This is a genomic window from Halarchaeum sp. P4, assembly GCF_051195175.1.
In the GTDB taxonomy this organism is placed as follows: Archaea; Halobacteriota; Halobacteria; order Halobacteriales; family Halobacteriaceae; genus Halarchaeum.
In genome coordinates this window covers 172,334-392,307 of the sequence record NZ_JBNTKC010000003.1, presented here as the reverse complement: position 1 = coordinate 392,307, position 219,974 = coordinate 172,334, and the positions used below count along the sequence as shown (strand labels likewise).

Annotated in this window: 227 protein-coding genes and 1 pseudogene (2 of these 228 running past the window's edge); 110 read left to right on the top strand and 118 right to left on the bottom strand. The window is 68.7% G+C overall.

Translation table 11 applies throughout. The features are described from left to right. Positions 1–836 carry the 5' portion of an aldehyde dehydrogenase family protein gene (locus ACQUS8_RS13045; RefSeq protein ID WP_435101746.1) on the bottom strand. Its footprint begins 655 nt before the window's first position, so the window shows 836 of its 1,491 coding nt (coding positions 1–836); the start codon lies at positions 834–836; the stop codon falls past the left edge of the window. Between the two features lie 206 nt (positions 837–1,042). Between ACQUS8_RS13045 and ACQUS8_RS13040 the strand changes: the two genes are divergently transcribed. Next, entirely contained in the window at positions 1,043–1,222 is a 180-nt protein-coding gene (locus ACQUS8_RS13040) for a hypothetical protein (protein ID WP_435101744.1), read from the top strand. A 216-nt stretch (positions 1,223–1,438) separates the two neighbouring features. Here ACQUS8_RS13040 and ACQUS8_RS13035 read toward each other — a convergent pair whose 3' ends face one another. Together ACQUS8_RS13035 and ACQUS8_RS13030 are read right to left on the bottom strand one after the other, a co-directional pair. Beyond that, positions 1,439–1,606: a DUF1931 domain-containing protein gene (locus tag ACQUS8_RS13035; protein WP_435101742.1), complete on the bottom strand. Its 168-nt coding sequence runs from the start codon at positions 1,604–1,606 to the stop codon at positions 1,439–1,441. A gap of 165 nt (positions 1,607–1,771) precedes the next feature. Next, entirely contained in the window at positions 1,772–2,392 is a 621-nt protein-coding gene (locus tag ACQUS8_RS13030; RefSeq protein ID WP_435101740.1) for a phosphoribosyltransferase, read from the bottom strand. Between the two features lie 267 nt (positions 2,393–2,659). Between ACQUS8_RS13030 and ACQUS8_RS13025 the strand changes: the two genes are divergently transcribed. The 3 genes from ACQUS8_RS13025 to ACQUS8_RS13015 all read left to right on the top strand — a co-directional run bounded on the left by ACQUS8_RS13025 (position 2,660) and on the right by ACQUS8_RS13015 (position 6,647). After that, positions 2,660–4,168 carry a phosphoenolpyruvate carboxykinase (ATP) gene (locus ACQUS8_RS13025; protein ID WP_435101738.1) on the top strand — a complete coding sequence of 503 codons (1,509 nt, stop codon included), beginning with the start codon at positions 2,660–2,662 and terminating at the stop codon, positions 4,166–4,168. Between the two features lie 84 nt (positions 4,169–4,252). Further along, positions 4,253–5,260, top strand: a complete 1,008-nt coding sequence (locus ACQUS8_RS13020) for a glycoside hydrolase family 68 protein (RefSeq protein ID WP_435101736.1) — start codon at positions 4,253–4,255, stop codon at positions 5,258–5,260. 43 nt (positions 5,261–5,303) lie between these two features. Next, positions 5,304–6,647 carry an MFS transporter gene (locus ACQUS8_RS13015; RefSeq protein WP_435101734.1) on the top strand — a complete coding sequence of 448 codons (1,344 nt, stop codon included), beginning with the start codon at positions 5,304–5,306 and terminating at the stop codon, positions 6,645–6,647. Here ACQUS8_RS13015 and ACQUS8_RS13010 read toward each other — a convergent pair. Beyond that, positions 6,644–8,833: a PKD domain-containing protein gene (locus tag ACQUS8_RS13010; protein ID WP_435101732.1), complete on the bottom strand. Its 2,190-nt coding sequence runs from the start codon at positions 8,831–8,833 to the stop codon at positions 6,644–6,646. The genes ACQUS8_RS13015 and ACQUS8_RS13010 overlap by 4 nt on opposite strands. A gap of 138 nt (positions 8,834–8,971) precedes the next feature. Here ACQUS8_RS13010 and ACQUS8_RS13005 point away from each other — a divergent pair, with 138 nt between their 5' ends. Both ACQUS8_RS13005 and ACQUS8_RS13000 read left to right on the top strand, forming a co-directional pair. Next, positions 8,972–9,358 (top strand): hypothetical protein, encoded by a 387-nt coding sequence (locus ACQUS8_RS13005; RefSeq protein ID WP_435101730.1) that lies wholly within the window; start codon positions 8,972–8,974, stop codon positions 9,356–9,358. A gap of 228 nt (positions 9,359–9,586) precedes the next feature. Then, the gene (locus ACQUS8_RS13000; protein ID WP_435101728.1) at positions 9,587–11,581 is read left to right on the top strand and encodes an endo-1,4-beta-xylanase; all 1,995 of its coding nucleotides are present in this window, start codon (positions 9,587–9,589) and stop codon (positions 11,579–11,581) included. 72 nt (positions 11,582–11,653) lie between these two features. Here ACQUS8_RS13000 and ACQUS8_RS12995 read toward each other — a convergent pair whose 3' ends face one another. Further along, positions 11,654–12,178 (bottom strand): hypothetical protein, encoded by a 525-nt coding sequence (locus ACQUS8_RS12995; protein ID WP_435101726.1) that lies wholly within the window; start codon positions 12,176–12,178, stop codon positions 11,654–11,656. Between the two features lie 80 nt (positions 12,179–12,258). Here ACQUS8_RS12995 and ACQUS8_RS12990 point away from each other — a divergent pair, with 80 nt between their 5' ends. Next, positions 12,259–13,245: a hypothetical protein gene (locus ACQUS8_RS12990; protein WP_435101724.1), complete on the top strand. Its 987-nt coding sequence runs from the start codon at positions 12,259–12,261 to the stop codon at positions 13,243–13,245. Between the two features lie 21 nt (positions 13,246–13,266). Here ACQUS8_RS12990 and ACQUS8_RS12985 read toward each other — a convergent pair whose 3' ends face one another. Beyond that, positions 13,267–14,520, bottom strand: a complete 1,254-nt coding sequence (locus ACQUS8_RS12985; protein ID WP_435101722.1) for a type IV pilin — start codon at positions 14,518–14,520, stop codon at positions 13,267–13,269. 309 nt (positions 14,521–14,829) lie between these two features. Here ACQUS8_RS12985 and ACQUS8_RS12980 point away from each other — a divergent pair, with 309 nt between their 5' ends. Next, positions 14,830–15,225, top strand: a complete 396-nt coding sequence (locus tag ACQUS8_RS12980; RefSeq protein ID WP_435101720.1) for a DUF302 domain-containing protein — start codon at positions 14,830–14,832, stop codon at positions 15,223–15,225. 59 nt (positions 15,226–15,284) lie between these two features. Next, positions 15,285–15,506: a hypothetical protein gene (locus ACQUS8_RS12975; RefSeq protein WP_435101719.1), complete on the top strand. Its 222-nt coding sequence runs from the start codon at positions 15,285–15,287 to the stop codon at positions 15,504–15,506. Positions 15,507–15,509: 3 nt separating this feature from the next. Here ACQUS8_RS12975 and ACQUS8_RS12970 read toward each other — a convergent pair whose 3' ends face one another. The 3 genes from ACQUS8_RS12970 to ACQUS8_RS12960 all read right to left on the bottom strand — a co-directional run bounded on the left by ACQUS8_RS12970 (position 15,510) and on the right by ACQUS8_RS12960 (position 17,489). After that, complete coding sequence (locus tag ACQUS8_RS12970; protein WP_435101717.1) at positions 15,510–15,722, bottom strand: hypothetical protein; 213 nt, start codon at positions 15,720–15,722, stop codon at positions 15,510–15,512. Positions 15,723–15,755: 33 nt separating this feature from the next. Continuing rightward, on the bottom strand, positions 15,756–16,727 hold the full coding sequence (locus ACQUS8_RS12965; RefSeq protein WP_435101715.1) for a phosphoadenosine phosphosulfate reductase family protein: 972 nt from the start codon (positions 16,725–16,727) through the stop codon (positions 15,756–15,758). Between the two features lie 120 nt (positions 16,728–16,847). Then, positions 16,848–17,489 carry a DUF4382 domain-containing protein gene (locus tag ACQUS8_RS12960; RefSeq protein ID WP_435101713.1) on the bottom strand — a complete coding sequence of 214 codons (642 nt, stop codon included), beginning with the start codon at positions 17,487–17,489 and terminating at the stop codon, positions 16,848–16,850. An 80-nt stretch (positions 17,490–17,569) separates the two neighbouring features. Here ACQUS8_RS12960 and ACQUS8_RS12955 point away from each other — a divergent pair, with 80 nt between their 5' ends. Both ACQUS8_RS12955 and ACQUS8_RS12950 read left to right on the top strand, forming a co-directional pair. After that, positions 17,570–17,941 carry a response regulator gene (locus tag ACQUS8_RS12955; RefSeq protein WP_435101711.1) on the top strand — a complete coding sequence of 124 codons (372 nt, stop codon included), beginning with the start codon at positions 17,570–17,572 and terminating at the stop codon, positions 17,939–17,941. Positions 17,942–18,084: 143 nt separating this feature from the next. Continuing rightward, positions 18,085–18,423 carry a helix-turn-helix transcriptional regulator gene (locus ACQUS8_RS12950; RefSeq protein WP_435101709.1) on the top strand — a complete coding sequence of 113 codons (339 nt, stop codon included), beginning with the start codon at positions 18,085–18,087 and terminating at the stop codon, positions 18,421–18,423. Between the two features lie 112 nt (positions 18,424–18,535). Here ACQUS8_RS12950 and ACQUS8_RS12945 read toward each other — a convergent pair whose 3' ends face one another. From ACQUS8_RS12945 to ACQUS8_RS12925, 5 genes are all read right to left on the bottom strand, one after another. Next, positions 18,536–18,748 (bottom strand): hypothetical protein, encoded by a 213-nt coding sequence (locus ACQUS8_RS12945; protein ID WP_435101707.1) that lies wholly within the window; start codon positions 18,746–18,748, stop codon positions 18,536–18,538. A gap of 62 nt (positions 18,749–18,810) precedes the next feature. After that, positions 18,811–19,947 (bottom strand): site-2 protease family protein, encoded by a 1,137-nt coding sequence (locus ACQUS8_RS12940; protein ID WP_435101705.1) that lies wholly within the window; start codon positions 19,945–19,947, stop codon positions 18,811–18,813. Between the two features lie 70 nt (positions 19,948–20,017). Continuing rightward, entirely contained in the window at positions 20,018–20,842 is an 825-nt protein-coding gene (locus tag ACQUS8_RS12935; protein ID WP_435101703.1) for an alpha/beta fold hydrolase, read from the bottom strand. A gap of 78 nt (positions 20,843–20,920) precedes the next feature. Further along, a complete protein-coding gene (locus ACQUS8_RS12930) occupies positions 20,921–22,144 on the bottom strand; it encodes a glycosyltransferase family 2 protein (protein WP_435101701.1) in 1,224 nt (407 codons plus the stop codon). Positions 22,145–22,224: 80 nt separating this feature from the next. Next, positions 22,225–22,662: a hypothetical protein gene (locus ACQUS8_RS12925; protein WP_435101699.1), complete on the bottom strand. Its 438-nt coding sequence runs from the start codon at positions 22,660–22,662 to the stop codon at positions 22,225–22,227. A gap of 139 nt (positions 22,663–22,801) precedes the next feature. Between ACQUS8_RS12925 and ACQUS8_RS12920 the strand changes: the two genes are divergently transcribed. Continuing rightward, positions 22,802–23,179, top strand: coding sequence for a response regulator (locus tag ACQUS8_RS12920; protein WP_435101697.1), 378 nt, complete (start codon positions 22,802–22,804; stop codon positions 23,177–23,179). A gap of 90 nt (positions 23,180–23,269) precedes the next feature. Here ACQUS8_RS12920 and ACQUS8_RS12915 read toward each other — a convergent pair whose 3' ends face one another. Further along, positions 23,270–24,223, bottom strand: a complete 954-nt coding sequence (locus ACQUS8_RS12915) for a transcription initiation factor IIB (RefSeq protein WP_435101695.1) — start codon at positions 24,221–24,223, stop codon at positions 23,270–23,272. A gap of 476 nt (positions 24,224–24,699) precedes the next feature. Between ACQUS8_RS12915 and ACQUS8_RS12910 the strand changes: the two genes are divergently transcribed. The 7 genes from ACQUS8_RS12910 to ACQUS8_RS12880 all read left to right on the top strand — a co-directional run bounded on the left by ACQUS8_RS12910 (position 24,700) and on the right by ACQUS8_RS12880 (position 30,380). Beyond that, a complete protein-coding gene (locus ACQUS8_RS12910) occupies positions 24,700–26,256 on the top strand; it encodes a Na+/H+ antiporter NhaC family protein (RefSeq protein WP_435101693.1) in 1,557 nt (518 codons plus the stop codon). A gap of 42 nt (positions 26,257–26,298) precedes the next feature. Then, entirely contained in the window at positions 26,299–26,946 is a 648-nt protein-coding gene (locus ACQUS8_RS12905) for a hypothetical protein (RefSeq protein WP_435101691.1), read from the top strand. Continuing rightward, entirely contained in the window at positions 26,943–28,226 is a 1,284-nt protein-coding gene (locus tag ACQUS8_RS12900) for a hypothetical protein (RefSeq protein WP_435101689.1), read from the top strand. Before ACQUS8_RS12905 ends, ACQUS8_RS12900 begins: the two co-directional genes overlap by 4 nt. Positions 28,227–28,272: 46 nt before the next feature. Continuing rightward, positions 28,273–28,644, top strand: coding sequence for a hypothetical protein (locus ACQUS8_RS12895; RefSeq protein ID WP_435101687.1), 372 nt, complete (start codon positions 28,273–28,275; stop codon positions 28,642–28,644). A 117-nt stretch (positions 28,645–28,761) separates the two neighbouring features. Beyond that, positions 28,762–29,124, top strand: a complete 363-nt coding sequence (locus ACQUS8_RS12890) for a hypothetical protein (RefSeq protein ID WP_435101685.1) — start codon at positions 28,762–28,764, stop codon at positions 29,122–29,124. A gap of 93 nt (positions 29,125–29,217) precedes the next feature. Then, the gene (locus tag ACQUS8_RS12885) at positions 29,218–29,805 is read left to right on the top strand and encodes a response regulator transcription factor (RefSeq protein WP_435101683.1); all 588 of its coding nucleotides are present in this window, start codon (positions 29,218–29,220) and stop codon (positions 29,803–29,805) included. Positions 29,806–29,879: 74 nt separating this feature from the next. Further along, positions 29,880–30,380 carry an acyl-CoA thioesterase gene (locus ACQUS8_RS12880; protein WP_435101681.1) on the top strand — a complete coding sequence of 167 codons (501 nt, stop codon included), beginning with the start codon at positions 29,880–29,882 and terminating at the stop codon, positions 30,378–30,380. Positions 30,381–30,607: 227 nt separating this feature from the next. Here the strand turns inward: ACQUS8_RS12880 and ACQUS8_RS12875 are convergent, their stop codons facing one another. From ACQUS8_RS12875 to ACQUS8_RS12860, 4 genes are all read right to left on the bottom strand, one after another. Further along, positions 30,608–31,810: an MFS transporter gene (locus tag ACQUS8_RS12875; protein WP_435101679.1), complete on the bottom strand. Its 1,203-nt coding sequence runs from the start codon at positions 31,808–31,810 to the stop codon at positions 30,608–30,610. Between the two features lie 83 nt (positions 31,811–31,893). Beyond that, a complete protein-coding gene (locus tag ACQUS8_RS12870; RefSeq protein ID WP_435101677.1) occupies positions 31,894–33,216 on the bottom strand; it encodes a PQQ-binding-like beta-propeller repeat protein in 1,323 nt (440 codons plus the stop codon). A gap of 206 nt (positions 33,217–33,422) precedes the next feature. Further along, positions 33,423–33,668 carry a hypothetical protein gene (locus tag ACQUS8_RS12865; protein WP_435101675.1) on the bottom strand — a complete coding sequence of 82 codons (246 nt, stop codon included), beginning with the start codon at positions 33,666–33,668 and terminating at the stop codon, positions 33,423–33,425. Between the two features lie 197 nt (positions 33,669–33,865). Next, positions 33,866–36,454, bottom strand: a complete 2,589-nt coding sequence (locus ACQUS8_RS12860) for a heavy metal translocating P-type ATPase (RefSeq protein ID WP_435101673.1) — start codon at positions 36,452–36,454, stop codon at positions 33,866–33,868. 147 nt (positions 36,455–36,601) lie between these two features. Here ACQUS8_RS12860 and ACQUS8_RS12855 point away from each other — a divergent pair, with 147 nt between their 5' ends. After that, complete coding sequence (locus tag ACQUS8_RS12855) at positions 36,602–36,967, top strand: group I truncated hemoglobin (RefSeq protein ID WP_435101670.1); 366 nt, start codon at positions 36,602–36,604, stop codon at positions 36,965–36,967. 1 nt (position 36,968) lies between these two features. Here the strand turns inward: ACQUS8_RS12855 and ACQUS8_RS12850 are convergent, their stop codons facing one another. From ACQUS8_RS12850 to ACQUS8_RS12835, 4 genes are read right to left on the bottom strand one after another with little or no spacing between them, the layout of a single operon-like run. Next, positions 36,969–37,763 carry an energy-coupling factor ABC transporter ATP-binding protein gene (locus ACQUS8_RS12850; RefSeq protein ID WP_435101668.1) on the bottom strand — a complete coding sequence of 265 codons (795 nt, stop codon included), beginning with the start codon at positions 37,761–37,763 and terminating at the stop codon, positions 36,969–36,971. Then, positions 37,751–38,563 carry a cobalt ECF transporter T component CbiQ gene (cbiQ, locus tag ACQUS8_RS12845; protein WP_435101666.1) on the bottom strand — a complete coding sequence of 271 codons (813 nt, stop codon included), beginning with the start codon at positions 38,561–38,563 and terminating at the stop codon, positions 37,751–37,753. The genes ACQUS8_RS12850 and cbiQ overlap by 13 nt, the downstream gene beginning before the upstream one ends. Further along, positions 38,560–38,868, bottom strand: coding sequence for a PDGLE domain-containing protein (locus ACQUS8_RS12840; protein ID WP_435101816.1), 309 nt, complete (start codon positions 38,866–38,868; stop codon positions 38,560–38,562). The genes cbiQ and ACQUS8_RS12840 overlap by 4 nt, the downstream gene beginning before the upstream one ends. Before the next feature lie 5 nt (positions 38,869–38,873). Then, the gene (locus ACQUS8_RS12835; RefSeq protein WP_435101664.1) at positions 38,874–39,542 is read right to left on the bottom strand and encodes an energy-coupling factor ABC transporter permease; all 669 of its coding nucleotides are present in this window, start codon (positions 39,540–39,542) and stop codon (positions 38,874–38,876) included. A 90-nt stretch (positions 39,543–39,632) separates the two neighbouring features. Here ACQUS8_RS12835 and ACQUS8_RS12830 point away from each other — a divergent pair, with 90 nt between their 5' ends. Both ACQUS8_RS12830 and ACQUS8_RS12825 read left to right on the top strand, forming a co-directional pair. Next, positions 39,633–40,067, top strand: a complete 435-nt coding sequence (locus ACQUS8_RS12830) for a CopG family ribbon-helix-helix protein (RefSeq protein ID WP_435101662.1) — start codon at positions 39,633–39,635, stop codon at positions 40,065–40,067. Positions 40,068–40,088: 21 nt separating this feature from the next. Continuing rightward, the gene (locus ACQUS8_RS12825) at positions 40,089–41,315 is read left to right on the top strand and encodes a PQQ-binding-like beta-propeller repeat protein (protein WP_435101660.1); all 1,227 of its coding nucleotides are present in this window, start codon (positions 40,089–40,091) and stop codon (positions 41,313–41,315) included. Positions 41,316–41,318: 3 nt separating this feature from the next. Here the strand turns inward: ACQUS8_RS12825 and ACQUS8_RS12820 are convergent, their stop codons facing one another. After that, a complete protein-coding gene (locus tag ACQUS8_RS12820) occupies positions 41,319–41,756 on the bottom strand; it encodes a universal stress protein (RefSeq protein ID WP_435101658.1) in 438 nt (145 codons plus the stop codon). Positions 41,757–41,939: 183 nt separating this feature from the next. Here ACQUS8_RS12820 and ACQUS8_RS12815 point away from each other — a divergent pair, with 183 nt between their 5' ends. From ACQUS8_RS12815 to ACQUS8_RS12795, 5 genes are all read left to right on the top strand, one after another. After that, positions 41,940–42,530, top strand: a complete 591-nt coding sequence (locus ACQUS8_RS12815) for an AsnC family transcriptional regulator (RefSeq protein ID WP_435101656.1) — start codon at positions 41,940–41,942, stop codon at positions 42,528–42,530. A 75-nt stretch (positions 42,531–42,605) separates the two neighbouring features. Then, positions 42,606–43,679, top strand: coding sequence for a Gfo/Idh/MocA family protein (locus tag ACQUS8_RS12810; RefSeq protein WP_435101654.1), 1,074 nt, complete (start codon positions 42,606–42,608; stop codon positions 43,677–43,679). A gap of 69 nt (positions 43,680–43,748) precedes the next feature. Beyond that, positions 43,749–44,375 carry an FAD-dependent oxidoreductase gene (locus ACQUS8_RS12805; RefSeq protein ID WP_435101652.1) on the top strand — a complete coding sequence of 209 codons (627 nt, stop codon included), beginning with the start codon at positions 43,749–43,751 and terminating at the stop codon, positions 44,373–44,375. A gap of 80 nt (positions 44,376–44,455) precedes the next feature. Next, complete coding sequence (locus ACQUS8_RS12800; protein ID WP_435101650.1) at positions 44,456–45,658, top strand: ABC transporter substrate-binding protein; 1,203 nt, start codon at positions 44,456–44,458, stop codon at positions 45,656–45,658. Positions 45,659–45,746: 88 nt separating this feature from the next. Beyond that, positions 45,747–46,655: an AEC family transporter gene (locus ACQUS8_RS12795; protein WP_435101648.1), complete on the top strand. Its 909-nt coding sequence runs from the start codon at positions 45,747–45,749 to the stop codon at positions 46,653–46,655. Positions 46,656–46,714: 59 nt separating this feature from the next. Here the strand turns inward: ACQUS8_RS12795 and ACQUS8_RS12790 are convergent, their stop codons facing one another. Both ACQUS8_RS12790 and ACQUS8_RS12785 read right to left on the bottom strand, forming a co-directional pair. After that, positions 46,715–47,077, bottom strand: a complete 363-nt coding sequence (locus tag ACQUS8_RS12790; RefSeq protein WP_435101646.1) for a helix-turn-helix domain-containing protein — start codon at positions 47,075–47,077, stop codon at positions 46,715–46,717. 83 nt (positions 47,078–47,160) lie between these two features. Further along, positions 47,161–47,304, bottom strand: coding sequence for a DUF7560 family zinc ribbon protein (locus tag ACQUS8_RS12785; RefSeq protein WP_435101644.1), 144 nt, complete (start codon positions 47,302–47,304; stop codon positions 47,161–47,163). Positions 47,305–47,480: 176 nt separating this feature from the next. Here ACQUS8_RS12785 and ACQUS8_RS12780 point away from each other — a divergent pair, with 176 nt between their 5' ends. Next, a complete protein-coding gene (locus ACQUS8_RS12780) occupies positions 47,481–48,119 on the top strand; it encodes a helix-turn-helix domain-containing protein (protein WP_435101642.1) in 639 nt (212 codons plus the stop codon). 64 nt (positions 48,120–48,183) lie between these two features. Continuing rightward, on the top strand, positions 48,184–48,654 hold the full coding sequence (locus ACQUS8_RS12775) for a pyridoxamine 5'-phosphate oxidase family protein (RefSeq protein WP_435101640.1): 471 nt from the start codon (positions 48,184–48,186) through the stop codon (positions 48,652–48,654). A gap of 4 nt (positions 48,655–48,658) precedes the next feature. On the opposite strand, the gene ACQUS8_RS12770 is transcribed toward ACQUS8_RS12775, so the two are convergent. Continuing rightward, positions 48,659–48,796 (bottom strand): DUF7560 family zinc ribbon protein, encoded by a 138-nt coding sequence (locus ACQUS8_RS12770; protein WP_435101638.1) that lies wholly within the window; start codon positions 48,794–48,796, stop codon positions 48,659–48,661. A 179-nt stretch (positions 48,797–48,975) separates the two neighbouring features. Between ACQUS8_RS12770 and ACQUS8_RS12765 the strand changes: the two genes are divergently transcribed. Together ACQUS8_RS12765 and ACQUS8_RS12760 are read left to right on the top strand one after the other, a co-directional pair. Continuing rightward, positions 48,976–49,164, top strand: coding sequence for a DUF7511 domain-containing protein (locus ACQUS8_RS12765; protein WP_435101636.1), 189 nt, complete (start codon positions 48,976–48,978; stop codon positions 49,162–49,164). 89 nt (positions 49,165–49,253) lie between these two features. Further along, on the top strand, positions 49,254–49,823 hold the full coding sequence (locus tag ACQUS8_RS12760; RefSeq protein ID WP_435101634.1) for a DoxX family membrane protein: 570 nt from the start codon (positions 49,254–49,256) through the stop codon (positions 49,821–49,823). A 238-nt stretch (positions 49,824–50,061) separates the two neighbouring features. Here the strand turns inward: ACQUS8_RS12760 and ACQUS8_RS12755 are convergent, their stop codons facing one another. Continuing rightward, a complete protein-coding gene (locus tag ACQUS8_RS12755; RefSeq protein WP_435101632.1) occupies positions 50,062–50,595 on the bottom strand; it encodes a GNAT family N-acetyltransferase in 534 nt (177 codons plus the stop codon). Between the two features lie 167 nt (positions 50,596–50,762). Here ACQUS8_RS12755 and ACQUS8_RS12750 point away from each other — a divergent pair, with 167 nt between their 5' ends. Then, positions 50,763–51,038 carry a hypothetical protein gene (locus ACQUS8_RS12750; protein WP_435101630.1) on the top strand — a complete coding sequence of 92 codons (276 nt, stop codon included), beginning with the start codon at positions 50,763–50,765 and terminating at the stop codon, positions 51,036–51,038. 94 nt (positions 51,039–51,132) lie between these two features. Here the strand turns inward: ACQUS8_RS12750 and ACQUS8_RS12745 are convergent, their stop codons facing one another. Then, the gene (locus ACQUS8_RS12745; RefSeq protein WP_435101628.1) at positions 51,133–51,786 is read right to left on the bottom strand and encodes a helix-turn-helix domain-containing protein; all 654 of its coding nucleotides are present in this window, start codon (positions 51,784–51,786) and stop codon (positions 51,133–51,135) included. A 153-nt stretch (positions 51,787–51,939) separates the two neighbouring features. Here ACQUS8_RS12745 and ACQUS8_RS12740 point away from each other — a divergent pair, with 153 nt between their 5' ends. Then, on the top strand, positions 51,940–52,221 hold the full coding sequence (locus ACQUS8_RS12740; protein ID WP_435101626.1) for an Htur_1727 family rSAM-partnered candidate RiPP: 282 nt from the start codon (positions 51,940–51,942) through the stop codon (positions 52,219–52,221). Then, positions 52,218–53,426, top strand: coding sequence for a TIGR04347 family pseudo-SAM/SPASM protein (locus tag ACQUS8_RS12735; protein WP_435101624.1), 1,209 nt, complete (start codon positions 52,218–52,220; stop codon positions 53,424–53,426). The genes ACQUS8_RS12740 and ACQUS8_RS12735 overlap by 4 nt, the downstream gene beginning before the upstream one ends. Positions 53,427–53,436: 10 nt before the next feature. Here the strand turns inward: ACQUS8_RS12735 and ACQUS8_RS12730 are convergent, their stop codons facing one another. Next, on the bottom strand, positions 53,437–53,760 hold the full coding sequence (locus ACQUS8_RS12730; protein ID WP_435101622.1) for a hypothetical protein: 324 nt from the start codon (positions 53,758–53,760) through the stop codon (positions 53,437–53,439). After that, the gene (locus ACQUS8_RS12725; RefSeq protein ID WP_435101620.1) at positions 53,757–54,866 is read right to left on the bottom strand and encodes a TIGR04053 family radical SAM/SPASM domain-containing protein; all 1,110 of its coding nucleotides are present in this window, start codon (positions 54,864–54,866) and stop codon (positions 53,757–53,759) included. Before ACQUS8_RS12725 ends, ACQUS8_RS12730 begins: the two co-directional genes overlap by 4 nt. A gap of 126 nt (positions 54,867–54,992) precedes the next feature. Here ACQUS8_RS12725 and ACQUS8_RS12720 point away from each other — a divergent pair, with 126 nt between their 5' ends. Next, positions 54,993–55,424, top strand: a complete 432-nt coding sequence (locus ACQUS8_RS12720; RefSeq protein WP_435101618.1) for a helix-turn-helix domain-containing protein — start codon at positions 54,993–54,995, stop codon at positions 55,422–55,424. Between the two features lie 120 nt (positions 55,425–55,544). On the opposite strand, the gene ACQUS8_RS12715 is transcribed toward ACQUS8_RS12720, so the two are convergent. Continuing rightward, positions 55,545–55,778, bottom strand: coding sequence for a DUF2249 domain-containing protein (locus ACQUS8_RS12715; protein ID WP_435101616.1), 234 nt, complete (start codon positions 55,776–55,778; stop codon positions 55,545–55,547). A 116-nt stretch (positions 55,779–55,894) separates the two neighbouring features. On the opposite strand from ACQUS8_RS12715, the gene ACQUS8_RS12710 reads away from it, so the two are divergent. After that, a complete protein-coding gene (locus ACQUS8_RS12710) occupies positions 55,895–58,210 on the top strand; it encodes a nitric-oxide reductase large subunit (RefSeq protein WP_435101614.1) in 2,316 nt (771 codons plus the stop codon). A gap of 62 nt (positions 58,211–58,272) precedes the next feature. Continuing rightward, entirely contained in the window at positions 58,273–58,572 is a 300-nt protein-coding gene (locus tag ACQUS8_RS12705) for a CGCGG family putative rSAM-modified RiPP protein (protein WP_435101612.1), read from the top strand. 34 nt (positions 58,573–58,606) lie between these two features. On the opposite strand, the gene ACQUS8_RS12700 is transcribed toward ACQUS8_RS12705, so the two are convergent. Further along, positions 58,607–59,773 (bottom strand): trans-sulfuration enzyme family protein, encoded by a 1,167-nt coding sequence (locus ACQUS8_RS12700; RefSeq protein WP_435101610.1) that lies wholly within the window; start codon positions 59,771–59,773, stop codon positions 58,607–58,609. Between the two features lie 179 nt (positions 59,774–59,952). Here ACQUS8_RS12700 and ACQUS8_RS12695 point away from each other — a divergent pair, with 179 nt between their 5' ends. Further along, positions 59,953–60,372 carry an SRPBCC family protein gene (locus tag ACQUS8_RS12695; protein ID WP_435101608.1) on the top strand — a complete coding sequence of 140 codons (420 nt, stop codon included), beginning with the start codon at positions 59,953–59,955 and terminating at the stop codon, positions 60,370–60,372. Positions 60,373–60,507: 135 nt separating this feature from the next. Next, positions 60,508–61,275 (top strand): GAF domain-containing protein, encoded by a 768-nt coding sequence (locus tag ACQUS8_RS12690; RefSeq protein ID WP_435101606.1) that lies wholly within the window; start codon positions 60,508–60,510, stop codon positions 61,273–61,275. A 15-nt stretch (positions 61,276–61,290) separates the two neighbouring features. Here the strand turns inward: ACQUS8_RS12690 and lrp are convergent, their stop codons facing one another. The 3 genes from lrp to ACQUS8_RS12675 all read right to left on the bottom strand — a co-directional run bounded on the left by lrp (position 61,291) and on the right by ACQUS8_RS12675 (position 63,585). Continuing rightward, a complete protein-coding gene (gene lrp / locus ACQUS8_RS12685; RefSeq protein WP_435101604.1) occupies positions 61,291–61,749 on the bottom strand; it encodes an HTH-type transcriptional regulator Lrp in 459 nt (152 codons plus the stop codon). 162 nt (positions 61,750–61,911) lie between these two features. Further along, on the bottom strand, positions 61,912–63,279 hold the full coding sequence (locus ACQUS8_RS12680) for a permease (RefSeq protein WP_435101602.1): 1,368 nt from the start codon (positions 63,277–63,279) through the stop codon (positions 61,912–61,914). Positions 63,280–63,387: 108 nt separating this feature from the next. Further along, on the bottom strand, positions 63,388–63,585 hold the full coding sequence (locus tag ACQUS8_RS12675; RefSeq protein WP_435101600.1) for a heavy-metal-associated domain-containing protein: 198 nt from the start codon (positions 63,583–63,585) through the stop codon (positions 63,388–63,390). Positions 63,586–63,789: 204 nt separating this feature from the next. On the opposite strand from ACQUS8_RS12675, the gene ACQUS8_RS12670 reads away from it, so the two are divergent. Next, positions 63,790–64,212 carry a type IV pilin gene (locus ACQUS8_RS12670; RefSeq protein WP_435101598.1) on the top strand — a complete coding sequence of 141 codons (423 nt, stop codon included), beginning with the start codon at positions 63,790–63,792 and terminating at the stop codon, positions 64,210–64,212. A 111-nt stretch (positions 64,213–64,323) separates the two neighbouring features. Continuing rightward, positions 64,324–64,881, top strand: a complete 558-nt coding sequence (locus ACQUS8_RS12665; protein WP_435101596.1) for a class I SAM-dependent methyltransferase — start codon at positions 64,324–64,326, stop codon at positions 64,879–64,881. Between the two features lie 159 nt (positions 64,882–65,040). Here ACQUS8_RS12665 and ACQUS8_RS12660 read toward each other — a convergent pair whose 3' ends face one another. Beyond that, the gene (locus ACQUS8_RS12660; RefSeq protein WP_435101594.1) at positions 65,041–65,508 is read right to left on the bottom strand and encodes an FKBP-type peptidyl-prolyl cis-trans isomerase; all 468 of its coding nucleotides are present in this window, start codon (positions 65,506–65,508) and stop codon (positions 65,041–65,043) included. A 106-nt stretch (positions 65,509–65,614) separates the two neighbouring features. Between ACQUS8_RS12660 and ACQUS8_RS12655 the strand changes: the two genes are divergently transcribed. Beyond that, positions 65,615–66,010: a nuclear transport factor 2 family protein gene (locus ACQUS8_RS12655; RefSeq protein ID WP_435101592.1), complete on the top strand. Its 396-nt coding sequence runs from the start codon at positions 65,615–65,617 to the stop codon at positions 66,008–66,010. On the opposite strand, the gene ACQUS8_RS12650 is transcribed toward ACQUS8_RS12655, so the two are convergent. The 3 genes from ACQUS8_RS12650 to ACQUS8_RS12640 all read right to left on the bottom strand — a co-directional run bounded on the left by ACQUS8_RS12650 (position 66,007) and on the right by ACQUS8_RS12640 (position 67,880). Continuing rightward, positions 66,007–66,294, bottom strand: a complete 288-nt coding sequence (locus tag ACQUS8_RS12650) for a DUF5789 family protein (RefSeq protein WP_435101590.1) — start codon at positions 66,292–66,294, stop codon at positions 66,007–66,009. The genes ACQUS8_RS12655 and ACQUS8_RS12650 overlap by 4 nt on opposite strands. 137 nt (positions 66,295–66,431) lie before the next feature. After that, a complete protein-coding gene (locus ACQUS8_RS12645) occupies positions 66,432–67,397 on the bottom strand; it encodes an aldo/keto reductase (RefSeq protein ID WP_435101588.1) in 966 nt (321 codons plus the stop codon). Positions 67,398–67,460: 63 nt separating this feature from the next. Further along, on the bottom strand, positions 67,461–67,880 hold the full coding sequence (locus ACQUS8_RS12640) for a GlcG/HbpS family heme-binding protein (RefSeq protein WP_435101586.1): 420 nt from the start codon (positions 67,878–67,880) through the stop codon (positions 67,461–67,463). Between the two features lie 109 nt (positions 67,881–67,989). Here ACQUS8_RS12640 and ACQUS8_RS12635 point away from each other — a divergent pair, with 109 nt between their 5' ends. Next, on the top strand, positions 67,990–69,054 hold the full coding sequence (locus tag ACQUS8_RS12635) for a hypothetical protein (protein ID WP_435101584.1): 1,065 nt from the start codon (positions 67,990–67,992) through the stop codon (positions 69,052–69,054). On the opposite strand, the gene ACQUS8_RS12630 is transcribed toward ACQUS8_RS12635, so the two are convergent. After that, positions 69,038–69,316: a hypothetical protein gene (locus ACQUS8_RS12630; protein ID WP_435101582.1), complete on the bottom strand. Its 279-nt coding sequence runs from the start codon at positions 69,314–69,316 to the stop codon at positions 69,038–69,040. The genes ACQUS8_RS12635 and ACQUS8_RS12630 overlap by 17 nt on opposite strands. Before the next feature lie 363 nt (positions 69,317–69,679). Here ACQUS8_RS12630 and ACQUS8_RS12625 point away from each other — a divergent pair, with 363 nt between their 5' ends. Beyond that, positions 69,680–71,017 (top strand): RNase J family beta-CASP ribonuclease, encoded by a 1,338-nt coding sequence (locus ACQUS8_RS12625; protein ID WP_435101580.1) that lies wholly within the window; start codon positions 69,680–69,682, stop codon positions 71,015–71,017. An 832-nt stretch (positions 71,018–71,849) separates the two neighbouring features. Here the strand turns inward: ACQUS8_RS12625 and ACQUS8_RS12620 are convergent. Then, positions 71,850–71,999 carry a hypothetical protein gene (locus ACQUS8_RS12620; protein WP_435101578.1) on the bottom strand — a complete coding sequence of 50 codons (150 nt, stop codon included), beginning with the start codon at positions 71,997–71,999 and terminating at the stop codon, positions 71,850–71,852. A gap of 91 nt (positions 72,000–72,090) precedes the next feature. Between ACQUS8_RS12620 and ACQUS8_RS12615 the strand changes: the two genes are divergently transcribed. From ACQUS8_RS12615 to dpsA (ACQUS8_RS12600), 4 genes are all read left to right on the top strand, one after another. Next, the gene (locus tag ACQUS8_RS12615) at positions 72,091–72,732 is read left to right on the top strand and encodes an SDR family oxidoreductase (RefSeq protein WP_435101576.1); all 642 of its coding nucleotides are present in this window, start codon (positions 72,091–72,093) and stop codon (positions 72,730–72,732) included. Positions 72,733–72,912: 180 nt separating this feature from the next. After that, positions 72,913–73,458, top strand: coding sequence for a DNA starvation/stationary phase protection protein DpsA (gene dpsA / locus ACQUS8_RS12610; RefSeq protein WP_435101574.1), 546 nt, complete (start codon positions 72,913–72,915; stop codon positions 73,456–73,458). A 2-nt stretch (positions 73,459–73,460) separates the two neighbouring features. After that, positions 73,461–74,042 (top strand): DNA starvation/stationary phase protection protein DpsA, encoded by a 582-nt coding sequence (gene dpsA, locus ACQUS8_RS12605; protein ID WP_435101572.1) that lies wholly within the window; start codon positions 73,461–73,463, stop codon positions 74,040–74,042. After that, positions 74,039–74,596: a DNA starvation/stationary phase protection protein DpsA gene (dpsA, locus tag ACQUS8_RS12600; protein WP_435101570.1), complete on the top strand. Its 558-nt coding sequence runs from the start codon at positions 74,039–74,041 to the stop codon at positions 74,594–74,596. The genes dpsA (ACQUS8_RS12605) and dpsA (ACQUS8_RS12600) overlap by 4 nt, the downstream gene beginning before the upstream one ends. Before the next feature lie 164 nt (positions 74,597–74,760). On the opposite strand, the gene ACQUS8_RS12595 is transcribed toward dpsA (ACQUS8_RS12600), so the two are convergent. From ACQUS8_RS12595 to ACQUS8_RS12580, 4 genes are all read right to left on the bottom strand, one after another. Then, a complete protein-coding gene (locus ACQUS8_RS12595; RefSeq protein WP_435101568.1) occupies positions 74,761–74,958 on the bottom strand; it encodes a hypothetical protein in 198 nt (65 codons plus the stop codon). Between the two features lie 133 nt (positions 74,959–75,091). Next, positions 75,092–76,390, bottom strand: coding sequence for an L-lactate MFS transporter (locus ACQUS8_RS12590; protein WP_435101566.1), 1,299 nt, complete (start codon positions 76,388–76,390; stop codon positions 75,092–75,094). Positions 76,391–76,499: 109 nt separating this feature from the next. Then, a complete protein-coding gene (locus ACQUS8_RS12585) occupies positions 76,500–77,747 on the bottom strand; it encodes an MFS transporter (protein ID WP_435101564.1) in 1,248 nt (415 codons plus the stop codon). Positions 77,748–77,786: 39 nt separating this feature from the next. Beyond that, positions 77,787–77,948 carry a hypothetical protein gene (locus ACQUS8_RS12580; protein WP_435101562.1) on the bottom strand — a complete coding sequence of 54 codons (162 nt, stop codon included), beginning with the start codon at positions 77,946–77,948 and terminating at the stop codon, positions 77,787–77,789. Positions 77,949–78,136: 188 nt separating this feature from the next. On the opposite strand from ACQUS8_RS12580, the gene ACQUS8_RS12575 reads away from it, so the two are divergent. Then, positions 78,137–79,579: an MATE family efflux transporter gene (locus ACQUS8_RS12575; protein WP_435101560.1), complete on the top strand. Its 1,443-nt coding sequence runs from the start codon at positions 78,137–78,139 to the stop codon at positions 79,577–79,579. Between the two features lie 55 nt (positions 79,580–79,634). Next, on the top strand, positions 79,635–79,838 hold the full coding sequence (locus ACQUS8_RS12570; protein WP_435101558.1) for a hypothetical protein: 204 nt from the start codon (positions 79,635–79,637) through the stop codon (positions 79,836–79,838). A 110-nt stretch (positions 79,839–79,948) separates the two neighbouring features. Here the strand turns inward: ACQUS8_RS12570 and ACQUS8_RS12565 are convergent, their stop codons facing one another. From ACQUS8_RS12565 to ACQUS8_RS12555, 3 genes are all read right to left on the bottom strand, one after another. Next, positions 79,949–80,290, bottom strand: coding sequence for an AzlD family protein (locus ACQUS8_RS12565; RefSeq protein ID WP_435101556.1), 342 nt, complete (start codon positions 80,288–80,290; stop codon positions 79,949–79,951). After that, positions 80,283–81,041 (bottom strand): AzlC family ABC transporter permease, encoded by a 759-nt coding sequence (locus ACQUS8_RS12560; protein ID WP_435101554.1) that lies wholly within the window; start codon positions 81,039–81,041, stop codon positions 80,283–80,285. The genes ACQUS8_RS12565 and ACQUS8_RS12560 overlap by 8 nt, the downstream gene beginning before the upstream one ends. Positions 81,042–81,168: 127 nt before the next feature. Beyond that, positions 81,169–82,197 (bottom strand): LLM class flavin-dependent oxidoreductase, encoded by a 1,029-nt coding sequence (locus ACQUS8_RS12555; protein ID WP_435101552.1) that lies wholly within the window; start codon positions 82,195–82,197, stop codon positions 81,169–81,171. 208 nt (positions 82,198–82,405) lie between these two features. Between ACQUS8_RS12555 and ACQUS8_RS12550 the strand changes: the two genes are divergently transcribed. Both ACQUS8_RS12550 and ACQUS8_RS12545 read left to right on the top strand, forming a co-directional pair. Beyond that, positions 82,406–84,571: an alkaline phosphatase D family protein gene (locus ACQUS8_RS12550; RefSeq protein ID WP_435101550.1), complete on the top strand. Its 2,166-nt coding sequence runs from the start codon at positions 82,406–82,408 to the stop codon at positions 84,569–84,571. 108 nt (positions 84,572–84,679) lie between these two features. After that, positions 84,680–85,792, top strand: coding sequence for a pyridoxal-phosphate-dependent aminotransferase family protein (locus ACQUS8_RS12545; protein ID WP_435101814.1), 1,113 nt, complete (start codon positions 84,680–84,682; stop codon positions 85,790–85,792). Positions 85,793–85,928: 136 nt separating this feature from the next. Here ACQUS8_RS12545 and ACQUS8_RS12540 read toward each other — a convergent pair whose 3' ends face one another. Next, positions 85,929–86,156 carry a Sec-independent protein translocase subunit TatA/TatB gene (locus ACQUS8_RS12540; RefSeq protein ID WP_435101812.1) on the bottom strand — a complete coding sequence of 76 codons (228 nt, stop codon included), beginning with the start codon at positions 86,154–86,156 and terminating at the stop codon, positions 85,929–85,931. 133 nt (positions 86,157–86,289) lie between these two features. Here ACQUS8_RS12540 and ACQUS8_RS12535 point away from each other — a divergent pair, with 133 nt between their 5' ends. The 4 genes from ACQUS8_RS12535 (at position 86,290) to ACQUS8_RS12520 (ending at position 89,650) form a co-directional block, all read left to right on the top strand. Then, positions 86,290–86,844, top strand: coding sequence for a DoxX family membrane protein (locus ACQUS8_RS12535; RefSeq protein ID WP_435101548.1), 555 nt, complete (start codon positions 86,290–86,292; stop codon positions 86,842–86,844). Positions 86,845–86,893: 49 nt separating this feature from the next. Next, positions 86,894–87,100: a hypothetical protein gene (locus tag ACQUS8_RS12530; RefSeq protein ID WP_435101546.1), complete on the top strand. Its 207-nt coding sequence runs from the start codon at positions 86,894–86,896 to the stop codon at positions 87,098–87,100. A gap of 108 nt (positions 87,101–87,208) precedes the next feature. Then, a complete protein-coding gene (locus ACQUS8_RS12525; protein ID WP_435101544.1) occupies positions 87,209–88,570 on the top strand; it encodes a restriction endonuclease in 1,362 nt (453 codons plus the stop codon). 54 nt (positions 88,571–88,624) lie between these two features. Further along, positions 88,625–89,650, top strand: coding sequence for a DHH family phosphoesterase (locus tag ACQUS8_RS12520; RefSeq protein WP_435101542.1), 1,026 nt, complete (start codon positions 88,625–88,627; stop codon positions 89,648–89,650). Positions 89,651–89,673: 23 nt separating this feature from the next. Here ACQUS8_RS12520 and ACQUS8_RS12515 read toward each other — a convergent pair whose 3' ends face one another. Both ACQUS8_RS12515 and ACQUS8_RS12510 read right to left on the bottom strand, forming a co-directional pair. Then, on the bottom strand, positions 89,674–90,315 hold the full coding sequence (locus ACQUS8_RS12515; RefSeq protein WP_435101540.1) for a helix-turn-helix domain-containing protein: 642 nt from the start codon (positions 90,313–90,315) through the stop codon (positions 89,674–89,676). Between the two features lie 575 nt (positions 90,316–90,890). Next, positions 90,891–91,778, bottom strand: a complete 888-nt coding sequence (locus tag ACQUS8_RS12510) for an HFX_2341 family transcriptional regulator domain-containing protein (protein ID WP_435101537.1) — start codon at positions 91,776–91,778, stop codon at positions 90,891–90,893. Between the two features lie 483 nt (positions 91,779–92,261). Here ACQUS8_RS12510 and ACQUS8_RS12505 point away from each other — a divergent pair, with 483 nt between their 5' ends. Further along, positions 92,262–93,698 carry an MATE family efflux transporter gene (locus ACQUS8_RS12505; protein WP_435101536.1) on the top strand — a complete coding sequence of 479 codons (1,437 nt, stop codon included), beginning with the start codon at positions 92,262–92,264 and terminating at the stop codon, positions 93,696–93,698. Between the two features lie 27 nt (positions 93,699–93,725). Here ACQUS8_RS12505 and ACQUS8_RS12500 read toward each other — a convergent pair whose 3' ends face one another. From ACQUS8_RS12500 to ACQUS8_RS12485, 4 genes are all read right to left on the bottom strand, one after another. Beyond that, positions 93,726–95,048, bottom strand: a complete 1,323-nt coding sequence (locus ACQUS8_RS12500; RefSeq protein WP_435101534.1) for an NRAMP family divalent metal transporter — start codon at positions 95,046–95,048, stop codon at positions 93,726–93,728. Further along, positions 95,049–95,828: a phytanoyl-CoA dioxygenase family protein gene (locus tag ACQUS8_RS12495; protein ID WP_435101533.1), complete on the bottom strand. Its 780-nt coding sequence runs from the start codon at positions 95,826–95,828 to the stop codon at positions 95,049–95,051. A gap of 87 nt (positions 95,829–95,915) precedes the next feature. Continuing rightward, positions 95,916–96,803 (bottom strand): DMT family transporter, encoded by an 888-nt coding sequence (locus ACQUS8_RS12490; protein ID WP_435101531.1) that lies wholly within the window; start codon positions 96,801–96,803, stop codon positions 95,916–95,918. A gap of 47 nt (positions 96,804–96,850) precedes the next feature. Beyond that, positions 96,851–97,564 (bottom strand): helix-turn-helix domain-containing protein, encoded by a 714-nt coding sequence (locus ACQUS8_RS12485; RefSeq protein ID WP_435101529.1) that lies wholly within the window; start codon positions 97,562–97,564, stop codon positions 96,851–96,853. Positions 97,565–97,698: 134 nt separating this feature from the next. On the opposite strand from ACQUS8_RS12485, the gene ACQUS8_RS12480 reads away from it, so the two are divergent. The 4 genes from ACQUS8_RS12480 (at position 97,699) to ACQUS8_RS12465 (ending at position 101,001) form a co-directional block, all read left to right on the top strand. Continuing rightward, positions 97,699–98,535 carry a proline dehydrogenase family protein gene (locus ACQUS8_RS12480; protein ID WP_435101527.1) on the top strand — a complete coding sequence of 279 codons (837 nt, stop codon included), beginning with the start codon at positions 97,699–97,701 and terminating at the stop codon, positions 98,533–98,535. 152 nt (positions 98,536–98,687) lie between these two features. Next, positions 98,688–98,822: a hypothetical protein gene (locus ACQUS8_RS12475; RefSeq protein ID WP_435101525.1), complete on the top strand. Its 135-nt coding sequence runs from the start codon at positions 98,688–98,690 to the stop codon at positions 98,820–98,822. Further along, positions 98,815–100,473 (top strand): sodium/proline symporter, encoded by a 1,659-nt coding sequence (locus ACQUS8_RS12470; RefSeq protein WP_435101523.1) that lies wholly within the window; start codon positions 98,815–98,817, stop codon positions 100,471–100,473. The genes ACQUS8_RS12475 and ACQUS8_RS12470 overlap by 8 nt, the downstream gene beginning before the upstream one ends. Before the next feature lie 3 nt (positions 100,474–100,476). Beyond that, positions 100,477–101,001 carry a hypothetical protein gene (locus ACQUS8_RS12465; RefSeq protein ID WP_435101521.1) on the top strand — a complete coding sequence of 175 codons (525 nt, stop codon included), beginning with the start codon at positions 100,477–100,479 and terminating at the stop codon, positions 100,999–101,001. Positions 101,002–101,055: 54 nt separating this feature from the next. On the opposite strand, the gene ACQUS8_RS12460 is transcribed toward ACQUS8_RS12465, so the two are convergent. Together ACQUS8_RS12460 and ACQUS8_RS12455 are read right to left on the bottom strand one after the other, a co-directional pair. Continuing rightward, positions 101,056–101,760: a helix-turn-helix domain-containing protein gene (locus ACQUS8_RS12460; protein ID WP_435101519.1), complete on the bottom strand. Its 705-nt coding sequence runs from the start codon at positions 101,758–101,760 to the stop codon at positions 101,056–101,058. A 152-nt stretch (positions 101,761–101,912) separates the two neighbouring features. Then, complete coding sequence (locus ACQUS8_RS12455; protein WP_435101517.1) at positions 101,913–103,430, bottom strand: aldehyde dehydrogenase family protein; 1,518 nt, start codon at positions 103,428–103,430, stop codon at positions 101,913–101,915. Between the two features lie 123 nt (positions 103,431–103,553). Between ACQUS8_RS12455 and ACQUS8_RS12450 the strand changes: the two genes are divergently transcribed. From ACQUS8_RS12450 to ACQUS8_RS12435, 4 genes are all read left to right on the top strand, one after another. After that, positions 103,554–103,925 (top strand): DUF7124 domain-containing protein, encoded by a 372-nt coding sequence (locus ACQUS8_RS12450; RefSeq protein WP_435101515.1) that lies wholly within the window; start codon positions 103,554–103,556, stop codon positions 103,923–103,925. Between the two features lie 67 nt (positions 103,926–103,992). Beyond that, complete coding sequence (locus ACQUS8_RS12445) at positions 103,993–104,511, top strand: metal-dependent hydrolase (protein ID WP_435101513.1); 519 nt, start codon at positions 103,993–103,995, stop codon at positions 104,509–104,511. 111 nt (positions 104,512–104,622) lie between these two features. Beyond that, entirely contained in the window at positions 104,623–107,232 is a 2,610-nt protein-coding gene (locus ACQUS8_RS12440) for a heavy metal translocating P-type ATPase (RefSeq protein ID WP_435101511.1), read from the top strand. A 140-nt stretch (positions 107,233–107,372) separates the two neighbouring features. Then, positions 107,373–107,525: a hypothetical protein gene (locus tag ACQUS8_RS12435; protein WP_435101509.1), complete on the top strand. Its 153-nt coding sequence runs from the start codon at positions 107,373–107,375 to the stop codon at positions 107,523–107,525. A gap of 270 nt (positions 107,526–107,795) precedes the next feature. Here the strand turns inward: ACQUS8_RS12435 and ACQUS8_RS12430 are convergent, their stop codons facing one another. Beyond that, positions 107,796–107,981, bottom strand: a complete 186-nt coding sequence (locus ACQUS8_RS12430) for a hypothetical protein (RefSeq protein ID WP_435101508.1) — start codon at positions 107,979–107,981, stop codon at positions 107,796–107,798. Between the two features lie 190 nt (positions 107,982–108,171). Here ACQUS8_RS12430 and ACQUS8_RS12425 point away from each other — a divergent pair, with 190 nt between their 5' ends. The 3 genes from ACQUS8_RS12425 to ACQUS8_RS12415 all read left to right on the top strand — a co-directional run bounded on the left by ACQUS8_RS12425 (position 108,172) and on the right by ACQUS8_RS12415 (position 111,213). Continuing rightward, entirely contained in the window at positions 108,172–109,326 is a 1,155-nt protein-coding gene (locus ACQUS8_RS12425; RefSeq protein WP_435101506.1) for an MFS transporter, read from the top strand. Positions 109,327–109,975: 649 nt separating this feature from the next. Further along, positions 109,976–110,257 (top strand): HVO_2922 family protein, encoded by a 282-nt coding sequence (locus ACQUS8_RS12420; RefSeq protein ID WP_435101504.1) that lies wholly within the window; start codon positions 109,976–109,978, stop codon positions 110,255–110,257. A 50-nt stretch (positions 110,258–110,307) separates the two neighbouring features. Next, complete coding sequence (locus ACQUS8_RS12415) at positions 110,308–111,213, top strand: TIGR03560 family F420-dependent LLM class oxidoreductase (RefSeq protein WP_435101502.1); 906 nt, start codon at positions 110,308–110,310, stop codon at positions 111,211–111,213. A 278-nt stretch (positions 111,214–111,491) separates the two neighbouring features. Here ACQUS8_RS12415 and ACQUS8_RS12410 read toward each other — a convergent pair whose 3' ends face one another. After that, complete coding sequence (locus tag ACQUS8_RS12410) at positions 111,492–112,475, bottom strand: alpha/beta hydrolase fold domain-containing protein (protein WP_435101500.1); 984 nt, start codon at positions 112,473–112,475, stop codon at positions 111,492–111,494. 105 nt (positions 112,476–112,580) lie between these two features. Between ACQUS8_RS12410 and ACQUS8_RS12405 the strand changes: the two genes are divergently transcribed. Next, complete coding sequence (locus tag ACQUS8_RS12405) at positions 112,581–113,789, top strand: MFS transporter (RefSeq protein ID WP_435101498.1); 1,209 nt, start codon at positions 112,581–112,583, stop codon at positions 113,787–113,789. 52 nt (positions 113,790–113,841) lie between these two features. On the opposite strand, the gene ACQUS8_RS12400 is transcribed toward ACQUS8_RS12405, so the two are convergent. The 3 genes from ACQUS8_RS12400 to ACQUS8_RS12390 all read right to left on the bottom strand — a co-directional run bounded on the left by ACQUS8_RS12400 (position 113,842) and on the right by ACQUS8_RS12390 (position 118,062). Continuing rightward, positions 113,842–114,120 (bottom strand): hypothetical protein, encoded by a 279-nt coding sequence (locus tag ACQUS8_RS12400; RefSeq protein ID WP_435101496.1) that lies wholly within the window; start codon positions 114,118–114,120, stop codon positions 113,842–113,844. Between the two features lie 529 nt (positions 114,121–114,649). Then, a complete protein-coding gene (locus ACQUS8_RS12395; protein WP_435101494.1) occupies positions 114,650–115,999 on the bottom strand; it encodes a sodium:calcium antiporter in 1,350 nt (449 codons plus the stop codon). Between the two features lie 149 nt (positions 116,000–116,148). Beyond that, positions 116,149–118,062 carry an alkaline phosphatase D family protein gene (locus tag ACQUS8_RS12390; protein WP_435101492.1) on the bottom strand — a complete coding sequence of 638 codons (1,914 nt, stop codon included), beginning with the start codon at positions 118,060–118,062 and terminating at the stop codon, positions 116,149–116,151. Between the two features lie 240 nt (positions 118,063–118,302). Here ACQUS8_RS12390 and ACQUS8_RS12385 point away from each other — a divergent pair, with 240 nt between their 5' ends. From ACQUS8_RS12385 to ACQUS8_RS12375, 3 genes are all read left to right on the top strand, one after another. Next, positions 118,303–118,575 (top strand): hypothetical protein, encoded by a 273-nt coding sequence (locus ACQUS8_RS12385; protein WP_435101490.1) that lies wholly within the window; start codon positions 118,303–118,305, stop codon positions 118,573–118,575. Positions 118,576–118,830: 255 nt separating this feature from the next. Next, positions 118,831–120,036 (top strand): glycoside hydrolase family 88 protein, encoded by a 1,206-nt coding sequence (locus ACQUS8_RS12380; RefSeq protein WP_435101488.1) that lies wholly within the window; start codon positions 118,831–118,833, stop codon positions 120,034–120,036. Between the two features lie 43 nt (positions 120,037–120,079). After that, complete coding sequence (locus tag ACQUS8_RS12375; RefSeq protein WP_435101486.1) at positions 120,080–121,918, top strand: DUF2264 domain-containing protein; 1,839 nt, start codon at positions 120,080–120,082, stop codon at positions 121,916–121,918. Between the two features lie 49 nt (positions 121,919–121,967). Here ACQUS8_RS12375 and ACQUS8_RS12370 read toward each other — a convergent pair whose 3' ends face one another. The 9 genes from ACQUS8_RS12370 to ACQUS8_RS12330 all read right to left on the bottom strand — a co-directional run bounded on the left by ACQUS8_RS12370 (position 121,968) and on the right by ACQUS8_RS12330 (position 135,791). Then, positions 121,968–123,137: a pyridoxal phosphate-dependent aminotransferase gene (locus ACQUS8_RS12370; protein WP_435101484.1), complete on the bottom strand. Its 1,170-nt coding sequence runs from the start codon at positions 123,135–123,137 to the stop codon at positions 121,968–121,970. A 169-nt stretch (positions 123,138–123,306) separates the two neighbouring features. Continuing rightward, positions 123,307–125,619, bottom strand: coding sequence for an IGHMBP2 family helicase (locus ACQUS8_RS12365; RefSeq protein WP_435101482.1), 2,313 nt, complete (start codon positions 125,617–125,619; stop codon positions 123,307–123,309). Between the two features lie 55 nt (positions 125,620–125,674). Beyond that, entirely contained in the window at positions 125,675–128,344 is a 2,670-nt protein-coding gene (locus ACQUS8_RS12360; protein ID WP_435101480.1) for a PAS domain S-box protein, read from the bottom strand. 162 nt (positions 128,345–128,506) lie between these two features. Further along, positions 128,507–129,391 (bottom strand): hypothetical protein, encoded by an 885-nt coding sequence (locus ACQUS8_RS12355; protein WP_435101478.1) that lies wholly within the window; start codon positions 129,389–129,391, stop codon positions 128,507–128,509. Positions 129,392–129,697: 306 nt separating this feature from the next. Continuing rightward, positions 129,698–130,762 (bottom strand): sensor histidine kinase, encoded by a 1,065-nt coding sequence (locus ACQUS8_RS12350; protein ID WP_435101476.1) that lies wholly within the window; start codon positions 130,760–130,762, stop codon positions 129,698–129,700. Between the two features lie 314 nt (positions 130,763–131,076). Further along, on the bottom strand, positions 131,077–131,979 hold the full coding sequence (locus ACQUS8_RS12345) for a hypothetical protein (protein ID WP_435101474.1): 903 nt from the start codon (positions 131,977–131,979) through the stop codon (positions 131,077–131,079). Between the two features lie 82 nt (positions 131,980–132,061). Next, positions 132,062–133,108 (bottom strand): ATP-binding protein, encoded by a 1,047-nt coding sequence (locus ACQUS8_RS12340; RefSeq protein WP_435101472.1) that lies wholly within the window; start codon positions 133,106–133,108, stop codon positions 132,062–132,064. Between the two features lie 272 nt (positions 133,109–133,380). Beyond that, positions 133,381–134,373 carry a PhoU domain-containing protein gene (locus tag ACQUS8_RS12335; protein ID WP_435101470.1) on the bottom strand — a complete coding sequence of 331 codons (993 nt, stop codon included), beginning with the start codon at positions 134,371–134,373 and terminating at the stop codon, positions 133,381–133,383. 122 nt (positions 134,374–134,495) lie between these two features. After that, positions 134,496–135,791 carry a hypothetical protein gene (locus ACQUS8_RS12330; protein ID WP_435101468.1) on the bottom strand — a complete coding sequence of 432 codons (1,296 nt, stop codon included), beginning with the start codon at positions 135,789–135,791 and terminating at the stop codon, positions 134,496–134,498. Positions 135,792–135,940: 149 nt separating this feature from the next. On the opposite strand from ACQUS8_RS12330, the gene ACQUS8_RS12325 reads away from it, so the two are divergent. The 3 genes from ACQUS8_RS12325 (at position 135,941) to melA (ending at position 139,332) form a co-directional block, all read left to right on the top strand. After that, complete coding sequence (locus ACQUS8_RS12325; protein WP_435101466.1) at positions 135,941–136,378, top strand: hypothetical protein; 438 nt, start codon at positions 135,941–135,943, stop codon at positions 136,376–136,378. 285 nt (positions 136,379–136,663) lie between these two features. Further along, positions 136,664–137,815 (top strand): galactonate dehydratase, encoded by a 1,152-nt coding sequence (dgoD, locus tag ACQUS8_RS12320; protein WP_435101464.1) that lies wholly within the window; start codon positions 136,664–136,666, stop codon positions 137,813–137,815. A 188-nt stretch (positions 137,816–138,003) separates the two neighbouring features. Next, on the top strand, positions 138,004–139,332 hold the full coding sequence (gene melA, locus ACQUS8_RS12315; protein WP_435101462.1) for an alpha-galactosidase: 1,329 nt from the start codon (positions 138,004–138,006) through the stop codon (positions 139,330–139,332). 27 nt (positions 139,333–139,359) lie between these two features. Here the strand turns inward: melA and ACQUS8_RS12310 are convergent, their stop codons facing one another. The 8 genes from ACQUS8_RS12310 to ACQUS8_RS12275 form a co-directional block, all read right to left on the bottom strand. Further along, positions 139,360–140,943, bottom strand: a complete 1,584-nt coding sequence (locus ACQUS8_RS12310) for an aldehyde dehydrogenase family protein (RefSeq protein ID WP_435101460.1) — start codon at positions 140,941–140,943, stop codon at positions 139,360–139,362. A gap of 222 nt (positions 140,944–141,165) precedes the next feature. Next, positions 141,166–141,858, bottom strand: a complete 693-nt coding sequence (locus ACQUS8_RS12305; RefSeq protein WP_435101458.1) for an urease accessory protein UreF — start codon at positions 141,856–141,858, stop codon at positions 141,166–141,168. After that, positions 141,855–142,496 (bottom strand): urease accessory protein UreE, encoded by a 642-nt coding sequence (locus ACQUS8_RS12300; RefSeq protein ID WP_435101456.1) that lies wholly within the window; start codon positions 142,494–142,496, stop codon positions 141,855–141,857. Before ACQUS8_RS12300 ends, ACQUS8_RS12305 begins: the two co-directional genes overlap by 4 nt. A gap of 3 nt (positions 142,497–142,499) precedes the next feature. Next, positions 142,500–143,480 (bottom strand): urease accessory protein UreD, encoded by a 981-nt coding sequence (locus tag ACQUS8_RS12295; RefSeq protein ID WP_435101454.1) that lies wholly within the window; start codon positions 143,478–143,480, stop codon positions 142,500–142,502. Beyond that, positions 143,481–144,110, bottom strand: coding sequence for an urease accessory protein UreG (gene ureG, locus ACQUS8_RS12290; protein WP_435101452.1), 630 nt, complete (start codon positions 144,108–144,110; stop codon positions 143,481–143,483). Continuing rightward, positions 144,107–144,445, bottom strand: a complete 339-nt coding sequence (locus ACQUS8_RS12285; protein WP_435101450.1) for an urease subunit gamma — start codon at positions 144,443–144,445, stop codon at positions 144,107–144,109. Before ACQUS8_RS12285 ends, ureG begins: the two co-directional genes overlap by 4 nt. Continuing rightward, positions 144,442–146,142 carry an urease subunit alpha gene (gene ureC, locus ACQUS8_RS12280; protein ID WP_435101448.1) on the bottom strand — a complete coding sequence of 567 codons (1,701 nt, stop codon included), beginning with the start codon at positions 146,140–146,142 and terminating at the stop codon, positions 144,442–144,444. The genes ACQUS8_RS12285 and ureC overlap by 4 nt, the downstream gene beginning before the upstream one ends. Continuing rightward, positions 146,139–146,537: an urease subunit beta gene (locus ACQUS8_RS12275; protein ID WP_435101446.1), complete on the bottom strand. Its 399-nt coding sequence runs from the start codon at positions 146,535–146,537 to the stop codon at positions 146,139–146,141. The genes ureC and ACQUS8_RS12275 overlap by 4 nt, the downstream gene beginning before the upstream one ends. A gap of 483 nt (positions 146,538–147,020) precedes the next feature. Here ACQUS8_RS12275 and ACQUS8_RS12270 point away from each other — a divergent pair, with 483 nt between their 5' ends. Genes ACQUS8_RS12270 through ACQUS8_RS12250 form a run of 5 tightly spaced genes read left to right on the top strand, consistent with a single transcriptional unit; the run spans position 147,021 to position 151,814 of the window. Further along, positions 147,021–148,292 (top strand): urea ABC transporter substrate-binding protein, encoded by a 1,272-nt coding sequence (locus ACQUS8_RS12270; protein ID WP_435101444.1) that lies wholly within the window; start codon positions 147,021–147,023, stop codon positions 148,290–148,292. Next, positions 148,289–149,218, top strand: coding sequence for an urea ABC transporter, permease protein UrtB (urtB, locus tag ACQUS8_RS12265; protein ID WP_435101442.1), 930 nt, complete (start codon positions 148,289–148,291; stop codon positions 149,216–149,218). Before ACQUS8_RS12270 ends, urtB begins: the two co-directional genes overlap by 4 nt. A gap of 2 nt (positions 149,219–149,220) precedes the next feature. Next, on the top strand, positions 149,221–150,309 hold the full coding sequence (locus tag ACQUS8_RS12260) for an ABC transporter permease subunit (protein WP_435101441.1): 1,089 nt from the start codon (positions 149,221–149,223) through the stop codon (positions 150,307–150,309). Further along, the gene (locus tag ACQUS8_RS12255) at positions 150,306–151,106 is read left to right on the top strand and encodes an ABC transporter ATP-binding protein (protein WP_435101439.1); all 801 of its coding nucleotides are present in this window, start codon (positions 150,306–150,308) and stop codon (positions 151,104–151,106) included. Before ACQUS8_RS12260 ends, ACQUS8_RS12255 begins: the two co-directional genes overlap by 4 nt. A gap of 3 nt (positions 151,107–151,109) precedes the next feature. Further along, the gene (locus tag ACQUS8_RS12250; RefSeq protein WP_435101437.1) at positions 151,110–151,814 is read left to right on the top strand and encodes an ABC transporter ATP-binding protein; all 705 of its coding nucleotides are present in this window, start codon (positions 151,110–151,112) and stop codon (positions 151,812–151,814) included. 304 nt (positions 151,815–152,118) lie between these two features. On the opposite strand, the gene ACQUS8_RS12245 is transcribed toward ACQUS8_RS12250, so the two are convergent. From ACQUS8_RS12245 to ACQUS8_RS12220, 6 genes are all read right to left on the bottom strand, one after another. Beyond that, the gene (locus ACQUS8_RS12245) at positions 152,119–152,928 is read right to left on the bottom strand and encodes a polyprenyl synthetase (protein WP_435101435.1); all 810 of its coding nucleotides are present in this window, start codon (positions 152,926–152,928) and stop codon (positions 152,119–152,121) included. 170 nt (positions 152,929–153,098) lie between these two features. Further along, positions 153,099–153,845 (bottom strand): hypothetical protein, encoded by a 747-nt coding sequence (locus ACQUS8_RS12240; protein WP_435101433.1) that lies wholly within the window; start codon positions 153,843–153,845, stop codon positions 153,099–153,101. Positions 153,846–154,260: 415 nt separating this feature from the next. Continuing rightward, a complete protein-coding gene (locus ACQUS8_RS12235; protein WP_435101431.1) occupies positions 154,261–154,443 on the bottom strand; it encodes a hypothetical protein in 183 nt (60 codons plus the stop codon). Positions 154,444–154,489: 46 nt separating this feature from the next. Beyond that, the gene (locus tag ACQUS8_RS12230) at positions 154,490–155,839 is read right to left on the bottom strand and encodes an alkaline phosphatase family protein (protein ID WP_435101429.1); all 1,350 of its coding nucleotides are present in this window, start codon (positions 155,837–155,839) and stop codon (positions 154,490–154,492) included. Between the two features lie 64 nt (positions 155,840–155,903). Next, the gene (locus ACQUS8_RS12225) at positions 155,904–156,188 is read right to left on the bottom strand and encodes a hypothetical protein (protein WP_435101427.1); all 285 of its coding nucleotides are present in this window, start codon (positions 156,186–156,188) and stop codon (positions 155,904–155,906) included. 41 nt (positions 156,189–156,229) lie between these two features. Then, positions 156,230–156,898 (bottom strand): S26 family signal peptidase, encoded by a 669-nt coding sequence (locus tag ACQUS8_RS12220; RefSeq protein ID WP_435101425.1) that lies wholly within the window; start codon positions 156,896–156,898, stop codon positions 156,230–156,232. A 364-nt stretch (positions 156,899–157,262) separates the two neighbouring features. Between ACQUS8_RS12220 and ACQUS8_RS12215 the strand changes: the two genes are divergently transcribed. Next, positions 157,263–157,913, top strand: coding sequence for a ribonuclease HI family protein (locus ACQUS8_RS12215; RefSeq protein WP_435101423.1), 651 nt, complete (start codon positions 157,263–157,265; stop codon positions 157,911–157,913). Between the two features lie 71 nt (positions 157,914–157,984). Continuing rightward, positions 157,985–158,752, top strand: a complete 768-nt coding sequence (locus tag ACQUS8_RS12210; protein ID WP_435101421.1) for a hypothetical protein — start codon at positions 157,985–157,987, stop codon at positions 158,750–158,752. A 6-nt stretch (positions 158,753–158,758) separates the two neighbouring features. Here ACQUS8_RS12210 and ACQUS8_RS12205 read toward each other — a convergent pair whose 3' ends face one another. From ACQUS8_RS12205 to ACQUS8_RS12150, 12 genes are all read right to left on the bottom strand, one after another. Further along, positions 158,759–159,397: a helix-turn-helix domain-containing protein gene (locus ACQUS8_RS12205; protein ID WP_435101419.1), complete on the bottom strand. Its 639-nt coding sequence runs from the start codon at positions 159,395–159,397 to the stop codon at positions 158,759–158,761. A 63-nt stretch (positions 159,398–159,460) separates the two neighbouring features. Next, positions 159,461–160,708, bottom strand: coding sequence for a P-loop NTPase (locus ACQUS8_RS12200; protein ID WP_435101417.1), 1,248 nt, complete (start codon positions 160,706–160,708; stop codon positions 159,461–159,463). Next, a complete protein-coding gene (locus tag ACQUS8_RS12195) occupies positions 160,705–161,535 on the bottom strand; it encodes a HEAT repeat domain-containing protein (protein WP_435101810.1) in 831 nt (276 codons plus the stop codon). Before ACQUS8_RS12195 ends, ACQUS8_RS12200 begins: the two co-directional genes overlap by 4 nt. A 41-nt stretch (positions 161,536–161,576) precedes the next feature. Further along, a complete protein-coding gene (locus ACQUS8_RS12190; RefSeq protein WP_435101415.1) occupies positions 161,577–162,434 on the bottom strand; it encodes a hypothetical protein in 858 nt (285 codons plus the stop codon). Then, positions 162,431–163,141, bottom strand: coding sequence for a molecular chaperone TorD family protein (locus ACQUS8_RS12185; protein ID WP_435101413.1), 711 nt, complete (start codon positions 163,139–163,141; stop codon positions 162,431–162,433). Before ACQUS8_RS12185 ends, ACQUS8_RS12190 begins: the two co-directional genes overlap by 4 nt. Further along, entirely contained in the window at positions 163,138–163,977 is an 840-nt protein-coding gene (locus ACQUS8_RS12180) for an ethylbenzene dehydrogenase-related protein (RefSeq protein WP_435101411.1), read from the bottom strand. Before ACQUS8_RS12180 ends, ACQUS8_RS12185 begins: the two co-directional genes overlap by 4 nt. After that, on the bottom strand, positions 163,970–165,049 hold the full coding sequence (locus ACQUS8_RS12175) for a 4Fe-4S dicluster domain-containing protein (RefSeq protein ID WP_435101409.1): 1,080 nt from the start codon (positions 165,047–165,049) through the stop codon (positions 163,970–163,972). The genes ACQUS8_RS12180 and ACQUS8_RS12175 overlap by 8 nt, the downstream gene beginning before the upstream one ends. After that, the gene (locus ACQUS8_RS12170; RefSeq protein ID WP_435101407.1) at positions 165,046–167,886 is read right to left on the bottom strand and encodes a molybdopterin-dependent oxidoreductase; all 2,841 of its coding nucleotides are present in this window, start codon (positions 167,884–167,886) and stop codon (positions 165,046–165,048) included. Before ACQUS8_RS12170 ends, ACQUS8_RS12175 begins: the two co-directional genes overlap by 4 nt. 18 nt (positions 167,887–167,904) lie before the next feature. After that, the gene (locus ACQUS8_RS12165; protein ID WP_435101405.1) at positions 167,905–169,245 is read right to left on the bottom strand and encodes a cytochrome b; all 1,341 of its coding nucleotides are present in this window, start codon (positions 169,243–169,245) and stop codon (positions 167,905–167,907) included. A gap of 2 nt (positions 169,246–169,247) precedes the next feature. Further along, complete coding sequence (locus ACQUS8_RS12160; protein ID WP_435101403.1) at positions 169,248–169,916, bottom strand: ubiquinol-cytochrome c reductase iron-sulfur subunit; 669 nt, start codon at positions 169,914–169,916, stop codon at positions 169,248–169,250. Continuing rightward, positions 169,913–170,491, bottom strand: a complete 579-nt coding sequence (locus tag ACQUS8_RS12155; protein ID WP_435101401.1) for a hypothetical protein — start codon at positions 170,489–170,491, stop codon at positions 169,913–169,915. Before ACQUS8_RS12155 ends, ACQUS8_RS12160 begins: the two co-directional genes overlap by 4 nt. Positions 170,492–170,621: 130 nt before the next feature. Further along, complete coding sequence (locus ACQUS8_RS12150) at positions 170,622–170,789, bottom strand: DUF7560 family zinc ribbon protein (RefSeq protein ID WP_435101399.1); 168 nt, start codon at positions 170,787–170,789, stop codon at positions 170,622–170,624. 282 nt (positions 170,790–171,071) lie between these two features. On the opposite strand from ACQUS8_RS12150, the gene cysK reads away from it, so the two are divergent. Continuing rightward, entirely contained in the window at positions 171,072–171,989 is a 918-nt protein-coding gene (gene cysK, locus ACQUS8_RS12145) for a cysteine synthase A (RefSeq protein ID WP_435101397.1), read from the top strand. Between the two features lie 18 nt (positions 171,990–172,007). Here the strand turns inward: cysK and ACQUS8_RS12140 are convergent, their stop codons facing one another. Beyond that, the gene (locus ACQUS8_RS12140; RefSeq protein WP_435101395.1) at positions 172,008–172,322 is read right to left on the bottom strand and encodes an Htur_1727 family rSAM-partnered candidate RiPP; all 315 of its coding nucleotides are present in this window, start codon (positions 172,320–172,322) and stop codon (positions 172,008–172,010) included. A 77-nt stretch (positions 172,323–172,399) separates the two neighbouring features. Then, positions 172,400–173,701: an O-acetylhomoserine aminocarboxypropyltransferase/cysteine synthase family protein gene (locus ACQUS8_RS12135; RefSeq protein ID WP_435101393.1), complete on the bottom strand. Its 1,302-nt coding sequence runs from the start codon at positions 173,699–173,701 to the stop codon at positions 172,400–172,402. A 138-nt stretch (positions 173,702–173,839) separates the two neighbouring features. On the opposite strand from ACQUS8_RS12135, the gene ACQUS8_RS12130 reads away from it, so the two are divergent. From ACQUS8_RS12130 to ACQUS8_RS12120, 3 genes are read left to right on the top strand one after another with little or no spacing between them, the layout of a single operon-like run. Beyond that, positions 173,840–175,156, top strand: a complete 1,317-nt coding sequence (locus ACQUS8_RS12130) for a hypothetical protein (protein WP_435101391.1) — start codon at positions 173,840–173,842, stop codon at positions 175,154–175,156. A 57-nt stretch (positions 175,157–175,213) separates the two neighbouring features. Further along, a complete protein-coding gene (locus tag ACQUS8_RS12125) occupies positions 175,214–175,483 on the top strand; it encodes a DUF2249 domain-containing protein (protein ID WP_435101389.1) in 270 nt (89 codons plus the stop codon). Positions 175,484–175,512: 29 nt separating this feature from the next. After that, on the top strand, positions 175,513–175,947 hold the full coding sequence (locus ACQUS8_RS12120; protein ID WP_435101387.1) for a helix-turn-helix domain-containing protein: 435 nt from the start codon (positions 175,513–175,515) through the stop codon (positions 175,945–175,947). An 88-nt stretch (positions 175,948–176,035) separates the two neighbouring features. Here the strand turns inward: ACQUS8_RS12120 and nirK are convergent, their stop codons facing one another. Then, entirely contained in the window at positions 176,036–177,124 is a 1,089-nt protein-coding gene (nirK, locus tag ACQUS8_RS12115) for a copper-containing nitrite reductase (protein WP_435101385.1), read from the bottom strand. A gap of 97 nt (positions 177,125–177,221) precedes the next feature. Next, entirely contained in the window at positions 177,222–177,599 is a 378-nt protein-coding gene (locus ACQUS8_RS12110; protein WP_435101383.1) for a cupin domain-containing protein, read from the bottom strand. Positions 177,600–177,698: 99 nt separating this feature from the next. Between ACQUS8_RS12110 and ACQUS8_RS12105 the strand changes: the two genes are divergently transcribed. Beyond that, complete coding sequence (locus tag ACQUS8_RS12105) at positions 177,699–178,256, top strand: hypothetical protein (RefSeq protein ID WP_435101381.1); 558 nt, start codon at positions 177,699–177,701, stop codon at positions 178,254–178,256. Between the two features lie 105 nt (positions 178,257–178,361). Here the strand turns inward: ACQUS8_RS12105 and ACQUS8_RS12100 are convergent, their stop codons facing one another. Together ACQUS8_RS12100 and ACQUS8_RS12095 are read right to left on the bottom strand one after the other, a co-directional pair. Beyond that, on the bottom strand, positions 178,362–178,583 hold the full coding sequence (locus ACQUS8_RS12100; protein WP_435101379.1) for a DUF2249 domain-containing protein: 222 nt from the start codon (positions 178,581–178,583) through the stop codon (positions 178,362–178,364). 65 nt (positions 178,584–178,648) lie between these two features. Further along, the gene (locus tag ACQUS8_RS12095) at positions 178,649–179,599 is read right to left on the bottom strand and encodes an oxidoreductase (protein ID WP_435101378.1); all 951 of its coding nucleotides are present in this window, start codon (positions 179,597–179,599) and stop codon (positions 178,649–178,651) included. Positions 179,600–179,720: 121 nt separating this feature from the next. On the opposite strand from ACQUS8_RS12095, the gene ACQUS8_RS12090 reads away from it, so the two are divergent. Continuing rightward, complete coding sequence (locus ACQUS8_RS12090) at positions 179,721–180,104, top strand: hypothetical protein (protein ID WP_435101376.1); 384 nt, start codon at positions 179,721–179,723, stop codon at positions 180,102–180,104. Between the two features lie 97 nt (positions 180,105–180,201). After that, the gene (locus ACQUS8_RS12085) at positions 180,202–181,656 is read left to right on the top strand and encodes an amidohydrolase family protein (protein WP_435101374.1); all 1,455 of its coding nucleotides are present in this window, start codon (positions 180,202–180,204) and stop codon (positions 181,654–181,656) included. A gap of 200 nt (positions 181,657–181,856) precedes the next feature. Here the strand turns inward: ACQUS8_RS12085 and ACQUS8_RS12080 are convergent, their stop codons facing one another. From ACQUS8_RS12080 to btuC, 5 genes and pseudogenes are all read right to left on the bottom strand, one after another. Beyond that, complete coding sequence (locus ACQUS8_RS12080; protein WP_435101372.1) at positions 181,857–182,315, bottom strand: hypothetical protein; 459 nt, start codon at positions 182,313–182,315, stop codon at positions 181,857–181,859. Between the two features lie 102 nt (positions 182,316–182,417). Further along, positions 182,418–185,072, bottom strand: coding sequence for an alkaline phosphatase PhoX (locus ACQUS8_RS12075; protein ID WP_435101370.1), 2,655 nt, complete (start codon positions 185,070–185,072; stop codon positions 182,418–182,420). A 279-nt stretch (positions 185,073–185,351) separates the two neighbouring features. Then, positions 185,352–186,263, bottom strand: a pseudogene (locus tag ACQUS8_RS12070) (formate/nitrite transporter family protein); the annotation flags it as partial. A gap of 61 nt (positions 186,264–186,324) precedes the next feature. After that, positions 186,325–187,596, bottom strand: coding sequence for an ATP-binding cassette domain-containing protein (locus tag ACQUS8_RS12065; protein WP_435101368.1), 1,272 nt, complete (start codon positions 187,594–187,596; stop codon positions 186,325–186,327). After that, on the bottom strand, positions 187,593–188,693 hold the full coding sequence (btuC, locus tag ACQUS8_RS12060) for a vitamin B12 ABC transporter permease BtuC (RefSeq protein ID WP_435101366.1): 1,101 nt from the start codon (positions 188,691–188,693) through the stop codon (positions 187,593–187,595). Before btuC ends, ACQUS8_RS12065 begins: the two co-directional genes overlap by 4 nt. 61 nt (positions 188,694–188,754) lie before the next feature. On the opposite strand from btuC, the gene ACQUS8_RS12055 reads away from it, so the two are divergent. The 10 genes from ACQUS8_RS12055 to ACQUS8_RS12010 all read left to right on the top strand — a co-directional run bounded on the left by ACQUS8_RS12055 (position 188,755) and on the right by ACQUS8_RS12010 (position 197,662). Further along, on the top strand, positions 188,755–189,861 hold the full coding sequence (locus ACQUS8_RS12055) for a PGF-CTERM-anchored ABC transporter substrate-binding protein (RefSeq protein WP_435101364.1): 1,107 nt from the start codon (positions 188,755–188,757) through the stop codon (positions 189,859–189,861). Positions 189,862–189,867: 6 nt separating this feature from the next. Next, positions 189,868–190,494, top strand: coding sequence for an HAD family hydrolase (locus ACQUS8_RS12050; protein ID WP_435101362.1), 627 nt, complete (start codon positions 189,868–189,870; stop codon positions 190,492–190,494). After that, positions 190,488–191,387: an adenosylcobinamide-phosphate synthase CbiB gene (gene cbiB, locus ACQUS8_RS12045; protein ID WP_435101360.1), complete on the top strand. Its 900-nt coding sequence runs from the start codon at positions 190,488–190,490 to the stop codon at positions 191,385–191,387. The genes ACQUS8_RS12050 and cbiB overlap by 7 nt, the downstream gene beginning before the upstream one ends. Further along, positions 191,378–192,130, top strand: coding sequence for an adenosylcobinamide-GDP ribazoletransferase (gene cobS / locus ACQUS8_RS12040; RefSeq protein ID WP_435101358.1), 753 nt, complete (start codon positions 191,378–191,380; stop codon positions 192,128–192,130). The genes cbiB and cobS overlap by 10 nt, the downstream gene beginning before the upstream one ends. Further along, positions 192,130–192,675 carry an NTP transferase domain-containing protein gene (locus ACQUS8_RS12035; RefSeq protein ID WP_435101808.1) on the top strand — a complete coding sequence of 182 codons (546 nt, stop codon included), beginning with the start codon at positions 192,130–192,132 and terminating at the stop codon, positions 192,673–192,675. The genes cobS and ACQUS8_RS12035 overlap by 1 nt, the downstream gene beginning before the upstream one ends. Then, on the top strand, positions 192,672–193,670 hold the full coding sequence (locus ACQUS8_RS12030; RefSeq protein ID WP_435101356.1) for a nicotinate-nucleotide--dimethylbenzimidazole phosphoribosyltransferase: 999 nt from the start codon (positions 192,672–192,674) through the stop codon (positions 193,668–193,670). Before ACQUS8_RS12035 ends, ACQUS8_RS12030 begins: the two co-directional genes overlap by 4 nt. Next, the gene (cobD, locus tag ACQUS8_RS12025; protein WP_435101354.1) at positions 193,660–194,667 is read left to right on the top strand and encodes a threonine-phosphate decarboxylase CobD; all 1,008 of its coding nucleotides are present in this window, start codon (positions 193,660–193,662) and stop codon (positions 194,665–194,667) included. The genes ACQUS8_RS12030 and cobD overlap by 11 nt, the downstream gene beginning before the upstream one ends. Then, entirely contained in the window at positions 194,660–195,358 is a 699-nt protein-coding gene (locus ACQUS8_RS12020) for an adenosylcobinamide amidohydrolase (RefSeq protein ID WP_435101352.1), read from the top strand. The genes cobD and ACQUS8_RS12020 overlap by 8 nt, the downstream gene beginning before the upstream one ends. Before the next feature lie 103 nt (positions 195,359–195,461). Further along, positions 195,462–196,175: a cob(I)yrinic acid a,c-diamide adenosyltransferase gene (locus ACQUS8_RS12015; RefSeq protein ID WP_435101350.1), complete on the top strand. Its 714-nt coding sequence runs from the start codon at positions 195,462–195,464 to the stop codon at positions 196,173–196,175. Continuing rightward, positions 196,175–197,662 (top strand): cobyric acid synthase, encoded by a 1,488-nt coding sequence (locus tag ACQUS8_RS12010; RefSeq protein ID WP_435101348.1) that lies wholly within the window; start codon positions 196,175–196,177, stop codon positions 197,660–197,662. The genes ACQUS8_RS12015 and ACQUS8_RS12010 overlap by 1 nt, the downstream gene beginning before the upstream one ends. Before the next feature lie 3 nt (positions 197,663–197,665). Here the strand turns inward: ACQUS8_RS12010 and ACQUS8_RS12005 are convergent, their stop codons facing one another. The 5 genes from ACQUS8_RS12005 to ACQUS8_RS11985 all read right to left on the bottom strand — a co-directional run bounded on the left by ACQUS8_RS12005 (position 197,666) and on the right by ACQUS8_RS11985 (position 202,856). Further along, positions 197,666–198,931 (bottom strand): dicarboxylate/amino acid:cation symporter, encoded by a 1,266-nt coding sequence (locus tag ACQUS8_RS12005; RefSeq protein WP_435101346.1) that lies wholly within the window; start codon positions 198,929–198,931, stop codon positions 197,666–197,668. Between the two features lie 276 nt (positions 198,932–199,207). Continuing rightward, the gene (locus ACQUS8_RS12000; protein ID WP_435101344.1) at positions 199,208–200,164 is read right to left on the bottom strand and encodes a transcription initiation factor IIB; all 957 of its coding nucleotides are present in this window, start codon (positions 200,162–200,164) and stop codon (positions 199,208–199,210) included. 150 nt (positions 200,165–200,314) lie between these two features. Further along, positions 200,315–201,643 carry a M14 family zinc carboxypeptidase gene (locus tag ACQUS8_RS11995; RefSeq protein ID WP_435101342.1) on the bottom strand — a complete coding sequence of 443 codons (1,329 nt, stop codon included), beginning with the start codon at positions 201,641–201,643 and terminating at the stop codon, positions 200,315–200,317. Positions 201,644–201,805: 162 nt separating this feature from the next. Continuing rightward, a complete protein-coding gene (locus ACQUS8_RS11990) occupies positions 201,806–202,141 on the bottom strand; it encodes a secondary thiamine-phosphate synthase enzyme YjbQ (RefSeq protein ID WP_435101340.1) in 336 nt (111 codons plus the stop codon). A gap of 202 nt (positions 202,142–202,343) precedes the next feature. Next, positions 202,344–202,856: a molybdopterin-dependent oxidoreductase gene (locus tag ACQUS8_RS11985; protein ID WP_435101338.1), complete on the bottom strand. Its 513-nt coding sequence runs from the start codon at positions 202,854–202,856 to the stop codon at positions 202,344–202,346. A gap of 308 nt (positions 202,857–203,164) precedes the next feature. Between ACQUS8_RS11985 and ACQUS8_RS11980 the strand changes: the two genes are divergently transcribed. Further along, the gene (locus ACQUS8_RS11980) at positions 203,165–203,470 is read left to right on the top strand and encodes a cupin domain-containing protein (RefSeq protein WP_435101336.1); all 306 of its coding nucleotides are present in this window, start codon (positions 203,165–203,167) and stop codon (positions 203,468–203,470) included. Between the two features lie 160 nt (positions 203,471–203,630). On the opposite strand, the gene ACQUS8_RS11975 is transcribed toward ACQUS8_RS11980, so the two are convergent. Next, on the bottom strand, positions 203,631–204,401 hold the full coding sequence (locus ACQUS8_RS11975; RefSeq protein WP_435101334.1) for an MOSC domain-containing protein: 771 nt from the start codon (positions 204,399–204,401) through the stop codon (positions 203,631–203,633). Between the two features lie 173 nt (positions 204,402–204,574). Here ACQUS8_RS11975 and ACQUS8_RS11970 point away from each other — a divergent pair, with 173 nt between their 5' ends. The 3 genes from ACQUS8_RS11970 to ACQUS8_RS11960 all read left to right on the top strand — a co-directional run bounded on the left by ACQUS8_RS11970 (position 204,575) and on the right by ACQUS8_RS11960 (position 207,759). After that, complete coding sequence (locus ACQUS8_RS11970; RefSeq protein WP_435101806.1) at positions 204,575–204,982, top strand: DUF2249 domain-containing protein; 408 nt, start codon at positions 204,575–204,577, stop codon at positions 204,980–204,982. Between the two features lie 53 nt (positions 204,983–205,035). Further along, positions 205,036–206,256 (top strand): PQQ-binding-like beta-propeller repeat protein, encoded by a 1,221-nt coding sequence (locus ACQUS8_RS11965; RefSeq protein WP_435101332.1) that lies wholly within the window; start codon positions 205,036–205,038, stop codon positions 206,254–206,256. 387 nt (positions 206,257–206,643) lie between these two features. Further along, positions 206,644–207,759 carry a hypothetical protein gene (locus ACQUS8_RS11960; protein ID WP_435101804.1) on the top strand — a complete coding sequence of 372 codons (1,116 nt, stop codon included), beginning with the start codon at positions 206,644–206,646 and terminating at the stop codon, positions 207,757–207,759. Between the two features lie 396 nt (positions 207,760–208,155). Here the strand turns inward: ACQUS8_RS11960 and ACQUS8_RS11955 are convergent, their stop codons facing one another. Next, positions 208,156–210,303, bottom strand: coding sequence for an alpha-L-arabinofuranosidase C-terminal domain-containing protein (locus ACQUS8_RS11955; RefSeq protein WP_435101330.1), 2,148 nt, complete (start codon positions 210,301–210,303; stop codon positions 208,156–208,158). 105 nt (positions 210,304–210,408) lie between these two features. On the opposite strand from ACQUS8_RS11955, the gene ACQUS8_RS11950 reads away from it, so the two are divergent. The 6 genes from ACQUS8_RS11950 (at position 210,409) to ACQUS8_RS11925 (ending at position 218,156) form a co-directional block, all read left to right on the top strand. After that, positions 210,409–211,236 carry an SDR family NAD(P)-dependent oxidoreductase gene (locus ACQUS8_RS11950; RefSeq protein WP_435101328.1) on the top strand — a complete coding sequence of 276 codons (828 nt, stop codon included), beginning with the start codon at positions 210,409–210,411 and terminating at the stop codon, positions 211,234–211,236. A 203-nt stretch (positions 211,237–211,439) separates the two neighbouring features. Further along, positions 211,440–212,489 (top strand): RNA-guided endonuclease TnpB family protein, encoded by a 1,050-nt coding sequence (locus ACQUS8_RS11945; RefSeq protein WP_435101326.1) that lies wholly within the window; start codon positions 211,440–211,442, stop codon positions 212,487–212,489. Between the two features lie 369 nt (positions 212,490–212,858). Further along, positions 212,859–213,668 carry a hypothetical protein gene (locus tag ACQUS8_RS11940; RefSeq protein WP_435101324.1) on the top strand — a complete coding sequence of 270 codons (810 nt, stop codon included), beginning with the start codon at positions 212,859–212,861 and terminating at the stop codon, positions 213,666–213,668. 89 nt (positions 213,669–213,757) lie between these two features. Next, positions 213,758–214,729 carry an NAD-dependent epimerase/dehydratase family protein gene (locus ACQUS8_RS11935; RefSeq protein WP_435101322.1) on the top strand — a complete coding sequence of 324 codons (972 nt, stop codon included), beginning with the start codon at positions 213,758–213,760 and terminating at the stop codon, positions 214,727–214,729. Positions 214,730–214,882: 153 nt separating this feature from the next. Beyond that, complete coding sequence (locus ACQUS8_RS11930; protein WP_435101320.1) at positions 214,883–217,492, top strand: beta-glucosidase; 2,610 nt, start codon at positions 214,883–214,885, stop codon at positions 217,490–217,492. Between the two features lie 127 nt (positions 217,493–217,619). Next, the gene (locus ACQUS8_RS11925) at positions 217,620–218,156 is read left to right on the top strand and encodes a hypothetical protein (RefSeq protein ID WP_435101318.1); all 537 of its coding nucleotides are present in this window, start codon (positions 217,620–217,622) and stop codon (positions 218,154–218,156) included. 71 nt (positions 218,157–218,227) lie between these two features. Here the strand turns inward: ACQUS8_RS11925 and ACQUS8_RS11920 are convergent, their stop codons facing one another. Next, positions 218,228–218,419: a hypothetical protein gene (locus ACQUS8_RS11920; RefSeq protein ID WP_435101316.1), complete on the bottom strand. Its 192-nt coding sequence runs from the start codon at positions 218,417–218,419 to the stop codon at positions 218,228–218,230. Positions 218,420–218,594: 175 nt separating this feature from the next. On the opposite strand from ACQUS8_RS11920, the gene ACQUS8_RS11915 reads away from it, so the two are divergent. Beyond that, positions 218,595–218,945, top strand: coding sequence for a hypothetical protein (locus ACQUS8_RS11915; protein ID WP_435101314.1), 351 nt, complete (start codon positions 218,595–218,597; stop codon positions 218,943–218,945). A 121-nt stretch (positions 218,946–219,066) separates the two neighbouring features. Here the strand turns inward: ACQUS8_RS11915 and ACQUS8_RS11910 are convergent, their stop codons facing one another. Then, a protein-coding gene (locus ACQUS8_RS11910; RefSeq protein ID WP_435101312.1) for a family 43 glycosylhydrolase crosses the window boundary here: on the bottom strand, positions 219,067–219,974 show its 3' portion. The gene runs 583 nt beyond the window's last position; 908 of the gene's 1,491 nt are visible here — the last part of the coding sequence; the start codon falls outside the window, past its right edge — the gene reads right to left on this strand; the stop codon is at positions 219,067–219,069.

Sequence of the window (219,974 nt, the reverse complement as noted above, 5' to 3'; positions counted from 1 at the left end):
GCGCCGTCGATGGCGCGGTCGAGGTCGGCGTCCGCGGTGACGACGTGGGCGTTGTTCCCGCCGAGTTCCATCGCGGGGACGGCGAGGTTCTCGCCGGCGAGGCTCGCGACGTGCTGGCCGACCTCGGTCGAGCCGGTGAAGGCGACGACGTCGCTCTCGGGGTGGGAGGCGACGCGGTCGCCGATCTCGGAGCCCTTCCCTGTGACGACGTTGATGACGCCGTCGGGGAGGTCGGTCTCCTCGAAGAGCTTCGCGAAGAGCAACCCACCGGAGATCGGGGAGTTCGTGGAGGGCTTGAGCACCACGGCGTTCCCGGCGGCGATGGCGGGCGCGACGGCGCGCATCGAGAGGTTCAGCGGGAAGTTCCACGGCGAGATGACCGTGACGACGCCCTTCGGGCCGCGCTGGAGGATGTTCTCCTTACCGGGGATGTTCGACTCCGCGTGCTCGCCCTTCAGGCGTCGGGGGAGCGTCGCCGCCTCGCTGGCGTGGTCGTCGGCGATCTGGATGGACGTCTCGCCCATGATGCGCGAGCCGCCGACCTCGTGTTCGAGCACCTCGATGATCTCCTCCTTGTGCTCGTGGAGGGCGTCGTGGAACTGCTGGATGACGGCCTGCCGCTGGGCTGGCGGGGCCTCGGCCCACTCCTCCTGGGCCTCCGCGGCGACCTCGTAGGCCCGGTCGACGTCGGCCTCGGTGCCGGCCGCGACCTCGGTGAAGACATCGCGGGTCGAGGGGTCTTCGACGGGAATCGTCTCGCCGCTCTCGCTCGGCGTCCACTCGCCGTCGATGTAGAGTGCGTCCCAGTCCGCGTCGGGGGCGATTTTCTCGCTCATGCCTACTTGACCAAACGGTCCAACCACGGAAAAGGCGCGAGGTGGGGGCACTCGCCACCGATACACACGACGCGGCGCGTCTCGCCGCCGATCGGACGCGCCGGACTCCGGGGACGGCATCGAGACTGATACTGATACCCATACCTCGAGATGGACCCTATCAGTATGTGCACTATCGATATTTACGAGCGGCGTTGAGTGTGTACGTGGCTGAGAAGCCAACGGGACGCTCCGTCCGATGCCCGACCTGTGACACGCTCGCCACCGTCCTGGTTCCCGCCGGGAGTTCCGTCTCGCGGCGGGACGACGACGCGGACGGGAAGGTCCGCGCGACGTGCCGGGACTGTGGCGAGGAGTTCCCCGTCTACTACCACGTCGAGCGCTAAGCCGCGCCCCGCACCCACGCGACGCCGCGGTGACCCCCACGACCCGCGGGGTGTCGCCCCGTCGCTACCACTCGTCCGACATTGCCCGCGGGGCCGCGGTCATCGTCGATAGCGGAGCGCACCGCCGTCATATTCTGCGTCCACCACCACGCCGGCGAGAGCCACGGCTCGACGACGGTCGCAAAGAAAGCGGGGACGATAGGTGAGGCGGCCTGTTCAGAGGTCGCGCGGCTGGACGGTCTTGCGGCCGTTCGCGTCGGCGCGCTCCGCGGCGTCCTCGATGAGCGCCTCGACTTCGTCGTCGAGCGCCTCGTAGAAATCCCCGGCGACGTTCTTGCCTTCCAGCGCGTCCTTGACGGCGGCCTTGACGATGAGTTCTGCCATGCGAGTGGCCCTTCACCTTCCCGGTAAATGTAAACTGCGGCTGAATCGGTCCCAGACACCGCCGAATTCCCCCGAAAATCCCGGAATTCCTGATAGGTTTCGCGGGTGCGGCGGCCGAAACGAGTGACCAGTGCGCCGGCGACGACGTTCGACGGCATCGCCCGGTCAGTCGCGCAGGTATGCGCGGGCTTCCTCGTCGCTCACCTGGCCGAACGACCGGTAGAACTGGCCGACCGCCTGAAAGCGCTCGGGTTCCTGGAGCGCGACGACGGCGTCGGCCTCCCCGCGGAGTCTGTCCAGCGTCCGGGGCGGGCCGACGGGCACCGCGACGACAACCGAGTCCGCGCCCGCGTTCCGGAGGCGCCGTACGCTCGCAGTCATCGTCGCGCCCGTCGCGACGCCGTCGTCGACGATGACGACGCGGCGGCCCGCGACGGGTTCGGGCTCACCCTCCCGATAGGTCTCCTCCTTCTCGCGGGCGGTGTCAGCGGCGCGCTCGCGCTCCGCATCGACGTATTCCTCGGAGACGCCGAGCCGGTCGATGGCGTCCTCGTTCAGCCAGGCGCTTCCGTCGGGCGCGGCGGCCCCGATGGCGTACTCGGGGTTGTCCGGCGCACCCATCTTCTTCGCGGCGACGATGTCGAGCGGGACGTCGAGGGCGTCCGCGACGGGTCGCGCCACCGGGAGCGCGCCGCGCGGGATTCCGACAACGAGGTCGGCCTCGACGTCCTCTTCGCGGAGTCGCGTCGCCAACTGCTCGCCCGCGTCCGTGCGGTCGTCGAACATGGGACAGGGTTCGACGCCCTCGGTGAAAACCCGTGTGGCGGGCGCGGCCGGAGCCCACCACTGTCGTCACACTGCGCTGCATCCGATACCGAAGCGTCAAGCAGCTGTCTCTGTGTTGTCAGACCACACGGCATGCGGGAACACTTCTCCGCCATCGTCGCCGCGCCCTCTTGCGGTTTCGACAGGTGTCGTTCCCTGTGCCGAGAATCTTTACTACACCTACAGTTAGTGAACCTTTATACGTGACATTCGCCATCTGTCTACACGATGCAACGGCAGACGTCGTCGGCGGACCAGTTTGTCGCCTCGCTCCCCGACCCGGAGCAGGCCGAGAACGTGGTGTATAACCCTTCGACCGACGAGCTTCGGGCGTTCTCCAGCCATCTCGAGACGACCACCGAGTTCGGCGCGCCCTCCTACGTCAGCGAGGACCGGTCGCGGAAGTCCGAGCTGACGAAGAACACCATCGACGACGAATTCGACGACGAGGACCGGGCGCTCGTGGCGGACGTCACGGCCGCGACGGCCGACGCCGACCTCGTCTGTGTCGACCGGCAGGTCGGCCGCCATCCCGACCACTCCTACGTCTGCCGCTACTACGTGCCCGAGGAGTACGGGCGTATCGCGCTCAGCCTCTCCAAACTCCTCGAACCCGCCCCGGAGGGTGCGGAGCCGGACTTCTACACCGTCCAACTCCCCGACTGGGAGGAGACGGGCATCCGCGTCCTCCCCGAGGAGGGCTATACAGTCGTCGCGGGCAGCGACTACACCGGCGAGGCGAAGAAGTCCTTCCTCCGGCTCTTCATGCTGGAGGCGAAGCGCATGGGCGGCCTCGGCCTCCACGCGGGTAGCAAGCGCGTCACGCTCGAAGGTAAGGACGGCGAACTCGAGGACGTCGGTCAGCTCTTCCTCGGGCTCTCCGGGACGGGCAAGTCGACGCTGACCGCCCACGACCTCTGGTTGGACGACCCGGAGGACGCGACGATGCTTCAGGACGACGTCTGCGCGCTCCTCCCCGACGGCTCGGTCGCCGGCAGCGAGGGCAAGGGCCTCTTCGTGAAGACCTACGGCCTCGACGCGGAGACCGAACCCGCGATGTACGACGCGGTGACCGACGAGACGGCTGTCCTCGAGAACGTCGACGTCGCCGAGGACGGCACCGTCGACTTCGACAGCGACGAGTACACGACGAACGGCCGCGCGGTCATCGAGCGCGACCAACTCTCCTCGGCGGGCGACGACATCGACCTGCCGGGCGTCGACCAGATCTTCTTCATCACGCGCAACCCCGCGATGCCGCCGGTCGCGAAACTCACACCCGAGGAGGCCGCGGTGGCGTTCATGCTCGGCGAGTCCGTCCAGACGAGCGCGGGCGACCCGAGCGCCGCCGGCGAGTCCATCCGCGTCGTCGGCACCAACCCGTTCATCGTCGGGCCCGCGGGCGAGGAGGGCAACCGCTTCCGCGACCTCATCGCGGACCTCGACGTGGACTGCTACGTCCTCAACACCGGGCAGGTCGGCACGACGGACGTCGGCGTCGACGACACCATCACGCTGCTGCGCGAAATCTCGCGGGGTACCCTTGAGTGGGAGCACGACGACGCCACCGATCTCACGGTTCCCGCTGAGGTCCCCGGCATGGACATGGACGAGTTCGACGTCGCCGAGGCCCTCCCGGACTACGAGTCGGAGCTCTCGAAGCTCCGGGCCGAGCGCGAAGTCCACCTCGACCAGTTCGACACCCTCGACGACGACATCACCGACGCCCTCTACTGAGGCGTCGCCTCCCGGTCGGTCTTTTCGTGGTGCCCGCTCACACTAGTCGAAACACTATCCGTCCCGCGTGCGTTCGACTCCGGTATGTCTCGTAGCGACGCCGAGGACGACGCCGTGACGTACGCCCCGCCCGGGATGTTCCTCTGGGACTTCTGGCTCTACCGGGACGCCGACACCTATCATCTCTATCACTTGCAGGCGCCGCGCGTCGCCGACGAGTCGACGCGCCACTTCAACGCCTCCATCGGCCACGCCACCTCCGCGGACCTGCGCACGTGGACGTGGGAGGGGACGGCGCTCGTCCCCGACGCGGGCGACGCGTGGGACGACGCCGCGCTCTGGACGGGGTGTACGGTCTCCGACGGCGAGCAGTACTACCTCTTCTACACGGGCCGGCGCGGCCGCGAGACGAAACCGGGTGGGTTCCCCGGGCACACGCAGCGCGTCGGCGTCGCGGTGAGCGACGACCTCCGTTCGTGGACGCGCCACGACGCGAACCCACTCATCGAGGCCGACAGCCGGTGGTACGCCGACCACACGGAGACGGTGGACGGGACGACGCCGTGGCGCGACCCCGAGGTCGTCCGCGACCCGGACTCCGGCGACTGGTTCGCGTTCATCACCGCGCGCGACAAACGCGAGCCCGCGGGCGAACGCGGCTGTATCGCGCGTGCACGCTCCAGCGACCTCGTGGAGTGGGAGGTGCTCCCGCCCGCGTGCTCGCCCGGCGCCTACGAGAAGATGGAGGTGCCGGACCTCCACTACCACGACGACCAGTGGTACATGCTGTTCTCGGTGAAACGCGACGAGTACGCCGACGACAACCCGCGCGAGCGCGAAACGGGCGTGCGCTACCTCGTCGCGGACGCGCTCGACGCCGACTTCCGCGAACCGGCGGACAACCTACTGCTGGGCGACGACGTGCCGGGATATACGGGCCGCTGGGCCGAGACGCCGGACGGCGACACCGGCTTCATGACGTGGACGGGTGGCTCCGAGGAGGGCTACGACACCGACCACCCCTACACGCTCGCCCGTCCGTGGCGCGTCGCGTGGACCGACGACGGCCCGACGCTCGACGGTCGCCTCTGAGCGCCGGCGATAGGGATTAGGCGTCGCCGGACATCGCCCCGATATGGACACGGACCGCTGGCTCTACTCCCTCTCGCTCTCCGCGGTCGCCTCGAGCGTCGCCGGCCTGCTCGTCCCGCTCTACATCGTCGCGCTCGGCGGCGGGTCGGCGGCGCTCGGCATCTCCGCGTCGCTCTCCTCGCTCGTCGGCGCGCCCGGCGCGGTGCTCGCCGGCCGCTACGCCGACCGCACCGGGAACCGTCGCGGCGTCGTGCTCGTCGCGCTCGGCACCGGCGCGGTGGCGCTCACCGTCCTCCCGTTCCTGAAGACGGTGCCCGCCGTCGTCGCCGTGAACGCCGTGCTGGCGTTCTCGCTCGCCGCCATCTCGCCCGTCGTGACGATGCTCGTCGTCGCGGACACCCCGGAGTCGAACTGGAACGTCCGCATCGCCCGCCTGAACAAGTTCCAGGGCTACGGCTCGACTGGCGGCCTCGTCATCGGTACCGTCTGGACAGTTGGTGTCGCCGCCGTCGTCGCTGCGGACGTCGTCCAGGAGTCGCTGTTCGCGCTCGCGGCTGCTTTCGGCGTCGCGGCCGCCGTGCTCGCGGCGCGCTCGCTCCCCCGCGAGGCTGCCCTCGACGTCGGGCCGCGACGGTCGAGTCACGTCGCGACCATCCTCTCGCGGACCTCGCGGAATACACAGGACGCGACGTTCTCCTTCGGGACGAACCGGGTCTTCTGGGCGTCGCGCGCGCTCTCCGTCGCGCGGCTGCGTCGCCTCCGCGCCGAGTTGCCGAGCGCGCTCTGGGTCTACTTCCTCGCCGCGTTCTGCTTCTTCACCGGGTTCGCCGTCTTCTGGGCGCCGCTCCCGCTCTACCTCAAGTCGAAGGTCGGCTTCACGTCGGGTGGCGTGTTCGCGCTCTACCTCGTGAACAACGTCGCCTCGACGGTGCTCTTCGAGCGCGCGGGCGTCATCAGCGGCCAGTACGACGTTCGCCTCGTGCAGGGCGGCGCGCTCGGCCTGCGCGCGGGCGCGTTCCTCGGCGTCGCCGCCGTCGGCCTCCTCGGCTTCAGCGTCCTCACCTCGGGCGGATTCGGACCGCTCGCCGTCGTCGGGGCATTCCTCTTCCTCGTCGGCGTCACGTGGGCGTTCATCGCCGTCACCGGTACCGCCATCGTCTCGCGCTTCGCGCCCGCGAACGCCCGTGGGGGGATCCTCGGGACGTACGCCGCCCTCTCCGCCGTCGCCGGTGCCGTCGGCAGTCTCCTCGGCGGCTGGGTGGCGTCCTACCGCTTCGACGCCGCGTTCGTCCTCGCCGCCGTCCTCGTCGTCCTCGGCGGCGTCATCGTCTACGGCGCGACACAGCTTTCGACGGCGCAGGTCGTGTCGCCCCCGGCGGCGGACTAGGGACGGACCGTGAACCCGAGCGCCGCGAGGGCGGCGAGCGCGCTCAGCACCGTCTCGGCCAGCTCACGCCGCGAGGACGAGTGTTCGTCCGTCTCGCCGGTCCTGTCCGCTCGGCCGTCGCTCGCCGTCGTCCGTTCGGCCGTGTCGCCGCCCACGCTCCCGTTCGTCGTGGTCGTCGCGGTCGACGTCGTGGCCGTGTCGGTCACCGTCGTCGTGGTCTGGTTCGTGGTCGTCGTCGTGTTCGTTCCGGTGCTCGTCGGCTCGCTCGCACCGCTCCCGCCGTCACCCGTGCTCCCGCTCTCGCCGCCGCCACCGCCGACGTAGACGACGCGGGTGTCGTCACCACCCTCGGAGTCGCTCGCGGTGCGCACTGTTACGGTCCGCGTGTCGCTGTCGCGGTTCCCGGCGGCGTCCACGACGGCCAACGTCGCCGTGTACGTCCCCGCTTGCTCGTAGGTGTGCGTGGTGTTCACGCCCGTTTCGTTCGTGCCGTCGCCGAACGTCCAGCGGTAGCGCACGAGGCGGCCGTCGTCGATCGAGCCGTCCCCGTCGAAGCCGACGACGGTGCCCGCCGTGACGGTGATGTTCGGCCCGGCGTCAGCCCTTGGAACGCCCGTGTCGACGGCGAGCGCGTTCGTGGTCGCCGTTCCCGTGTGTCCGTAGGTGTTCGTCGCGCGCACCACGAGCGAGACGGACCCGGTCGTCGCGTCCGGACCGAGCGTGACCGTCGCCGCGTAGACGTCCGTCGACGCGTTCGCACGTTCGAGCGTGACCGTTCCAGCGTCCAGCGCGGAGGCGTTCGCCGTCACCGCGCGGAGCGCCGACTCGTTTCGCACCGTCGCCGCAATCTCGACCGTCCCGTTGATGCCGACCGGCGCGCTCGCGTTCGGCGTGCGGAGCGTCGCGTTCGACACCGAGGGGTGCGGAGTCGCGACGCGGACGCTGGCGGTCTGCCCGTCTGCGCCGTCAGCGCCCGTCTCGTCCGCGGCCGTGCGGAGGGTCGCCGTGTAGTTCCCGTCCGTGCCAACGGTGGTCGAGGCGGTGTAGCGGTACGGGCCGTCGCCCGACGCGTTGAACTCGTCCGTCGTGAGTGTCGCGTTCTCGGGGCCGGAGACGGTGACGTTCACCGTCGCGAGGCGCTCGTCGCTCGTGAACGCCACGCGGAGCGTCCGCCCCTCGGGGTTCGTCAGCGCGAACTCGGTGATGGTGGGTTCGGGCTGGGCCGCCGCGCTCGCGACGCCCACGCCGACGGTCACCGAGCGCGGCGTTCCGTCGGCCCCCGTCACTGCGCCCGATGGGCCGCCGAGCGCCGCGTACTGGAGGTGACCGTTGTCGCTCCCGACGTAGAGGACGTCGGGGCGGCCGTCGTCCGTCCAATCAGCGGGCGCGACGGGTGCCTTCGCCGGCGTCTGGTTGAACGACACCGGGGTCTTCGAGCCGTTCGCCGCGAGGAGCGAGAGCGTCTGCCCGCCCGTGACGTACGGGACGCGTGGGACGCCGTCGCCGTCGAAGTCCGCGGGCGCGCCGACGCCGAGGCCGTTGTTCGACCCGAACGAGGAGAACCCCGTCGAGTGGAGCGTCCGGCCGTCGTAATACTTCAGCGTGCTCGAGCTCCCGAGGTAGAGGAGGTCGGTCGTCCCGTTGTCGTCGTAGTCGGCGACGCCGACGACGGCGTTCGCGGCGAGCGTCCCGCCGTCGGGGCCGCTGACGGCGGTGGGTGTCGTCCCGCCGGAGGCGCGGTAGAGGACCCCGTCGCTGGCGTTCACGTAGAAGACGCTCGTGCGCCCGTCGCCGTCCCAGTCGCCCGTCGCCATGGCGGTCTTGCCGGTCTTCGCGCTCGTGGCGAGCGTCGCCGCATCCCCGCTCGCGTCGACGATGCGGAGCGCGCCGTCGCTCGTGACGTAGGGCGCCTCGAGGGCGTCGTCGCCGTCGAGGTCCGCGAGCCGGCCGACGACCGAGACGCCCGTGACGCCGAGCGACGTCGCCGTGCCGTTCGCGTAGAGATACGTGAGCGCCCCGCTGTCGTCGGCGTAGACGGCAATCGGTGCGCTCGGCGCACTCGACGATGTTCCGCTCGCCGCCGCCACGCCGCCGGCCCCGAACCCGGCGGCGACGACGGACGCGACGACGAGGAGTGAGACGAGCAGCCGCGTTGCTCCGTGACCCCCAGTCTGTGTCGTGGTCATCGGCAGTGGAATCCGTCCCAGTGATACGCTGGAGACGTGTCTAGAACATATCTCGTTTTGAAAAGCGCGATGGCCACACTCCCGGCAACGAGCGAGGCGAAGTGACCCTTTAGGCGGACGGCGACCCTACGACGGGTCGTGTCTACCGTCCAGACTTCATATCGACCCGGCGCCTGTAACATCGGGCGACGGGAGCGACGACGCCGCTATCGGTTCGCCACGGCGGGGTTCGTCGTCGCCGCCGCGATCGTCGTCGCTGTCGTCCTCGGCGCGCTCCCGGAAGCGATTCTTCCCGCGATTTTCGTTCCGCTCGCCGTCGCTATCGAGTGGTTCCTGCAGGCGTCGAAGTCTTTCTGCGTGATTCTCGGCCTACTCGGCAAGTACAGTTTCGAGGAGCGGGGGGAGACCGGTACCGTCGAGGACCCCGAGGCGCACCGCGAGGACCGTGCGTCCGCCGTCCGCATCACCGCCACCTCTGTCGTCGCCGCCGTCCTCATAACTGCGGTCGTCTTCGCCGTCGTCTGAGCGCCTGACTGACGCACCCTGTTCGTTCTCTTACGTTCCCGTGTCCGCGTCGCCGTTCATCGTCCCGAAGTCGTCACTAGCGCGTATAACTACCCGAAAATCGGCGGTATATGCCTATTACGGACGCAGACGGCCATTTCTCCACGACCACACGACTGTTATCAAATAGTGAATTTCTGTTACCCTAACCAATATACGTGTTAATTACATCCGTGGAGTCGAGTCTCTATGCCCCGAGACAACTCGACGCACGGTGCTGGACGACGCACGCTCCTCAAATCACTCGGCGCGCTCGGCGCGATGTCGGCCGTCGGAACCACCGGCGCCGCGGCCGCCGACGATGAGTCTGGGTCGCTCGGTGACTACCGGCAAACGCTCCGCGAGACGCTCACCGCCTCGAGTCGACAGCAGCGTCAGCTCCCCGCCGGCACGTACGTCTACGGCGACACCGAGCAGGCCGCCCTCGACGCCTTCTCCCTCCGTGGCGGCGGGTCCGCGACGAGCATCAGCGTCGAGACGGACGCCGTCGCCATCACCGCCGGCGAACGCCTCGCCGTCCCCGAAGCGGACGACCCCGGCGCCGTCTCCTATCGCGGCGTCGTCCCCGACCCGTCCCTCTCGACGGGTGACCGCCTGCTCGCCGTCGCGTACGTCCGGAGCGACGACGAAGACGCCGAGCTCACCGCGGCGTTCGGCGCGCTCGACGACTCCGGCGCGCTCGACGAGAACGCGGTCCAGCGTGGCTCGCAGGTCGACCCGACCGGCGAGTGGATGCGCTACTTCTTCCCCATCGAGGTCGGCAACGCCGAAGCCAGCGGCTCCGTCGCCTTCGAGCTACAGGCCGGTCACACGGACCAGACCGTCGACGTCGGCGGACTCGCACTCATCAAATACGGCGCGGACGAGGTCTCGCTCGGAACCCTCCCGCCCTACGACTACGATGGCCGCGCCGAGGACGCCGACTGGCGCGACGCCGCCCGGGAACGCATCGAGAAACACCGCAAGGCCGACCTCGACGTCACCGTCCTCAACCCCGGCGGCCAGCCGATGCAGGGCGCGAGCGTCGACGTCCAGATGGTCGAGCACGAGTTCGACTTCGGGAGCGCCGTCTCCGCCACTCACGTTCTCGGCGACGGCGAGGACGACGAGAAATACCGCGAGGTCTTCCTCGAGAACTTCAACAAAGCCACCCCGGAGAACGCGCTCAAGTACCCCGCGTGGGAGGGCGACTGGGGGAGTAACGGCAAGAGCGACGCGCTCGACACACTCGCCTGGCTTGCCGACCACGACATCCCCGCACGCGGCCACTACCTCCTCTGGGAGCAGCTCGGCGGCGCGGGCGGCGGCGGGATGAGCGTCCCGACCGACCTCTCCACCTCCGAGCTCGAGTCCCGCATCACCGAGAAGATCCGTGAGCACGCGAATACCCTCAGCGAGCACGTCACGGAGTGGGACATGCACAACCACCCCATCTGGCAGTCGAACCTCCGCGACATGGACGCGCTCGGCTGGGACGCCGTCAGCCACTGGTGGGACGTCGCGAACCAGGCCACCGACGATGAACTCTACACGAACGAGATGGGCGTCTTCGGCGGGACGTGGCAGCGCAGCCAGTACTACGACTACATCACGCACCTCGTCGAGAACGACTACCCGCTCGACGGCATCGGTTTCATGGCCCACCACCAGCAGCAATGGAACCAGATGCTCGACGTCCCCGAAATCCTCTCGGGCTTCGACCAGTTCGCGGAGTTCGGCGTCCCCCTGCTCATCACCGAGTTCGACATCCAGATCTTCGACCGGCGGAATGCCCAGGACGTCGCCGTCCAGCGCGACTACCTCCGGGACTTCATGACTGCCGCGTTCAGCAAGGAAGCCGTCGAAGGCATCGTCTCTTGGGGCTTCTGGGCGGAGGACCACTGGCGGCCCAGCGGCGCCTACTACGACGCCGACTGGACGCCCCGCCCACACGGCGAGCAGTTCCGCGACCTCGTCTTCGACGAGTGGTGGACCGAGGAGTCCGGCGAGACGGACCGCGACGGCCGCTACACCACCCGGGGCTTCAAGGGCGAGTACGAGATCACCGCCGAGAAGGGCGACCTCTCCGGCACGGCCACCGTTACGCTCGACGAGGACACCGACACCGTCACCGTTCGACTCACCCCGCCCGGCAAGCGCGACAACGGGTCGGAGGACGACGAGGACGCCGAACAGGAGGACTGACGCACTACCCGGGGTCGGGGTCTCACCGCGGCCCTCCCGCAGTCGAAGTTGCGTTGTTCGTCCCACTCCCGTTCAGCGCTCGCCGTCCCGCGGGCCCCCACGTGGCTCGAACCCGCGTTGCTCGAACGCCGTGACGGCGCGCTTGTAGGCCTCGTCGCCGTTCGGCGTGAGACGCGACGGCAGGTTCACCCGGCGCTTGTACCTCCCGTCGCCCGTCCGATAGGTGAGGACGAGTCGCGGGCGCGTCAGCCCCTTCGAGCCGCGCGTCACCGACACGTCCGCGACGTCGTCGAGGGCGACACGGTCTGGCGAGCGATAGCCCCGGAGGTACTGTATCACCCAGAGGGCGGCGAGGACGAGCAGCCCCGCGGCGACGAGGAGCAGGTCGTGGCGCATCGCCGTGAGCACCCACGCGATGGCGGCGACCCACGCGACGACGTAGCCGGCGAACATCGCTTTCCGCCACCACGCGTCGCTCCGCCAGTACCCCCGGTAGAGCGAGCGGACGTACCCACGTACGGACTCCTCGAAGACCACGATGCCGTCCTCGAAGCGCGCACGACCACGCTTCGTCGGGAACGACTCGACGGAGGGCATACGTCGCTAGTGTCGACACGTCGAGGTATACGTTGTGGTGGCCCGTACGCCTTTAGCAGTCGGGTGCCTGCACGGAACCGATGGCAGGCAGGGACAGTGGTGACCTCGGACGGCGACTCTACCGGTGGGCGGCGTTCACCGCCGACAGACGCGTCCTCACGACGCTCGTCCTGCTCGTCGGCTTCATGCTCTTCGGGCCCGTCGCGGGCTTCCTCCTCCCCTCCGCGAAGAACCCCCTCGCCGACTCCAGTCCCACGATATCGCTCGTCTCCGCACTCCTCAGCGGGACGTTCTTCCTCTTCAGCATCGTCGTCACCGTCAACACGCTCTTCGTCTCCCAGCAACAGCACCCACTCGGCCAGCAGTTCGGCCGCGTGCAGAGCGTCGTCCAGTACCGGCGTCAACTCGAGGACGTCGTCGACACCGAGCACGTCCCCGCCGAACCCGAGGCGCTCCTCCGACTCCTTTCCGGCAGCATCCTCCGGCGCGCCCAACTCGTCGAGGAGGAAATCGGCGCCGCAGACTTCGAGTTGCGCGAGGACCTCGACGGTTACGTCGAGACGCTCGCCGAGGAGACCGGCGAGATGAACCGCGGCCTCGAAGACGCCGAGACCACCCTCGACGTCGTGCTCGCGACGATGGACTACGACCACGACAAGCAGATTCACGACCTGCGCGCGATTCGCGTCGCGCACAGCGACGACCTCGACGCCCAGACCGCCGAGCGCATCGACGAGATGCTCCGTCTCCTCCAGTACGCCGCCACCGCCCGCGAGTACTTCAAGACGCTCTACACCCGTCAGGACCTCGCCGCGCTCTCGCGCGACCTCGTGCTCACCGCCGTCCCGACTGCCGCGCTCGTCGCCGCGTTCATGCACTTCCTCAACGACCTCCCGGACAGCAACCTCCTCGTCGTCGCCGTCGAAGCCGTCGCGTTCGCCCCGTTCGTCCTCGTCGCCGCCTACGTCCTGCGGGTCACGCTCGTCAATAGTGCACAACCCGCCGCCGGCCAGTTCGTCGTCGGTGACGACCGCGGCGACATCGAGGGGATTCCGGACGAGGACTGAGTCTGCTGTGACGCCAGTCGGCTAGTTGACACCGCCACTCGACGCCGTCCCGACCGCCGCTCCGTCGGGCGTCACGTCGAGCTCGTGGTCGGCGTCAACGAACGTTGCGTTCGTCACGGTGACGCCGTACCCCGTATCGACTGTCGCGGTGAGGTCGTTCTTCGGGCCGGGGCGCGACTTCCCCGCTCCGGAGACGAGCGTCGCGTTCGTGAGGTCGATGTCGCCACCGGTCGCGTCCAGTACGACGTCCCGCTGGCGCTTCTCGACCGTGACCGTCACCCCGCGCAGGTCGAGGTCACCGCCGGTCGTCACGAGGCTGATCTGTGCCTTTGCGGAGATGTTCGCGCCGATCGCGGCGATCTGCGACCCGGTGACCGAGAGCGTCGCCTTCTTCGTGTCTTTGGTCGACCGGAGCGTCGAGCGGGTCAGATCGACCTTTCCGGGAGTGTCGAGCCGGACCCTCCCGTCCGCGGCTATCGTCGAGTCGACTGCGGTAATCCTCGACCCGGTCAGCGTCACCGATGCCTGCGCCTTCTCACTCACGATGGACCCGTTGCGCAGCTCGAGCGGCGAGTCGGTCGCGTTCAGCACGAGTCCCGAGGTCGAATGATGGTTCGGCCGACTGAGCGTGCCGGAGAGGTAGATTCCGTCCGCGGACAGCACGGTTCCGGCGTCGACCTCGACCGAGACGCTCTCCGGGACGACTAGTCGCTCACTCACGCTGAGCCCGTCGCTCAGGTTCCCGGTAGAGACCTGAACGTCCGACCCGTCGTCGTAGTTCGTGTCGCGGTTCGTGTCGAGGTACGCGAAGCCGGGGTCGAGCACGCCCGAGTCTCCGCTGTTCTCGCTCTTGCTCCGGTTCTCGAAGCGTTCGACGTCGAGGACGTCGTTCTTGGGCGTGTAGACGACGTACACCTTCTGGAGGTGGCCGTCGAGGTCGGCGGCGTAGTCGTAGCGCCACGTCGTGCCGGCGACGAAGCGGTCGTCTCCGTCGATGGTCCCGTTGGTGAACGGCACGCGGACGCTGTCGCGCTCCGACTTCAGCACGGCGGTCAGCGTCTCGGGCGCGAAGTCGTCACCGCCGAGGTGCGTGACTTCGACGGTTGATGCGTTCGCGCCGACGTCGACCTGCCCGACGACGTGACCGGCGGCACTCTGGTCGAGCGAGTGGTCGATGACGGCGGCGCCGCTTGCGGTAACGGCGATGGCGACCATCCCCGTCAGTAAGATCGTCGCGAGTACGCTACTCGTCCCCCGCGAATCAGTGCTGAACACGATGTGTCTCCCCGGACCCCCACGCCCCGGTTTGTCGAATTATTGTCCTATACGGACATAAGCGTTTCCTAGATATAGCTACTCGCCGACTCATCTAGTTCTCACGCTGTCTCTAGTGGATTAATCCTGGAGGAGGTGTTGTATTTTCTTCTGATGTGTCTCATCACCCTGGAAACCAGCCGAAGGCGTCGGGGTGCGCGACGGTGGGCGCTCCGATAGGGGATCGGACGAGAGACTGGCGCGACGACGAGGTGACGACCACTGCCGTCGGGAACGAGTATAAGTCGCCGGCGGGCGTGGCGTTCGTGTATGAGCTACACCATCGACACGCGAGTCGAGGGATCGTTCGACGACGTCGTCGAAGCCACCGAGGACGCGCTCGCCGAGGAGGGTTTCGGCGTCCTCTGCGACGTCGACGTGCAGGCGACGCTCCGGAAGAAACTCGACGCCGAGTTCCGCCAGTATCGCATCCTCGGCGCCTGCAACCCGCCGCTCGCCCACGAGGCGCTCCAGGAGGAACCTGGCATCGGCGCGCTCCTGCCGTGTAACGTTGTCGTCTACGAGGACGAGGACGGTGTCGCCGTGCGCGCCGTCGACCCGGTGACGCTCCTCGGTGTCGTCGAGAACGACGCCCTCGACGAGGTCGCCGGGGAGGTGCGCGACCGCCTCACTCGCGTCACGGACGCGGTCGAAACGTCGTTCTGAGGCGCCCTGCCTGACGGTCGGCCGTCCCCTTTTTCGTCGCGGCCGCCGACTCATCCGGCGTGTCTCTCGCCAGCGCGCTCACCCGGACCGTCGCCGCGGCCGTCGTCTGGTGTAGCCTGCTCGCCGTCGCCGCCGCACTCACGCTCGGCGGGTTCTTCGGCGTCCGCCCCGGCCCGTACGGCGGCGCCGCACTCGTGGCCGCGTGTCTCCTCGTCGCGATACTCGCGGGCTACGTCGCCGCGACCGGAATTCCGCGCCGCGCGGCGTCGAACGGCGCCTGACGCCTACCCGTCGACGGGTGGGTGGACGAACAGCGCTTCGCCGATGACGGCCATACAGCCGAGACAGCCGACAGCGAGCGACGGCATCGCCGCGAGCGGCGAGAGAACTGCTGCACAGACCGCCGCCACGAGGAGGACGGCGATGACTCCCAACACGGCGTCGGGGCGGCCGAATCGAGTCGTGAGCGTTCGCTCCGTGGCGTCGGTCTCAGTCATAAAAGGGTGTAGCGGGAGTGGGTCGTCCGAGCGTTACATGTAGCCCAGGTCACGGAGGCGCTCCATGAGGTCCTCCTTGTCCTGGGCGCGGCCGGCGCGTTCGGTCGTCCCTTCGAGGTCCTGGAGCCACGCGGGCTCGTCGTCGGCCTTGTCCGTGCTCACTTCGCTGCCGAGCGAGCGGAAGCCCTTGAAGTACTTCGGGCTGACCGGGATGTCCTCGTGGGAGAGGTCGTTCGGGAGGTCGTCGTAGGACTGGGGAACGTAGCCGTCGTCGGGGTACTCGTCGACGGACTCCGGCACGACGTAGTACCAGAAGGCGTCCCAGACGGCGGCCTCGTCGAACTGGAGGATCGGCTGAATGCGGTCGTGGGGCGGATAGATGTCGGGGTCGTGACGCGGGCTGAAGAACGTCTCGTCGGCGCGCGCCTCCTGCTCGTCCCAGCGGATGCCCGAGAAGATACCGTCGACGTCGTACTCCTCGAGGGCGTCGTTGAGCGCCACCGTCTTCAGGAGGTGGTTGCCGACGTAGGTGTCGAGCAGGAACGGGAACGTGTCCTCCTCGTACTCGAGGATGTCCCGCACGTGGTGCTGGTTGTGCTCGGAGAGCTCGTCGATCTCGATGTCGTCACCGGGCGTGAGGTCGTGCTCCTCGACGTAGTCGCCGATGTCCTCGTTGCGCGCGTAGATGAGCTCGAAGTCCCACTCGTCCGCCCAGTGCTCGGCGAAGTCGAGGAGGTCCTCGAAGTGCTGGTAGTGGTCGATGAAGATGGCGGGCGGCATCTCGTAGCCGTACTCCTCGGCCACTTCCTTCACGAAGTAGAGGGTGAGCGTGGAGTCCTTCCCCCCGGTCCACATGATGGCGGGGTTCTCGTACTCTTCGAGGCCCGTCTGCACGACGTCGACGGCCTTCTCGATCTTGTCTTCGAGGCTCGGATAGTCGTCTGGGTCTTCACCTTCGCCGTCGGTATAGTCGACGTCGAGGTAGTCCGGGAAGTCCGCTGGCATCGTTCTACCGGCTCTATGCCCTTGCACCCTTAAAGGGTTGCGCGTGCGGTCAGGGTTCACCGGGGCACCGAAGAACCAGCAGATTTTGTCACGGATCGCCGACGCCGGTCGTCCCGCCGGCTAGCCGCCACAGCGACAGTCACACCCGCTGTCACTCCCGTTCCGACCGGCACCGTCTCCATGGTTCCCGTCACGTGTACAGACACGGACGTCGGTTCCGGACTCGTTCACAACCGGTCGCAGGACGTAGCCCCCCTCGGTCTCGTGGACGGCGGCGTCGACGACGAACCCGACGGACTTGCCGGGCGTGACGGTGAACTCCTCGTGGACGCGCAGTCGGTCGTGCGGGACGCGGACGGTGACGCGCGACCCGTTCTTTACGGCGGTGACGTCGCCGACACGTACCGACACCGCCTCGTAGGTGCCGTTCGGGACGCCAGCGTCACGTACGAGCGCTGTCGCGTTCGCGCCCGCGTACTCGGTCAGGTCGACCGTCGCGTCCGGGATATCCCGAACGATCCACGCCGAGTCGTTCGCGTCGCCGTGACAGCCGCGACAGCCCTCGTCCGCGCGCTTCAGCGCGACTTTGGTAACGGTGACGTTCACGGCGTCGAACTGGTCGGTGACACCGGGTCGGTCGCTCAGGTAGACGGTGACGGCGCCGTTTCCGCCCGCGTTCGCATCGCTCACGGGGAGCGCGCTACAGCCCGCGAGCGTGGTGAGGGCGACGAGTGCGAGCGCGACGAACGTGCGTCTGGACACACACCGCGATACTGGCGGGACGACGACGTGGTTTACGGCCGGGGGCAAGAGCAAAGGCGCCGGCGGGCGCAGACGTGGGTATGCCGTCAGGGACTGTGCTCTACGTCGACGACGACCGCGACTTCGCGGACCTCGTCGACCTCCGCCTCACGCGAGAACTCGACTACGATGTCGAGTCGGTTCGCTCGGCGGACGCCGCGTTCGAGCGACTCGCCGAAGGCGACGTCGTGTGTCTCGTTCTCGACTACCGACTTCCCGGGATGAGCGGTCCCGAGGTGCTGGAGGCGGTCACGGAGCGCTATCCCGACGTCCCCGTCGTCTTCTTCTCGGGGATGGACGCCGAGGAGACTGCCGCGGAGATGCGCGAGGCGGGCGCGTCGGCGTTCGTTCAGAAGGACGTGGGGAGTTTCGACGCGCTCGCGGACGCCGTCCGCGACGCCGTCGCCGAGTGAGCACGGTCCCGACTCGGTTCTGTCTCGCCCGTGACGTGTCGCCGTCGATACCACCGCCACGCCGTGGGCCTAGAAGATTCATTTATCCGGGTGCCGACAGTCGGGTAGGGACGCCGGCGCGAACCGGCCCTTCATCCCCGACAATGCCACGTGACGACACTACCGACGGGCGGCCGCAGACGGGCGGCCGCGAGCACGACGCCGCGATGGCGGACCTTTCCGGGTTCCAGCGCGACCTCCTCTGGGTCCTCTTCGAGCGCGAGCCTTGCAACGGCCTCGCGACCGAGAAGGCGCTGGAGTCGTACTACGGGAAGACGGTCAACCACAGTCACGTCTACACGAACCTCGACCAGCTCACCGAGTCGGGGTTCATCGACAAGCGCCCTGGGGAGGGTCGCGCGAACGAGTACCGACTCACCGACTTCGCGCGGACGGCCCTCGAACGCCGTCGCGAGTGGATAAACGACCGCTCGCCACCCTAATCCGGTCGGCGCTCCGCGACGTGAGTCGTACTTCCTCCGCACCCGCAGCGGTAGGAACACCCCTCCAGCCGCCTCTCCGTCACGTCCGCGGACGTCGGTCGTCCGCGGCGACTCACCGCTCCGAGCGCTTCAGGAGCGTGCCGACGACGGCGACGCCGACGAGGAGAGCCATTCCCGCGCCGGCGAGGCGGAGCGACTGGGTCGTCGAGAGGCCGAGGAGTTCGCCGACCATCGGCGTGTCGATTGTGGCGCTCCCGCCGACGCCGAAGAGGAGGAGGCAGATACCGAGCGCGGCGAGCAGGCCCGCGAGGTCCTCGCGATTCACGTCGGGACGTGACACCGGCGTGTCCGTAGCTCTTGGGACGCGCTCGACTGTCGAATCGTGCCTTACGCGGGCACGGTCACGCCGAACGCCTGGCGTGCCTGCAGGATGCTGGCGTAGTCGCTGCGGGTGACGACGCCGACGCGCTCGCCCTCATGTTCGACGAACGCGGCGCCGACGTTCCGCTCGTTGAGGGCGGCGAGCGCCTCGAAGGCGTCGGCGTCCCGCTGGACGACGGGGAGGTCGGTGCGCATCACTTCGTCGACGCGGTAGGCGTCGCGCTCGACTTCCCGCACCTGCTTGAGCGACTGCATCGTGGCGAGGCCGACCACGTCGCCGTCCCGTGTGACGGCGTACTCGGTGCGGCGGTCGGCGAGCATCCGGTCGGCGAACGACTGGACGCTCTCGGTGGCGTCGATGGTCGGCGTGTCGTCGAGGACGTCCTCGACGGTGAGGCCCTCCAGCAGGTCATCGAGGAGCACCATGCGGGACTCGCCGGTGGCGGCGCTGTAGACGAACCACGCGAGCAGGAGGAACATCGGGCTGAAGTAGAGGATGCCGAAGAGGGCGAACGCGACGGCGAACGCGACGCCGACGCGCGCCGCGGTCCGTGTCGCGACGGCGTAGGGCTGCGAGCGCGCGAGGAAGGCGCGGAGGACGCGCCCGCCGTCCATCGGGAACGCGGGCAGGAGGTTGAAGCCGGCGAGGAGCGCGTTACTGATGGTGAGCCAGCCGACGACGAAGCCCACGACGGGAAGCGAGGCCGGCACGGCGTAGAGGCCGGCGTAGCAGACGGCGGCGACGAGGACGCTCGTGATGGGGCCGGCGAGCGCGATGACGAACTCCTTCTCGGGGTCGCGCGGAATGCTCTTGAGGCTGGCGAGGCCGCCGAGAAGCCAGAGCGTGATGGATTCGGTCTTGATGCCGTATTTCGCGCCCGCGTACGCGTGTCCGAGTTCGTGGAGCGCGACGCTGACGAAGATGCCGACGGCGGCGGCGATGCCGATGATCCACGGGTTCGACCCGGCGTGCAGGACCTGGGTGGCGAACGTCTGGGGCGCGACGGCGTTGACGATGCTCGCATACGCGTCTATCTGTGCTTCGGTCCCGAGGAGCCACGCGAGTATCGGGAGGAAGACGACGAGTGAGAGGTCGATGCGGATGGGGATGTCCCACACCCGACCGACGGTGAATTTACGCACGTCCATGTCTGCGGTGCGGGCGTAGTAATAGCCACCGGCGATATCGCTCGATACGGTGCGGTCGTGGCGCTCAGTCGCCGCCGTCGTCCGCGACGGCGGTCGTCTCGTCGAGGAACTCGCGGAGCGCGTCGGTGACGACGCCGGGCCGTTCGAGGTTCGAGAGGTGGCCGGCCTCGGGCACGCGCACGAGGTCGGCGTCCGGGAGGCCCTCGGCGGTCCGCTCGGCGCGCTCGACGTCGAAGACGTCCTCCTCGCCGTGGACGACGAGCGCCGGCACGTCCACCTCCTCCAGCCGGTCAAGGTCGCCGTCCTTGCGGTACCACGACTCGTATTCGCTGGCTACGGCGTCGCCCGGATAGGTCTCCCAGCGCTCCGCCCACGCGTCGAGCAGTTCGGGCTTTTCCTCCTGTGTGGTCTCGCTCGTCACCCGCTCGGCGACCTGTCGCGCGAGCGTCGACGGCACGAGGTCGGTCTCCCGGAGGTCCTCGACGATGCGCTCGTAGGTCTCACGCTCGGCCGGCGTCGTCGGCCCCGCGGGCGCATCAATCAGGACGAGGCCGTCCACGCGGTCCGGGTAGTCGAGCGCGACCCGGAGCGCCGTGAAGCCTCCGACGCTCATCCCGACGAGCATCGCTGAGTCGATGCCCTTCCCGTCCATCAACTCGACGCAGTCCGCCGCGAGGTCGTCGAGGTCGTAGTCGCCCGCGTAGGAGTCCGTGCGCGCCCGCGAGTCGTAGGCGACGCAGCGATAGTCGGGCGCGAGTTCGGCCACCTGTGGGTCGAACATCGTGCGGTCCATGAACGTCCCGTGCGCGAAGACGACGGCCGGGCCGCTCCCGCGGTCGGTCGAGAGTACGTCGGCGCGGCGTCGGAACAACTCCGGATGCGACGGCATACGCCTCGACTGAGGCACCCGGGTCACACGAATCTAGGGGCCGAAGCGGACGTTGCTCGCGGAGGCTTCCCCGTCTCACTACTCCTGTCCGACCTCTTTCTCCGTCGGCTCGAACCCCTCCGGCTCGTCCACCAGCCCCCACGCGGCGCCGAGCGAGTGCAGGGAGACGACGAGCGGGTAGAGCGGCACCGCGAGCAGATGTCGGTAGGGGAGGCCGTCGTAGTAGCGCCACGCCCGGCCCAGCCAGACGAGCGTGTACGCGAGGAGCGCCCACGAGAGCAACGTGTAGAGGCCGCGATACGGCATCGTCCCCGGGAGGAACCCGAGGAAGAACAGCAGGAAGGGCGCGACGGGCGAGAACGCCCACGTGACGTTGCGGAAGACGAACAGCGCCCAGTAGCGCCGCGGGAGGACGGGTTCGTCGCGGAGCGACCCGGCGAGCCACCGGCGGCGCTGGTGGACGAGCGCGCGAATCGACGGCGGCGCCTGATTCCGGAAGCGGTCCGGCATGACGACGTACTCCGCGCCGTGCTCGATGACGGCGCGCCAGACGAAGACGGTGTCCTCGATGAGCGTCGGGTAGTCCCACGTCACCTCGTCCTCCAGAGTCGAGCGTACCGCGATACCTCCACCCCACGCGTAGAGTGGGACGTTCGGCAGCCCGAAGCCCTGCTGTTCGGCCTGGTAGCCGATACGGACGAGCTCGCACCAGAAGGCGAGCGTCGAGCCCGTGTACTCCGGCCACTCGCGGAACTGGACGATGTCGGCGTCCGGGAAGCCGTCGAACTCCCGAACCGACGTGTCCTCGTCGAGGAAGAGGACGAACTCGCGCTCGCAGTCGAGGCGCTGTCGCGCCCACTCCAGTGCGCGGCCCTTGTCCCCGGCCAGCGACTCGAAGCCCTCCGGGACGACGTGGACTTCGGCCCCCTCGATGTCCATCGGCTCCTCCGCGATGACGTGCCGGTCGCCGGGTGCGACGCCGTCCGGAATGGCGTTCACCGTCTCCTGCACGACGGCCTCCGCGTCCACAGTGAGGATGCGTATCTGGCAGTCCTCCGGGCCGTAGACGACGTCCGGCGGTTCGTACTCTCGCCACGACGTGAGGACTTCGTACGTCCAGAACGCCGTCGCAACCCCGTAGATACCGAGGAACGCCCAGAGCGCGACGTACGCGGTGGGGCGGAGGACGTCCGTGACGAACGGATGTCCGCGACCGTGGAGCGCGACGACCACCGCGCTGGTGAGCGCGAGCGCGAACGTCCCCGCGAGGAGACGGTCCGGCGCCGCGGGAAGTCTACTCATCCGACTAGTCAGGACGGTTGACTATCGAACGGCATTAACTACGTGGTTGACGGACGGCCGGTTAGCGGTCCGTCGCCGTCTCAGCGGTCGTCCGACGGGTCGACGACCCGGCCTTCGGCCGCCGAGAGCGCGGTGCGGAGGAGGACGACGGTGCTCACGACGCCCGCCCAGAGAATCAGGTGAACGAGCGCGACGGGCGCGGTGTCGGCGCTCACCGCCAGCGGCGACTCGAGCACGAACGACGCGGCCTGCGCGACGAGGACGAGACAGACGGCGGCGGCGACGCCGTACGCGAGGCGCCACGCCGTCGGCCCGCGCCCGAGGGCCGCGCGCACGAGGAACGTGACGGCGAACACGAGTGTCGCCGCCGCGACGACCGCCTGCATCGCGTCGTGCGGCCACGGGCCGAACAGGTCGGGGACGAGTGCGACCACCACGAAGTACGCGCCGAACGCCCCGACCACGGCCAGCGCGACGGCCGCCGCGAATTGCCGGGACGCCAGCGTCTCCACGTTCATACGCCCTCTTTCGTCTCGTCGGGGTTAGGCGGTTCGGAACGCGCCCGACCCGGTTCCAGACCGTTCACGACCGTTCAGACGCCCGAACGCGACTGAACGGGTGTCGCGCTTTTTGGTCCTCCCGTCCGTCGTCGCGTCCATGACTGAGTCGAACAGCGGGTATGTCCTCGTCGTCGACGACGACCGGGCGTTCGCGGACCTCACCGCCGCCCATCTCCGGTCGGCGCTCCCTCAGGTTGCCGTCGAGGTGCGCGCCGACCCGCAGGCCGCGCTCGCTCGACTCGACCACGTCGACGCCGTCGTGAGCGACCACGACATGCCGACGATGACTGGGATCGGCCTGCTCCGGGTCGTCAGGCGCCGCGAGGAAGACCTGCCGTTCGTCCTCTTCACCGGCACCGAATCGCCCGCAGTCCGCTCTGGCGCCGGGACGGCTGGCGCGACGGCCTGCATCAACAAACACGAACCCGACGCCTTCCAGTCGCTCGTCCACACCGTCGAGCGCTCGCTGGGCTGACGGGGACGGCGAACCGGGAAAACCGGGGAGAAGAGGCGACGGCCGGCGGTGCGAGTGCAGGGGGCCGAAGGCACCGCCGGCGCACTCCGCTCAGGCCGCGGGGTCCTGCGCTTCGAGGAGTTCCTTGTAGCGCGAGCGAATCGTGACGCGCGCGACGTTCGCCACCTCGCTCACGTCCTCCTGGGTCACCGAGCGGTTCGTGAGGCGCGCGGCCGCGTAGACGGCGGCGCCCGCCATCGTCGTCGGGCTCTTGCCGCTGTGAACGTTCGCCTCGATGGCCGAGTCGAGGAGGTCACGGGCGACGCGAGCCGTCTCGCTCGGCAACTCGAGGTCGCTCGCGTAGCGCTCGACGTACTCGCGGGGGTCCGTCGGCGGCACTTCCAGTCCGAGTTCGCGGCTCACCTGTCGGTAGGCGCGCTGGACGCGCAGGCGCTCAACGCGGGAGACAGTCGCCACCTCATCGAGGCTGCGGGGGACGCCGGCCTGCCGGGCGGCCGCGTAGACGCTTGCCGTCGCGACGGACTCGATGGAGCGCCCGCGCAGCAGGTCCTCGCTGAGCGCGCGCCGGTAGACGACGCCCGCCGTCTCCCCGACGTTCTTCGGGAGGCCGAGCGCGCTCGTCATGCGCTCGATCTCGCCGAGCGCCTGTTTGAGGTTGCGCTCCTGGTCGTCCCGAGCACGGAATCGCTCGTCCCACTTGCGTAGACGGGCGAGCTGGCGGCGCTTACGCCCGGAGAGGCGCTGGCCGTAAGCGTCCTTGTCCTGCCAGCCGATGACGGAGCTCAGCCCCTTGTCGTGCATGAGGTTCGTCGTCGGGGCGCCCACGCGCGAGCGACTCTCCTCGCCGTCGTCGAACGAGCGCCACTCCGGACCCCGGTCGACCACGTCCTCGTCGACGATGAGCCCACAGTCCCGACAGGAGACTTCGCCGCGCGCGGCGTCGCGTTCGAGACCCGCCCCACATTCGGGACAGGTGTCCGCGCGCTCGGTGGTCGTCTCGTTCGCTTCACGTTCTCGGCCGACGGCCGTAGTCGTTGCCTGCATGATGGGTCACCCCAGACTCGCGTACTAGGTGGTGGGGGTCGGCGTAGCATAGTACCGGAACCCAATTCCCGACTTCTGAGAATCGGGGACGGCGGCGGGTTCGCGGCGAATGGCACCGATTGTCCCGAGCGCAATTTTCATTACCTCGTACGGGAAAGCCCCGGACGCGATGCCCACGTGTGACCGCTGCGGTGGCTCGCCACGACAGGTCTGGAAACACAGCGAACGCGGGTTCGACGGATACGTGTGCGCCGAATGCCACCCCGTGGTCGGCGACTCCCTCACGTTCGTCTCCTAACGACGGTACCGCCTTTTTCGCGTCGCCCACGCCCCGCTCGCGACGCGTCCGCCGACACGTGCCTGCCGCCGGCGTGTCTCGACACGCTTCGACACGCACAAACCGCGCCGACTCTCAGGGCGAGTAGAGCTATGGCACCGACGGGCACGTGTGTGCGTCCGACACGGAGGTATCGACGATGAGCGACGACCTCGACTTCGACCCGCTCTCCTACGAGGAACTGCCGGAGGACCGCCGACCGACGCTCTGGCAGGCACTCGTTCCCGTCGTCGGGATGCTCTTCTTCCTCGGCGTCGGGAAACTCGTCTTCGACCTCGACCCGCAGTTCCCGCTCCTCCTCGGCATCGCGTTCACCGGGCTCTGCGCGATGTGGTGGTTCGACCTCTCGTGGCGCGACCTCTACGACGGCGCCGCGGACAGCATCGTCATGGGCCTGCAGGCCGTCCTCATCCTCTTCGTCGTCTACGCGCTCATCGCGTCGTGGATTAGCGCGGGGACGATTCCGGCCATCATGTACTACGGGCTCGGCGTGCTCACGCCCAAAGTCTTCCTCCCCGTCGCCGCGATTCTCGCGGCCGTCGTCGCGTTCGCCATCGGGTCCTCGTGGACCACCGCGGGCACGCTCGGCGTCGCCTTCATCGGCATCGGCCACGGCCTCGGCATTCCCGCGCCGATGACCGCGGGCGCGATTCTCTCCGGCGCGTACGCCGGCGACAAGCAGAGTCCGCTCTCCGACACCACCAATCTCGCTGCCGCCGCGACCGAGACGGACCTCTTCGAGCACGTCGACGCGATGCGCATCGGCACCGCCATCGCGTTCGTCGTCGCCGTCGTCGCCTACGCCGTCCTCGGCCTCCGCGCCGGCGGCGCGATTCCGAGCGGCCAAGTCGAGTCCATCCGCGCGGCGCTCGCCGGGAGCTACGACGTCGGCCTCCACGTCCTCCTGCCGCTCGTCGTCACGTTCGCGCTCGCCCTCTACGGGGTTCCCGCGCTCCCGTCGCTCGGCACCGGCGTCTTCGCCGGCATCCTCACGACCATCGTCTTCCAGGAGGCCCCCGTCATCACCACCGAAGGTGGGTTCGCCTTCCACAGCGGCCCCATCACGCACGCGTTCACCGTCGCGCAGTCCGGGACGAGCCCGAGCACGTCCTCCGACCTCGTGAACAACCTGCTCGCGTCCTCCGGCCTGACCGGCGCCTCGTGGGTCGTCACCATCGTCCTCGCGGCGCTCGCGCTCGGCGGGATGCTCACGCGCTCGGGCGTCCTCGCCGCCGTCGCGCACGCCATCGCCGCCCGCGCCCGCTCGGTCGGGTCGCTCACCGCCACCACCGCAGTCACCGCGTTCTCGATGAACGTCCTCGCGGCAGACCAGTACATCAGCATCGTCGTCCCCGGGATGACGTTCCGCGGCCTCTACGACGACTTCGGCCTCGACTCCTCGAACCTCTCCAGGGCTGTCGAGGCCGCTGGCACCACCACGAGCGCGTTCGTCCCGTGGAACTCCGGCGGCGTCTACATGGCCGGCGTCCTCGGCGTCGTCCCCATCGGCCTCGAAGTCACGTCGAGCGGCCTGCTCGGCTTCGGCCTCGACGTCCTCGGCTACGCGCCCTACTACTTCTTCGGCTTCCTCAGCCCCGCCATCCTGCTCTTCATGGGCTTCACCGGCTGGCGCGTCCGCACGAAGGAGGGCGTCGAGACGCCCGAACCCGGCGCGTCCCCCGACGCCGAGAACTGACCACCACCCTTCTTGTCGGTCCGCGACGACCATCGAGGCGCGATGGTCCCCGACCCCTCCACCACGACCAGACGCGCCCTCCTCGCCGGCGTCGGCGCCGGCATTACCGTCGCGCTCGCCGGCTGTAGCGCCAGCGAGACACATCGCTCGGTCTCGCCCGAGGGCGGCACGCTCGTCACCGACTATTCGGTCGCGATGACCCGTACGACGGGCAAGCACCCGCCGGTCGTCGCACCCCGAGAGGACGACGGCGACGACCGCACGGCGACGACCACGGCCGACTCACTCCGGCTCCACACCGTCGAGAGTCAGTCGGACGCGGCGTCGTTCGAGTTCGCGGACGACGCGACGAACACCGCGGCCGTCCGGCGCCTCCTCTCCGAGACCGACTACGCCAACGAGTCCGTCGTCGTCCATCAGACGCGCGTCCGCGAGTGCTATCGGCCGAAACTGAACTACGTCGCCAGGGACACCGACGGCGACCCGAACGTCGAGTTCTGCCAGGTCGTCCGCGACGCGCACACCGCCTGCGAGCGCCGCTCGTACGACTTCACCGCAGCGTTCGTCCGCCTGCCGTTCCCCGGCGACAGCTATGGCAGCTACTCGGTCGGCGGCGGCGGTGACTGCAACCGCGTTCCAGACCGCTACCGGAACGCGAGCGGGCGAACCAACGGGAGTGAGAGCGCGTGAGTCGGCCGAGCCGCCGATCGGTCCTCGCCGCCGCGGGCACCGGGTTCGCGGCCGCGCTCGCGGGCTGTAGCGACCTGAACCCGCTGTCGGGCGAGTCGCGCGTCTCGTACGACGAGTCAGCGCTCGCCGCCATCCCCGGCGACCTGCCGACGGTACCCCCGCCGATACCTGTCCAGCCGACCGAGTCGCATCTCGCGGCCGCCCGCGAGCGCATTCGCTCCCGAATCGAGGACACGGACCTCTCGCGAGTCCCGAACGATGTCGTCCGCGCCAAACTCAGCCGCGAGCGCGAGTCCGCTCGCACCGCGCTCGATGGGGATGACGCCGCGTCGCGCGTCGAGGTCCTCGCCGGCCTCACCTACCCGCGCTCCGAGGCGATGTTCGTCGACGCCGGACTCGCCGCGTTCGACGGCGAGCTATCGGCCATGGATGTCGCCGACCGCCGCGAGCGCCATCACGCGAACGCCGAGGCGTTCCTCGCGGACTACGCGTACGTCGGGCCGCCCGACGACCCGGTGGGTGCGCTCGCCGAACACGCACACATTACCGGCTGGGGCCACGACGGCGTCCGCCTCACCCGCGCCGACGAGCGTCACGAGTACGAAAATACCGTCCTGCACGTCGCCGAACTCGCACAGGACGTCGAGTGGGGGCGTGCGTACGCCGCGGACGCCCGCCGCCTCCGCAAGCACTACGGCTCGACGCTCGACGACCCGCACGATTTCGCGGGGCTGTTCGCGACCGTCGCGGACGCGCTCGTCGCCGACGTCGCGTCCTTCTCCGAGAGACCCAGCGTCGAGTCGGTGTTCGGCGAGTTCGAGCGCGACATCGAGGAGAAACCGGCCGGCGAGATAGTCGTCGAACTCGTCGGTGACCGGACGGCGGCCGCGACGGAGGCCGTATCGGCCCGCGAGGACGGCCGCGTGGCGACGGCCGTCGTCGCCGCGATGCGCGCGCTCGTGGCGGACGCGGCCCTCGCCGACGCGTCCGCGGCGATACGGGACGGCGACTACGCGCTGCCCGCGTCCGTCGACCCCGTCGCGGCCGAGCGGGCCGCTGCGGTCGAGGCGCTCCGAACGCTCCTCGACGCCGCGCCCGCGCCGCTCGCGCGCCGCCTCGCCGGCTATCCCTATAACACCGTCGAGAACGCCGACACGGAGGTCCGAGAGGACGGCGAGACCTCCGTCCGCTACCTCTACGCGGAGTACGCCGTCGCGAACCACTTCGCGGCCGCCGCGCCCGCCGTCGTCGAACGCGTCGGGCGCGCCCTCGACGCCTGAGGCAGCCTCCCGACGATTTAACCCGGACGTCCGCGTGGTCGTCCGTATGGCCGCCCCGCACACGAGCACGCCGCCCGCCACGCCGCCGACGCCGACAGGGGTGAAAGTCCTCTGCGTCCTCGGCGTGCTCGCCCTCCTCGTCGAACTCGAGCGGTCGCTCGCGCTCATGGCGGACGGCGCCGCCCTCGGACTCGCCCTCCTCGCCCTCACCGCCGCCCACGCCGCCGTCCTCTGGGGCCTCTGGACGATGCGGCCGTGGGCGTGGACAGGAGCAATGGTGTTCTACGGGCTCTCCATCGTCGTGAGTCTCGTCCGCCTTGACGCCATCAGACTCGTCGTGGGCGTCCTCGTCGTCACCTACCTCGCGTTCGTCAGCGAACCCTACCGGTCGCGCTCGGTCAACCCGCGCGTGGACTGACCACGCGGCGTCGGCAGTGCCGGCGACGGCGAGCCACGGCGCACCAGCGACGACGCGGCACGCCGACTGTCCGTTCCCGTCCCGACGATTTATGTCCGATTGCGCACACTCGTGCGTATGGCTCGCCGTAGCCAGCCCTCCACCTCGAACCGCTCCGCCCCGCTGGGCGTGAAAATAATCTGCGCGCTCGGTGCGCTCGGCGTTCTCGTCGGCGTCGTCGGGTCGTTCGGCCTCCTCGCGTCGGGGTCCGGCCTCGGCGTCGTCCTCGGCCTGGTGACTCTCGGACTCTCCGTCGGGCAGGCCGTCGTCATCGTCGGCCTGCTGAACGTCCAGCCGTGGGCGTGGACGTGGGCGATGGTGCTCTACGGCCTCTCGGCCGTCCTCGACCTCCTGACCGTCGACCTGTTCGCCCTCCTCGTCACGCTCGTCATCATCGCGTATCTGGCGTCCGTCCGCGACGTCTACCGCGCCGCCCGCTGACGTCGCCGAACGCGCCAACACCTCGACGTATATACATAAAGGTCTTGGGTGGTCAGGGAAAGGGAACTAAAGCTCCGTCCCCTCCGTCACGTCATGAGTGGGGAGGCGTACCGTTCGCGCGTGCTCGTCGTGGAGGACGACCCGGGGCTCCGGGACCTCTACGTACACACGCTCCGGGCGGACTACGACGTTCGCGGTGCCGCCTCGATCGCGGCCGCCCTCGACGCCGCTGATTCCTCGGTGGCCGTCGTCGTTCTCGACAGACGCCTCCCCGACGGTGACGGCCTCGACGCCCTACCACGACTCGTCGATGCGACCGACGGCGCGTTCGTCGTCGCCGTCACCGACCTCGACCCCGGCCTCGACGTCGTGGACGCCGGCCTCGACGACTACCTCGTCAAGCCCGTCGGCCCCGAGCGCCTCGCCGAGGCCGTCGACGCCCTTGACGAGCGCCGGCACTACGAGGCGGACGTCGCGCGCTACTACGCGCTCGCCGCGAAGCGCGCCGCCCTCGAGGCGGCCCACGACCCCACGGTGTTGGAGGCCGACGACCGCTATCGGCGCCTCCTTGCGGACCTTGAGGACGTGCGCGACGCCGTCGCGCCCTCGGTGTCGCTCGTCGGCGAACCGCGGCGTGCACGCGCGCTCTACCGCGACTTCTGCGCCGAAGCCGACGACTGACCGGGAACAGCGGACAGGGTGGTGTCGATCCGGTAGACGGCCGACTTAACTGCGGAGACGCTGTAGCCTCGCACATGCCCGATACCGCGACCCTCGAGCGGTCGTTCACCGAGCGGACGGAAGTGCTCATGCCGAACGACACGAACCACCTCGGGCGCGCGTTCGGCGGGCGCATCCTCGAGTGGATGGACGTCGTGGCGTCCGTCGCCTGCCGGCGCTTCGCCGGCCATCAGGTCGTCACGGCGAGCATCGACCACATCGACTTCCACGCCCCCATCGCCGTCGGCGACGTCGTCACCGTCGAGTCGTTCGTCTTCGACACCGGTCGCACGAGCGTCAGCGTCCGCGCCGCCGTCCGCGCCGAAGACCCCGAGGAGGGCGAGGAGTGGGACGTGACGACCGCGTTCTTCACGTTCGTTGCGCTCGACGAGGAGGAGACGCCAGTCGAGGTACCGGACGTCGAGTGTCCGGACGAGGACCAGCGCGCGCTTCGGGACCTCGCGCTCGACGAACGGCGCGAACACCGCGAATCGCTCATCGAGCGTCTTGAGGCCGAACAGGAACGCGACCGGTAGATTTGTGACGGCGCTCGCGACGCCGACCTGATTCTCCCGCCGGCCGCGGCGACACGCGGGGCGACTCGTGGGGCTAGCCGAGGACGGCGAGGGCGAGCACGACGAGGACGCAGCCGGCGAGCAGGAGGACGAACGTCACCATCGCCAGCGTGTTGGAGGGCGCGTACATACTTGTCCGTTGACTAGTTCTCCCGAATAGCGATTTCGGTTGTTTCGAGTGGCGAGCCTCAGGGTCGGACGCGCCGGAGCGCGAAGACGACGACTGCGCTGACGAAGAAGAACCCGGCGACGGCGACGAACGCCTCGACGTACGTCCAGCGCGTCGCGACGGCGCCGAGGAGGACGGGCGCGAGCGCGCCGCCGATGGGGAGGCCGGTGTAGACGAGCCCGAAGCTCTTCCCGGTGTCCGCGGCGTCCGAGAGCGCGTTCGTGATGCGGTCGCGCGCCGGGAGCGAGACGCCGAAGCCGGCACCCGCGACTGCCCACGCGACGACGAACCCGGTGGAGCCGAGACCGAGCGCGAGCGCCGCCCAGAGGACGAGCGCCGACCACACGAGGCCGCCGACGATGATGGCGAAGGAGTCCCGGCGGTCCGCGAGCCACCCGCCGACGAGGACGAAGACAGCGGTCACCGAGAGGAACCCGGTCAGCGCGGTGTTGCCGACCACCGTCGAGTAGTCGAGGGCGTTCACCGCGAACGCCGTCGTGTACGTCTGGAGGCCGGTGTCCGCGAGCGTCACGAGGAGGAAGAACGCGAACATCCCGGCGACGAGCGGCCGCCGCAGCAGGCGCAGGCTCCCGAGGTACGACCCGCTGCTCGCGTCCGCCTCCGCTTCCGTCGTGACTTCGCGGAGCCGTCGCCGGTGGACGGGTGCGAGGCTGACGAGGAGGACGCCCGCGTAGGCGACGCCGATGACGCCGACGACGAAGAGCGCCGCCCGCCAGTCGGCGAGCGACGCGACGCCCGTCGTCAGTGCGGGCGCTGCCGCGAACCCGACGAACCCGCCGAAGGAATGGAGGCTGAACTGTCGGCCCTCGCTGGCGGCGTCGCCCGCCGCGTCGAGGAGCGCGTAGTTCGCCGGATGGAACGGCGACTGGCCGACGCCGGAGACGAACGCGCACGCGAGCACCTGCCAGTACGCTGTCGCGAACCCCGCGAGCCCGATGCTCACGCTCGTCAATACGAGGCCTGCGACGACGACGCGCTTCCCGCCGACGCGGTCCACGAGCTCGCCGGCCGGCACCTGACAGAGGAACTGCGCGAGGAAGATGAGCGTCACGCTCACCGCGAGACGGGCCTCCGACACGCCGAACGACCCCGCCATGAGCGGGAACAGCGGCGGCAGCGCGAGCAGGAAGACGTGCGAGACGAGGTGGTCGACGCTCACCAGCGCCGTCACCCCGACCGTCCCGGACGCACGCCGAGTCATTCGTTCACGACCCACCGACTGGTTCGTTCTTCCGAACGAGACATATCGCCCGCTATCGGCGGTTCGCGCCTAAGCGTTTCCGTTCACTCGAACGCGAGGAACGCCCCGCCGGTCGACCCCGCGTAGACCGACCCGTCCACCGTCGTCGGGAGCGAGAGCGACGCGTCAGCCGTGTACGACCACTGCACGCTCCCGTCCGCGGACGCGTACGACCGGAGCACGCCCGTGCCCTCGCGGCTGCCGTGCGCGACGACGCTCTCGCCCGCCGTCGCCACCGGGCGTGTTCCCGAACTCTGCGCGCTCCACTGCTCGCTCCCGTCCGAGAGCGCGAGCGCGTACGTCGCGCCGCCATCCACTGCCGCGTAGACGGTCTGGTCGCCGACGACCGGTGTGTCCCGGAGCGGCGACCCGAGGTCCTTCGACCAGCGCTCGATGCCGCTCGCTGGGTCGAGCGCCACCACCGACGACCCGAATGGCAGAACGAGCGTGTCCGTGCTCGGCGCCGCGCTCCCTGTATTTCCCGGGTACGTCCAGACGCGCTCGCCCGTCGTCACGTCCCGGCCGTAGAGTTCGCTCCCGTCCGGTGCCGCGAGCGCCACCACCGACCCGTTCGTCAGCGCGTTCCCGTACGGGTCCGTGAGCAGTTTCGCGTCCGCCCCCCAGCGGCGCGTACCGTCGCTCGTCGCGAACGCCGTCGTGTGCGTCCTCCCGCCCGCACGCGTCGTGAGGAGGCTGTCGCCCGCGAGCGCGCCGTTCCCGATGTCGCCCGCGTCCGCCTTCCACGCCTCCGACCCGTTCGTCCGCCGGAACGCGAACGCCTGATGGCCGCTGTCGCCGTACTCGCCGCCCCGCGTCCCGACGAAGACGCCCTGGTCGCCGACGTCCAGCAGGTCGACCGTCGTGTTCTCCGGACCCTCGACACGCCACTTCACGCTCCCGTCGGCGCCGATGGCGCGCACCTGCTCGTGGACGCGCGCCGTGTCGCCGTGCCAGCCGCCCACCTGAAAGAGCCGACCGCCATGCACGAACGCCGGGCCCATCGCCGGCCGCGGCAGGTTCTCGAACCACGCCCGCTCGCCCGACGCCGGGTCGAACGACGCCGCCGCGCCCTTCGGGTACGTCTCCATCGGCTGGTCCGTGTAGACTGCTCCCTCGAACGTCGTCGTCACGACCAACGAGCCATCGACCTCGGCCGGCCGGAGGAGCGGGACGCCGAAGTCCCAGCGCCACGCCACCGACTCCGCCGTCTGCGAGGCCTTCGTCGGCGCCGCCACGTCCGGCGACGCCGTCGTCGTCTGCGTCGACGTCGTGGTCGTCGACGTCTGCTGTCCGCCACAGCCCGCGAGCCCGGCGAGACCGCCCGCCGCCGCCGCGAGGAACGCCCGCCGAGACGTGCGCTCGTTCATACCCGACACCACCGACGGCACCGGGTTGTCGCTTGTGGCCGGCGACCTTTTTCGAGGAGCGGGTCGATTCGCGACCCCGGCGACGAAAACGCCCGACTACGCAGGTTCGAACGCCGGCGGCGCTCGCGGAACACCGCAGACAGGTATCAGCGGCTGGTACCGCCTTTCTTCGTTTAGCGCGCGGTGATACACAGGAACAGGGCCGCCTACGTACTCCCCTGAGAACTGTTGCTCGTCGAGTCAGGGAGGTACGTCCGCACAAACTGTACGCCGGCGGCAAGTGCGACCACCGCACCGGCAATACCCACACCGCCCCACATCGCCTTATCCTGGTAGTTTGTGAGGATATTCCCGATATCCACGACGGCAACGATTCCGACACCGAGCAGGAACGTACTCACCAACAGCCAGCGGCGGATTGAACGGAGCAATACCGTTGTCTCGGAGGGCATAGACCGAGTGATTATAGCGACCCCGCATAATTGTGTCGGTAATCGAACTGGAAGGGGGCTTAACGAACACGCGACCCCGAGCTTAGCGTCCGAAAATCGAAGATTTGCTGGACAGAAGCCGGCGAGCCTACAGCACCGAGTACGGCTCGTCCGGATTACACCAGCGTGAGGCGAGGCCTCACTAGGTACGACAGTCCTCAGAGTACGCTGTACTCTTCGGACGGGTCGTACCGCCGGAACAGGAGGCTGTTCGAGAGGACGCTCACGCTGCTGAACGCCATCGCGCCGGCGGCGAGCGCGGGCATCATGAGCCCGAGGGAAGCGAGCGGGATGAGGGCGGAGTTGTAGCCGAGCGCCCAGAAGAGGTTCTGCTTGATCTTCGCGAGCGTGGCGTCGGAGACGTTGATGGCCTTCAGGACGTCCTCGGGGTCGTCGCGCATCAGGGTGACGTCGGCGGCTTCGATGGCGACGTCGGTGCCGGAGCCGATGGCGGCGCCGACGTACGCGGCGGCGAGCGCGGGCGCGTCGTTCACGCCGTCGCCGACCATCATCGCGCGCGTGCCGTCCGCCTGGATGGCTTCGACGGCGTCGGCCTTCTCGTCGGGGAGGACTTCGGCGCTGACGTGCTCGGTGGGAATGCCGAGGTCGGCGGCGACGGCTTCCGCGGTGCGCTCGTTGTCGCCGGTGAGCATCCGGACCGAGATGCCGCGGTCCTGGAGGCCGGTGACGGCGCGCTTCGCACTCTCCTTCACTTCGTCGGCGGTGGCGAGGACGCCCGCGAGGTCGCCCTCGACGGCGACGAGCATCGCGGTCTTCCCCTCGGACTCGAGGTGCTCACGCTCCTCGGCGGCGGCCTCGACGGACACGCCGCTCTCCTCGAGGAAGCCGGGGTTCCCGACGAGGACTACGCGGCCGTCGACGGTGGCCCGAACGCCCTTCCCGGGGACGTTCTCGAAGTCCTCGGGCGTCGCGAGGTCGAGGCCGCGCTCCTGTGCGCCCTCGACGATGGCGTCGGCGAGCGGATGCTCGCTGCCGGACTCGGCGCTCGCGGCGGCGCGAAGCAGGTCGGCTTCGGGGTCGGAGAGTGCCGCGGTGTCGCCGCCCTCGGCGGCCGCGACGGTTCCGCCGCCGTCCGCGGCGGCGGTGCGTTTCAGCGCGACGACGTCGGTAAGGACCATCTCGCCCTCGGTGAGGGTGCCGGTCTTGTCGAAGACGACGGTGTCGACGTCCTTGACGCGCTCGAGGACGTCGCCGCCCTTGAAGAGCACGCCGTTGGTCGCGCCGAGCGAGGTGCCGACCATCGTCGCGGCTGGCGTGGCGAGGCCGAGCGCGCAGGGGCAGGCGACGAGCACCGCGGAGGCGAAGACGACGACGGAGAACTCGAGGACGCTGACGGTGCCACCGGCGACGACGGGGCCGCCCGCGACCAACTCGAGGACGGGGATGGCGTTCACGATACCCGCGAGCGTCGTCGGGAACGCGAACCAGAGGACGGCCCAGAGGAGGGCGTTGGCGATGACGGCGGGGACGAAATACGCCGAGATGCGGTCGGCGAGGTTCTGCACGTCGGGCTGGCGCGACTGCGCCTCGCGGACCGTCTGGACGATCTGTTGGAGCGCGGTGTCCTCGCCGACCTTCGTGGCCTCGACGACGAGGCGGCCGTTCTCGTTGACGGTGCCGCCGACGACTTCCTCGCCGGGCGTCTTCTCGACGGGGACGGACTCGCCGGTGACCATCGACTCGTCGACTGCGGACTCGCCCTCGAGGACGACGCCGTCGGTCGGAATCTTCTCGCCGGGCTTGACGACGAGGTGGTCGCCGACCTCGACGTCGGAGAGTTCGACCTCGCGCTCCTCGCCGTCCTCGATGACGCGCGCGGTGTCGGCCTCCATCTCGAGGAGTTGCTCGATGGCCTTGCCGGCCTGGCTCTTCGAGCGGGCTTCGAGGAAGTTGCCGAGCGTGATGAACGTCAGGATGAACGCGGCGCTGTCGAAGTAGGTGCCGCCCGGGATGAGTCCCAGAAGGGTGGCGACGCTGTAGAGGTACGCCGTCGAGGAGCCGAGCGCGATGAGGACGTCCATGTTCGCGGTCCGGTTCTTGACGATTGCTTTGTAGGAGTTCGCGTAGAACTCCTTGCCCAGCAGGTACTGGACGGGTGTCGCGAGGAGGAAGCCGACGACCTCCATCGGGAGCACAGTCCCCGGAATCGTCTCGGGGAGGAGGTGGGGCGCGAAGAGCCCCTCGAGCATCAGCGCGAAGAGCGGAACGGAGAACGCGGCCCCGAAGAGCGTGAGGGTGCGTTGTCTGCGGACCTCCGCTTGGCGCGCGACGGCGGCGGCGCTCTCCTCGCCGTCCTCCTCCTCGCCGGTTTCACGAACGGGTGAGTAGCCGGCGGACTCGACGGCGTCGTAGAGGTCCTCGCGGTCGGCGCTCGCGGGGTTGTAGCGCACGCGCGCCTCGTCGGTCGCGAAGTTGACGTCGGCCTCGACGACGCCGGGCGTGTCGTGGAGCGCCTCCGAGACGGTCTGCGAGCAGTTCGCACACGACATGTCGGTGACGGTGATAGTCACCGTCTCGTCGATGGGCGTGTAGCCGGCGTCCTCGATGGCCGCGTAGACGTCCGCGAGCGATACGGCCTCGGGGTCGTACTCGACGGTGGCCTCGTCCGTGGCGAAGTTCGCGTTCGCCTCTGAGACCCCATCGAGGTCGCGCAGGGCGTCCTCGATGGTCGCCGAGCAGTTGGCGCAGGACATTCCCTGCACGTCGAGTCGCTCGGTCCGGGTCATACTCGTGTCTAAGGCCTCCCTATTCAACCACCTTCTCATTGGTAACCCAAAGCGACGGCGGTCGCCGGCTTCGGATTCGAAAGCGCGCCGCAGACGCGAACATGTTCGGGCATAAGACGATGGGCGTGCGACCGCTACTCCCCGTCGATGTCTGAGAGCGACTCTCTGTACGCACAGATCGGTGGACAGGAGGCCGTCGAGGCCGTCGTCGACGACTTCTACGACAAGGTGCTCGACGACCCGCTCCTCCAGCCCTACTTCGAGGACACCGACATGCAGGCACTCTTCGCCCACCAGGTCCAGTTCGTCAGCGCCGTCGCGGGCGGCCCCGTCGACTACAAGGGCGACGACATGCGAAGCGCCCACGAAGGAATGGGCATCACTGACGAAGCGTTCGACCAAGTTGCGGAGTATCTCGCGGCGGCGATGCGCGAGAACGGCGTCCCCGAGGACGACATCGAGACCGTCATCGCGGAAGTCGACGCGCTCCGAGACGACGTCGTCGGCGTCTGAGCTACTTCTCGCGGAGGTAGCGTCGGCCTGCGTCGACCGTGAGCGGTATCTCCGCCGGCGGGAGGACGTCCTCGAAGAGTCGGACAGTCGCCGGTGGGCGCAGCCCCACCGACTCGAGGAGCTCGCGGTCGGTGAGCACCGAGCGGACGTCGCCGTCGGCCGCAATCGTTCCGTCGGTATCGACGAGGACGACGCGCTCGGCGACTTCGGGAACGACGTCGAGCGTCGGCGTGAAGACGACGGTGGCGCCGTCGTGCTCGTCGAGCAGCGTCAGAATCCGCTCGCGATAGGTGGCGTCGACGGCGCCGAGCGGCTCGTCGAGCAGGAGGACGTCCGGGTCGAAGGCGAGGACGCTCGCGACGGCGGCGCGCTGTTTCTCGCCGCCCGAGAGGCGGAACGGCGGCCGGTCGAGGAGGTCGGTGAGGCCGAGCGTCTCGGCGAGCGCCGCGACGCGCTCGTCGGCGCGCTCCCGCGACATCCCGAGCTGCGCGGGCCCGTAGGCGATGTCCTCGCGAACGGTGGTGTTGAAGAGGTAGTCGTCGGGGTCCTGCAGGAGGACGCCGAGGCGCTCGCGGACGGCGTCGGCGTCCGTCGTCTCCCCGAAGAACTCGACGGTGCCCGCCGTCGGGTCGATGAGTCCGCCGAGCGCGAGTTGGAGCGTGCTCTTCCCGCTCCCGTTCGGGCCGACGACGGCGACGGACTCTCCATCGTCGATAGCGAGCGAGACGACGTCGAGCGCGCGCGTGCCGTCCGGGTACTCGTGGACGAGACTGCGAGCGTCGATTACGCGCCCCATCGAATCACCACCGAGGCGCAGAGCGCGGCGAGCGCGAGACAGCCGAGCGCGTAGTCGCCGGCGTCGAGCGCGCGCGAACGGCCGTAGGGTGAGGGTGCACGGGCGCCGCCGCGGGCGCGCATCCCGCGGCCGACGCGCTCGCCGCGTTCGAGCGTGCGCAGGAGGAAGGTGCCAGCGATGTTCCGGGCGTCATGCCACCCCTCTTGCACGCCCGCGTTGCGGGTCGTCCGGCTGTTGCGCGCGAGGACGAGCCGCCGGAGTTCGTCGAAGAAGAGGAAGAGGTACCGATAGGTGACGGCGACCACCCAGACGAGCGCGACGGGCACCCCTAACTCGCGGAGGGCGGCGACCACCTGAGAGAACGGCGTCGTCATCACGAGCAGGCTGAGGAGGGCGACACCGACGCCGACGCGGAGGGTGAAGTGGGCGACGTACTGGAGGCCCGCGTCGGTGACGGCGAGGCCGAACGCGGCGACGAGGGCGTCGCCGGGCATGAGGACGGCCTGTGGGAGGACGACGAGCATCGAGGCGAGCGGGACGACGGCCGAACGCGCGAGCAACCGGTCGATGGGGACACGCGAGCGCCACGCGAGGCAGAGCGTGAGCGCGGCGAGCGCGCAGACGACGGGGAGGGTGCGTGAGACGACGACGGCGAGCGCGAGGCCGGTGATGGCGAGGAGCGCGACGCGCGGGTCGCGGCGCTGGAGGACGCCGTCCTTCGCGGCGACATGCTCGGCGGTGAAGAACGACCGGAGGACGCGCGAAATCGTCTCGACGGAGCCCGCGACGGCGCCGCTCACGGCTCCCCGTCGCGTTCGAGGAAGCGGCCCACGCCGAGCGCGACCGCCAGCGTCAGCCCGGCACCGACGAGCGCGGAGACGAGCGTGCCGAGCGTCGAGCCGAGACCGGGCACGGAGTAGTCGGGGAAGAGGGCGTCGTGGTGGCTGACCGCCTCGTCGTGCGCGCCGGTCTGCTCGGCGGCGTTCTCGAGGGGTTCGGCGTAGCCGACGGCGCTGGAGGCCCACGCGAACGCGGGCGCGAGGACGGCGAGCAGGAGCACGACGGCGAGCGCCGTCCGGACCCACGGCCGCGAGAGCGCGCTCACGGTGCTCATGCGTCCACCTCCGGCGCGTCGAGGAGCCCGTCCTCACCAGGTGCGCTGCGTCCGAGGACGAGGTCCGGGCGGGCGTTCGCGACGGCGCCGTAGACGGCGGCGGTGATGGCGCCCTCGATGAGACCGAGGGCGGCGTGGCCACCGACCATCACGGGGACGGTGACGTCGAGCTGGTAGGCGAACGCGCTGGAGACGCCGACGCCGACGGCGACAACGCCCGCGGAGGCGGTGACGGCGAGCCAGCCGGCGGCGAACGCCGCGCCGGTCTCGTGGACACCACGGAGTCCGCGGAAGAGCAGGTAGCCGACGACGACGTCGACGACGGCCATCGCGAAGAGGTTGATGCCCAGCGCGACGATGCCGCCGTCGCCGAAGACGAGTGCCTGAATCGTGACGACGGCGGTCATCGCGAGGACGCCGAGCGACGGCCCGAGGAGGACGCCGGCGAACGCGCCGCCGACGAAGTGCGCGCTCGTCCCGCCGGGAATTGGCCAGTTGAGCATCTGTGCGGCGAAGACGCCGGCGGCGACCACGCCGAGTAGCGGGGTGCGCTCGTCGCCGAGTTCGCTGCGGGCGCGCCGAACGGCGACGCCGATGGCGACCCCGGACGCGAGCCAGAAGAGCCCCGCGACCCACAGGTCGAGAAATCCGTCTGGGACGTGCATTGTCTCGTGTGAGTGTCGACCGATTGGATAATACTTTCGTCGCGAATCGTAATACTGTCAGTTAACTCGGCGCGGGGACAGACGACCACCATGAGCGAAGACCTCGACCGGATGAGCGTCACCCTTTCGCCGGCGCTCCTCGCGGACCTCGATGGCGTCGTCGACTCCGGGAACTACGACAGTCGCTCGGAGGCGACGCGGGACGCGCTCCGGGCGTTCGTCACCGAGTTCAACCGGCAGACCGACCTCACGGGCGAACTCAGCGGCACCGTCGTCGTCCTCTACGACCACGACCACACGGGCGTCGCCGCGGAGATGACGAGCCTCCAGCACGAGTTCGCCGACACCATCATCGCCGTCCACCACGTCCACCTCCGCGAGCACCTCTGCCTGGAGTCCATCGCCGTCGACGGCGCGGGCGCGGACATCGAGGCCCTGCTCGCACGCCTCCGGCCGCTGAAGGGCGTCAAGCAGGTGAAGCTCACCGTCGTCGAGGTCGAGGACGAGACCGGTCATCACTCGTAGCCGGGTCGCGAACCGGACGCAATGACTGCGAAGACGGTCGCGTTCGGCGTCGTCGCGCTCGTGCTCTTCGCCGGCTGTAGCGGGGCGGTCCCGTTCGTCGGCGACGGCGACGCCTTCGGCGCGCTCTGGCACAGCGACACGCCCGCCAATCCGGGCGGGTCGCACCATCCCGCGATAGCGACGCGCGCCGACGGCGAGACGTACGTCGCCACCGGCTTCGGCGACACCGGCGCGAACCGCTCGTGCTCGTTCGTCGTGCTGAACGGCTCCGGTGGCGTGCGCTGGAACCACACGCTCCCGGACGACGCCTGCGGGACGCAACCCGTCGGCGACCCGGCGTTCGGCGACGTCACCGGCGACGGCGCGCCCGAGGTTGTGTGGGCGACGCACGAACAGCGCCTCTACGCGTCGAACCCGCGGACGGGCACCGAGGTGCTGAACGTCTCCTTCCCGCGCGGGATGCCGTTCGCACAGCTCGCCGTCGTCGAGAACCCGACGCTCGTCGTCGTCCCGCTGATGACCGGACAGGTGCGGGCGTACCACCCGAACGGCACGCCCGCGTGGAACCGGACGTTCCCCGACTACGTCCGCGGGCAGAACCCCGCGCTCGTCCGTGACGAGGCCGGCGCGCGCCACCTCGTTCTCGGGACCGCGGGCGGCCTCGTCGCCCTCGACCCGGAGACGGGCGAGACGGACTGGCGCACCGAGACGCCGACACGCTTCCTCCGCGTCGGCCACCTCGACGGCACGCCCGTCGTCGTCGCCTCGGGGCCGAACGCCGCCGGTAGCGCAGGCGAGGGCGACACGCACGTCGAGGCCGTCGCGGCGAACGGCACGCGCCTCTGGGAGCGCCACTATCCGGGGACGCCCGCCGTCGGCGGGGTCGGCGCGCCTGCGCCCGACGCGCGGCCGCTCGCCTACGCGACGAACGACGACGGCCACCTCTACGCCTACGACCTCGCGAGCGGCCAGGAGGTGTGGAACCGGACGCTCGACGACGACCGCCACTACGTGCCGCCGCCGACGCTCGCGGACCTCGACGGCGACGGACGACAGGAGGTGGTCGCGACGAACGCCCGCGGCCTCGTCCGGGCCTACGACGCCGCGAACGGCACGCACGTCGGGTCGTGGACGTGGGACGGCGACGCCGCTGTCTGGGCGGGACTGCGGAGTGCCGACCTTGACGGGGACGGCGACGAGGAAGTGCTCGCGGTGACGACGGACGCGCGGGTGGTCGCGCTCTCCTGAGCGCTACGTCGAGTGCTCGGTCGCGCGAACGACCAACACGGGCACATCGGCGTGCCGGAGGACGCGTTCCGTGGTACTCCCGAGGACGGCACGCTCCGGGCCGGTGCGGCCGTGCGTCCCCATCACGACGAGGTCGACGTCGTGTTCCGCGACGTAGGCGAGGATTTCGTCGGCGGGCGTGCCGTGGCGGACCTCACTCGCGGCGTTGAGGCCGGCGCGGTCCGCCGCGCCCTCGATGGACGCCACGGCCTGCTCGCCCTCGACGCGGAGGTCGTCGCTCGGCCACGCCGCGGACGCGACGCGCTGTCGCAGTCGGTCGTCGACGACGTAGAGCGCATGGATCGTCGCACCCGCGCGCTCGGCGATGTCGAGCGCCTGCGTCACGGACTCCTGCACGCCGCCGCTCCCGTCGGTCGGCACGAGGACGTTCTCGTACGTCACTGGCCGTCACCTCCGTGTGTCTCTCGCACGTTCGGGAGTTCGTCCGTGCGCGCCAAGTAGGTTCGGCCCGCGGCGAGACGGTCGCCACCCTCCTTCGACTGTCGCGCATCGGCTGATGATTCGGCTTTCGGACGGAAAGCGGACGACCGAAATCGCCTTGGTTCTGAAAGCGATAGCTCGGGTATGCGCGAACTCGACGAGACCGACCTCGAAATCCTGCGCCTCCTCCTCGCAGACGCCCGGCGGCCCTACAGCGACATCGCGGACGTCGTCGGCCTCTCCGGGCCCGCCGTCTCCGAGCGCGTCTCGCGTCTCCAGGAGATGGGCGTCATCACGCAGTTCACCGTGAACGTCGACCGCTCGAAGCTCGCCGAGCGCGTCCCGCTCGTCATCGACGTCGCCGCCGACCCCGGGCACGCGAGCGACGTCTACGACGCCCTCGTCGCGGCCGACGGCACCCAGCACGCCTACCGGACGGCGGACTCGCACGTCATCGCGCACGTCGGCCTCCCGGACAGCGACGTCGAACCGTGGCTCGCGGACGCCGTCGACATGAGCGTCGTGGACGACTACGCCGTCCGCATCCTCGCGGAGAGTGAGTGGACGAACTCCGTCGCGGACGCCGACTTCGCCATCTCCTGTGCGGAGTGCGGGAACACCGTCACGAGCGAGGGCACCGCCGCCCGTCTGGGCGGTGAGCTCTACCAGTTCTGCTGTCCGACCTGCGAGTCGCGCTTCCGCGAGGAGTACGAGGAGCTCACCGAGGGGGTCTGACGCGTCGCGGCTGACGCGGGGTGAACGCGCGGGTTCGAAAACCGTTTGTAGGATGCGAGAGACTCACGGACGAACATGAGTGACACAGTGCGCTTCGGTGTCGTCGGCTGTGGCGGGATGGGACGGACACACGCGGGGAACGCCCGCGAACTCGGCCACCACGTCGTCGCCGGGGCGGACGTCGTCGACGGCGTCCGCGAGACGTTCACCGAGGACTTCCACGCCGCGGGCTACGCGAACCACGAGGAGATGTACGACGAGGAGGACCTCGACGCCGTCGTCATCACCACGCCGAACAAGTTCCACGAACCCGCCGCCGTCGACGCGCTTGAACGCGACATTGCGGTGCTCTGTGAGAAACCGCTCGCGCACACCCTCGAGTCCGCCGAACGAATCGTCGCCGCCGCCGAGGAGAGCGACGCCCTCCTCATGGTCGGCTTCCACAACCGCTTCACGACGCCCGCCGAGGTGTTCACGACGCGCCGCGACGCCGGCGAGTTCGGTGACGTCACGCACATCGAGGCGAACTACCTCCGCCGGCGCGGCATCCCGGGACTCGGCTCGTGGTTCACGAACCACGAGCTCTCCGGCGGCGGCGCGCTCATCGACATCGGCGTCCACGCCATCGACCTCGCGCTCTACCTCGCGGACTTCCCCGAGGTCGTCGAAGTCACGGGCGTCACGCGCTCCGAGTTCGGGACGCGCGAGGAGTACGCCGACCCCGACGGCTGGGCGGGCAACTGGGACACCAGCGAGGGCGGCTTCGACGTCGATGACTCCGTGAGCGCCTTCATCCGCTGTGCGGACGACACCACCATCTCGCTCGAGGTGTCGTGGGCGGCGAACCGCGAACCCACCCACGAGTTCCACGTCCGGGGTTCCGAGGCCGGCGCGCAGTTCGAACTCGGCGAGGAGGAGTTGACGCTCCTCTCCTGCACCACTGAGGGCACCGACCAGTACGTCGACACGGAACTGGACGGCGAACTCGAACCGAGCGGCCACAAGGCCGAGGACGAACTCTTCCTCGACGCCGTCGCCAGCGGCGAGGACCCCGGCATCAACACGCCCGAGCAGGGCCTGCAGATTCAGCAGGTCATCGACGCCATCTACCGCTCCAGCGAGGAAGGCGGCGCCGTCGTGCTCGACTAGACGTGTGGATCCGGGGCCGATGCGTCCGCAGGCGCACGCCTTATGGCGCGCTCGGCCCTACGGGGAGCCATGACCGAAGTCACCGTCGAGGCCGTCGAGTCGGTGGGCGCGCAGACCGTCGCGCTCGACCTCTCGACGCCCGACGAGTTCGACGCCGCGCCCGGCCAGTTCGTCCTCGTCCGCAAGGACGCCGAGGGCGACGCCGGCTACTACACCATCTCCTCGCCCTACGTCGAGGACACCTTCGAAATCACCGTCGGCTTCCCCATTGATGAGTCCGCCGAGGAGTCGCTCGGCACGTGGCTCTCGGAGCGCGAGGCCGGGGACACCGTCGACATCGAGGGGCCGCTCGGCCACGTCCAGTACCGCGGCGAGGGCGACGTCGTCGTCTACGCCGCGGGGCCGGGCATCGGACCCGCCATCGGCATCGCCGAACGCGCCGTCGACGAGGGCAACGACGCCACCGTCGTCTACCGCGGCGAGGAACCGCCCCATCAGGAGCGCCTCGACGCCCTCCACGAGGCGGGTGCGACCGTCGCGCTCGTCGACGAACTCGGCGGCGACTACCTCACGGGCGACACGGCGAACGTCTACGTCTTCGGCTTCGACGACTTCGTCGCGGAGGCGAAGGCGCTTCTCGAGGCGGACGAGCGCGACCCCGGCGAAGCGGCCATCGAGAGCTTCGGCCCCGCCTGAGCGGAAGCCTCACCCGCCCGACGGTTTCGGCCCGCCTAAAATTCGTAACTGATTTAATCCTGATTAGGCTCGCCTAAAGCATGGACGAATCGAACGGAACGCGGCTATCGCGGCGTCGCTACCTCGCTGGCGGCAGTGCACTCCTCGGAAGCGCCCTCCTCGCCGGCTGTTCGGGCGACACCGGTAGCGGGACGAGTACTACCACGACCAGCGCGACGGCGAGCACCACCACGAGCGACGGCTCCTACACCGTCTCCATGTCGCCCGTCGGCGAGATCGAATTCGACGAGGTGCCGACGAACGTCTTCACGATGTACAACCAGTACCAGGACATGCTCGTCGCGCTCGGCCACGAGGACGCCATCAACTCCATGTTCGTCCCGGAGATGGCGGGCACGACGATGAATCGCTACTACGCGCGCCTCGATGGCGTCTCCTTCGACTGGAAGGGGCTCCCCAACCCGTTCGACAACTTCTCGAAGGAGTTCTTCTACAGTCTCGACAGCGACCTCCACCTCCTCGGGCCCGCGTGGGCGACCACGCAGAAGAACTGGAGCAAGAGCGACGTCGAGGACGTCGCCGAGAGCGTCGGGCCGTTCTTCGGGAACTTCTACAGCGGCACGCACGCCCAGCCACCCGAGTCCTACCGCGACGGCTACCAGTACTACACGCTCTGGGAGATTTTCGAGAAGGTCGCACAGGTCTTCCGCGAGCAGGAGCGTTACGAGAAACTGCAGGCCGTCCACGACGACCTCATCAGTCACATCGAGTCGAACCTCCCGCCGAAGGACGAACGCCCCACCGCCGTCCGCGTCACGCTCGGCGACGGCCAGTTCTGGACCTACCACCTCAACCGCCCCGGCTTCTGGCTCGCCGACACCCGGCCGCTCGCCGCCAACGACGCCTTCGGCAGCGAGGAATGGGACGGCCTCTGGGGCTCCGTCGGCTACGAGACGATGGCCAAAGCCGACCCCGACGTCATCCTCCACCTCTGGGGGATGACGCCGCGCTACGACATGGCGAACGTCCGCGAACAGTTGCACTCGCACGACGTCGGCAAGACCCTCTCCGCCGTCAAGAACGACCGCGTCTACGCGCAGGGGATGCGCTACCAGGGTCCGCTGATGAACCTCTTCCAAATCGAGATGACCGCGAAACAGCTCTACCCCGAGATATTCGGCGAGTGGCCGGGCTACACGAGCGGTCAGCCCTACCCGGACATCCCGAAAGACGAACAGCTCTTCGACCGCGACCGGGTCGCGAGCATCGTCACCGGGAACTGAGTCGGCGGCCCCCTCTTCGTGCGGTCCGGTCGCGGCGTGACGCGAGGGGAACGAAACCCGCAAACACCCCGCCGACTATTCGGCGTGTATGGACCTCGCGGTCAAGATTCTCTACATGCTCTCGCTCCTCGGCGTCGGCCTCGGCGCGCGCCACCTCGGGGTGCTCACCGAGGAGCGAGCCGACTACCTGACGTCGTTCGCCTTCTACGTCGCGCTCCCCGCGCTCGTCTTCGACTCCACCGCCTCGACACCGCTCAGCGACGTGCTCTCGGTCGCGATGGTCGCGTCCTTCCTCGTCGTCCTCCTCGGCGTCGCCGGCGTCGGCTGGCTCGTCCACCAGCGCGTCCCGACGCGCGCCGAACGCAGCGTCGCCATCGTCCAGTCCTACCACACGAACTTCGGCTTCCTCGGACTCCCCATCGTCGCGATGACGCTCGGCAGCGTCGCCACCGCGAAGGCGAGCATCCTCCTCGGTATCGGCGCGCTCATCCAGATTCCGCTGACTATCGTCCTCCTCACGTCGATGAACGACGCCGACGCCTCCCTGCGCGACGAACTCGAGGGCGTCGCGCGCAACCCCGTCATCGCCGCGCTCCTCCTCGGCCTCGGCTTCGCCGCGTTCAGCCTGCCCGTCCCGGCCGCCGCGAACACCGTCCTCGACGGCGTCTCCGTCTTCGCGCTCCCCGCCGCGCTCCTTTCGGTCGGCGCGTCGCTCACCCTCTCGCTCGACGACGTCGACGTCTCCACTGTCGGGAGCGTGGTCGTCCTCAAAGTCCTCCTCATGCCGCTGCTCGGCCTCGCCGCGCTCTCCGTTCTCACCAGTGACGCCGTCACGGTGCAGGCGGGCGCGGTGATGCTCGCGATGCCCACCGCCGTCTCGACGTTCATCTACGCGAACGAACTCGGCGGCGACGCCCGCCTCGCCTCCACGAACGTCTTCGTCACCACCGTCTGCTCGCTCGGCGTCGTCTTCGTCCTCCTGAACGTGCTCGCCTGACGGATACGAAACGGAGACGGACGCGAGAAATCGAGACAGGCGTCCGCGAGACTGGGTGATCAGGCGACGCGGAGCGAGAACGCGCCGTCGGCATCGACGGTGAGCGTCACCTCCTCGACGGTGCGCTCGTACTCGCTCGTGTGGCGGCCGTCGAGGCTGACGCGGGTGCGTTCGGCGAGGAGGCCGGCGTCGCTCAACTGGTCGAGCTTCCGGTAGACCGTGGAGAGCGGGATGTCGCACGCGTCCGCGAGCTCCGTCGCGCTCCGCGCGTTCTCGCTCGTCGCCTCCAGAATCGCGCGGCAGTCGGCGTCGTCGAGCGCGTCGAGGACGCCCTGCATCGCCTCGGAATCGGTGACGAGCGTTTCGTCGGTCGCTGGCTGGCGGTACTGTGGGCGAACGGCCTCCATCGCGGACTGGCTCATACTCCGCTGTAAGCGACGGAAGGCCACCAGTCTGCGCCACCGCTATCCGGGGTGGTTTATATACTGGTGGGGAAGCCCCCGTTTCAGTCGTCGAACGCGCTGGCCGGGATGTCGCTGGCACAGACCGGACAGCCGTTGGCGAGCAGGGCGTCGCGTGCCGCCCCGTCGACGGGGATGGACGCGGCGCACTCCGGACAGGTGAACGTCTGGCTCTCGGCGCTACTCATCGCTCGTCGGTACGTCGAGGACGACTAAAGGGAGTGCGGCCGTTCTTACCGGCTGAAAATGGGGGTGGGTCACCCGCCTCGCGCGCCTCCCGCACCAGCGACATCCCCCGAGGTATCGGCGACCGTGTGTATCACCGCACTAAAGTCGCTGCTCGGCGAACACTCTCCACCAGCAAATGGGGTCAGGCATCCGCGCGACGGTGACGTTCGACGCCCCGGAGGAGTGTGCGCTCGCGCGCTTCTCCGAGGCGGCCGACGAGGCCATCACGCACGTCTCGACGAGCGTCGCCGTCGGCGACGCGGCCTGCGTCACCGAGTTTCTCGCGGCGACCGACGACGTCCCCGAGGAGACGGACGCCGAACACGTCTTCTCCTACGGCACCACGGACCTCTATCGGGTCACGCACGAGGGCGAACCGCGCTGTCCCTGCGAGTGTCTCGGTTCCTTCGGCTGTCCCGTCCACCGCTACGTCGCCGCGGACGGCGACGTGACGCTCGTCTTCCACGCCGCCGACTTCGAACTCCTGCAGGACCTGATGGCCGCGCTCCGCGAGCGCTTCCCGTCCGCGGACGTCGAGCGCCTCCTCCGGCCGCCGCTCGAGGGCTCGCCCGAGGAGCGCGTCTTCGTCAACCGCGGTAAACTCACCGAGCGCCAGCGTGAAGTGCTGGAGACGGCCTACGAGGCGGGCTACTTCGAGCGTCCGCGGCGCGCGAACGCCACCGAACTCGCCGCCGAACTCGACATCTCGCAGTCGACGTTCACCGAACACCTCGTCGCCGCCCAGCAGAAACTCCTCGAGGACGTCCTCGAATAGCGACGCCTCAGGCCGCCGAGGGGAACGTCTTAAGGCGGCACGTCCGCTCTGTGCGAGTACGACTATGCCACTCGCCGAAGAGACCGCGATGAGTGACTCCGAGACGGACGCCTTCCTCGGGGAGATGGAGACGGGCGTCCTCTCGCTCGCGCAGGAGGACGAGCCGTACGCGATTCCGGTCTCCTACGGCTACGACGCCGACGACCGCACCTTCTACCTTCGTCTCGTCTCGACGCCGAAGAGCGAGAAGCGTGCGTTCCTCGAGTCGTCGCCGCGCGCGCGTCTCGTCGTCTACGACGAGGAGGGGGAGGGTGAGACCGAGGCCTACCGGAGCGTCGTCGCCGTCGGGTCGCTCGAACGGATCGACCCGTCAGACCTCTCAATCGAACAGATCGAACAGTACGGGCGCGCGAAGCGTCCGCTCTTCGAAATCTGGGGGAGCTCGAAGCGTGACCTCGACATCCAACTCTTCTCGCTTGAACCGAGCGAGATGAGCGGCCGCCGCGCCGAAATCGACCGCGACGCCGACGAGTAGGGCGTCAGCAGGGGGCGAAGTCGTCGGCGGCGACGGCGGCCGAGCAGATCGGACAGCCGTTCGATAGGATGGCCTCACGCATCGAGTCGTTGACTTCGATGTGCTGGCCGCAGTCGGGACAGTCGAATTCGTATTCTTTCATGGGGGTCCGTCCTCGCGCCGAGTCAGCGCCGGCGGGCGGGCCGCCGGACGTGCCGCGATACTCTCACTGACCGTGCGTCGAACTATCAGACTGTCGGTTACCGATGTGGGGGACGATTTTCAGTCGGCGAGAACGGGGGCGACGCTCTATGGGGCCGCCGACGCGACTGTCGCGTATCGATGACGACCACGTCACTGCCCGACGCCGGGGACGACGCGCCCGCGCACCCGAGTCTCGTGGCGCGCGTCGAGGAGTACGACGACGAACCCGACGTCTGCACGCTTCACCCGCGTGACCCGGAGCATCGACTCACCGAGTGGGTGTCGGCGGCGGCGGGGTCGTACGTCTCGCTCGACGAGATGCGCTAGCACGCCAGCGCCCGATTCTCGCCGGCCGACAATCGACTCGCCGGTATATCGTCCCTCGTCGCCTCTCTCTATATGTAGGTGTCTCAGTAATGGCAACAAAAGTCGGAGCCGGCGTGAACGAGTTGGAGAGCAAAATTGGCGGCGTGACGGTGCACGCGAGAGTCCACAGCCTGTCGGCGTGGTTCGTGCTGGCGCTCCGGTTGATGATGGGGTTCGCGTTCGCCTACTCGGGGTTCACGAAGCTCGTCGCGGCCGAACCGTTCTCGGCGGGCGGCTACCTCGCGAACGTCGCGGCGACGAACGGCAACCCGCTCGCGCCGGTGTTCGCGTGGATGGGTGCGACGCCGTGGTTCGTCGAGTTCGCGAGCGTCGCCGTGCCGTGGGGCGAACTCCTCATCGGCCTCGGCCTCCTCGTCGGCCTCATGACGCGCCTCGCGGCGTTCTTCGGCGCGCTCATGATGCTTACCTTCTACTTCGGGAACTGGGAGGTCGCACACGGCGTCATCAACGGCGACTTCGCCTACATGCTCGTCTTCCTCTCGGTGGCGGCGTTCGCCGGCGGGCGCATCCTCGGCCTCGACCAATACGTCGAGAACTACGACCTCGACGGCGAGGCGCTCGTCGAGAAATACCCGCTGCTCGCGTACGTCCTCGGCTAACCCGGTCTTTTCTGCTCTATCGGCGTCGATAGCGCGTGTTCCGTTCGAGTCGGTGTCGCATTACCCGAGAAAGACGTCAGACTCTTCGACAGTCGTTTAGTCGCATTGGTGCCGAACGAAAGGGTGTCGGCGACACCCACGGGAATGGTCGATGAGGGAGGGGGTGGGATGTCGGCGACACCTGTACCGATTCGATAGATAGCCAATAAATCGGGGGCTAAAGTGTTTGGTAGTCCGTCTACAACTCCCGTTCGAATTCGTACTCACAGCCGGTCGCCACCGTCTCGAAGCCCGTCGTCTCGTAGAGCCGTCGTGCGGGCGTGTTGCGGCGCTCGACGGTGAGCCAGATTCGCTCGATGCCATGCTCGCGCGCATAGTCGAACGCGGCGTCGAGCAGGTGCGTGCCGATGGTCGCACGCTGGTAGCCGCTCGCGACGAAGACGGCGAGTTCGACGCGCGCGTCGTCCATCGGGAGGAGCGCGACGTGGCCGACGACGCGCGACTCGTGCCACGCGAGGACGTGCAGGCCGCCCTCGAGGAGGTCCTCGAGCCACGCGCGACGGCGCGACTCCGTGGCCGGTGGGAGACCTTGCGCCCGGTCCGCGGGGTCGAACGCCGCGTACATCGCGTCGACGGCGTCGTCCTCGTCCGCGTACGCGCGGAGGACGATGCGCCGGCCGTCGGCGTCCTCGAACGTGCGCGGGAGGGCGGACGACGGCTCGGCGGCCTCGCCGCCGGTCTCGCGCTCGTCGCCGAGTGGCACTGGGGACATTACGTGTGCGCCTAGGCCCTTCGGGGCGAAGTGTCTCCACGTCGATTCCCGGAAACCGAGAATTGGGGTGCGGGCACGCCCGCCGCGCTCGGGAGCCAGTCTGTGACGCTCGATGGGCTCCGAGACACGACCAGAACCTACACGGCGCTCTCGCCTCACGTGCAGGTATGGCACCGACCGTCGACGAGCTCAGGAACGAGATTAGGGTAGCTGTGGGGCGGTTCGAGCGGGAGATCTCGGCCGCGTTCACGAAAGAGGACCTCGCGGCCGTCTGCGACGCCGTCGGATACGACATCGACGCCGGCTCGCTGCCGCCGAAACCACGGATGCGGGCCGGCATCCTCGAGCGCATCGGGGAACGCGACGGCGACGAGACGGAGGGCGTCGACCGGGCGTTCCGGAAGGGCGAACTCGAAGCGATTGCCGCCGCCCTCGACGAATAGCTCCTTCAGCCCTCCCGATAATCGGGCTCTCGCCTCCGCTGGACGAACATCGAGGTTCAGTTTCTGCCGCCGTTCCGACCCGACCGCACTCCCGTTACTGGTGTTCTTCGAGGAGCGCGGTCCGGTCGGCGAACTCGGAGATGACGGTGGCTTCGGCGCGGTGGAGTGTCTCGCTGCACGTCGATTTCGCGATGCCGAGTTCGTCGGCGACGTCGGTGAGCGTACAGCGGCGCGGCGTCTCGTAGAACCCGGCTTCGACGGCGGTGGCAAGGACGTCGCGCTGGCGCTCGGTGAGGAGCGAGTCGGTCTCGAGGGAGTCCTCGGCGCCGAGGCGTTCGAGCGTGAACGAAATGCCGAACGCGGAGAACTGGTCGCGGAGCGCGCCGAGTTGCTCGGTGGGCGCGCGCAGCGTCCACGTCGCGTCGCCGTCGCGAATCTCGAAGGGGAACTCGAGGGGGATGCCGGACTCGCGCAGGGGGAGCAAGAGCAGGGGTTCGGCAGTCTCGAACTGCACGAGCACCTCCTCGGGCGTCTCGTAGAGGACGGTGTGGTCGAGAATCGTCTCGTGGCCGCCGACGTCGCGCAGCACCGTCGCGGGGTCGTCGCCGCCGATTTCGACGAGACCGACGCCCGTCTCGTCGTCGGCGAACGCGGTGACGACGCGGAACGTCGCCGCCGGGAAGCGCCGTGAGACGTCGCCGATCCAGATGCCCTCGGGGACGGAGACGGTGAGTTCGGCTCGCGGCATACGTCCGAGTTCGCGACCCCCACCTAAGTGGGTAGCGCCGCCTCCCAGCGCGCGAAAACACCGGCGCGCGGTCGACGACTCGAACCCGCCCTCCGTTCCCAGCGCGCGGGAACGGGCGACGGGGGAATGTCCCCGGCAACCGACACCACGCGTATGGACGGTACAGACCGCCGGCGGATAGACGTGGAGTCGCGGAGCGCGACGAGCGAGGAGTGGGAGGTGTTCGTCCGCGAGACCACTGAGGGACCGCTCCAGCACGTCGGGAGTGTCACCGCGCCGAACGCGGACGTCGCCCACGAGCAGGCGTCGATGCTGTTTGGCGACGACCTCGCGGACGTCTGGGTCGTGCCCGCGACGGCCGTCGTGCGCTTCGTCTCGGACGGCGTGGAGGTTGCGGACGACGCGAACGCTGTCGAGGGTGGTGAGGCGCGATGATCTCGGTCAGTAAGCTCCTCTGCGACCTCGACGCGGAGGGCGACGGCCTGCGCTACGACGACGCCGAGGGCTCCTCGAAACCCCAGATTGTCGAGGAGCGCACGACGAAACCGGTCGTCGTCTGGAACCTCACGAAGCAGTGCAACCTCTACTGCGAGCACTGCTACGCCGCCGCGGACACCGAGACGGCGGACGGCGAACTCACCACCGCGGAGGGCAAACGCCTCCTCGACGACCTCGCCGACTTCGGCATCCCGGTCGTCCTCTTCTCCGGGGGCGAGCCGCTCGTCCGCGACGACCTCGAGGAACTCGTCGCGTACGCCGCCGACCGCGGGATTCGCCCGGTGCTCTCGACGAACGGCACGCTCCTGACGCCCGAGCGCGTCGCCGCGCTCCGGGACGCCGGCCTCGCCTACGCGGGCGTCTCCGTCGACGGCCTCCACGAGCGCAACGACTCCTTCCGCGGGCAGGAGGGCGCGTTCGACGCCGCGATTCGCGGCATCGAGGCGTGTCTCGACGCCGGCATCAAGACCGGGCTGCGCTACACTATCACCCAGCACAACGCGCCCGACATGACGGACGTCGTCGACCTGCTCTACGCGAAGGGCGTGAACCGCTTCTGTTTCTACCACCTCGACTACGGCGGTCGCGGCGCGGACATCAGCGACGCCGACCTCGCGCGCGAGGAGACCCGGAGCGCGGTCGAGGAACTCTGCGACCTGACGCGCGAGTACCACGCCCGTGGCGAGGAAGTCGAAACCCTCCTCGTCGGGAACTACGCCGACGCCGCGTTCCTCGTGGAGTACGCCCGCCGCGAGTTCGGCGAGGCGAAGGCGCGCGCCGTCCACGAGTACCTCCGGCGCAACGGCGGCGACCCCACCGGCGAGCGCGTCGCCGACGTCGACTACCAGGGCAACGTCCACCTCACCCAGTTCTGGCAGGGCTACTCGCTCGGGAACGTCCGCGACCGGCCGTTCTCCGCCATCTGGTCGGACGAGTCGAACCCGCTGCTCGCCGGCCTCCGCGAGCGCGAGGACCGCCTCTCCGGGAAGTGCGCGGACTGCCAGTACCGCGCGGTCTGCTGCGGGGCGTCGCGGCTCCGCGCGACAGCTGCCCACGGCGACCCGTACGCGCCCGACCCGAAATGCTACCTGCGCGACGCCGAGCGACAGGGCGCGGCCGTGGCGCACAGCGTCGGCGACTGACGACGCCACGTTACTCGTCGGAACAGAACAGGTCGCGGACTCGTTCTTCGGTCGCTTCGTCGTCCGCCTCCTCGATGGCTCGTTCAGGGGCCTCGAGAAGGCCGTCGAGGAGGCGCTCCGAGACGTCTTCGAGGACGCGCTCGGCCTCGGGCGTGAGGGCGTCGCGGGCGGCGAGCCGCGAGCGCGCCCGTTCGAGTTGCTCGTCCCTGACGGCGGCCGCCTGCTCGTCGAGGCACGCGAGCGCGTCGCTTCCCGGGTCGTCGCCGCGTTCGTCGTCACTGTCCGCCGCGACGTCGCCGTCCTCGTCGCCGGCGGTGAGAAGCGCCTGCGTCATGGGCCGAGTTCGACCGGCATCTGGTCGTCGGGCATCGGGCCGTCGTAGCCCTCGGGTTCGTACGCGCAGAGCGGGTCGCTCGCGAGCGGGTCGCCGGTCGTCGCGTACGCCCGGGAGCGACTGCCGCCGCAGACGTGGCGGAACTCGCAGGCGCCACACTTCCCGGTGAGCGCGTCCTTGTCGCGGAGATCGGTGAACAGCTCGGAGTCCCGGTAGAGGTCGACGAGCGAGGCCTCGCGGACGTTCCCCGCGGACTCCGGGAGGAAGCCGGAGGGGTAGACGTCGCCGGTGTGGCTGACGAACGCGAAGCCGTCGCCCGCGGTGATGCCGGTGCGACGGCCGATTTGGTCGCTCGCGGGCGCGGCCGTCCCGCCCTCGGCGCGCTTCTCCTGGAGGGCGACGCGGCGATAGTGGGGCGCTTCGGTGGTCTTCACGCCGAACGGCGCGTCTTCGCCGACGTCGACGAGCCACTCCATGACGCGCTCGGCGCGCTCGGGTGGGATGGCGTCGAGGACGCGGCCGCGGCCCACCGGTACGAGGAAGAAGACGGACCAGAGCACCGCGCCGAGGTCGGCGACGAGGTCGCGAATCGCCGGGAGGTCCTCGAGCGTCTGCGCGCAGACGGTCGTGTTTATCTGGAGGGGGAGGCCGGCGTCGCGGGCCGCGCGCGCGGCATCCATCGTCGCCTCGAAACTCCCGTCCTCGCCGCGGAAGGCGTCGTGAGTTTCTGCGCTCGCGCCGTCAAGGCTGAGCGCCATCCGGCGGAGGCCGGCGTCCGCGAGTGCGGCGATGCGCTCGTCGGTGAGTGAGCCGGTACCACTCGGCGTCATCGTCATCCGGAGGCCGTTGTCGACGCCGTACTCGACGAGCTCGAGGGTGTCGTCGCGCGCGAGCGGGTCGCCCCCAGAGAGGACGACGAGCTGGCCCTCGCCGAACTCGCGGGCCTCATCGAGGAGCGCCTTCCCCTCGGTAGTGGTGAGTTCGTCCGGGTGGCGCGCCGGCTGGGCGTCGGCGCGACAGTGCTCGCAGGCGAGTTCGCACGCCTGTGTGAGTTCCCAGATGAGAACGAACGGCCGCTGCGCCGTATCGACGTCGCTCGGTCGCATTGGTGAGTCCTACGCCGCGTCGGGACGAGTAGTCCGTCCCGAACGTGTTCGGGCCGTGCCGCCGCGTCACGGTGACCGAACATGTTCGGCGACACGGCTTGCCCGGAGGCCCGCATACCGGCGCGTATGGCGCACCCGACTGCCGTCGAGGGCCACCTCGAGGCCGCCGCGGAATCGGCCACGCGCTCGCGGGACGCCTCCGACGTCCCGCGGGAGGCGACACTCACCGAGGTGCTCGACGCCCTTGACGACGCCGACTGTCGCGCGATGCTCGAAGCGCTCGAGGATCCGAAGACGGCCAGCGACCTCTGCGAGGAGTGCGACGTCCCCTCCTCGACGGCCTACCGGAAACTCGACCAGTTGAGCGACGCCGGCCTCGTTACCGAGCGCGTGACGCTCCGCGACGGCTACCGGCAGGTCACGACCTACGCGCGGGCGTTCGACGCCGTGCGCGTCGTCGCCGACGAGGACGGCTTCAGCGTCGACGTCGAGGCGCGCGAGCGCACCCCAGCCGACCGCCTCGGCGAGATGTGGTCGCAGGTCCGGCGCGAACCCTGACCGGCCGCGTTCGAACGACTCATCGGGGCGACGCCCAGCTCATCTCGAACCGTCGTCGCACGCTCCTCCTGACGTGACCGTACTGGGCCGGCGAAAAGAGCGGGATGTCGGTCCGCGACGCTACTGCTTCGGGAAGCGCGCGACGAACTTCCCGTCCTCCGCCTCCTCGACTTCGTAGTCGTCGGCGTCGAAGGCTTCGACCTCCGCCTGGAACTCGTAGAAGAGGGGCTTCGGCTCGTGGTCGTTGACGATGGTCAGGACGTCGCCGCTCTCGAGGTCGGCGAAGGCGTCGTGAATCTTCGGATGGCGCTCCGGCGGCGGAATCTCGCGGACGTCGAGGGTCGTCTCACTCATACGGGTCCGACTCGGCGGCGGACGATGGTAGCCCTTCCGCCGAACATATTCGACCACGGCTCCCGAACGTGTTCGGCACCACCAAAATATACCCCGCTTATGAAGAACCAACTGAGATGCGAGTTCGGAGAGAAACCTTAGCGAAGGCGCTCGTCGTCGCCTTCGTCTTCAACCTCGTCGTTATGGGCGCGGGGGCGTACCTCGCGTACGAGCAGTCACCCCAGCGCCCCGAACAGATCGTCGGTCCGAACGGTGACGTCCTCGCGACGAACGAGGACATCGTCGCCGGGAAGGCAGTCTTCCAGCAGAACGGCCTGATGAATCACGGGACGATACTCGGGAACGGCGCGTACTTCGGCTCCGACTACACGGCCGACGCGCTCGACCGGTTGACCCAGCACATGCGCGAGTACGTCGCGCGTGAACGCTACGGAACGCCCTACGATCAACTCGACCAAGCCGACCAAGCGGCCGTCAACGACATCGTCAAACGGCAACTCGAAGCGGGGAGCTTCGGCGACACCGTCCAGTTGACCGCCGCCGAAGCCTACGCCTACCAGCAGGTCCGGCAGACCTACGTCGAGCGCTACCACGAGGGCACGCCCATCGCCGGCATTCCCGAGAACTTCGTCTCCTCGCCCGAGGACGCGCGCCGCTTCGCGGACTTCGCCGTCTGGACGGCACTCTTCTCCGCGACCGACCGGGGGGACACTGGGCACTCGTGGACGAACGAGTGGCCCTACGCCCCCGGCGCCGGTAACGACGCGCCCGTCAGCGCGCTGACGTGGAGTGTCGTCGCGATGGTGCTGCTCATCGTCGGCGGCGGCGCCGGCATCTGGCTCTATAACTCCATCGACCTCCCCGAACCCGACGCGACGGGCATCGACGTGCCCGACCCGGGTGAGGTCGAACTCTTCCCGAGTCAGTTCGCCGCCGCGCGGTTCGTCCCCGTCGCGGCCGTCCTGTTCCTCGCCCAGACCCTCCTCGGCGGGTTGATGGCGCACTACTACATCGAGCGCGAGGGCTTCTACGGCATCGCCGAAGCGCTCGGCATCGACGCCGTACAGGCGCTGCCCTTCGCCATCACGAAGGCGTGGCACATCGACCTCGCGGTGCTCTGGATCGCGACGATGTGGCTCGGCATCGGCCTCTTCCTCCCGCCGCTGCTCACCGGCCGCGAGCCGAAGAACCAGAAACGCTACGTCCACGTCCTGCTCGGCGCGCTCTTCGTCGTCGTCGTCGGCGGCTTGCTCGGCATCTGGCTCGGCGCGCAGGGCTACATCGAGGGCGCGCTCTGGTGGATCCTCGGCAACGAAGGCCTCGAATACCTCGAAGTCGGCCGGCTCTGGCAGGTCGGCCTGCTCGTCGGCTTCGGGCTCTGGACGGCGCTCGTCGCGCGCGGGTTCAAGCCGTTGCTCGAGCGCGAGTCGCGCTACGGCCTCGCGCACATGATCATCTACGCGGGCGGCTCCATCGGCCTGCTGTTCGCGGCGAGCATGTTCTACACGCCGAAGACGAGCATCGTCGTCACGGAGTTCTGGCGCTGGTGGGTCGTCCACATGTGGGTCGAGGGCGCCTTCGAGTTCTTCGTCGTCGCCGTCGTCGCCGTCGCGCTCGTCGCGATGAACCTCCTGAAGCGCCGCAGCGCGGAGAAAGCCGTGATGCTCGAGGCCCTGCTCGTGATGGGCGCGGGCATCATCGGCGTCAGCCACCACTACTGGTGGATCGGCCTCCCGGACTACTGGGTGCCCATCGGCAGCGTCTTCTCCACGCTCGAGTTCATCCCGCTCGTCTTCATCCTCTTCGAGGCCATCGGCGAGTACCGCGCGATGGTCACCGCCGGCGAGGACTTCCCGTACACGCTCCCGTTCATGTTCATCGTCGCCTCGGGAGTCTGGAACTTCATCGGCGCGGGCGCGCTCGGCTTCTTCATCAACCTCCCACTCGTCAACTACTACGAGCACGGGACGTTCCTCACGGTCGCGCACGCCCACGCCTCGATGTTCGGCGCCTTCGGCTTCCTCGCGCTCGGCCTCGCCGTCTACCTGCTGCAGTTCACCACGAAACCCGGGAAGTGGAACGGAACGAACCTGAAGCGCGCGTTCTGGCTGTGGAACGCCGGCCTCGTCTGGATGGTCTTCCTCGGCGACATCCCCGTCGGGTTCATCCAACTCGAGGCCGTCTTCACGGCGAACTACGACGCCGCGCGCTCGCTCGCCTTCTACAGTCAGGACATCATCCAGACGCTCTTCTGGGTGCGTCTGCCCGGTGACGTCCTCCTCATCCTCGGGACGGCGCTCTTCTGCTACGACGTCCTGAAGAAGCGCTTCGTCCGCCGCGAGGTGACTGCGCCCACGACCGACGGCACCGTCATCTCGCGTCGCGTCTTCGGCGAGGACGAGGACGCCAGCCCCGACCTCGGCGACGACTGACCGGCCCGGTCCCGAACAGATTCGGGACGCCGTTCTTCTCTCTCGCCCGCCTTTCTCCGCGTATGAGCCACTCACACGGTGCCGAGACGGTCGACGAGGAGACGCACAACACCTCGTGGTCTGCGAACCTCGAACTCCCCGAGCACGAGGCGTCGTGCGAGCGCGTCGTCGACGACGCCGTCGAGGCGGTCCGGCGGACCGCGTCCGGCTACCACGTGAACCTCGTGACGCACGGCGCACACGGCCACCCCGAGGACTACCTCTACGACGCGCTCGAGGCCGATTTCGGCGACGAGATAACCTACGAGTACGTCGAGCAGTGCGGCTGCGGCGGGCACGTCGTCCGCGTGCACGTCGCATGACCGACTGACGGCGCGCGCTGCGCTGTCTGTTCTCTCACTCCTGTAGCTTGCCGAGCGCGGCGTCGAGGTCCGCGACGAGGTCGTCCGGGTCCTCGACGCCGACCGGCGCGCGCACGAGCGACTCCGAGATGCCCGCGCGCTCGCGTTCGGCGTCGCTCAGGTTCCCCGCCGACATCGACGCCGTGTGTTCGATGAGCGACTCGACGCCGCCGAGGCTCACCGCGACGTTGAACACGTCGAGTTCTTCGAGGAACGCCCGCGTGACCGCGGCGTCACCGTCGATTTCGAAGGAGACGACGCCGCCGTAGCCGTCCATCTGCTCGCGTGCCAGCGCGTGCTGTGGATGACTCTCCAGCCCCGGGTAGTGGACGCGCGTCACCGCGGGGTGGTCGGCGAGGAACTCCGCGACGGCCTGCGCGTTCGCCTGATGGCGCTCCATCCGCAGCGGGAGCGTCTTGAGGCCACGCTGGAGGAGGTAGCAGTCGAAGGGTGCCATCGCCGCGCCGAGCGCTTTCGTGCCGACGAACCGGAAGGCCTCCGCGCGCTCGTCGTCGTCGGTGACGATGGCTCCGCCCGTCGCGTCGCTGTGGCCGTTCAGGAACTTCGTCGTGCTGTAGACGACGACGTCCGCGCCCGACCCGAGGGGGCGCTGGACGGTCGGCGTGCTGAACGTGTTGTCGACGGCGAAGAGCGCGTCGGCGTCGGCCGCGACGTCGGCGATCGCCCCGATGTCGCAGAGTTTCAGCAGGGGATTCGTCGGCGATTCCATCCAGACGAGCGCGGTGTCGGGCGTCGTCGCGGCGGCGACGGTCGCGGGGTCCGTGGCGTCCACGTAGTCGACGTTGATGCCCAGCGGCGCGAGCAGGTCGTCGAAGAGCGCCTTCGTCCCGCCGAACAGCGACTCGGAGGCGACGACGTGGTCGCCCGGCCGGAGCGTCGCGAGACAGACCGTCGAGATGGCGGCCATTCCGGCGGAGAGCGCGACGGCGTGCTCGGCCCCCTCCAGGTCGGCGAGCGTCGCCTCGAGGGTGTCCCGCGTCGGGTTGCCGAAGCGACTGTACGTGTAGCCGTGACCCGGCGCGCCCGGGTCGTCCGCCTCGAACGTCGTCGAAAGGTGGAGGGGCGGGACGACATCGCCCGTCTGCGGGGCGGGGTGCTTCGGGTGGTCGATGGCTCGTGTCGCGAAACTGCGCTCGGACATGTGGTCTCACGGGACGGATACGTCCGTAGACGCTTCGGTCGGCCGCCGCGGCGCCGAGTCCCATCGCGTGAGACTCGCCGTGCCGGGTTATGTCGCCGCCCCGCCTACGGTCCGCCGTGAACAGCCATGTCTGAGCGAGAGCCGACGGGCACTTGCCCGCCCGCCCGGAAGGTGGTCGTATGGAGTCAGTGACCGTCTCGCGGCACGTCGCGGCGGACCCGGAGCGCGTGCGCGCGGCGATGACGGACGTCGGGCCGTTCATGCGCGCTGCCGGCTTCGACGAGGTACACGTCGCCGACGACGGGGAGACGTTCACGCTCGTGAACCGCGTCGGCGTCGTCGAGATCGAACTCGAACTCGCCGTCGCCGACCGGCCGGACGCAGCGTTCGCCTACGAGCAGCGCGACGGCATCTTCCGCGAGATGTGGACGGCGTACCGCGTCGAGGAGGCGGACGGCGGCACGGACGTCACGGCGACGACGGAGTACGAGGTGGCGGCGAAGTTCGTCGGGCCGATATTCGACGGTACCGTCGTGAAGCGCCAGCGCCGGAAGGAACTCGACGCGCAGTTCGACTACCTCGCCGAGCTCGAGGGTTGAGGCGCCCTCCGACGACCGTCGGACTCGGTGCACGCCCGTCGCGCGCCGGCGGGGAATCGCGGGAGGGAAGCGGCAGTAAGTGTCGAGGTCGGCCAATACGTTCTTCCCGGGAAACCCCATATCGACAACTGTCTGATGGAAGATCTGGGGGAGCTATCAGTCTGTTACGTATCGACCGACGCGACGGGTGGGGGACCGGCGCTCGACGGCATCGAGGTGGCGTCTGCGACGCCCGCGGACGTCACACTCGACGCGTTCGACGCGCTCATTGTCGACGAGGAGTTGACCGGGACCGACGCCCTCGGCGCGCTCGTCGACCGCATCGATGAGACGCCGTGCGTCGTCGTCGAGGACGACACGGACCCACGCGACGTCGAACTGACGCTCCGGACGGCGGTCAGAGAAGGGTGGACGGGCTACCCGATTCCGGTCGGCGAACCCGACCGCCTCGACCGTCTCTCCGAGTACGACTTCCAGGAGCCGATGCTCTCGGCCCACCTCGACGGACTGACGACGACGGCGCGCGAGTGTATCGATGCGCAGGTCGGTTTCGTCGGTGTCGTGCGCGAACACCGGGAGGAGTTCCTCTCCGTGCAGGGCGTCGACTGGGAGACGCTCGAACGGCAGGACTCGGTCTGCACGCACGGTATCGTCGGCGACGACCCGCTGGTCATCGAGGGACTCTCCGAGGACCCGCGCGTGACCTACGAGGCAATCAACGACGAGTACGACCTCGAATTCTACGCGGGCGTCCCGTTGACGACGCCGAACGGCGACCGAATCGGCATGCTCTGCGTGATGGACGAGGAGCCACCGGAGTTCGACGAGGACGACGAGCAGGCGCTCGAATGGCTCGCCGGCCAGGTCACGCACTACGTCGAGCAGTACGGGCAGGCGAGCTAACGCGGCCGCGTCGCGTCACTCCTCGACGTCGAGTTCGAACTGCTCGCCCTCGACGGCGGCATTCAGCACGACGCTTGTCGAGGAGCCCGTGATGTTCGAGTCCGAGAGGATTTCCTTGATGCGCGCGTTCATGTCGTCGGTGTCGCGGAACTTCCCGACGGCGATGATGTCGAACTCGCCGGTCACCTCGTAGACGGAGGTCAGTTGCTTGATGTCCCGGAGCTGGTCGGTGACGTCCGGGATGGCCGACCCCTCGACGTTGAGCTGGAGGATGGCGGTGACGTCGTAGCCGAGTTTACCGTAGTCGACGACGGGCGTGTAGCCCGTGATGACGCCTTCCTCTTCGAGGTCCTTCAGGTGGTTCGAGACGGTCGTGACGGAGACGTCGAGTTCCTCCGCGAGCGTCCGCAGGCTCGCCCGTCCGTTGCCCAGCATCGCGTTGATGAGGTCGGTGTCAATATTATCGTATGCCATTATATCCCCTTATCCGGTAGGGTTGTGATTGATTCGTATTGAGCTTTCGCTCTCGGACGCACGCTCGTCCGGGAGAACGCCGTCGTATCGAGCAAGTCGTCAGGCCGAGCACGCAGCCCCCTAGCGACGGGGAGCCACGGGTAGACGATGACGTCGTTGGCGTCAGTGCTCCGCCGTCTCGCCGTCGTGCTGGTGTCCGCCGTGCCCGTGGCCGCCGCCATCCCCGTCCTCGCCGGTGGCGTGCAGCCAGTAGAGCGCGAGGAACGCGACGACGGCGAGCGCGTTCAGCACGGCCTTGTAGTTGAGTTCGATGTGGATTTCGGTGAGGCGCGCCGTCGCGGGGTCGGGGACGAAAGTGACGCCGGTCGCAGCGTGCAGGCCGACGAAGAGGAAGTGAACGAGGACGCCGGTGACGACGGCGCAGCCGAAGATGGTCGCGGAGAGGACGGCGGCGAACGTCCCGCCGTAGTACTCCCTGTAGGCCTCCATGATGGGCGGGATGATGAGGTCGGCGTAGATGTAGGAGAGGACGCCGCCGAAGGGGAGGCCTTCGGTGTAGAGGAGCGCGCCGAACGGGACGTTGCCGACGGAGCAGACGAACGTCACGACGCCGATGACGGCGCCGACGGTGGCCATCGCGAGGACGTAGACGAGCGGCACGCCGAGGAAGTTGGTGTCGAAGACGGCCGTCCAGAGCGACTGCGGGACGAACCCCGCGAGGATGCCGGCGAAGACGAACCCGAGCGCGATTTCGTCGTAGAGCATCCCCCACTCCTTGTACTGTTTGTCCGCGAGGTCGCGCCATCCGGCGAGCGACGTCGCCTTCTCGCGAATCGTGGTGTTCGCTTCCTCGGGGTCCCACGACTCCATGCAGGACGCCGAGCAGAAGTAGTAGGTGGTGCCGTCCACCTCGCGCGTGTAGTCCGTCTCCTCGGGGTCGACGTCCATCCCGCAGTTCGGACATTGGACGGTGTCGTCGTCCGCGCTCGCGTGCTTGCGGGCAGTCTCGAGGACGTCGTCCGGGACGGCGTAGCGGAAGACGGCGGCCATCAGGACGATGAGGACCAACCCGCCCAGGAAGTCCGCGAGGACGAACTGCCAGCCGAGGAGCAACCAGATGACGAACCCGATCTCGATGACGAGGTTCGTCGAGGCGAACATGAACGCGCCGAGCGCAGCGCCGGCGCTCGCGCCCTTCTTGTAGAGGTTCTTGGCGGTGGCGATGGCCGAGTAGCTACACGAGGAGGAGACGAACCCGAAGAACGTGCCGAGCGCGAGTTCGCGCGGGCCGGCCTCCGAGAGGTGGTCGGCGATGTCGTCGCTCGACACCCACGCCTCGACGCCGCCGGCGATGGCGAACCCGAGGACGAGCGCCCACCACGTTATCCAAACCATCGAGACGGTGGTCTCGGCGGCCTCTCGCGCTCCCTCGATGAGGAAGACGCCGAGTGGTTTCGTCGTCGTCACCGCGCCGACGACGACGGCGAGTCCGGCGAGACAGGCCAGTATCAGGTAGTCGCGCGTGTTCATTAGTCCCCCTCCACGTGGAACTACTCACGGGACGTTGAGGTGGATTTCGGCTACTGGAACGCGGGTGAGAACGGCGGTGTGGTTTGGAACCGAAAGCGTCTCGCTGCGTCAGGCCGAGAGTTCGTAGCCGGCGTCCGAGACGGCGGTGGCGACGGCGTCGTCGTCGGGTTCGCCCTCGACGACGAGCGTGTCGCTCTCGTTGTCGGCCTCGGCGGACTCGACGCCGGGGAGCGCACCGACGGCCTCCTCGACGCTCTGCTCGCAGTGGTCGCAGGACATGCCGGTGACGGTGTAGGTCTTGCTCATTGCGTTCGTCCCTACGCGCTTCTCGTTTACCTCGATTGTGTCTTGGACTCCAAAGTCACGAACCGAGACGAGTCTGGATATCGAATCGGGTTCGGGTCACTCCCCTCGTGTGTCTCCGTCCGGCCGCCCTTTTATTCGTGTTTAGAACATTGAATGAAACAGCCAGCGGTGGACTGATTTCGTCCATCGCGGCCCGCCTAACTCATGGACCTCCACGACCTCTTCAGCGACGACAGAGCAGTCTCGCCCGTCATCGGCGTCATCCTGATGGTCGCGATTACCGTCATCCTCGCGGCCGTCATCGGGACGTTCGTCCTCGGGCTCGGCAACCAGATTCAGAGCACCGCCCCGCAAGCCTCGCTCACCTTCGACGGCGACGCCGGCGACAACGTCACCGTCACCCATCAGGGCGGTGAGACCGTCCCCGTCGACACCGTCTCCCTCGAGTACACGAACACCTCGGGTGCCAGCGTCACCGAAGCCGTCAACGACGTGCCCGGGTCGACGTGGACCGCCGGCGAAACCGCTACTACTGACGCCCCCGTCAAGGCGAGCACCAGCGTGCAGGTCGTCTGGCAGGCCGCCGACGGCGACAAGTCCGCCGTCCTCGGAACCTACCGGGTCTAGCGCCGTCGACGCGGGGTCACGCCCTCCGTTTCTCCTCTCACTCTCGCCCGCGGAGTGACCGCCACCGCCGTCGCCGCCACCGCTAACACGGCCCCGCGCGTCGTGCCCACCATGGGCCACCACACGTTCGACGCCGCGCACGCCGACCGCCTCGAGGACGCCGCACGACGCTACCGCTACTGCTCGCGCGAGGAACTTCTCGGCGCACTCGCCCTCCACGGCACTGAATCCGTCGCCGACCTCGGCAGCGGCACCGGCTTCTACACCGACGACGTCGCACCCGACGCCGCCCATGTCCACGCTGTCGACGTTCAGGAGGCGATGCACGACTACTACCGGGCGAAAGGCCACCCCGAGAACGTGGCGCTCACCACCGCCGACGTCGCCGACCTGCCGTTCGCCGACGACGCCATCGATGCCGCCTACGCCACCATGACCTTCCACGAGTTCGCAAGCGCCGAGAGCCTCGCCGACGTCGCGCGCGTCTGCCGCGACGGCGCGACGTTCGTCGTCGTCGACTGGAGCGCCGCCGGCGACGGCGAGGACGGCCCGCCACTCACCGAACGCTACGACGCCGACGACGCCGCGACGATGCTCTCCGATTCCGGCTTCGACGTAGAGCGTGCCGACGAGCGCGTCGAGACGTTCGTGGCCGTCGCTACGCGATAGGCCTCAGAAAAACGAGTGGAGATTCGTGCTCGGTGGCTACCGGAGCGCGTTACGCTTCGTCAACGTCACCAGAAGTGTCGCTTCTGGTTGGCCGACGAATCGCGTTACGTTTCGTCGACGTCGTCAGAACGACTGCCGTTCTGACTGGCTGACGACGCTTTAAGCGTCGTCAACGTCGACGACTTCGATGTCGAAGACGAGCGTCTCGCCCGCGAGCTCCGGGTTGAAGTCGACCTTCACGACGTCCTCGTCGACGTGCGTGACGGTGCCGCGCTGACCGTTCTGGGCCTGCAGCTGGTCGCCCTCCTCGGGGCGCTGGCCGAGCATCTCGGTAAGCTCGTCCGTCTCGAACTCCTGGACGCGCTCCTCGGTGCGCTCGCCGTAGCCCTTCTCCGGCGGGATTTCGAGCGTGTCGGACTCGCCGACGTCGAGACCGCGGAGGCCGTCCTCCATGCCCTCGATGACTGCGCCGGCGCCGACTTCCGCCGTCAGCGGCTCGTAATCGCGTCGCTCGTCCGCGATGCCCTCCTCCTCCGCGACGTCCTCACGCGAGGTGTCGAAGACCGTCCCGTCCTGCAGTCGCCCAGTATACTCGAAGGTAACCGTATCGCCGTTGGAAATCGTCATGTTCGTACGAGACAGTCCAGACGTATAAACCGTCGTATCGCGGGACGGGACCGCAACGCTCGCCGCGACGACAGCGCTAACAACGGGGGCGGGCGCACCCGCGAGTATGACCGCTGAGGACGTCGCCGCCATCGAGCGGCTCAAACACCAGTACTGCTACCGAATCGACGACGGCGACTACGCCGAGTGGGCCGCGCTCTTCACCGAGGACGGTCGGTTCGTCATGGACGACGGCACGACCTTCGAGGGTCGCGCGGAACTCGAAGCGTTCGGCACCGACGTCTTCGACGACGTCTACGAGGAGACCGCTCACACCGTCACGAACGCCGTCGTGGACGTCAACGGCGACACCGCGACCGGCCGGTGGTACCTCGCGCTCTACCACGAGACCGCCGAGGGCGAGACCGGCGTCCAGCAAGCCACCTATCGCGACGAGTTCGAGAAGGTCGACGGCGAGTGGCGCATCGCCGACGTCGACCTCACCTACGGCGTGAAGCCCTAGAAGGACTGCTGGGACTCGCGCGCCAGGTTCGACGACCGGTCGTCGTAGTTCGGTCGCCCGACGTACTCCTCGCCGAGGTTCGCCAGCACCGTGTGGTGAAGTTCGCGCGCGGACGCGAACGTCGACTGGTCGCTTCGCTCCAGTACCGTCGCCAACTCCACCGCCTCCTCGCCGGGGGACGCCAGCGTCACCGAGCCGACGGCGTCGAGGACGGTTTCTTGGTCGGCCGGGAAGCTACACGACTCGGCGACGCGCTCTTGCGTGTCGGCTGGGTCGAGTGCCATCGGGGACTCTCGTCTCTCAGTTGACACGCGCGACGGATAGTGTTTGAGGCCGCCCGGTTCTCGTCGCGGCCGACTCGCTTGTCGCGTGTCGGTCGCTTCGCTCCCGCTCATATCGCCGTGGCTCTACGGAATCACGTTTACTCGTGCCCGAACACCTCCATCGGCTCGTAGGGCTCCTCGAGGTACTCTAGTTCGGAGTCGGTAAGGTCGATGTCGGTGGCTTCGACGGCCTGCTCGAGGTGTTCGACGCTCGACGTCCCGACGATAGGCGCGTCCACCCAGTCCTTGTGGAGGAGCCACGCGAGCGCGATTTGGGCCATCTCGACGCCCTTCTCGGCGGCGAGTTCCTCCACGCGTTCGTTGATGGTTTCGCCGCCGCCCTCGAGGTAGGGGACGCCGTACTCGGCTTCGTGCTCGCCGCGCGTCGTCGCCGTCGACTCCTCGTGCGGACGGGTGAGGTAGCCCGCTCCGAGCGGACTCCACGGGATGACGCCGATACCCTCCTTCTCGCAGAACGGGAGCATCTCGCGCTCCTCCTCGCGATAGCCGAGGTTGTAGCAGTTCTGCATCGTCGCGAAGCGTTCGAGGCCGAGTCGGTCGCTCGTCGCGAGGGCGTCGGCGAACTGGTGGGCCCACATCGAGGACGCGCCGATATACCGGGTCTTCCCGCGCCGAACGGCGTCGTCGAGGGTCCGCAGGGTCTCTTCGATAGGGGTGTCGTCGTCCCAGCGGTGAATCTGGTAGAGGTCGACGGTGTCCATCCCCAACCTGTCGAGAGAGGCCTCCAACTCCTGTTCGATGGCCTTCCGGGAGAGGCCCTGCCTGTTCGGGTCCTCACCCATCTCGCCGAACACCTTCGTCGCGACGACCTGCTCGTCGCGCTCGTAGTCCGCGAGGACGTTCCCCAGAATCTCCTCGGACTCGCCCTGCGAGTAGACGTTCGCGGTGTCGAAGAAGTTGATTCCGAGGTCGATGGCGCGCTCGATAATCTCGCGGGACTCCTCCTCGTCGAGCATCCAGTCGTCCCCGCTGCCGAAGCTCATGCAGCCGAGACAGATTTCGCTCACCGTCGTGCCCGTGCTCCCGAGTGTCGTGTACTCCATGGTGTGTGGTGGCTCGATACAGCGAGAAGTAGGTTGGCGTCGCGGAACCGCGTTGCGGGGCGCCTACCCGCGTAGCTCCTCGAAGCGCTCGACGCCAGCCTCCGCGACGGCCATGTCCTGTGCGACTTCGCCGCCGCTCACCCCGATGGTGCCGACGATGTCGCCGTCTACTTCGAGCGGATAGCCGCCACCGAAGACGACGAGGCGGTTGTCGTCGGTGGTCTGGAGGCCCCAGAGCGACTCGCCAGGTTGGGTCGGATCGGCGAGCTCGTGAGTCGGCATCTGGAGTGCCGCTGCCGTGTATGCCTTGTTCCGCGAGATGTTCACGCTCGCGAGCCACGCGCCGTCCATCCGGTGCTGGGCGACGAGGTTCCCGGCCGGGTTCGCCACCGTAATCACCATCGCGAGGTCCATGTCCTCGGCCGCCGCTTCGGCCGCCGTTATCAGTTCCGTCGCTTCGTCGAGTGTAATTGTATCAGTCATGGTGTGTTCCCACGTATCGCTACCTTCGGCGGATGCTTATAGCTAGGTGACAGGACTTGTCGGTGAGCCATCACCGTGACTTTTGTCACACACGTGTTCACTCCCGAACGTGACACGAACTGCCCTCGCACTCTGTCTCGCCCTCCTCCTCGTCGGCGCTGGCTGTACCGGCACGACCGGGCCGACGGGCGACACGACGACCGACGCGACACCCGCGAGCGCCGCCGACATCGCCGGCCCGCTTCCCGGCATCTCCGCCGACGGCGTCTCGAACCTCTCCGCGACACTCGCCGCCGGCGACCGGAACACGACCGCCGGCTTCGTCGCCGTAGTCAACGCCACCGTCGTCCGTCCGGACAGTCGTACGTACTGGAACGACAGCATCCGGGCCGCTCCGGGCGGCGATACGTACGTGACGACGCACCGCGAGCACGGCACGGGATGGAACAGCACGCTCGTGTCGTGGTCGAATGGCTCGGTGGCCGCGACGAAGCAGACATCCAGTGGGGAGACAACCTACCGGCTGTCCGACCCCAGCGGGCCCGTCCGGCCCTCCGACGCCGTCGCGGACGTCCTCAGGATGGGGAACTTCACCGTCGTGAACGCGACGGGTGCGGGTGACGCCGCGCGCCTCGTTCTTCGGGCGACCGGGCCGAGTGCGGCCGCGAGCGACCGGCGCACGAACTACTCGGGAACGCTTCGTCTCGACGAGCGGGGCCGGCCGCGCGCCGCGACCATCACCTACGTCACTACCACGGGCGCCCGGAACGTGACGACGCACGTCGACTTCCGCCTTGACCGGCTCGGAAACGTCGCCGTCGAGCGCCCTGCCTGGGTGTCGCAGGCCGAGTGGCCCGCGCCGAAGGCCGCCTTCGACTTCGGGAGCGAGAACGGGAGCGTCGTCGTCACCCACCACACCGGCAACACCCTCGATGGCGCGCGGGTCCGCGTCACGGACGCGACGACGAACGAATCGGTGACACGGCGCGTGAACGCGACGCTCAGCGCGGGCGTTCGCCTCTACGTCTACCGATCTGACGGTGCGATTCGCGTCGGGACCGAGCAGCCGCGTGACGCCGTGGCGCTCTCCGGAACGTACCGCGTCGCCGTGCTCGACGCCGCACACGGTGTTTACGTCGACAGCGGAACCGTGACCGTCAACGCGACTGCGTAGGACCGCGGGCCTCGGTGGGGAGTGCGGCCAGCCACTCCTCGGTCGGGAGCGCGTCGAGCTCCCCGTCGCCGACGATGCGTTCCTCGGCGGTCGAGACGGCTTCGTGCTTGCGGAGCGCCCGCGCGCTCTCGCCAAGTCTGTGCGCGTCGAGGTGGTCGACGACGACGTCGCCGAGGGCCGAGCGGTCGTGGGTGTCGAGGTCGCCGACGAGGGCGCGCATCGCGCCGCAGACAGGACACGTCAACAGAACGGTTCGGGCCATGGTAGTGACACGACGTTCCGACGACATGAACCTCTCTAGGAGGGGTATTTAGCCCTCAATAGCCGTCTCGACGGCCCAGTCAGCGACGTGAGCGGGGCGGACTTGTGCGCCGCTCTTCTGCTGGTTCCGTCTGCCGGTCGGCGCGACGGAAAAGCGACCGAACGTGCATGAGACTCTCACGATGGAACCCTGAAGCTCTTAAGCCCTGGACTCCTCTGTACGCATATCCGAAAGACGTGCGGTCCGCGGCACTGACGCTCGGCGCGGACGCACAGCCATGCTCGACCGCGGTGGTCGTGTGGGCTGTGCGTCGACGCCGGCCGTACGCGTCACCGTCGGAACGCATTGATCGGCGACATACCTATGGAAATCGAAATTGCGACAATCGGCGGCTACGAAGAAGTCGGCCGCAACATGACGGCCGTCCGTGTGGGCGACGACATCGTCGTCTTCGACATGGGGCTCAACCTCTCGCAGGTCCTCATTCACGACGACGTCCGCACGGAGCAGATGCACAGCCTCGACCTCATCGACATGGGCGCCATTCCCGACGACCGCGTCATGAGCGAGCTGGAGGGCGACGTGAAGGCCATCGTGCCGACGCACGGCCACCTCGACCACATCGGTGCGATCGGCAAGCTCGCCCACCGCTACGACGCGCCCGTCGTCGGCAGCCCGTTCACCATCGAACTCGTCCGCCAGGAAATCGAGGACGAGTCGAAGTTCGACGTCGACAACGACCTCATCAAGATGGAGGCCGGCGAGACGATGGACATCGGCGACGAAGTCGAGATGGAGTTCGTCCACGTGACTCACTCCATCGTCGGCGCCGTCAGTCCCGTCCTCCACACGCCGGAGGGCGCCGTCGTCTACGGCCTCGACAAGCGCATCGACCACGACCCGGTCCTCGAGGACCCCTTCGACATGGAGCGCTTCCGCGAACTCGGCGACGAGGGCGTTCTCGCCTACATCGAGGACTGCACGAACGCGGGTCGTAAGGGCCGCACCCCCAGCGAGTCCGTCGCGCGCAAACACCTCCACGACACGCTGAAGAGCTTCGAGGACTACACCGGCGGCATCGTCGCGACGACGTTCTCCAGCCACGTCTCGCGTGTCTCGAGCCTCGTCGAGTTCGCCAAGGAAATCGGCCGCAAGCCGATCCTCCTCGGGCGCTCGATGGAGAAGTACACGAACACCGCGCGCGACCTCGGCTACCCGATTCCGGACGACCTCGAGATCTACGGTCACCGGCGCTCGCGCGAGCGCGCCTTCAAGCGCATCATGAACGAGGGGAAGGGCAACTTCCTCCCGGTCGTCACCGGCCATCAGGGCGAACCGCGCGCGATGCTCACTCGCATGGCGCGTGGCGAGACGCCGTTCCAGTTCGACGACGGCGACAAGGTCGTCTTCAGCGCCCGGGTCATCCCGGAGCCGACGAACGAGGGCCAGCGATACGCCGCCGAACGTCTCCTGAAGATGCAGGGTGCGCGCATCTACGACGAAATCCACGTCTCCGGCCACCTCCGCGAGGAGGGGCACTACCAGATGCTTGACGCGATTCGCCCGGACAACGTCATCCCGTCTCACCAGTCGCTGGGCGGCTACGCGCCCTACGTCGACCTCGCGGAGTCCCAGGGCTACACCGTCGGCGAAGACCTCCACATCTCGCGCAACGGCAACGTCATCCAGCTGACCGAATAGACTCCGACTTTCTCCGTTCTTTCACCGCCGCGCAGCGACAGTGCCGCTCAGTAGGCGAAGAGCCGCCAGACCCACTCGCCGTCGGTGAACCGAGCGCGTCGGGCCGCGTCGCCTTAACGTGTCGCGTCCGGACGTCGTAGGTGACGCGGGCGGTGTACGCGGAGTCGCCGTTCTGCGTCGCGTTCACGCGGGCGGGCCCGCCGGTGACGACGCCCCGCTCCGTGTCGATGATCACCCGGACGCGTGCGGCGTGATAGGTGGCGTTCTCTGGGGGACTGCCGCCGCCGCTGACGGCGCGGACGGCAGCGGGGCCGTCGTCGAGGCCGACGGTGAGCGTGCCGTTCGAGCGGGAGACGACGCGCCACTCGCCGGCGGACGCGGACGGGAGACCGGGCCATGTGACGAGGCGGTGCCGGTCGCTGTCGGTGACGAGCCAGTAGCCGGGTCGAGTGTCTTCGTCGCGACCTGTTCTTCCGAACCGTTCGCTGCGAGCGAGCGACGCGTGAGTGCGTAGCCGCTCTCGGCGGTGTTCGACAGCGCGGTCGCGTACGCGGCAGTCGGCTCGTCGGGGAGCGGGGCACGCTCGTCCGCCATCGGCCGAGTGTCCATGACGCGGAGCGCGCTCGCGCCGACGACGAGGGCCGGCCGACGTGGGACGTCGAATGCGGTGGTGACGGCGGTGCGCGCGCCACCACGGAGCGTCCCGCCGGCCGAAACATGGGCAAGACCGGGCGTGAGCACCGCCCACGCGAGGAGGACGACGGCGACGCGTCGGCGTCTTGGACGACCGCACGGACGGACGGGGCGGCCGCACCGAGGAGCGGGACGGCGATTACTGGTGGGCAGAGCACGGCGAGCGTCGGGTGGCGAGCGCGAACGCGAGTCTGAGACCCGTTTCGAGGACGACGGCGAGGGCGACGACGCCGAGGACGCGCGGGCGGTTCAGCGCGACCCGAACGCCGTCGCGGAGGGCGGCGGGCATGGAGTCGTCTGTCGGCGCGGGCGAAGAATGAGTTTCGGACGGTGTCGCGGCGGGCACAGCGTTCTTCCGGCGTCCGGGAGTGTCTTCCACTATGCGCGTTCTCGTCGCCGGCGCACACGGTCTGGTTGGACAGCACGTCACGCGACTGCTCGCGGAACACGATGGGCACGACGCCGTCGGGATGGTCCACGAGGAAGCCTATCGCGACGACGTTGAGGCGTACGGCGCCGAGTCGGTGTACGGCGACGTCACCGACCGCGACTCGATCGACGACGCCCTCGCGGGCTGTGACGCCCTGATTTTCGCGGCGGGGTCGAGCGGCGAAGACGTCTGGGGCGTCGACCGGGACGGCGCTATCAACTGCGTGGACGCCTGCGAGGAACTGGGCGTCGACCGTTTCGTGATGCTGAGCTCCATCAACGCCGACCGCCCGGAGGAGAGTCCGGTGGAGTTGCGGGAGTACCTCCGCGCGAAGGCGGAGGCCGACGAGTACTTGCGGGAGAGTGAGTTGACGTACACGATTCTCCGGCCGGGGTCGCTGACGAACGAGGACGGCACCGGTCAGATTCGGACGGGTCGCCATCTCGACCGCGAGGAAGCGACGATTCCGCGCGAGGACGTCGCGGAGACGCTCGTGACCGCACTCGACGTGGAGAGAACCTACGGGCTGACGTTCGAGGTGTTGAGCGGGGAGACGCCGATTCCGGCGGCGCTCTCGGACCCGTTGGCGTGAGCGACTCCGGAACGCGGGAACACCGGGGTTCGCGACGGCCGGGAGCCCTTCGTCGAGTATCACGAATTACTTCGACGGGGCAGTATCGAATCGTTTAGGCGAACCTAATTTCCCACATCGAAAAAAATTGTTTCTACTGCAGAAACATTTAAGTAGGTCGCGCTCCATCTATAGACTGTCATGAGCACCCAGAAGACGATTCGCCGCGAAGCGGGTACCGTCGAGGAGAACGCGCTCCGTCTCGACCAGGAGAAGGCAGAGCAGGTCGTCGAGGCGCTGAACGTCGACCTCGCCGCGTCGTACGTCCTCTACCACCAGCTTCGCAAGCACCACTGGAACGTCGAGGGTGCCGAGTTCAACGACCTTCACGAGTTCCTCGGCGAGAAGGCCGAGGAGGCCGAGGCGGCCGCCGACGAACTCGCCGAGCGCGCACAGGCCCTCGGCGGCGTCCCGGTCAGCGGCCCCGCCAACCTCGAGGAGCACGCGCCCGTCGAGTTCGAGGGCGAGGACGTCTACGACATCCGCACGTCGCTCGAGAACGACCGCGAGCTGTACGGCGACGTCATCGAGTCCGTCCGCGAGCACGTCGGCCTCGCCGAGGACCTCGGGGACTACGCGACGAGCGAACTCCTCCGCGAAATCCTCGAGGACCTCGAGGACGCCGCCCACGAGGTCGATCACTACCTCGAAGACGACACCCTCGTCCTCGAGAGCGCGACCAAGTGACGATGGAGCGCCCACAGTCCGGGCGACTCGTCCACGACCTCGAGGGTGCGGACGTCCGCCAGGCGTGGGGTACGATGGAGGGGAACGCGCTCCGCCTCGACCGAGACGACGCCGAGCGGATGGTCGAGGCGCTGAACGCCGACCACGCGGGCGCGTTCAACCTCTTCTACCTCCTGCGCAAGCACTACTGGACGGCCGAAGGGGCCGAACACGAGGACGTCGCGGACGTCCTGAAGGAGGGCTACCAGCGCGCACGCGAGATCAACGACGACCTCGCCATGCGCATCACGCAGCTCGGCGGCGTCCCCGCGAGCACACCGCCGGCTCTGCAGGAGTACGCGCCCGTCCACCTCGAAGCCGAGCACCTCTTCGACCTCCGCGCATCGCTCGAGGGCGACCTGGAGGCGTACGCGACGCTCGTCGCAAGCATGCGCGAGCACGTCGCGCTCGCGGACGAACTCGGCGACGAGGCGACGAGCGAACTCCTGCGTGACCACCTCGAGGACCTCGAGGACGACGCCCACGACATCGAGGAGTTTCTCGAAGACGACACGCTCGTCACCACGGAGGCGATGCGCCGATGAGCGCGCCACACCTGCGCAACCCCGGTGAGGACGTCCGTCGACGCGAGTGGGGCACCGTCGGCGAGAACGACCTCCGCATCCCGCGTGAGGCGGCCGAGGGGATGGTCGAAGCGCTGAACGACGACCTCTCGGGACTGTATATCCTGTTCAACCAGGTTCGCAAGCACTACTGGACGCTCGAAGGCCGGGAGGTCGGCCCCGTCATCGAGTTCCTGAAGGACGCGGCGGACCGCCTCGCGGAGGCGACGGACGAACTCGCGATTCGCGTCCACGCGCTCGGGGGCGTCCCCGTCAACGGCCCGATGGGCATCCGCCAGCACGCCCCGCTCCGTATCGAAGCGGGCGACGTCTACAGCCTTCGGGATTCGCTCTCGAACGACCTCGATGGGTACGCGACGCTCGCGGCCCAGATGCGCGATCACGTCGAACTCGCGGCCGACCTCGGCGACGAGGCGACGCTCGAACTCGTGCGCGAACACCTCCGCACGGTCGAGGAGGACGCGCACGCCATCGAGAAGATGCTGGCGGACGACACGCTCGTCCGGCAGGACTGAGACTCCGCCTCTTTTCGCGGCGCTGTAACAGCAGAGCCGTGTCCGTCGACGCCGAGCGGTCGAACACGGCAGTACGAACGACCCACCGGCTATGCCTCGTGCCGAACTAACGGCGATACTGCCCGCTCCGACGACCTAGGCGGCCACTCCGCCCGAATCGACCGTCACTCCTTGGGGGTGACGGTGAGGTCGGTGGCGATCCAGCCGTCGCTGTTGCCGTCCTCGGTGAAGACGCGACGGTCGCTGTGGACTGCCCGACAGTTCACGGTCGGCGTCTCGTCGTACTCGGCGTCGAACTCGGGCGTTTCGTCCGCCGTCTCTTCCGTGTGCTCGGTACGCGTCGACCGGCGCGTGGAAGTCATTACCTGCCTTTAGGTCAACCTAAATCAAAAACGTTCGGGTCTTCGTCGGGTCGGATCCGTGCAATCCACGGTGTTGCCACTCGGCGTCGTGGCACATGAAAGAAAAGCCGCGAGTGCGCAGTCGGCAGCCGATTCAGGCGGATGCTGCGGTGCTCGACTCCTGAAGCTGGCCGATGCGCCAGCGGAGCGCGAGCACGATGATGAGACCGACGATGAGCGCGATGTTGATGATGTAGAGCGCGGTCGTGTAGCTCCCGGTCGACTCGAGGATGGTCGAGGCGAGCGTCGGGCCGGCGACGCCGGCGAAGCCCCACGCGGTGAGCGCGTAGCCGTGAATCGCGCTGACCTCCTTCGTGCCGAAGAGGTCGCTGAGGTACGCCGGCAGGCAGGCGAACCCGCCACCGTAACAGGAGATGATGATGAACAGGGTCGCCGCGATGATCCAGACGCCCGAGAGCTGGGGCATCAGGAAGAACGCGATGATTTGGATGCCGAAGAAGGCACCGTAGGTCGTCGTCCGGCCGATGTAGTCGGACAGACTCGACCAGACGATGCGGCCGCCGCCGTTGAAGATGCCGATGTAGCCGGTGATGAACGCGGCCGTCGTCGTCGTCGCGCCGCCGAGCCGAACCAGAATCGGGGACGCGTACGCGAGCAGCATGATGCCCGCGGAGACGTTGATGAAGATGATGAGCCACACCATGTAGAAGCGCGGGGTCTTACGCGCTTCCGCGGCGGTGAGGTTGGAGAGGCCGGCGAGCGCGGACTTCGCCTTCTCCTGTGCGCCCTCGACGTCCTCCATGCCGGCGGGAAGCCAGTCGGACGGCGGCTTGGCGAGGTAGCTCGCGCCGAGCGCCATGAGGACGAAGTAGAGCGCGCCGAGCGTGAAGAACGTCGTCGCGATACCGGACTGGGTGTACTGCGCGGCGCCGGTGCTGAAGCGCAGCATGAGTTCGTTACCGAGCGGGCCGGTGAGGAGTGCACCCGCACCGAAGCCCATGACGGCGAGACCGGTCGCCATCCCGCGGCGGTCCGGGAACCACTCGAGGAGCGTCCCGATGGGCGAAATGTAGCCGAGACCGAGGCCCATCCCGCCGATGATGCCGAAGGTGACGAAGAACATGTTCAGACTGCCGAGCTGAACTGCCAACCCGGAGCCGATGATACCTACGCCGTAGAGGACTGCGGCGGCGAGTCCGGACTTGCGCGGCCCGTAGCGTTCGACGTAACTGCCGAGGAACGCCGCCGTCATCCCGAGGACGAAGATCGCGATCGAGAACGCGAGCGAGACGCTGGACGTGTCCCACCCGAGTGCCTCGTTCAGCGGTATTTGATAGATGCTGTACGCGTAGATTCCCCCGATGGACAGGTGAATCGCGACGGCCGACACCGCGATTAGCCACCGGTTCTTGTCCGCTGTCTCATCGACCATGAGTGATTCGGTCGAACCGTAGAACCGGACAGTTGATAAACCCTCTCCCATCGGAACGCGTCTCAGGCGCAGAGGCGGCCGAATTCGCCGGAATTCCTGTCAGCGGGATTCACTCCGGCTTCGGTGACGAACTGGTCAGATCCAGTCGGAGGAACGCCGGGAGTGCCAGCGCGACCACCCCGCCCTCGAGGAGGCCGGCGGTGAGGAAGGCCGCGCCGTAGCCGGCGGCGTTCGCGACGACGCTCCCGACGACGAACCCGCCGAGGAACCCGAGGTTCCCGAAGACGTTGAAGCCGCCCATCGCGACGCCGCGCTCGTCCTCGCGCGCGAGGTCCGTGACGAGCGCCATTGTCGCCGGGGAGACGAACGCGCCGGTGACGCCGAGGAGCACCATCGCGGCGGCGGCGAGCGGGAGCGTCGGCGCGACGTAGACGCCGACGACGACGGCGCCGTAGCAGACGGAACCGAGGACGACGGGGAGTTTGCGGCCGACGCGGTCCGAGAGGACACCCATCGGGTACTGGAGGAGCGCGAACGGTGCGAAGAACAACCCGAGGACGAGGCCCGCGCTCCCGGCGTCGAGGCCGAACGTCTCGCGGAAGTAGACGGTGCCGACGAGCGCGAAGAACCCCGCGGTGAGGCGGTCCATGAACCCGAACGCGTAGGGGAAGGCGAGTGCGGGCGTCTCCCGGAGCCGGCCGACGGCGTCCGCGAGTCCCATCGTGTCGCCGCTCGGCGCACGGTCAGCGACGCGCGTTGCGAGGACCGCCGCGAGTAGGAGGACGGCGCCCGCGACGACGAGCGGCAGGAGGACGCCCTGCTCGTAGAGTTGGCCCCCGATGGGCGCGCCGAGCGCGGTGCCGGAGCCGATGGCGATGCCGGCGGCACCCATGTTCTTCCCGTGGCCGCCCTCGAGGTCCATCAGCATCGTCATCGCGAGCGAGAACGCGCCGATGGTGAGCGACCCCTGCAGGAAGCGTACAACGAGGTAGACGCCGAACGGCAGGTCGCCCCCATGACCAAGGGCGGCGAGCAGGAGGTAGCCCGCCGCGCCGCCGAGCGCGCCCGCGACGACGAACGGTGTCCGCCGGCCGGTCCGGTCGCTCAGGTGGCCCCAGAGCCCCGCACAGAGGACGAAGCCGACGAACTCCGCGCCGAGGAACAGCGCACTCGCGTTCAGCGCCCCCTCGCTCGCGCCGCCCGTTCCGCCCGCGCCGAGCGCCTTCACGAGGTCGGTAATACCCGGATAGAGGAGCACCTGTCCGAAGAGGACGACGAAGACGACCAGCGCGAGCGCGATTCGGTCGCGCTGGACGGCCGAGACCGGGACTCGTCGGGACGCGACGCCGTCAGTCATACGCCCGTGCGTACTCGCGCCCCGTGATTATAGGCGTCGCTACGAGAAGACGGTGTAGACGACGAACCCGAGTCCGACGAGGAGGAGCGCGATGAGCGCGCCCTCGATCGCCGACCCGGTGAGGAGCGCGCCGATCCCGGTGGCGACGAGGAACGCGACGAACCAGACTGTCGATGAGTCGAGCGACGCCCACGAAACCATACGCGAGAGGACACGACGTAGCACAAAAAACAACGGAATAGCTCGGCTCGCGCCATCGTCGCGGGCGATCCGCCATCGTGTCGCCGTGTGAGGGTCCGACACCCACGGTATCCGCCTCTGCGAACCGGAACGCCCGGCCGGGGAACGAACGCCTAAAGCCTGCGTCACGAACTAGCGTGTACCCCACCGTGTCTACGCTTCCGAACCCTCTCCGTCTCGCTCTCGTCTACATCGGTCTCGGCCTCGCGCGCCTCGGCCTCATCGACGATGAGCACGTCCGTCGAACCGTCGACCTCGCGTGGCCGCGCATCGTCACCGGTCTCGCGCGCATGTCGAAGGGCGCGGCCGACGTCGCGATGGTCGGCGTCGCCCTCGGCGCCACCGCCATCGCGGGCGTCGGGTTCGCCGGCCCCTACTGGGGGATGGCGTTCGCCCTCGGGGGCGGACTCGCCGCCGGCACCATCGCGCTCGTCTCACAGCGCTTCAGCGCCGGCGCGCACGACGAGCTCGGGCAGGCCATCCGGACGAGCGCCGTCATCGTCGTCCTCATCTCCGCGCCGGTCGGCGCGCTCTTCGTCGTCCTCCCCACCGAACTCATCTCGCTCCTCACGAACGACGTGCAGACGATTCGCTACGGCGCCGACTATCTCCAGGTGCTCGGCGTCGGCGTGCCGTTCGCCGCGCTGAACCTCGTCGGCAGTCGCGCGCTCATCGGCGCGGACGACGCGTGGACGCCGATGGTCCTGCGCGGGACGGGCGCGGTCATGAACATCGGGCTGAACGCCGTCTTCGTCTTCGGGCTCGGCCTCGGCGTCGTCGGTGCCGGTCTCGGGACCGTCCTCTCGAACGCCCTCATCGCCGTCGCGTTCGCCGTCGGCCTCGCACGCGGTGGCCTCCCGTTCGTCGGCGAGTTCCCCGTCACCGTCGACGCCCGCGGGCGCTACCTCGTCCGCGAGTTCGCCCGCGACATCGTCACTATCGGCCTCCCCGTCATCGGGCGCAGCAGCATCTGGACCGTCGCGCGCTTCCCGATGCTCGCGTTCGTCGGCCTCTTCGGCCCCGAAGTCGTCGCCGCCTACATCGTCGCGCGGCGCATCTGGGGGCTGATGAACACGCCCGGCTGGGGGTTCGGCCTCGCCACCAGCAGCCTCGTCGGGCAGGCGCTCGGGAGGGACGACGAGGCGATGGCCGAAATATACGGGCGCGAAATCTCGGTGTTCTCCGCCGCAACCTACCTCCTCTCGGCGGTCATCGTCGTCGCGTTCGCCGACCAGATCGTCGTGCTGTTCGTCGACGACCCCACTTCCCGGACGGTGCCCATCGCCCGGACCTTCGTCTACGTCGCCGCGCTCGCCATTGTCCCGCAGGGCGTCGCGAGCAGCCTTGATGGCGCACTCGACGCCACCGGCGACACTCGCTGGCCGTTCTACGGGCGCATCGTCTCAATGTTCCTCCTCGCCGTCCCGCTCACCTACCTCGGCGCGACCACCGCGCTCGGACTCGTCGGCGTCTATCTCTCCTTCTTCGCGGAGACCACCGTTCCCGCCGTCGTCAACTACTGGCGCTTCCGCTCGGGTGCGTGGCGTCAGATCAGCCGCGAATACCGCCCCGACCAGACCTCGACCGGCTGACGCCGTCGGTGTGAGCGGGCATATTCTTTATCCGTTAGCCGACCAACGTTCCAGTATGAAGTCCACACTAACGCGTGCGGTCGGGCGAGCGAAGTACGCGGCCGTCGGCGCGGCGGTCGGCGCCGGCCTCGGTGGCCTCGTCAGTCGGAACGCGGCGAGCACGGGCGGCGCGCTCGGCGGTCTCGTCGGCGCGGTGCTCGGCGAGACGAGCGCGGACGTCAGCGAGACGTACACGGAACTGAAGCAGAAAGTCGAGTAACCCCTCTCCTCCTCGCCGCGTTCGACGCCCGCGGGTCCCGTCGTAGACGTCGCCGACTAGCCGTGGGTGTCGCACGCCGATGTAACCGTCGCGTGGCCGTGCGGACGTCGTCAGACCGCGAGCGAGCGGAGCGCGACGACGGTGATGACGCCGGCGACGAGCGCGAGTAGGATGTTCTCGGTGCGCGCCATCACCGCGGCGGCGACGCCCGCCGCCGCCCACTCGCGCGGGCCGCCGTCGATGAGTTCCGGGGCGAGAATCGCGACGACGATGGCGCCCGGGAGCACTGCGAGGCCGGCCTCGATGCGCTCGCTGATTTCGACGCGGCTGAGAAACCAGAGGCCCCCGACCTTCGTGAGCATCGTCGCCGCGGCCATCGCGAGGACGACGGCGACGACGGCCGGGTCGAGCGAGAGTGCGCCCGTGCCGACGCTCGCCACGACGCTACTCATAGCGCCACACCTCGACGACGCCGGCGGCGAGCCCGCCGACGAGGATGTACCACTGGCCGGCGAGCAACTGGTCGGTGGCGAGCGCCGCGACGAGCGCGACGCCCCACGGAAGGACGGAGTCCCGTCCCTCCCAGAGGCCGACGGCGAGCGCGACGAAGACGGCGACGAGGATGAAGTCGATGCCGTACGCGCTCGGGTCGCGGATGACGTCGCCGGCGAGCGTGCCGAGCACCGTCGAGGCCACCCACGCGAGCCAGACGGCGAGGCCGCTCCCGAGGAGGAACGCGCCGCGCCCGCTCCCCGCCTTCAGGTCGCGTAACGTCAGCGCCCAGTTCTCGTCCGCCATCAGGAGCAGGCTCCCGTAGGCCTGTGGCTTCGAGAGGTGGCGGAACCACGGCTGGAGCGCCGCGCCCATCAGCGAGTAGCGGAGGTTCACCATCGTCGTCGCGGCGACGACGGCGAGCGCGGGAATCGGGTCCGCCCAGAGCTGGACGGCGACGATTTGGGCCGCGCCCGCGACGACCGTCGCGCTCATGAACGCGGCTTCCGCGACGCTCAACCCCGCCTGATCGGCGAGGATGCCGAAGGCGATGCCGTAGCCGCCGACGCCGAGCGCCACTGGGACGCCGAGGACGAAGCCCGCGCGGACGCCCGCGAGGTCGAACGTCACGTCGTCGGCCGTCGGGCGCTCGTCACTGTCGAGATCGACGTCGGGCGGTGATTCACCGTCCGCTGTGGCGTGGTCGGTCATCGATGCGGTGACTCGTGACTGGAGGGACGTTCAGGGCGCAATCACGTGACGTGAGACGCCGGTCGGTATTGACGTTGTTCTTCCGGGCGCGCCACGTCGCCGTCTCGTCCGTCGATTCCGCGCCCAGTCAGCGCGGCGTTATACCGACGCCGTCGGCGATGAGGCGGTGTGAGCGGAGGGCGTCCTCGTGGTCGGTGACGGCGTGCTGAATCATCACTTCCTCGACGCCGAGGCGGTCGGCGAGTTGGTCGAGGAGTCCGGCGAGCGTCTCCGGACTCCCCGAGATGGCGCGCGGCCACTCGTCCTCGTCGAGGGTTTCGGGGGTGGGGTCGGGGACGCCGCCGAGCTCGTCGACGGCCTCCTCGACGGAGGACAGGTTCGCCGTCTCCCCGCGAGCGATGCGGGCGAACGTCGCTTCGGCGACGGCACGGAGGCGCGCGGCCTCCTCGTCGCTCGGCGCGCAGACGGCGTTCAGCGCGACCATGGCTTCGGGTTCGTCGGCGCCGCCCGCGAGGGTGGACGCCTCGAAGTGCGCGCGATACGTCTCGACGGCGCGCTCGGCGAACTGCGGGCGGATGAACGCCGCGAAACAGTAGGGGAGGCCGAGTTCGCCGGCGAGTTTCGCGCTGGAGGGGCTGGAGCCGAGCACCCACGGTTTCGGTGGCGTGGCGTCCGAGCGCGGAATCGTCAGGTCGTCGTAGGGGTGGCCGGCGGGGTAGTCGTCGTAGAGGTGGCTGACGACGGCCTCGATTTTCTCGCGGTGGTCCTCGTCGGGGTTCGTGACGCGTCGGTCGGTGCCGAGTGCGCGGTCGACGGCGGGCGACCCGTTCGCGCGCCCGAGGCCGGCGTCGACGCGGCCGGGGGCGAGCGCGTCGAGTGCGCCGAACTGTTCGGCGACCTTGAACGGCTGGTAGTGGTTGAGGAGGACGGCACCGGAGCCGATGCGGATGGCGTCGGTCTCGGCGGCGAGGTGGCCGAGTAGGACTTCGGGCGTGGTGCCGGCGAGCGAGTCGCCGTTTCCGTGGTGTTCGGCGACCCAGAAGCGCGAGAAGCCGAGGCGCTCGGCTTGCTGGGCGGTCTCGACGGTGTTCGCGTAGGCGTCGCTCGCGGTACCACCGTCGGGGACACGCGAGAGGTCGACAGCGGACAGCTTCATACGTCGCGTCGGGGACTCGTGCGGATAACGGTTCGTCCCCCGGCACGTTCCGCGGCGGCGTCCACCTCGGCCGACGACGCCAGCCATCGTCCCGATGGCTATCGGAACGCGTACATAGTGGTTTGTACCGTACTGTTCAGAACTTAGTTTTACGTTGACCACATACCTACGTTTTTGCGCCCCGTCGTCCCTGATTCAGGCGGTTACGATGACTGAGCGACCGACGCAGACGGAGGACGGCGACCGAGACGAGAGCCTGACGGCGACGTGGCGGCGGCGCTTCCTGCAGGCCGTCGGCGGCGCGGCCGTCGCGAGCGGCGGCGTCGGCGCCGCGTCAGCCGACGAGGGCGACGGCGAGGGTGAGACCGTTTCGACGGTGGCGCTGACCCACGGCGTCGCGAGCGGCGACGTCACCGCGCGCACCGCAGTCGTCTGGGCGCGCACGGCCGACGAGGCGACGCTTCACGTCCAGTACGCGCCGGCGACGGACGAGGACACGACGACGAAGAACCGCGGAAAGAGTGCCGAGCGCGGCAACGGCGAGGAGAACGGCTGGGGCGAGGAGAACAAGAGCAATGGCCGCGGCAACGCGTCGAAGGGCGCGACGGCCGGCCGCACGTTCGGCCCCGTCCGCCTCGAGACGGCCGAGGTCACCGGCGACACCGACTACACCGGGCAGGTCCGCCTCACGGGCCTGCGACCGGGGACGCGCTACCACTATCAGGTCTGGGCGACCGCGGGCGGGCGCTCACAGACCGTCCCGGACAGCGCGGCGACGGGGACGTTCGTCACCGCGCCTGCCGCCGACGAGGGACAATCGGTTTCGTTCGCGTGGAGCGGCGACACGTGGGGCTACGGCGACGACCCGGTCGACCCGCCGTTCGAGGGGCTCAAGACCATCGCCGAGCGGAACCCCGATTTCTTCCTCTTCCTCGGCGACACAATCTACGCCGACGCGCAGACGCCCGCCGGGAAGATTACGGGCGAGACGCCGCTCGACGAGGCGCTCGACGTCTACCGCGGGAAGTACAAGGAGATGCGCGACCCGCCGTCGTCCGTCGCGGAGACCACCCACCTCCGCGAACTCCTGCAGACCACGTCGGTCTACGCGATGTGGGACGACCACGAGGTCATCAACAACTTCGCGGGGAGCACCTCGGCGCTCATGCCGGACGGCCGGCAGGCGTTCTTCGAGTACTGGCCCATCGACGAGAGCGCGCGCGTCACCGGCGGCGAGGAGGGCCGACTCTATCGCTCCTTCCGCTGGGGCGAGCACTGCGAGCTCTTCGTCCTCGACACCCGCCAGTACCGCGACCCGAACGTCGACCTCGAGCAGAAAGCCCTGCTCGGCGCGAAGCAGCGCGAGTGGCTGAAGAAGTCCCTGAGCCAGTCCGACGCGACGTGGAAGGTCATCGCGACGCCCGCGCCGATGGGCGCGAGCACGGACACGTGGTCGACGACGGACGAGCGCACCGGCTACGAGGACGTCCTCCTCGACGTCGTGAAGCACATCGAGCGCGAGGGCATCTCGAACGTCGTCACCGTCGCCGGCGACGTCCACTACTCCCAGGTCGGCGCGTACGACACCGACGACGACGGCGACTTCGAGTTCTACGAGGCCATCGCCGGCCCGCTCGGCGCGTACGCGGGGACGCCCGGCGAACTCTACCCGCCGATGCACCCGACGGAGTTCTTCGGGAAGGGCGACTACTTCAACTTCGGCACGGTGGACGTCTCCGCGGACGGCGAGACGCTCACGCTCGGCATCTACGCCGAGGACGGCACCGAGCAGTTCACGAAGGAGATCGAGGCGAGCGAGGCGACGCCGACGGAGCCGCCCGAGCGCATTGAGAGCACGTTCGACGAGGGGACGGACGGCTGGCTCGTCGCGCAGAACGGCGGGAGCGCCCAGCCCGACCACCACCCGGACGGCGGGCAGAGCGGCGGCTGTATCGGCGACAGCGAGGCGCAGGGCGGCATCGCGTGGTACTATCAGGCGCCCTTCGAGTTCCTCGGCGACCGCTCCGAGTTCTACGGCGGGACGCTCTCCTTCGACCTGCGACAGGAGGCCACGGACAGCCAGTTCGACGCCGAGGCCGTCGCGGGCGGCGACGTCGCGCTCACGAGCGGCGACGTCACGCTCGTCTACGACGCGCGCGGCGAGAACCCGAACCCCGACACGGGCTGGACGCACTACGAAATCCCGCTCAGTCCCGACGCGCCGTGGGTGAACCTCGAGGCGCAGGAGCCACTCGCCACCGAGGAGGACATCCGCGCCGTCCTCTCGGACCTCGAACAGCTCCGCATCCGCGGCGAGTACCGCTCCGGCGACGACGCGAGCTACCTCGATAACGTCGTCCTCTCGCGCGAGTAACGCGTTCTGTCGTGTGGGGTGTGGACGCGCCGCGTGCCATGCTCTCTCGGCACAATCAAAACTACCTTTGTCCGTGACGCGAGAGTAGTCGATATTCAGGTGGATTCCGTGACCGAGAAACGCGAATACACGGGCGACTATCCCGACAAGACGCTGTACATTCCCGGCCCGACCGAAGTCCGCGAGGACGTCATCGAGGAGATGGCCCAGCCGATGTTCGGCCACCGGATGGACCGGATGACCGACCTCTACACGACCATCGTCGAGGACACGAAGGAGTTCCTCGGCACGGAGAACGACGTCATCGTCCTCACCGCCTCCGGGACGGAGTTCATGGAGGCCGCCATCCAGAACCTCGTCGACGAGGACGTCCTCGTGACGACCTGCGGGTCGTTCAGTGAGCGACAGGCGAACGTCGCCGAGCGCCTCGGCAAGACCGTCGACACCCTCGAGTACGAGTGGGGGCAGGCGGTCAAGCCCGAGGACGTTCGTGAACGCCTCGAGGAGAGCGAGAAGACCTACGACGTCGTCACCTGCGTGATGAACGAGTCCTCGACGGGCGTTCGCAACCCCATCGAGGAAATCGGCGACGTCGTCGCGGAGTTCCCGGACACGCTCTTCGTCGTGGACGCCGTCTCCGCGCTCGGCGGCGACCTCGTCGAAATCGACGACCACGACATCGACGTCATCTTCACGTCCGTCCAGAAGGCATTCGCGATGCCGCCCGGCCTCGCGGTCTGCGTCGTCAGCGACGACGCCTACGAGCGCGAAGTCGAATCGGACTCCGCGTCGTGGTACGGGGGCTTCCAGCGCTCACTCGACTACTACGACCGGAAGGGCCAGACGCACTCGACGCCCGCGATTCCGGTGATGCTCGCCTACCGCAAGCAGATGAAGCACATGCTCGAGGAGGGCCACGAGGCCCGTGACCGTCGCCACCGCGAGATGGCCGAGTACACCCGCGAATGGGCTGACGAGCACTTCGAGATGTTCCCCGAGGCGGGCTACGAGTCCCAGACCGTCTCCTGCATCGAGAACACCCGGGGCATCGACGTCGCGGCCACTATCGAGGAAGTCTCCGAGGAGTACGACTTCGTCTTCTCGAACGGCTATGGCTCGGCGCTCGGCGAGCAGACGTTCCGCATCGGCCACATGGGCGAACACGACCTCGAGAGCATCAAGGCGCTCACCGACGCCATCGAGGACGTCGCGGACCTCTAAGGCCCGGCCTCACGCGGTCGCACGCCTCGCCGGCCGACGCACGACGGAGCGACTCTGAGCGGTTCTTTTTCGGACATCGATTATGGGGCCGGCGTGGCCACTACGCGACGTGGATTTCTCGAAAGGAAAGGCGGGTTTAGCTGGAACTCGCGGAGCGTTCGGGTTCGTTCTCGGCGTCGACGTCGCTCGCCTCCGCGTCGGAGCCCTCGCGGATGTCCTGGAGCTCCTGGTCGATTTCCTCGCGACCGCGCTTGAACTCGCCCATGGCCTGGCCCGTCGAGCGCGCGAGCTTCGGAATCTTGCTCGCGCCGAAGAGCAGTACGGCGATGAGGAGAACGATTGCCAGCTCCATCCCACCAGGCATCCCGCCGATGAACAGCGCGGTATCAGGTAACACGATACCTCTTTGTAGTCCGTTGGTAGTTATAGGCCTTTTCCTCGTTAAAACGTGAAAATCCGCCACGCAATTATAACTCGCTCCGCCGCGTCCCCTCGGTATGTCGTCACGAGAAGTCGAACTCAGCAGTACGGTTGCCGGTGTCACCGCCGAGGGCAGACTCCACACCCTCAGCGTCTGGTTCATCCTCGCACTCCGACTGATGATGGGGCTGGCCTTCTTCCAGAGCGGCCTCGAGAAAGTCCTCGCAGGGAACTTCAACGCCGGCGGCTACCTCCGGAACGCCGTCCCGGCGAACGGTAGTCCCTTCGCCGACCTCTTCGTCGCGATGGGGAACACGCCGTGGCTCGTCGACCTCGCAAACGTCGCCGTCCCGTGGGGGGAAGTCCTCATCGGCCTCGGCCTGCTCGTCGGTCTGCTGACGCGTCTCGCGGCGTTCTTCGGTGCACTCCTCATGCTCCTGTTCTACTTCGGGAACTGGGAGGTCGCACACGGCTACATCAACGGCGATTTCGCCTACATGCTGGTGTTCCTCGCTGTCGCGGCGTTTGGTGCCGGCCGAATTCTCGGCCTCGACGCGGCCGTCGAGCAGTACGTGGTGGGCGGCGAGCCGCTCGTCGAGCGATATCCGTGGACGCGTTACCTCCTCGGGTGACTCCGGGGACGGCGAAAGGCTTGTCACACCGTCGAGCGAAAGGCGAGCGATGAGCGAGAACGACGAACCGACCGTGCCGGTACACTGTGAGGCCTGTGAGACGACGAACCGCGTGGCGCTCTCGGATGTCGCCACGGCCGTCGAGCGCCACAACGAGCGCGTCCACGACGGCGAGGAGTGCGCGCAGGTCGACCCCGACGTCGCCGACCAGCTCGCCGACCTCGTCGCCGAGGACCTCGGCCTCTTCGAGGAGTGACGGCGCGCAGGGCGTGCCGCGGCCGGACGCGCGGCCACCGTGGCCCCGCCGCGTAGCGGTGCGTCGAAACGCCTATCGGACTCGCGGCGAGTCTACGCGTACATCTCTATGCCGGCGTTGTTGGACGAGTTGAGCGGGTTCGAGTTCGAGGACGTCATGGTGGACGTCTTCCGGAAGCTCGGCTACGAGAGCGTCCGCCGGTCGCGACGGACGGGCGACGAGGGCCGCGACGTCCTGATGGAGGAGGTCGTCGACGGCGTGCGCCGCGGCGTCGTCGTCGAGTGCAAGCATCAGGACACCGTCGGGCGGCCGGTCGTCCAGAAACTCCACTCGGCGGCGGCGACCTACGACTACGACGGGCCGACGCGCGGCATCGTCGTCACGACCGGCCGCTTCACCGACCCCGCCCGCGACTACGCGGCGCGGGTGAGCGAGTCGGGCGAGACGCCGGTCGACCTCATCGACGGCGCGGCGCTCCGCGACATCGCCGAGGAGGTCGGCCTCGACCTCTACAACGGTCGCATCGAGATTCTCTGCGACGAGACGCTCCGGCCGTACGACCCTGCGAGCGGCGTCCACGCGCCGATGCGGGAGGCGTTCACGGACGTCGAGAACGTCGAGGCCGACGCGCTCCCGACGCCGACGGCTCGCGTGACCTTCCAGCCGCTCGTTCGCGTCGTCGCGGACGTCGACGCCACGTTCGAGACGTCCGTCGGCGTCATCCACCGCGTCGACGTCCGCGACCAGTTCCTCGTCCACGCCGCCCCCGAGGGTGCGAGCGTCCCGGGCGACGACATCCAGACGCTCGTCCTCGGGAACTTCTCGCGGACGACGACCCTTGAGGAGGACCGTTTCGCGGCGGAGTTCGACGACGTCGACGTCGTGCGGTTCGGCGCGACGGAGACCGACTACAAGGAGTGGGCGGTCGACCGGATTCGGGACGCCCACACCACCACCGTCCACTACACGGGCGACAACAACGTCGACTACGAGAAGGAGTGCACGCCGCGCGAATCGGACGTCGCAGTGCAGTCGCTCACGCCCGTTTACCTCCCGCAGGTCCGCCAGACGCTCGCCGTCGAGTCCTACCGCTACTCCCTCGAGTACTACAACGCGGGGCCGTCGCGGCTCACTATCGACGACGGCGTCCACCGCTGCGTGCAGTGCGGTGAGACGGACGCCGGGACGTACACGTTCTGCGAGAACTGCGGGAGCGTCAACTGTCCCGCGCACACGAAGACCGAGCGCCTCGTCGGCGAGCCGGTCTGTACGGGCTGTGCGGTCACGGGCCGCTTCATGCTCTCGACGAAGTACTTCTACGACGAGGCGAACCGCGAGGCGTTCCGCGACCAGTACGAGGAGATGGCGGTCTACGAGAAGCTCGGCGAGAACGTCCCGCTCGTCGCCGGCGTCGTCCTCGGCCTGCTCGCGCTCCTCGCGGGGACGCTGGTCGCGGCGGGCGTCGTGTAGCACGGGTGGATCGCGGCACACACGACTATCCGTCTCGACGCGGAAGGCCCGAGTATGAGCACGGCGAGCGACCTTCGCGACCTCCTCTCCGCGGGCGACGCCCTCACCATCGTCTGCCACAACAACCCCGACCCGGACTGTCTGGCGAGCGCGCTCGCGCTCGGCCGCATCGCGGCGACGGTAGGTATTGACGACCGGCGCATCCTCTACAGCGGCGACATCTCCCACCAGCAGAACCGGGCGTTCGTGAACCTCCTCGACATCGACCTCCAGCCGTTCGACCCGGCGCACGTCGCCGAGCGCCCCGAGGGGTCGCTGCTCGCGTTCGTCGACCACGCGATTCCGGGTGCGAACAACACCGTCCCCGAGGGGACGCCGGTCGATATCGTCATCGACCACCACGCCGCGGACGATGTCCAGGGGCGCTTCGTCGACCACCGCGAGTCGGCGGGCGCGACGGCGACCATCCTCACCGAGTACGTCCGCGAACTCGGCGTGGAGATGGACAGCACGCTCGCGACGGCGTTGCTGTTCGCGATCCGCCGCGAGACGCTCGGCTTCCTCCGGGGTGTAACGCGCGGGGAGTACGACGCCGCCGGCTTCCTCCACGAGTACGCGAACGACGACCTGCTCTCCCAGCTCTCGACGCCGTCCGTCTCCGGTGCGACGCTTGATGCCATCTCGGCCGCCATCGAGAACCGGACGGTTCGGGGTGCGGCGCTCATTTCGCACGTCGGCCGGACGCCCGACCGGGACGCCCTCCCGCAGGCCGCCGATTACCTCGCGACGCTCGAAGGCGTCCAGACGGCGGTTGTCTTCGGTATCGTCGAGGACAGCATCCAGCTCAGCGCGCGCTCGACGGACACGCGCGTCCACATCGGCGACGCGCTCTCCGAGGCGTTCGCGGGCGTCGGGAGCGCCGGCGGCCACCGCGAGATGGCGGGCGGGGAGATTCCGCTCGGCATCTTCGCGGACTACACGAGCGACGACGACCAGCTGCTCGCCATCGTGGAGCAAATCGTCACCGCGCGCCTCGTCGCCGGCCTCAAGCTCACGGAGGAACCGCCGGAAGACGAGTGATTCGCGCCCGGCGCGGGGTGGCGTCAGATGCGGAAGGCGTTGTCGGTGAAGGTGCGAATCGCGCGACGGAGGCGTTCGGTGACGGCTTGGTCGGAGATGCCGAGTTCGGCGGCGAGTTCGCGTGTCGTCACCTGTCGGGGGATGTCATAGTAGCCGCGTTCGTGCGCGAGAAGGAGCGTCTCGTACTGCTGTTCGGTGAGGCCGTACCAGCGCCCGGAATCGGGCCGCGTCGAGTGATAGAGGCTCCGGACGTCGTAGTCGATGTAGTTGTCGCTACACTGATCGCAGAACGCCTCGAAGGCGTCGTGGTCGGGGAAGCGGACTTGGAACAGCCACGTCGTCTCGGACCCGGTCGCGCTGAGGAGGTAGCCGTCGTGGTCGGGTATCGCACCGAGCAGGCGGTCATCGCGGGCGTCCCACTGGAGCGAGTAGAGCGTTCGGCCGTGCTCTTCCTCGACGACGGCGAGGTCCTCGACGTTCTCGTTCGCCTCGACGGACGCGACGAACTCGGCTGCCGACGTGGCGTTGAGCCAGAAGAGCGGCACGACGGCGTGCTCGAGGGGAACCATCTCCTCGAGTTCGACGTCGGCGCGGCCCGGGACGGTGAGCGCGCGTCCGAGTTCGAAGGACGTGGCCGCGACTTCCACGTCCGCGATGACACTCATAACTACCGCAAGCCGTTCGACGCCCTTGAGACCAGAGCATGGTATACCATGGATATCCACAGTTTATTGGGGGCGAGTGAACAGTGCTGACATAGGACTATGGGGAGGCCGCCTACGTCAGACGACTCGCCGGATGTCACGTCGCCCGAGGAGTTTCAGTGTCGACTCGACGCCCTCGTGGCGTCGGCGTCGGAGAACGGCGTCGACGTCGCCGGTGGGTGGACGTGCGACCCGGACGCGAGCGACGGGACGTGGGACGTCGTCATCACGCCGGTCGACCCCGGAGAGTAGTGTCTCGCACCCGCCGTCGCGGCGCGCGACACGCGACCATGGCATACCAACGCCATCAGTCTTAATAGGTTTCAGGCGACAGACGTAGCCGGAGTGTCACACTCCGCGAGGACAGTAACCGGTGGTTCCGACGCCGCCACAGTACACGGCGCCAGCCCGTCGCCGCCACGGCGGCCGTTCCTCCCCCTCCTCCCCCCAGTCCTCGTCACGCGCCACGTCCCCGGGCACGGACGACGTGGTGCCCGTCCGGTTTCCCGCTCGGCGAACGGACGTCCAGGTGTGCTTCAGTCGCCGGACGGGCGGCGGTCGGCGTGGTCGGTCGCGAGGTCGTCGACGGGGTTGTCGAGCGTGAAGTCCACGCCCTCGTTCGGGTCCGCGGTCCGCGACTCGAGGTCGGCGATGACGGACTCGGCGCGGTGGCGGAACGCCCGGAGAGTCTGGCGGCCTTCCTCGGTGAGTTCGAGGTAGCGCCGCGTCCCGTGCTCGACGACGGCGACGTAGCCCTGGTGTTCGAGCGCGCCGGTGACGCGGTTGTCGAGGACGTTGTAGTCGCCGTTCGTCGGGTCGTAGTTCTCGGGGTCGCCCTCGACGCGCCCGCGCATGAAGTCGAGGTCGTAGCGGGCGGCCTCGGTGATGAGCGTCTTCTTCTTCGCGCGCTTCGCGCCCGTGTCGTGGGCCTCGATGACCGCGAGCGTCGCCACCTGGTCGGGTGTCGGCGAGTCTATCTGGTAGGTGGTCAGGAGCGCCGACTCGGCGTAGCCCTCCGTCGCGGGGTCTTCGAGGCCGTGCGGGCGCGACTCGGGGTCGGCGACATACGGTTCGGCGTCGGTGTGTTCGTCCATGCAGGCCATCGTCGCGCCGACGGCGGCGCGCTTCGTCCCCGCGGTGACGTTGACGCGCACGAGGTCGTCGGGGTGCCAGTCCGCGATGGTGGTGATGGCGCCCATCACGTCGTACATGTCGAAGAGGTCGACGTACTCGACGGCGGGCGGCTCGCCGACGACGTCGGCGATGCGCTCGACGACCGTCTCGTGGTAGTCGGGGCGCTCGACTGCGCGGTCCTCGTGTTCGAGGAGGTAGACGCGGTCGGGTCGGTCGTCCTCGATGGGGCCGACGACCCGGTCGCGCTCCCGCCAGAGCGGAACGACGTGGACGCGGAGGTGACGTCGCATACGCCGACTCGCCGCGCCGCCCTCGAAAGTCGTTCGCTTCCTCTCAGCCTATTCACGGTACTCACGGTACTAACCGAGTAACCGCCAATCCCCGTTCGGGAGTATCCACAGGTGTCGCCGGCCCGGTGCCCTCGGGCCGGCGACGACACGGCGTCGACGCCCGCTTCATGACACCGCGGTCGGTGCGGTGTCGCGGTGTGGCCCGCCACGTCGACGCCGGCCGCCCCGTGCGGCAGTCCCCACTTCGGCCCTCCACCGAACCCGGGTGACACCGCGACCCGCACCGATTTCCCCTCGCTCCGTCTGCCGCGCTTCCGTCGAAACAGGAAGACGTGGTCGCCGTTCCGAACCCTTTTGACTGAACAGTCAGTAAGTATCGATACCGCCTGCGATGAGCGCCGATCCTGCACCCCCGACCCTCCACACGGCCGTCCCGCCCGCCACTCGTTCAGCCGCCGCCACGCCGTCCGGGGTGTCGCGCTGATGGGCGTGCGCGCACAGCTCGCGCGGCTGTTCAAAGGGCCCGAGGAGTTCGACCTCACCTCCGGGAACATCGGCAAGCCGCTATTCTTCCTCTCGCTCCCTATCGTCATCACGAACCTCTTCCAGACCGCCTACAACCTCGCTGACACCTTCTGGCTCGGCCAGTATAGCACGGACGCGCTCGCCGCCATCAGCTTCGCGTTCCCGATGGTCTTCCTCCTCATCTCGCTCGGCCTCGGCATCTCCGTCGCCGGCAGCGTCCTCGTCGCCCAGTTCACCGGTGCGGGCGCCGAACGCGACGCCGAGTACGCCGCCTCGCAGACCGTCACGTTCGCGATTCTCGCCTCCGTCCTCCTCGGGGGCATCGGCTACTTCCTCGTCGACGACTTCCTCGCGCTCATGGGCGCCTCCGCGGACGTCCTCCCGATGGCGACGAGCTACATGGAGGTCATCTCGCTCGGCCTGCTCTTCATGTTCGGCTTTGCGGTGTTCATCTCGCTCATGCGCGGCTATGGCGACACCATCACGCCGATGCTCGTCATGTTCGGCTCCGTCGTCCTCAACATCGTCATCGACCCCTTCCTCATCTTCGGCTGGGGCCCCTTCGACCCGATGGGCATCCAGGGTGCGGCCATCGCAACGGTGTTCTCGCGCGCGCTCGCGCTCGTCGTCGGCCTCGCCATCATGTTCCGCGGAGAGCGCGGCGTCCAGATTCATCTCCGGGATATGGCGCCCGACCTCAGCTACTTCGGCCGCCTCGCGCGCATCGGCGTCCCCGCCTCCATTGAGGGGACGGGGCGCGCGCTCTCGATGAACCTCCTCCTCTTCATCGTCGCGTTCTTCCCGGACACTGTCGTCGCTGCCTACGGCATCGGGACGCGCGTCTTCTCGGTCATCTTCCTCCCGGCCATCGCCGTCGCACGCGGCGTCGAGACGATGACCGGGCAGAACGTCGGCGCGGAGAAACCCGAGCGCGCCGAGCAGGCCGCCGACCTCGCTGCGAAAGTGCTGTTCGGTGTCCTCACTGCCGCCGGCGTTCTCGTCCTGTTCGTCGCCGCGCCCGTCGCGAGCGTCTTCACCACCGACCCCGCAGTCGTCGACATCGCCGCGGAGTTCCTCCGCTACGTCGCGCTCACCTTCGGGTTCATCGGCGTGATGCGCGCCTACACCGGGAGCTTCCGCGGCGCGGGCAAGACGCTCACCGCCGCGGCCATCTCCGTCGTGATGCTCGGCGTCGTCCGCTTCCCCATCGCGTGGGTCGCCTCCGGTGAGGTCGGCGAGACCGGTATCTGGATTTCGTTCGCCGTCTCGAACGTCCTCGGCGCGCTCCTCGCCTACGCGTGGTACAAGCGCGGGACGTGGCGCGACAGCGACCTCACGGAGGACCGCGTCGACGTCGAGGACGCGAGCCTCGACGGCACGGTAACCGACGATTGACGGCGCTGGCGGCCGCTCGAGACCGTTCTACGCCGGTCGTGTGCCGGCGCGCACGTACTGGACGACGAGCCCGAGCGTCGCGAGCGCGACGAGGACGGCGAAGACGAGCACGACGCCGGCGAGGGGCGCGACGCCGCCCGCGAGCTGGCTGACGACGAAGTTCGCCGCGAGCGTGCCCGTGACGAGGAGCAGCGCGAGCCCGCCGAGGTTCGCGAGCGTCGAGTTCGACTCGGGAACGGCGTCGGAGTTGAGGAGGTAGAGGACGACGGCGATGGCGAACGGCGTGCCGACGGTGCCGAGCGCGAGCACGAGGACGAGCTGGCTGAGGACGGCACCGCCGATGACCGCGCCGGGCGCGGAGAGCAGGGCGACGGCGGCGAGCAGGGCGCGATAGCGGGTGTCCGCGACGCTCGTTCCCCAGCCGAGTTTGTCGGCGAGGACGAACGGCGGGACGATGGTGTTCCCGCCGAGCGTGGAGACGGCCGCCCCGCCGAGGCCGAGGAGGAACAGCCACTTGGCGTTCGCGCCGGCGACCGGTTCGAGCGCCTGTGCGGCGCCGATGGTGCTGAGACTCGGGTCGCTGAGGACGCTCGCGGCGACGAGGAAGATGGCGACGCTGTAGACGCCGAACGCGCCGAGCATGGAGACGCCGACGTCGAACGTCGCAAGGCCGTAGTCCTCGCCAGTCCAGCCGCGGGCGCGCATCGTGTAGGAGTGCATCACGATGAGCGTGATGTGGACGGCACCCCCCAGGATGCCGGCGGCGACGAGTGCGCTGTCCGCGGGGAGGCTGGGGACGAGGCCGGCGGCGGCCGCGCCGGGGTCGACGGGGACGACGAACAGCGACGCGACGAACGCGACGACGACGCCGGCGACGAGGAGTTTCGCGGCGAGTTCGAGGAAGCGATAGCCGCGCCCCGCGAGGCCGAGGGCGAGCACGAGCGCCCAGACGACGCCCCATACCCACGCGGAGACGCCGGTGATGGTGGCCGAAACGCTCGCGAGCGTCTTCATGATGACGAGTTGGGCGACGCCGGACGCGATGACGACGTCAGCGACGAGCACCCACGCCCACCATTCGCCGAGGTGGTCTTCGACGACGCCGACGATGCCGCGTTCGGTGAGGAGGCCGAGGCGCATCGCGAGGTACTGTGAGAGCGCGCCCGCGACGGCGGAGAGGACGACGACCCAGAGGAGGGTGTAGCCGTTCGAGGCGCCGGCGGTGACGAGACTCGCCATCGAGGCGGGGCCGGCGGCGATGGCGCCTGCGACCCACGACGGCCCCATCTTCGAGAGGTAGTCGCTGGCGCTCCCGCCCGAGACGGCCGTGACGTCGTGGCGTTCGCTCATCTAGATGCACCCCGGGAACTCCTCGCCGCTGATGTGGTGGCTGTCCACCCACGCGGGCGGGTCGTCGTCGGTGAAGCGCGAGCGAGCGCGCGCATACATGAAGATGAACGCGCGCCGCCAGTTCTCGGTGGTGTTCTCGGCGGTGTAGTGAGGGAGGAGGCAATGCTGGAAGAGGACGTCGCCGGCCTCCATCGGGAGGGCGACGGTGTCCGTGAGGTCGTAGTCGCGTTCGCCGATGGCGATGTCGGTGTCGTACTCGACGGCTTCGTGGCCGAGGAGACCGTCCGTGTGTGCGCCGGGAACGACGCGCATACAGCCGTTCTCTTCGGTGGCGTCGTCGAGCGCGATCCAGACGGTGACGTGATCCATCGGGTGAACCGGGTAGTAGGCGGCGTCCTGATGGAACTTCTTCTCGCTCCCGATGCCGGGCGGCTTCGTCATCGCGGCGGCGCGCAGGAGTTTCAGGTTCGGCCCCTGCAGGTGCTCGACGACGTCGAGGATGGCGTCGTTGTGCGCGAGGTCGGCGAAGACGTCGTCCTCGCGGACCATCCCGATGCCCTCGAACTTCCGGACGGGCTCGCCGTCTCGCTCGAAGTCGACGTCGCCGTCCTCGGCGGCGGGTTCGAGCATTCGGCTGAACTGGTCCTCCGCTCGCTCGTTCGTGACGTAGGACTCGAGGCGTGTCTTCACACGCTCGACGGTCTCGGTGTCGAGGAGGCCGTCGGCGACGACGTACCCCTCGCGTTGGTACTGTTCGAACTGCTCGTCGGAAACCGACATACCACCTCGTTCTACTTCTCGGTAATAAAGCGCGCGGAATCCGGACACGAACCCGCGGAGGGCGGCGAGGCTGCACCGGCTCGCGTGCTATTCCGTGTTCACGAGGAGCGTGCCCGCCGTGAGGAGGAGCGCGCCGACGAGGAACCCCGCGCCGACGTGCTCGCCGAGGAAGGCGACGCCGAGGAGGACGCCGACGACCGGTTGGGCGAAGAAGAAGACGGCGACGGTGCTCGCGTCCGCGTACTCCATGCCCTTGTACCAGCAGTACCACGCGAGCGCGGTGCTGAAGACGCCGAGGTAGACGACGGCGGCGAGCACCGGCGCGGTGAGCGCGGCGGCGTCGAACGCGCCCGGCGACAGGGCGTACTCCACCGGGACGAGCGCCCCGAACATCGGGACGGAGAGCATCGTGGCGTACGTCGCGGTTTCGAGCGCGGAGTAGCGCCGGATGAGCGGTTTCGCGTAGACGGTGAACGCCGCGAAGCAGAACGCGGAGAACAACAGTAGGCCGACCCCGAGGAACGTGCCGTCCGCGAGCGTCGAGAAGTCGTAGCGGCCCGCGAGAATCACGAGCGTCCCGATGGCCGCCAGCGCGGCGCCACCGCTCTTCCGGACGGTGAGCGACTCGTCGAGGGCGGTCACGCCGAGCGCGAAGACGAACAGCGGCGTCGTGACCGTCAACAGCGATCCCTGACTCGCGTTCGTCAGGTCCGTCCCGACGAACTGCGTCGTGAGCGCGCCGGTGACGAAGGCCGCCAGGAGCGTGAAGCGACGCCACTCGGCGCGCGAGAACGAGCGTGTCGGCGACGTCGCGCGCACGATGCCGTAGAGCGTCGCCGCGCCGAGCGCGACGCGGGCGAACGCGAGCGTCAATGGTGGAATCGCCGCGAACCCCCACTTGCTGACGACATACATCCCGCCCCAGAGCGCGGCGGCGACGAGCGGCGCGGCGGCGAGCAACCGGTCTCGGTGCATCACGTAGACAGCGGCACGCCGCCGCAATGAGTCGCCGGGTTCGTATCCTAACCCCCGCCGCCACGGAGGCCGTCGGTGGCGTCGACGGCGGCGTCGAGCAGTCTGCGCTCGGCGCGGCGCAGCGTCTTCGAGACGGCGACGTCCGAGACGCCGTGGTGCTCGGCGAGGTCGGCGAGCGTCACGTTACGGGGCGTCTCGTAGTAGCCGGCCTCGACGGCGCTCCGGAGGACGCGGCGCTCGGTGTCCGTGAGCCGCCGGCAGCTCTCGACGAGCGCCGCCGCTTCCTCGAGGTGCTCGTAGACGTCGTGCTCGGGGGCGTCCGTGAGCGCGGTGCGGTCGACGACGTCGAACTCCTCGCGGCCGTCGAGCGCGGTGAGGGCGTCGTCGACGGCGTCCCGATCAGTGAAGCCGAGTCGCCAGCGCTCGCGCCCCTCGTAGTTGGCGAACGGGCCGACGACGGCGCCGCCGTGTGCGGTGACGGCGGTGATGGCGGCCGTCTCCGCGAAGCGGACGCGCATCGTGGCGCGCCGCGGCCGCTTCTCCGACAACTCGAAGCGCTTCATCGTCTCGGCGTCGCGGAGCGCGCGAACGCCGGCTTCGAGGTGCGAGCGGTCCTCGGCGGTCGCCTCCACCCAGAGCTCCCAGCGTCCGGTCTCGGGCGTGAAGTTCCAGTAGGGCGTGGTGAACGCGACGTCGTGGTCGGCGCTCGCCCGCGACAGGGGGCAGTCGTCCTGCCAGAGGTCGAGGGTGACGCGGTGCATACCGGGCCGAGGGGAGACGCCCCTATCAATCACGAGGTGTTCCGGCGTGACCGAACCAGTTTCTTTCACTATTACTAGTACTGAACGGTTTGGTAGGGTGTCTCTTTACGGGAGTATATTCGGAACGTATGGCTATGATACCTCCAATAGCGAACCGGTTCGTTGCCGGGGAGGACCCGGAGACGGCGCTGCGGCACGTCGCCGAGGTCAACGAACGCGGGGTCGGCGGCATCCTGAACCTGCTCGGCGAGCACTACCACGACCGCCCGCCGGCGGACGAGGACGCCGACGCCTACCTCCGGCTCGTCGACGGCATCGCCGAGCGCGGCCTCGATGCCAGCGTCTCCGTCAAGCCCTCGCAGATCGGTATCGACCTGCCGACGACGGCGTTCGACGAGAACCTCGCGCGTATCGTCGAGCGCGCGAAGGAGCGCGACGTCTTCGTCTGGGTGGACATGGAGGACCACGAGACGACCGACCAGACGCTCGATGCGGTCTGCGAGCAGGCCGAGCGCCACCCGCACGGCGTCGGCATCGCGATTCAGGCGAACCTGAAGCGCACCGCGGAGGACCTGGAGCGTCTCGCCGACGTCCCGGCGGCCGTCCGCCTCGTGAAGGGCGCGTACGACGAACCCGCCGAGATCGCCTACCGCGACCAGGAGGCGGTTGACGCGAAGTACGAGGAGTATCTCGAGTTCCTCTTCCGGGAGTTCGAGCAGGGCGTCGCGGTCGGCAGCCACGACCCGGCGATGCTCGAGTACGCGAAACAACTCCACGAGGAGTACGGGACGCCCTTCGAGATTCAGATGCTGATGGGGGTACGTGAGGACGCACAGTTCGACCTCGCCGAGGAGTACGACGTCTATCAGTACGCGCCGTACGGCCCGAAGTGGTTCCAGTACTTCTACCGGCGCGTCCGCGAGCGCAAGAAGAACGCGCTGTTCGCGCTGCGCGCGGTCGTCGGTGTGTAGGTCGCCGGCCCCCTCTCGCCGCCGTCGACGTCGACCGCGTAGCTTCGCGTAGTGTTACAAACGACCAGTTATTTTCTAAATATCTCTATCTAGACTATCGAATGAACTATTATGCAAAACATTTATGCACACACATCACACAACGGTGGACGATGGCAGTCAACCTAACGCTCCTATTCGGGCCGTTCGTCGTGTACTTGGTGATGCTCATCGTCTACTACGTCTGGGAGGGTAGACGGGAGCGTCGCCTCCACGAGAAGTACGACACGGAGGGCGACCATGTCTAGCGGGATCGCGGGGTCCGCGGGCACGTGGGTGCTCGGCACCTTCGCCGCCTACCTCGTCATCCTCCTCGGTATCGGGCTCTACTCCTCGCAGCTGATGGACACCGTCGACGACTACGTCATCGGCGGCCGCGAAGTCGGCCCCGTCGTCACCGGGTTCTCCGAGCGCGCCTCCGAGATGAGCGGGTGGCTCACCCTCGGCGTTCCGGGTGACGCCTACAACACCGGTGTCATGGCGTTCTACAACGGCCTCGGCATGATTCCCGCCGACCTCTTCGCGTGGGCGGGCATGGCCAAGCGTCTCCGCAAGTACTCCGAAATCGTCCGCGCCGTCACCCTCCCAACGTTCTTCGCGACGCGCCTGCAGGACGACACCGGCCTCGTGAAGGGTGTCTCCGCGGTGATGCTCATGATCTTCGAGGGTGGCTACGTCGGCGCGCAGATCGTCGCCGCCGGCACCCTCCTGCAGGTCCTCACCGGCGTCTCCCCGCTCGTCGGTATCCTCGCCGGCGGCGTCATCGTCGTCGGCTACACCATGCTCGGTGGCTACTTCGCCGTCGCATGGTCCGACTACTTCCAGGGCGCCATCATCCTCGCCGCCTTCATCCTCCTACCCGTCCTCGCGTTCACCTCTTATGGCCTGCCGTTCAACGACCTCGCGCAGATGAGCGGCGACCTCACCAGCGTCACCGCCGGGATGACCGGCTGGGCCGCCGTCTTCGGCATCATCAGTTACGCCGCCATCGGTCTCGGCATCCCCGGCAACCCGCACGTGATGGTGCGCTTCATGGGTATCGACAAGGTCGAGAACATCCGCCTCGCCGCCGTCGTCGCCCAGCTCTTCATGTTCGTCGCCTACATCGGCGCCGCCTTCGTCGGTCTCTACGGACTCGTCGTCTTCGGCGGCGGCATCTCGAACACCGACAACGTCATGCCGATGTTGACCATCGACCTCTTCCCCGGCTGGCTCGCCGGCATCATCCTCGCCGCCGCGCTCGCCGCGATGATGTCGAGCGCCGACTCCCAGCTCCTCGTCGCCACCAGCGCCGTCGTCGAGGACGTCTACCACGGCTTCATCGACCCTGACGCCGGGCAGGACAAGCTCGTCCGCTACTCACAGCTCGTCACGCTCGCGCTCGGCGCCGGCAGCATCGTCTTCGCGTACGTCGCCAAGGACACCCCCATCTACGCGCTCGTCCTCGACTACGCGTGGGGCGGGCTCGGCGCCGCCATCGGTCCGACGCTCATCGCCGCGCTCTGGTGGAAGCGCGTCACCGCCATGGGTTCCGTCGCGAGCATGCTCGTCGGCTCCTCGACGATGATCCTCTGGACGCAACTCTCGACGATTCTCGGCCTCCTCGGCCTCTCCGGGCTCGCCGAGGGCTCTGGCTTCCTCGCGAGCTTCCTCGGCGTCTACGGGCTCTTCCCCGCGTTCATCCTCTCGACGGTCGTCCTCGTCGTCGTCTCGCTGCTCACCCAGCCGCCCGAGGGCGTCGACGAGCACTTCGAGGTCTTCGACAAGCCGCTCGCGGCGGTCGTCGAGGAGGACCAGGAGTACGCCGCTGACGGCGGGCGCGACTACCCGCCGAAGGCCGTCACCGAGAACGACACCATCCGCGCGCACGTCGACGCCGCGGACTACTGGGAGGACTGACTGATGGCCGCCGACAACGCCACCGACACAGTCCCCGACGCCGCCCCGGACGCGCGCCCCGACGCGCGACGCGAGGAGGCGTCGCTCCCCGTCATCCCGCCGTCGCTCCCCCGCGAGGACGTCGAAGCGGACGGCCGCGTCGGCGCCGTCGCCTACCCCTACCGGGTCTACGAGGTGACTGTCACCGTCGGGCGGAAGTTCCTTCCCGAGCGCGAGCTGACGTACGTCGTGAGCGTTGACCGCGCGCGCCGCCTCGTCCTCCGCGCCGACACCGTCCCGGACGTCGAGACGCGCGACGTCGAGGACGTCCTCGTGCTGCCCGCGGACCTCCCCGAGGAACTGTGCCGTGAACGCGCGCACGACACCGTCTTCGGGTGGACCACCCGGAAGTTCGCACTCGGGAGTTCGCCCGACATCGACTTCGAGCGCGGCATTGAGGCCTACAAGCTCTTCTGGCTCGTCGAGCGCGACGGCGGCGACGTCATCGTCGACAGCGTCAGCGGCGAGGAGTCGCCGCTCGACGGCTGACGCTCGGCTCCACGCTGTTCTCCCGTCTCGCGACCTCGCAGGAAAAGCGGCTTCTCAGAAGTCCAGCAGCGTCCCTTCGGCCTTCCGCAGGTGCTCGAGGAGCGTCGTCTTCGAGATGTCGAGTTCGTCCGCGAGTTCGCGCGTCGAAATCTCGCGCGGCCACTCGTAGTAGCCGCGTTCGCGCGCGAGCTCGAACACCTCGCGCTGACTCGGCGTGAGCCTGTCGAGCAGGCGCGCCCGTCGCGTCTCGGTGCCGGACGACGAGATGCGCTCGATCTCGATGTCGGCGCCGGTCTGTGCGCGGATCTCGTCGATCTCGGCCTCGATCTCGGAGCGCTCGCCGGCGTAGCAGACGTGCCACGACTCGCGGCCGTCCTGAATGCGCCCGGGCGCGTTGTGAACGAACCCGCGTTCGAGGAGCTGCGGGCAGATCATGTCGCTCGGGTCGTACTCGAGGAAGAACTCCCGCGAGACGGACCCGGGGGTGACGCGGCGCGTGTCGAAGCGCGTCTGGAGTTCGTTCAGGCTCCCGGTGAGCGGCGACGCCTCGATGTCCGCGAGGAGCGACTCGACCTCCTCCTCGCTGTCACCGAAGGCCGTGAAGACGCCCTTGACCTTCTCCCCGCCGACAGGGGTGTCGTAGATGGCGTGTGCCAACACGCCACCCGGCAATCGGTCAGTCGCCTGAATCGCCCAACACTCCGGATGCCACAGGTCGAGTGTGAGGTGCGTTCCCGTCCCCGCTGTCGCTTGACTCATGATAAACGATACCTCGGTAGCCACGTTTTGTGAACGAGTAGCATAAGGATGTCCTTCGCGGGGTGCCAGTATGTGGCTGTCGCTCGCGGCGGCGAGAGCGCGTGAGAACGGGACGGGACGAACGGACGGTTCGTGGCCGGCGGCGAGCGTCGTTACTCGTCGTCGGTCTTGATGTCCGCGGAGAGGCCCTGTGCCATCTCGATGTCCTTCGAGTTGTTGAGCGTCCACGCGGTGCGCTCGGTGACGGCCTCGATGGCCTCGCGCGCGGAGGCGGGGCCGGAGCCGGACTTCTTCACGCCGCCGAAGGGCAGGTGGACTTCGGCGCCGATGCACGGCAGGTTGCCGTAGGAGAGGCCGACCTCGGCGTGGTCGCGGTAGTAGTTGATCTGGCGGTAGTCCTCGCTGATGATCGCGCCGGCGAGCCCGTAGTCGACGGCGTTGTGGATTTCGAGCGCCCGCTCGATGTCCCCGGCGTAGGGAATGAGCGCGACGTGCGGGCCGAACACCTCCTCCTGGATGCAGCGGAGCTCGGTGTCGAACTCGGTCTCGTAGACGAACGGCCCGACCCAGAAGCCGTCATCGTGACCGTCGGGAATCTCGCCGGCGTCGAGGTCCTCGCGGTCGACGAGCACGTCGACGCCCTCCTCGCGGGCGAGCCGGTTGTACTCGTGGAACTTCTCGACCTGGTCGGCGTCCGCGAGCGGGCCCATGAAGGTGTCCTCGTTCAGCGGGTCGCCGACGGCGACGTTCTCGGCGAGTTCGACGAAGCGCTCCTTGAACTCGTCGTAGACGTCCTCGTGGACGATGAGGCGCTCGGCGGAGACGCAGCGTTGGCCGGTCGTCTTGAACGAACTCATCAGCGCGGAGTGGACGGCGATGTCGAGGTCCGCCTCCTCGGTGACGACGACGGCGTTCTTCCCGCCCATCTCAAGCGCGACGTCGCGCCCGGGGACGCCGCCGAGTTTCTCGGCGATGGCGTGCCCGACTTCCGCGCTCCCGGTGAAGAGCACAGTATCGACGGTGTCGTTCTCGACGATGGCGTTCCCGGCGTCGCCGTAGCCCTGCACCATGTTGAAGACGCCGTCCGGGATGCCGGTGTCGTCGAACATCTCGGCGATGATTTGTGCGCAGTAAGGCGTCTGCTCGGCGGGCTTCCACACCACAGTATTGCCCTCGACGAGCGCGAGCGCCATGTGCCAGAAGGGGATGGCGACCGGGAAGTTCCACGGCGTGATGCAGCCGATGACGCCGCGGGGCTTGCGGCGCATGTAGGCGTCCTTGGAGGGGATTTCGCTCGGGACGACGTCGCCGTGCGGGTGGCGGGCGTTCCCGGCCGCCCACTCGACCATGTGCCACGCCTCGGTGACGTCGGCCTTCCCCTCGGAGATCTCCTTCCCGCACTCGCGAGAGACGACGCGGCCCAGTTCCTCGTGGCGGTCCTTCAGCTCCTCGTAAATCTCCCAGAGGTACTCCGCGCGGTCGACGTAGGAGAGTTCGCGCCAGTCCGCCTGTGCGTCTTCGGCCGCTTCGACGGCTTCGGCGACGTCCGCGGGCGTCCCCCGCTGGAACTCGGCGATGCGCTCGCGGGTCGCCGGGGAGCGACTCTCGAACGTCTCCGCCCCGCTGCCGGGCCGCCATTCGCCGTCGATGTAGTGCTCGTTTACGGACATGGGTGTAGGGTGGACAGACACCTACTAAAGCACCTACCCGACCGTAGTAGGGTCGCCGCGAGGACCGAGGCTACTCGGCGTGCGTGCGGGGGATTTTTGCGCGCGGACGTGGTCGGGCGAGCCATGAGCATCACCGGTGCGAGCGGCGAGGGTGAGATGACGCTCGCGTTCTCGCTGGCCGCCGTCGAGCGACTCGCGGACCCGAAGGCCGCGCTGGAGGACGCACAGTCGTGGAGTCGGCACGTCGGCGTCGTCGACCACGACCGAAAGGGCGTGCGCGCCGCCGTCGCGGAGTTCGACCTCCCACAGGACTACGATCTCGACGATTTGGACATCTGGCTGGCGCTGGAGGAAATCCGTGATGACGGCGACACCGAACGCTACGTCTACGTCGGCACGGACGAGGACGACCGGCGGCCCGCGGACTTCCTCGACTGGGAGTTCCGACTCGTCGAGGACGCTGCCGAAAAGGCTGGCTGGGACCTCTCCGACTGATTCTCGATTTCTGAGGCGACCCGGAGCGGCCACAGGGTTTGGGTGTCGCGAGCGCGTCATTCTCGGTGTGCTCCCGCTCGCTCACGCCGCCCTCGGCCTGCTCGCGTACGCGGGCGTCCAACTCCCCCGTGACTGGCGGGCGTTCACCGGGACCGGCGTCCTCGCCGCGCTCCTCGGCAGCCAGTTCCCGGACCTCGTGGACAAACCGCTCGCCTACGCCGACCTGATTCCGAGCGGGCGCTCGGTCGCCCACTCCCTCCTGCTCGTCGGCCTCCTCGGCGTCGCGCTCTACGCCGCCGTGCCCGCGGAGTGGCGCACGGAGGCGCTCGGCTTCTGGGTCGCCGCGCTCGTCCACCCGTTCGCGGACGCCCGCCACGCCCTCCTCGATGGCGGGTTCGCCGACCTACCGGGCTACCTCCTCTGGCCGGTCACGCGCGCCCCGCGCTACGGCGAGCACGCCGCGCCGTGGGTGCGCGTCCTCAGGATTTACTCGGCGCCCGAGTTCGGCACGCAGACGCTCCTCCTCGTCGGCGCCGCCGGCGTCCTCCTCGCGGGCCGCGCCGCCGTCGCGCTCGACGCGACGTAGCGGCGGACAGCCCTGAGTTAATAACTCAATCTCCAATATTGGCAAGTTGGGGTATCTACCCCGGTCGTTCTAACAGCGGGATTAATAACTCCGGGGCGGCTAGCGTGACGTATGAGCGAGCAGTCGGATTCGTCGGACGACCACGAGCGGTGTGGTGTCCCCGAGGAGGGGCACGACACCTGCTGTCGCCCCGACGACGCCGCGGACGCGTCGGGCGCGTCGGCGAGCTCCGTCGAGGGAGAGACGGTGCAACTCTCCGTCCCCGAGATGGATTGCCCGTCGTGTGCGGGCAAGGTCCGCAACAGCGTCCAGCAGCTCGACGCCGTCGAGACCGTGGACGCCCAGGTCACCACGGGCACGCTCACCGTCTCCTACGAGGCGAACGGGACGACGCCCGATGAGGTCGCCGAGCGCGTCGAGAAGGCGGGATACACGGTCGAGTCCGGCGTCGGCGAGACCACCGAGACGTTCACCGTCCCCGAGATGGACTGTCCCTCCTGCGCGGGCAAGGTCGAGAACGCACTCGACGATGTGACGGGTGTCGCCACCTACCAGACCCAACCGACCACCGGGAAGGTCGTCGTCACCTACGACCAGTCCCGGACGTCCGCCGACGAGGTCACGCACGCCATCGAGAACGCCGGCTACGACGTCACCGAGACCACGGCGTCCGCCAACGGTTCCGACGCGGGCGTCCCGGAGGCCGAGAGTGTCTGGCGGAGCACGCGCGCGAAGAAGACGTGGGTCAGCGGCGCGTTCGTCGCGCTCGGCCTGCTCTTCGAGTTCGTTCTCCACGGAGCGAACGCGACGCTTCTCGGCGCGCCGGTCACGCTCTCCGTCGCGGACGTCCTCTTCCTCGTCGCCGTCGCCGTCGGCGGCCAGGAAATCGTCCGCGGGGGGTACTACTCGCTGCGCAACCGGAACCTCGACATCGACCTGCTGATGTCCATCGCCATCGCGGGCGCGCTCCTCGTCAGCCTCGGCTTCGACGAGGGCCTCTACATGGAGGCCGCGACGCTCGCCTTCCTCTTCAGCGTCGCCGAACTCCTGGAGCGCTACTCGATGGACAAGGCCCGCACCTCCCTGCAGGAGTTGATGGACCTCTCGCCGGACGAGGCCACCGTGAAGCGCGGCGGTGAGGAGGTGACGGTGCCCGTCGAGGACGTCCGCGTCGGCGATATCGTCGTCGTTCGGCCCGGTGAGAAGATTCCGACCGACGGCCAGGTGGTCGCCGGCGAGAGCGCCGTCAACCAGGCGCCCATTACGGGCGAGTCCGTGCCCGTCGACAAGACGGACGGCGACGAGGTGTACGCCGGAACCATCAACGAGGAGGGCTACCTCGAAGTACAGGTCACCTCGGAGGCGGGCGAGGACACGCTCTCGCGCATCATCGAGATGGTCGAGGACGCCCAGGCGAACAAGACCGAGCGCGAGCAGTTCGTCGAGCGCTTCGCGGGCTACTACACGCCGGTCGTCGTCGCGTTCGCCGTCCTCGTCACCCTTGGGACGCCGTTCGCCCTCGGCGTGACGTGGGAGCAGTCCATCGTCTACGGGCTCACCCTGCTCGTGCTCGCGTGCCCGTGCGCGTTCGTCATCTCGACGCCCGTCTCGGTCGTCTCGGGCATTACGAGCGCCGCGAAGAACGGCGTCCTCATCAAGGGCGGCAGCCACCTCGAGGCGATGGGCGAGGTCGACGCCGTCGCGCTCGACAAGACGGGCACCCTGACGAAGGGCGAACTCGCCGTGACGGACGTCGTCCCGCTCAATCAGAACACCGAGGCGGACGTCCTGCGGTGCGCGCGCGGCCTCGAAGCCCGCAGTGAGCACCCCATCGGCGAGGCCATCGTCGAGCATGCCGCCGAGCGCGACGTCGGACAGCGCTCCATCGAGGACTTCGAGAGCATCACCGGAAAAGGCGTGCGCGCCGACCTCGACGGCGAGACCCACTACGCGGGTAAGCCCGGGTTCTTCGAGGAACTCGGCTTCGACCTCTCGCACGTTCACGCCGTCACCGACGGCGGCACGGTCACCCAGACCTCCCAGCGTATCTGCGAGCGGAACGACTGCCTCGACCTCCTTGAGGACACCATCCCCGACCTTCAGTCGGAGGGGAAGACTGTCATCCTCGTCGGTACCGAGGACGAACTCGAGGGTATCATCGCCGTCGCCGACGAGGTCCGTCCCGAGGCGCGGCGCGCCGTCGAGCGCCTGCACGACCTCGGCGTCGAGTACGTCGTGATGCTCACCGGCGACAACGAGCGCACCGCACGCGCCATCGCTGAGGAGGTCGGCGTAGACGAGTTCCGCGCGGAACTCCTGCCCGACGAGAAGGTCGCGGCGATTCGGGACCTCGAGGAGACCTACGACGGCGTCGCCATGGTCGGCGACGGCGTGAACGACGCGCCCGCGCTCGCGACGGCCACCGTCGGCGTCGCGATGGGCGCGGCCGGCACGGACACCGCGCTCGAAACCGCGGACATCGCGCTGATGAGCGACAACCTCTCGCGCCTCCCCTACCTCTACGAGCTTTCGCACGACGCGAACGGCGTCATCCGGCAGAACGTCTGGACGAGCCTCGGCGCGAAGGCCGCGCTCGCGCTCGCCGTGCCGTTCGGCCTCGTCCCTATCTGGGCGGCCGTCCTCATCGGCGACGCCGGGATGACGCTCGGCGTCACCGGCAACGCGATGCGCCTCTCCCGAATCACGCCCGAGGACGACTGACGCGCGGTCCCACCATGCCTGGTCGCCCCTTCGAGACTACTCGCCCCTGCCGCGACGCTCTCCGACCGGACCGCGGCCCGACGTCTGTAACGATTGTTCGGAGGAGAAAATCTTTGTCGTCCGAGCGATAGCCCTCGGATATGCGCCTGCTCACCCGCTTGTGGGAGGTCGTCGACGGCCGCGGCGACGACTCCTTCCGCGAGTGTCGCCGGTGCGGGACCACCCTCGAGGCGGACGGGGAGGTCTGCCCGGCCTGTGGGTCCGACGACGTCGCCTTCATCGACCTCGGGTAGGTCGGTGCCGCGCTCCGAAACGCCCTCCACCACGCGACTGTCCCGACGCGAACCGCCGACGAACAGCCGTGCGACTATCTCCCGCGACGGCGGCGCCCTCCGCACTGTGCTGGGAGAAGACGGTGGCGAGGCCACCGGCGTGACGATTTCGTCGTCGCGCCCGTCGCTTCCGGCCTCCCTCCTCGCCGACTCCGAGTTCCTGATGGCGACAGACGCGAGAAGTGACCAGTTCCCAAAGAGACTGAGGCGTCGTCGGCTGTGCTCGCGGGGTCAGTTCGCCCCGTCGCTGTCCGACTGTTCGCCGCCCGTGGCACCGAGTTCCTCGCGGGCGAGTTCGATGCCCTTCTCGACCTGCGCCTCGCTCACGCTCGTCCGCTTGCTGATTTCGGTGGCGATTCGCTTCTCGTGACCCTCAATGCCGTCGAGTAGCTTCTGGAGTGCGTCGCGTAGCTTCATGGTCGGGTGTCGGCGTCGGAGCGGTGAAAACGTGATGGCTTCCGTTCGCCGTGCGACGACTGTGGAGTCCCAGGCGACGTACAGCACCCACATCCAGTATTACTAGGCAGTATGCCCAGAAATACTATTTGACCACGTCCGTCCACGCGAACCAGTACACTGAGAAGGAGCCCCGTCGTCCCGTCGAATCGTGGACAGTCGCTACCGCTATCCGGCGCTCTACTTCGTTTTCTACGCGGCGTTCAGCGGGTTCGCCGCGTTCCGGAACGTCCTCCTCGAGGAGATGGGGATGTCCGGCGTCGAGATGGGACTCATCGGGACCATTATGGTCACCGCCGGCATCCTCGCCCAGCCAGTCTGGGGGTTCGTCGCCGACTACACCCAGTCGCCCAAGCGCGTGCTTGTCGCCGCCGCGGCGCTCTCCGGCGTCGCCATCCTCAGCTATCCCCTCGGCATGCTCGCACCCACCGACACCTTCCTGCTCATCGCCGTCGGTACCGCCGCGTACGCGATGGCGCGTGCCCCCATCATCCCCATCTCGAACGCGCTCGTCCTCCGGCAGGGCTTCGACTACGGCTACGTCCGTAGTTTCGGGTCGGTGTCCTTCGGCATCAGCGTCCTCCTCATCGGCTTCGCGCTCGCGTGGGTCGCTACGTCGCTCGTCGTCTACCTCTACGTCGTCGGCATCGCCGTCTTCCTCGTGCTCGCGGCCGGCCTCCCCGAGATCGAGGCGTCGGTCTTCGAGGGCGACCTCGGCCCGCAGGCGCTCGACTTGGTGCGCCGGCGCGACTTTCAGGTCGTCATCGCCACCGCGTTCCTCCTCGGGTTCGTCGCGCGCTCCGGGGACGCCTTCTTCTCCGTCTACATGCGCGCGGTCGGCCTCGGCGACGGCTACACCGGCGTCGCGTGGGCGCTCAAGACGCTCGCCGAAACCGTCCTTTTCTTACTCATCGGCCGGACCGCGTTCTCATACGGCGGTATCGTCGCCGTCGGTGGTCTCGGCTTCGCCGCCGGCTACTTCGGGCTCACCTTCTACCCGACGCTCGTGCCCGTCCTGCTCGCGAACGTCGGCCTCGGTATCGGCGTCGCGCTCCTCTTCTTCGCGCTCGTCAACCTCGCGCACGAATGCGCGCCCGAGGCGCTCCACTCGACTGCACAGACGCTCCTCACGGGCGTCGGCGTCGGCGCGGGCGGCGCGCTCGGTCAGGCTGTCGCGGGCTGGCTCGTCGATACGGTCGGCATCCAGGAGATGTTTCTCTACCTCGGTGTCGGGTCGCTCGTCCTCGCGGCGACGGGCCTCGCTGTCCACGCCGTCGCCGGGAGTCGGACGGCGACGGCGGCGTGACCGACCACCCGACTATCTTTCTTCGAGGAGAGAATCCCGCCCTTCAGGGCGGGCGTGAATCCGACAATTCCACCACAGACCACGTTCTGACGCTAATACGGGTATTTATGCACATGCGTTTTGTAGCATGACATACACCGAGGCGGTCACACCGCCCATTAAATGCACAATATCGGGACTCCGAGACCCAGCATGTTCGAGATACCCTCTCGAACCACTGTGGTGTCTCGGTACAAGATAACTCCGAGTCCCATACCGGGATAGGAGTAACGGCGGTGTGGCCCCGCCATCGGCCTGTCATGCCGACAGGTCGTCAACCAGCAAATATCCCAAACCAGCGTTGCGGTGCAGACGTGGGAAGCCTCGCCGTTTACCGCGAGGAGGAGGTCACGCTGCTAGGCTGTCGAACGCCGGATGGGCTATATGGATAGGGAGAACTCGGTATTTCGGACAGCAGTCTAGGAACACGTGCGTCTTAGCGTTCCGGGGGGAGCGTTCGAGGCGCCATCGGATTTGTCGAAACGGGGGGAGTACGCCACCCTCTCTTGCCTTCTGGCCTGACACGCACCCAGTGACGACATCGCGTTTCCCTCCCGCCACGTTCACTCCGGGGAGTGAACTTATGGCGCTCGCGGCAGCACGCGACCGTATGGCCCCGAGCGAGGACGACATCGACGCCGGCCCAGACCCGGATGCAGACCCCGCCGCCGTCTCCGTCGAGGCGAGCGAGACAGCGCCGACCGGCACCCGCTTCGAGCTCTATCAGGACGAAGTCGGAGACTGGCGCTGGCGACTCGTCCACCGGAACGGCAACATCATCGCCGACGGCGGTGAGGGCTACGCCCGGAAGGCCGGCGCCCTCAACGGCATCGAGAGCGTCAAACGCAACGCCGCCGACGCGCCCGTCGTCCGCACCGAGGACGACGACTGAGGGCGGCGATTCCCGCACGAATTAACTCGCTCCCGTGACCAGTGGCGGCCATGGACATCGCACTCATGGTCGAGGGCCAGCGCGGCCTCACGTGGGACCGGTGGAAGCGCATCGCCCGCACCGTCGAGGACTGCGGGTTCGACGGGCTGTTTCGCTCCGACCACTTCACGAAACCCGAGGGCGACTACGAGGACTCGCTCGAACTCTGGACGTCGCTGACGTGGCTCGCGGACAACACCGAGGACATCGACTTCGGACCGCTCGTCACGCCCGTCTCCTTTCGCGACCCCGTCTTCACCGCCCGCATGGGCAAGGACGTCGACAACCTCGCCGACGGCCGCCTCGTCCTCGGCGTCGGCGCGGGCTGGCAGGAGCGCGAACACGAGACGTTCGGCTACGACCTGCTCGACCTTCCGGACCGTCTCGACCGCTTCGAGGAGGGTGTCGACGTCATCGCGAACCTCCTCCGGAGCGACGACCCGGTCTCCTACGACGGCGACTACTTCGAACTTGAGGACGCCCTCCTCTTGCCGCGACCCGAGCGCAAGGGCGGCACCCGCCTCCTCGTCGGCGGGAACGGCCCGAACCGGACGCTCCCGCTCGCCGCCGAGCGCGCCGACGAGTGGAACTCCGTCATGCTCCAGCCCGAGGAAATCCGCGAGCTGAACGACCGGCTCGACGGCCTCCTCGAAGAACGCGGCCGCGACCCGGCGGACGTGACGCGCTCCACGATGACGCGCGTCGTTTACGGCCGCGACGAGGCCGAAGTCGAGCGCGTGCTCGGCGAGGAGGACCGCGAGGCCCTCCGCGAGCAGGGCGCCATCGTCGGCACCGGCGCGGACGTTCGCGAGCACCTCGACGCCCTCGCGGACGCCGGCGTCGACCGCGTCATGCTCCAGTGGCTCGAACTCGACGACATCGAACGACTGGAGGCGCTCGCCGACGACGTCCTCTAAACCTCCTCCTCACCGGCTCTGTTGAAACCCTCAACTGCTAACAGATTCTGAGGAGGATGCTACGTACAGCCATTTTTCCTCGTCGAGTTTCCTCGCTCGCTTCGCTCACTGTGGGAACCGCTCCTCGCAAAAACACGGCTGAAAAAGGCCGCTCGCTCCGCTCGCGGTGAATCGCGCTCACGTCGTTCGCGCGGACGCTGGGGTTCGACTCGCAGGTCTATCTAGCGGCCGTTTCAGCGGCAAAAATATCGGACCAATCGAATTTCAACAGGGTCTTCTCAGCGAATCGTCCGGTCGAGAAACTGCCGAATCGCCTCGGGACCGGCAGGCGTGCCGTCCTCGACGAGCGGGGCCGGCGTTTCGCCGGGGGCGACGTGCGTCGCCTCGTAGACGGACTGGGCGTGCGTCGGGTCGGCGGCGAGCAGGTCCATCGCGACGCGCTCGGACTCGATGTCCTCGACGTCCTCGACCCAGACGTGGTTCAGCTCGTGGAGTTCGTACAGCGCGGCGTTCACGCCGGCGTCGTCGAGCGCGTCGAAGAACGCGCGACTCTGCTCGACACCCACCACCTCGTCTTCGCGGCCGTGCATCAGCAGCGTCGGCGGGCTCTCGGGGGTGACGTGCGTGCCGGGGCTCGCCTGCGCGTAGCGGACAGGGTGCTCGTCGCGCGTCCCATCCAGCAGGAGCGGCACGAGGCCGTCGTCGTCCGCGGCGAGCCTGAAGTCGGCGACGCCGTACCAGCTCACGACGGCCTGCACCGCGCCCGATTCGTCGGGCGCGACGCGCTTCTCAACCTCGTCCGCGAACGCCGAGCCGAGGTCGGTGACGTCGTCGACGACGCCCGCGAGGAGCGCGAGGTGGCCGCCGGCGGAGGACCCCCAGGCGGCGACGCGCTCGGCGTCGTACCCGTAGTCGTCGGCGTGCGCGCGGAGCCACCGAATCGCGGCCTTCACGTCCACGAAGTGGTCGGGGAAGGACCCGCGCGGCGTCGGGTTGTCGGGGTCGTACATCTCCTCCGCAGGGGTGTCGTCGGGGACCTCCTGGAGGCGATAACTCACGCTCGCGATGGCGCAGCCCCACTCGGCCGCGTGGTGCTCCGGGTCGGGGATGTTTCCGCGCGTCTCCGCGACCCACCCGCCGCCGTGGACGTAGACGACGAGCGGCGGGTTCTCGTGCTCCGGGAGGTAGAGGTCGAGTTTCATCTCGCCCGCCTCGCGCTCCGCGTAGGTCACTCCCTCGTGAACCGTGACAGCATCGGACATGGTGTTCGGACGAGGCGGGGCGGCCGCCATAGAACTACGTGTCGCGGCATTCGCACCTCCTGCACTCCGAAGCTTTGAGCGGGCCCGGGGCCGACGGTCGACGTAATGGACGGCAACGACCGCGCCATCGCGGGCCTCGTGACAGTCGCGCACGCGATGGTGCACGTCTACGAGCTCTCGATACCCATCTTCGTGACCATCTGGCTGACCGAGTTCACGACGACGGCGGCCACGCTCGGCGTGCTCGTCACCGTCGGAATGGCGTTCTTCGGCATCGGTGCGCTCCCCGGGGGTGTGCTCGCCGACCACTACAGCGCGAAGCGCCTCATCCGCTACTGTCTCGTGGGGATGGCGGGGAGTTTCCTCGTCCTCGGCGTCGCGCCGTCGCTTTTCGGCGTCGCGCTCGCCCTCGCGCTCTGGGGGCTCGCCGCCAGCGTCTACCACCCCGCGGGGCTCTCGCTCATCAGCAACGGCGTCACGGAGCGCGGCCGCGCGTTCGCCTACCACGGGATGGCGGGCAACCTCGGCATCGCGCTCGGGCCGTTCGCTACCGCGCTCCTGCTTGTGCGCTTCGAGTGGCGGACGGTCGCGCTCGTCCTCGCCGCGCCGGCGCTCCTCGCGGCGGTCGTCGCGACGCGCGTCGACGTCGACGAGTACGCCGCCACGGATGCCGACGCACAGGCGCGCGACGCCGACCGGCCGACCAGCCTCCGCGAGTTCGGTGCGACCACCACTCGGCTGTTCTCCGGGGCGTTCGCGCTCGTCTTCCTCGTTGTCGTCTGCTCGGGGCTCTACTACCGGGGCGTCCTCACCTTCCTGCCGGACCTCCTCGCCGGCCTGCCCGCGCTCCGGGCGGTCACGCTCGGCGACCTCGGCACGCCGGCGCGCTACCTCTACGCCGCGCTCCTGATGGTCGGCGTCGCCGGCCAGTACGTCGGCGGCCGCCTCACCGACGTCGTCGCCCCGTCGCGCGGCCTCGTCGCGGCGTTCGCCGCGCTCGCTGTCATCGCGCTCGCGTTCATGCCGCTCGCGAGTGCCGGCACCGTACCGCTCCTGCTCGCGAGCGCGCTCCTCGGCTTCCTGCTGTTCCTCGTGCAGCCGTTCTATCAGGCGGCCGTCGCGGAGACGACGCCGTCGGGGGCGCGCGGCGTCTCCTACGGCTACACGTACCTCGGCGCGTTCGGCGTCGGCGCGCTCGGCGCTACCGTCGCGGGCACGATACTCACCTACGGGACGCCGACGGTACTCTTCGCGGCGCTCGCCGGGTTCGCGGTCGTCGCCGCGGGTGCCGCGCTCGTCCTCGCGACGCGCTGAGAGGTCGAGAAAGCGACGCACGGACCGTCGTCGTCGCTCCTCCTCGCGCCGGTTACTCGTCCTGGCCGGGCGGGGTGAGCTGGACGGTCACGGTGTCCGTCTCGTCGTTGATCGCCCCCGTCGTCTCGCCGGAGAGCGCACCCTTCTCGGCGGAAATCGTGTAGTCGCCCTTGAACGCGCGGGTGGCGTAGCGGCCGTCGTGGCCGGTTTCGACGCTCTCCTCGGTCCACCACTGCTCGAAGACGAGATCCATGAACACTTCGCCGTGCGGGCGGAGCGTCCAGTCCTCGTCGTAGTACGCCCCCGTGGGTCGCCAGCCTAGAAGCCCCACGACATGAGGCCCTCGACGGCCTCGTGGCTGAACGCCACGGTCACGAAGTCGCGGAGGAAGTCGCTCGCCGGCACGAAGGGTGTCCCCGTGGCGCCAGAAAAGCTACAGTACTTACACGTGCCCGCGTCCGAATTAGTGAACACGTCCAGCCGCTGTCAATCGCCGTCGGGACCCGGAGACCTGCGGTGTTCGCGAGTAGTGGGTCATCGTCGGCGGTACCTGCCGGTCGCGTCGTCGCCCGCGCACGGTGGCCGACGCGTCCGGTCGGTCACGTGCCCGGCGTCCGCCCTGCACCTCGCTACCGGCCGAACAACTCCCCGTTCAGACCGTCGTTCCCCCGGACGTACGACCGGAGGAACGCATACAGGTAGAGGAACGCGATGCCGACGGCCGCCGCGGTCAGGAGGACGTCCATACGCCGACTGGGACGGGAGAACTGATAAAACTCCGGACAAGTCCCCGACCGACCGTCTCGAAACGTCGGACGCCCGCTACTTGCACACTCGCTGAGTGAAGCGGTCGCGTCGCGTCAGTCTCCGTGGTCCGTGCGCGCGCCGTCGCCGAGAAGCGCGTCGCGGACGTCCCGGAGGGTGACGCGAAGCAGGCGGCGAACGTTCTCACGACGCTGAATGAACAGCACCGTTCCTATCACGAGGTAGAGCGCGGTGTAAGCGTAGAGAACCGTCGTGCTGAGCGCCGTGGCGGCCGGGTCGGTGTACACCTGGATGATGTAGAACTCGGTGATGACCTGTGAGCCGAAGAGGACGAGGAGGATGACCGCCTCGCGGGCGGTGATCTCGAAGTTCGTCAGGATGGCGATTGCGAAGAAGCTCTGTGCGGCCGTGATCCAGATCTCGGCGGCCTGTTTCTGGTCGAAGGGCAGCGTCCCGACCGCGCCCGCCGAGATGGAGTAGACGACAGCGAGCGTGCCGATGAGGAGCGTCCACTGGTTGAGCTTCGAGGAGATGAGTGCGTTGAAACCGGCGGTCGTCCGCGCCTTGTTCACGAGATAGGCGACGACGATGAGCTCCGGGCTCTCGGAGGCCAGCGGCGCGAACCACTGAATCATGAAGAACTCCGGAATGCCGTACTGGAGGCCGACCTGCTCGAGCCCCTCGGCGAACGGGTGGACGGCGGTGAAGATGACCGCGCCCGAGAAGACGAACCCGAGCAGGACGAAGGCGATTCGTGAGGCGCGCGGGTGCTCGTGGAAGTACGCTGGGACGCCGACGTTCGCCTCTGGGGGTTCGACGTCGCCACGGATGATGACGAGGAGGTAGACGACGTAGAGGCCGACGAGGAAGATCGTATCGAGCGGGCCGATACCGCCGCCGAGCGGGACGAAGAACGCGAAGGCGGTGGCGACGAGCAGGAAGGTGATTTCGAGGGAGATTGCGCGGTCGAGCGAGACGACGTCGTTGAGGAAGCCCGACCGCTTGGTGACTGCGGGGTCGCCCCCGCGGCCGACGCGATAGATGCTGAACAGCGCGATGCCGGCCCAGCCGAGCCCGATGAGGACGCGGTTCGCGCCCGTCATGTTCGCGACCGCGAGGTTGGCGGCCTGGACGTCCCCCGCGCCCGCCTCCCACGCGTAGAGCGCGTCGACGGCGTACTCGGGGGCAACGGCGAGCACGGCGAGCACCGCGATGGCGAACGCCTGCGGGACGTCCTTCTCGGCGGTTTCGGCCGCCCACGCGAGCAGGAACGCGGCGCCGAGGATTGCGGGGCCGGCGACGGCGACCGCGCCGACGGGCGTGATGTTCTCGCCTGGGTGGACCGCGCCGTAGCCACCGAACGTGAAGAACGTGTAGAGCCACGGGACTGTCAGGAGCAACGCGACGACGACCGCGGAGAGTGGATGCCGTAATCGGTCGAGCATTCGTGTATCGACGGCTATGGAGCCGTGTGGTATAACTTACGCCACATCCGGAAAAATCCTCTCGCGGGCAGACACGTCGGTGCACGCTCCGCGTCGTCTCGTCTAACCTGCCGAAAGAAGCGGGGGGTCGTCGCAGCCGTTATGACCTCTCAGACCGGCGCGTAGGACGCCTCGTCGAGGACGAGTCCGTCGGGGGTGGCAACGAGCACGACGTCGGGGTCGCTGTTGTTCAGCACCGGCCCGCCGAAGTCGGCGTAGAACGTCGAGTCGGTGTTCTCGCCGGTCCCGTTGCGCACCGTCACGGTGCCGCCCGCGTCGACGGAGGCGCCGTCGGGGAAGGTGTAGGTCTGGCCGCCGCCCTCGAAGCTCACGATGTAGCCGGAGAGGTCGACGGGCTCCTCGCTCGTGTTCGCGAGGGTGACGTACTCGTTGTTCAGGTCGCCCTCCTGGTTCGGGCGGACGTCAGCGATTTCGAGCGAGCCCTGCACGTCGGGGCGCTCGGAGACGAGTTCCGCGCCGGGGTTGCCGGCTTCGGTCATGAAGGACGCGACCGTCTCGACGGGCGCCTCGGGTTTCTCGACCGTGGAGACGACGCGGTAGTCGGTCCGCCACTCCTCGGGCGTGACCGTACACCGGACGTAGCCGCGCTGGTCGTTGAAGAACTTGCGCCACGGCTCGCCGAGCGACGGGCCGTACTGGGTCATCCCGGAGCCGTCGCCGAACGAGGAGATCGAGGTGCCGACGTACTCGGTGCCGACGGTTTCGGACTCGGGGTCGGAGAAGTCGGCCTTCAGGTCGTAGACGTAGTTGCGGTGGACGTCGCCCGTGATGACGACCGGGTTGAGGTCGGCGTCCTCGGCCATGAGCGCGAGGAGGCGCTCACGGTCGGAGCGGTAGCCGTCCCACTTGTCGCCGCCGCCGAAGTTCCGGACGTCCGGGTTCGGGTTCTCGTCGGTCGCGGCGAACGGCACCTGGTTCGCGAGGACGTTCCACGTGCTCGTCGAGTTCGTGAGACCGTCGACGAGCCAGTCCTCCTGCTCGTCGCCGAGGATGGTACGGCCCGGCTTCTTGGCCGCCTCGGAGGAGTAGACCTGGTCGTCGCGGTACTGGCGGGTGTCGAGGACGTTGAACTCGGCCAGGTTCCCGTAGGTGAAGCGCCGGTAGAGCGGGAGGCTCGGGCCGTCGGGCATCCGGGAGGGGCGCAGCGGCTGGTGCTCGAAGTAGGCCTGATAGGCGTTCGCGCGGCGTTCGAGGAACGCCTGCTTCGGGTCGTTGTTCTCGGAAACCGCGTCGGCGTAGTTGTTCTCGACTTCGTGGTCGTCCCACGTCACGAGCCACGGACAGGCGGCGTGTGCGTCCTGCAGGTTGCCGTCCGTCTTGTACTGCGCGTGGCGGACGCGGTAGTCGGCGAGGTCTTTGATTTCGCGGCCGGGTGCGTGTCCGCGGTCGAACGGCCCGTCGGCGCCGCCCTCGTAGATGTAGTCGCCGAGGTGGACGGCGAGGTCGAGGTCCTCGTCGGCGAGGTGGTCGTGGGCGGTGTAGTAGCCGTAGGGGTAGTTCTGGCAGGACGCGAACGCGAACGTGAGTTCCTCAACCTCGGCGTCGGGGGCGGGTGCGGTCTTCGTCCGACCGACGGGACTGCGGTCCGGACCGACCTTGAACTGGTAGTGGTACTCGGTGTCGGGTTCGAGGCCCTTCAGGTCGACGTGGACGGAGTGGGCGTACTCGGGGCGCGCTTTCGTGGTGCCCGTCCCGACGACGTTCGACATGTCCGCGTCGGTCGCGACTTTCCACTGAACGACGACGTTCTTGTCGGGCATGCCGCCGTCCTCGGCGAGGGGTTCGGGCGCGAGCCGGGTCCAGAGGACGACCGAGTCCGGGAGCGGGTCGCCGGACGCGACGCCGAGCGTGAAGGGGTCGGCCTTCAGCGGCCCGCGGCCGTTGTTCTCCGTGGCGGCCGCGGTGCCGGACGCGCCGACACCGGCGACGGTGGCGGTCGTGACCGCTTTCCGGAGGAACTCTCGTCGACTCTCATCGAGGGGGTGGTCTGGGATGTTCACCACACCTTAGGACTCACAGATTGGTCAGATTAATTTATTCTACGTAGATTATGTATACATTGTATCCGTACTGTGACAGACGTAGCCTCACGGCCGTCCGCGGAGTGACGCGACGAGCGCCGTGTCGTGGTCGGCGGCGGTGGGTACGGCGACGCACGGCGTACTGTTCGTCACTCCCTACCACGCCAGTGGGAAGGTTCACAAGCGCGTCCGCCGTAGACGCGAGCACGAGCACACGACCCAATGATGCCGTTCTCCGACCCGTCCGACCCGCGACCGCCGCTACCGGAGTGGGTGCAGCAGGCCTACCAGATTCTCGTGGACGCAGCAGACGGCTCCCACGGCGAGCTCTCCTACGAGGCGGCCTACGCGGCCCTCGAGGAGGCGGACGCGTTCTCCGCCGAGCACAGCGACAGCGAGTACGCCGTCGAGCGCCTGCTGAAGCGCGGCTATCTCTACGAAGCGAACGGCGCCCTCCGAATCACCGACCCCCTCGAGGACGGTGACGACGAGTAGGGCGGGACCGCCTCGTACCGCCGTGGCCTCGGGTCGCAGTCGCTCTCGGAGACGTATATCGGACGGTTCCAGCGAAGCCGACGACAGGACCGAGTGCATCGGCTATCACGTTCGAGGGCCGTAATCGAGCGGTTCCTCGACGCCGACACCCGATATACCGTATGTCGATATACTGAATGCCGACGGTCGGCGTCTCGGACCGTGCCCGGCGCGCGCTCGCGCTGGCTTTATCATGGGTGCGTGGAAGCGTACCGTATGCCACGCTCTCCCGCCGCACTGTCCGCCGGGGCGACGGACCACGGTCTCCCGGACCGCTATCGAACGCGCCCGGACGTGACTCGCGACGACCTCGAACGCGCACTCGCGGACGCAATCGACAGAATCGACGAGAACCTAGACGAGTTCTACGACCGCTTCCCGACGGCGTCGAGCGACGACCTCGTCTACGGGGCGACGGCCAACATGGACGGGTGGACGACGTCCTTCTGGACGGGCCTCTGCTGGCTCGCCCACGAAGTGACCGGAGCGGAACGGTTCCGCGACGCCGCCGAAACGCAACTGGAGACGTTCGAGCGCCGCCTCGACTCGGGGGAGACGGCGACGCACGACCTCGGCTTCCTCTACACGCTCTCCGCGGTGGCCGGCCACCGGCTCACCGGGAACGAACAGTACCGCTCGCTCGCGCTGACGGCCGCGGACCGCCTCGCCGACCGCTTCTGGGAGGCCCCGGGAATGATTCAGGCGTGGGGCGAGTGCGACGCCAACACGGAGTCGTGGGAGCGCGGCCGCGCCATCGTGGACACGATGATGAACCTCCCGCTGCTCTTCTGGGCGAGCGAGACGACCGGCGACTCGCGCTACGCGTCCGTCGCGGCGACGCACGCCCGAACGACCGCCGAACACCTCGTTCGGGCGGACGGGTCGACTTGCCACACCTTCGAGTTCGACGTCGAGACCGGCGCACCCGTCGGCGAGGAGACCGCACAGGGGTACGCGGACGACTCCTGCTGGTCGCGCGGGCAGGCGTGGACGGTGTACGGCTACGCCGTCGCGGCCGACTACACGGGCGAAGCCGCCTACCTCGACCTCGCCGGCACACTCGCCAATTACTACCTCCAGCACGTCGAGGCCGACGGCGTGCCGCGCTGGGACTTCGACGCGCCGGCCGAGCAGTCGATGCGCGACTCTTCGGCGGCGGCCATCGCGGCCTGCGGTCTTGACGAACTCGCGCGCCACCTCCCGACGGCCGACGAGCGGGTGGCGGGCTACCGGAACGCGGCGCTCGCGACGCTCGGGAGCCTCGCCGACGACTACACGGTCGGCGACGGGTCGAACGGCCTGCTCGCCGAAGCCGCCTACCACCCGACCGAGGGCGATTACGACGAGTGCTGCATCTGGGGCGACTACTTCTACGTCGAAGGACTGGTTCGCGCGACCGAACAGTGGGGGCGCTACTGGTAATGAGTGGCAAACACTTTTGGTCGAGTCGGAGGTGGCGACGCGTATGAATCCCGTCGAGGGGAACCCGCTCCGGACGAAAGCCGACTTCGAACGGGCGGTCGACCAGCTGTACGAGCCGCTCACGGAGCACTTCAGCCCCGGCAACGCCCGCGTCCGCCCGGTGGCGACTGACGCGTTCTTCCCGTCGGTCGACGCCGAACTGGAGGGATTCTCGCGTCCGCTCTGGGGCGTCACGCCCCGGAGCGTCGGCGGCGAGACCGCGTTCGCGGACTGGGAGCGCTTCCGGGACGGCCTCCGGAACGGCACCGACCCCGACCACGAGGAGTACTGGGGCGAGCCCGACGACCACTCGCAGAAGCTCGTCGAGATGGCCGGCATCGGGTTCGCGCTCGCGCTGGCACCCGAGAAGGTGTGGGAGCCGCTCTCCGCGGAGACGCAGGCACGAGTCGCCGACTGGCTCACCTCCATCAACGACGCCACCGTCCCCGACTGCAACTGGCTGTTCTTCCGCGTCGTCACCAACCTCGGCCTCCGCGCGGTCGACGCGCCCCACGACTGGGCGGCGACACAGGACGCTCTCGACCGTCTCGAAACCTTCCACCAGGGCGACGGCTGGTACACGGACGGTCCCGCGGACGAGCCCGCGCCCATCGACTACTACCTGCCGTGGGCGATGCAGTTCTACGGCGTGCTGTACGCCGAACTCGCTGGCGAGGCGGACCCGGCGCGCGCCGCGCGGTTCCGCGAGCGCGCCGAGTCGTTCGCCGAGCACTACGTCCACTGGTTCGACGCCGAGGGTCGGGCGATTCCGTACGGCCGCAGTCACACCTATCGGTTCGCCCAGGCGGCGTTCTGGGGCGTGCTGGCGTACGCCGACCTCGACCCGCTGCCGTGGGGGACGATTCGCGGGCTGTGGGCGCGGAACGTCCGCTGGTGGCTCGACCAGCCCATCTTTACGGACGGCGGGCTGCTCTCCGTGGGGTATCGCTACCCGACGCTGAAGGCCTCCGAGGAGTACAACTCGCCGAACTCGCCCTACTGGGGGATGAAGGCGTTCCTGCCGCTCGCCCTCCCGGACGACCACCCGTTCTGGACCGCCGAGGAAGCGCCGCTCCCCGACCTCCCCGACTACACGACACAGGCCGACCCCGGGAAGGTGCTCTGTCGCGACGCTGATCACCTCTTCGCGCTCTCGCGCCCGGCCGACAGCGTCCACTCGCGGGAGAACTACGCGAAGTTCGCCTACTCGGCGCGCTTCGGGTTCTCCGTCGCCAGCCGCGCGCCCGGCCCGGGCCACGCCGGCCACGACAGCGCGCTCGCGCTCAGCCTCGACGGCGAACAGTACCGGATTCCGTCCGGGAACGAGGTGACGGGCACGGTCGACGGGACGACGATTACCTCGCGCTGGGAGCCGTGGGACGGCGTGTCCCTCACGACGTGGCTGGCCCCGGCGCTCCCGTGGCACGTCCGCGTCCACCGGCTCGAAACCGACCGACGGGTGTACAGCGAGGAGGGCGGCTTCGCCCTCGACCGGAGCGTCGGGCGGGACGAGTCCGCCACGCACCGGACCGAGGACGGCGTCGCCCGCGCCCGGTATCCCGCCGGCGTGAGCGAGATAACCGCCCTCGAGGCGGAGCGCGACCCAGTCGTCGTCGCCGAGGACCCGAACACGAACCTCTACCACCCGCGGACAGTCGTCCCGACGCTCCGGGGCGACCACGGTCCCGGCGAGCACTGGTTCGCGTCCGCCGTCGCGGCCCGCCCGGGTGTCGACGCAGCCCTCGACGGCCGCCCGGCCGGTGTCTTGGCCGACCGTGGGTTCACTGTGACGGACCCCGACGGCACGACACTCCTCGACTGTCCGCTGGAGCCGGAGCGCTGACCGACTCGCCCGGTCAGCGAAGAGCCGTGTCGTCGAACGACCCGGGGCGTCACCACCAGCGGTTCTCGCGGAGGCGCCGGACCGCTTCATCGAGGGTGGACTCGTTCCGCGAGAAGGTGAACCGAACCCAGTCGGCCTCGGCGTCGGGGTCGGTGTAGAAACTGCTGCCGGGGACGGCCGCGACACCCGCCTCGCGGACGAGGCGGTAACAGAACTCGACGTCGTCCTCGTCGGTCGGGTAGCGCGCCATGATGTAGTAGGCGCCGTCGGGTTTGACGGGGTCGAGGCCGGCCTCGCGAAGCCCCTCGTAGAGTCGGTCGCGACGGCGCTCGTAGGCGTCCGCGAGGTCGGTGTAGTACGAGTCGGGGAGCGAGAGCGCCTCGACGCCCGCGCGCTGGAGCGGCGTTGGCGCGCAGATCGTCGCGTAGTCGTGGACTTTCCGGAGTTCCTTCGAGAGGTATTCCGGCGCGAGACAGAAGCCGACGCGCCAGCCGGTGACGCTGAACGTCTTCGACATCCCGGTGCAGACGACCGTCCGGTCGGCGAGGTCGCCGACTTCGACCGGGCTGCAGTAGTCCTCGTCGTAGACGATGTGCTCGTAGATTTCGTCGGTGACCAGAATGAGGTCGTGCTCGAAGACGATTTCCTCGATGCGTTCGAGTTCGTCGCGGCTGAACACTTTCCCGGTCGGGTTCATCGGCGTGTTGAGGACGAGAATCCGGGCGTCCTCGGCCGCCGCCTCGAGTTCCCCGTAGTCGAGTTCGAGGCTGTCGGTGATGTCGAGGGGGACGGCAGTCGCGCCGGCGAACTGGCTGGCCGGGATGTAGCTCTCGTAGACCGGCTCGAAGTAGATGACCTCGTCGCCCGCCTCCGCGAGGGCGAGCATCGTCGACATGATCGCTTCGCTGGTACCGGTCGTGATGGTCACCTCGGTCTCGGGGTCGTACTCGACGCCCTTCCACTCCGCGTACCGCTCCGCCACCGCCCCCCGAAGGTCCGGCAGCCCCCACGTGATCGTGTACTGGCTCTCGGTCGCAATCGCGTCCTCGGCGGCGGCCTCGACGGCGTCCGGCGTCTCGCCGGCGTCGGGAATCCCCTGTGCGAGGTTGATGGCGTCCTCCCGCCGTGCCTCCCGCGTCATCTCGCGGATGACCGACTCGACGACGCCGGCCGTCCGGTCGGTCCCGACGGCGTCCGCCGGGAGGGAGCCATCAGTCATCGTGACTCCTCCGCGCTCGCGACTCCCGGCTCGTTCGCGTCCGTCGCGGCTGTCTCCATGGTGTGACGAGCGAAACGCATCGTGCTACGTTCGCGAACAGGCGTGAATAAGTGTTGCCTCGGTCGCCCGGTTCTGCCGGGCCGGCCGGCACCGCGGGTCGTACTGTGACCTATCGACTCCGCCCGGCGACCATGCTCGGCGACGGGCGCGCCTCCTCGTCGAGACGACTGAGGTCGAGGAGCGCGTCGTGGTCGCGTGCGTCGTCCACGAACGCCGCGAACACGTCAGCGGCGGTGACGGTGTCGGCGTCGCCGACGACGACGGCCTTCCGGCGCGCTCGCGTGAGCGCGACGTTGAACCGGCGCTCGTCGTCGAGGAAGCCGATTTCGTCCCGCGGGTTCGAGCGGACGAGCGAGACGAGGACGAGTTCGGCCTCGCGGCCCTGGAAGCCGTCGACCGTGTCGACGCGGAGGGCGTCGGGGCGACCGTCGAGGCGCTCGTCGAGGCCGTCCCGGAGTCGCTCGACCTGGTCGTCGTAGGGCGAGACGACCGCGACGTCCGCCGGGTCGAGGCCCGCTTCGAGGGCATCAACGACGAGGTCCGCGACCACGTCCGCCTCGCGGGGGTTCTCCCGTGAGGGCGACCCCTCGCGCTGGCGTTCGGCGGCGTCGACGTTCGACGTGTCGAGGAACGTCAGCGGCGTGTCGGGGTCGAGAACCGGGCGCGTGTCCGGCGCGAGGTCGTCGGGCGTGATCCCGAGGTCGCGGAGCGTGTGGTCGCGGACCGCCTCAGCGGGGTCGAGCGCGCCGTCGTAGAAGCGGTCCGCGCTGAAGGACTGGATGCGCTCGTGCATCCGGTACTGCGTCCGGAGGAGCGTCCGAATTTCGTCGTGCTCCTCCGCGAGGCACTCGAAGAGCGTCTCGCGCAGGCCCTCACGGGCGGCGGTCTCGTTCTGGACGGTCGGCGGAAGCTGGCGGTGGTCGCCGGCCATGACGACCCGGTCGGCGCGGGTTATCGGGATGAGACAGGACGGTTCGGTGGCCTGCGTGGCCTCGTCGAGGACGAGCGTATCGAAGTGGACGCCGTCGAGGACGTCGCTCCCGGCCGTCGCGTTCGTCGTGCAGACGACGTCCGCGTCCGCGAGCACCGACGCGACGGCCTCGTCTTCCAGGTCGTCCGCGCGTTCGAACAGGTCGTCGGCCGCCTCGCGACGTTCGAGCCAGCCGGCGAGCTCCGCGATTTTCTCGGCGGGAATCCCGCGCGCGCCCCGGCCCTCCTCGGCGAGCTCGCGAATGCGCGCGTCGGAGAGGCCGCGACGCCACCGCCCGCTCGGCTTCGTGAGGTCGTCGCGCGCCTCGAGTTCGTCGAGGGCGTCGAAGGCCTCCTCACGGAGGTCCTGGGCGCGCTGGTAGGCTTCGGTCGTCGCGACGCGCTCGTCGAGCGTGTGCTCGCGGAGCGTCGGGGTGACGCGCGCGGGGTGGCCGACACGGACGACGTCGACGCCGGCGTCCACGAGACGCTCGACGACGTTGTCGACGGCGGTGTTCGAGGCGGCCGTCGCGAGCACGGCGTCCCCGCGGGCGACGCATTGGCGAATCGCCTCGACGGCGGTGGTCGTCTTGCCGGTGCCGGGCGGGCCGTGAATCAGGTGGACGTCCTCGGTCCCGACTGCGTGACGCACGGCCGCGCGCTGGGAGTCGTTCAGCGACGCGTCGAAGAACTCCGCGATATCTGCGGGCGTCGGGTCGGCGGGGTCGCTGACGCCCGCGAACACGTCCCGGAGGTGTGCGAGCGCGCTCCCCTCCGGGGCGTCGCGGAGCGCGTCCAGCGCGTCCAGCATCCGCTGGTAGGTGACGTCGTTCACGTAGAGGTCGAGGCGGAGGCCCGACCCGAAGACGAAGCCCGGTGGCTCGCGCTCGAAGGAGACGGTGACCGAGTGGCCGGTCACCTGCGTGACGGTTCCGGTCGGGTTGTCGTCGCGCAACGGGTCCCGCTTCGAGACCATGACGAGGTCGCCGACGCCGATGTCGGTGTCGGGCAGGCCTGCTTCGCCGTGGCGGACGAACTGCACCTCGTAGCCGCCGAGGCCCTCGCCCTGGTCGCGGCCGTCGAGGTCGAGGACCGCGCGACCCTTCGCCTCGCGCTCGCGGCCGGAGAGCGAGCGAATCTCCGACTCGTGGCGGCGCATCTCCGCCTCGCGCTCCAGCTCCACGAGTTCGGTGTACTCCCGGACGTACTCGCGCACGGCGGCGTCGGCGTCGCTCTCGCGGGTGACCGATACCTCGGAGCGACCGACGTGCCCGCCGTCCATCGCCTCGACGACAGCATCGACTGCCTCGTCGGCGAGTTCGACGGTGGCGAGGTTCCCTTCGAGTTCTATCGCGCCGATGTCCTCGGGCGGGACGCCGGCCTCATTGACGAACGCGCCGACGATGTCGCCCGGGCCTTCCTCGTCGAGACCGCGAACGACTACCGGTGCCATCTCGGCACCGGCATAGTGGCGCCGCGACCTTAGGCGATACGGCTCTCGTCCGTGTCTAGTCGAGGACGTCGCCGTCGACGTGAACCTCGAAGCGGGCGCCGCCGGCGTCGGACTCCGTCACCGTAATCGTCCACCCGTGAGCGTCGACGATTTCTGCGACGATGGCCAGCCCGAACCCCACGCCGTCGTCGCGCGTCGAATAGCCCGGGTCGAAGACGTATTCGCGCTGGTCCTCGGGGATGCCCGGGCCGTCGTCGGCGACGTAAAACCCGGTGCCGTCCTCGAGCGTGCCGACGGTGACCGTCACGTCCGCGCCGCCGTGCTCGATGGCGTTCCGAAAGAGGTTCTCGAAGACGTGGCGGAGTCGGTCGGCGTCGCCGCTGACCGTGCAGCCGCCGTCGACCTCGAGGATGGCGTCGCCTGACTCGACACGCTCCCAGCAGCGGCGCGCGAGCGCCGCCACTTCGACGGGTTCGCGCTCGCCGATGGTCCGGCCCTGTCGCGCCAGCGTCAACGTCTCCTCGATGATTTCGTCCATGCGTTCGAGCGCGTCGTCGATTCGCTCGACGTGCTCGTTGTCGGCCGAGTCCTCCAGGAACCCGAGGTAGCCCGTGGCGACGTTGAGCGGTGTGCGGAGGTCGTGCGAGACGATGCTCGTGAACGCGTCGAGCCGGGCGTTCTGGCGCTCCAGTTCCTCGCGGCGCTCGCGCAGTTGTTCCTCGCGGGCGGCGCGCGCGAGCGCCGCCTCGACGGTGCGCGCGAAGAGCCGTGCGAGCCACAGTTCCTCGTCGCCGAACGACGCCGGCTCGCACGCGCCGATGGCCAGCACGCCGTGCGAGCCGAGCGGGAGGATGAGTTCGCTCTCGAGCGGCGTCTCCTCGTTGTAGCGTCCCGGGGCCGTCGAGAGGTCGTCGTAGACGGCGGCCTCGCCGGACTCGAAGACGCCCCACGCGAGGCTGTCGTCGCCCGAATACGTGGGGATGCCGTCCAGCACCTCGTGTGCGGCGTCAGTCGACGCCACCGGCCGGAGGACGTCCGCGTCCTCGTCGTAGAGCCAGAGGCTGTTTATCGGGCGGCCGAGGATGGTGCGCGCCGTCTCGACGGCGTGCTCGGCGACCGTCTGCCGGTCGGGCGCGTCCATCAGCGTCTGCGTGGACTCGTAGAGCGACTTGAGCGTCTCCTCCCGGTGTTTCTGGGTGGAGATGTCCCGGTTGATGGCCATGAAGCGCGGCGGGCCGTCGAGGTCCAACCGAATCAGGTGCACCTCGATGGGGAAGGTCGAGCCGTCGTGGCGTTCGAGGCGGCTCTTGAACCGCCGGCGTTCGCCGGGCTCGAGTTCCGCGAAGGTCTCGCGGACGGTATCCGGGGTGACGTCCGGGTCGGTCTCCCAGACGCCGGTGCCGAGGAGGTCCGCCTCCGTGTAGCCGAGTTGGGTGCGGCACTGCTGGTTGACCGCGAGCCGTCGCCCCTCGGCGTCGAGCACCTCGACCATGTCGGGTGAGTTCTCGAAGAGCGCCTCCAGCCGCGCGATGGTGGCTTCGAGGTTCTCCTCGCGCTCGTAGCGCTCGGTGACGTCCTGCTGGAAGCCGACGAAGTGCGTGACGTCGCCGGTGTCGTTCTCGACGGGCGCGACGCTGACGCGGTTCCAGAACTCGGTGCCGTCCTTCCGGTAGTTGCGGAGTTCGACGGTGGCCTCCTCCTCGGCGTCGATTGCCTCGCGGAGGTCGGCGACAGTGTCGGCGTCGGTCCGCTCGCCCTGCAGGAAGCGACAGTTTCGCCCGATGATCTCCGCCTCGTCGTAGCCGGTCAACTCCTCGAAGCGCTCGTTCGCGTAGACGATCGGATTGTCCTCCCGGCCCGGGTCAGTGATGACGACGCCGATGGGGGCGGCCTCGACTGCGGGGAGCGTCATCTCGAGTTCGCGTTCGCCCGCGTAGATGTCCGAGACGTCCCGCACCGTGCAGATGAGGTCGCCACGGTCGGTGATTGCGACGACGTGGTCCTCGAGGAAGGTGGTGCCGTCCGCGCGGACACCGGTCGTGAGTCCCTGCCAGTAGCCCTCCCGTTGCGCCGTCGGCAGTATCTCCTCGCGGACGAACGACTCGTCCGACTCGAGGTAGGTGCACGTCCAGTGGCGCCCGCAGAGTTCGTCGGGCGTGTAGCCGTAGAGGTCGGCGTACGTCTCGTTCACGTAGATGTACTCGCCGTCGGCGTCGAGGATGCTGATGCCTTCCCGGGCGGTCTCGATGGCGGTGAGGTAGCGGGCGCGGTGGCGTCGCATCCGCGCCGTCGTCGTGGCGTTCCGGATGCGGTTCGCGAGTATCGCGTACTGCTCGGTGCCGCTGGTCTTCTGCAGGTAGTCGGTGACGCCGCGCGAAATCGCCTCGCTCGCGATTTCCTCGCTTCCCTTTCCGGTCAGGAGGATGAACGGGAGCGTCGGCGCGACCTCGCGGACGGCCTCGAGGAGTTCGAGGCCGTCGAGCGTCGGCATGTCGTAGTCGCTGACGAGACAGTCGACGTCCTCGGGCGCGCTCCGGACGCGTTCGAGCGCTGCCTCCGGGTCGGTCTCGATGGCGATTTCGAAGCGGTCGTCTTCGCGGGTGAGGTGGGTGGCGACGAGGTCGGCGTACGCCGGGTCGTCGTCGACGTGGAGGACGCGAATCGGCCCCGACGGCGTGCGTTCGGCGACCGACGAGTGTGGTGTCTCTGATAGTGAGCGTGGCATGGAAACCCCCTCCTGGCGGTGTGGTTCTCCCCCGCCGTGTCGCTCACACTGTTGTCGCCCTCGACAGATAGGTGTTCGGCTAATTCAGGTGATAGCTCCGCGGCGCGCCGGAACACACTCTTCACGAGGCACGAGAACGCGGCTGCCGCGCCCGCCGCGGCGCTACGCGGACCGGCGTCGGCGGACGACGTCCCAACACCGTCGAAGGAGGGACTCGCAGGCGCCCACGGCGAGCACGAGGGCGAGCGGGCCGAACCACGCGCCGAAGTAGAGCGCGTGCGGGTCGTCGACGCTCGCGGTGAACTCGGCGCGTGCGTCGAGGAGGACGAAGGCCGTCAGGAGCGCCATCGGCGCGACGAGATGGCGTCTGAGGAGCACGTAGATGGGGACGGCGGCGAGGGCGACCATCCCGACGGCGCTGACCGCGTACAGCGTTCCGGGGGGTCCCCACGTCGCATTGAGGCCGAGGCGGAGCGCGAACCACACCATGACGGCCGCGTGGAGGAAGCCGCCGACTGCGGCGACGCCGGCGGCCGGCCGTCGAGCGACGGGCGGCGAGAGCCACCGTGGCGTGTTCGGCGGGGTGGGGAGGCGGCGCCAGCGCGTTCGGCAGGTTGCCTCGAGGAGTCCGGCGAAGAGGAACCCGAGCGTCCAGACCGACGCGTTCACCATGTAGCGAACGACGTACAGACCGTTCTCGACGACGAGCGTCCCGGTGGGGTCGCGGAGTCCTTCGAGTTCTGCGACGTCGCGAAAGGTCGGCCCGGGTGCGAGGAGTTCCATCCCGAGGACGTACCCGGTGGTCAGCGCGAGCGCGAGGACGGGCACGAGGAGGCGGAACCGGCCCGCGAGCCAGACGGGGAGCGCGGCGACGACGACGAGGCCGCCGTACCGCCAGAGCAGACCGAGCGGCGAGTACGCGCTCGGGCCGACCGGATAGCCGAGGTGGAGCGCGACTGCGAGCAGGAGCACCGCGTGCAACCCGCCGACGAGCAGACTCGCGACGGCCACGCGACGCGTGGGCCAGTCGGGTATCGTCCGTGCCATGAAGTATGAGGCTCGTGACTTGTTATGTCCCTGTGTATACGACCGCTATGTACGACTACCGAGTACGGCGTTCCCACTCGGAGAGTACTGAAGGCGTGCTCCCGAGGGTGCGCTTCGGTGAGAGGGGAGGATCTCGGGAGCGGCGGCCTCGGAGTGCTGTAACACTCCACTATCCTATATGTACTACAGCCAATAAGTCTTTGTGGTGGTCGCGACGTCGAGTGATGCCTACCGTTGTCGCCCCGCGTCCGCGCTGTCACGGCGTCCGACGCGGAGTGCGCTCTCCGTGCCCGGATGCCGGCGCGTTCAGAACCAGCGCTCGCGCGACGTCGCCGGGAGCGTGATTCGAACGAGCGTCCCCGAGGACGTTCCCGCCAACTCGATGTGGCCGTCCGACTTGCGAACGATCCAGTAGATCAACCAGAGCCCCAACCCTTCGGGATGGGTGAGTGACGTCTCCTCGCCGAGCGTAATCGCGCCGCTGTCGCTCTGCGGAATCCCCTTACCGGTGTCCGCGATCTCGATGGTCGCCGTGTCGCCGTCGTGCTCGACGCGAACCGACAGCGAGACGTCCGGTTCGTTGTGTTCGACCGCGTTCGTCAACGCCTCCTGTACCGCCGTCGGGAGCGCCGGGTGAGCGTCGACCCGACACTCCTCCGGCGTGTCGACCGAGACGTCCGTCTCCGGGTACTCCGTCCGGAACGTGGCCACCTCCTCGCGAACGACCGTCGTGAGGTCGAACTCGCGGGTCGTCTCCACCTCCCAGATGGAGATGATTCGCTGTCCGCGCTCGCCGACCTGATTGAGGTCCTCGAGGCGGTCCCGAATGATCTGAATCGCCTCACCCCTCTCGATGTCCTCCTCGTTTTCCAGTCGGTCGAGGTAGCCGAGCGCGACGGTGAGGTCGTTGCGCAGGTTGTGCCGGAGGATGCGCTGATTGATGCGCAGCAGCGTCGCCAACTCCCGTGCCTGCGTGAGCTGCTCGTCCGACTCGATGGCGTAGACGCCCACCCGCGAACCGACTGCCGCCCCGAGCACGCTTGCGAACGAGAGCAGGAAGGAGAGGTCGACGGGGTCGCCCTCAAGGTACCACGCCGTCCAGACGGCGAACGCGAGCGCGGCGAACGCGCCCGCAACCCCGACACTCAAGTAGACTGCGCGCTGCCCGCCCGCCTCCGAGATCGCCCGTGACGGGAGACGATAGCCGGTGTAGAGTACGATCGTCGACAGCCCGCCGATCAGCACCGCTTCGAAGGTCGTCCCGATGCCTTCGCCCTCGGTCAGCAGGTGGACGACGGCGACGCCGAGGCAGAGACTGCCGAGCGCGTAGAACCCACCCTTCGCGGCCCCCTCTCGGAGCGTGCCTGCCACACATTGAGTATGCGGCCAGGCGCGTATATGCGTTTGCCGTGATTTGGGGGCGCAACAGCCGCTCCACCGAACATTCTCGGCCAGAGACACGACGCCGGTTCTCCCGTTCGTCTCACCGCTGTCGGTACTCGAAGCGAAGGAGGGGGGAGGGGAACCGGTGGGGGGTCGCCGGTTCGGGATGAAGTTCCAGTCCGGCCGTCTCGACCGGGGTGACGGTGTCGACACCGGATCGGAACAGTCTGTTCGAGTGGGAGATATACCACAAAAGTACACCCTAAACTTCTAGGAGGTGTCGGCGACGGCCGCTGCGCGCACTACTCGTCGGTGAAGCCACCGTAGCTGAGCTCGGCCCAGTAGACCTGGCCGTCGTACTCGACGACCCACTCGCCGGAGCCGTGCTCGCGGTGGACGGCGGAGTGGTTCCGGAAGCGGTTCAGCACGGTGCGGAACGCCGCGTCGTCCGTGTCCGTCGCGTAGTAGGTGCCGTTCCGCGCCTCCGTGACGACCGACCGCTCGGCGTCGGAGAGCCCCGTGAGCGTGAACAGGTGGTCGGCCTTGAGGGCGCGCGCGTACGCCTCGGGGCTCTCGGCGACCTGCCGCGTCTCGTAGCGATAGGTCGTCAACTCGACCGAGCGAACCTCGTCGATGCGGAGCCGGTAGCGCTCGCCCTCGTAGGCGAGGACGTACGTCGTTCCGGCGTCGAAGTCGAACGTCGAGTTCGCCCGCTGGGCGTCCGTGTACGTCACGCTCGCGCCGACGTCGTATCCCTCAGTCTGTCGCTCACCCGGTAGCAGAAGGCTTTCGAGCGCCCGCCTGTCGACGGACGGGAGGTCGGCGTAGGCGAGCGTCGAGCCGCTGTGGTTCGCCGGGTCGTAGTCGACCGTGACGTCGACGGCCGTCGCCTCTCGCTGGGCGACGGCCTCGTGAGTGAGGGTGTAGTAGTTGCCGTCGTACTCGAAGGGGTAGTCGCTCTCGACGCGCGGCGAGCGCGATTCGGCGGTGACGGACCCGTTCACGATGGCGCGCGTGACGACGGACGGCGGCCCGTCGGGCGAGTCCGACGCGTTCGCGGAGAGCGGCGGCGCGTCGTGACTCGCCTCCTCGGCGAGCGCCGTGTCGTTCACGGCCGTCAACTCGAGGCTGCCGGCGCTAGAGCACCCGCCCAGCATCGCGAGGACGGCGAGCGCGCCGAGCGCGAGGACCAATCGGTGGCGCATACTGATGCGTTCCCGAACGCGTGGTGTATGTTTTGTGCCGGGCGCCACCGGAGGTGAGACGCTTCCACGACCGGCCGCCGCCTCACGTTCGCGACGCCGACGCGAGTTCGAGCGTGATGTCGCTTCCGCCGTCGGCGCGCTCCTCGTACGTGACGGCGCCGTTGTAGGCGGTGGTGATCCAGCGGACGAGCCAGAGGCCGAGGCCGTTCCCGTGGTCGAGCGGCGTGAGTTCGACCTCGCCGGTGAGGAGGCGGTGCTCCTGCTCGGGGAGGCCGGGGCCGTCGTCGCTCACCGTCAGCGCGACTGTCTCGTCAGTCTGCGTGGCGTGAATTCGGACACTCGGGGTCCGGGCGTCGGTGTGGCGGATGGCGTTGTCCACGAGGGCGGCAATCGCGCGGTCGAGGTGCCCGCCGGAGCGAACAGGAGGGACGTCGCCGAGTTCGACGGTGACGTCGGCGTAGTCGACGAGCGCGACGTCCTCGAGTGCGGACTGCACTGCGTCGTCGAGCGCGGCGGGTTCGAGGTCCGGGTCGGCGTCCAGCACGCGCTCGATGTCGCGGGCTTCCTCGGTCATGCGCTCGAGGGCGAGGGTGCTCGTACGAATGTCGCGGGCGGCGTCCGCGAGGTCGGGGTCGTCGACGGCGTCGAGGAGGTATTCCGCCCGTTCGAGGAGCGTGTCGACTTCCGCCGAGAGGTTGTAGCGGAGCACGCGGTTCAGGACGGCGAGTTCGCGCTCACGCCGGATTTCGTCCGTGAGGTCGGTATAGAGCGCGAATCCGCGGTCGCCGCCGTCGTGGGGGATGCCGCGATAGAGGAGGGTCTTGAGGCCGTCCTCGGTGAGCCGGTCGACGATGGCGTAGTTCCGCTTGCCCGCGGCGGTGCGTCGGTCGAAGCGGTTGCTCTCGGTCACCCGCTTGCTCGGCACGATGAGGTCGTTCAGCGACGATCCGACGGCCTCCTCGGGGGTGACGCCGAACATCTCGCAGAAGGACTCGTTGACGAGCGCGACGATCGGGTCCTCGTCGCGGAGTTCGAACTCTACCACCGCGTCCTGTACGTTCTCGAAGAGGTAGCGGAACTGCTCGGCGTTAACCGGCGCTCCGACGGTCTGTGACTCGTCTCGTTTCACTCCCGACTGCTCCGAATCCCTGCGTGATAGGATTTCCCATACGACAGACAAAGGAGACTATTACAATATGTATGCACTCAGATACCGAGAATAGGATCTGAAATATTTTCATATTTGGATATATTTTGGCTATACAGACACCTTTGGCTTCCTGTCGGTGGGGCTCGTGTCCCGCATCCATCTCGAAGGCCACCATCGTCGCCGCCGTCGACGCGGCACCCTCCCACGGCCGGCCATACGCGGCGTTCGGCTTCGGCGTGCTCTCGGCCGTCTCACCAGTGGCGGTGGCGATAGTGGCGCTGGACGGCGATGTCCGCGATGTTCGCGCCGTACTCGGCCGAGCGACGGATGCTGTCAAGGACGAGCCCGCAGGTGTGTGCCTCTTGAGGGTCCGCCCAGTCGTAGAGCGCGCGCCGGTGGTCGTCGATGTCGGCGACGAGTGCCTCGCAGTCCGCGACGGCGTCGTAGGCGGCGTTGACCGGGTCGTCGGAGAGGACGACGTCCGTCGCGGCGTCCCGGACGTCGCGGGCCCGCCGGTCGAGGGCGGGGAGGGCGCTCGCGAAGTCGTTGGGTGCCTCGACGTCCGCCGAGAGCGCGGCGATCTTCTCGGCGTGGTCGCCGACGCGTTCGAGGTGGCGCGCGACCCGGTAGTGTTCGAACAGCCCCGGGCGGTCGTGGCCGAGACGCTGGACTTCGCCGACGGCGCCGAGCGAGCGCCTGAGACAGCGCGTGAGGAGCGCGTGGAGCTTGTCGGCCTCGTCGTCGCGTGCCGCCACCTCGGCGGCGAGTTCGCGGTCGTTCTCGACGACGGCCGTGACCGCGTCCCGCTGCATCGCGTCGACGACGAGTTCGAGGCGGACGACGCTCTTGCGGACCGAGACGTGGTCGGCGGACATGACGCTCTGGACGGTGAGCGTGTCCCCGTCGCGCTCGACGACCTCCATGCCGACGAGGAGTCGGGTCGTCTCGCGGGCGGCGCGGACGCAGGCGTCACTTCCCAACTGGAGCGTGAGTCGGTCGAACCCGAGCACGTAGAGTGCGTGCACGGCGACGCGGACCTCGTCCGGGCCGTATCCGGCGACGTCCGTCGCGGCCGTGAGTCGGTCGCGGTCGTCGGTCGTCGCCCGTACGACGAGGGTGCCGTCGTCACGTGGCCGGAGCGACAGGTGGTCGCCGGCGTCGATGTCGTGTTCGTTCGCCCACGGCTTCGGGAGCGATACCGTGTAGGTGGTCCCGCCGGACAACTGGACCTTCCGCGTCTCCATACCGATGCGGGTTCCGCGGGCGGCGGGTAAGCGTCTGCTATGTGGCGTCCGAACCACTCTATAGCTCTCCGTGCCGGTCCGGTGTCTCGGGCCACCTCGACTGTTGAGAATCCAGGCGGCCCTCAGTCCTCGCGGACGAGTCGGTCGAGGACGTCGAGTTCGTCGCTCAGGTCCCCGCCTGAGCTCTCACCGGGCAGGATGTCGCCGAGTGCCGCGCCGAAGGAGGCGACCGTCCAGACGACGCTGATGCGGGCGAGCGCGACCGACGGGTTCGCCCAGTCGTCGACGCGGCCCCACATCGTCATCAGCGCCGCCGCCGTCAGGAAGGAGACGAGCGCGATGCCCACCAGTCGCGGCGGAACGAATCCGAAGAGCGGCTGTGTCGGGCGAACGTCCTGCGGGCCCGCCCAGTAGACGAGCATCGCGATCATCACCACGACGAACGCCGCGTTCGCGAGGTAGAAGACGGGGAACTCCCCGAGTCGGAACGAGAGGAAGTACGCCGCGACGTCGAAGACGCCGTCCTCGACGAGGAAGGGCACCGAGAAGAAGATGCTGCCGACGAACGCCTCGGCGACGTCGCGCCCGGTGTACTTCCGAATCTGGTCGCCGAGTCCGGTGTCGAGCGCCGTCGAGACCGTCCGGTCGCGGATGCGCTCGATGGCCCGCCGGTCCGCCGGTTTCTCGACGGCCGCGACCAGTTCGTCGAACTGTTCGTTGAGCGACTGGAGCAATTCCTCGTCGGAGAGGTCGTCGGCGGACGCCAGCACGCCCGTGATTCGCTCGGAGACGCCGTGCCCCGACTCGTCGTCGCTCGTCAGCGGCGGCGCGTCGTGTCCCTCGGAGATGATGTCGCCGAGCGCCGCGCCGAGCGAGCCGACGGTCCAGATGATGTTGATGCGGGCGAGTGCTTCAGTCGGGGGCTGCCAGTCGCCGACGCGCCCCCAGACGGTCATCAGGATGGTTGCGACGAGGAACGAGACGGCGAGGATGACGACGACGCGGACCGGCACGACGTTGAAGAACGGCTCCGCCTCCTCCCGGGCCCGGCCCGTCCACTCGACCAGCGCGTAGGTCATGAGCACGACGAACAGCGTGTTCGCGACGAGGAAGACCGGAATCCCGCCGAGCGTGAACTGGAAGAGGTAGTCCGCGATGTCGAAGACGCCGTCCTCGACGAGGAGCGGGGAGGCGACGATGACGCTGCCGACGAACGCCTCGACGACGTCGACGAACTGGAACCGGCGGACGCCGGAGTCGATGAGGCCGCGCTTACTCGCCGCCGCAACGAGTCCTTGCGTCTCCTCAAGTTCGTCCCTCGCCGTCGCGTCGAGCTCCGACTCCAGCTCGGCGAGGTCGGTGATGAGGGTGTCCGCGTCCGCCTCGTCGGGGTCGGTGACGGTCGGGTCCGGCTCCATGCTTTCGGACGCTCTACTCTCGGCCCCTTCCTCAATGTGGTGGGTGTACAGCGCCACCGGCTCGGCCGGACCGAACGTTCGGTCCGCCTCGGTCAAACCCGTGTGTGGGTGTACACAAAGCGTTTAGCCGTCTCGCTCGACGGAACACTGTGGACACTCGCTCGCGCCGTGACCGACTGCTGACTGCCGGCGGTGCGCTCGCTATCCCGGTCGGGACGTCTCTCCCGTGGGTTCGACTGAACCCGACGCTCCCGCCGGACGCGGAGATACCGACCCTCCGTCTCGCCGGGGCGAGCCCGGGAATTGAGGCGTTCGACGTCGCCCTCCTCGGTCTCGTCGCGCTCGTCCTCCTCGTCGGTGCGGGCACACGGCCCCGACTCCGGTTCGTCGTCACCGTCGCGGCGGGCGTCGGCACCGTGTCGCTCTGCGCGTTCTTCCTCTCGACCTCGTCGCTCGTCGGGTTCACCGCGACGTTCGTTCCGGCGCTCGGCTGGTACCTCACCGTTCTCGGCGGCGCCCTGTTCGCGGTCACGGGCGGACGACACCTGCTGTCGATGCTGCGGTCCCGAACGGCACTGACGGCCTGAGTCGCGTGTCGATCCGGCCCGTGCACGCCAAGCCCGGTGCAGCCGCTCTGAATCGACCCAGTAGGAACTCAACCAGCAGGTATTGCCCCGTAAACATAAACCTACGCCCCGCTCCGCGACGCGTCGTCGGAATCGTGATTCCCTCACCCGGTACGGGTGCCCTTGGCGACTGTCGCGGCGAAGATGTCCTCGGCCAACCGCCCTACTGACAGTCGTGCGTCGCCGGCGCGCCGTCCGGCCTTCAGCATCATCAACGCTTAAGCGGTCCGTGTTTGAAACGCCGCCATGGAAATCGTCGACTACGAGCTGTTCGAGGTACCGCCGCGCTGGCTCTTCCTGAAGGTGGAGACGGACGACGGGACCGTCGGGTGGGGCGAACCCGTCGTCGAGGGGCGCGCGAAGACGGTACGGACGGCCGTCGAGGAGCTAATGGACACCTACCTCCTCGGGAAGGACCCGGCGCGCATCGCCGACCACTGGGAGACGATGTATCGCGGCGGCTTCTACCGGGGTGGCCCCGTGCTGATGAGCGCCATCGCGGGCATCGACCAGGCGCTCTGGGACATCAAGGGCAAACAGTACGACGCGCCCGTCCACGAGCTGCTCGGCGGGAAAGTCCGCGATAGGGTACGCGTCTACCAGTGGATCGGCGGCGACCGCCCTGCGGAGGTCGGGGAGGCCGCGAAGGAGAAGGTCGAGGCGGGCTTCACGGCGCTGAAGATGAACGGCACCGCGGAGATGGAGCGCATCGACAGTCCGGCGGCCGTCCAGCAAGCCGTCGACCGACTCGCGGAAGTCCGTGACGCCGTGGGTGACGAGGTGGACATCGGCGTCGACTTCCACGGCCGGGTCTCCAAGACGATGGCGAAGCGTCTCGGGCGCGAACTCGAACCCTACGAGCCGTTCTTCATCGAGGAGCCGGTGCTCCCCGAGCACAACGACGCCCTCCCGGACATCGCACAGACGACGACCGTCCCGATTGCGACCGGCGAGCGGATGTTCTCGCGGTGGGACTTCAAGGAGGTCTTCGAGCAGGGCGTCGTCGACCTCATCCAGCCCGACCTCTCGCACGCTGGGGGCATCAGCGAAGTGAAGAAAATCGCCGACATGGCCGAGGCCTACGACGTCGCGATGGCGCCCCACTGTCCGCTCGGCCCCATCGCGCTCGCCTCCTGCATCCAGGTCGACGCCACCTCGCACGCGGCGCTCATCCAAGAGCAGAGTCTCGACATCCACTACAACGAGACGAGCGACGTCCTCGACTACCTCGAGGACCCCTCCGTCTTCGACTACGAGGACGGCTACGTCGACATCCCCGAGGGCCCGGGGCTCGGCGTCGACATCGACGAAGACCACGTCCGCGAGATGGCCGAACAGGACGTCGACTGGCACAACCCAGTCTGGCGCCACGACGACGGCAGCGTCGCCGAGTGGTGACTGGCTGCGGACCGCGGCGGCTGTCCGTCCACGCGGGCGAAACTGGGGTTGTCACAGTCTTTACGGGTGTATGCTCGTAATCGGGTGACTGGTTCTGCGGACGCCCGCCGTCGCGGGTTTCGGCTTCCGCGCCCACCTCTCGAAACGTACATGAAAGTATTTAACAGAGTCGTGGGTGAGGGCGTACCATGGCCAAGATCGCGTTCATCGGCGCCGGGAGCGTGACGTTCTCGCGGAACCTCCTCGGCGACATCCTCTCGTATCCCGAACTCACGGACAGCGAAATCGTCCTGGTCGACATCGACGCCGACGCGCTCGAGCGGACCGAGACCGTCGCGCGGGCGATGGTCGAGGAGCACGGCTTCGACGCGACGGTCGAGGCGACGACCGACCGGCGCGAGGCGCTCGGGGGCGCCGACTACGTCCTGAACATGATCGGCGTCGGGGGCGACGAGCCGTTCGAGAACGAAGTCGAGATTCCGCGTGAGTACGGCGTCGAGCAGGCCGTCGGCGACACGCTCGGCCCCGGCGGGGTCTTCCGCGCGATGCGCACGCTCCCCGCGATGCTCGACATCGCGCGCGACATGGAGGACGTCTGCCCGGACGCGCTCCTCCTCAACTACACGAATCCGATGGCGATTCTCTGCTGGGCGCTCGACGAAGCCACTGATATCGACGTCGTCGGCCTCTGCCACAGCGTCCAGCATACCTCCGAGGCCATCGCGCACTACGCGGGCGTCGACGCCGACGCTCTCGACTACTGGGTGGCGGGCATCAACCACATGGCGTGGTTCCTCGAGGCCGAAGTCGACGGCGAGAGCGTCTATCCCGCGCTCCACGAGGCCGCCGACGACGAGGAGACCTACGTCGCCGACCCGGTGCGCTTCGAACTCATGGAGCACTTCGGCTACTTCGTCACCGAGTCCAGCCACCACCTCAGCGAGTACGTCCCCTACTTCCGCACGGACCCCGAGGTTATCGATGACCTCACACCCCCTGAGGAGTACGAGGAGGGGCCGGGCGGCATCACGTCCTCGTGGATGCCTACGGGCGAATATCTCGAGTTCTATCGCGGGATGAAGGAGTGGCAGGCCGAGCAGGACCCCGAGGACGTCGACCTCGAGGTGTCTCGCTCCGAGGAGTACGCCGCACAGATCATCCACTCGGTGGAGACGGACACCCGCCGGCGCGTGAACGTCAACGTCCGGAACGACACGGACGCAATTACCAACCTCCGGTCGAACGCCTGCGTCGAGGTGCCCTGCGTCGTCGACGCGACGGGCGTCCACCCGTGTTCGGTCGGCGACCTCCCTGCGCAGCTCGCGGCGCTGATTCGCACGAACCTCAACGTCCAAGAACAGGCCGTGCAAGCGGGCCTGAATCGTGACGAGGACGCGCTCCGCCGAGCGGTGAAACTCGACCCGCTCGCCGGCGCGGCCTGCACCCTCGAGGAAATCGATGCGATGGTCGATGACCTGCTCGCGGCGAACGCCGCCTACCTCCCCGACTTCGACTGAGCGACGGCGGCACGCGAGAGCGGCCCGCTATTCGACGCGGGTCTGCGTCTGCTCGCGCATGAACTGCTGGAGGTACCAGTAGCCGCCCGCGAACTTCCCGGTGGTGCCGGAGTGCTTCCAGCCGCCGAACGGCTGGGCCTGGACGAGCGCGCCCGTCGTCGCGCTCTGTGAGCGGTTCGCGTAGCACATCCCGGACTCGATTTCGTCGAACCAGCGCTCGACCTCGGCGTCGTCCTCGGAGAAAATGCCCGCACAGAGGCCGTACTCGGAGTCATTCGACTTCCGGATGCCCTCTTCGAGGTCGGCGATGGGGTGAATCGTGACGAACGGGAGGAAGTGCTCGTCGCGCGCGAGGTCGTGCTCGTGGGGGACGTCGGTGACGACGGTCGGCTCGACGAAGCGCCCGTCGGCGAAGTCGCCTTCCGTCCGGACCGCGCCGCCGGTCAGGACGGTGCCGTCGGACGCGGCGCGCTCGGTGATGGACTCGTAGCGTTCGAGCGCGGCGTCGCTGATGACGGGCGAGACGAACGTCTCGCGATCCGTCGCGTGCCCGACGGTCAGCTCTTCCGTCCGCTCGACGAGCTTCTCCGTGAACTCCGCCTCGACGTCCTCGTGGACGTAGACGCGGGAGGTCGCCGAGCACTTCTGGCCGCTGAAGGAGAACGCGCCCTTCATGACGCCCTCGACGGCGGCGTCGACGTCCGCGGCGTCGCTGACGATGACGGGGTTCTTCCCGCCGAGTTCGGCGATGACGGGGCCCTGTTTGTCCTGCTCGAAGAACGTCCGCTGGATGGACTCGCCGACTTTCCGCGACCCCGTGAAGACGACGCCGTCGACGTCCTCGTGCTCGACGAGCGGCTGGCCGGCGTTCGGGCCGTCGCCGGTCACGAAGTTCAGCACGCCGTCCGGGAGGCCGGCGTCCTGCATGATTTCCATGCACTTCTCGGCGATGAGCGGCGTGGACTCGGCGGGTTTGGCGACGACGGCGTTCCCGGTGATGAGCGCGCCGGCGGTCATGCCGACGAAGATGGCCATCGGGAAGTTGAACGGTGCGATAACGCCGAAGACGCCGTACGGCCGCAGGAGGTTGCGGGTGTGCTCGCCGGGCGTCGGCTCGCCGGTGTCGAAGTCGTAGCCGTCCGCGCGCTCGAACTCGCGGCTGTAGAACTCGAGGAAGTCGATGGCCTCGTCGACGTCCGCCATCGCCTCCGTCCGGTTCTTGCCGTTTTCGAGGGAGATGGTGGCGGCGAGTTCGAACTTCCGCTCGCGCATCTCGGCGGCGGCGTCGCGGAAGATTTCGACGCGCTCGTCGACCCCGAGCGCCTCCCACTCGTCACTGACGGCGGTCGCCGCGTGCACGGCGTCGTCGATGTCGTCGGGGGTGCCCGCCGCGAACTCCCCGATGGTGCGCGTCTGGTCACCCGGCGAGGTCACCTCGAAGTGCTCGGCCGCCGCGACGCGCTCGCCGTCGATGTAGTGGTCGTGCGTCGCCCCCAGTTCCGCACGAACTGCCTCGACGGCGTCCTCGTAGGCCTCGTGGAACGCCTCGACGTCCCTGTCGGCCTCGTAGGAGTGATAGGTCAGCTCGTTCTCGAACTCTTTCGCTTGCATAGTTTCGTTGGGTTGTCGTATACTATTATAGATTCGGGCCCTCGGTGGGCCGAGGCGAGCGACGCCAGCCACTGAAGCCGCCTGTCTGCGGCTGTACGGCGGTATCTCTCCCGTCTCAATTTACATTGATACGCCAGTAATGTCTCTCCGAAATCCGACGGGACGCGGGGCTGGCGGGTCGACACATCGACGGACCGGACAGTCGGCTGCCGGCCGTGAGCGTTAGCTCACGAAGAGGCGGCGCTCGGCGCGCTCGTGCTCCATCGCGTGGACGTCGACGAGCGGCGCGAACGGTTCCATCCGGTCGAGCGGCCTGTCGGCGTTCGCGTCGATGACGTCGACGAGGACGTCCGCGAGGTCGTCAAGGAGGCGCTGGGCGGCGAGGTGCCCGAGGCTCAGGAGTCGCTGGGCGGCCCCGAGCATGTCGGTGAGGAAGGCGTGGCCGTGCAGGAGGCAGGCCTCGTCCGCGGGAATGCCGCGCTGCGACGCGACCAGGCCGAGTGCCACTGGATACATGCCGGGCGCCGCCGTCGTCGCGACGCGCTCCTCGTAGGCGGCGACGACGGGGTCGTCACTCGTCTCCGCCTCGACTTCGAGGAGGCGGCGGCCCGCTTTCGTCGCGCTCTCGCGGAACTCCGCGGGGAGCGTCCGCGTCAGGAGTGTCTCGTCGACGCGCTCGACGGTGTCGAGGTCGTCGCCGGCGGTGTGCGCCGCGCGGAGCGCGACCGACTCGCACGGCCCAAGTTGTCGCCGCAGGTAGGAGTCGAGGACGTCCCGAAGGTCGTCGGCGTCCTCGACGTGTCCGGACGCGACGAACTGCTCGAGGCCGTAGGAGACAGTGTTGCCACCCACTGGAAGGAAGGAGTCCGCGAGGCGGAACGCCGAGAGCGACGCGCGCGCATCGGCGGCCGTCACTCCGCGTCACCCCCTGGCATGCGGACGCCGCCCGGCGAACCGTGCGTGTGGCCGTCCTCGCCGTGGGTGTGCGTGTGCTCGTCACCGTGTGAGTGTGTATGGCCCTCGTCGCCGTGACTGTGCTCGTCCCCGGCGTCGCCGTGCGCGTGGTCGGGCGTGGCGTCGTCGAACAGCGTCGGGTCGACGCCCTCGACGCGGATCGTCGCGCCCGCGGGGAGGTGCGAGTCGATTTCCGCGCGGTGGCGCTCGACGTCCTCCTCGAGCGCGACGAGGACGTCGCTCCCGCGGACCGCGAGGTCGCGGTGGCGGTTCCCGACGACGTGCCCGAATTTCGCCGCGAGCGCGAGCGTCTCCGGGGTCGCCGTCGCATCACCGAGGTCGACGACGAGCGCGTCGCGGTCGGCGAGGCCGACGACGAGGAGTCCATCGTCGCCCGCGAAGACGTCGCCGGGTTCGAGGCTGCCCGCGTTCGTAGCGACGACGCCGACGTCGGTGCCGTCCGCCGTCTCGGTGCGGAAGCGCGAGCGCCGCCGCGTGGTCTCGTCGAGCGTCAGGCGTCTCGCGCCCTCGGTCTCGACGCGCGATGCGAGGCCGTCGTCCTCGGTCGTGTTCCCGAGATAGGTGTCGTAGAGCTCCATCAGTCAGTTCTTCCGGTGGTCGGGCGCGGGCGCGTCGAGGAGGGCGCGACTGGCCTCGTCCCACGCCGCGTGGAGGGCGGCGTGGACGTCGTTCGCCCGGTCGCCGAGCGCGCGGACGACGACGCCGCCATCGCGGGGGAGCGTGCTCGCGGCCGCGCGCCCCGCCTCCGCCGCGCTCCGGTCGTGCAGTCGGTCGCTCAACTCGTCGCAGTCCACGTCCCGCGTCGTCGCGAGGTACGCCGTCCCGAAGACCGCGTCGTCGTCGAGGACGCCCGCGGCGCGCGGGTCAGCGTGGGGGTCGCCCGGCGCGAGATGCGTTGTGTCGGCGAGGATGCGGCCGTCGGGGCCGTCGACGGTCGTGCGCGCGTAGTAGCGCTCGAAGTCGAAGCGCTCGCCGCGCGCGAGTCGGCCCGGCACGACGACGTCGGAGAGGAACGCGGTGGCGTCCTCGCCGAGCGTCACCGCCGTCTCCTGGCAGTAGCGCGCGTCCGGGTGGACGATGGTCTGCTCGGGGACGTACTCGAGGTGGGCGTCGTCGCCAACCTCGAAGGTCTGGTCGACGCGGGCGTAGTTCGCGTTCATCGAGAGCACTTTCGTCGCGCTCTGCGTGCTCACGTGTGCGAGCGACCCCGCTTCGGCGGTGACGTGCATCCGGTTCCGGTCGCCCTGCGCGACCCCGCCGGTCGGGCTCTGGACGTAGACGGTCGCCGCGTCCGGCCGGCCGCCGTCGTGGCCGAGCGTCCCGGAGAGGTGGAACGGGACGCGCGCGTAGTCCTCGACGAGGCGCGTCTGGCCGTCTCGGCCCCGCGCGAACGTCGCTTCGAGTTCGCCGACCTTCCCGGGCGACCCGACGGCGGTCTGTGCGAGCGACTCCTCGGCGTACGCCGCGAACTCCGGCGGGAGCGGGCGCTCGGTGGCGTCCGCGGGTCGGCTCTCTTCGCGGGCGGGCGCGTCGGCCGTCGGTGCCGGGCCGTCCGTCGCCATCTACGCGAACAGCACCTCGCTGCGCACGTGCTCGATGACGTCCTCGATGCCGTCCTCGGCCTTGCAGTCCGTGAAGACCGAGGGGCCGTCCCGGACGGCGGCGGCGTCGCGCTCGATTTTCTCGAGGTCGGCGCCGACGTGCGGCGCGAGGTCGGTCTTGTTCACGACGAGGAGGTCGCAGTCCACGACGCCGGGGCCGCGCTTCGCGGGGATGTCGTCGCCCTCGGCGACCGAGATGACGTAGAGCGAGTAGTCCGCGAGTTCGGGGTCAAAGGTCGCCGCGAGGTTGTCGCCGCCGCTCTCGACGATGACGAGGTCGAGCTCCGGGTGTTCGGCGACGAAGTCGTCGATCTGCCGGAGGTTCATCGACGGGTCCTCGCGGATGCCCGTGTGGGGGCACGCACCCGTCTCGACGCCCGCGACGAGGTCTTCGGGGACGACACCGGCGAAACGCTCGCGGAGGGCATCCGCGTCCGCCTGCGTCAGGATGTCGTTCGCAATGACGCCGACGTCGAGGCCGGCGTCGCGGAGGCGCGGGACGACCTCGCTGATGAGCGACGTCTTCCCGGAGCCGACGGGGCCGCCGATGCCGACGGTCGCGACGTCGCGGTGGGTGAGCCGCCCGCTCATTCGCCCTCACCCCCGATGTCGCGCGCGCTGTCGGAGCGGATCGGGTCGTGGACGGTGACGAGTTTCGTGCCGTCCGGGAACATCGGCTCGACCTGCACCATGTCGATCATTTCGGGGACGCCCTCCATGACGTCCTCGCGCCCGAGGAGGCCCGTTGCCTCCGCGCGGAGCGTCGCGACGCTCTTGCCCTCGCGCGCGCCCTCGAAGATCCAGTCGGAGATGTACGCGATGGACTCGGGGTGGTTCAGTTTGATGCCGCGCTCCTTCCGGTCGCGTGCGAGCTGTGCCGCCGCGTAGATCGTGAGCCGTTCGCGTTCCTTCGGTGTAAGGTTCATAGCATATAGCGCTGCGTGAGTGGCAGTTCCTCGGCCGGGTCGCAGGTGACGTGCTCGCCGTCGACCCGGACCTCGAACGTCTCGGGGTCGATTTCGATGTCGTCGGGGCAGGTGGTGTTGCGCACCATGTCGCTCTTGCCGACGGTGCGCGCGCCGGAGACGGCGACTGTCTCCTTCGTGAGGTCGTAGTCGTCGCCGACGCCACGCTCCGTCGCGGCGTTGCTGACGAACGCGAGCGAGAGGGCGTTCTTCGCGCTGCCCATCGCGCCGGCGCGCGGGCGCTGCATCTTCGGCTCGCAGGTCATCAGCGAGCCGTTCGCCTCGCCCATCTCACCGTAGACCGGGAAGCCGCCCTTGAACGTCACGAACGGCTTGACGCCGAAGGAGTCGGGCTCCCAGAGGACGAAGTCCGCCATCTTGCCGGGTTCGAGCGTGCCGACGTGGTCGTCGATGCCCGCGGCGATGGCGGGGTTGACGGTGTACTTCGCGAGATAGCGGAGGACGCGCTCGTTGTCGCCGGGGCCGTCGGCGTCGAGCGGGCCGCGCTGAGCCTTCATCTTGTGCGCGGTCTGCCACGTGCGCGAGACGAGTTCGGCCATTCGACCCATCGCCATCGCGTCCGTCGTCATCATCGAGATGGCGCCGGTGTCGTGGAGGACGTCCTCGGCGGCGATGGTTTCGGCGCGGATGCGTGACTCCGCGAACGCGACGTCCTCGGGGACGTCCGGGTTCAGGTGGTGACAGACCATCACCATGTCGAGGTGTTCGTCGAAGGTGTTCGTCGTGTACGGCATCGAGGGGTTCGTGGAGGACGGGAGGACGTTCGGGTCGCCGACGGCCTCCATGATGTCCGGGGCGTGCCCGCCGCCCGCGCCCTCGATATGGAAGAGGTGGACGGTGCGGCCGTCGACGGCGTCCATCGTGTTCTCCACGAACCCGGTCTCGTTGAGGGTGTCCGTGTGCATCGCCACCTGGACGTCCTCCTCCTCGGCGACGCTGAGACAGGTGTCGATGGCGCCCGGCATCGCGCCCCAGTCCTCGTGAATCTTCAGGCCACACGCGCCGGCTTCGACCTGCTCGTAGAGCGACTCCGGGCGGCTGCTGGAGCCCTTGCCGTAGTAGCCGACGTTCACCGGCCAGTCCTCGGCGGCGCGGAGGAACAGCTCGATGTTCCGCGGGCCGGCCGTCGTCGTCGTCGCGCCGCCGCCGTAGCCGCCACCGAGCATGGTCGTGATGCCCGCCGCAATCGCGTGCTCGGGGAGTTGTGCGGCGTTAAAGTGGACGTGGACGTCGATGGCGCCCGGTGTGAGAATCTTCCCCTCCGCCGGGTAGACGTCGGTGCCGGCGCCGACGACCATGTCGACGTCGTCCATCGTCTCCGGGTTGCCGGCGGACCCGATGCCGGCGATGCGGCCGTCCTTCACGCCGACGTCCGCGGTGACCACGCCCAGAACGGGGTCGAGGATGGTGGCGTTCGTGATGACCCAGTCGAGCGCGCCCTCCTCGTTCGTGACGCCGGGGGCCATCCCGAGGCCGTCGCGCAGCGTCTTCCCGCCGCCGAAGACGGCTTCGTCGCCCCGCGTCCGGTAGTCCTCCTCGACTTCGACGACGAGGTTGGTGTCGCCGAGGCGGACCTGCCCGCCGACGGTCGGGCCGTACAACTCGGTGTAGGCCTCGCGGGAGATGTCGCGGGTCACGACTCCTCCCCCTCCGTCGCGCCGGTGTCCTCGAACCCGGCCTCGCGCAGGCGCCGCAGCGCCTCGTCGGGTTCCCCGGTCGTGCTTCCGTCGACGATGCCGTTCATGCCGTGCGCGCGTTGCTTCCCGCCGAGCGCGACGAGGTCGACGTCCCGTTCGTCGCCGGGTTCGAAGCGGACGGCGGTGCCGGCGGGGATGTTCAGCCGCATCCCGAACGCCGCCGCGCGGTCGAACGCGAGCGCGCCGTTCGCCTCGAAGAAGTGGAAGTGCGAGCCGATCTGGACGGGCCGGTCGCCCGTGTTCGAGACGGTCACGGTCGCCGTCTCGCGGCCCTCGTTAATGGTGACGTCACCCTCGCCGGGGAAGACCTCCCCGGGGACGAGTCGCTCACTCATCTGCGCTCGCCCCGCGGTGGCACCCGAACCGTTCTGTTCACGAATTCAGTCATCTACCACTATATCTCTGTCTGGTTGCAATAGTATCTCGCACAATACCCAATACTTGCAACCGAACTGCGGAAATTGTTGAAACCTACGCAGTTCCCATCCGGCTGCGTGCGTCTCCCGTTCGTCTCTGTTCGGACGACCGGAAATAGAGTGGACGAGCGTCAATTCGTAGTGGGTTCGTATCCCCCTCAATCTCTCGTATAGACAGTTGTGTCTGTAAACCGTATGCGTCATATCTATTGAGTCCTTAAACACATTATCCCGAATTCTACAATGGTTATACGCGAATGGAAAGGTTTTTGGGTTAGAGCTGGATGTTCGGGAATGACGACAACACATGAACGCATGTCCACGTATTCGCGGATTTAGTGGCGCTGTCGAGATGCGCACACCCACCACTGGGGACGTTCGTCCGTCCGCGGGGTGTTCCGTATGACCGAAGAGGGCTCGCGCGTCTCGCGGCGTGCCTTCCTCGCCACCGGCGCCGCCGTCGGCGGGAGCGCGCTCGCCGGCTGTCTCACCGGCGGCGCGAGCGGCAAGGACACCGTCAAGCTCGGCATCATCGAGGACCGGTCCGGGAACTTCGCGCTCAACGGGACGCCGAAGTACCAGGCGAGCATGCTCGCCGTCGAGGAACTGAACGAGAACGGCGGCATCCTCGGGAAGGACGTCGAGACGTTCGCCCCCGACCCCCAATCCGACAACCAGCGCTACCAGCAGCTCACGCGCCAGGCCATCAACGAGGAGCACGTCGACGCCCTCTGGGCGGGCTACTCCTCTGCGACCCGCGAGACCATCCGCCCCATCATCGACCAGAACGAACAGCTCTACTTCTACACGACGCAGTACGAGGGCGGCGTCGCCGACTCCTACACGTTCTGCATGGGCGCGACGGCGCGCCAACAGCTCGGGAGCGTCTTCCCCTACATGGTCGAGAACTTCGGCAAAGACGTCTACACCATCGCCGCCGACTACAACTTCGGCCAGCTCTCCGCGGACTGGGTGCGCGTCCTCGCCGACGAGCACGGCGCGAACATCGTCGGCGAGGAGTTCATCCCGCTCTCCGTGACGGACTTCGGCTCCACCATCAACAACATCCAGAACGCCGACCCCGACTTCGTGATGGCGCTCCTCGTCGGCGCGAACCACACCTCCTTCTGGAACCAGCGCACCTCCGCCGGCCTCGACATCCCGATGGGGACCTCCACCGTGATGGCGCAGGGCTACCAGCACAAGCGCCTCGACGCGCCCGCGATGAAGGACGTCTACGGCGGCTTCAACTACATGGAGGAACTCCCGACGAAGCGCAACGAGGAGTTCGTCAGCCGCTTCTACGAGAAATACCCGGACGCGAAGTACATCAACGAGGAGGCGGTGAACAACTACTTCTCCATCAAGATGTACGCGAAGGCCGCCGAGGCCGTCGGCTCCACGAACCAGGCCGACATCATCGCGGAACTCGAGAAGGGCATGGACGTCTCCGCGCCCGAGGGCGACATCTCCCTGCAGGGGCCCGTCCACCACATGACGCACAACATGCGCGTCTTCCACTGCGACGAGAACCACAACATCTCCGTCAAGGCACAGGAGAAGATTCCCGAGCAGTTCCTCTCGGAGACCGTCGGCGTGAACCTCGCGAAGGAAGACATGACCAAACAGTTCGTCCCCGCGAACTACTTCGAGGAGGCCGACACGACGAAATGAACGCGCTCAGCCTCCTGTTCCAGTTCGCCGACAGTTTCGCGTTCATCGTGCTGTCGGCGGTCGGCCTCGCGGTCATCTTCGGGATGATGGGCGTCATCAACCTCGGCCACGGCGAGTTCATCATGATCGGCGCGTACGGCACGACACTCGCGTCGAACGCCGGCGCGCCCCTCCCGGTCGCGATGGGCGTCGGGATACTGCTCGCCGCGCTCCTCGGACTCGTCGTCGAGCGCACCGTCGTCTCCGGCGCCGCCATCAACTGGGTGACCGAGCGCACGCTCGGGACGTCCGTCGTCGAACCGCTCTACGGGCGCCTCCTCGACTCGATGGTCGCGACGTGGGCCATCGGCCTCATCCTCACGCAGGGCGTCCGCATCGTCTTCGGGAACTCCATCGCGCAGGTGGCGACGCCGTTCGGGAATATCTCCTACGGCACGTTCTCCTACTCGACCTACCGCGTGCTGCTCGCCGCCGTCGCGCTCCTCGTGCTCGTCGCCATCTACGTCGTCTTCACCCGCACCGAGTTCGGCGTCCGCGCCCGGGCGACGATTCAGGACGCCGACACCGCGCGCTCGCTGGGCGTCGACACCGACCGCATGTACACGACGACGTTCGTCATCGGCTCCGCGCTCGCCGGCCTCACCGGCGCGCTCTACGCGCCGACGCTCAGCGTCGTCCCCGGCATGGGGTCGTCCTTCCTCGTCGAGGCGTTCGTCGCCGTCGTCATCGGCGGCCCCTCCGTCCTGCTCGGGACGACGCTCTCCGGCGGGTTGCTCGGCGCCATCAACGCACTGTTCACTAACCTCTACGGGACGTTCATCGGCCAGATCGCGATGCTCGTGACGGCTGTCCTCGCAATCCGGGTGCTCTCCGGCGGCCTCACGGGGCTGGTCGATGACCTGCGGAACAGAATGGAGGGCGAGTGACGATGAGCATCGGAGACCGCTTCGACCGGCTCGTCGCGCCCTTCGAAGGCCCGAACACCTACGGGAACTCCCGGCTCTTCTGGGTCGGGTTCGCCGTCGTGCTCGTCGGCCTCTTCGGCTACCCCATCGGCTTCGGGAGCTACGCCGCCTCGAGCGCCGCCATCTACCTGCTCTACGCGATTCTCGCGCTCTCGCTCTCCGTCGTCTGGGGCTACACCGGCATCCTCAGCTTCGGGCAGGTGGTGTTCTTCGGCGTCGCCGGCTACACCTTCGGCGTCGTCAGCCTCAACCTCTCCAGCGCGCTGACGACGATGCTCGCGCTCCCGCTCTCCGTGGGACTCGCCACCGCCGCCGCGCTCGTCCTCGGCTACTTCATGTTCTACGGCGAAGTCCGGGACGTCTACGTCACCATCCTGACGCTCGTCGTCTCGCTCGTCCTCCACACCTTCATGGCTCAGACTGCGGGCAGCGAGTGGGCGGTCGGCTCCGTCCCGCTCGGCGGGTTCAACGGTATTCCCGCCATCCCGAACCTCACCTTCGGCGTCGGCGAGACCGCCGTCGTCCTCGACGGGATGGCGTTCTACTGGTTCACGCTCGTCGTCCTGCTCGCCGTCTACCTCGGCCTGCGCGCGCTCGTCAACGGCCGTTTCGGCTACGCGATGGTCGCCGCCCGGGAGGACGAGGACCGCACCGCGATGCTCGGCTACGACGTCCGGCGCATCAAACTCCTCGTCTTCGGCCTCGGCGGCGCGCTCGCCGGTCTCTCCGGCGTGCTCTACGCGTCGTGGGGGAACTACATCAGCCCGAGCGTCTTCGGCATCACCTTCGCGTCCATCCCGGTCATCTGGGTGACCGTCGGCGGGCGGCGCTCCCTGCTCGGCGCCGTCGTCGCGACGGTCGCCATCGAGTGGTTCCGCCAGCAGCTCTCCGTCACCGGGAGCCAGTACGCGATGGTCATCGTCGGCGCCGTCCTCCTTGTCGCCATCCTGTTCGTCCCCGAAGGCATCGTTCCGCGGGCCCGCGAGGCCATCGTCGCCCTCCGGGACCGCGCAGAAGCCACGACCGACACCGTGGAGGGAACCCCCGAATGACTACGACAGACACCGACAGCGCGGACGCATCGCACGTCGACGTCGCCGGCCGCCAGCCGCCCGCTGTCGACGCGACCGGCCCCGGTACCGAGACGCTCCTGCAGACCGACGGCCTCACGAAACGTTTCGGCGGCTTCACCGCTATCGACGGCGTCGACTTCGCGGTCGCGGAGGGCGAACTCCGCTGTCTCATCGGCCCGAACGGCGCCGGGAAGTCCACGCTCCTCAAGCTCATCACGGGCCGCCACGAGGCCACCGAGGGCGCCATCTACTACGACGGCGCGGACATCACCGACCTCCGGCCGAACGAGCGCGTCGACGCCGGTATCGGCATGAAGTTCCAGGTGCCGTCGGTGTTCGACGACCTCACCGCGTTCGAGAACATGCGCCTGCCCATCCAGCGCGTCCACGACGGCGACCTCGAGCCCGCCGTCGAGGCGGCGCTCGAGCGCGTCGACCTCGCCGACCGCGCGGAGACGCCCGCGGGCGACCTCTCGCACGGCGAGCAGGGCCGCCTCGAAATCGGCATGGCGGCCGCGCTCGAACCCGACCTCCTGCTCCTCGACGAGCCGGTCGCCGGCCTCTCCGTCGAGGAACGCGAGGAAGTCGCGGACCTCGTCACCGGCCTCAACGAGGACGGCATCGCGTTCGTCGTCATCGAGCACGACATCGACTTCGTCGCCGACATCGCCGACGACGTCACCGTCCTCCACCGTGGGCAGGTCTTCCGCGAGGGCGACATCGAGACGATTCGCGCCGACGACGAGGTGCGGCGCATCTACCTGGGGGGTGAGTGAGTCGTGGCACTCCTCGAATGCGAGGACCTCTCGGTCGCCTACGACACGACGCTCGTCCTCCGCGACGTCTCCCTCAGCGTCGACGAGGGGGAACTCGTCGGCGTCATGGGGAAGAACGGCGCCGGGAAGTCCACGCTGATGAAGACCGTCATCGGCCTCCTCGAACCCGAGTCCGGCGCCGTCCGCTACGACGGCGCGGACCTCGCGGGGATACCGCCCGACGCACGCGCACGCAAGGGCATCGGCTACATCCCGCAGGGCCGCGACGTCTTCCCCGACCTCACCGTCGAGGAGAACCTCCTCGTCGGCGAGGGCGTGAACGACGACGCCGTCGATGACCTCTACGAGGAGGTGTTCGACTACTTCCCGATCCTCGACGAGCGCCGCACGCAGACGGCCGGGACGATGAGCGGCGGCCAACAGCAGATGCTCGCCATCGGCCGCGCGCTCGTCGGCAACCCCGACCTCCTGCTGCTCGACGAGCACAGCGAGGGCGTCCAGCCCTCCATCGTCGAGGAAATCAGCGAGAACCTCCGCGCCCTCAACGACGACCTCGGCACGACCGTCCTCTTCGTCGAGCAGAACCTCGGCGCGATACAGGACATGGCTGACCGCTGCTACGCGATGAAGCGTGGGCGCATCGTCGACGAAATCGGCGCCGCCGAACTCGAGGACGAGGACGCCATCGCCTCCTACCTCGCGGTCTGAGCGGCTGTCGGCGTCACAGTCGTGCCCGACGGCAGCACTCCGTTTTCCTCGACGCCCAAGAGTTCCGTGGACGAGTACCGAATCAAAGACACTATACGAATCTGTCACAAACGCTGAGTTGCCCGGTGGTGAGATACGCGGTTCCCTACTCCCCCCTCCCCCGAGTCTCCCTCCCTCCGGGTGTTTCACACGACCGGCGCGCGCCGTGCCCGTCCCCCGAGACGCGCGCGCCGTCGTCCATCGAACGTGACACGACGTGCGTGACCGAGCGCGATAGCCATCGCTGTCCGACTCAGTCCGCGAGTCAGCGGTCGTCCTCGTCCGTCCTCGCTGTGTCCTCGGCGACGAGCGGATGGAGTGTCGCCACGCCGACGCTCCCGGGGAGCGCGTCGAGCGCGTCCATGGCCTTCTCTCGCTGCGTCTCCGCGTACTCTCGGAGTGCCGACTCGTCCATCGCGGGCGACACGACCGCGGCCGACCCGGGGTCCGCCGTGCGGAGTCGCTGTGCGCCGTGTGCCGTGCCCAGCGCGCGGCCGAGCGTCGCGACGTCGGCCCGCGGCACCGAGTCGTCGGCGGCGAGCGACGCGCCGAGACGCGTGGCCGTCGCCCCGAGGCTGCCCAGCGTCCGGTCGAGAAACGCCAGCACCTGGTCGTCCGACGGCGCGGTGTCGGACGTGCTCCGGCTGAACGCGTCCGTGATCGTCTCGAAGGCACTCGACAGCGCCGCGACGTTCTCGCCGCACCTGGGATGCGGGTTCGACCCCAGCGTCGAGAACGCCGTCGTGTAGAGGTAGTCCCCGGCGAGGAGGACGATTTCCGGGTCCGCGGTCAGCGAGTGCGGGCGTTCGTCGCTCAACTGGGTGAGCAACTGACTCCGGATGCGGATGTAGCCGCGGAGAAGCTCGACCGTCGCGGCGGCGGCGACGACCGTGTCGTCGGCCGGCGAGTCCGCCAGCGCCGCGTAGGTCGCTCCGACCACCTGTCCGTACCATCGGTCCGCCGGCTCCTCGACGGCCTCGCGGGCGACGTCCACGCCGCGGGTGTCGGCGTCACCGAGGACGCGTACGAGTTCCGCGTCGATGTCCGTCCGGTCGACGGGTCCGTGTGCCGTCATCGGCTCCCCACCGGCTCTCGGGGGCGACAGTCTGGACGCGGGTCGTCACGCCGCGTCGGGGCGCGATTCGGACTCACTACACGGGCTTACTGAACAGTCAGTCAAAAGCCTTTGGTCGACGGCCCGTCGGCGCGGCCGTCGAGACGACGTCGCCGTGACCCCGCTCGCCGTCAGACGAGCAGGAGGACGGCCGTGTAGCCGGCCGCCCCGGTCGCGAACGCCGTGAATCGACTGTCGCGCTCCGGCGGCACTTCCTCTTTGATGACGTTGAGGATGACGCCGCCGGCGAGGAACGCGAAGAGCACCGCGAGCGCCTGCTGGTCGAGCGGGACGACGAACCCGACGCCGAGGCCGAGGAGGACGGCGGCGGCGAGCACCCACCGGCCGCGGGCGTGATAGGCGTCGCCGTGGTGGTGGCGAAGCCCCCAGTCGTTCACGAGGAAGTGTAGACCCATCGCCACCCCGAAGAGGAGGAGGCTCTCGAGGCCAGTCTCCTCGCGGTGCAAGAGGAGGTAGCCGACGAGGAGGTTGTACAGCGCGAACGCGCCGACGTGCATCCAGAAGACGCGCAGGCTGTCCGCTCCCTCGTCGTCGCCGTCCGACGTCGCGCGTTTCGCCGCGCGCTCGACGCCATAGTAGGCGACGAACCCCGCGAGCGCGACCAGATAGACGTGGTGTTCGAGGAAGCCGAGGCCGAGCGGTTCGGGGCCGACGTGCTCGGAGGCGCGGCCGATTTCGGGCAGGACGTGGACGAAGACGTACGCGACGGAGACCCCGCCGGCGAGCGAGAGCCAGCGACTCCGTGAGAGCGTGCCGAGGACGCGGAGCCGACGGCCGAAGAGGTGGATGACCACGAGGCCGAGCGCGATTGCCGTCGCGACGAGTTCGACGCGCACCGGCGTCGCGTGCATACTCATCGATTCCGGCTTCCCCTCCCGGGCCGGTAGTCCTTCCGGCCGACTCGGGGGACGCGTCGTCTCTCGCGTGATTCGGTGCCGCTGGCTTGCCGAGGCACGGCCGCGGCGGTACGTCCCCGTCCGGACGGGACCGACGTCGGTGGAGTCGGCCGGCACCGACACCCGCGACGTCGAGGGGGATGACGTGTCGACTATGGGAAGCGGGAGTTCGTACCGCAGGGAGGCGTATATCGGGTATGCCCGGCGGAGGCGGGCGGGTGCTAGATGGGGGGAGGGAGTGCCACGCCCAAATAGTGTGGCACTCAGTAACATAGTCATATCCCTAACGTGTTAATAGTTCCGGCGTTCGTATCTCTCGTCCCGAGTGTGTCGGGGCGGCTCGGCTCGTCCTCGAGTCATTGCCTCCGACGACGCGTCACGGCGGGTTCGCGAAGAACGCGTCGACGAGTACGACGAGACAGAGGACGCCGACGCTCGCAAGCGCGACGCGCATCGAGACGTTGAGGACGAACGGCGCGACGACGCCGCCGGCGAGCAGCACGCCGAGGGTCGCGAGGACGATGTCGGCCCGTGCGATGCCAGTCTCGTCCTCGCGCATACCTGTTCGAACTACTCCGGTAGAGGCGGAAAAAGACTGGGTGCGCTCAGACGAGACTGCGGCCGTCGAACTCGGCGGCGTCGTACTCGACGTCCATCAGGTCGAGAATCGTCGGCGCGAGGTCGAAGAGGTCGACGTCGCGGACCTCGACGTCCGGGTCGTCCACGTAGAGCGTCGCGTTCTCGAAGGAGTGCATGCCGTTGCGCGGCCCCGTGCTGAAGACGTCCTCGCTCCCGCCGAAGCCGGCTTTCAGGTCGAACCCGGTCGCGGGAATCGCCACGAGGTCGGGCGCGATGAGGTCGTGCTCGCCCTCAAAGGCGTCCTCCTGCTCGACGACCCGCTCGACGACCCGCTCACCGTCCGGCCCTTCGAGGTTCTCGATGGCTTCTTTGAGTTCGTCGCGCACCTCGTGGTAGTCCTCCTGCGGGACGCTGCCGCGGGGTTCGCGGCCCTCGAGGTTGAGGTAGAAGCGCCCCGGAATCAGCGAGTACGCCGTCGTCTCGTCACTGATGTCCGCGAGGTCCTCGTGGTCCGCGTCCTCGTAGGAGAGCCAGCCCTCGCGTTCGAGCCACTCGTTGCAGTGGACCTCGTAGCGTTCGGTCATGAAGCCGTGGTCGGAGGCGACGACGAGCGTCACGTCGTCCGCGAGTTGCTCGCGGAGCTTCCCGATGTACTCGTCGACCTTCTCGTAGAACGCGAAGAACTCCTCCTTGTACTCGCCGTCGTTCGCGTAATCCCCGTAGAGGAAGTGGTTGACGCGGTCGGTCGTCATGAAGACGCCGAAGAAGAGGTCCCAGTCGTCCTCCGCGAAGTAGTGCGAGAACGCCTCGTAGCGCGCGTCCAGCGTCGCGTGGGCGTTCTCGATGAACTCGGACTTGTCCTCCTGGTGGCCGAGCTTCGCGTCCGCGTCGATCTGGTAGTCGATGGACTCGAGGTACTCCGCGAGGTCAGCGTCGGAGGCCGCCTGCTCGATGCCGGGCGAGAGGAAGCCCGAGACCATCCGCTGGACGTCACGCTGGGGCGGGAACGTCACCGGGACGTTCAGGACGGTGGCGTCGCGGCCGGCGTCCGTAACGCGGTCCCAGACGCGCGTCGCCTGCACGTCCTTCCCCATCGGAACGTAGGTGTCGTAGCTCCCGGTTTCGCGGTCCTGAAAGCCGTACACACCCGTCTCACCGGGATTGACACCGGTGGTGAGCGACGGCCAGCAGGCGCTCGATTCGGGCGGGACGATGGAGTCGATGGCGCCGCTCGAGCCCTCGTCAGCGAGTCGCGCGAAGTTCGGGAAGCGGTCCGGATGCTCCTTCAGCAGGGAGTAGGGCACGCCGTCGATGCCGACGAACGCCACCCGCGGCCCGTCATCGCTACTGCCCCGAATACGGTCGAAGAGACCCATGGGTAGCGAAGACGACAGGCCACTAATGGGTCTTTCCGTTCGGACTCGCGAGTGGTAGTCGCCGTCAGATGACGTCGTCGGGGTCGTGGGCGTCGCGCATCCGCTGCGCTTCGGCGGCGTACTGCGCTTCGGTCTCCGGGTCGTCGACGTGCCCGAGGTTGGTCGGCTTCGCGACGACCGACGCGGTCGTGTCACGGACGTCGCCGAAACTCGTGAGCGCGCGCTCCTTCCGGAAGTAGCGCGTCCCGTCCGGCGTCGCGTACGTGAGGATGATGAGGTTCTGCTCGTCGTCCGAATACGTCCGCTCGACGAGCCACACCCGCACTCCCTCCGTTTCAGTCGTGCTCATACCGGTTCGTACGCGCCGGGGACGAAAGCACCTGTCGGCGCTCAGAGGACGCCATCGAGTGACGCGTCGCCCGTGACGACGAGCCGAACCCAGCCGAGGCCCGGCACGTGGAACTCCGCCGTCCCGCGCACCCAGTCGGGCTTCACCGGCGCGGAGATCGTCGTCGCCTGGTCGTAGTAGTCGTTCGCGTCGCCCTTCGTGATGAAGCCGGCGTGGGGCGCCGGGCAGTTCCGGAGTTCCGCGCAGTCGTCCGCGCCCATGAGGTACTGCTGATTCGCCTCGTCGTACCAGTTCTCGCTCCCGTTCACCCAGAATCGAACCCGGTGGATGACCGGCGTCGCGTCGGGGTCCCCGTCCGGCTCGTAGACGACGACGTCACCCGGGCTGTCGAACTTCGCGTAGTCGGCCTGTGTGCCCGCGCGATAGGTGACAACGCCGGTGTCGCCGTGGGCGGCTGGGGGCGCGAAGCGATGTTCCTCCATCAGGAAGACGAGGTCGCCGCGTTCGAGCTGTGGGTTCATGCTGCCGGACTCGACGGCGACGAACGGCGGCCAGAGACCGCTGACGGCGAAGAGGAGCAGTCCGACGAGGGCGACGACGAGCGCGCTGCTCACGAGCTCGCGGACGAAGAGCACGGCCCCGTTGTTGGTCTGTCGGACCCACCGCAGCGCCTCCCGCGGTCCGTCTCTCGGGTCGGGCGTATCCCGCATCGAGTGGAGACGGACGCCGCGACACCAATAGTCCTCTGGTTGAGGGGTTTGATCGCGGCGTCTCGAAACACGTCGGAACAGGATTCGAACGTTGTCAGGTCGTTTTTCGGGTGACTCAGCGATCGACGGTCGACCCATTTTGTTCCTCCCCTCGACGAACGGACATGGTGATGGTCGCGAAATCGGGCTCGAATACGTCGATTGTCGAGCGAACAAGGTTTCAACGGCGGCCACGAACTAGACGCATCAGCACTATGGCGTGTAGCCCCGATTCTGCGACGACTCCCACCGACGGGCGTCGACGGTCCGTGCAGTCACAGTCAGCCGAGCGCGACGCCGACGTCGACGGCGCCCGAGTGAACGAGTGAACGCGGAGCACCCGTCAGTCGAGCACCTCTCGCCGCTCGCCACGCTCATCGACGACGTGCTCGCCGGCGTCGGCTACGACGTCGCGGCCGCGACCGACGCCATCGACGACGCGGTCCCGGGCTACGGCGGCCTGTTCGACCCGACGACCACCGCCAGTCAGCTGCGCGACGCGCTTGAAGACCTGCTGGAGTCGGGCGTCTCCCGGCCCACGCCGCCAGAACCGGCGAGTGACGCGTTCGTCCTCTACGTCGACGGGAGTTCGCGCGGCAATCCCGGGCCCGCGGGGGCGGGCGCCGTCATCGTTGACGAGTCCGGCACGGAACTCGCGCGCCTCGGTCGCCCCGTCGGCGCCCGCTCGGGCAACAACACCGCGGAATACGTCGCCCTCCAGCTCGGCCTCACCGAATTGTTGGCGCGTTACGACCCCCAGCACCTCGAGGTCCGCATCGACTCGATGACCGTCATTCGGGACGTCTGGGGCGGGAGCGACCCCACGGAGCCGGGAGTCGAGTCGTACAGCGAGAGCGTCGCGACGGCGCTCGAACGCGTGCCCACGCACCACTACACACATCTGGCCGACAGCGACCCGAATCCGGCGGACGCGCTCGCCACCGTCGGCGCCGACATCGCGGCTCTGGGTCCGTAGCCCAGCGCGGACGCCCTCTCGGTTCTGCTCGTGACAAAACAGTTAGTCGCGGCGGGCGGAACTTCCCGTCGATGCCCTCGAACCGCACCGCGCTCGTCCTCCTCGTCGTCGGCCTGCTCCTCCTCCCGGGGCCGACGTACGCGCTCGCGGCGGACTCCCTGATGGACGCGGACGAACGACAGTCCGCGACCAGCTATCAGGCCGAGCGAATCGACGCCTCGAACGATACCCTCCTCGCCCAGCGATACGGCCCCCGTCTCACCTTCTGGCTGGGCCAACTCGAGTACGAGCACGTCCGCGAGGAGTTCCGCGCGCCGACGCGGACGCGGGACGCCCTCGAGCGCGCCGTCGCGAACGGCTCCGCGACGACCATTTCCGACGCCGTCGCGGCCGACCTCCGGGCGCTCGACCGGAACTACACGTTCCTCTCGCGGGAGTCCGACGACACCGACTACGCGTTCGCCGTCGAGCGCAGCACCGAGACGACGACGGTGTGGGCGTCGCCCGCGACCGACTCCGAGGTCGCCGCGGCGGTCCGCGAGCGCCTCGTCGTCGCCTACGCGAACATGAGCGACGCCGAGCAACGGGCGTTCGAGAACATCCGGAACGCCACGGCGCATCCCGAGCAGTACGACCACCAGCCGCCGGACGAGGCACATCTCCCGCCAAAGCCCATCGTCGAACGGAACGGCACGCACTACGCCATCCGCGACATGTCGAGCACGGACACGGTTACCTTCCCGCCCGGGTTTTTCGCCGGTCTCGTCGCGTCCGGCCTCGGCGTCGTCTGCGTGCTCGCCGCTGCCCTCGTCGCCAGTTACAACGTCGTCCGCGGGTAGGGCTCGCTACGCCTTCAGGATGGCGTCGAGGAGTTTGCGCTGTGCCGCGGCGAGGTGTTCGCTGAACGTCGAGGCCGAGATGTCGAGGGCGTCGGCGACGTCGCCGGCGTTCGCCTCCTTCGGGTAGTCGAAATACCCCATCTCGTGGGCGGTTTCCAACACCTCCTGTTGGCGGTCGGTCAGCCGCCGCCGGTCGACGAACACGAGGTCGGCGGCCTCACTTCCCTCCGTGCGCACGAGCTTCCGGAGGCTGACGTCCGAGTACGTCTCGCGGAGCGCGGTGACGATGTCCTCCACCGTGTCGAGCGACGGGACGTGAAAGGAGAGGTGGAGGGTGCCGTCGGACGCGCGGATGTCCGTGATGGGGTAGCCGAACGCCTCGACCTGCTCGCACACGCACCCCGCACCCGGCTCGCGGCGGAACCGATAGACGTGTCGCGTCTCGTAGGCCGCGATTTCGGTGACGTCGTGTCGCTCGGAGAGTCGCCCGTCGGTCGTGAACTGCTCGGGGACGCGTCCGCCGTCGTCCGTCACGGCCGCCCGCGACACCGACGAGACGGGGGCCGCGGTGTCCCGGGAGGCGTTCGCGACCGGGCACGCGCCGGGGTCGTCGACGCTGAGTTCGACTGAGAGTTCGGCGCTCATACGCGACCGAACGACGCGCGGACGGATGGGGGTGCTCCCGAACGTGTTCGTCGCGGCCGGCGCTCAGGGCCGGGTCGTCCGCGCGACCCACGTCTCGGGGTTCTGCTGGCGCACCTCGAACTGCTCGAGCGTCGTCCCGTCGGTGAGCTTGCGGAGGTAGTTCCGGACGGGCGTCGGGTCGCGGTCGCTGACGACGACGAACGTCTCCCCGGCGTCGAGCGCGTCGAAGGCCTTGGCGACGGCGTCGTGGCGCTCGTCCGCCGGCAGCCCGCGGAGGTCGACGCCGGACTCGGGCACCTCGACCTCCCAGATTTCCTCGTAGCGTGCCTCCACGGCGTCCGCGAGGTCGGTGACCGGCTGTGGCACGTCCTCGGTCTCGGAGGGCTGTTGGAGCGTCTCGGTGAACGGAATCTCCGCGAGCCGATGGGTGTCGAGGGCGTCGGCCGGCGTCTCACCGGGGAAGAGGTCGTGGTCGTGGTCGCAGTTCTCGCAGGTGAAGCGCGCCATGTTGACGACCGTGCCCAGGACGGGGACGTCGTTCTCACGGAAGAGCTCGACGGTCTTCTCGGTGTCCGAGACGGCCGAGTGGAACGGCGTCGTCACCACGACCACGCCGTCCACCGGGACTTCCTGGAGCGTCGTGAGGACGACGTCGCCGGTGCCCGGCGGCAGGTCGATGACGAGCGTGCCGCCCGCCGACCACGCGGTGTCCGCGAAGAGGTCGGAGACGGCGTCGTGCGCCATCGCGCCGCGCCACGCGAGCGGCGCGCCCTCCGTCATCAACCCGACGCTCATCACGTCGATGCCCTCGCGCCGGACGGGCAGCGGGTCGCCGTCGTCGTTCGAGTAAATCGGCCCGGAGACGTCGAGGAGCGCGGGGACGTTCGGGCCGTGGATGTCCGCGTCGAAGAGCGCGACGTCGTCGCCGGACGCGGCGAGCGCGCGGGCGAGTTGGGTCGCAATCGTCGACTTCCCGACGCCGCCCTTCGCGCTCGCGACGGCGATGACGCGGTCGAACGCGCCCGCGCCGCTGCTGCGCTCGCCCGTGTCGGGGGCGGCCTGCTCGACGTGGACGGAGTCGACGGCCGGGACGTCGCGGACGGCGCGCGCGACCACGTCGGCGACTTCCTGGCCGGTCCGGGCGTCGACCGTCCCGAAGTCGAGGCCGACGGTCGCGGCGCCGTCGTCGTCGAGGGTGGCGTGCTGGACGAGGCCGGTCTCGAGGACGTCCACGCCGGCGTTCGGCTCGCGCACGTTCCGGAGCGCGGGTTCGATGCGGTCGTCGATGGCGTCTGCGGTGTCGCTCGTCATAGGTCTGGGTGGCGGTTGAGTCGGTCGTCGGCCGGTGCGTTCGTCGTGCGCTCGGCGGCCTTCGTGAACTGCCGGCGGAAGCGGCCGGCGTCGGTGTCGAGGGCGTCGACGGCGGTCTTCGCGACGACGCCGACGTCGTCGCGGGCGAGCGTTTCGAGCGCGTCGCTCGCGCGCTCGTCGTCGATGCCGCCAAGCAGGTGCGCGACCCACTCGCGCACGCGCTCGCTGTCGTCGTCCACCGCGTCGAGCAGCGCGGGGAGGGCGCCCTCGCCGCGGAGTTTGAACAGCGAGACGAGCGCGTTCCGTCGAACGGCGTGGTGGGGGTCCCCGAGCGCGGCGTCGAGGTGGTCGGCGTGCGCGGCGCGGTCGAGGTGGTCGAGGGCGACGATGGCCTCCGCGCGCACCCACGGGTCGTCGTCGTCAGTCGCGTCGCGGGCGACTGCGGCGGCGCGGTCACCGCCGAGTTCGCCGAGCGCCTCGACGGCGAACTGCCGGACGTCGGCATCCGCGTCGTCGCGGGCGGCCGTCGCGAGCGCCTCGACGGCCGCGGGCGTGCGCTCCCGGTCGGCCAGTTCGAGGGCGGCGCGCTGGCGTTCGGTCGCCGTCCCCTCGCGGAGGTCAGCGAGCAATTCGTCGGGCGCGTTCCCGGCGACGGGGTCGGTGTCGGCGGCCGTGAGCTCGTGCGGTTCGGCGGTGCCGATGACGACGTCGTCGCGACTCACCTCGATGTCTTCGAGCGCGCTGATCGACGACTCGAAGCCCGGGCTGCGCTCCGGGTCGAGCTGCGGGTCGGCCGGCCCGTCGGGGTTCGGGTCGGGGATGCCCATGTCGTGGTCGCCGCACCCGCAGTCGTCGCCACAGTCGTCGCTCATTCGGCGACACCTCCGAGGACGACGACGACGCCGAGCACGGCGGCGAGCGCGCGCGGCACGGTCACGGGGGCGCCCGCGACGAGCACGAGGAGCGCGCCACACGCCGGGCCGACCGCCCGCTGGCGGACGCTCGCGACAGTCGCGGCGGTGACGCCGCCGAGTGCCGCGACGAGCAGCGGGAGCGACGCGCCGACGACGCCGCCGACGACGAGCGCGACGGCACCCGTGACGTACGGGGCGCTCGTACCGAGCGCGTAGGCGAGGCTCGCGGCGAGCGCGCCGGCCGACCAGTCGAGCATGTCGGCGTCGGCTGCGACGCCAGTCGCGACGGCGGCGCCGAGGGCGAGCACGGTGCCGGTCTGCCGGACGGACGCGGGGGCGAGGCCGACGGCTGCGGCGAGCGAGCACCCGATAGCCGCGACGGCCGCGACGCCGAGGAGGGCGCGGCCGACTCGGCGCAGTCCAGTCGATTCGACGCGCGTGAGACGCCGCCAGACGGCGACACCACCCGCGAGGGTGACGATACCCGCGGCGGGCAGGTAGGCGGCGTCGGCGGCGAGCGTGAGCGGCGCGAAGACGGCGAGGGCGACGAGGCTGACGCGCTCGACGCGGTCAGTCGTGCCGAGCGCGAGTCCCGCCGCGGCGAGCGCGGGGCCGAGCACCGCCACCGTGACGCTCGCCCCGTAGGCGCTCGCGAGGCCGGGGACGACCGTTCCCGGGAGGTTCACTACGAGGCGGCGGGCGAACGGCACCGCCGCCGCGAGGAGCGCGAGGGCGGCGAGCGCCGGCCGCCAGTCGCGTCGTCCCGTCGCCGTTCCTGCGGGACGACGGAGCCGGGCTGTGGCGTCGGTCACGGTATCTCACCCTGTTCGCGTCGCGTCCCGAGGTCGGCGGCGTCCGCCGCGACGAACGCGGCGAGGAACGACCCGAGCGCGCCGTAGACGTCGGTGTCGTGCTCCTCGTCGAGCGCGTCGGCGACGCCGTCGGCGAGGACGCCGAGATGCCGGTCGAGGAAGTCGAGGCGCGCGCCGGCCGCGCCCTCCTCGGGGTTCAGCGCCGCGCGCCGCGCGAGGTAGCCGGCGAACGAGAGTTCGAGGCGGAGGTTGTCGTGGTTGTCGCGCTCGCTCTCGTCGACGCTGACGCCGTAGTAGTCGTACGCCCGCGCGAGGTCGATGTTCACGTCACCCCACTGGGTGTCCGAGCGGTACTCGATCTCGTAGAGCGGCACCGGCGGCCCCGTGGAGGCGAGCGTGCCGTCGGTGCGGTCCTCGTACTCGGCGAACCCGACCACGAAGAGGTCGTTGTAGCGCGCGGCGAGCGCCTCGTAGTCCTCGGTGACCGAGAGGTCGGGCAGCGAGACGTCGAGCGACGTCCGCGCGAGCAGGTCGCGACAGGCCTCCGCGAACGCGCCCGACTGGAGGTCCGCGTGGAACTCCTCGTCCGGGTGCTCGAACGCCCGCGCGAGCAGGCGGTAGAGTTCGCCACGCGCGGCGGCGTCCATGTCGAGGTCGGCTACGTCGATCGATTCGTCCGTTTCGTCGGGGTGGTCTAGGTGCGTCATTTGGTGTCTCCTCCGTTGCCGCCTCGCGTCCGGCGCACGCCCTCGACCGTCACGACGGTGACGACGAGGACGGCGGCGCTGGCGATCAGCCAGAGTATCGTCTCGTAGGGCGGTCCGCCGTCGGCCTCGAACGGCAGGTAGTACCACTCGCTGACCGCCTTGTGGCCGCCGCGTTCTCCGTTCCCGCCGTCCCAGACGGCGAACGCGACGTTGAGGTCGTGTTCGAGGGTGATGTCCGTCCGGTTCGCGCCGGTAGCGGTGAGGGTGCGCTCGAAGACGACCTGCCAGTGGCCGTCCGCGTAGGTGGCGTTCGTCTCGATAGACGTGTTCGCCATGTACGTCGTCGTGCCCGGACCGCCGGCGACGAGTTCCTCCGCGCCGTCGCTGGCGCTCCACACCCAGACGTTCACGGGGTTACTCCGCGACCCCATCGAGATGGGTGGGCGGGCGCTCTCGTTCACCGGCAACTCGATGGCGGCCTTGTCGGGGAACTCGCCCGGGTCGTCCGCCGTGCGGTTCATCGTCGGGTCCTTCCAGCGCATTCGGACGTAGAGTTTCGCGTCGGTGCGGACGACGCGGACGTGCGTCGTGGTGACGGTGACGTCCTTCGCGTTCGGCGCGCCGCTCGGCGCGCCCGCCATCGACACCTCGACGGATTCCGTGTCGAGCCACGCGTCTGACGTCGGGTTCTCGAACTGCTGGCCGTCGTCCACCTCGTGGACCGGAATCTCGTAGGCCGGCCGGCTCGCGACCACGGCGGGGCCGACCGCCGTCGCGACGAGGAGGAACGCCACGGCGACCGCGAGCACCCGCGTGCGGGTGTCGTCCCTAGGCATTCCCCTCCCCCTCCCGGAAGACTTCGAGGCGGTACTGTTCGGCCGGGTTCTGGTCCTGCAGTATCTCCATCAGCTCGCTCTCCCCGCCGTTCTCGACGCGCTCGCGGTGGCGCTCGATGGTGTCGAGCGCGTCGTGGACCTTCTCGCCGAACAGCTCCTCGAGGTAGGTCCGCGGGATGCGCTCGACGTCGATGGTCTCGCCGTCCTCGGAGTGCTGGGGCGGCGCGTACGGCGGGATGTAGTAGACGTTCGGCTGCGTCGCGAACTCGGGGTGGAGTCGGAGCGCCACGCCGTACTCCTCGACGAGCTTGTAGATTGGCCCCTTCTCGTCGTCGAGGAAGCCGACGAGCCGCAGCTGGGGTGGGCACTGCTCCGCGCAGGCGGGCGCGTGGACCTCGCCGTCCGGGCCTTCTCCCTCGACGCGCGGGTAACAGAACAGGCACTTCTCGGACTTCTTGCGCGTGGCGTTGTAGTAGATCTTCTTGTACGGGCAGCCCTCGACGCAGTACCGGTAGCCGCGACAGCGGTCCTGGTCGACGAGGACGATGCCGTCCTCCGCGCGCTTGTAGACGGCGCTGCGCGGGCACGCCTCCACGCAGGAGGGGTGGGTGCAGTGGTTGCAGATGCGTGGGAGGTAGAACCGGTAGGAGTTCGGGTACTCGCCGGCGCCCTGGTCCTCCTCCCAGTTCGGCCCCCACTGGGCGTCCTGCTCGGGCTCGACGTGCTCGTTCTCGCCGGTGAAGAGCGTGCTCTCGTAGTCGAAGGTGAGGTGTTCGCCGTAGTCCTCGCGGTCGGGAATCTCGCCGGGCTGGCGCTCCTTGTGCTGGTCGGACTTCCAGCCGCCGCCGGAGTCCTCCCAGCCGCGCGGGTAGCCCTTCCCGGGCTTCGTCTCGACGTTGTTCCAGTACATGTACTCGCGGCCGCCGGACTCGGTCCAGAGGTGCTTGCAGGCGATGGTGCAGGTCTGACAGCCGATGCACTTGTTCAGGTCCATCACCATCGCGACCTGGTGGTCGACGCCGTCCGCGACTTCGACGCCGGGCGGCGTCTTCGTGCCGTCGTCGGCGCTCACTGGCCGTCACCTCCCTTCTTCCGCACGTCGATGCGGACGTCGCTGTTCACGCCGGTCGGCCCCCAGTAGTTCGGGGAGAACGAGACGTGCTCGCCCGAGTCCTCGGGGTACTGGATGAGCTGTGTCGGTTTCATGTACATCGGGACGAGTGCGTTGAAGTTCTGCCGGTCGGGGAACTGGTACATCTCCCAGGCGTGGTACATCGTCGCCGACCCCTGCGGGCTGCCGGCGACGATTTTCGCCTGCGCTTCGACCTCCGCGAGGTCGTTGAAGAGGACGACGTCGTCGCCGTCCTCGATGCCGCGCTCCTCGGCGTCGCTCGGGTTGAGGTAGACGACGGGTTCGCCGCGGTTCAACCGGAGCATGTCGGGGTGGTCGCGCCACGTGGAGTGGATCGACCACCGGCCGTGGGGCGTGTTGTACTGTAAGGGGTAGTCGTCCTGCTGGGTCTCGGGTTGCTTGTGGGTGGGGAGTTCCTCGCCGAGCTCGAGGAACCAGTCGTGGTCGATGTAGTACTGCTGGCGCCCGGAGAACGTCGGCCATGGCTCCTTGTCCTGCACGAAGTCCTTCCACGGCGCGTACGCCTCGCCGTCCTCGAGGTCGGACGTCCAGTGGTCGCCGGCGGCCTTGAAGCGCTGTGGCTGCTCGATGATATCGTCGAGCGTGACGTGGTCGTCGGAGTGGTCGGGGTTCGTCTCCTTGGAGTGTTCGAGGACGAAGTCGACGGCGGCGCGGTCCTCAACGAGCGCGTCCGACTCGCCGTCGATCCAGTCGTAGACGAAGTCGTCGTAGATGGACTGGAGGTCGATCTGGCGGTCGAACTCGCGGTCCTCGACCGGCTCGACGCCGCGCCGTGTCGCGACCTCCTGCACCTTCTTCGCGAGGTCGCGGAAGATCTGCCAGTCGGTCTTCGCCTCGCCGAGCGGCTCGATGGCGGGCGTGAACGGGTGCACGTAGGAGTGCATGTCCGTCATCGAGAGGTCGTACTTCTCGTAGTGGCTCGCCGCCGGGAGGACGATGTCCGAGTAGAGCGCGGTCGAGTCCATCCGGAAGTTGATGTCGACGACGAGGTCGAGTTTCGGCCAGAGTTCCTCCTCGACGGCGACGTTCCCCTTGGACTGGTTGAAGTAGTTGCCCCGCCAGACGAACATCGTCGAGGGGTCGGGCCGCGTCCCATCAGCGCGCTCGGACGGATAGACGGGCATCCAGTCCTTCTCGATGGCTTCCTCGACGCGCGCAACCGTCTCGGGGTCGGCGTTGTCGAGGATGCCGGCGTGGTAGTAGGTCCAGAGCGTCGTCGGGACGCCGCGAACGTCGCCGGTCGGGTAGGAGAGGGACTTCCAGCCGTGGGTCGTCCAGATCTTCTCCTGGCCGACGTAATGGTCGAAGCCTGTCCCGTTCTCCCCCATGTTCCCGGTGAGGGTACAGAGGAGCTGGATGGCGCGGTTGCCGAGGTCGTTGTGGTACCAGTCGTTGACGCCCTTCCCGTGGATGATCTTCGCCTTGTCGGCGTTCGCGAACTCGCGGGCGACCCGCTGGAGCGTCTCCTCGCCGACGCGCGTCTCCTCGTGGACGGCTTTGGGCGTGTACTCCGCAAGGCGCTCGCGGAGTTTCGTCCAGACGGTCGTGACCGGGATGCCCTCGATGGTCGTGTCGACGTCGAGTTGAGGGTCGAAGTCGAGCGAGATGCTCGCGTCCGCGTCGTACTTGCCGTCGCGGACGCCGAGCGACCCGGGGGCGACGCGGACTTCGCCCTGCTGGTCGAGCATGAGGAGGGTCTTCTCGTTCCCCATGTCGAGGTCGCTCGCGCGGAGGTATTTGCCCGTGTCCGCCCGGACGAGCAGCGGCATGTCGGACTGCTCCTTCAGGTGCGCGGCGTCGTAGAGGCCTTCCTCGACGATGGTGTGCGCCATGCCGAGCGCGAGCGCGGCGTCCGTCCCCGCCTTCGGGCTGATCCATTCGTCGGTGTGGATGGCGGTCTGGGAGTAGTCGGTGAAGACGCCGACGCGCTTCGTGCCGTTGTACCCGGCGTCGAGGAAGTACTTCGCGTCCGGGATGCGCGTGACGTTGACGTTCGACCCCCACGCGATGATGTAGTCGGCGTTGTACCAGTCGGAGCCCTCCGAGTTGTCCGTCTGGTGGCCGTAGGTGAGCGGTTCGCCCGGCGGCAGGTCCGAGTACCAGTCGTAGAAGGAGTGGCTGACGCCGCCGAGCAGGTTGATGAACCGGCTCCCGGAGGCGAAGGAGACGGGACTCATCGCCGGGATCGGCGTGAAGCCGCTGATGCAGTCGTAGCGCCCCGCCTGCACCTCATCAATGACGTGCTCGGCAATCTCGGTGAGCGCCTCGTCCCAGCTGATGCGCTTCCACTTGCCCTCGCCGCGCTCGCCGGTGCGCTTCAGCGGGTACTTGATGCGCTGTTCGGCGTTGACGTAGTCGGAGTAGCACGCGCCCTTGTTGCAGCCGCGCGGGTTCGGGTCCGGGAGGTCCTCGTCGAACGTCGGGTAGTCGGCGGCCTGCTCCTCGCGCCAGACCTGCCCGTTCTTCACGTAGACGTCCCACGAGCAGCTGCCCGTGCAGTTGACGCTGTGCGTCGAGCGGGAGATGGAGTCCCAGTCCCACTGCTCGCGGTAGAAGTCCTCCCAGTCCCGGTAGGGGTAGTTCCCGATGGGGTCGGAGACGATTTCGAGGCCGTTCATGTCGTCCTCTTCGGCCGAGGAGAGGCCGCTGAGGCCGAGGGCGGCCGTCGTCCCGACGCCGGCGAGGAAGCTCCGTCGGGAGACACGGCTGGTGTCTCCGTCACGGTTCGCCTGTCCTGTCTTGTCAGTGTCGCTCATTGTGGTGTGGTCGTGTGGTCAGTCGTCAGCACGATGCGTCTCGGTGTGGTCGGTCGTCGTCTCGGTGCCCCCGAGGGCGTAGTAGGTCGCGAGCGCGCCGGCGAGCGGCCAGACGATGAGCGCGGCGGTGAGGGCGTTGTTGATGGGGCCGGTGCCCATTCCGACGAGGTCCGCGAGGAGGTTGTTCATCCCCGCGATGGACGCGACCATGATCATTAGGACGCCGGCGACGCCGACCGCCGTCGCTCGCGGCCGCGTGAGCGGGTCCGCGGTGAAGTGGACGTTTTCCTCGTGGACGTCGAGGAACGGCCAGGCGAGCACGGCGAGGAACACCGCGCCCGAGAGCACGACGCCGGCGAGGAACTCCGGCGAGAAGTGGAGGCCGGCGACGCTGAAGTTCAGCCACGTCGGCCAGAGCTTCAGGAAGCCGTACACCCACATGAGGAACCAGTCGGGCATGATGACTGCCGGCGTGCTCGCCGGGTCGTGGGGGCCGTATTCGGCGACGTTGTGCACGGGCAGGAAGCCCGCGAGCAGCGAGGTCGTCGCGACGGTGAGGAAGAAGACGACCGCGCTGACCGCCGTCTGGTTCGGGAACGCCGGGAGGCCGACGACGATGCCGTCGTCGTCCCGGTCGACCCGGCCGCGGGTCGTCTCCACGTCGCCGTCGCGTTCGGCCTCGGTGTGCTTCTGGTGGACCAGGATGGCCATGTGCAGCCCGATGAAGAGCGTGATGAGGACGGGCACGACGAACACGTGGAGGAAGTAGAGCCGCGGAATCGACGTGTTCGTCGGGTAGTCCCCGCCGAAGACGAGTTTCGCGAGGAAGTCCCCGATGAGGGGGATGGAGCCCGCGAGGTTGTAGCCGATGGAGGTCGCGGTCGTCGCGAACTCGTCGAACGGCAGCGAGTAGCCGGTGTAGGCAGCGAGCATCGCGAGCGCCGCGAGTACGACGCCGACCGCCCAGTTCGCCTCCCGCGGCTTCCGGTACGAGCCCGTGAAGAAGACCCGAAGCATGTGGAGCGCGATGGCGGCGACGAACAGGTGGGCGGCCCAGTGGTGGAAGCGCCGGACGAACATCCCGAACGGCGTGTCGTAGGTGATCTGGAGGACGGACGCGAACGCCGCCGGGAGCTCCTGGCCCTGATAGCGGACGACGCTCCCGTGGTAGGTGACGCTCTCGATGGACGGGATGTAGAGGAGGCCGAGGAACGACCCCGTGATGACGAGGATGACGAAACTGAACAGCGCCACCTCGCCGAGGAGGAACGAGTCCTCCGCCGGGAAGGACTTCCCGAGGTAGGGCTCGAAGACCTCCAGCTCGAAGCGCTCGTCGAGCCAGTTCTCGATGCGGCCCATCGTCACTCACCTCCGGCGCCGACCGGCCCCTCGAAGTCGCCGATGGCGATGAGTTCGCCGTTGTCGTTCTGCGTGATGGGGAGCTGGGGGAGCGGGCGGGGCGGCGGCCCGCTGACGACGGCCGCGCCCTGCGTCGGGTCGTACTTCCCGAAGTGGCACGGGCAGACGAGCGGGTTCTCGTCCGCGCTCCCGACCATACAGCCGGCGTGCGTGCAGACCTTCGAGTAGGCGGCGTAGCCGTCGACGACGGAGTCCATCCGCGTCTCGCCGCCGTACTGCGATTCCTTGTACCGGACGAGCACCGTCGGCGCTTTCGCGATGCCGGGGTGGGTCGCGGGGTAGACCGTCATCCCCTCGCCGTAGTCGAGGGCGTCGACGGTCACGCGGTTCCCGTCGCCGTCCACGAGGTGGACGCCCTGCGAGTAGATGGGGCCCGTGTACTCCTGCTCGAAGACGTTCGTGAGGCTGGCGACGGGCGCGGCGAGGCTCCCGACGGCGGTGAGGCCGCCGACGGTCGCGAGCGCCTGTGCGTAGCGCCGGCGCGGAATCGAGCGCCACTCGGCGGTGAAGATGCTCGGCATCCATCCCTCGTTCTCGTCCTCGTGTGGGCAGGAGTCGCACGCGGCCTGCTCTTCGTCCGTCGTGTCGTCGGTGGGGTCTGTCTTGCTCATGTGCTGTGACTCCGTTCTTCGGCCACCTCGACGTGCGGCATGAACCACGCGTAGTACGCGACGGTCGACCCCGTCAGGGAGAGGAATATCCCCGCGAAGTAGACTCCGAAGTACTGCGTCCGGGCGTAGGTGAGGTATTCGGCGCTGAACAGCGCCGCGAACACGATCGCGAGGACGGTTAGTGACCCCATCGCGATGAGGCCCGTGACGTCTTCGGACGGTGCGCGGTACTCCGCAATCCATCGGTGGTCGGTCTCTATCCAGGGGAACGTCGGCTGTGCGTCGACCGCCTCGTCCCCGTCGTTCGGGCGGACGAGGTGGTCCATGAAGCGGTGGGTGCCGACGAGCGCGGCGACGAGGCCGAACAGCGCGACCCAGACGACGACGCCGACCTCGCTCGGCATCAGCTCGTTGGGTGTCGCGACGAACCCCTGGAGCGGTCGGATGCGCGATACGGACTGGTCGATCCGGATCCCCTCCACGTGGCCGTAGTCGTTGAGCGCGACGACCCACATCGGGAGGAGGACCGAGGCGACGAGTCCCGAGATGAGTCCGAGCTGTGTGTTCCGTCTCATCGGTAGTGGTGTCTCATAGGTCTCAGTTGTCTCTCGATGTCTGTATGACTCGGGAGAGATTGGTTAGAGATAGACCCCTTATTGCGAGGGTTGTTTAAAAGGAGGCGTCGGTTCGGGGGTGGGCGGTCGCCTACAACTCCGGGGGCGCCCCCGAGAGTCGCGTGAAGTCGGCGTCGGTCAGTGGCGTCTGACAGAGGACGCACCCGGCGTCGAGGAGTGCGCGTTTCATCCGCTCGTCGACGACGATCGACTCCCCGCAGGACGGACAGCGGAATCGGTGCTCTCCCCGGGACATCATCGCGTCCTCGTAGGACTCCCTGTCAGGTAACGCACTCCCCCCGATATTGTGGGGATTGTTTATTCGGGTCCGATTCGGGATACTTCCACCCCCACATAAAATACCCCGATAACGGGGTATTACGGCGATACGTTCGTAAACCCACATCGGGCGCGGCCCCGAACCGAGTGAGTCGCCGGACACGAACCGGTCGCCTCGGGTAGGCAACCCGGCTGGCGGGGTAAACTCTCCCCCTATACAGGGGGTCCGGGGTGAAGGGTATCCCCGCCGTAGGTCGGAGTGATGACGATCGTCGACAGCGTCACGGACGTGGTGGGTGAGACGCCGCTCGTCCGACTGGACTCCGTCCCTGGAACCGTCGTCGGCAAACTCGAGTCGCAGAACCCGACGCACTCGGTGAAGGACCGCATCGCCGTCGCGATGCTGGAGGCCGCCGAGGAGCGCGGCCACCTCGACGACGACACCACCATCGTCGAGCCGACGAGCGGCAACACGGGCGTCGGCCTCGCCGCCGCGGCCGCCGCGAAGGGCTACGACCTCGTGTTGACGATGCCCGAGTCGATGAGCGAGGAGCGCCGCCGCCTCCTCGCCGCCTACGGCGCCGACCTCGAACTCACGCCGAGCGACGAAGGGATGGACGGCGCCATCGAGCGCGCCGCCGAACTCGCCGAAGACCTCGAGGACACGTTCGTCCCCCAGCAGTTCGAGAACCTCGCGAACCCGCGCGTCCACCGCGAGACGACCGGCCGCGAAATCTGGGAGGGGACGAACGGCGAGGTCGACATGGTCGTCGCGGGCGTCGGCACGGGCGGCACGATAACCGGCGTCTCCGAGTACATCAAGGAGGAGATGGGCGCGGAGGGCGTCGAGTCGGTGGCCGTCGAACCGGCCGACTCCCCCGTCCTCTCGGGCGGCGAGGCTGGCTCACACGGGATTCAGGGCATCGGCGCCGGGTTCGTCCCGGACGTCCTGCGCACCGAACTCCTCGACGACGTCGTGACCGTCGAGCGCGCGGACGCCCGCGAACGGACACGGGAGCTCGCGGCGACCGACGGCATCCTCGCCGGCATCTCGGCCGGGGCGGCGCTCGACGCCGCGGCGCAACTCGCGCGCCGTCCCGAGAACGACGGGAAACGCATCGTCGTCGTCCTCCCCGACACGGGCGAGCGATACCTCTCGACGGACCTCTTCACGCGCTGAGAACGGCGGCCCGACCCGCTAGTCGTGCGGGCCTTCGACTTCCGTTTCCTCGTAGGAGCGTTCCTCGCCGCCGACCTCCGGGGTTGAGGGGGATTCGTCGCCGCGCGGCGTCGCCGCGTACCGGTGGAGGTCGGCCGTTCGGCAGACCCAGACTTCCTCGGCGTACCACGCGAACAGCCGCGTCGCCGTCTCGTGTGCGTCGTCGGGGTCGTCCGCGACGAGCGTCCCGACGTGGCGCGGCGGGTCGCCCTCTGACTCGCGGGTGAACACGTGCCACTCGTCGTCGCAGTCGGCGGGCTCGGACACCCGATAGCGCGTCGGTTTCTCGACCATCGGTGAGTATTCGGGCGTTTGCGGAGCGGGGAGGAGAGACCGACGTTCGTTCCCGAAACGTGGGAACAGGGTGACCCCTAGGCGGTGGCGGCCTCGATGGCGGCCTCGAGGTCGGCGAGGATGTCTGCGGGGTCCTCGATACCGACGGAGAGGCGAACCATGTCGGGCGTGACGCCCGCCTCGGCCTGCTCGTCCTCGGTGAGTTGCTGGTGGGTGGTGCTCGCGGGATGGATGATGAGGGTCTTCGCGTCCCCGACGTTCGCGAGGAGCGACGCCAGCTCGGCGTTCTCGACGGTGGCGCGCGCGGCGTCGTAGCCGGCGTCGAGGCCGAAGGTAAGCATCCCACCAAATCCGCCCTCAAGGTAGTCGCTCGCCGTTTCGTGGGTCTCGTGGCTCTCGAGGCCGGGGTAGTTCACCCATGAGACCGCGTCGTGGTCGGCGAGGTAGTCGGCGACGATTTCGGCGTTCTCGCAGTGGCGCTCCATTCGGAGGGGGAGCGTCTGGACGCCCTGCAGGGTCTGCCACGCGTCGAACGGCGACTGCTGGTTCCCGAGGTCCCGGAGGCCGCGCGCGATGGCGGCGTAGGTGAACGCGGCGTCGCCGAAGCGCTCCGCGAAGTTCACGCCGTGATACGCGGGGTTGTCCGCGCCGATTTCGGGGTAGTCGTCGGCGTGGGCGGCCCAGTCGAACGTCCCGCCGTCCACGAGCGCGCCCCCGAGGGTCGTGCCGGCGCCGTGGAGCCACTTCGTCGTGGAGTGCCAGACGACGTCCGCGCCGTGCTCGATGGGGTTGCAGAGCGCGGGCGTCGCGAACGTGTTGTCCACGACGAGCGGCGTGTCGTGCTCGTGGGCGACGTCGGCGACGGCCTCGATGTCAGGGGTGACGAGTGCGGGGTTCCCGATGGTTTCGAGGAGGACGAACGCGGTGTCTTCGTCGATGGCGTCCCGGTAGGCCTCGATGTCGAGGGTGTCCACGAACCGCGTCGTCACGCCGCGGCGCTCGACGGTGTGCGTGAGGTAGGTGTACGTCCCGCCATAGAGCGCCGAGGAGGCGACGATGTTGTCCCCGGCCTCGGCGAGTATGAACGTCGCGAGGTTGAGCGCCGCCATCCCCGAGGCGGTGGCGACGGCGCCGACGCCGCCCTCGAGCGCGGCGAGGCGGTCCTGTAGGACGTCGACCGTCGGGTTCATCAGCCGCGAGTAGACGTGTCCGGGTTTCTCGAGGCCGAACTGCGCGGCGGCGTCGTCCGCGTCCGCGAACTCGTAGGACGTCGTCTGATAGAGCGGCGTCGCGCGCGACCCGGTCGCCGGGTCCGGTTCCGCGCCGGCGTGAACGCTCTCCGTGCTAAGCCCCTGGCTGTCCGCTGTGTCGTCAGCCATGACCGGAGCATCACCGTTGGGGGCTATAAATGACACCCCGAACAGTACCCACACGGGCGCGTTGCCCCAAACCGCCCACCGCGTTCCCCGAACACGTTCGGGGGAGAGCCGAGATGGGGCAGGACCGTATCGTGACGTATGCTCCCCACAGACGTCGACACTGACGTCCAGCCACCGATGCGGATTCCGCTCGGGCACTTCGTCGTCGCGCTCGCGCTGCTGCTCGCGGCCGTCGGCATCGGGCTTGACGGCGGCCGGAGCGTCTCGCTGTCGGCCGGGCTCGCACACGTCCACCTCCTGCTCGTCGGGTGGGTCTGTGTCACCATCGCCGGCGCGATGACGCAGTTCGTCCCGGTCTGGTCCGGCGTCCGCCTGCACTCGCGGCGACTCGCCGGCGCGCAACTCGGCCTGCTCGCCGTCGGCCTCGTCGGATTCGCGGTCACCCTCCACGCCGGCTCGTTCGGTCTCGCGCCGGCCTTCGCCGGCGTTCTCCTCCTCGGTTTCTGGGTCTTCGTCTACAACGTCGGCCGGACGCTCGCCCGTGCCCGGCCGCTCGACGTGACCGAACGCCACTTCTCGTACGCGCTCGCGTGCTTCCTCGTCGTCTCGACGCTCGGTCTCCTGCTGGCCGTCGGCTTCCGCGTTCCGGGTGTCCTCGGGCCGCTCGACCGAACGGGTGTTCGGGGCGCGCACGTCGCGCTCGCGCTCTTCGGCGGCGTCCTCTTGACGGTGTTCGGCGCACTCTACCAGCTCGTCCCGATGTTCGCCCAGTCCGACCTCGACGCGTTCGACGAGCGCCTCCAGTCGCTCGAGGAGACTGGCTATACGGCCGGCCTCCTGCTGCTCGCCGCCGGCCGCCTCCTCGGGCACGCGCTCCTGGCGCGACTCGGCGGCGTGCTCGTTCTCGCGGGCGTCCTCGCCGTCGCCGTCGTGATGGCGCGCCGCCTCCGCGCGGCCAGCGTCGAGTGGGGGCCGATGCTCCGGCGCTACGCCGTCGTCCCCCTCGCGGCCGTCCTGTGGGTCGCGTGGACGCTCCCGCACTGGCTCGCCGACCCGCTCGCGTACGACGCGGCGTTCGGCGCGCCCGGCGCGTTCTCGATCCTCGTCCTCGGCGTCGTCGGCTTCGTCGTCACCGGCACCCTCTACCACGTCGTCCCGTTCATCGTCTGGGTCAACCGGTACAGCGACCGCCTCGGCTTCGAGGAAGTCCCGATGATCGACGACCTCTACGTCGACGCGCTCGCGTGGGCGGACCTCGCGCTCTTCGGCGGCGGCACCGCTCTCCTCGTCGCCGGCGACGCCATCACCCTCCCGCGTCCCGTCACGACTCTCGGGAGCGTCGCCGTCGCGTTCGGTCTCGCGTTGTTCACGCTGAACCTCTGGCTCGTCGTCTGGCGACACGCCACCAAGCCGACGCTCGCGAACCGGCTCGGGTGGTCGGTCGGCCAGCAGTGAGTGTCAGCGAACATGTTCGGCGATACGACTTGCGTGTCGAAGCCACAACCGAGCGATATGGCGACTGACGACTTCGACGGCGCCGTCGACGCCACGGACGCACCGGCCGACCGGCCACGCGACGTCCTCGACGTCCGGCAGGCCCCACCACCGGAGCCGCTCACGACGACGCTCGAACGCCTCGCGGCCCTCGACGGGGAAACCGTCCTCGTGCAGGTGAACGACCGCGCGCCCCAGCACCTCTACCCGAAACTTGAGGACCGGGGCTGGACCTACGAGACGCTCGAACGCGACGACGACGTCGTCACCATCGTCTGGCAATCCTGACCGACGCCGCGACTCCGTGCGACCCACCCATGACCGACATGATACACGTACACACTGACCCTCATCGGACACGCGAGCAGGACGACACGACGACGGAGCACACCGCCGACCCGGACGTCGCGCTCTCGACGGCGGACGTCCTCGGCGCGCTCGACGACGCCGACTGTCGCGCGATGCTCGAGGCGCTCGACGAACCGCGCTCGGCCCGCGACCTCATCGAGCGCTGCGACATCCCCTCCTCGACGGCCTACCGGAAACTCGACCGGCTGGCCGACGCCGGCCTCATCGCCGAGCAGTCCTCGATTCAGAAGAACTTCCGGCAGGTTTCGCTCTACGTCCGCACGTTCGAGTCCATCAACATCGTCGCGGCCGACGACACGCTCGCCGTCGAAATCGAGTCGCGCGACGGCTCCCCGAGCGGCCGCCTCAGCGAGATGTGGTCGCAGGTGCAGCGAGAAGTGTAGGGTGCAGCGAGAAGTGTACCCCGAAGCCGGGCGTGCCGGTGGTCGGGGAGCGGTGACGCAGACGTCGAACGCGGGCCGTCCGGCGACGTCAGTAGGCCGGCCCGTCCTCGTCCGCGGAGCGCGATTTTCCGGGTGAGGGGTCGAAGACGGCGGGGTTCTCGTCGCCACGTACGGCGATTTCCGCGAGACAGCCCTTCCGGGTGGCCCGGGAGAGCGCGTGGTCGACGAGCTTGACCGTCTCGGGCACGGGCAGGTCAAGCCGGCCGACCATCGCGCTCCCCGGCGGGACGGCCATCGTCTGCACGTACTCCTCGCCCGTCCCCGCGAGCGCGCCGTCGCGGTACGCGCTCGCCCAGACGTTCCCAATGGGGTGGACGTTCGCGGTGAGGTTCGGACCCCCATCCACCATGAAGACGCGGACGGTCTCCCCGACCTCGGCCTGCGCCGCGCCGTGGCGGTCCGCGGTCAGCGCGTGCTTCTCGCCGTTGATGAGGACGTAGCTCGGGTCCTCGCGCTCCATCGCCTTGAAGTCGAACGTGTGGTGGCCCTCCTCGCCCGCATCCTTGTCCGTGTAGAGTTCGTGCTGGCCGACGTAGAACTCCCGGTCGACCGACGGGAGGCCCTCCGGCGGCTCGACGAGAATCAGCCCGAACATCCCCGCCGAGACGTGGTAGTCCATGTTCGGGACGGCGCAGTGGTAGACGAACGCCCCCGGGTACTCACAGCGGAAGCGCTCGGCGTTCGCCTCGCCCGGCCCGACGGTCGTCGCCACTGCGCCCCCGCCCGTCCCGTAGACGGCGTGCATGTCGACGTTGTGCGTCATCCCGTCCGGGGCGTTCTCCAGCGTGAAGGAGACGGTGTCGCCCTGTCGCACCCGAATCATCGGCCCCGGAATCCGCCCGTCGAAGGTCATGTAGTCGAACGTGACGCCAGGTTCAATCTCGGCGGTCACCTCCTCGACGGTGAGCGTCACGTCGTGGTGTTTCGACGTCGAGCGCCGAATCGGCGCGGGCACGTCCGTCGGGTCGGCGGCGACCCGCTCGGCGTCGCCGGCGTGCCGGCCGTGCTCGCCCATCTCCGCCCGGTGGTTCGCCAGCGTCTCCGAACAGCCGGCGAGCGAGGCCGCACCGCCGATACCGAGCGCCTGCATGACGCGTCGGCGCGTGGCGTCGAACATAGATGGTCCTCCTCCGGGTGGACGTCGAACGGGGAGCGACAAAGAACGGCGACTCGGTTCCCGGATTCCGGGAGGGGACGCGAACGCGTTCGGGGTGTTAGTCGTCCGGGTCGAAGACGCCGCGACGCAGTCCCTCGCGGACGGGTTCGTGCTCCGCGTCGGTCGGCGGCGGGGCGGTGACGAGCGACGCCTCCAGTCGCACGTCCTCGTCCGCGCGGATGCCGCGCTCCACGCCCGCGGGCACCACGACGACCGACCCCGGTTCGACGGCGTGCTCCTCGTCGCCGTCGCGGACGACGCCGGTCCCCGAGTGGACCGTGACCGTCAGGTCGCTCCCGGGGGCGTGGACGGGGATGAACTGGCCGGGTTCGAAGTAGCCGAGCACGACCTTCGCGTGCTCGCTCCGGTGGACGGACTGCGTGGCGAACGATTCGTCGTCGAACGCGCGCTCGGCGTCGAAGCTGGTGGCGGGCATCGGTAGCTCTCGACCGAAGGAGGCGCCGCCATCGGCGTGGGCGTTCCGCCGAACGTGTTCGGAGCGAGAGTCAACTGGCTGGCGGACGCCTAGTGAGGTATGAGTAGCTTCCTCGGTGCCGGCAACCCCGACGACTCGTTCGACGACTGGGGGACGTTCGTGCCCGACCACCTCCCGGAGCCCGGGCCGTTCCTCGCCGACCACGACGTCCTGCGCGGCGACGACCACGTCGCCGTCCACGAGACGGCGCGCGAGCTGTTCGAGGAGCGCGGCGTCTACGACGTGACGTTCGGCTACAACCTCGCACGACTCAACCACGACCAGCGCCACCCCGACGCTGGCTTCCGGTACGCCGAGGAGGAGGGTGGCGACGTCTTGCGCGCGGAGTTCACGCCGACGACGGCGTTCTGCCCGCAGGGCGAGGCGCTCACCGTCGGCGCGTTCCGCGCGTGGAACGGCCTCGCCGAGTGCCACGACTACGACCGCGTCCGCATCCGGGTCGCGCCGAGCCACCAGCAGGCCGACGCGGTGAACGCCCAGCTCGCCGAGCTGGAGGAGACGTTCCGCGAGACGGGCGAAATCCCCGACGAGACAGGGCCGGACACCGGCGGGCGCGGCGAGACGGCCGGGAGTGACGCCGGCGGCCTGCCGTTCTGAGGCAGTCCTCGACCCGCGGCTCTCGTTTTTCGACGGCGACAGGAAGTGTGGACGGCCCGACGCCCGCCGAGTGCGAACGCGGAACGGGCGGCCGGTCGCTCGCGACTACTCGCGTTCGATGTAGACGTGCCACTCGTCGTCGTCGACCTGGTCCGTCTCGTACGTGTAGCCTCGGTCCTGCAGGACCTCGTACAGTGGGACGGGCTCGAAGGAGTTGACGAGGCGGAGTCGCCCGTCGTCGGGGAGGTCGTCGAGGGCGCTCATGATCGTGCTGAACGGCTCACCGTCGTGGTCACGGACGTCGAGGGTGCGGTCTGTGCCCGTCATCACTCGTCACTCCGCCCGCGACCGCCCTGCCAGTTCTCCCGAACACGTTCGGGCTCTCCCCGGCGCTATTCGTGAGGAGTCGGCAAGTCGTAGGTGACGCCGGTGAGGTCCTCGGAGACCGACCAGAGGCGACGCGCGCTCTCGCGGTCGTAGGAGGCGTCGCTCGAGGACTGTTTCTCGGGCGCGCCGCGCATCTGCATGAACCCGCCGGGGCCGATGTAGTCGCCGCCGTCGACGTCGGGCGCGGTCGCGGCGTACAGCATCGGGAGCGCGCCCCGATCGGCCGGCTGGGCGAGGACGGCGTTCGCGGCCTGCATGAGGAGGAGGCGGAGCCGCGACCCGCGCTGCTCGGGGCCGCGACGCTGGAGGTTCGTCGCGGCATACCCGGGGTGGCAGGCGACGCTCCGCACGCTCGCGCTCGCCGCGCGGAGCCGCCGGTCGAGTTCGTAGGCGAACAGGAGGTTCGCGAGCTTCGACTGGGCGTAGGCGTCCCAGGGGTCGTAGGACGCCTCGCCGTGGAGGTCGTCGAAGTCCATCTCGCCGCGCTCGTGGACGCCGCTCGACTGCGTGACGACGCGCGTCTCGCCGGGCGTCTCGCGGAGGACGTCGAGGAGCAGGCCGGTGAGCGCGAAGTGGCCGAGGTGGTTGACGCCGAACTGCGTCTCGAAGCCGTCCGCGGTCTCGGAGCGCGGAATCGCCATCACGCCCGCGTTGTTGCAGAGCACGTCGAGTCCCGCGCGCTCGCGGCGGAACCGCTCGGCGAACGACCGCACGGAGTCGAGGTCCGCGAGGTTGAGTTCGAACACGGTCAGCGACGCCCCCGGAACCGCCTCCCGAATCTCCTTGCGGGCCTCCTCGCCGCGCTCGACGTCCCGACACGCCATCACGACGTCCGCGCCGTGCCCGGCGAGTGCGCGCGTCGCCTCGTAGCCGAGACCGCTGTTCGCGCCCGTCACGATAGCCGTCTGCCCTGACAGGTCGGGCATGTCCGTCGTGCTCCAGTCGTCGGTACTCATCTCGCCCGACGGTTCGGCCGACGGACACGTATGCGTTCGGGCGACAGCGATCGATTCCGGGGGCGGCCCTCGCCGCCGGTTCGCGCACGACTCAAGTACGCCGAGCACGAACGGACTGGTAGTGTCTGAGAGGCTCGAACTTCCGACGGGCGAGACGGTGACGCCCGACGACGTGTTCCACTACGGCGGCTATCCCTATCGGTTCCGCCCGCTCCCGGGCGACCGGTACGCGTTCGCGCTCACCCCGCTCTACTGGGGCGAGAGCGACATGGACGTGCCGTTCCCGGACGAGGCGGCGCTCGCGGAGCAGTGGGAGGACTCGCGCGGCGTCCTCAGCGACGAGGAGTGGCGCGAGTGGCTCGCAGACGCCCGCGACGACGAGCGCTTCAGCGACGCGGAACTCGACGCCATCGCGGACGAACTCGGCATCGCGGACGACACCGGCAGCGAAGCGGCCGACTCCGGGTCGCTCGTCGGTCGCGTGCGGGACGCCCTCGGCCTCTAGTTCTCGCGCTGGGCGACGTTCGCCGACACCGGCGCGTGACTGCGCCCACTACGTGTGGGAGAAACATTCACACTCGAAGCCGAGAAACAGCGGCAGTATGAGCGAGCTCGTCATCCACGACGCGGTGGTCGTGACGATGGAGCGCGACCGGCGGCTCCTCGAACGCGGCACCATCAGGGTGGTCGACGGGACCATCACCGACGTCGCGCCGACGACGGCCGCCGACTGGCACGCGTCCGCCGACCGCGTCATCGACGCAGACGGCATGGTCGCGATGCCCGGTCTCGTCGACGCGCACCGCCACACCGACTTTGCGCTCGTGCAGGGGCTGTTCAGCGACCTCGAGGGCGAGGCGGTGCTCAAGGAGGCGCTTGCGCTCTATCACTCGGCCGACCTCGAGCTGGACGAGTCGTTCTTCGAGGCGGCGTGGCGGCTCGCCTGCCTCCGGCAACTCACGCACGGCGTCACCACCGTCAACGCGATGGACTTCACGCCCGAGCTGGGCGCACGCGCGCTCGGCGACGCCGGCCTGCGCGGCGTCGTCGGCCCCGAACTCGCGGACCTGCTCAAGCCCGCGTCGGCACGGACGCAGCTCGCGGAGGCACGCGCGTTCATCGAAAACTACCACGAGTCCTACGGGGGGCGCGTCACGGCGAGCATTGCACCGGGCGGCGAGGCCGGCTGTTCGCGTGACCTCTGGGCGGGCGTCGCCGACCTCCGCCGCGAGTACCCGGACCTCCTCCTCCACACCCACCTCTACGACACGGCCGAGGCGGAGACGCTCGCGGCCGGCACCGGTGCGTCCGACCCGCTCACTCTGCTTGAGGACCTCGGGCTGCTCGACGAGCGCACGCTCCTGACACACCTCCTCCATGCCGATCGCGAGGACGCGCACCGTATCGCCGACGCCGGCGCGCACGTCCTCCACTGTCCGACTGTGTACAGCTACTTCCGGGCCGGCGAGCGGACGTGGTTCCCGCTCCCCGCGCTCCGGGAGTTCGACGTGACCGTGGCACTGGGGCTTGACGACCCGTTCTGGTTCGACTGCTGGGACCTCTTCCAGGAGGCGAAACACGCCCGGCTGCTGGCGAACTTCGAGTACGGCGCCCAGCAGTGGGCCTCCTACGACCTGCTCGAGACGCTCACCATCGACGCCGCCGACGCGCTCGGAATGGCCGACGAAATCGGGAGTCTGGAAGCTGGCAAGCGCGCGGACGTCCTCCTCCTCGACGTCGACACGCCGCGCCTCCGGCCGTTCAGCAACCTGCCGTCCGTGCTCACGAACTCGGTGACGGCCGGGGATGTCAGCACCGTCATCGTTGACGGGGAGGTGCTGCTCGACGACGGCGAAGTCCGGTCGATGGACGTCACGGACGTCTACGAGGCCGCGGAGCGCGAGCGAGAGCGCCTGCAGACACGACTGGGGTGGGAGTCGTCGCTCGCCGGCAGCACACCGCCCGAGAAATCGCTGCTCCGGCGCGTGTCGGCGCGGCCCATTGGTCGCCTCGTACAACACTACGCGCGCGGCGCCGTCGCCAAACACCTCCCCTGACGTGGAAAATCGGGTAGAAGCGACTGGCTCGGCGTATTCTCTCTTGGCCGCCGGTAGTCGCGTCGACTGCTGCGTGAATCCGTTCCTCTCGCCCAGACAGTATGATTAAGCAGTATTACTGGGCAGTATGACTATTAATGGTTCGGAGACGGCGAGTGAGGTGGGACCGGGACGGACGCTTAGCCCACCGCTCGGCGCCGTCAGGCGAGGCCGCGTTCCTCCGCGCCCTCGCGGACCTGCTGGGCACGCTTCCGGACGCGGTTGGCGTAGCGCTGGACCTTCTCGGGTTTCACGCCGTAGTAGGAGGAGACCCACTGCTCGTCGACTGTGGGCCACGTGAGGAAGTAGGCGACGAGCGTGTCCCGGCCGGCCTGGACGATTTCGGGCGGGATGCCGCGCTCGCCCGTTCCGGCCTCCTGGAAGCCGTTGACGTCGAAGTAGACGTCCGCGTACAGCGTCGCCGTCTCGGCGTCCTCGAAGGTAACGCCCTCGTGGTCGGGTGCCTCGAAGCGGTAGACCGTCTCGCCGTCGTCGTCGGTCTCCGCGCGGATGCGGACGTCGAGGATGTACTCGCGATACGGTTCGGCGGACGCCGTGGGGTGGTCGGTCGTCGGTGCGTCGGACGTCCGGTCGTCGGTCGGGGTGTGTGAGTGGGTCATCAGTTGGGAGCGAAGGAATTGGGGTGGTGTGCTGCCGAGCGTGCCCGCGGCGACGAGCGCCCGGGAGGTCGCGCTATCCGAGCGCTCGGTGTCTCGTCGCGCTCAGTTGATGTCGCGGTAGAGGGTGACGACGTCGTCGTAGTCGAGTTCGCCGTTCTCGTTGAAGTCGTAGGCCGTCTTGTGGAGCCGAACGCTCTCGGAGTCGAAGCTCTCGAAGAGCGCGTTGACGTCCTCGTAGTCGAGGCGGCCGTTGCCGTTGAGGTCCTCGTAGTGGCCGTCGCCGTCGAGGTCCTGCGGGGTCTTCGACCCGGTGAGCGTCGGCGGGCCGGTGACGAGGACGCCCATTCGCGTTTCGACGTCGATGGACTGGCCCTCCTCGTCGTCGAGGCTCGCGGCGTCGACGCTGAGGTCCGTCGTCCCCGTGCTATCGCCGCGCACGGTGAGCGAGGCGAGTTCGACGCTGCGGCCGGACTGGAGGTTCCGCTCGACGTCGGCGACCCGAATCGTCGCCGTGGAGCCGTCGTCGCTGACGGTGCTCTTGGTGAGGCCGAGCGCGTCCGGGAACTCGACGCCCGTGATGGTCGCGACCTCGGGGTTGCTCAGCGAAATCGTGATGTCGCCGCCGGAGAAGCCGGTGGGGAGCGACGTCGCCTCAACCGCGACGGACGCGGTTTCGCTCTGGTTGACGGCGACGGACGCGACGTCCACCATCACGTTCGGCTGGTAGACGTAGAGGCCGTCGTTCGGGTAGGAGCGAGCGGGGCCGCCGAAGCCGTCCTCACAGCAGAGGACGCGGCCGTCGCGCATCGTGTAGATGTTGTCGATGTTCCGAATCGCGTCGTCGGCGTCCTCGGGCGGGTCGGTGAAGTCCGGGCCGGTGACGACCGGTTCGAGGCGCGAGACGTTGTAGTCGGGCTCGAGCTCGGCGCGGTAGACGACGCCGCCGTCGACGCGGTCGAGCTGGATGTCGCCCTCGTCGTTGGCGAGGTCGTCGTTGAACTCGGAGATGCCGAAGTAGACGAAGTCGCCGGGCTGGGAGTCGTCGACGCTGTCGACGCCCTCGGCCTTGTTGAACTCGATGGACGCGCCGATTTCCTTCGCGGCGGCGCGGGTCTCGAGGAAGGGGACCTTGCGGAGGTCCTCGTCGACGCCGTCGGGGCCGCGCTTCTCGTACTGCGTCGCCCACTCGACGATTTCCTCGTTCGTGATGTAGGTCCGGTTGCCGTTCTCGATGACTTCGAGGTCGGCTTCCTTCAGCGCCGTCGCGGGGTCCTCCTGCCAGTCGGTGTCGGCGTGAGTTTCGAGGTAGTCGACCTGGGTGACGTCGTCGTACTCGGCGATCCACGACGCGACTTCGCCGTTGGTGGCGTGACCGAGTTCGATCCACTCGACCTCGAGCGGCGTCGTCGCCGGGGAGTTACGCTGGCCAGCCTCGGCGGCGTTCGCGGCGTCGTTCGTGATCTTCGGCGCGTAGAGCGTGCCGGCGATGTTGTCGGTGTCGTCGTAGCTGTCGATGGGCTTGTCGGCAACGAACTTGTAGATACCCTTGCTGTCGCCGTCCGAGCACGCGTAGACGGTCTTGCGGTCGCCCTGGATGTCCGGTGCCTCCCAGGCGGCGCGACCCATCACCCAGTACTTGATGGGCTGGGGGGTGTCCGCGGTCGGCTTGCGGACGTCGACGAAGTAGCCGTAGCGGTACGGGTTCGGGTAGCCCTCGCCGAGCGGGACCGTCGCAAGGTTCTTGCCCTCGCTCTGGTCGACCGGGTCGGTACCGAGGTAGTAGGCGAGTTTCTCGGTGCCGTCGGAGCCGGCACCCTGAATCGTGAAGGGTTTCTCGAGGTCGCCTTCCTCGGCGTACGTCCTGACGGCGTCGACGATTTCGGTCGGGTTCGGCCGGTTCCAGAACTGGCAGCCGCCGATCATCCCGACGCCGGTGCCGGCCTCAACGATGTCGCTGACCGTGTGGTTGTAGGAGACGCGCGTGTGGCCGTAGTTCTCCTCGGCGGAGATCATCGTCCCCCATGGGCTACGGTCGCCGTAGCAGTTGGTGGTCGTGCCGCCGATTGCACGGAAGGCCTCGGTGTTCGCGAGGTTCATCGCGTTCTCGAGGTCCGCCTCCCACTCGCCGGCGTCGGTCTGGCTGATGGGGACGCGGCTGATGTTGCCCGGGCGCTCCTCCCAGTTCGTGAAGAGATAGCCCTCGGTGCCCGCCTCGTTCGTCGGCACGAACTGGTTGCAGTCGGGGCCGCTCCCCGCGCCGCCGCCCGAGCCCGCGAAGTTCTCCGAGACGACGTTCGTCCCGTCCGGGGTCTGGGTGACGCCGAGCAGCTCCTCGCCGTCACCGATGGGCTCGCGCCCGTGGAAGAGCATCGTGTAGTCGCCGGCCTCCGTGTGGACGCGGCGCTGTTCTTTCTTCGTGTCCGGGACGTCGACTTCCGTGAAGTCCGCGTTGCTCCCGTCGAAGGTGAAGTTGAAGCCCGCGAAGTAGCCGACGCCGGCGCGACCGTACGGTTCGGGGTTGTCCCCGCTGGGATGCTGGAGGCTGTAGAGCAGCGACCCGTCCTGGAAGACGAACGGGCCCGTGACTTCCGCCCCGAACGCCGTCGTCGCGAAGCGCTTGAGACTTCCGTTCACGCTCGGCGCGCCCGGCGTGTCGGATTCCGATACCTCGGCGGCGCTCGCACTGCCCATCACGCTCGCTCCGAGCGCTGCGGCGGCGGACGACGCCATCAGGTTCCGTCGAGTTAGGTCGACCATGCAACAGGAATCCTGTTAGACCGAATGAAGATGTTTTATAATAGGGTTGTATTGATAGAGTGATAAAACAATATTCTGTACTGTGTGACAGTCTCACACTAGAGATGGTATATATCTCTGAGACCCCCTCTATCACCGCGTTCCTATTGAGGGTGGTCGTCCCGATGTCGGAGATATAGCGCTGCCAAAACGCCATTTCGCATCGGACATGCGACACCCGGGCGGGCGCGGAGACGAGAGTTGACGACGGGCCGATCAGTCGTCGGCCTCGCCGTCGGAGACGTAGGACTCGTCGGGCCCCAGTCCGAGGAGCCACTCGCGCGTGGAGAGTTCGCGGTCGGTGTCCCGCGCGAGGTCGCGGCGCTCCGCGGTCGTCTGGAAGTAGTTCACGACGGTGACGAGCAGGACGCCGCCGACCGTGTTCCCGAGCAAGACCGGGAGGATGAACCCTCCGAGCGACCCGACGAGCGACGCCTGCCCGAGGCACACGAGGTAGACGACTTCGGTGAAGGAGACGACGACGTGGAAGAGGTTCCCGAAGGGAATCGCGAGGAACGCGATGTAGACGAGGACGAGGCGCGACGCCGAGTCCCGGAAGGAGTAATCGAGCCACACGACGCCCGCGACGATGAGGCCGGCGAAGCAGGCCTTGAAGAAGAGGTCCCAGAACGGCGTCTTGACGCCCTTCAGCGCGATGTCGGTGGCGGCGACGGCGGCCTCCGGCGAGAACACGCCCGTGAACGCGAGGACGACGCCGCCGATACCGCCGCCGGCGAAGTTCCCGAGGAGGACGATGCCCCAGATGCGCAGGAGGCGCGGGACGCTCGCCAGCCGTTCGAGGACGAGCACCACCGGCGGGAGCGTGTTCTCCGTGTAGAGCTGATAGCCGCCGAGGACGATGTAGACGAAGCCGAGCGGGTAGAGGAGCGCGCTCAGAATCGGGTCGCCGCCCGTCGACGCCGTCAGCGAGGCGTACAGGAGAAAGGTGACGGTGATGGCGAACCCGGCGGCGAGGCCGCTGAAGAACAGTTCCCGGTCGCTCGTCGTCGCCTCCTCGTCCGCGGCGACGAGGATGCGCTGGAAGATTTCGTGCGTCTCGAAGCGGTCGCGAATCGTCGACCCGACCGCCGGCGCGCCGTGCGAGGACTGCGGTGCGGACTCGGCCGTCGCGTCTGACTCGTCGACTGTCATCCGTTGTCGCACCCTGCACTCGCGGGCGGGAAGAATCTTCCCGCCGAGCGCATCGCACGCCTCAGTCGTCGGCATCGAGCGGCCGCTTCGGAGGCGTCGAGTCGCCGACTGCGGCCGCAATCGCGTCGAGCGCGTCCTCGGAAGCGACGACGCGGCCACGCTCGCGGAGGCGCTCGTAGCTCTCGCGGGCGCGCCCGCCGGCGTCGTTCCGCTCCTCGAACGGGCGGTCCTCGACGACGACGAGGCTGTCGGCGCGTGCGGCCGCCTCGAGGTTCCGACGGTTCCCGTCGCTGACGTCGATGTCGGTGACGACCGTGACGTCTGCCGCGTCGACGTGGCGCTCGACGCGGGCGGCGGTTTCGGTGTCGACGGCGGTGTACGGTGGGACGGTGACGGCCGGGACGTCGAGCGCGCGGGCGCTCTCGTGGTCGGCGTCGCCGACGGGGACGGCACCGACGGTGACGTCGTAGCCGGCCGTGGTGAGCGCGTAGAGCAACTCGCCGGCGGTGCCGCCGCCGCCGACGACGTGGACACGGCCCTCGGCGTCACGCGTCTCCGGGAGTGCGGTGACGGCGGGCGTCCCGGTGACGGTGTCGGGCGTGATGGCGGCGTTCGCGCCGAAGGAGTCTGCGAGTCGCGGCGCGGTGAGTACCTCCTCCGGGGGGCCGTAGGCGAGGACGCCCCCGTCGGAGAGCAGGAGGAGTTCGTCGCAGTAGCGCGCCGCGAGGTCGAGGTCGTGGATGGCGGCGACGGCGGTCTTCCCCTCCGCGACGAGGTCGCTGACGAGTTCGAGCGTGCGAATCTGGTGGTCGATGTCGAGGCTCGCCGTCGGCTCGTCGAGGAGGAGGACTGGGGTCTCCTGGGCGAGCGCGCGGGCGAGGAGGACGCGCTGGCGCTCCCCGCCGCTCACGGAGTCGATGGAGCGGTCGGCGAACTGCGTGATCGTGGTTCGGTCCATCGCGGCGTCGATGGCCTCCCGGTCGGTCTCGTCCGTGTCCGCGAACATCGAGTGATAGGGCATCCGCCCCATCGCGACGACGTCGCGGACGGTGAAGTCGAAGGCGACGGTGGTGTTCTGCGGGACGACGGCGACGCGGCGGCCGACGTCGCGGGCGGACGCGTGCTGGACGTCGAGGCCGGCGACGCGGACGCTTCCAGTTGTCGGCGCGAGCGTCCCGGCGAGCGTGTGGAGCAGGGTGGTCTTTCCCGCGCCGTTCGGGCCGATGAGGCCGACGAGCCGCCCGCGCTCGACGGTGGCGTCGAGGCCGTCGATGACGGTGAGGTCGCCGCGCTCGACGCGTAGGTCCTCGATGTCGATTTGGACGTCCGTCATAGCTCCGCCACCTCGCGCCTGCGGAGGAGGTAGAGGAAGAACGGCGCGCCGACGAAGGCGGTGACGATGCCGACGGGGAGTTGGGCGGGGCCGGAGCGCGCGACGGTGTCGGCGGCGACGAGGAAGGACGCGCCCGCGAGCGCGCTCGTCGGGAGGAGGATGCGGTGGTCGGGGCCGACGAGCAGGCGCATCACGTGCGGGACGACGAGGCCGACGAAGCCGATGACGCCCGAGACGGAGACGGCGATGGCGGTGACGAGCGCGGAGACGGCGAGGAGGATGCGCTTCGTACGCTCGACTTCGATGCCGAGGGTCTGGGCGTCCTGCTCGCCGAGGAGGAGGACGTTGAGGTGGCGCCGATAGCCGATGAGGACGGCGAAAAGGAGCGGAAGCGTGAGGCCAGTGGCGGTGACGTCGCCCCAGCTCGCGTTCTGGAGGTGGCCCATGAGCCAGTACATCGCGGAGCGGAGTTCGTTCCCGCTCTGGACGAGCATGTACGAGATGACGGCGCCGAGGAAGGTCTCGACGGCGACGCCGGCGAGGAGGAGGGTGGTGACGGGGGTGCGGCCGCCCCGCGTTCCGAGGGCGTAAATGCCGAACGCGGCGAGCAGGCCGCCGAGGAACGCGGCGCCGTGGAGGCCGAGGCCGAAGGGGAGGCTGACGCCGACGGTGATGACGGTGACGGCGCCGACGGCGGCGCCGGAGGAGACGCCGATGATGGAGGGGTCGGCCATCGGGTTCCGGAAGAACCCCTGCATGACGGTGCCGGCGAGCGCGAGCGCGAAGCCGACGAGCGCGGCGAGCACGATTCGTGGGAGCCGAATCGTCATGACGATGATGCGGCTCGGCTCGGGCGTCCGGAAGTCGAAGAGGTGCGTGGTGCCGACGGAGACGGTGGGGACGACGACGTCCGTGGCCCCGAGGGTGCCGAGATGGACGGAGAGCGACGTGGGGACGACCAGGGCGTTGAGACAGATTTTCGCGACGGTGAGTGCGGGAATGGAGACGGAGCCGATGCCGGCGCTCACGAGGACGGTCACGACGAGGAGCGCCGTGAGCCCGAGCGACCAGCTACCGACTTTGAGTCCCGCTCGCATCCGAATGAAACTCTGCTTTCGATAGCTAAATATTTATTGCGATGCCGCCTTGTGTGGGACGATGCGTCACCGACTCTTGGCTGTCTTCACGGTCTTCCTGCTCCTCTTCGCGGGGGCCGCACCGGCGGCAGCCGCGACCGGACCCGTACAGAGCCACTCGAACACGAACCAGTCCACCACCGCGACCTGTAGCTTCCCGGTCTCCGTCACGGACGCGACCGGCACCAACGTGACCGTCACGGAGAAACCCGAGCGCGTCGTCACGCTCAGCCCGAGCGCCGCCCAGACGATGTGGGAAATCGGCGCGAAGGACCAGGTCGTCGGCGTCACACAGCACGCGAGCTACCTCGAGGGCGCGAGCAGCCGGGCGAACGTCTCCGGCTCCGGCAGCTCGTACATCGACCAGGAGAAGGTCGTCTCCCTCGAACCCGACCTCGTTCTCGCTCCCGACACCATCTCCAACGAGACCGTCCAGAAGCTCCGCGCGGCGAACCTGACCGTCTACCACTACCCGCCCGCGGACTCCATCGACACCATCAAACAGCAGACACTCACGACCGGGACACTCGTCGGCGCCTGTGACGGCGCGAACGAGACGGTCGCCGAGATGGAGTCGAAACTCGAGACCGTCCGTAACGCCGTCGAGGGCGAGGACCGCCCCCGCGTCATCTACACGTTCTTCGGCTACACGGCCGGCAACAATACCTTCATCAACAAGATCATCGAGACCGCCGGCGGGACGAACGTCGCCGCCGAGGCCGGCATCAGCGGCTACGCGGAGATAAACCCGGAGACTATCGTCAACCAGAACCCCGAGTGGATCATCCGGAACAGCCAGAACCCGACGGTCCCGAAGACCGCCGCGTACAACAGCACTGACGCGGTGAAGAACGGGAACGTCATCGTCCTCGACTACAACTACCTGAACCAGCCCGCCCCGCGCGTCGTTCAGCCGATTACGCGACTCGCGAAGGCGATGCACCCCGACGCGTTCGCGGCCGCGAACCAAACCACGACGAACGCGTCGACCACGACGACCACGGGGAACGCGACTACCACGACCGCGGCTGAGACGACGACGTCCGGCGGGTCCGCCGGCTTCGGCGTCGCCGCCGCGCTCGCTGGCCTCCTCGCCGCGCTCGCCATGGCGACCCGTCGCTTCGACTGACGCCCGATGTACGTCTCGTTCGACCTCTTCGGCACGCTCATCACGGCGTCCCGGCCGGCCGACCCGGCCGCGGCAGTCGCCGACGAACTCGCCGCACGCGGCGTCCGCGTGCCGGACGCGTGGGACGAGGCGTACCGCGAACCCCACTTCTCCGTCGAGCCGGGCCGCGAGTACGCGCTCCCGGAGCACGTGCTCGCCGCGCTCGACAGCCGCGGCGTCGCCGCGCCGCGCGACATCGTCGTCGAGGCAGTCACCGCGGCGTTCGACGGTGACGTCGAGACGCGACCGGGTGCGCGCGCCGCCGTGGAGGCGGCCGCCGCCGAGGGCCGGGTGGGCGTGCTCTCGAACTGTAGCGTCCCCGGCCTCGTCGAGCGCACGCTCGCGGCGTCCGACCTCTCCATGGGGCGCTTCGACGCGGTCGTCGCGAGCGTCGACTGCGGCTGGCGGAAACCCGACCAGCGTGCGTTCGCGGCCGTCGCGGACGCGCTCGGCGGCTCGGTTCCCTCGCTCGTCCACGTCGGTGACGACCCGGAGACCGACGGGGGCCTCGCCGACGCCGGCGGCACGCCCGTCCTGGTGGCGGAAACGCCGCTCTCGGGCGTCCCCGACCGACTGGAGGGCATCTCGTGCTGAGTTCGCTCGCGGCGCTCGCGCTCGCGTTCGCCCTCGACGCGGCCGTCGCCGAGCCACCGGGGCGCGTGCACCCGGTCGCCCTCTACGGCCGCGCCGTCACCGCGCTGGACCGCGAGTGGTCCGTTCCGCGTTTCACTGGCGTCGTCGTCGCGCTCGCCCTCCCGCTCGCCGCGGCCGCGCTCGCCGCGCTGACTGTCGTCGGCGCGGGACGCGTCCACCTCGGCGTCGCGACCGCACTCGCCGGCCTCTGGGTGTTCGCGACGACGAGCCGCCGGATGCTTGTCGACCTCGCCAGCGACGTCGTCGCGCGCATCGACGCCGCCGACGACGCGACTCACACGCGAATTCGGGGCCTCGTCGGCCGCGACACGAGCGACCTCAGCGACGGCGAACTCCGGAGCGCCGCCGTGGAGAGCGCCGCCGAGAACCTCGCGGACGGCCTCGTCGCGCCGCTACTCGCGTTCGCCGTCGGCGCGCAGGCCTCGCTCGCGCTCGGCGTCGCGGCCGCCGTCTGGGTGAAGGCCGTGAACACGCACGACTCCGTGCTCGGCTACCCGTCGAAGCCCCACGGGACGGCGAGCGCGCGCCTCGACGACCTCGTCATGTGGGTGCCCGCGCGCGTCAGCGCCGCGCTCGTCGCGCTCGCGGCACTCGACCCTGGCGCGCTCGCGCGAGCCCGAGCGTGGGCGGGTGCGCCCCCGTCGCCGAATTCCGGGTGGCCGATGGCGACGCTCGCCGCCGCGCTCGACGTCCGACTCGAAAAGCCCAGCGTCTACACGCTCAACCCGGACGCCGCCCTCCCGACGACCGTGGACGCGGAGCGCGGCGTCCGTCTCGTCGACCGCGCGTGCGTGCTCGCCTTCGGCGTCTCGGGGGTGGTCGCGTGGCTCTGAACGCCCTCCGCGGCGCGCTCGGCTTCCTCACCCGCCTCCCGGTCGGCCGGACCGGGCGGGCCTGGAGTGCCTTCTGCGCGACGCCGGCCGCCTTCCCCCTCGCCGGCTATCCAATGGGCGTCGCCCTCCTCGTGCCGTTCCTGCTCGGCCTCGACACCGGGCTGACGGGCTTCGCCTTCCTCCTCGCCGTCTACGCCGTCACGGGCGTCGCGCACGCCGACGCCGTCGCGGACCTCGGGGACGCCGCGGCCGTGCACGGCGACGCCACGCCCGACCGCCGCCGCGAGGTTCTCACGGACTCCGCGGTCGGCGTCGGCGCGGTGCTCGCGCTCGGCCTCGTTCTCCTCGGGACGTGGGTGGCCGCCGCTCGCCTCGCCGCGCTCCCGCTCCGTGCCGCCGCGCTCGTCATCGCTGCCGAGGTCGGCGCGAAACTCGCGATGGCGACCGTCGCCTGCCTCGGCGACGCGACCCACGACGGCCTCGGCGCGGCCGTCAGCGACTCGCTCTCCACGCGGTCGCTCGCGCTCCCCGTCCTCGTCGCGCTCCCGGCAGCACTAGTGACCTATCCGAACCCGGCCGCCGCCGCCGCCGGCCTCGCCGCGGCCCTGCTCACCGCGCTCTGCGTGCTCGCGTGGGCGACGCGGCGGCTTGGCGGCATCAACGGCGACGTCATCGGCGCGTCGAACGAACTCGCGCGCCTCGCCGCGCTCCTCGTGGGGGTGATTGCGTGGACGCACTGGTGATGTGCGGCGGTCGGGGTACCCGCCTCGAGACCGAGCGGGAGAAGCCGCTCTTCCGCGTCGCCGGCCGGCCGATGGTGGAGTACGTACTCGACGCGCTCGAAGCGAGTCGCGTCGACTCGGTTACCGCGGCGGTCACGCCCGCGACGCCCGAGACGGCCGCGCACCTCGACCAGCGCGGCATCGACACCATTGAGACGCCCGGCGAGGGCTACGTGGCCGACCTCGGCGTCGCGCTCGACGCCGTCGACGCGCCCGTGCTCACCGTCGCCGCCGACCTCCCGCTCCTCGACGCCATCGCGGTCAATCGGGTGCTCGCCCGGAGCGCCGGCGACTCCGTGCAGGTCTGCGTTCCCGCGGCACTGAAACGCCGGCTCGGCGCGAGCGCCGACACGACCTACGAACGCGACGGCCGCGAACTCGCCCCCACGGGCGTCAACGTCGTCGCCGACACCGACACCGAAACCATGCACCTCAGTTACGACGCACGCTACGCAGTCAACGTGAATCGCCGCACGGACGCCGACCTCGCGGAGGCCCTGCTGTGACCTTCCTGCTCGTCGCCGGGACGACCGAGACGGCGACCATCGACGGCATCAGCGCCGCGGGCGCGAGCCCCGACCTGATGGCCCAAACGCCGGCTGCGGACGCCGAACTCGTCGCGTACGGTCGCCCGGTCTTCGCGCCGTTCGTCCCGGTCAGCCCGGACGGCTGTCCGACGCCGGGGCTCGTGACGCGCGCCGTCCGCGAGCTCGTCGGCTTCGACGCCGTCACCATCGACGCGGGGCTGGCCGCGCGCACTGCCGCGCCCGCCGTCTCACTCGGGAACGAGCCGGGTCTCGACGTTCGGGACCCGGAGCCGGTGGCGAACGCCGCCGCCCTCTTCGAGGGCGCCGTCGAGTACGCGCGCGGCCACCCCGACGACAGCCTCGTCGTCGGCGAGACCGTCCCCGGCGGAACGACCACTGCGCTCGGCGTCCTCCGCGCGCTCGGCGAGGAGTACGGTGTCTCCTCCTCGCTGCCCGCGAATCCCATCGACCTCAAGCGCGAGGTCGTCGCGGACGCGCTCGACGCGAGCGACCTCGAGCCCGGCGACCTCACGGGCGAGCCAATCGAGGCCGTTCGGCGCATGGGCGACCCGACGCTCGCCGTCACCGCCGGCCTCGTCGAGGGCGGACTCGAGGCGGGGAAGACGGTCACCGTCGCGGGCGGGACGCAGATGCTCGCCGCCGCGACGCTCGTCCGCCACCGCGGCGTCGATGATTCCTTCACGGTCGCCACGACATCGTTCGTCGCCGACGACGACAGCGTGGACGTGCACGCGGCCGCCGACGACCTCGGCGTGGACCTTCGCGTTACCGACCCCGGCTTCGAGCACACGGACCACGTTGCCACCGAGCACTACCTCGCGGGCGTCGCGAAGGAGGGCGTCGGCATGGGCGGCGCGCTCCACCTCGCCGACGAGGCGGGTGTGTCGATGGCGGCCGTCCGCGACCGACTCGTCGAGCGCTACGACGACCTAGTGGGTGACGATGGAGCCTGACGCCGTCCGCGACGTCGGTCGCGAACCCCACGGGAGCAGCGACGACCCCGACATCGTGGACTTCAGCGCGAACACGAACCCACGAATTCCGTCGGGCGTTCGTGAGGTCTACGCGGATGCGCTCGAGGCCGCCCGAACCTACCCCGTCGAGCCCCCGCGCGCCTACCGCGAGGCGGCCGCCGACTACGTCGACTGCGAGCCCACCTCGGTGATTCCGACGCCCGGCGGCCTCGCCGCCATCCGCCTCACAATCGAGGTCTCGGTGAGCGCCGGCGACGACGTGCTCGTGCCCGCACCGAGCTTCGCGGAGTACGCCCGCGAGGTCCGCTTGCAGGGCGCGAACCCCGTTTTCGTCCCGCACGATGAAGTGCTGGACGCCGACCCCAGCGAGTACGCGCTCGCCGTCGTCTGCAACCCGAACAACCCGACCGGCGAGTGCTACGACCCCGACGCCCTCCGTGATTTCGCCGACGCCTGCGCGGACGCGGGGACGCCGCTCCTGGCGGACGAGGCGTTCCTCGGCTTTACCGACGACCCGTCGCTCGCCGGCCGCGACGGCGTCGTCGTCGCGCGCTCGCTCACGAAACTCTTCGGCCTCCCCGGCATTCGCGCCGGGTTCGCCGTCGCGACCGGCGACCAGTCCGAGCGACTCGCCGCCGCGCGCCGCACGTGGAACCTCGGCGCGCCCGCGCTCGCGGTCGGCGAACACTGCATGCGCGACGCCGCGTTCGTCGCCGACACCCGCCGGCGCGTCCGCGAGGAGCGCGCACGACTCCGCGACGCACTCACCGAGCGCTTCGACGTGCACCCGTCCGACGCGCCGTTCCTCCTCCTCGACGTCGGCGACCACGGGGTCCAGTATGTCGTCGAGACGGCACGGGAGCGCGGCGTCGCGGTGCGGGACGCGACGACGTTCCGCGGCCTCGACTCGCACGTCCGGGTCGCCGTCCGCACGCCCGCGGAGAACGACCGACTGGTGGAGGCGCTCGATGTGTGACGCGACGACGAACGCGGGCGTGCTCCGCGTCGCCGCGCCGGGTGCGCGTTGGCTCTCCACCGGCTGGGACGGCGGCTACGTGGCCGCCGACGCCGCCTACAACGTCTCCGTACCTGAGGGCTGGGACCGGACGGACCTCTCGGCGTACGCGGCCGAACGCCGCGCGGACGCCGGGTTCGAGACGAGTGGGCCGACGCTCCTCACCGGCGTCGACATGACGCACGTTCGGGGCGCGCGGAGCGGGAGCGTGACGGCGTACGCGACCGCCGGCGTGTCGAACCCTGCCGTCCTCCCGATGGACGGCGACGCGGACGCAGAAGCGCCGGAGACGCGGAACGCTGACGCCGGCACAGTGAACGTCGTCGTCGGGACGTCCCGCGCGCTCGACGACGCGGGTCTCGCCACGCTCCTCTCGGTCGCCGTGGAGGCGAAGACCGCGACGCTGCTCGCCGAGACCGGCTTCCCGGGGACGACGACGGACGCGGTCGTCACCGGTACGGACCCGGACGGGGAGCCGGCGACGTTTGCGGGGAGCGGGACGGACGTGGGCGCGGCGGCGCGCGCGTGCGTCCGTGACGCCGTCCGGGCGAGCCTCCGGTCGCGTTACGCCGAGCGCGACCTACCGGCGTCCGTCGATGCCGCCGAGCACGGCGTCGTCACTTCTCGGGACGCGGAGGTGTTCTGTGTATGACGGACACCGGTATCGACGGCGACCACGGCGCGCTCACGGGACTCGCACCTACCGCCACGGACTGCCGCACTGCAGACTATTCGCTCGACCACCGCATTCAGACATGACTGACACCACCGATACGACCGACGACGAACACACCGACGCATCGACGGACGACCAACTCGCACAGACCCCCGGGAAGGGTCGCACGCCGACGCCGACCCGCATCGAACCGGCCGCGCCCGAGGCGTTCGGACTCGTGCAGGCCTGGTGGGGTGGCGGGAAGGGGAAGACGACGGCCGCGCTGGGTATGGGCTTTCGCGCCGCCGGCCACGGCTATCGCGTCCACATGCTCCAGTTCATGAAGGGCGGCGCGTCCAGCGTCGAGGACGTCCGTGGCGAGTACAACGCCATCGAGCACTTCCCCGGGTTCTCCTACGAGAACACCGGCCACTACGGCTGGCACGGCCTCATGGACGGGAGCGACGACGACGAGCACGCCGCGAAGGCGCGCGGCGGCCTCCGGCGCGCACGCGAACTCGTCGAGGCGGCCGCGGACGTCGACGGCCCGCTGCCCCTCGATGGGCCCGCCGACGACGGCGTCCACATGCTCATCCTCGACGAAGCCCTCTACGCCGTCGACCAGGGACTTATCGACGAGTCGGACGTCATCGACCTCGTCACCTCGAAGCCCGACGACCTCGAACTCGTCCTCACGGGCAGCCACGCGAAACCCGACTACCTCTACGAGCACGCCGACCTCGTGACGAAGGTACAGAAGGAGAAACACCCCATCGACGCGGGCCAGCGCGCGCGGAAGGGCACCGAGTACTGATGACGGAGACGCTGCTGGTCGCCGGGACGGCGAGCCACGTCGGGAAGAGCACCGTCGCCGCGGGGCTCTGTCGCCTCCTCGCGCGCCGCGGCGTCGCCGTCGCGCCCTACAAAGCCCAGAACATGAGCAACAACGCGCGCGTCGTCGCGACGCCCGACGGCGACCCCGGCGAAATCGGCGTCTCCCAGTACACGCAGGCGCGCGCCGCCGGGGTCACGCCGACGACCGACGTCAACCCCGTCCTCCTGAAGCCGCGCGGCGACGCCGAGAGCCAACTCGTCGTGCAGGGCGAAGCCGTCGGCCACTACGAGGCCGGCACCTACTACGAGGAACACTGGGAGCGCGCGCGTGACGCCGCCGTCGAGTCCTACGAGCGCCTCGCTCGCGAGCACGACGTCGTCATCGCGGAGGGCGCGGGGAGCATCGCGGAAATCAACCTCCACGACCGCGACCTCGCCAACGTCGAGACCGCGCGCTTCGCCGACGCCGACGTCCTCCTCCTCGTCGACATCGAGCGCGGCGGTGCGTTCGCCAGCCTCTACGGCACCCTCGAACTCCTCCCCGAGTCCGTCCGGGAGCGCGTCGTCGGCGCGGCCATCACGAAGTTCCGCGGCGACCCCGCGCTTCTCGAGGCCGGCATCGAGGAGATCGAGTCCCGGACCGGCGTGCCCATCGTCGGCGTCCTCCCCTACGATGACCCCGGCCTCCCCGCCGAGGACTCCGTCTCCCTCCCCGCCGCCGGCGACACCGCCGTTCGTGGTGGCGACGACGGCGTCCCGGCCACCCGGTCGGTGACGGTCGCGGTCCCACGCCTCCCGCACATCTCGAACTTCACCGACCTCGAGCCGCTCGCCGCCGAACCCGGCGTCCGCGTCCGCTACGTCCCCCTCGACGGCAGTCTCGCGGACGCCGACGCCGTCGTCATTCCCGGCACGAAGAACACCGTGGACGACCTGCTTGCGCTCCGCGAGGCCGGACTCGACGCGGCCATCGAGGCGTTCGACGGGCCCATCGTCGGGCTCTGCGGCGGCTACCAACTGCTCGGCGAGCGCGTCCTGAACGCCGGCGTCGAGAGCACCGACGACCACGACACCGTCCGCGGCCTCGGCTGCCTCCCCGTCGAAACGCGCTTCCGAGCGGACAAACACCTCGAACGCGTGACGGTGCCGGTCGACGGCGCCGGCCCCATCGCTGGCGCGACCGGCACCGCGAGCGGCTACGAAATCCACATGGGCCGTACGACCCCTGTCGAGGACGTCGCTCACCCGCTCGGCGACGAGAGCGCGGCGACCGACCGCGTGCTCGGCACCTACCTTCACGGACTCTTCGAGAACCGGGGCGTCCGCCGGGCGTTCCGTGACGCCGTCTACGACCACGCCGGCCGGCGGCCGCCGGAGTCGGCCGCGCCGTCGGACACAGCGTTCGACCGTGCGGCCGACCTCGTCGCCGACAACCTCGACCTCGGCCGACTCGGCCTCGCGCCGTGAGCGTCAGTCGGACGCCCAGACGCCGCGAGTGAAGTCGATGGCGTCGTTCCACTTGCCGGCGAGGGTGGAGACGGCGAGGTCGCCGGTGACGTTGTTCATCGTGGCGATGCGGCCGAGGATGGGGTCGACGCCGGCGACGAAGCCGACGACGGTGAGCGGGAGACCGACGGACTCGAGGATGATGGTGAGCATGATGAGTCCCGCGCCGGGGACGCCGGCGGTGCCGATGCTGACGAGGACCACCGTGACGAGGAGCGTGACCTGATCGACGAGTCCGAGGTGGATGCCGAAGAGGTTCGCGGCGAAGATCGCGGTGATGGACTGCCGAATCGCCGCGCCGTCCATGTTGATGGTCGCGCCGAGCGGGAGGCTGAACCCGTAGAGGCTCTCGTCGATCGCGAGGTCCTCCTCCGCGTTCCGCATCGTCACGGGGAGCGTCCCGGAGGACGACCGGATGGTGAACGCAGTGAGCATCGCGTCCTTTGCGCCGCTGAGGAATGACGTCGGCGACTGGCCGAGCCCGACGGCGGTGATGAGTCCGAGGTACGTGACGAGGATGTGCAGGAGGACCGCGAGCGCGATGGCGCCGACGAGCGCCGCAAGCGAGAGAATCGCGTCAATGCCGTTCGCTGCCATCGAGGACGCCATCAGCGCGAAGACGCCGATGACCGCGTACTCCATGACCGCCCAGACGATTTTGAAGAGCGCCCGTGTGCCGGCGTCGACGAACGCGAAGAAGCCCTCGATCGCGTGCTCGACGGCCTCCTCGTCGGTGGTGTCACGGACGACGGCGAGCGCGAGGCCGAACACGAGCGTGAAGAAGATGGTCGAGAGGATGTCGCCGCTGGCGAGCGCCGAAACGGGGTTGGTCGGGACGATGTTGAGGAAGACGTCGGCGAGCGCCGGGGGCTGTGCGGACTGCGCCTCGCCGCCGGTGAACTCGACGCCAGTCCCGGGGTTCAGGAGGTTCCCGATTGCGAGCCCGAACATCCCGGCGAGCGCAGTCGTCGCCATGTAGAGCAGGACGACAGAGCCACCGATGCGTCCGAGTTTCTCGGGCGTGAGCTTTCGGACGCCGCCGAGGAGCGTGAAGACGATGAGCGGGACGACGAGCATCTCGAGCAACCGAAGGAAGAGGTCGCCGAGCGGTGCGAGCATCGTCGCGGGCTCGCCGACGGCGAGGCCGAGGACCGAGCCGGCGACGAACGCGAACGCGATGCGGTAGACGAGCGGGACTGCTCGATACCGTGACCAGACGCTACGAAGCATACTCGTGTTTGAGCCCTCGGACACCAGTAACGCTCGGTTTCGTCACTCCCCACCGTGACCTCGACCGCTCGTCGGGGGAAGTATCCGCCGTATCGTCGGGGAGGCCGCGCCAGCGCTTCGCGGAACCCGGCTCACTCCCGCATACGCCCGTCGTCGGTACCGGCAACGATCGACGGCTGTCGGGTGGACACGACGCTCGGACGCCGCACACGGCCAGCCAGCACCGGCGGTGGGCTGACACCGGACGGGTTCGGAGCAGAAGGAGGAACCGCGCTGTTAGAGGCCCATAGCTTCGATCTGTTCCTGATAGCGGTTGCGGATGGTGACTTCGGTGACCTGGGCGACGTCGGCGACTTCGCGCTGCGTCCGCTTCTCGTTGCAGAGGAGACCCGCGGCGTAGATGGCGGCCGCGGCGAATCCGGTGGGGCTCTTCCCGGAGAGGAGGCCCTGCTCGGCGGACGTGTCGATGATCTCGTTCGACTTCGCGATGGTCTCCTCCGAGAGCTCGAGGTCGCTGGCGAAGCGTGGGACGAACTGCTTGGGGTCGACGGGCTTCATCTCGAGGGAGAGTTCCTGAGCGACGTAGCGATAGGTGCGCCCGATCTCCTTCTGCTCGACGCGGGAAACCTCCGCGACCTCCTCGAGCGAGCGCGGGATGCCCTCCTTCCGGCATCCCGCGTAGAGGCAGGCGGTGGCGACGCCCTCGATGGAGCGGCCGCGAATGAGGTCCTCGTTGAGCGCGCGCCGATAGATGACCGAGGTGACCTCGCGCACACTGCGGGGGACGCCGAGCGCGGACGCCATCCGGTCCATCTCGCTGAGTGCGAACTGGAGGTTGCGCTCGCCGGCGTCCTTGGTGCGGATGCGCTCCTGCCACTTGCGCAGCCGATGCATCTGGGAGCGCTTCTTCGAGGAGATTGAGCGCCCGTAGGCGTCCTGATCCTTCCAGTCGATCTGGGTCGTTAGCCCCTTGTCGTGCATCGTCTGCGTCGTCGGCGCGCCCACCCGCGACTTCTGGTCGCGCTCGTTCGAGTTGAACGCCCGCCACTCCGGCCCCCGGTCGATCTGGTCGTTGTCGACGACCAACCCGCAGTCCTGACAGATACGCTCACCCTGGTCGGTGATGAGGTTCGCCGAGGCGCACTCCGGACACTGGTGCGTCGAGGCGTCCTCCTCCTCCTCTTGTTCGGCCTGCTCGCGCTCGCGTTCCCGCTCTCGAATCGAGCGTTCCATTCCTATATAAACTCTATTAATGGTATATAAGTGTTAAGCTGGAACTGGACGCGACCACCCCTGATGGCATAGTGAACGCGCAGCGGTCGTGTGGTCTGCGACGCCGCCGTGTGGGGACTTCCGAGAACGTGGGGCAGCCCCGCTACGGCGTCACCGCGTGCCAGTGCTTTCGCCGAACAGCGGCGTGTCGAAGTAGGTGTCGACGCTGTAACCACCGAGCGACGGGTCGTCGGCGAGCGCCTCGAACGACTCGAGGAACCCGGTCGTCGTCAGCTGCAGCATGCGGCCGACCGCCTTCTGCCCGAGGTCGTCGGTCTGATACGCCGTCTCGTAGAGCATCCCGGGGACGCTGTCGCCGCCGTTCGCGAGGTTCGGGCAGAGCGCGTCGAGATACGACCCCCAGAGCGGGTAGTACCCGTAGCGGGTGACGCTGTCGAAGACGCTGTCACCCCGCTGTGCGAGGGCGTCGATGACGAGCGAGTTCAGCCGAATCGACCGCGTACTCGTCTCCTCGTCGAGGAACGGGTTGACGGCCGCCGACACCGGTTCGTAGTCGTCCGGGAAGAACGGCGAACGGTCGCGGTAGTGCTCGCCGTACGGCGCCATGACGCTCAGGAGTGTCTGCTTCTGTGGCTTGTTCCCGTCGCCCGAGCCCGGATAGACGTTCCCGCCCTTGTGGTGGTGCGTGATCGCGTAATCCGGGTCCGTCTCGATGAACGATTCGGTGACGGCCCGCACTTCGGGCGTGAGTCGGAGCCCGCTATCGAAGAGCGTGTGCCCCTCGTGGGGCATGTCCATCGACCACTCGCCGTCCTCCTTCGTCCACCAGTCGGCGTCGTCGTCCGCTCCCGGGGTGAACTCGGCGGGCGGCCGAACGTTGAAGTCCCGGTTCATGTCGTAGCCGGGGTCACCCGCCGGATAGGTGGAGTGGTAGTAGGGTTCGTGTCGCGAGTCGCTCGCCGTCCAGGGCTGTGTGTTCTGCCGACGGCCGACCCACTCCTCGGTGCCGTCGTCGTCGTAGTCGTAGTGGTACATCGCCCCGTCGGGGTTCACCCGTGGGATGATGGTGAACGAGAGGTTGTCGAGGATGTGCTCGACCTGCTGGGAGTGACTCGTCGCGAGCGTCTTGATGAGGTCGAGCGCGACCTCGGTCCCGGTCGGTTCGTCGCCGTGAATCTGCGTGATGAGGTGGACGTCCGTGTCGCCGTCGCCGACCTCTACCTCCCACACCGGGTCGTTGCGTCCGGCGGACCGCGCGATTTCTCGGAGCGAGACGCGTTCGCTCTGCCGTTCGATTTTCGCGAGAGTCCGGGCGAGTTCGTCGTTCGTGTGGAACGCGTTGAGGTTAATCGCGTTCGGACTCCCGCGTTTCGGCCCGCCGGGGCGGTACGTCTCGCCCGGGTCGGCGCTCGCGGTTCCCACGGCACTCAGACTGAGCGATGCGACACCGGCGGTCTTCAGGAACTGTCTCCGTTTCATGGTCGTTTTCTGGGGTGTTACGGTCTACTGCTCGTGTACCGTCTCCACCGCCGTCGGCCAAATACCTGACCCGCTGCCACTTATAATTATCTACCAGTGGGTGTCATAGAACGAGCCCCGGCGTCACTGTCGACGGCGTGGCGTCGATGACGACGCCCACGCCTACGCGGGCGCGACGGTGACGGTCACGGAGCGCGTTCGCGGGCCGTCACACTCGACGAAGAGCACGGACTGCCACGTTCCGAGGTCGAGTTCGCCATCGGAGACCGGGACGGAGACGCTTTCCCCGAGGAGCATCGCGCGCAGGTGGGCGTCCGCGTTGTCGTCGATGCGGTCGTGCGCGTACTGCTCGTCGTGTGGTGGCGACCACGCCGTGCCGAGCGTATCGGGCGGTCGCTCGTTCGGCCCGGAATCGGGACGCAGCGGACAGCCGGCGAGACTGGCTGTCCCGACGGCGCCGAGGAGGTGGAGGGCGTCGCGGCGAGTCGTGGGACCCATCGTTCACGACAGTCAGCCCCGGCGCTGAAAGGTGTTGCTGCAGATACGTTTCTGGGGCGGCCGTCACCGTGACGGGCGACGCGGTGCGCGTCGTACGGCCACCACGGCGTGACGGGGTGACGCGGCGATGTCCCGTGTCGGCGACACGACTTCTCTATGGCTGGCGTGTCCGCTGTCGTCCCTCGTGATCCACCGTCGGGTGTCAGTCGGGCGATGCCGAAACGCGGCTCAGGGCGACGTCTTTCGCGGTGGCGCGACGATTCGGCCGCCCCGTCGTGACGTCGACCCGCGACACCCACTTGACGCTCTCCCAGCAGTCGGTCCCGTCGTCGGTCGGGACGAGGCGAACCGGGCCGCCGTGCTCGACCGGGAGCGGGTCGCCGTCGAGTTCGAACGCGAGCAGGGCGTCCCGCGCGCGTTCGATGCGGAACGCGCTCGCGTAGTCGCCGTCCATCGCGTGCACGAGCACGTGTGTCGCGTCGTCGGCCGGTGTCGCCCGCGACAGGAGGGCCTCGACGCGAACCCCGCGCCACGAGAGGTCCCGTGCCTCCCATCCCTCGATGCAGGTGAAGTCGTCGGTGCGTGCGTCGTCGGGGAGGGTGCGTACGTCGTCTCGCGTGAGGGTTAGGGGCTGCGCGACGGCGCCGGTGACTCGGAGCTTCCACGTTCGCGTGTCGATACTCTCCGGGACTGGATGGGGCTCGAGGTCGGTCATCGTTCGGGGTCCGCCGGTGGCTCGCCGGGGGTGGTGCTACGCGCCGTGCCGGTATCGCTGTGGTCGCGAACACCTTCGGGTCGGCCACGGGTCGACGCCGCCGGCGTGCCTGCCTCCGACCGGAAGATGTTCGCGGCAACGCTTTTCGTTCGTCTCGTGGAATCGCCGATATGAGGCGCGTACACAGCCCCGCCGAAGCGGGCGGACGACCGCGATTGCGCTCGACGCCGAGGGCGACGACTGCCACCGAGAACGACCCAGTGCACACGGGCCCGCGGCGTGTGCAGGTTCGCTCACACTCCTGACTCATGGCCGACATACGCACGCTCGCCGACCTGGAGGGACAGCCCCACGCGAACGTCTTCCCGGACACGGAGCCGAAGACGGTCCGACTCACGCTCGAGGAGGGCGAGGCCGTCCCGTCCCATACGCACCCGGGACGCGACATCGTCCTCTATCTCGTCGAGGGGACAGTCGAGTTGGAGTTAGGAGAGGACACCCACGAGGTGAGCGCGGGTGACGTCGCTCGCTTCGACGGCGAACGGGACATCTCGCCGCGCGCGCTCGAGGCGAGCACGGCCCTCATCGTCTTGGCCCCTCGTCCCGAGGAGTGACGCCGGACGCGACACCGTCACGACGGCGTTGCCGTCGGCCCGCCGCGGGGCGCCACCCGTTGTCGCATTTCCTCCGGCCCCAAATATGCTCGCGCCACCCGCCCGTTCAGCGCCGCCCGAAACGTGGCGGACGGTCGAGTGGAGGCGTCGGCACGCGCGCTCACTCGACGCGCTCGACGTCGTCGCCGACGCTCAGCGTGCGGCCGCGGTCGGCCTCCCGCACTCGCGTGATGATCATCAGTGTGTAGTAGTGGTCGAACGCCTCCACGTCGGCCCACTCCGGGAAGGTGTTCTGGCGCTTCCGGATGAACTCCTCGCGGAACTCGGGAATCGGCTCGCCGGTGTCGGGGTCCCGTTGCGGGACGACACACCGCCCGCACGGTGTGACTCCCTCGAACCGCACGCCGTCGATTTCGAACCCGGGGGCGTCGCTCCCGACGAACCGGTCCTCCCAGAACGCGGGGACACCCGAAATCTCGATGTTGGCGCGGAGTCGCCGGCGCGCACTCTCCGGCGTCACGTCGTCGAACCACGACGCCACCGTCTCGATGGTGGCCGTGCTGATGACGGACGGCCCCATCCCGCGGCGGTCGACGAACCCCAGTTCGGTGTCGCGTCGCATCGTCAGCTCCGTCCCGAAGTAGTCACCGAACCAGTCGGCCGCCGCCTCACGGTCGCCCTCCAGGTCGAACTGCCGGCGCTCCCCGTCGGTGGTCTCGACCTGCACCTCGCTCCGGTTCGGGCCGAAATCGACATCGAGGCCGTGGACGCGGTCGGTCCGCTTCCCGTTGATGACCTCCTCCCCGGTGTCGAAGAGGGCGAACTCCCGGTCGTGTTCCAACGTGCCGCCGTCGAGAACGGCCGCGCTTTCGACGTCGATACCGTCCAGTCCCTTCACCGGATACACCCGAAGGCGTTCTACCTGCGCCATCAGTCAGACGTACTAGACTACGCCCCCATAGGGGTTTTCGCGAACGCCGTCGCGGCCGCACGGGACGGCCAGTCAGCAGGCGGGGCCATGACTTGAGTCCCGGAGCGTAACCCACGCCGCCCTCGGCGCCGTGGTTCCAGAACTTCCAGACGCCGAGCGCGACCGAGAGCGGAATCCACCCCGTCCTGGCCGCCCACGCGAGCAGGGTCAGCGAGCGGACGCCAACCGCGACGCCGCTCCACGCCACCGACGCAGAACTCGACGTCCGGAACCGTCCGCCGGCCGAGCGCCACGCACTCATCTTCGAGCGGTACGCCGGACTCGAAGCCGACGAGGGGTTCATGCCGGCGAACGACCACGACCCGAAACTCCTCTACCACCAGTTCAAGGCCGAGGCGGGCCCGGAGTTCGGCTGGGAATACCGAAAGCAGGAGCCGGGGTGCTCTGCGACCTCATCGGGAAAGCCGACGGGGAGTCGACAGGGGAGCCGGAAGCGCCGTTCTGACCGCGAGACCGTCGGTAGTTCCGGTGGCTCTAGCGGCGCCCCGACGGCTCCCGTCGTAACTGAACCCGTCTCGTGATTATGGAACGCCGTGAGAAGATATTTATCGAATTAGTGAGATGTACGGCCCGTATGCCCTCCAGCACACAGACGCGACGCGGCGTCCTCGCCGCCGCCGGTGCGACCGGAGTCGCGGCTCTCACGGGCTGTCTCGGTCGCGTCGTCGCCGGTGACGACCGCGTCTATCACCGGGACGCACCCGTCGGCGACGTGCGCGGCTCGTGGCCGACCTACCAGCACGACTTCGCGAACACCGGCACGACGGACGACAGTGGGCCGTCGGTGGACGCGACCGTCGAGGGCGTCGCGTCCGGGACGGCGGCGATCGCCACGTCCGTCGTGCTTGCTGACGGACGCGGTGTCGTCGGGTACAGTGACGGGAACGCGGAGGACGGCGCGTATCGCGGGTTCGAACTCGGTGAGTCGGACGCGTCGTGGACGGTCACCTATCCGCTGGGGAAGTCGACGCCAACGGTCGCCGGTGACGCGATGTTCGTCTCGACGGCGGAGTTCCTCGCGGCGTACGACGCCCGGCGTGGAGAGCTCTGCTGGCGACTGAACACGGGCGGCCTCGGTGCGGTGTCGAACGCGCCCGTGCTCGCCGCCGACACGCTACTCTCCGACGGCGGCGAGACGGTGTACGGCCGCGACCCCGAGACCGGCAAGACGCGCTGGCAGTACGAATCCGGACAGTCGGGCCCCGCACTCGTCGCTCGCGACGGCGTAGCGTACACAACCGTCGGTGCGGACGGGACGAGCACTGGCGTCGCCGCCGTCGACCCCGCGACCGGCGAGGAGCGCTGGCGGCGCGAGGGCCTCCCGCAGAGCGTCGCTCCCCTCGTCGCGGGCGACACCCACCTCTACTACGCCGCCCACCGCGGCGACGTCTACGCGCTCTCGCTCGCGGACGGGACGACGCAGTGGACGGCGACACTTCCGCTACCGGAGGACGGGAGCGCGTACCTCGCCGTTGCGGACGGACGGCTGCACGCCCAGTCCCCGGACACCACGCTCGCCGCCCTCGACACCGAGACGGGTGGCGACCTGTGGCGGCGGACACTCGGCGGCGAACCACACGGTCTCGGGCCACGACCGCCGGCCATCGCCGGCGACACACGCTTCGCGCTCGACGACGACGCGGTCTACGCGCTCGACGCCGAGACCGGCGAGACACGCTGGTCGCTCGCCCTCGATGTCGAACCGGGGCTCATGAGTGCGCCCTCGGTTCGCGACGACGCGCTCTATTACGCCGGCGTCGGCCGCGAGCACAGCGTTTTTCGTGTCGCGGACTGACCGCGACATCGCTCGCTAGGCGGGGAACGCCGCCGCTGGCGGCCCGCCACGAAACCACAATGATCTTGTAATGTGGATGAATAGATGAGGGAAGTTACTACTATATCGAAATATTTCCTTTCGCTACCGCCGTAACGCCGCGGCGCGGGAACGCCGGCGGATTCTCTCTCAAGACGGGCGCGGGTCGCCGCGCGCTCAGCGGTTGTCGTATTTCCAGGAGTCGATGGGGCCTGTCCACCGTCGACGCGGAGTTCGTGACCGGTGACGGAGTCGCTCGCTAGGGTCGCGAGGACGGTGGCGGCGTCGGCGTCACAACCGTTTTATCGCCGCTCCGATGCGTATGTGTATGGACGACACGACACACGCCACGGAGGGAGTATGGCCGAACTGAGCGCCGAGACGCGTGAGGCGGTCGACGCAGCGCGTCACGGCCTGCCCGACGACGTCGGCGGCGAGCGCGTGGTGTTCGGGTTCGACGGGTTCGTCGACCGGGTGCGGACGGTCGTCGAGGACCGCCACGGTCGGGCGGACTTCGACACGCTGGACTCGCTCTCCGAGCTGGGGGCACGCATCAGCGCGTCCGCGGCGTCGAACTCCTCGCTCTCCTTCGAGTGGCTCCAGGACGACCTGCGGACGGGCGGACACACCTGTCACCTCGCGCGTGCGTACGGAACGCTCGGCTACGACCCCGTGATGGTCGGGACGTACGGGACCCCTATCGACGACGTCTTCGAGGAGGAGTTCGCGGCGTACCCGATGCACTCGCTCGGGAGCCCGGGCTACACGGACGCTGTGGAGTTCGACGACGGCAAACTGATGCTCACCGAGGGCGGGAGCGGGACTACCCTCGACTGGGCGCACGTCCGCGAGACGGTCGGAGTCGAGACGCTCGCGGACTACCTCGATGGCGCGTCGCTCCTGGGAATCGGCTACGTGTCGTGGATTCCGTCGCTGCCGAGCGTCGTCGACGGGCTGCGCGAGGAGGTCTGGCCGCTGCTCGATGACCCGCCGGAGACGGTGCTGTTCGACCCGGCGGACGTCCGCCGTCTCGACGAAGACGTCGTGATCGAGGCGCGTGCCGCCGTCGAGCGCCTCGATGAGGTGGTGGACGTGACGGTATCGTCGAACCGCTTCGAGACGAAGGTGCTCGCCGAGCACTACGCCGGGCGCGCCGCGGAGAGCCTGCGCGAGGACGCCGAGCTCGTCGCCGCGACCCTCGACGTGTCGCGCTTCGTCGGCCACGGCCTCCACGAGTCCGTCGTCGTCTCCGAGGAGACGCACGCCGTCCAGAACCCGGTCACGGACGACCCCGTGCTCACCACCTCCTCGGGTGACCACTTCAACGCTGGACTCGCCCTCGGCCTCCTCTGCGGTCTCGACGACGCGGCGGCTGTCGTCGTCGGCAACGCGCTCGCCGGCGTCTTCGTCCGCACCGGCTCCCCGCCCGCATACGACGACGTGCGCGCGTTCGTCACCGACTACGAGGCGAAGTTCGAGGCGTAGCCCGGGTGCGACACCCATCCGGCGCCGTCGCGTGGTACTCCTTCCGTCTCTTTACGTGCCAGCAGCGGATTGACCCGCCTAGAGCGACTGCTTAGTCACATCCTCGTGTAGTCGTTTGGCACGTCATGTTCCGTATTGTGTCGACGAGCAGGAGGAGAGCGTCAGCTCGAGCCGCCAATCTACGGTCTCTCTACGAGGTTCATCGCGCCGGCACTATATTCTGCGTAGTATCTCTAAGCAGTAATACTGAACAGTCTGACTGAACAGACGACATGTGTTGCTGGTTTAGGCAGTCGAGCGGCGAGGGGCGATACCGTCGCGGGCCACTCCACCTACGCGACGGCGTCGCCGTCCTCGCGGGACGATGTGGCTACCCCAGTGTGGTCGGCCCGCCGCTCACGCCTCGTGGAAGGTCACGCGCGTGATGGACAGTGGGTCGACCGTAACGGTCGCCGTATCGTCGTCGACGGCGAGCGCAGACTCGGTCGGCGTGACGTTCTCGGGGTTCTCGAAGGTGTTCTCCGCGTCCATCTCGGGGCCGGAGAGCACCGTCGTCGTCGCCGACGCCGCCTCGAACGACCCATCAAGTTCAATCGTCGTCTCGATCGGGCCCGCGGTGACGTCGCGGTGAATCAGGTCGACGACCACGTCGCCGTCGTCGGCCGTGCGAACCGCCATCGGGTCGAGCGCCGGCGCGCCGTCCACCGGGTCGAGTTGGCCCATCCAGCGGTTCGTGTCGGTCGCGAACGCCGTCTCGGTGTCGTACGTCGGGCACGCGAGCGAGACGGGGAGCGCCTCGCCGTCGAAGAGCGCCGACCCCATTCCGTGGTAGTAGTGGCAGGGGTGGCCCCAGACGCGCTCCTTGTGCTTCTGGATACCCCCACCATGATTCCCGAGGCCGGAGTGCGTGATCATCTCCACGAATCCCTCGGAGCGAATCGCCTCGTGGACGAACGTCGCCGCGTAGAGCGCCTCCGAGATCGACGCGCTCGTCGGCACCTGCACGTCCTCCTCCTCGGGGAACGCGAAGAACTGCAGTTCCGTCAGCGCGAGCTTCGGGTCGTCAATTCCGGCGGCGCGCATCCGTGCTTCGAGCTCGTCGTACTCGTCCATCACGGACGACGCGAGCGCCATGTAGGCGTTGAACAGTTCCTCGGAGTCGTCCTCGGGGCCGACGCCGCTCCCGATGAGGACGTGGTCGGTGATCCATCGAACCTGTTCGGGGACGCGCTCGAGGAGTGGCTCGTTCCAGTCGGTGAGGCGGTTCCCGCAGGCCAGACACTCGATGGAGTCGTCGACGGCGGTCATCGCCTCCCGGAAGCGCTCGAAGCGGTCCGCGTTCCCCTCCGGCGTCGTCCACGAGACCTGCCACTCCCCGTAAATCTCGTTCCCGATCTCCCAGTAGGTGACGTCGTAGGGTTCGGGGTGGCCGTGTTCGGCGCGGAGCGCGCCCATTTCGGTCTCATCGGGGTCGCCGTTGCAGTACTCCACCCACTTCGCGGCGTCCTCGGCGGTGCCGCTCCCGGCGTTCAGGCAAATCATCGGCTCGCAGCCGACGGCCTCGCAGAACTGGATGAACTCGTGGGTGCCGAAGAGGTTCGACTCGACGCCGTCCCACGCCGGGTTCGGTTTCGTCGGGCGCTCCTCGATTGGGCCGACGCCGTCGCGCCAGTCGTAGCCGGAGACGAAGTTCCCGCCCGGCCAGCGCATGAGCGGGAGGTCGGCGTCGCGGAGTAACTCGACGAGTTCGGGGTCGGCGGTGTCGACGTGGTCGTCCGGGTAGAGCAGGAGTCGATCGAGGACGACGTGCGCGGTCTCCGCGGCCGTCACGCTGCACGCGTAGAGAGCGTCCGCCGAGTCGTCGACGTCGTCGGGGAGGTCGAGTTCGAACGCGACCGTTTCGTACGTCTCACCGACGTCGATGGTCGTCGCCGCGAGTTCCTCGCCGAGCGTGCCGTCGGCCTCGACTTCGTGGAGTGCGACCGAGAGGGTCGCCGGGTCGACGCCGCGCGCCGTGAGTGTTCCCTCGAAGCCGGTCGTCCGATGGAGTGGGAGGTAACACCACTGTCCGAGGCCGCTCGCCTCGGCCGGCGCGTCGATTTCGAGGCGCTGGGCGCGGTCGCCAGCGGTCCCGACGTCGGGGCTCGTCCGGACGGCGTCCTCATCGCCGACCGGGAACCACCAGAGTGCGGTGCCGTCGCGATAGGCGTCGTGGAGGCGCTCGGCCTCCGGGAAGTCGTGGACGTCGACGTAGCCCTCGATGCGCTCCTCGATGACGTCCGGGTCATGGACGGCCGGGCGGCCGCCATCAACGGCGTTCCCGTGCCGCTGGAACTTCCAGCCCGCGAACGTCGCGTTGTGGAGCGCCTGTGCCTCGAAGGCGTTCTTCGCGTTGAACGCCTCGTCCATCCCGACCATGTAGAGGTGTTCGCCGAACTTCCCGAAGAGCTTCGGGTCGACGTGCTGGCCGTCGTCGGCCGCGGTGTCGACGCGGACGGTCGCCTCGCCGTCGTCCGACGGCTCGTGTGTCGTCAGTGACTGCATCCGTCCGACGCTGTCGACGAACCGACACAAATAGGTTCGCCTACCATCACGGACGTTCGTGATGTCTATGGGAACCCCTAAGTGCATCCTGTCAACAGAGAGCGTATGGGACAGACGACTCACAACTATTCGGACGACACAGTCATCGTGACCGGCGCGACTTCCGGCATCGGCCGCGAGGTCGCGCGCCGCTTCGGCGAGGCGGGCGCGACCGTCATCAACGCCGACCTCCGCGAGACGCCGAAGGAGGACGATCTCTCGACGCCGACCCACGAACTCATCGAGGACGCCGGCGGCGAGGCGGAGTTCGTTGAGACGGACGTCTCCGACCCCGACCAGGTCGCGGCCGTCGTGGAGGCCGCCCGCGAGTTCGGTGGCGTCGACGTCATGGTGAACAACGCCGGCATCTATCGGGAGGCCGCCATTACCGAGACGGAGAGCGCCGCCTTCGACCAGGTGCTCGACATCAACGTCGGCGGCGTCTTCGCCGGCTGTCGGGCGGCCGCCCGCGACATGCTCGACCGCGGCGTCTCGGGGAGTATCGTGAACACCGCCTCCATCAGCTCCGAGTACGCACAGACTGGCCACTCGATGTACGATGCCTCGAAGGGCGCGGTGATGATGCTCACGCGCGTCGCCGCGACCGAACTCGCCCCCTACGGTATCCGCGTGAACGCCGTCGCGCCCGGCATCATCGAGACGACGTTCGGCGAGGGCAACCCCGATATCGGCGGCGAGCGCGAGGAAACCTTCATCGTCGACGACGCCGACCTCCCTGACCCGAACACGACGGAGCCGAACTGGAACATCCCGATGGACCGCCTCGGCACGCCCGAGGACCTCGCGGGCGCGTACCTCTTCCTCGCCGGGGACGACGCCGAATACGTCACCGGCCACCTCCTCTACGTCGACGGCGGCTACCACGTCGTCTGACCGACCTCCCGCTTCTCCGGTTGCCCCTTCCCCACCCGATGGGTTCGCCCGCTTCGAGACGGGCGTGATTACAGAGATTCAAGGAGAATGCCTGACCCTTTAGGGTCAGGATGAATCCGACAATAATCTTCACCAGCCACCGACGATAGCACGGTCCGATATTCCAATTGTTTCTTAAGATAGCGTACTCAATTACATTTGTAATGGTCACGGTGACTATCACCGCGAAGTTCCACAACCCATCCCTCTCACGGCGCAAAGAGTGGCAACACGCCACTCGACTCTACCGCAACACCAAGCAGTTCTGTATTGATGGATGGGAGAACGGCGACTTTGATAAATCCGTGACCACAGCCAGCATCGACAACGACCTCTACTCGGCCATCCAGAACCAAGCCATCCGAGAGGCGAAAGCCGACCACAACAAGGACAGAGAGGTTCGCTACCGAGAGAGTCACCCATTCGCTGTCAATAACCAGAACTGGGACATCGACACGACCGAGAACGATACTGTCGTCGTCGGTTTCCCGTGCATCTCCCAATGGTGGTACACGCCTATCGACGTGTACGATGACATTGCCGACCCTGTAGACCGACTGGTCGAAGGGGATGCTGATAAGACCCGTCTACAGGTCTATCGTCGCGGAGACGACTGGTTCTGCACGTTCAATATCAAGTACGACGCAGACACATCAGGTGAGACACCTATCGGTGTCGATATTGGCGAGCGGCATATCCTCGCAGCGACGGCCTACGGTGAAGACGAGTCGATGCTAGTATCGGGTGGTGAGGCGAAGTACGTTCGGCGCAAATATCGTTCCCTACGCGAGTCGCTTTCGGAAGCGGGTGCGCTTCGCGCACGTAACCGTGTGGGTAACAAAGAACAGCGTCGAATCAAGGACTTGAACCACACACTCTCCCGTCGCCTCATCACGTTCGCGGAACAGTTCGAAGACCCAGTTATCAAACTGGAAGACCTCGAAGGCATTCGCGAGAACAGTTCATGGTCGGGCGTCCACTCGTGGCATTTCCACCAACTCCAACATTTCATCACGTACAAAGCCGAGCGGGCTGGGATCCGCGTCGAGAAGATTGACGCCTACCAGACCAGTCAGGAGTGTTCGGCATGTGGTTCGATGGGAACCCGTGATGGCGACCACTTTTCGTGTTCGAGTTGTGGTCGTGGACGCCATGCCGACCTGAACGCTTCAGAGAATATTGCACAACGGGAGGGAGAACCATGCACGGCGTAACAGTTCGGCTGACGCGACCCGTGCTCCCTCGCTGGTTGAATACCCAGCCGTCTTCGACGCCCGCAGATTGCGGGGAGGAAGGCCCCATTGACAGGGCTGTACGCGCTGTAACGCACACCGTTGGTCACAACTCGGTGGCAACCTTCGACGGGTCACGCGAAAGCGTACTTGAACCCCGAGGAAACGCGCAACCTGAATATCCACTTCGTGGATTCCCGCGTCTTTAGGCGCGGGAGGATGTCAAACACGCCTGTGCCACCGAACGCCATAAACGAACAGGGCTCGTCGCGTGAACGGCGCCCGGCCGAGCGGATACTTTTGCTGACATCCCTACTACGTTAAGAGCGTTCAGTGGTACGATGCCGGTAGATGAGCGCGTTGAACGAACGGCTACGGGACGGACACTCGCTCCTACAGGGGCGGGCGGTTCGCATCCCGCTGCCCGATGCCGAGGCGGAGCAGCACTGTCGCGAGGAGATGTGTCGGACGGCCGAAATCGAGGAGCGAAAGTGCGAGTTGCTCGACGACCCGGACGTTCCGGTGGCGGAGGCCTACGAGCACGAGCAGGCGGGGTTGCAGCAGTGCTTCACGGCCCATCTCCAGCAGGTGGCTGGCGAGGACTACTACGACGCCGCGGCCGCGTATCTCGACGGCGAGCGTGACGACCGGGTCGGCGCGCTCGCCGCCTACTACCTCGAGTGCGACTTTCGCCTCCAGGAACGCTACACGGTCGACGAACAGGTCTCGGTCTTCCTCGTCCTCCGCTACCCGGACTGCTTCACGGTCAACCTCGGCTTCCACACCGGCGTCGTCACTGGGGAGGGTGTTCGATACGAGTCGGCCGTGCACGCCGACACCGACCTCGACAGGCGCGGTCAGGAGCAGTATTACGCGGACTGCCGGTACTCACAGCACGAGGCCGCGTGTTACCTCCGCGAGCGTATCGACTGTATCCCCGCTGTCTTCCCCGACCCGGAGACGACTCCCACGGACGAACGCCGGTACGGCGGCTTCGTCCACATCACCGGCCGCCACGGCCAGGTTTTCACGGAGGTCCTCGACGCCGTCGCTCCCTCTCCCGACCGGTTCGACGACGCGACCCACACACCGGCAATCGTCGCGGAGGGCCCGGAAGCCCGGCGCATCAAGCGGGAGTTCCTGGACGACGCGGCGACGTAGGCACCCCGTTCGCGTCGCGACGCGCCGAGCGTCGGAACGACCTGCGGGGTACACGAACCCTTTTCGTGTTGACTATCCACACGATATCTATGCGTGTCACCGTCATCGGCGCCACTGGACACATCGGCACCTATCTCGTGCCGCGACTCGTGCGGGCCGGCCACGACGTCGTCGCCGTCAGTCGCGGGGAGCGCGACCCCTATCGGGACGACGGGGCGTGGGCGGACGTCGAGTCGGTCACGCTCGACCGGGACGCCGCCGAGGAGCGCGGCGAGTTCGGCGACGAGATCCTGCGGACCGACCCGGACGCCGTCGTCGACCTCATCTGCTTCGAACCGGAGAGTGCCCGCGCGCTCGTCGAGTCGCTCCGGGGCGAGGTCCGACACCTGCTGCACTGCGGGACGGTCTGGGTGCACGGCCCGAGCGACGTCGTGCCGACCACCGAGGACGAGCCGCGGACGCGCCGGCCGCTCGGTGAGTACGGGCGGAAGAAGGCGGACATCGAGGAGTACCTGCTGGACGAAGCGCGGCGCACCGACTTCCCGGCGACCGTCCTCCACCCGGGGCACATCGTCGGGCCCGGCTGGGCACCCCTCAACCCGGCCGGCAACTTCGACACGGACGTGTTCGCGCGTCTCGCACAGGGCGAGGAAGTCGCGCTCCCGAACTTCGGGCTCGAAACCGTCCACCACGTCCACGCCGACGACGTCGCACAGGGCTTTCAGCGCGCGCTCGAGAACTGGTCGGCGGCCGTCGGCGAGGCCTTCCACGTCGTCTCGCCGCGCGCGCTCACGCTCCGTGGCTACGCCGAGGCCGTCGCCGGCTGGTTCGGACGGGACGCCGACCTCACCTATCTGCCGTTCGAGGAGTGGGCCGAGCGGCCCGAATACGACTCTGACGCCGTCGACGCCACCGAGGAGCACATCCGCTACAGTCCGAACGCGAGCATCCGGAAGGCACGCGAGGAACTCGGGTACGAGCCACGCTACACGTCGCTCGAAGCGACCCGTGAGGCGGTCGAGGCGCTCATCGAGGCCGGCGAAATCGACGTCGACGGGTAGGCCGACCGCCGCTCGACGGCCTCCGAATCCGTCGCACGGGCCTCGGCCGACGCGGTCGATTTGTGGGGCCGTGTACACCCTCTCGGATCAACGGAGTTACACTAATTCTAGATAATCATAATGTTTATACAGAACAGAGTGAACGATTAGGGTGTGACAGAGGATACCGAAGAGCACGAAGAAGTGGTGGAGAGCGGTGGGACGTCACGGCGGACGTTCCTGCAGGCGACTGGGGCACTCGCGGTCGGCGGGACGCTGTTCGGGAGCGTGGACGTCGCGGCCGCCGAGGACGTCGAGACGCTCGTCGAGCAGATGTCCCTTGAGGAGAAGGTGAGCCGGACGCACGGTGCCGACGTCGGTCCGGACGGTATCGCTGGGAGCATTCAGTCCGTCTCGACCCTCGACGTCCCGCAGTTGAATATGGCGGACGGCCCGCCCGGCGCGTCGCTCGGCGAGCCGACGACGGACTTCCCGCATCCGATCGCGACGGCGGCGACGTTCAACCCCGACCTCGCAACGCAGGAAGGTCGCGCCATCGCACGCGAGGCGAAATCCGGCGGCGTTGAGGTTCTCCTCGCGCCGTCGATGGACATGGCGCGCGTCCCCCTGCACGCCCGCCACGGCGAAACCTACGGCGAAGACCCGCACCTCGCCGCCGAGATGGCCAAGTCCTACACGGGCGCCGTCCAGGACGAAGGCGTTATCGCGACGCTCAAACACTTCGTCTGCTACAACCAGGCCAGCACCACCGGCCCCGTCCTCGACTACTTCTCCTACTCCGAGCACGACGTCCGGGTCGGCGAGCGCGCCCGCCGCGAACTCTACTACCAGCCGTTCAAGGCCGCCGTCACCGAAGGCAACGCCGGCGCGGTCATGCCCGCGTACAACAAGATCAACGGGACGTTCTGCAGCGAGAACGCCGAACTCCTCCGCGACGTCCTCAAGGGCGAGTGGGACTTCGACGGCTTCGTCGTCTCCGACTGGGGCGGCACCCACAGCACCGCCAAGGCCGCGCAGAACGGCCTCGACGTCGAAATGCCGTCCGCGAACTACTTCGGCGACTCGCTGAAGGAGGCCGTCCGGAACGGCGACCTCGAGGAGTCGGTCGTCGACGAGATGGTCGAGCGCGGCCTCACCTCCCAGCAGGAGATCGGCGCGCTCGGCGGCGAGCGTGAGGGCTCCGAGCCGGTTCGCGGCACCGAGGAGCACTTCGAGCTCGCCCAGCAGATCGCCGAGGAGGGCACCGTCCTCCTCCAGAACGAGGACGACCTCCTCCCGCTCGACGGCGACGAAATCGACGAAATCGCGCTCGTCGGTCCGAACCCGGACGGGTTCAAGACGAGTGTCGGCGGCAGCGACCACATCAACGCCATCCGCCGCATCAGCCCCGTCGAGGGTCTCGAGGCCGTCGCCGGCGACGACGTCACCGTCACCACCGTCTCGACCGACCGCTCGCGCCTCGTCGAGTCCGAGCACCTCACGCCCGCGTCGGGCGACGGCTCCGGGCTCACCGCCGAATACTTCGCGAGCGAGGACTGGTCGGGTAGTCCCCTCAAGACGCGCGTCGAGGAACAAGTCGACCTCACCGGCGGCGAACTCACCAGCCTCGATGCGGACTCCGTGCGCTGGACCGGCACGCTCACCGCGCCCAGCACGGGCACGTACGGCGTCTCGGTGACCAGCCAAGGTCCGGGCCGGCTCTACGTTGACGGCGAACCGGTCATCCGCAGCGAGGGTGGCGGCTTCTTCGGCCCGAAGACCGAGGAGGCGAGCCTCGAACTCGAGGCCGGCGAGACCTACGAGATTCGCGTCGAGGCCGCGGGCGGTCCCGCCTCCCTCTCGTGGAACCCGCCGGAGGCCATCGCGGACGCCGTCGAGGCCGCCGAGTCCGCCGACGTCGCGCTCGTGCTCGCACAGACGGACACCTTCTACGGCGACGACCGCCACGAGTACGCCCTACCGGGCAACCAGCCGGCACTCGTCGAGGCCGTCGCCGAGGCGAACGACGACACGGTGCTCCTGCTCAACACGGAGGCGCCGGTCGAACTCCCGTGGGTCGATGACGTCCCGGCCATCCTCCAGGTCTGGTTCCCCGGCCAGGAGGGCGGGCGCGCCATCGCCAACATCCTCTTCGGCGAGGTCACCCCCTCGGGGAAGACGCCGGTCACGTACGGTGCGACCCTCGAGGACTACCTCCCGCAGGAGGTGACGTCGCTCCCCGACGGCGCGCGCGGCTATCCGGGTATCGACGGCACGGTCTACTACGACGAAGGGGTGTTCGTGGGGTATCGGCACTTCGACGAGCACGACGTCGAGCCGGTCTTCCCGTTCGGCCACGGCGAGTCCTACACGGAGTTCGCCTACGAGAACCTCCGCGTCACGCCGAAGGTGAAGAACACGCAGAAGAAGACGGTGAAGGCGAAGCTCCAGGTCACCAACACGGGCGAGCGCGCTGGTGCTGAGACCGTTCAGCTCTATGTCCATGACACCGAGGCGAGCGTCGAGCGCCCGCCGAAGGAGCTGAAGGCCTTCGAGAAAGTCCACCTCGAACCCGGCGAGCGGACGACCGTCACCTTCGAACTCGCTGAGGACGCCTTCGAGTTCTTCCACCCCGACGAGGGGTGGACCGTCGAGGACGGCGCGTTCGACATCCTCGTCGGCAGCTCCTCGCGCGACATCCGCCTCTCCGAGGACATCGAAGTCCGCAGCCCGAGCGCGGGACGCGGCCGCTCCGACTCCGCGCCCGGCCACGCCGACGACTGACCACGGTCACGCGTCCTCCTTTTTCGCGGTCGCGACGGCGCTGTCCCCGAACCGAATTCTCCGGCGCGGTCAAACACGCACTTTCGTCTCGGCCAGCCTCTTAGTGCGTGGCGCCGTGCGTCCGCGTATGGAGCGACGACTGTTCGTCGCCGGCGTGTGTGCCGCACTGGCCGGGGGTGCGGGCTGTACGATTCGGCAGTCCGACGCCGCGAAAACCGGGTCAACGACGACTGCCCGCCCGCTCTCCGCGTACGACTGCCCGCCGCACGACCGGCACGCCGAGCCGATCGTCTGCTCACACACCGTCGATACGGATTCCGCGAGCGTCTACCTCCTGCCGTCGGCGTCGACGGCCGATGCCGCGACGGGAGTCGAGCTCACCCTCCACAATGACTCGGCGAGCGCGCTCGAGTTCAACCCGTATCAGTGGTCGGTCGTACAGCAGGACGGCGCGGCGTGGACGCCGGTCGAGAAACGCATTGCCGGCGACGGCCGCGTCGTCCTCGACCCCGGCGAGACCCAAACGTGGACCTTCGCGGACGTCGTCGGCTTCATCAACGACAGGTTCCTCATCGACCCTGGCACCTATACCGCCAGCATCGGCGTCCCCAACCCTGATGGCGACGACTGGCTCCGGTGTCTTGCGCTCTTTCGACTCACCTGACCCGTGCGGTCCTCGTCTCGAACACCCTCGCCGTTCTCGACGCCGCGCACGTCGGCGGTCGCCCCGGTGGCCTACTCGTCTCGCTGCCAGCTTTGCAGCCAGTCGGAGCGATAGAGGACGAAACCGACGACGGCAGTGATACCGACCGTCAAGGCCGTGGCACGGAACCCCGTCGGGTCGGGGGCGAACAACGGACCGAGCATCTGCCCCGTGAAACTGCCGACCAGTAGACAGAGCGCGGCGCGGAGCACGGGGCGGTTCATGTGTACACGAGCGCGCTTCCCCGAATAGGTCTTCTGGAACGCCGCAGACGTACACCGACCGGTCCGTCGCGTCTCGAATTGGCGGCTGGCGTCGGAGTCGTGGTACTAATCGATTCGGTCCGCTCTCCGGTAGGTAGAGTGATTAGTTTACGGTCGTGGGGTCCGATTTGCAGGTATGGAGTGTCCGGACTGCGGTAGTTCGCAGGTCTCGCAGGAGATGGGGCCGGGATGGGCGCCGTCGACGCAACTCGTTGACGCGCTGACCGGCGTCGAAGAAGGCGACCACGTCGTGTTCACGCATCAGTGTTGGACGTGTGGCTGGAGCGAAGACCGCCACGTCGCGGTGACGGCCATCGAGACGGACGCGGGCGACCCGGAAATCGTCGAGCGGCAGCATCGACTCGGCGAGCTCGTGGACGAGCTACAGCAGATCGACGACGAGACGCTCGAAAACGTCCTCCGCGACGTTCGTCGACGGCGGCAGTCCACGGACGACGCGACGGCAGAGACCGACGGAGCGGAATAGTGGTGTCGGTGGTGACGGGCTGTCAGCCCAGAACGTCACTCGGTGGCCGGCGCGAACACACCCACCGACCGAGAGCGCGGTCTTTAGTGCCCAGAACGAAGAAAACCGCCGCGTTCCGGCCTTAGACCTGGGTGAACGTCCAGAGCTGGTGGGCGCCGCCGTTGTCCGTCCACTGCTGGACGTTGTCGCCGTTGGCAGTGCCGGCGTTGGCGACCTCGGCGACCTTGCCGCTGTTGGCGTTGGTGAGGCGGAACTGGCCGTTGCCGACGTCCTCGATGACCCAGTCCTGACAGCTGCTCCCGGTGTCGGCGTACTGCTGGATGTTCGCGCCGTCGCTCGTTGAGGCGCCGGCGACTTCGAGGAGTTTGCCGCTGTTGACGTTCGAAATCGTGTACGTGCCGTCGCCGTTCGCGCTCACGGACCAGTCCTGACACGTGTTCCCGGTGTCCGTGTACTGCTGGACGTTCGCGCCGTCGCTCGTCGAGGCGCCGGCGACCTCCATGAGGCGACCGCTGTGGACGTTCCGGACGTGATAGGTACCGTCCGGGAGCGCGCCGCGGTCGTAGCTCGAGCGGTTCGGGCGCGGACTCTGCGAACTCGGCGTGCCGGTGCGCGCGACGACGGGCCAGTCGTCGTCGGTCCACTGGATGCGATCGAGCATCATGTAGCGCGTCTCGTCGCTCGACGTCGCCTCGACGTGATACACCATCCACCAGTCGCCGTTCGCGTCCTGAATCGCGTCGTTGTGTCCGGGGCCGGTGAACTGGGAGTCGCTCGAGAGCACTGCGACGCCGCTGTGGTGGCTGTTCAGGTCGCGCAGGTCCGTCCCCTCGCGGTTGTAGTAGGGTCCTTGGAGGCTCTCGGCGCGGCCGACTTCGACCTCGTAGGTGCTGTCGGAGCCCTCACAGCAGTGGCCGGTCGAGTAGAAGAGGTAGTAGTAGCCGTTCTCCTCGACGATCATCGGCCCTTCGCGTTTGTCGCCGGCGAGGTGGAAGGTCGTCCCGGAGACGTAGTCGGCGCCGTCGCTGG

Coding starts and splice junctions, on each gene's coding strand:
- ACQUS8_RS12570 (WP_435101558.1), top strand. CDS start 79,635: ATGAAGTCCACACTAACGCGTGCGGTCGGGCGAGCGAAGTACGCGGCC.
- ACQUS8_RS12800 (WP_435101650.1), top strand. CDS start 44,456: ATGGACGAATCGAACGGAACGCGGCTATCGCGGCGTCGCTACCTCGCT.
- ACQUS8_RS12245 (WP_435101435.1), bottom strand. CDS start 152,928: ATGACGGCACACGGACCCGTCGACCGGACGGACATCGACGCGGAACTC.
- ACQUS8_RS12760 (WP_435101634.1), top strand. CDS start 49,254: ATGGCAACAAAAGTCGGAGCCGGCGTGAACGAGTTGGAGAGCAAAATT.
- ACQUS8_RS12860 (WP_435101673.1), bottom strand. CDS start 36,454: ATGACCCGGACCGAGCGACTCGACGTGCAGGGAATGTCCTGCGCCAAC.
- ACQUS8_RS12655 (WP_435101592.1), top strand. CDS start 65,615: ATGACCGCTGAGGACGTCGCCGCCATCGAGCGGCTCAAACACCAGTAC.
- ACQUS8_RS12795 (WP_435101648.1), top strand. CDS start 45,747: ATGGACCTCGCGGTCAAGATTCTCTACATGCTCTCGCTCCTCGGCGTC.
- ACQUS8_RS12335 (WP_435101470.1), bottom strand. CDS start 134,373: ATGGAGACGCGGAAGGTCCAGTTGTCCGGCGGGACCACCTACACGGTA.
- ACQUS8_RS12905 (WP_435101691.1), top strand. CDS start 26,299: ATGGTCCCCGACCCCTCCACCACGACCAGACGCGCCCTCCTCGCCGGC.
- ACQUS8_RS12500 (WP_435101534.1), bottom strand. CDS start 95,048: ATGAGCGAACGCCACGACGTCACGGCCGTCTCGGGCGGGAGCGCCAGC.
- ACQUS8_RS12275 (WP_435101446.1), bottom strand. CDS start 146,537: ATGAGTGAGCGACTCGTCCCCGGGGAGGTCTTCCCCGGCGAGGGTGAC.
- ACQUS8_RS12580 (WP_435101562.1), bottom strand. CDS start 77,948: ATGGTTTCGTGGGCGTCGCTCGACTCATCGACAGTCTGGTTCGTCGCG.
- ACQUS8_RS12150 (WP_435101399.1), bottom strand. CDS start 170,789: ATGATGTCCCGGGGAGAGCACCGATTCCGCTGTCCGTCCTGCGGGGAG.
- ACQUS8_RS12140 (WP_435101395.1), bottom strand. CDS start 172,322: ATGGTCGAGAAACCGACGCGCTATCGGGTGTCCGAGCCCGCCGACTGC.
- ACQUS8_RS12100 (WP_435101379.1), bottom strand. CDS start 178,583: ATGACGGGCACAGACCGCACCCTCGACGTCCGTGACCACGACGGTGAG.
- ACQUS8_RS12105 (WP_435101381.1), top strand. CDS start 177,699: ATGAGTAGCTTCCTCGGTGCCGGCAACCCCGACGACTCGTTCGACGAC.
- ACQUS8_RS11975 (WP_435101334.1), bottom strand. CDS start 204,401: ATGGCGCAGGTAGAACGCCTTCGGGTGTATCCGGTGAAGGGACTGGAC.
- ACQUS8_RS12735 (WP_435101624.1), top strand. CDS start 52,218: ATGATCTCGGTCAGTAAGCTCCTCTGCGACCTCGACGCGGAGGGCGAC.
- ACQUS8_RS12530 (WP_435101546.1), top strand. CDS start 86,894: ATGAGCGAGAACGACGAACCGACCGTGCCGGTACACTGTGAGGCCTGT.
- ACQUS8_RS12810 (WP_435101654.1), top strand. CDS start 42,606: ATGAGTGACACAGTGCGCTTCGGTGTCGTCGGCTGTGGCGGGATGGGA.
- ACQUS8_RS12135 (WP_435101393.1), bottom strand. CDS start 173,701: ATGGCTGACGACACAGCGGACAGCCAGGGGCTTAGCACGGAGAGCGTT.
- ACQUS8_RS12460 (WP_435101519.1), bottom strand. CDS start 101,760: ATGAGTCAAGCGACAGCGGGGACGGGAACGCACCTCACACTCGACCTG.
- ACQUS8_RS12870 (WP_435101677.1), bottom strand. CDS start 33,216: ATGAACGAGCGCACGTCTCGGCGGGCGTTCCTCGCGGCGGCGGCGGGC.
- ACQUS8_RS12170 (WP_435101407.1), bottom strand. CDS start 167,886: ATGAGCGACACTGACAAGACAGGACAGGCGAACCGTGACGGAGACACC.
- ACQUS8_RS11990 (WP_435101340.1), bottom strand. CDS start 202,141: ATGGGTCCCACGACTCGCCGCGACGCCCTCCACCTCCTCGGCGCCGTC.
- lrp (WP_435101604.1), bottom strand. CDS start 61,749: ATGGCATACGATAATATTGACACCGACCTCATCAACGCGATGCTGGGC.
- ACQUS8_RS12790 (WP_435101646.1), bottom strand. CDS start 47,077: ATGAGCCAGTCCGCGATGGAGGCCGTTCGCCCACAGTACCGCCAGCCA.
- ACQUS8_RS12895 (WP_435101687.1), top strand. CDS start 28,273: ATGGCCGCCCCGCACACGAGCACGCCGCCCGCCACGCCGCCGACGCCG.
- ACQUS8_RS12915 (WP_435101695.1), bottom strand. CDS start 24,223: ATGCAGGCAACGACTACGGCCGTCGGCCGAGAACGTGAAGCGAACGAG.
- ACQUS8_RS12510 (WP_435101537.1), bottom strand. CDS start 91,778: ATGCGACGTCACCTCCGCGTCCACGTCGTTCCGCTCTGGCGGGAGCGC.
- ACQUS8_RS12410 (WP_435101500.1), bottom strand. CDS start 112,475: ATGTCCGATGCTGTCACGGTTCACGAGGGAGTGACCTACGCGGAGCGC.
- ACQUS8_RS12485 (WP_435101529.1), bottom strand. CDS start 97,564: ATGCACCGCGTCACCCTCGACCTCTGGCAGGACGACTGCCCCCTGTCG.
- ACQUS8_RS12920 (WP_435101697.1), top strand. CDS start 22,802: ATGACTGAGTCGAACAGCGGGTATGTCCTCGTCGTCGACGACGACCGG.
- ACQUS8_RS13020 (WP_435101736.1), top strand. CDS start 4,253: ATGTCTCGTAGCGACGCCGAGGACGACGCCGTGACGTACGCCCCGCCC.
- ACQUS8_RS12085 (WP_435101374.1), top strand. CDS start 180,202: ATGAGCGAGCTCGTCATCCACGACGCGGTGGTCGTGACGATGGAGCGC.
- ACQUS8_RS12210 (WP_435101421.1), top strand. CDS start 157,985: ATGCCCTCGAACCGCACCGCGCTCGTCCTCCTCGTCGTCGGCCTGCTC.
- ACQUS8_RS12200 (WP_435101417.1), bottom strand. CDS start 160,708: ATGACGAGCGACACCGCAGACGCCATCGACGACCGCATCGAACCCGCG.
- ACQUS8_RS12420 (WP_435101504.1), top strand. CDS start 109,976: ATGGCCCCGAGCGAGGACGACATCGACGCCGGCCCAGACCCGGATGCA.
- ACQUS8_RS12155 (WP_435101401.1), bottom strand. CDS start 170,491: ATGAGACGGAACACACAGCTCGGACTCATCTCGGGACTCGTCGCCTCG.
- nirK (WP_435101385.1), bottom strand. CDS start 177,124: ATGTTCGACGCCACGCGCCGACGCGTCATGCAGGCGCTCGGTATCGGC.
- ACQUS8_RS12705 (WP_435101612.1), top strand. CDS start 58,273: ATGAGCCACTCACACGGTGCCGAGACGGTCGACGAGGAGACGCACAAC.
- ACQUS8_RS12585 (WP_435101564.1), bottom strand. CDS start 77,747: ATGACTGACGGCGTCGCGTCCCGACGAGTCCCGGTCTCGGCCGTCCAG.
- dpsA (WP_435101574.1), top strand. CDS start 72,913: ATGAGCACCCAGAAGACGATTCGCCGCGAAGCGGGTACCGTCGAGGAG.
- ACQUS8_RS12745 (WP_435101628.1), bottom strand. CDS start 51,786: ATGCCGCGAGCCGAACTCACCGTCTCCGTCCCCGAGGGCATCTGGATC.
- ACQUS8_RS12225 (WP_435101427.1), bottom strand. CDS start 156,188: ATGAGCACGACTGAAACGGAGGGAGTGCGGGTGTGGCTCGTCGAGCGG.
- ACQUS8_RS12015 (WP_435101350.1), top strand. CDS start 195,462: ATGACTGACACCACCGATACGACCGACGACGAACACACCGACGCATCG.
- ACQUS8_RS12540 (WP_435101812.1), bottom strand. CDS start 86,156: ATGCCTGGTGGGATGGAGCTGGCAATCGTTCTCCTCATCGCCGTACTG.
- ACQUS8_RS12205 (WP_435101419.1), bottom strand. CDS start 159,397: ATGAGCGCCGAACTCTCAGTCGAACTCAGCGTCGACGACCCCGGCGCG.
- dpsA (WP_435101570.1), top strand. CDS start 74,039: ATGAGCGCGCCACACCTGCGCAACCCCGGTGAGGACGTCCGTCGACGC.
- ACQUS8_RS12185 (WP_435101413.1), bottom strand. CDS start 163,141: ATGACGCACCTAGACCACCCCGACGAAACGGACGAATCGATCGACGTA.
- ACQUS8_RS12285 (WP_435101450.1), bottom strand. CDS start 144,445: ATGAACCTTACACCGAAGGAACGCGAACGGCTCACGATCTACGCGGCG.
- btuC (WP_435101366.1), bottom strand. CDS start 188,693: ATGCGAGCGGGACTCAAAGTCGGTAGCTGGTCGCTCGGGCTCACGGCG.
- ACQUS8_RS12630 (WP_435101582.1), bottom strand. CDS start 69,316: ATGGCCCGAACCGTTCTGTTGACGTGTCCTGTCTGCGGCGCGATGCGC.
- ACQUS8_RS12380 (WP_435101488.1), top strand. CDS start 118,831: ATGCCACGCTCTCCCGCCGCACTGTCCGCCGGGGCGACGGACCACGGT.
- ACQUS8_RS12700 (WP_435101610.1), bottom strand. CDS start 59,773: ATGTCCGAGCGCAGTTTCGCGACACGAGCCATCGACCACCCGAAGCAC.
- ACQUS8_RS12675 (WP_435101600.1), bottom strand. CDS start 63,585: ATGAGCAAGACCTACACCGTCACCGGCATGTCCTGCGACCACTGCGAG.
- ACQUS8_RS12165 (WP_435101405.1), bottom strand. CDS start 169,245: ATGGGCCGCATCGAGAACTGGCTCGACGAGCGCTTCGAGCTGGAGGTC.
- ACQUS8_RS12360 (WP_435101480.1), bottom strand. CDS start 128,344: ATGCCACGCTCACTATCAGAGACACCACACTCGTCGGTCGCCGAACGC.
- ACQUS8_RS12855 (WP_435101670.1), top strand. CDS start 36,602: ATGTCTGAGAGCGACTCTCTGTACGCACAGATCGGTGGACAGGAGGCC.
- ACQUS8_RS12710 (WP_435101614.1), top strand. CDS start 55,895: ATGCGAGTTCGGAGAGAAACCTTAGCGAAGGCGCTCGTCGTCGCCTTC.
- ACQUS8_RS12865 (WP_435101675.1), bottom strand. CDS start 33,668: ATGCCCTCCGAGACAACGGTATTGCTCCGTTCAATCCGCCGCTGGCTG.
- ACQUS8_RS12435 (WP_435101509.1), top strand. CDS start 107,373: ATGCGCCTGCTCACCCGCTTGTGGGAGGTCGTCGACGGCCGCGGCGAC.
- ACQUS8_RS11925 (WP_435101318.1), top strand. CDS start 217,620: ATGGAGCGACGACTGTTCGTCGCCGGCGTGTGTGCCGCACTGGCCGGG.
- ACQUS8_RS12375 (WP_435101486.1), top strand. CDS start 120,080: ATGAATCCCGTCGAGGGGAACCCGCTCCGGACGAAAGCCGACTTCGAA.
- ACQUS8_RS12260 (WP_435101441.1), top strand. CDS start 149,221: ATGAGCATCGGAGACCGCTTCGACCGGCTCGTCGCGCCCTTCGAAGGC.
- ACQUS8_RS12835 (WP_435101664.1), bottom strand. CDS start 39,542: ATGCACGTCCCAGACGGATTTCTCGACCTGTGGGTCGCGGGGCTCTTC.
- ACQUS8_RS12125 (WP_435101389.1), top strand. CDS start 175,214: ATGGCGACTGACGACTTCGACGGCGCCGTCGACGCCACGGACGCACCG.
- ACQUS8_RS12990 (WP_435101724.1), top strand. CDS start 12,259: ATGGCAGGCAGGGACAGTGGTGACCTCGGACGGCGACTCTACCGGTGG.
- ACQUS8_RS12695 (WP_435101608.1), top strand. CDS start 59,953: ATGGAGTCAGTGACCGTCTCGCGGCACGTCGCGGCGGACCCGGAGCGC.
- ACQUS8_RS11945 (WP_435101326.1), top strand. CDS start 211,440: ATGGTCACGGTGACTATCACCGCGAAGTTCCACAACCCATCCCTCTCA.
- ACQUS8_RS12645 (WP_435101588.1), bottom strand. CDS start 67,397: ATGGAGTACACGACACTCGGGAGCACGGGCACGACGGTGAGCGAAATC.
- ACQUS8_RS12935 (WP_435101703.1), bottom strand. CDS start 20,842: ATGCCGTCGCATCCGGAGTTGTTCCGACGCCGCGCCGACGTACTCTCG.
- ACQUS8_RS12255 (WP_435101439.1), top strand. CDS start 150,306: ATGACTACGACAGACACCGACAGCGCGGACGCATCGCACGTCGACGTC.
- ACQUS8_RS12560 (WP_435101554.1), bottom strand. CDS start 81,041: ATGACCGACCACGCCACAGCGGACGGTGAATCACCGCCCGACGTCGAT.
- ACQUS8_RS11980 (WP_435101336.1), top strand. CDS start 203,165: ATGGCCGACATACGCACGCTCGCCGACCTGGAGGGACAGCCCCACGCG.
- ACQUS8_RS12130 (WP_435101391.1), top strand. CDS start 173,840: ATGCTCCCCACAGACGTCGACACTGACGTCCAGCCACCGATGCGGATT.
- ACQUS8_RS12770 (WP_435101638.1), bottom strand. CDS start 48,796: ATGAAAGAATACGAATTCGACTGTCCCGACTGCGGCCAGCACATCGAA.
- ACQUS8_RS12980 (WP_435101720.1), top strand. CDS start 14,830: ATGAGCTACACCATCGACACGCGAGTCGAGGGATCGTTCGACGACGTC.
- ACQUS8_RS12660 (WP_435101594.1), bottom strand. CDS start 65,508: ATGACGATTTCCAACGGCGATACGGTTACCTTCGAGTATACTGGGCGA.
- ACQUS8_RS12830 (WP_435101662.1), top strand. CDS start 39,633: ATGAGCGAAGACCTCGACCGGATGAGCGTCACCCTTTCGCCGGCGCTC.
- ACQUS8_RS12670 (WP_435101598.1), top strand. CDS start 63,790: ATGGACCTCCACGACCTCTTCAGCGACGACAGAGCAGTCTCGCCCGTC.
- ACQUS8_RS12480 (WP_435101527.1), top strand. CDS start 97,699: ATGATACCTCCAATAGCGAACCGGTTCGTTGCCGGGGAGGACCCGGAG.
- ACQUS8_RS12595 (WP_435101568.1), bottom strand. CDS start 74,958: ATGACTTCCACGCGCCGGTCGACGCGTACCGAGCACACGGAAGAGACG.
- ACQUS8_RS12120 (WP_435101387.1), top strand. CDS start 175,513: ATGACCGACATGATACACGTACACACTGACCCTCATCGGACACGCGAG.
- ACQUS8_RS12430 (WP_435101508.1), bottom strand. CDS start 107,981: ATGAAGCTACGCGACGCACTCCAGAAGCTACTCGACGGCATTGAGGGT.
- ACQUS8_RS12555 (WP_435101552.1), bottom strand. CDS start 82,197: ATGAAGCTGTCCGCTGTCGACCTCTCGCGTGTCCCCGACGGTGGTACC.
- ACQUS8_RS12875 (WP_435101679.1), bottom strand. CDS start 31,810: ATGACTCGGCGTGCGTCCGGGACGGTCGGGGTGACGGCGCTGGTGAGC.
- ACQUS8_RS12295 (WP_435101454.1), bottom strand. CDS start 143,480: ATGGCGACGGACGGCCCGGCACCGACGGCCGACGCGCCCGCCCGCGAA.
- ACQUS8_RS12765 (WP_435101636.1), top strand. CDS start 48,976: ATGACGACCACGTCACTGCCCGACGCCGGGGACGACGCGCCCGCGCAC.
- ACQUS8_RS11940 (WP_435101324.1), top strand. CDS start 212,859: ATGAGCGCGTTGAACGAACGGCTACGGGACGGACACTCGCTCCTACAG.
- ACQUS8_RS12010 (WP_435101348.1), top strand. CDS start 196,175: ATGACGGAGACGCTGCTGGTCGCCGGGACGGCGAGCCACGTCGGGAAG.
- ACQUS8_RS12080 (WP_435101372.1), bottom strand. CDS start 182,315: ATGACCCACTCACACACCCCGACCGACGACCGGACGTCCGACGCACCG.
- ACQUS8_RS12300 (WP_435101456.1), bottom strand. CDS start 142,496: ATGGAGCTCTACGACACCTATCTCGGGAACACGACCGAGGACGACGGC.
- ACQUS8_RS12750 (WP_435101630.1), top strand. CDS start 50,763: ATGGCACCGACCGTCGACGAGCTCAGGAACGAGATTAGGGTAGCTGTG.
- ACQUS8_RS12825 (WP_435101660.1), top strand. CDS start 40,089: ATGACTGCGAAGACGGTCGCGTTCGGCGTCGTCGCGCTCGTGCTCTTC.
- ACQUS8_RS12310 (WP_435101460.1), bottom strand. CDS start 140,943: ATGCAAGCGAAAGAGTTCGAGAACGAGCTGACCTATCACTCCTACGAG.
- ACQUS8_RS12055 (WP_435101364.1), top strand. CDS start 188,755: ATGCGTCACCGACTCTTGGCTGTCTTCACGGTCTTCCTGCTCCTCTTC.
- ACQUS8_RS12005 (WP_435101346.1), bottom strand. CDS start 198,931: ATGCTTCGTAGCGTCTGGTCACGGTATCGAGCAGTCCCGCTCGTCTAC.
- ACQUS8_RS12970 (WP_435101717.1), bottom strand. CDS start 15,722: ATGACTGAGACCGACGCCACGGAGCGAACGCTCACGACTCGATTCGGC.
- ACQUS8_RS12925 (WP_435101699.1), bottom strand. CDS start 22,662: ATGAACGTGGAGACGCTGGCGTCCCGGCAATTCGCGGCGGCCGTCGCG.
- ACQUS8_RS12615 (WP_435101576.1), top strand. CDS start 72,091: ATGCGCGTTCTCGTCGCCGGCGCACACGGTCTGGTTGGACAGCACGTC.
- ACQUS8_RS12885 (WP_435101683.1), top strand. CDS start 29,218: ATGAGTGGGGAGGCGTACCGTTCGCGCGTGCTCGTCGTGGAGGACGAC.
- ACQUS8_RS12000 (WP_435101344.1), bottom strand. CDS start 200,164: ATGGAACGCTCGATTCGAGAGCGGGAACGCGAGCGCGAGCAGGCCGAA.
- ACQUS8_RS11935 (WP_435101322.1), top strand. CDS start 213,758: ATGCGTGTCACCGTCATCGGCGCCACTGGACACATCGGCACCTATCTC.
- ACQUS8_RS12740 (WP_435101626.1), top strand. CDS start 51,940: ATGGACGGTACAGACCGCCGGCGGATAGACGTGGAGTCGCGGAGCGCG.
- ACQUS8_RS12475 (WP_435101525.1), top strand. CDS start 98,688: ATGGCAGTCAACCTAACGCTCCTATTCGGGCCGTTCGTCGTGTACTTG.
- ACQUS8_RS12505 (WP_435101536.1), top strand. CDS start 92,262: ATGGGCGTGCGCGCACAGCTCGCGCGGCTGTTCAAAGGGCCCGAGGAG.
- ACQUS8_RS12815 (WP_435101656.1), top strand. CDS start 41,940: ATGCGCGAACTCGACGAGACCGACCTCGAAATCCTGCGCCTCCTCCTC.
- ACQUS8_RS12180 (WP_435101411.1), bottom strand. CDS start 163,977: ATGCCTAGGGACGACACCCGCACGCGGGTGCTCGCGGTCGCCGTGGCG.
- ACQUS8_RS12450 (WP_435101515.1), top strand. CDS start 103,554: ATGAGCATCACCGGTGCGAGCGGCGAGGGTGAGATGACGCTCGCGTTC.
- ACQUS8_RS12640 (WP_435101586.1), bottom strand. CDS start 67,880: ATGACTGATACAATTACACTCGACGAAGCGACGGAACTGATAACGGCG.
- ACQUS8_RS12270 (WP_435101444.1), top strand. CDS start 147,021: ATGACCGAAGAGGGCTCGCGCGTCTCGCGGCGTGCCTTCCTCGCCACC.
- ACQUS8_RS12020 (WP_435101352.1), top strand. CDS start 194,660: ATGTGTGACGCGACGACGAACGCGGGCGTGCTCCGCGTCGCCGCGCCG.
- ACQUS8_RS13010 (WP_435101732.1), bottom strand. CDS start 8,833: ATGACCACGACACAGACTGGGGGTCACGGAGCAACGCGGCTGCTCGTC.
- cysK (WP_435101397.1), top strand. CDS start 171,072: ATGACGATCGTCGACAGCGTCACGGACGTGGTGGGTGAGACGCCGCTC.
- ACQUS8_RS12395 (WP_435101494.1), bottom strand. CDS start 115,999: ATGCTCGACCGATTACGGCATCCACTCTCCGCGGTCGTCGTCGCGTTG.
- ACQUS8_RS12515 (WP_435101540.1), bottom strand. CDS start 90,315: ATGAGTGTCATCGCGGACGTGGAAGTCGCGGCCACGTCCTTCGAACTC.
- ACQUS8_RS12890 (WP_435101685.1), top strand. CDS start 28,762: ATGGCTCGCCGTAGCCAGCCCTCCACCTCGAACCGCTCCGCCCCGCTG.
- ACQUS8_RS12785 (WP_435101644.1), bottom strand. CDS start 47,304: ATGAGTAGCGCCGAGAGCCAGACGTTCACCTGTCCGGAGTGCGCCGCG.
- ACQUS8_RS12370 (WP_435101484.1), bottom strand. CDS start 123,137: ATGACTGATGGCTCCCTCCCGGCGGACGCCGTCGGGACCGACCGGACG.
- ACQUS8_RS12355 (WP_435101478.1), bottom strand. CDS start 129,391: ATGGCACGGACGATACCCGACTGGCCCACGCGTCGCGTGGCCGTCGCG.
- ACQUS8_RS12220 (WP_435101425.1), bottom strand. CDS start 156,898: ATGCGGGATACGCCCGACCCGAGAGACGGACCGCGGGAGGCGCTGCGG.
- ACQUS8_RS12730 (WP_435101622.1), bottom strand. CDS start 53,760: ATGACGCAGGCGCTTCTCACCGCCGGCGACGAGGACGGCGACGTCGCG.
- ACQUS8_RS12880 (WP_435101681.1), top strand. CDS start 29,880: ATGCCCGATACCGCGACCCTCGAGCGGTCGTTCACCGAGCGGACGGAA.
- ACQUS8_RS12620 (WP_435101578.1), bottom strand. CDS start 71,999: ATGCCCGCCGCCCTCCGCGACGGCGTTCGGGTCGCGCTGAACCGCCCG.
- ACQUS8_RS12195 (WP_435101810.1), bottom strand. CDS start 161,535: ATGGGCATCCCCGACCCGAACCCCGACGGGCCGGCCGACCCGCAGCTC.
- ACQUS8_RS12095 (WP_435101378.1), bottom strand. CDS start 179,599: ATGAGTACCGACGACTGGAGCACGACGGACATGCCCGACCTGTCAGGG.
- ACQUS8_RS11915 (WP_435101314.1), top strand. CDS start 218,595: ATGGAGTGTCCGGACTGCGGTAGTTCGCAGGTCTCGCAGGAGATGGGG.
- ACQUS8_RS12405 (WP_435101498.1), top strand. CDS start 112,581: ATGGACGGCAACGACCGCGCCATCGCGGGCCTCGTGACAGTCGCGCAC.
- ACQUS8_RS13015 (WP_435101734.1), top strand. CDS start 5,304: ATGGACACGGACCGCTGGCTCTACTCCCTCTCGCTCTCCGCGGTCGCC.
- ACQUS8_RS11965 (WP_435101332.1), top strand. CDS start 205,036: ATGCCCTCCAGCACACAGACGCGACGCGGCGTCCTCGCCGCCGCCGGT.
- dpsA (WP_435101572.1), top strand. CDS start 73,461: ATGGAGCGCCCACAGTCCGGGCGACTCGTCCACGACCTCGAGGGTGCG.
- dgoD (WP_435101464.1), top strand. CDS start 136,664: ATGGAAATCGTCGACTACGAGCTGTTCGAGGTACCGCCGCGCTGGCTC.
- ACQUS8_RS12665 (WP_435101596.1), top strand. CDS start 64,324: ATGGGCCACCACACGTTCGACGCCGCGCACGCCGACCGCCTCGAGGAC.
- ACQUS8_RS12965 (WP_435101715.1), bottom strand. CDS start 16,727: ATGCCAGCGGACTTCCCGGACTACCTCGACGTCGACTATACCGACGGC.
- ACQUS8_RS12035 (WP_435101808.1), top strand. CDS start 192,130: ATGTGCGGCGGTCGGGGTACCCGCCTCGAGACCGAGCGGGAGAAGCCG.
- ACQUS8_RS12720 (WP_435101618.1), top strand. CDS start 54,993: ATGGCGCACCCGACTGCCGTCGAGGGCCACCTCGAGGCCGCCGCGGAA.
- ACQUS8_RS12065 (WP_435101368.1), bottom strand. CDS start 187,596: ATGACGGACGTCCAAATCGACATCGAGGACCTACGCGTCGAGCGCGGC.
- ACQUS8_RS12455 (WP_435101517.1), bottom strand. CDS start 103,430: ATGTCCGTAAACGAGCACTACATCGACGGCGAATGGCGGCCCGGCAGC.
- cobD (WP_435101354.1), top strand. CDS start 193,660: ATGGAGCCTGACGCCGTCCGCGACGTCGGTCGCGAACCCCACGGGAGC.
- ACQUS8_RS12690 (WP_435101606.1), top strand. CDS start 60,508: ATGGAAGATCTGGGGGAGCTATCAGTCTGTTACGTATCGACCGACGCG.
- ACQUS8_RS12365 (WP_435101482.1), bottom strand. CDS start 125,619: ATGGCACCGGTAGTCGTTCGCGGTCTCGACGAGGAAGGCCCGGGCGAC.
- ACQUS8_RS12590 (WP_435101566.1), bottom strand. CDS start 76,390: ATGGTCGATGAGACAGCGGACAAGAACCGGTGGCTAATCGCGGTGTCG.
- ACQUS8_RS12415 (WP_435101502.1), top strand. CDS start 110,308: ATGGACATCGCACTCATGGTCGAGGGCCAGCGCGGCCTCACGTGGGAC.
- ACQUS8_RS12950 (WP_435101709.1), top strand. CDS start 18,085: ATGCCACGTGACGACACTACCGACGGGCGGCCGCAGACGGGCGGCCGC.
- ACQUS8_RS12345 (WP_435101474.1), bottom strand. CDS start 131,979: ATGCGCCACCGATTGGTCCTCGCGCTCGGCGCGCTCGCCGTCCTCGCG.
- ACQUS8_RS11950 (WP_435101328.1), top strand. CDS start 210,409: ATGGGACAGACGACTCACAACTATTCGGACGACACAGTCATCGTGACC.
- ACQUS8_RS13025 (WP_435101738.1), top strand. CDS start 2,660: ATGCAACGGCAGACGTCGTCGGCGGACCAGTTTGTCGCCTCGCTCCCC.
- ACQUS8_RS11955 (WP_435101330.1), bottom strand. CDS start 210,303: ATGCAGTCACTGACGACACACGAGCCGTCGGACGACGGCGAGGCGACC.
- ACQUS8_RS12565 (WP_435101556.1), bottom strand. CDS start 80,290: ATGAGTAGCGTCGTGGCGAGCGTCGGCACGGGCGCACTCTCGCTCGAC.
- ACQUS8_RS12755 (WP_435101632.1), bottom strand. CDS start 50,595: ATGTCCCCAGTGCCACTCGGCGACGAGCGCGAGACCGGCGGCGAGGCC.
- ACQUS8_RS12780 (WP_435101642.1), top strand. CDS start 47,481: ATGGGGTCAGGCATCCGCGCGACGGTGACGTTCGACGCCCCGGAGGAG.
- ACQUS8_RS12075 (WP_435101370.1), bottom strand. CDS start 185,072: ATGGTCGACCTAACTCGACGGAACCTGATGGCGTCGTCCGCCGCCGCA.
- ACQUS8_RS13000 (WP_435101728.1), top strand. CDS start 9,587: ATGCCCCGAGACAACTCGACGCACGGTGCTGGACGACGCACGCTCCTC.
- ACQUS8_RS12680 (WP_435101602.1), bottom strand. CDS start 63,279: ATGAACACGCGCGACTACCTGATACTGGCCTGTCTCGCCGGACTCGCC.
- ACQUS8_RS12910 (WP_435101693.1), top strand. CDS start 24,700: ATGAGCGACGACCTCGACTTCGACCCGCTCTCCTACGAGGAACTGCCG.
- ACQUS8_RS12240 (WP_435101433.1), bottom strand. CDS start 153,845: ATGAGTATGCACGCGACGCCGGTGCGCGTCGAACTCGTCGCGACGGCA.
- ACQUS8_RS12805 (WP_435101652.1), top strand. CDS start 43,749: ATGACCGAAGTCACCGTCGAGGCCGTCGAGTCGGTGGGCGCGCAGACC.
- ACQUS8_RS12995 (WP_435101726.1), bottom strand. CDS start 12,178: ATGCCCTCCGTCGAGTCGTTCCCGACGAAGCGTGGTCGTGCGCGCTTC.
- ACQUS8_RS12550 (WP_435101550.1), top strand. CDS start 82,406: ATGACTGAGCGACCGACGCAGACGGAGGACGGCGACCGAGACGAGAGC.
- ACQUS8_RS12520 (WP_435101542.1), top strand. CDS start 88,625: ATGAGCACGGCGAGCGACCTTCGCGACCTCCTCTCCGCGGGCGACGCC.
- ACQUS8_RS13030 (WP_435101740.1), bottom strand. CDS start 2,392: ATGTTCGACGACCGCACGGACGCGGGCGAGCAGTTGGCGACGCGACTC.
- ACQUS8_RS11920 (WP_435101316.1), bottom strand. CDS start 218,419: ATGAACCGCCCCGTGCTCCGCGCCGCGCTCTGTCTACTGGTCGGCAGT.
- ACQUS8_RS12470 (WP_435101523.1), top strand. CDS start 98,815: ATGTCTAGCGGGATCGCGGGGTCCGCGGGCACGTGGGTGCTCGGCACC.
- ACQUS8_RS12775 (WP_435101640.1), top strand. CDS start 48,184: ATGCCACTCGCCGAAGAGACCGCGATGAGTGACTCCGAGACGGACGCC.
- ACQUS8_RS12850 (WP_435101668.1), bottom strand. CDS start 37,763: ATGGGGCGCGTAATCGACGCTCGCAGTCTCGTCCACGAGTACCCGGAC.
- ACQUS8_RS12160 (WP_435101403.1), bottom strand. CDS start 169,916: ATGAGCAAGACAGACCCCACCGACGACACGACGGACGAAGAGCAGGCC.
- ACQUS8_RS12955 (WP_435101711.1), top strand. CDS start 17,570: ATGCCGTCAGGGACTGTGCTCTACGTCGACGACGACCGCGACTTCGCG.
- ACQUS8_RS12230 (WP_435101429.1), bottom strand. CDS start 155,839: ATGGGTCTCTTCGACCGTATTCGGGGCAGTAGCGATGACGGGCCGCGG.
- ACQUS8_RS12650 (WP_435101590.1), bottom strand. CDS start 66,294: ATGGCACTCGACCCAGCCGACACGCAAGAGCGCGTCGCCGAGTCGTGT.
- ACQUS8_RS12385 (WP_435101490.1), top strand. CDS start 118,303: ATGATGCCGTTCTCCGACCCGTCCGACCCGCGACCGCCGCTACCGGAG.
- ACQUS8_RS12930 (WP_435101701.1), bottom strand. CDS start 22,144: ATGAGTAGACTTCCCGCGGCGCCGGACCGTCTCCTCGCGGGGACGTTC.
- ACQUS8_RS13035 (WP_435101742.1), bottom strand. CDS start 1,606: ATGGCAGAACTCATCGTCAAGGCCGCCGTCAAGGACGCGCTGGAAGGC.
- ACQUS8_RS12625 (WP_435101580.1), top strand. CDS start 69,680: ATGGAAATCGAAATTGCGACAATCGGCGGCTACGAAGAAGTCGGCCGC.
- ACQUS8_RS12440 (WP_435101511.1), top strand. CDS start 104,623: ATGAGCGAGCAGTCGGATTCGTCGGACGACCACGAGCGGTGTGGTGTC.
- melA (WP_435101462.1), top strand. CDS start 138,004: ATGGCCAAGATCGCGTTCATCGGCGCCGGGAGCGTGACGTTCTCGCGG.
- ACQUS8_RS12110 (WP_435101383.1), bottom strand. CDS start 177,599: ATGCCCGCCACCAGCTTCGACGCCGAGCGCGCGTTCGACGACGAATCG.
- ACQUS8_RS12235 (WP_435101431.1), bottom strand. CDS start 154,443: ATGCGCGAGGACGAGACTGGCATCGCACGGGCCGACATCGTCCTCGCG.
- ACQUS8_RS12465 (WP_435101521.1), top strand. CDS start 100,477: ATGGCCGCCGACAACGCCACCGACACAGTCCCCGACGCCGCCCCGGAC.
- ACQUS8_RS11995 (WP_435101342.1), bottom strand. CDS start 201,643: ATGAAACGGAGACAGTTCCTGAAGACCGCCGGTGTCGCATCGCTCAGT.
- ACQUS8_RS12715 (WP_435101616.1), bottom strand. CDS start 55,778: ATGAGTGAGACGACCCTCGACGTCCGCGAGATTCCGCCGCCGGAGCGC.
- ACQUS8_RS12330 (WP_435101468.1), bottom strand. CDS start 135,791: ATGGAGCCGGACCCGACCGTCACCGACCCCGACGAGGCGGACGCGGAC.
- ACQUS8_RS12525 (WP_435101544.1), top strand. CDS start 87,209: ATGCCGGCGTTGTTGGACGAGTTGAGCGGGTTCGAGTTCGAGGACGTC.
- ACQUS8_RS12490 (WP_435101531.1), bottom strand. CDS start 96,803: ATGCACCGAGACCGGTTGCTCGCCGCCGCGCCGCTCGTCGCCGCCGCG.
- ACQUS8_RS11985 (WP_435101338.1), bottom strand. CDS start 202,856: ATGACCGACCTCGAGCCCCATCCAGTCCCGGAGAGTATCGACACGCGA.
- ACQUS8_RS12725 (WP_435101620.1), bottom strand. CDS start 54,866: ATGCGACCGAGCGACGTCGATACGGCGCAGCGGCCGTTCGTTCTCATC.
- urtB (WP_435101442.1), top strand. CDS start 148,289: ATGAACGCGCTCAGCCTCCTGTTCCAGTTCGCCGACAGTTTCGCGTTC.
- ACQUS8_RS12495 (WP_435101533.1), bottom strand. CDS start 95,828: ATGTCGGTTTCCGACGAGCAGTTCGAACAGTACCAACGCGAGGGGTAC.
- ACQUS8_RS12535 (WP_435101548.1), top strand. CDS start 86,290: ATGTCGTCACGAGAAGTCGAACTCAGCAGTACGGTTGCCGGTGTCACC.
- ACQUS8_RS12050 (WP_435101362.1), top strand. CDS start 189,868: ATGTACGTCTCGTTCGACCTCTTCGGCACGCTCATCACGGCGTCCCGG.
- ureG (WP_435101452.1), bottom strand. CDS start 144,110: ATGAGCGGGCGGCTCACCCACCGCGACGTCGCGACCGTCGGCATCGGC.